Source organism: Nocardioides salsibiostraticola, assembly GCF_054783655.1.
On record NZ_BAAGQD010000017.1, the window covers coordinates 113,881 to 280,289 of the forward strand.

Annotated in this window: 164 protein-coding genes, 5 tRNA genes, 1 pseudogene and 1 riboswitch (1 of these 171 running past the window's edge); of the genes and pseudogenes, 135 read left to right on the forward strand and 35 right to left on the reverse strand. The window is 67.9% G+C overall.

Annotated elements, in window-relative coordinates:
- The 4 genes from ACYVLV_RS11140 to ACYVLV_RS11155 all read left to right on the forward strand — a co-directional run.
- A protein-coding gene (locus ACYVLV_RS11140) for a bifunctional metallophosphatase/5'-nucleotidase (protein ID WP_460809953.1) crosses the window boundary here: on the forward strand, nt 1-2,141 show its 3' portion. 115 nt of this gene lie to the left of the window's left edge; 2,141 of the gene's 2,256 nt are visible here — the last part of the coding sequence; its start codon lies beyond the left edge, outside the window; it ends in the stop codon at nt 2,139-2,141.
- Between the two features lie 129 nt (nt 2,142-2,270).
- Nucleotides 2,271-5,303, forward strand: coding sequence for an ExeM/NucH family extracellular endonuclease (locus tag ACYVLV_RS11145; protein ID WP_460809954.1), 3,033 nt, complete (start codon nt 2,271-2,273; stop codon nt 5,301-5,303).
- Between the two features lie 11 nt (nt 5,304-5,314).
- Nucleotides 5,315-5,809 carry a CinA family protein gene (locus ACYVLV_RS11150; RefSeq protein ID WP_460809958.1) on the forward strand — a complete coding sequence of 165 codons (495 nt, stop codon included), beginning with the start codon at nt 5,315-5,317 and terminating at the stop codon, nt 5,807-5,809.
- Between the two features lie 66 nt (nt 5,810-5,875).
- Complete coding sequence (locus ACYVLV_RS11155) at nt 5,876-6,181, forward strand: helix-turn-helix domain-containing protein (RefSeq protein WP_460810238.1); 306 nt, start codon at nt 5,876-5,878, stop codon at nt 6,179-6,181.
- Nucleotides 6,182-6,203: 22 nt separating this feature from the next.
- Here the strand turns inward: ACYVLV_RS11155 and ACYVLV_RS11160 are convergent, their stop codons facing one another.
- The 4 genes from ACYVLV_RS11160 to ACYVLV_RS11175 all read right to left on the reverse strand — a co-directional run bounded on the left by ACYVLV_RS11160 (nt 6,204) and on the right by ACYVLV_RS11175 (nt 13,588).
- Nucleotides 6,204-7,001: a DNA-formamidopyrimidine glycosylase family protein gene (locus tag ACYVLV_RS11160; protein WP_460809959.1), complete on the reverse strand. Its 798-nt coding sequence runs from the start codon at nt 6,999-7,001 to the stop codon at nt 6,204-6,206.
- Nucleotides 6,994-11,553 carry an ATP-dependent helicase gene (locus ACYVLV_RS11165; RefSeq protein WP_460809961.1) on the reverse strand — a complete coding sequence of 1,520 codons (4,560 nt, stop codon included), beginning with the start codon at nt 11,551-11,553 and terminating at the stop codon, nt 6,994-6,996. Before ACYVLV_RS11165 ends, ACYVLV_RS11160 begins: the two co-directional genes overlap by 8 nt.
- A 68-nt stretch (nt 11,554-11,621) precedes the next feature.
- Entirely contained in the window at nt 11,622-12,260 is a 639-nt protein-coding gene (locus ACYVLV_RS11170) for an isochorismatase family protein (RefSeq protein ID WP_460809964.1), read from the reverse strand.
- Nucleotides 12,257-13,588 carry a nicotinate phosphoribosyltransferase gene (locus tag ACYVLV_RS11175; RefSeq protein ID WP_460809965.1) on the reverse strand — a complete coding sequence of 444 codons (1,332 nt, stop codon included), beginning with the start codon at nt 13,586-13,588 and terminating at the stop codon, nt 12,257-12,259. Before ACYVLV_RS11175 ends, ACYVLV_RS11170 begins: the two co-directional genes overlap by 4 nt.
- Before the next feature lie 182 nt (nt 13,589-13,770).
- Here ACYVLV_RS11175 and ACYVLV_RS11180 point away from each other — a divergent pair, with 182 nt between their 5' ends.
- From ACYVLV_RS11180 to ACYVLV_RS11205, 6 genes are all read left to right on the forward strand, one after another.
- Nucleotides 13,771-14,226 carry an HNH endonuclease gene (locus tag ACYVLV_RS11180; protein WP_460809966.1) on the forward strand — a complete coding sequence of 152 codons (456 nt, stop codon included), beginning with the start codon at nt 13,771-13,773 and terminating at the stop codon, nt 14,224-14,226.
- Nucleotides 14,227-14,314: 88 nt separating this feature from the next.
- The gene (locus ACYVLV_RS11185; RefSeq protein ID WP_460809968.1) at nt 14,315-14,929 is read left to right on the forward strand and encodes a DM13 domain-containing protein; all 615 of its coding nucleotides are present in this window, start codon (nt 14,315-14,317) and stop codon (nt 14,927-14,929) included.
- Between the two features lie 22 nt (nt 14,930-14,951).
- Entirely contained in the window at nt 14,952-15,146 is a 195-nt protein-coding gene (locus ACYVLV_RS11190; protein ID WP_460809969.1) for a DUF3046 domain-containing protein, read from the forward strand.
- Entirely contained in the window at nt 15,143-16,396 is a 1,254-nt protein-coding gene (locus tag ACYVLV_RS11195; protein ID WP_460809971.1) for an MFS transporter, read from the forward strand. The genes ACYVLV_RS11190 and ACYVLV_RS11195 overlap by 4 nt, the downstream gene beginning before the upstream one ends.
- On the forward strand, nt 16,393-17,214 hold the full coding sequence (locus ACYVLV_RS11200) for an S-methyl-5'-thioadenosine phosphorylase (protein ID WP_460809973.1): 822 nt from the start codon (nt 16,393-16,395) through the stop codon (nt 17,212-17,214). Before ACYVLV_RS11195 ends, ACYVLV_RS11200 begins: the two co-directional genes overlap by 4 nt.
- A complete protein-coding gene (locus tag ACYVLV_RS11205) occupies nt 17,211-18,272 on the forward strand; it encodes an NAD-dependent epimerase/dehydratase family protein (protein WP_460809976.1) in 1,062 nt (353 codons plus the stop codon). The genes ACYVLV_RS11200 and ACYVLV_RS11205 overlap by 4 nt, the downstream gene beginning before the upstream one ends.
- A gap of 21 nt (nt 18,273-18,293) precedes the next feature.
- On the opposite strand, the gene ACYVLV_RS11210 is transcribed toward ACYVLV_RS11205, so the two are convergent.
- A complete protein-coding gene (locus ACYVLV_RS11210) occupies nt 18,294-19,649 on the reverse strand; it encodes a hypothetical protein (protein WP_460809979.1) in 1,356 nt (451 codons plus the stop codon).
- A gap of 154 nt (nt 19,650-19,803) precedes the next feature.
- Here ACYVLV_RS11210 and ACYVLV_RS11215 point away from each other — a divergent pair, with 154 nt between their 5' ends.
- The 14 genes and pseudogenes from ACYVLV_RS11215 to ACYVLV_RS11280 all read left to right on the forward strand — a co-directional run bounded on the left by ACYVLV_RS11215 (nt 19,804) and on the right by ACYVLV_RS11280 (nt 29,290).
- The gene (locus ACYVLV_RS11215; protein ID WP_460809980.1) at nt 19,804-20,463 is read left to right on the forward strand and encodes a glycosyltransferase family 2 protein; all 660 of its coding nucleotides are present in this window, start codon (nt 19,804-19,806) and stop codon (nt 20,461-20,463) included.
- Complete coding sequence (locus tag ACYVLV_RS11220; protein WP_460809981.1) at nt 20,460-20,825, forward strand: DUF2064 domain-containing protein; 366 nt, start codon at nt 20,460-20,462, stop codon at nt 20,823-20,825. Before ACYVLV_RS11215 ends, ACYVLV_RS11220 begins: the two co-directional genes overlap by 4 nt.
- Nucleotides 20,812-20,880 (forward strand): annotated as a pseudogene (locus ACYVLV_RS11225) (hypothetical protein); the annotation flags it as partial. The gene ACYVLV_RS11220 and the pseudogene ACYVLV_RS11225, both read left to right, overlap by 14 nt.
- Entirely contained in the window at nt 20,881-21,099 is a 219-nt protein-coding gene (locus tag ACYVLV_RS11230) for a hypothetical protein (RefSeq protein ID WP_460810258.1), read from the forward strand.
- On the forward strand, nt 21,096-21,773 hold the full coding sequence (locus ACYVLV_RS11235; RefSeq protein WP_460809982.1) for a class I SAM-dependent methyltransferase: 678 nt from the start codon (nt 21,096-21,098) through the stop codon (nt 21,771-21,773). Before ACYVLV_RS11230 ends, ACYVLV_RS11235 begins: the two co-directional genes overlap by 4 nt.
- Entirely contained in the window at nt 21,773-22,936 is a 1,164-nt protein-coding gene (locus ACYVLV_RS11240) for a molybdopterin-dependent oxidoreductase (RefSeq protein WP_460809985.1), read from the forward strand. The genes ACYVLV_RS11235 and ACYVLV_RS11240 overlap by 1 nt, the downstream gene beginning before the upstream one ends.
- Entirely contained in the window at nt 22,936-23,400 is a 465-nt protein-coding gene (locus ACYVLV_RS11245; protein WP_460809987.1) for a hypothetical protein, read from the forward strand. Before ACYVLV_RS11240 ends, ACYVLV_RS11245 begins: the two co-directional genes overlap by 1 nt.
- A gap of 4 nt (nt 23,401-23,404) precedes the next feature.
- Nucleotides 23,405-24,091 (forward strand): response regulator transcription factor, encoded by a 687-nt coding sequence (locus tag ACYVLV_RS11250; protein ID WP_460809990.1) that lies wholly within the window; start codon nt 23,405-23,407, stop codon nt 24,089-24,091.
- Complete coding sequence (locus ACYVLV_RS11255) at nt 24,088-25,311, forward strand: sensor histidine kinase (RefSeq protein WP_460809993.1); 1,224 nt, start codon at nt 24,088-24,090, stop codon at nt 25,309-25,311. Before ACYVLV_RS11250 ends, ACYVLV_RS11255 begins: the two co-directional genes overlap by 4 nt.
- A 152-nt stretch (nt 25,312-25,463) precedes the next feature.
- Nucleotides 25,464-26,513 (forward strand): recombinase RecA, encoded by a 1,050-nt coding sequence (gene recA / locus ACYVLV_RS11260; protein ID WP_460809995.1) that lies wholly within the window; start codon nt 25,464-25,466, stop codon nt 26,511-26,513.
- Between the two features lie 113 nt (nt 26,514-26,626).
- Entirely contained in the window at nt 26,627-27,232 is a 606-nt protein-coding gene (locus ACYVLV_RS11265; protein WP_460809996.1) for a regulatory protein RecX, read from the forward strand.
- 29 nt (nt 27,233-27,261) lie between these two features.
- On the forward strand, nt 27,262-28,125 hold the full coding sequence (locus ACYVLV_RS11270; protein WP_460809997.1) for a polyphosphate kinase 2 family protein: 864 nt from the start codon (nt 27,262-27,264) through the stop codon (nt 28,123-28,125).
- Entirely contained in the window at nt 28,125-28,895 is a 771-nt protein-coding gene (locus tag ACYVLV_RS11275) for a HipA family kinase (protein WP_460810239.1), read from the forward strand. The genes ACYVLV_RS11270 and ACYVLV_RS11275 overlap by 1 nt, the downstream gene beginning before the upstream one ends.
- Nucleotides 28,892-29,290, forward strand: coding sequence for a DUF3037 domain-containing protein (locus ACYVLV_RS11280; RefSeq protein WP_460809999.1), 399 nt, complete (start codon nt 28,892-28,894; stop codon nt 29,288-29,290). The genes ACYVLV_RS11275 and ACYVLV_RS11280 overlap by 4 nt, the downstream gene beginning before the upstream one ends.
- Nucleotides 29,291-29,454: 164 nt before the next feature.
- On the opposite strand, the gene ACYVLV_RS11285 is transcribed toward ACYVLV_RS11280, so the two are convergent.
- The 4 genes from ACYVLV_RS11285 to ACYVLV_RS11300 all read right to left on the reverse strand — a co-directional run bounded on the left by ACYVLV_RS11285 (nt 29,455) and on the right by ACYVLV_RS11300 (nt 32,906).
- On the reverse strand, nt 29,455-30,198 hold the full coding sequence (locus tag ACYVLV_RS11285) for a sirohydrochlorin chelatase (protein ID WP_460810001.1): 744 nt from the start codon (nt 30,196-30,198) through the stop codon (nt 29,455-29,457).
- A 94-nt stretch (nt 30,199-30,292) separates the two neighbouring features.
- On the reverse strand, nt 30,293-31,039 hold the full coding sequence (locus tag ACYVLV_RS11290; RefSeq protein WP_460810002.1) for a phosphoadenylyl-sulfate reductase: 747 nt from the start codon (nt 31,037-31,039) through the stop codon (nt 30,293-30,295).
- The gene (locus ACYVLV_RS11295) at nt 31,036-31,212 is read right to left on the reverse strand and encodes a hypothetical protein (protein ID WP_460810003.1); all 177 of its coding nucleotides are present in this window, start codon (nt 31,210-31,212) and stop codon (nt 31,036-31,038) included. Before ACYVLV_RS11295 ends, ACYVLV_RS11290 begins: the two co-directional genes overlap by 4 nt.
- On the reverse strand, nt 31,209-32,906 hold the full coding sequence (locus ACYVLV_RS11300) for a nitrite/sulfite reductase (protein WP_460810005.1): 1,698 nt from the start codon (nt 32,904-32,906) through the stop codon (nt 31,209-31,211). The genes ACYVLV_RS11295 and ACYVLV_RS11300 overlap by 4 nt, the downstream gene beginning before the upstream one ends.
- A gap of 367 nt (nt 32,907-33,273) precedes the next feature.
- Here ACYVLV_RS11300 and ACYVLV_RS11305 point away from each other — a divergent pair, with 367 nt between their 5' ends.
- From ACYVLV_RS11305 to ACYVLV_RS11320, 4 genes are all read left to right on the forward strand, one after another.
- Nucleotides 33,274-34,716 (forward strand): glycine hydroxymethyltransferase, encoded by a 1,443-nt coding sequence (locus ACYVLV_RS11305; RefSeq protein WP_460810008.1) that lies wholly within the window; start codon nt 33,274-33,276, stop codon nt 34,714-34,716.
- A gap of 69 nt (nt 34,717-34,785) precedes the next feature.
- Entirely contained in the window at nt 34,786-35,838 is a 1,053-nt protein-coding gene (locus tag ACYVLV_RS11310) for a YihY/virulence factor BrkB family protein (RefSeq protein WP_460810009.1), read from the forward strand.
- The gene (locus ACYVLV_RS11315; RefSeq protein WP_460810010.1) at nt 35,810-36,946 is read left to right on the forward strand and encodes a potassium channel family protein; all 1,137 of its coding nucleotides are present in this window, start codon (nt 35,810-35,812) and stop codon (nt 36,944-36,946) included. The genes ACYVLV_RS11310 and ACYVLV_RS11315 overlap by 29 nt, the downstream gene beginning before the upstream one ends.
- Before the next feature lie 44 nt (nt 36,947-36,990).
- A complete protein-coding gene (locus tag ACYVLV_RS11320) occupies nt 36,991-37,266 on the forward strand; it encodes a hypothetical protein (protein WP_460810011.1) in 276 nt (91 codons plus the stop codon).
- 191 nt (nt 37,267-37,457) lie between these two features.
- Here the strand turns inward: ACYVLV_RS11320 and ACYVLV_RS11325 are convergent, their stop codons facing one another.
- Nucleotides 37,458-38,447, reverse strand: coding sequence for an NAD(P)H-binding protein (locus ACYVLV_RS11325; RefSeq protein WP_460810014.1), 990 nt, complete (start codon nt 38,445-38,447; stop codon nt 37,458-37,460).
- Nucleotides 38,448-38,655: 208 nt separating this feature from the next.
- Here ACYVLV_RS11325 and ACYVLV_RS11330 point away from each other — a divergent pair, with 208 nt between their 5' ends.
- Entirely contained in the window at nt 38,656-39,162 is a 507-nt protein-coding gene (locus tag ACYVLV_RS11330) for a DUF4234 domain-containing protein (protein WP_460810015.1), read from the forward strand.
- Nucleotide 39,163: 1 nt separating this feature from the next.
- On the opposite strand, the gene ACYVLV_RS11335 is transcribed toward ACYVLV_RS11330, so the two are convergent.
- Nucleotides 39,164-39,850, reverse strand: a complete 687-nt coding sequence (locus ACYVLV_RS11335; protein ID WP_460810016.1) for a hypothetical protein — start codon at nt 39,848-39,850, stop codon at nt 39,164-39,166.
- A gap of 190 nt (nt 39,851-40,040) precedes the next feature.
- Between ACYVLV_RS11335 and ACYVLV_RS11340 the strand changes: the two genes are divergently transcribed.
- On the forward strand, nt 40,041-40,514 hold the full coding sequence (locus ACYVLV_RS11340) for a rhodanese-like domain-containing protein (RefSeq protein WP_460810017.1): 474 nt from the start codon (nt 40,041-40,043) through the stop codon (nt 40,512-40,514).
- A 57-nt stretch (nt 40,515-40,571) separates the two neighbouring features.
- On the opposite strand, the gene ACYVLV_RS11345 is transcribed toward ACYVLV_RS11340, so the two are convergent.
- Both ACYVLV_RS11345 and ACYVLV_RS11350 read right to left on the reverse strand, forming a co-directional pair.
- Nucleotides 40,572-41,207 carry a hypothetical protein gene (locus ACYVLV_RS11345; protein ID WP_460810018.1) on the reverse strand — a complete coding sequence of 212 codons (636 nt, stop codon included), beginning with the start codon at nt 41,205-41,207 and terminating at the stop codon, nt 40,572-40,574.
- Nucleotides 41,207-41,479, reverse strand: a complete 273-nt coding sequence (locus ACYVLV_RS11350) for an SHOCT domain-containing protein (RefSeq protein WP_460810020.1) — start codon at nt 41,477-41,479, stop codon at nt 41,207-41,209. The genes ACYVLV_RS11345 and ACYVLV_RS11350 overlap by 1 nt, the downstream gene beginning before the upstream one ends.
- Before the next feature lie 307 nt (nt 41,480-41,786).
- Here ACYVLV_RS11350 and ACYVLV_RS11355 point away from each other — a divergent pair, with 307 nt between their 5' ends.
- Nucleotides 41,787-42,149 carry a hypothetical protein gene (locus ACYVLV_RS11355; protein ID WP_460810022.1) on the forward strand — a complete coding sequence of 121 codons (363 nt, stop codon included), beginning with the start codon at nt 41,787-41,789 and terminating at the stop codon, nt 42,147-42,149.
- Here the strand turns inward: ACYVLV_RS11355 and ACYVLV_RS11360 are convergent, their stop codons facing one another.
- From ACYVLV_RS11360 to ACYVLV_RS11375, 4 genes are all read right to left on the reverse strand, one after another.
- Nucleotides 42,150-42,491 (reverse strand): hypothetical protein, encoded by a 342-nt coding sequence (locus tag ACYVLV_RS11360; protein ID WP_460810023.1) that lies wholly within the window; start codon nt 42,489-42,491, stop codon nt 42,150-42,152.
- A gap of 283 nt (nt 42,492-42,774) precedes the next feature.
- Nucleotides 42,775-42,849 (reverse strand) — tRNA-Val (locus tag ACYVLV_RS11365).
- A 28-nt stretch (nt 42,850-42,877) separates the two neighbouring features.
- Nucleotides 42,878-42,948 (reverse strand) — tRNA-Cys (locus ACYVLV_RS11370).
- 31 nt (nt 42,949-42,979) lie between these two features.
- Nucleotides 42,980-43,052 (reverse strand) — tRNA-Gly (locus ACYVLV_RS11375).
- A 176-nt stretch (nt 43,053-43,228) separates the two neighbouring features.
- Between ACYVLV_RS11375 and ACYVLV_RS11380 the strand changes: the two genes are divergently transcribed.
- Nucleotides 43,229-44,050 (forward strand): aminotransferase class IV, encoded by an 822-nt coding sequence (locus ACYVLV_RS11380; RefSeq protein ID WP_460810024.1) that lies wholly within the window; start codon nt 43,229-43,231, stop codon nt 44,048-44,050.
- A gap of 16 nt (nt 44,051-44,066) precedes the next feature.
- Here the strand turns inward: ACYVLV_RS11380 and ACYVLV_RS11385 are convergent, their stop codons facing one another.
- A complete protein-coding gene (locus tag ACYVLV_RS11385; RefSeq protein WP_460810025.1) occupies nt 44,067-44,438 on the reverse strand; it encodes an SsgA family sporulation/cell division regulator in 372 nt (123 codons plus the stop codon).
- 293 nt (nt 44,439-44,731) lie between these two features.
- Here ACYVLV_RS11385 and ACYVLV_RS11390 point away from each other — a divergent pair.
- The 11 genes from ACYVLV_RS11390 to pdxS all read left to right on the forward strand — a co-directional run bounded on the left by ACYVLV_RS11390 (nt 44,732) and on the right by pdxS (nt 56,340).
- Nucleotides 44,732-44,803: transfer RNA gene (locus ACYVLV_RS11390), tRNA-Val, on the forward strand.
- 46 nt (nt 44,804-44,849) lie between these two features.
- A complete protein-coding gene (locus ACYVLV_RS11395; protein WP_460810026.1) occupies nt 44,850-46,949 on the forward strand; it encodes a sensor histidine kinase in 2,100 nt (699 codons plus the stop codon).
- 72 nt (nt 46,950-47,021) lie between these two features.
- On the forward strand, nt 47,022-49,010 hold the full coding sequence (gene thrS, locus ACYVLV_RS11400) for a threonine--tRNA ligase (protein ID WP_460810027.1): 1,989 nt from the start codon (nt 47,022-47,024) through the stop codon (nt 49,008-49,010).
- Nucleotides 49,011-49,124: 114 nt separating this feature from the next.
- Nucleotides 49,125-50,090 (forward strand): hypothetical protein, encoded by a 966-nt coding sequence (locus ACYVLV_RS11405; RefSeq protein ID WP_460810031.1) that lies wholly within the window; start codon nt 49,125-49,127, stop codon nt 50,088-50,090.
- Nucleotides 50,091-50,151: 61 nt separating this feature from the next.
- Complete coding sequence (locus ACYVLV_RS11410) at nt 50,152-50,616, forward strand: PPOX class F420-dependent oxidoreductase (protein WP_460810033.1); 465 nt, start codon at nt 50,152-50,154, stop codon at nt 50,614-50,616.
- Nucleotides 50,617-50,725: 109 nt separating this feature from the next.
- Entirely contained in the window at nt 50,726-51,733 is a 1,008-nt protein-coding gene (locus tag ACYVLV_RS11415; RefSeq protein WP_460810034.1) for an AurF N-oxygenase family protein, read from the forward strand.
- A gap of 12 nt (nt 51,734-51,745) precedes the next feature.
- Nucleotides 51,746-53,401, forward strand: a complete 1,656-nt coding sequence (locus tag ACYVLV_RS11420; protein ID WP_460810036.1) for an FAD-dependent oxidoreductase — start codon at nt 51,746-51,748, stop codon at nt 53,399-53,401.
- 12 nt (nt 53,402-53,413) lie between these two features.
- Nucleotides 53,414-54,145: a TetR/AcrR family transcriptional regulator gene (locus ACYVLV_RS11425; protein WP_460810037.1), complete on the forward strand. Its 732-nt coding sequence runs from the start codon at nt 53,414-53,416 to the stop codon at nt 54,143-54,145.
- Between the two features lie 4 nt (nt 54,146-54,149).
- Nucleotides 54,150-54,689 carry an HIT family protein gene (locus ACYVLV_RS11430; RefSeq protein WP_460810038.1) on the forward strand — a complete coding sequence of 180 codons (540 nt, stop codon included), beginning with the start codon at nt 54,150-54,152 and terminating at the stop codon, nt 54,687-54,689.
- Nucleotides 54,690-54,743: 54 nt separating this feature from the next.
- Complete coding sequence (pgsA, locus tag ACYVLV_RS11435) at nt 54,744-55,406, forward strand: phosphatidylinositol phosphate synthase (RefSeq protein ID WP_460810039.1); 663 nt, start codon at nt 54,744-54,746, stop codon at nt 55,404-55,406.
- A 19-nt stretch (nt 55,407-55,425) separates the two neighbouring features.
- Nucleotides 55,426-56,340, forward strand: a complete 915-nt coding sequence (gene pdxS / locus ACYVLV_RS11440; protein WP_460810040.1) for a pyridoxal 5'-phosphate synthase lyase subunit PdxS — start codon at nt 55,426-55,428, stop codon at nt 56,338-56,340.
- A 33-nt stretch (nt 56,341-56,373) separates the two neighbouring features.
- On the opposite strand, the gene ACYVLV_RS11445 is transcribed toward pdxS, so the two are convergent.
- Complete coding sequence (locus ACYVLV_RS11445) at nt 56,374-57,165, reverse strand: hypothetical protein (RefSeq protein ID WP_460810042.1); 792 nt, start codon at nt 57,163-57,165, stop codon at nt 56,374-56,376.
- A 172-nt stretch (nt 57,166-57,337) separates the two neighbouring features.
- Between ACYVLV_RS11445 and ACYVLV_RS11450 the strand changes: the two genes are divergently transcribed.
- The 16 genes from ACYVLV_RS11450 (at nt 57,338) to ACYVLV_RS11525 (ending at nt 73,303) form a co-directional block, all read left to right on the forward strand.
- Entirely contained in the window at nt 57,338-57,895 is a 558-nt protein-coding gene (locus ACYVLV_RS11450; RefSeq protein WP_460810044.1) for an alternate-type signal peptide domain-containing protein, read from the forward strand.
- A 7-nt stretch (nt 57,896-57,902) separates the two neighbouring features.
- The gene (locus tag ACYVLV_RS11455; RefSeq protein ID WP_460810045.1) at nt 57,903-58,535 is read left to right on the forward strand and encodes a signal peptidase I; all 633 of its coding nucleotides are present in this window, start codon (nt 57,903-57,905) and stop codon (nt 58,533-58,535) included.
- Nucleotides 58,532-59,230 carry a hypothetical protein gene (locus tag ACYVLV_RS11460; RefSeq protein ID WP_460810047.1) on the forward strand — a complete coding sequence of 233 codons (699 nt, stop codon included), beginning with the start codon at nt 58,532-58,534 and terminating at the stop codon, nt 59,228-59,230. Before ACYVLV_RS11455 ends, ACYVLV_RS11460 begins: the two co-directional genes overlap by 4 nt.
- The gene (locus ACYVLV_RS11465; RefSeq protein ID WP_460810049.1) at nt 59,227-59,919 is read left to right on the forward strand and encodes a TasA family protein; all 693 of its coding nucleotides are present in this window, start codon (nt 59,227-59,229) and stop codon (nt 59,917-59,919) included. Before ACYVLV_RS11460 ends, ACYVLV_RS11465 begins: the two co-directional genes overlap by 4 nt.
- A complete protein-coding gene (locus tag ACYVLV_RS11470) occupies nt 59,919-61,349 on the forward strand; it encodes a signal peptidase I (RefSeq protein ID WP_460810052.1) in 1,431 nt (476 codons plus the stop codon). The genes ACYVLV_RS11465 and ACYVLV_RS11470 overlap by 1 nt, the downstream gene beginning before the upstream one ends.
- 9 nt (nt 61,350-61,358) lie before the next feature.
- Nucleotides 61,359-61,961: a pyridoxal 5'-phosphate synthase glutaminase subunit PdxT gene (gene pdxT / locus ACYVLV_RS11475; RefSeq protein WP_460810053.1), complete on the forward strand. Its 603-nt coding sequence runs from the start codon at nt 61,359-61,361 to the stop codon at nt 61,959-61,961.
- A 21-nt stretch (nt 61,962-61,982) separates the two neighbouring features.
- Nucleotides 61,983-62,750 (forward strand): YebC/PmpR family DNA-binding transcriptional regulator, encoded by a 768-nt coding sequence (locus ACYVLV_RS11480; protein WP_460810056.1) that lies wholly within the window; start codon nt 61,983-61,985, stop codon nt 62,748-62,750.
- A 162-nt stretch (nt 62,751-62,912) separates the two neighbouring features.
- Nucleotides 62,913-63,467 carry a crossover junction endodeoxyribonuclease RuvC gene (gene ruvC / locus ACYVLV_RS11485; protein WP_460810241.1) on the forward strand — a complete coding sequence of 185 codons (555 nt, stop codon included), beginning with the start codon at nt 62,913-62,915 and terminating at the stop codon, nt 63,465-63,467.
- Nucleotides 63,464-64,078 carry a Holliday junction branch migration protein RuvA gene (ruvA, locus tag ACYVLV_RS11490; RefSeq protein ID WP_460810059.1) on the forward strand — a complete coding sequence of 205 codons (615 nt, stop codon included), beginning with the start codon at nt 63,464-63,466 and terminating at the stop codon, nt 64,076-64,078. Before ruvC ends, ruvA begins: the two co-directional genes overlap by 4 nt.
- A 1-nt stretch (nt 64,079) precedes the next feature.
- Nucleotides 64,080-65,147: a Holliday junction branch migration DNA helicase RuvB gene (ruvB, locus tag ACYVLV_RS11495; protein WP_460810060.1), complete on the forward strand. Its 1,068-nt coding sequence runs from the start codon at nt 64,080-64,082 to the stop codon at nt 65,145-65,147.
- Between the two features lie 166 nt (nt 65,148-65,313).
- Complete coding sequence (gene yajC / locus ACYVLV_RS11500) at nt 65,314-65,655, forward strand: preprotein translocase subunit YajC (protein ID WP_460810062.1); 342 nt, start codon at nt 65,314-65,316, stop codon at nt 65,653-65,655.
- 1 nt (nt 65,656) lies between these two features.
- Nucleotides 65,657-67,564, forward strand: a complete 1,908-nt coding sequence (secD, locus tag ACYVLV_RS11505; protein WP_460810065.1) for a protein translocase subunit SecD — start codon at nt 65,657-65,659, stop codon at nt 67,562-67,564.
- Nucleotides 67,564-68,835 (forward strand): protein translocase subunit SecF, encoded by a 1,272-nt coding sequence (gene secF / locus ACYVLV_RS11510; protein ID WP_460810068.1) that lies wholly within the window; start codon nt 67,564-67,566, stop codon nt 68,833-68,835. Before secD ends, secF begins: the two co-directional genes overlap by 1 nt.
- Nucleotides 68,836-68,838: 3 nt before the next feature.
- The gene (locus tag ACYVLV_RS11515; protein ID WP_460810069.1) at nt 68,839-69,393 is read left to right on the forward strand and encodes an adenine phosphoribosyltransferase; all 555 of its coding nucleotides are present in this window, start codon (nt 68,839-68,841) and stop codon (nt 69,391-69,393) included.
- Between the two features lie 98 nt (nt 69,394-69,491).
- A complete protein-coding gene (locus ACYVLV_RS11520) occupies nt 69,492-71,819 on the forward strand; it encodes a RelA/SpoT family protein (protein ID WP_460810243.1) in 2,328 nt (775 codons plus the stop codon).
- Nucleotides 71,820-71,947: 128 nt separating this feature from the next.
- The gene (locus tag ACYVLV_RS11525; RefSeq protein ID WP_460810070.1) at nt 71,948-73,303 is read left to right on the forward strand and encodes a lysozyme family protein; all 1,356 of its coding nucleotides are present in this window, start codon (nt 71,948-71,950) and stop codon (nt 73,301-73,303) included.
- Nucleotides 73,304-73,357: 54 nt separating this feature from the next.
- Here ACYVLV_RS11525 and ACYVLV_RS11530 read toward each other — a convergent pair whose 3' ends face one another.
- Nucleotides 73,358-74,587 (reverse strand): DUF349 domain-containing protein, encoded by a 1,230-nt coding sequence (locus ACYVLV_RS11530; RefSeq protein ID WP_460810071.1) that lies wholly within the window; start codon nt 74,585-74,587, stop codon nt 73,358-73,360.
- Nucleotides 74,588-74,726: 139 nt separating this feature from the next.
- Between ACYVLV_RS11530 and ACYVLV_RS11535 the strand changes: the two genes are divergently transcribed.
- From ACYVLV_RS11535 to ACYVLV_RS11630, 20 genes are all read left to right on the forward strand, one after another.
- A complete protein-coding gene (locus ACYVLV_RS11535) occupies nt 74,727-75,440 on the forward strand; it encodes an MBL fold metallo-hydrolase (protein WP_460810073.1) in 714 nt (237 codons plus the stop codon).
- Between the two features lie 6 nt (nt 75,441-75,446).
- Nucleotides 75,447-76,790 carry a histidine--tRNA ligase gene (gene hisS, locus ACYVLV_RS11540; protein WP_460810075.1) on the forward strand — a complete coding sequence of 448 codons (1,344 nt, stop codon included), beginning with the start codon at nt 75,447-75,449 and terminating at the stop codon, nt 76,788-76,790.
- Nucleotides 76,791-78,593 (forward strand): aspartate--tRNA ligase, encoded by a 1,803-nt coding sequence (gene aspS, locus ACYVLV_RS11545; protein ID WP_460810076.1) that lies wholly within the window; start codon nt 76,791-76,793, stop codon nt 78,591-78,593.
- A 139-nt stretch (nt 78,594-78,732) separates the two neighbouring features.
- Entirely contained in the window at nt 78,733-80,391 is a 1,659-nt protein-coding gene (locus tag ACYVLV_RS11550; RefSeq protein ID WP_460810078.1) for a peptide ABC transporter substrate-binding protein, read from the forward strand.
- Between the two features lie 136 nt (nt 80,392-80,527).
- A complete protein-coding gene (locus ACYVLV_RS11555) occupies nt 80,528-81,457 on the forward strand; it encodes an ABC transporter permease (RefSeq protein ID WP_460810245.1) in 930 nt (309 codons plus the stop codon).
- Nucleotides 81,450-82,394 carry an ABC transporter permease gene (locus tag ACYVLV_RS11560; RefSeq protein ID WP_460810079.1) on the forward strand — a complete coding sequence of 315 codons (945 nt, stop codon included), beginning with the start codon at nt 81,450-81,452 and terminating at the stop codon, nt 82,392-82,394. The genes ACYVLV_RS11555 and ACYVLV_RS11560 overlap by 8 nt, the downstream gene beginning before the upstream one ends.
- A gap of 118 nt (nt 82,395-82,512) precedes the next feature.
- Entirely contained in the window at nt 82,513-83,502 is a 990-nt protein-coding gene (locus tag ACYVLV_RS11565) for an ABC transporter ATP-binding protein (protein WP_460810247.1), read from the forward strand.
- On the forward strand, nt 83,495-84,514 hold the full coding sequence (locus ACYVLV_RS11570; protein WP_460810080.1) for an ABC transporter ATP-binding protein: 1,020 nt from the start codon (nt 83,495-83,497) through the stop codon (nt 84,512-84,514). The genes ACYVLV_RS11565 and ACYVLV_RS11570 overlap by 8 nt, the downstream gene beginning before the upstream one ends.
- A gap of 46 nt (nt 84,515-84,560) precedes the next feature.
- Complete coding sequence (locus ACYVLV_RS11575; RefSeq protein ID WP_460810248.1) at nt 84,561-85,940, forward strand: replication-associated recombination protein A; 1,380 nt, start codon at nt 84,561-84,563, stop codon at nt 85,938-85,940.
- A gap of 11 nt (nt 85,941-85,951) precedes the next feature.
- Nucleotides 85,952-86,536 carry a hypothetical protein gene (locus ACYVLV_RS11580; RefSeq protein WP_460810081.1) on the forward strand — a complete coding sequence of 195 codons (585 nt, stop codon included), beginning with the start codon at nt 85,952-85,954 and terminating at the stop codon, nt 86,534-86,536.
- A complete protein-coding gene (locus tag ACYVLV_RS11585; protein WP_460810083.1) occupies nt 86,536-86,826 on the forward strand; it encodes a DUF6167 family protein in 291 nt (96 codons plus the stop codon). Before ACYVLV_RS11580 ends, ACYVLV_RS11585 begins: the two co-directional genes overlap by 1 nt.
- Nucleotides 86,826-89,534 carry an alanine--tRNA ligase gene (alaS, locus tag ACYVLV_RS11590; RefSeq protein WP_460810085.1) on the forward strand — a complete coding sequence of 903 codons (2,709 nt, stop codon included), beginning with the start codon at nt 86,826-86,828 and terminating at the stop codon, nt 89,532-89,534. Before ACYVLV_RS11585 ends, alaS begins: the two co-directional genes overlap by 1 nt.
- Entirely contained in the window at nt 89,534-90,010 is a 477-nt protein-coding gene (ruvX, locus tag ACYVLV_RS11595) for a Holliday junction resolvase RuvX (protein WP_460810086.1), read from the forward strand. The genes alaS and ruvX overlap by 1 nt, the downstream gene beginning before the upstream one ends.
- Nucleotides 90,003-91,247 (forward strand): endolytic transglycosylase MltG, encoded by a 1,245-nt coding sequence (mltG, locus tag ACYVLV_RS11600; RefSeq protein WP_460810088.1) that lies wholly within the window; start codon nt 90,003-90,005, stop codon nt 91,245-91,247. Before ruvX ends, mltG begins: the two co-directional genes overlap by 8 nt.
- Before the next feature lie 7 nt (nt 91,248-91,254).
- Nucleotides 91,255-92,127, forward strand: coding sequence for a shikimate dehydrogenase (locus ACYVLV_RS11605; RefSeq protein ID WP_460810091.1), 873 nt, complete (start codon nt 91,255-91,257; stop codon nt 92,125-92,127).
- Nucleotides 92,124-92,843, forward strand: coding sequence for a prepilin peptidase (locus tag ACYVLV_RS11610; RefSeq protein ID WP_460810093.1), 720 nt, complete (start codon nt 92,124-92,126; stop codon nt 92,841-92,843). The genes ACYVLV_RS11605 and ACYVLV_RS11610 overlap by 4 nt, the downstream gene beginning before the upstream one ends.
- A gap of 12 nt (nt 92,844-92,855) precedes the next feature.
- A complete protein-coding gene (gene aroC / locus ACYVLV_RS11615) occupies nt 92,856-94,040 on the forward strand; it encodes a chorismate synthase (RefSeq protein WP_460810094.1) in 1,185 nt (394 codons plus the stop codon).
- Entirely contained in the window at nt 94,037-94,552 is a 516-nt protein-coding gene (locus tag ACYVLV_RS11620) for a shikimate kinase (protein WP_460810095.1), read from the forward strand. The genes aroC and ACYVLV_RS11620 overlap by 4 nt, the downstream gene beginning before the upstream one ends.
- Complete coding sequence (gene aroB / locus ACYVLV_RS11625; RefSeq protein WP_460810097.1) at nt 94,545-95,639, forward strand: 3-dehydroquinate synthase; 1,095 nt, start codon at nt 94,545-94,547, stop codon at nt 95,637-95,639. Before ACYVLV_RS11620 ends, aroB begins: the two co-directional genes overlap by 8 nt.
- A gap of 5 nt (nt 95,640-95,644) precedes the next feature.
- Nucleotides 95,645-96,079, forward strand: a complete 435-nt coding sequence (locus tag ACYVLV_RS11630; RefSeq protein WP_460810099.1) for a type II 3-dehydroquinate dehydratase — start codon at nt 95,645-95,647, stop codon at nt 96,077-96,079.
- Between the two features lie 32 nt (nt 96,080-96,111).
- Here the strand turns inward: ACYVLV_RS11630 and ACYVLV_RS11635 are convergent.
- Both ACYVLV_RS11635 and ACYVLV_RS11640 read right to left on the reverse strand, forming a co-directional pair.
- Nucleotides 96,112-96,186, reverse strand: a tRNA-Gly gene (locus ACYVLV_RS11635).
- Between the two features lie 58 nt (nt 96,187-96,244).
- Nucleotides 96,245-97,138, reverse strand: coding sequence for an alpha/beta hydrolase (locus ACYVLV_RS11640; RefSeq protein ID WP_460810100.1), 894 nt, complete (start codon nt 97,136-97,138; stop codon nt 96,245-96,247).
- A 191-nt stretch (nt 97,139-97,329) separates the two neighbouring features.
- Between ACYVLV_RS11640 and ACYVLV_RS11645 the strand changes: the two genes are divergently transcribed.
- Nucleotides 97,330-97,776: a hypothetical protein gene (locus tag ACYVLV_RS11645; protein ID WP_460810103.1), complete on the forward strand. Its 447-nt coding sequence runs from the start codon at nt 97,330-97,332 to the stop codon at nt 97,774-97,776.
- A gap of 58 nt (nt 97,777-97,834) precedes the next feature.
- Nucleotides 97,835-98,218, forward strand: coding sequence for a VOC family protein (locus tag ACYVLV_RS11650; protein WP_460810250.1), 384 nt, complete (start codon nt 97,835-97,837; stop codon nt 98,216-98,218).
- Between the two features lie 350 nt (nt 98,219-98,568).
- Here ACYVLV_RS11650 and ACYVLV_RS11655 read toward each other — a convergent pair whose 3' ends face one another.
- Complete coding sequence (locus ACYVLV_RS11655; protein ID WP_460810104.1) at nt 98,569-99,972, reverse strand: ATP-binding protein; 1,404 nt, start codon at nt 99,970-99,972, stop codon at nt 98,569-98,571.
- Nucleotides 99,973-100,110: 138 nt separating this feature from the next.
- Nucleotides 100,111-101,388: an HNH endonuclease signature motif containing protein gene (locus tag ACYVLV_RS11660; RefSeq protein WP_460810106.1), complete on the reverse strand. Its 1,278-nt coding sequence runs from the start codon at nt 101,386-101,388 to the stop codon at nt 100,111-100,113.
- A 472-nt stretch (nt 101,389-101,860) separates the two neighbouring features.
- Between ACYVLV_RS11660 and efp the strand changes: the two genes are divergently transcribed.
- The 4 genes from efp to ACYVLV_RS11680 are packed head-to-tail and all read left to right on the forward strand — an operon-like array spanning nt 101,861 to nt 105,109.
- A complete protein-coding gene (gene efp, locus ACYVLV_RS11665; protein ID WP_460810108.1) occupies nt 101,861-102,424 on the forward strand; it encodes an elongation factor P in 564 nt (187 codons plus the stop codon).
- Nucleotides 102,424-102,834 (forward strand): transcription antitermination factor NusB, encoded by a 411-nt coding sequence (gene nusB, locus ACYVLV_RS11670; protein ID WP_460810109.1) that lies wholly within the window; start codon nt 102,424-102,426, stop codon nt 102,832-102,834. Before efp ends, nusB begins: the two co-directional genes overlap by 1 nt.
- A 59-nt stretch (nt 102,835-102,893) precedes the next feature.
- Nucleotides 102,894-103,709 (forward strand): DUF1206 domain-containing protein, encoded by an 816-nt coding sequence (locus ACYVLV_RS11675; protein ID WP_460810110.1) that lies wholly within the window; start codon nt 102,894-102,896, stop codon nt 103,707-103,709.
- A 23-nt stretch (nt 103,710-103,732) separates the two neighbouring features.
- Nucleotides 103,733-105,109, forward strand: coding sequence for a dihydrolipoyl dehydrogenase family protein (locus ACYVLV_RS11680; RefSeq protein ID WP_460810111.1), 1,377 nt, complete (start codon nt 103,733-103,735; stop codon nt 105,107-105,109).
- Between the two features lie 38 nt (nt 105,110-105,147).
- Here the strand turns inward: ACYVLV_RS11680 and ACYVLV_RS11685 are convergent, their stop codons facing one another.
- Nucleotides 105,148-105,876 carry a hypothetical protein gene (locus tag ACYVLV_RS11685; protein WP_460810113.1) on the reverse strand — a complete coding sequence of 243 codons (729 nt, stop codon included), beginning with the start codon at nt 105,874-105,876 and terminating at the stop codon, nt 105,148-105,150.
- A gap of 131 nt (nt 105,877-106,007) precedes the next feature.
- Between ACYVLV_RS11685 and ACYVLV_RS11690 the strand changes: the two genes are divergently transcribed.
- From ACYVLV_RS11690 to hrpB, 8 genes are all read left to right on the forward strand, one after another.
- Nucleotides 106,008-106,748: a DUF4397 domain-containing protein gene (locus ACYVLV_RS11690; protein WP_460810114.1), complete on the forward strand. Its 741-nt coding sequence runs from the start codon at nt 106,008-106,010 to the stop codon at nt 106,746-106,748.
- Complete coding sequence (locus tag ACYVLV_RS11695) at nt 106,745-107,428, forward strand: class F sortase (protein WP_460810115.1); 684 nt, start codon at nt 106,745-106,747, stop codon at nt 107,426-107,428. Before ACYVLV_RS11690 ends, ACYVLV_RS11695 begins: the two co-directional genes overlap by 4 nt.
- A 92-nt stretch (nt 107,429-107,520) precedes the next feature.
- Nucleotides 107,521-108,603: a hypothetical protein gene (locus tag ACYVLV_RS11700; protein WP_460810116.1), complete on the forward strand. Its 1,083-nt coding sequence runs from the start codon at nt 107,521-107,523 to the stop codon at nt 108,601-108,603.
- A gap of 36 nt (nt 108,604-108,639) precedes the next feature.
- Nucleotides 108,640-109,647, forward strand: coding sequence for an NADPH:quinone reductase (locus tag ACYVLV_RS11705; protein WP_460810119.1), 1,008 nt, complete (start codon nt 108,640-108,642; stop codon nt 109,645-109,647).
- 68 nt (nt 109,648-109,715) lie between these two features.
- Nucleotides 109,716-110,300, forward strand: coding sequence for a bifunctional pyr operon transcriptional regulator/uracil phosphoribosyltransferase PyrR (gene pyrR, locus ACYVLV_RS11710; protein WP_460810120.1), 585 nt, complete (start codon nt 109,716-109,718; stop codon nt 110,298-110,300).
- Complete coding sequence (locus tag ACYVLV_RS11715) at nt 110,297-111,232, forward strand: aspartate carbamoyltransferase catalytic subunit (protein ID WP_460810121.1); 936 nt, start codon at nt 110,297-110,299, stop codon at nt 111,230-111,232. Before pyrR ends, ACYVLV_RS11715 begins: the two co-directional genes overlap by 4 nt.
- The gene (locus ACYVLV_RS11720) at nt 111,229-112,530 is read left to right on the forward strand and encodes a dihydroorotase (protein WP_460810122.1); all 1,302 of its coding nucleotides are present in this window, start codon (nt 111,229-111,231) and stop codon (nt 112,528-112,530) included. Before ACYVLV_RS11715 ends, ACYVLV_RS11720 begins: the two co-directional genes overlap by 4 nt.
- The gene (hrpB, locus tag ACYVLV_RS11725; protein ID WP_460810123.1) at nt 112,527-115,058 is read left to right on the forward strand and encodes an ATP-dependent helicase HrpB; all 2,532 of its coding nucleotides are present in this window, start codon (nt 112,527-112,529) and stop codon (nt 115,056-115,058) included. Before ACYVLV_RS11720 ends, hrpB begins: the two co-directional genes overlap by 4 nt.
- A gap of 55 nt (nt 115,059-115,113) precedes the next feature.
- On the opposite strand, the gene ACYVLV_RS11730 is transcribed toward hrpB, so the two are convergent.
- Both ACYVLV_RS11730 and ACYVLV_RS11735 read right to left on the reverse strand, forming a co-directional pair.
- Nucleotides 115,114-115,707, reverse strand: coding sequence for an AAA family ATPase (locus ACYVLV_RS11730; RefSeq protein ID WP_460810124.1), 594 nt, complete (start codon nt 115,705-115,707; stop codon nt 115,114-115,116).
- 17 nt (nt 115,708-115,724) lie between these two features.
- The gene (locus tag ACYVLV_RS11735; RefSeq protein ID WP_460810126.1) at nt 115,725-116,120 is read right to left on the reverse strand and encodes a TA system antitoxin ParD family protein; all 396 of its coding nucleotides are present in this window, start codon (nt 116,118-116,120) and stop codon (nt 115,725-115,727) included.
- Nucleotides 116,121-116,326: 206 nt separating this feature from the next.
- On the opposite strand from ACYVLV_RS11735, the gene carA reads away from it, so the two are divergent.
- The 17 genes from carA to rpe all read left to right on the forward strand — a co-directional run bounded on the left by carA (nt 116,327) and on the right by rpe (nt 134,620).
- A complete protein-coding gene (gene carA, locus ACYVLV_RS11740; RefSeq protein ID WP_460810127.1) occupies nt 116,327-117,520 on the forward strand; it encodes a glutamine-hydrolyzing carbamoyl-phosphate synthase small subunit in 1,194 nt (397 codons plus the stop codon).
- Between the two features lies 1 nt (nt 117,521).
- On the forward strand, nt 117,522-120,881 hold the full coding sequence (gene carB / locus ACYVLV_RS11745; protein ID WP_460810131.1) for a carbamoyl-phosphate synthase large subunit: 3,360 nt from the start codon (nt 117,522-117,524) through the stop codon (nt 120,879-120,881).
- A complete protein-coding gene (locus ACYVLV_RS11750) occupies nt 120,881-121,960 on the forward strand; it encodes a quinone-dependent dihydroorotate dehydrogenase (protein WP_460810133.1) in 1,080 nt (359 codons plus the stop codon). The genes carB and ACYVLV_RS11750 overlap by 1 nt, the downstream gene beginning before the upstream one ends.
- Before the next feature lie 2 nt (nt 121,961-121,962).
- Nucleotides 121,963-122,805, forward strand: a complete 843-nt coding sequence (gene pyrF, locus ACYVLV_RS11755; protein ID WP_460810134.1) for an orotidine-5'-phosphate decarboxylase — start codon at nt 121,963-121,965, stop codon at nt 122,803-122,805.
- Nucleotides 122,802-123,254 (forward strand): hypothetical protein, encoded by a 453-nt coding sequence (locus ACYVLV_RS11760; protein ID WP_460810137.1) that lies wholly within the window; start codon nt 122,802-122,804, stop codon nt 123,252-123,254. Before pyrF ends, ACYVLV_RS11760 begins: the two co-directional genes overlap by 4 nt.
- Before the next feature lie 129 nt (nt 123,255-123,383).
- Nucleotides 123,384-123,707, forward strand: coding sequence for an integration host factor, actinobacterial type (gene mihF / locus ACYVLV_RS11765; RefSeq protein ID WP_460810139.1), 324 nt, complete (start codon nt 123,384-123,386; stop codon nt 123,705-123,707).
- A gap of 2 nt (nt 123,708-123,709) precedes the next feature.
- Complete coding sequence (gene gmk, locus ACYVLV_RS11770) at nt 123,710-124,279, forward strand: guanylate kinase (protein ID WP_460810140.1); 570 nt, start codon at nt 123,710-123,712, stop codon at nt 124,277-124,279.
- A gap of 85 nt (nt 124,280-124,364) precedes the next feature.
- Nucleotides 124,365-124,697, forward strand: a complete 333-nt coding sequence (gene rpoZ, locus ACYVLV_RS11775) for a DNA-directed RNA polymerase subunit omega (RefSeq protein ID WP_460810142.1) — start codon at nt 124,365-124,367, stop codon at nt 124,695-124,697.
- Between the two features lie 68 nt (nt 124,698-124,765).
- Nucleotides 124,766-125,968 carry a bifunctional phosphopantothenoylcysteine decarboxylase/phosphopantothenate--cysteine ligase CoaBC gene (gene coaBC, locus ACYVLV_RS11780; protein WP_460810252.1) on the forward strand — a complete coding sequence of 401 codons (1,203 nt, stop codon included), beginning with the start codon at nt 124,766-124,768 and terminating at the stop codon, nt 125,966-125,968.
- A 92-nt stretch (nt 125,969-126,060) separates the two neighbouring features.
- Nucleotides 126,061-127,266, forward strand: a complete 1,206-nt coding sequence (gene metK / locus ACYVLV_RS11785) for a methionine adenosyltransferase (protein ID WP_460810144.1) — start codon at nt 126,061-126,063, stop codon at nt 127,264-127,266.
- A 117-nt stretch (nt 127,267-127,383) separates the two neighbouring features.
- On the forward strand, nt 127,384-129,477 hold the full coding sequence (locus ACYVLV_RS11790) for a primosomal protein N' (RefSeq protein ID WP_460810146.1): 2,094 nt from the start codon (nt 127,384-127,386) through the stop codon (nt 129,475-129,477).
- Between the two features lie 94 nt (nt 129,478-129,571).
- A complete protein-coding gene (gene def / locus ACYVLV_RS11795) occupies nt 129,572-130,117 on the forward strand; it encodes a peptide deformylase (RefSeq protein ID WP_460810148.1) in 546 nt (181 codons plus the stop codon).
- Nucleotides 130,117-131,064 carry a methionyl-tRNA formyltransferase gene (gene fmt, locus ACYVLV_RS11800; protein WP_460810149.1) on the forward strand — a complete coding sequence of 316 codons (948 nt, stop codon included), beginning with the start codon at nt 130,117-130,119 and terminating at the stop codon, nt 131,062-131,064. The genes def and fmt overlap by 1 nt, the downstream gene beginning before the upstream one ends.
- Nucleotides 131,057-132,523, forward strand: coding sequence for an RsmB/NOP family class I SAM-dependent RNA methyltransferase (locus ACYVLV_RS11805; RefSeq protein ID WP_460810152.1), 1,467 nt, complete (start codon nt 131,057-131,059; stop codon nt 132,521-132,523). The genes fmt and ACYVLV_RS11805 overlap by 8 nt, the downstream gene beginning before the upstream one ends.
- A 2-nt stretch (nt 132,524-132,525) precedes the next feature.
- Nucleotides 132,526-133,491 carry a non-homologous end-joining DNA ligase gene (gene ligD, locus ACYVLV_RS11810; RefSeq protein ID WP_460810155.1) on the forward strand — a complete coding sequence of 322 codons (966 nt, stop codon included), beginning with the start codon at nt 132,526-132,528 and terminating at the stop codon, nt 133,489-133,491.
- A gap of 12 nt (nt 133,492-133,503) precedes the next feature.
- A complete protein-coding gene (locus ACYVLV_RS11815) occupies nt 133,504-133,932 on the forward strand; it encodes a TY-Chap domain-containing protein (RefSeq protein WP_460810156.1) in 429 nt (142 codons plus the stop codon).
- Between the two features lie 19 nt (nt 133,933-133,951).
- On the forward strand, nt 133,952-134,620 hold the full coding sequence (gene rpe / locus ACYVLV_RS11820; protein WP_460810157.1) for a ribulose-phosphate 3-epimerase: 669 nt from the start codon (nt 133,952-133,954) through the stop codon (nt 134,618-134,620).
- Nucleotides 134,621-134,671: 51 nt separating this feature from the next.
- Here rpe and ACYVLV_RS11825 read toward each other — a convergent pair whose 3' ends face one another.
- Complete coding sequence (locus ACYVLV_RS11825) at nt 134,672-135,004, reverse strand: hypothetical protein (RefSeq protein ID WP_460810158.1); 333 nt, start codon at nt 135,002-135,004, stop codon at nt 134,672-134,674.
- A 77-nt stretch (nt 135,005-135,081) separates the two neighbouring features.
- Nucleotides 135,082-135,211: riboswitch (FMN riboswitch) on the forward strand.
- A 74-nt stretch (nt 135,212-135,285) separates the two neighbouring features.
- On the opposite strand from ACYVLV_RS11825, the gene ribD reads away from it, so the two are divergent.
- The 9 genes from ribD (at nt 135,286) to ACYVLV_RS11870 (ending at nt 144,005) form a co-directional block, all read left to right on the forward strand.
- Nucleotides 135,286-136,326, forward strand: coding sequence for a bifunctional diaminohydroxyphosphoribosylaminopyrimidine deaminase/5-amino-6-(5-phosphoribosylamino)uracil reductase RibD (gene ribD / locus ACYVLV_RS11830; protein WP_460810160.1), 1,041 nt, complete (start codon nt 135,286-135,288; stop codon nt 136,324-136,326).
- 1 nt (nt 136,327) lies between these two features.
- Nucleotides 136,328-136,948: a riboflavin synthase gene (locus ACYVLV_RS11835; protein ID WP_460810161.1), complete on the forward strand. Its 621-nt coding sequence runs from the start codon at nt 136,328-136,330 to the stop codon at nt 136,946-136,948.
- Entirely contained in the window at nt 136,945-138,225 is a 1,281-nt protein-coding gene (locus ACYVLV_RS11840) for a bifunctional 3,4-dihydroxy-2-butanone-4-phosphate synthase/GTP cyclohydrolase II (RefSeq protein WP_460810162.1), read from the forward strand. Before ACYVLV_RS11835 ends, ACYVLV_RS11840 begins: the two co-directional genes overlap by 4 nt.
- The gene (ribH, locus tag ACYVLV_RS11845; RefSeq protein ID WP_460810164.1) at nt 138,222-138,692 is read left to right on the forward strand and encodes a 6,7-dimethyl-8-ribityllumazine synthase; all 471 of its coding nucleotides are present in this window, start codon (nt 138,222-138,224) and stop codon (nt 138,690-138,692) included. Before ACYVLV_RS11840 ends, ribH begins: the two co-directional genes overlap by 4 nt.
- A 162-nt stretch (nt 138,693-138,854) precedes the next feature.
- The gene (locus ACYVLV_RS11850; protein ID WP_460810166.1) at nt 138,855-139,469 is read left to right on the forward strand and encodes a hypothetical protein; all 615 of its coding nucleotides are present in this window, start codon (nt 138,855-138,857) and stop codon (nt 139,467-139,469) included.
- Nucleotides 139,470-139,536: 67 nt separating this feature from the next.
- A complete protein-coding gene (locus tag ACYVLV_RS11855; protein WP_460810168.1) occupies nt 139,537-140,910 on the forward strand; it encodes a signal peptidase I in 1,374 nt (457 codons plus the stop codon).
- A gap of 46 nt (nt 140,911-140,956) precedes the next feature.
- On the forward strand, nt 140,957-142,594 hold the full coding sequence (locus ACYVLV_RS11860) for an RNA polymerase sigma factor (RefSeq protein WP_460810169.1): 1,638 nt from the start codon (nt 140,957-140,959) through the stop codon (nt 142,592-142,594).
- Nucleotides 142,595-142,684: 90 nt separating this feature from the next.
- A complete protein-coding gene (locus ACYVLV_RS11865; protein ID WP_460810170.1) occupies nt 142,685-143,347 on the forward strand; it encodes a class F sortase in 663 nt (220 codons plus the stop codon).
- A 121-nt stretch (nt 143,348-143,468) separates the two neighbouring features.
- On the forward strand, nt 143,469-144,005 hold the full coding sequence (locus tag ACYVLV_RS11870) for a hypothetical protein (protein WP_460810172.1): 537 nt from the start codon (nt 143,469-143,471) through the stop codon (nt 144,003-144,005).
- 81 nt (nt 144,006-144,086) lie between these two features.
- Here ACYVLV_RS11870 and ACYVLV_RS11875 read toward each other — a convergent pair whose 3' ends face one another.
- A complete protein-coding gene (locus ACYVLV_RS11875) occupies nt 144,087-146,288 on the reverse strand; it encodes a molybdopterin-dependent oxidoreductase (protein ID WP_460810175.1) in 2,202 nt (733 codons plus the stop codon).
- A gap of 121 nt (nt 146,289-146,409) precedes the next feature.
- On the opposite strand from ACYVLV_RS11875, the gene ACYVLV_RS11880 reads away from it, so the two are divergent.
- From ACYVLV_RS11880 to idi, 8 genes are read left to right on the forward strand one after another with little or no spacing between them, the layout of a single operon-like run.
- Nucleotides 146,410-146,673, forward strand: coding sequence for a phosphoribosyl-ATP diphosphatase (locus ACYVLV_RS11880; protein WP_460810177.1), 264 nt, complete (start codon nt 146,410-146,412; stop codon nt 146,671-146,673).
- 10 nt (nt 146,674-146,683) lie between these two features.
- The gene (gene hisG, locus ACYVLV_RS11885; RefSeq protein WP_460810178.1) at nt 146,684-147,574 is read left to right on the forward strand and encodes an ATP phosphoribosyltransferase; all 891 of its coding nucleotides are present in this window, start codon (nt 146,684-146,686) and stop codon (nt 147,572-147,574) included.
- Nucleotides 147,558-148,028, forward strand: a complete 471-nt coding sequence (locus ACYVLV_RS11890) for a PH domain-containing protein (RefSeq protein ID WP_460810180.1) — start codon at nt 147,558-147,560, stop codon at nt 148,026-148,028. The genes hisG and ACYVLV_RS11890 overlap by 17 nt, the downstream gene beginning before the upstream one ends.
- 56 nt (nt 148,029-148,084) lie before the next feature.
- Entirely contained in the window at nt 148,085-149,314 is a 1,230-nt protein-coding gene (locus tag ACYVLV_RS11895) for an NAD(P)/FAD-dependent oxidoreductase (protein ID WP_460810182.1), read from the forward strand.
- Entirely contained in the window at nt 149,311-150,396 is a 1,086-nt protein-coding gene (locus tag ACYVLV_RS11900) for a type III polyketide synthase (RefSeq protein WP_460810183.1), read from the forward strand. Before ACYVLV_RS11895 ends, ACYVLV_RS11900 begins: the two co-directional genes overlap by 4 nt.
- Complete coding sequence (locus ACYVLV_RS11905) at nt 150,393-150,950, forward strand: isoprenylcysteine carboxyl methyltransferase family protein (RefSeq protein WP_460810184.1); 558 nt, start codon at nt 150,393-150,395, stop codon at nt 150,948-150,950. Before ACYVLV_RS11900 ends, ACYVLV_RS11905 begins: the two co-directional genes overlap by 4 nt.
- On the forward strand, nt 150,943-151,965 hold the full coding sequence (locus ACYVLV_RS11910) for an NAD(P)/FAD-dependent oxidoreductase (protein WP_460810186.1): 1,023 nt from the start codon (nt 150,943-150,945) through the stop codon (nt 151,963-151,965). Before ACYVLV_RS11905 ends, ACYVLV_RS11910 begins: the two co-directional genes overlap by 8 nt.
- Nucleotides 151,962-152,537: an isopentenyl-diphosphate Delta-isomerase gene (idi, locus tag ACYVLV_RS11915; protein ID WP_460810189.1), complete on the forward strand. Its 576-nt coding sequence runs from the start codon at nt 151,962-151,964 to the stop codon at nt 152,535-152,537. Before ACYVLV_RS11910 ends, idi begins: the two co-directional genes overlap by 4 nt.
- 18 nt (nt 152,538-152,555) lie before the next feature.
- On the opposite strand, the gene ACYVLV_RS11920 is transcribed toward idi, so the two are convergent.
- From ACYVLV_RS11920 to ACYVLV_RS11940, 5 genes are all read right to left on the reverse strand, one after another.
- Nucleotides 152,556-153,476, reverse strand: a complete 921-nt coding sequence (locus tag ACYVLV_RS11920; protein WP_460810191.1) for an aldose 1-epimerase family protein — start codon at nt 153,474-153,476, stop codon at nt 152,556-152,558.
- A 25-nt stretch (nt 153,477-153,501) separates the two neighbouring features.
- Nucleotides 153,502-155,223, reverse strand: coding sequence for a sulfatase family protein (locus ACYVLV_RS11925; protein WP_460810192.1), 1,722 nt, complete (start codon nt 155,221-155,223; stop codon nt 153,502-153,504).
- A 66-nt stretch (nt 155,224-155,289) separates the two neighbouring features.
- A complete protein-coding gene (locus ACYVLV_RS11930) occupies nt 155,290-155,883 on the reverse strand; it encodes an AAA family ATPase (RefSeq protein WP_460810194.1) in 594 nt (197 codons plus the stop codon).
- The gene (locus ACYVLV_RS11935; RefSeq protein WP_460810195.1) at nt 155,867-157,108 is read right to left on the reverse strand and encodes an amino acid deaminase/aldolase; all 1,242 of its coding nucleotides are present in this window, start codon (nt 157,106-157,108) and stop codon (nt 155,867-155,869) included. The genes ACYVLV_RS11930 and ACYVLV_RS11935 overlap by 17 nt, the downstream gene beginning before the upstream one ends.
- Complete coding sequence (locus ACYVLV_RS11940) at nt 157,105-157,566, reverse strand: hypothetical protein (protein ID WP_460810197.1); 462 nt, start codon at nt 157,564-157,566, stop codon at nt 157,105-157,107. The genes ACYVLV_RS11935 and ACYVLV_RS11940 overlap by 4 nt, the downstream gene beginning before the upstream one ends.
- Before the next feature lie 87 nt (nt 157,567-157,653).
- Here ACYVLV_RS11940 and ACYVLV_RS11945 point away from each other — a divergent pair, with 87 nt between their 5' ends.
- The 8 genes from ACYVLV_RS11945 (at nt 157,654) to pheT (ending at nt 165,614) form a co-directional block, all read left to right on the forward strand.
- Nucleotides 157,654-158,151: an SseB family protein gene (locus tag ACYVLV_RS11945; RefSeq protein WP_460810198.1), complete on the forward strand. Its 498-nt coding sequence runs from the start codon at nt 157,654-157,656 to the stop codon at nt 158,149-158,151.
- Nucleotides 158,152-158,428: 277 nt separating this feature from the next.
- Nucleotides 158,429-159,154 carry a translation initiation factor IF-3 gene (infC, locus tag ACYVLV_RS11950; protein WP_460810253.1) on the forward strand — a complete coding sequence of 242 codons (726 nt, stop codon included), beginning with the start codon at nt 158,429-158,431 and terminating at the stop codon, nt 159,152-159,154.
- Nucleotides 159,155-159,238: 84 nt separating this feature from the next.
- Complete coding sequence (rpmI, locus tag ACYVLV_RS11955) at nt 159,239-159,433, forward strand: 50S ribosomal protein L35 (RefSeq protein ID WP_460810199.1); 195 nt, start codon at nt 159,239-159,241, stop codon at nt 159,431-159,433.
- Between the two features lie 92 nt (nt 159,434-159,525).
- A complete protein-coding gene (gene rplT / locus ACYVLV_RS11960) occupies nt 159,526-159,924 on the forward strand; it encodes a 50S ribosomal protein L20 (protein WP_460810200.1) in 399 nt (132 codons plus the stop codon).
- Between the two features lie 26 nt (nt 159,925-159,950).
- Nucleotides 159,951-160,721 (forward strand): TrmH family RNA methyltransferase, encoded by a 771-nt coding sequence (locus ACYVLV_RS11965; protein ID WP_460810203.1) that lies wholly within the window; start codon nt 159,951-159,953, stop codon nt 160,719-160,721.
- Between the two features lie 55 nt (nt 160,722-160,776).
- On the forward strand, nt 160,777-161,862 hold the full coding sequence (locus tag ACYVLV_RS11970; protein WP_460810207.1) for a sensor histidine kinase: 1,086 nt from the start codon (nt 160,777-160,779) through the stop codon (nt 161,860-161,862).
- A 148-nt stretch (nt 161,863-162,010) separates the two neighbouring features.
- Nucleotides 162,011-163,123 (forward strand): phenylalanine--tRNA ligase subunit alpha, encoded by a 1,113-nt coding sequence (gene pheS, locus ACYVLV_RS11975; protein WP_460810209.1) that lies wholly within the window; start codon nt 162,011-162,013, stop codon nt 163,121-163,123.
- A gap of 4 nt (nt 163,124-163,127) precedes the next feature.
- The gene (gene pheT, locus ACYVLV_RS11980; RefSeq protein ID WP_460810211.1) at nt 163,128-165,614 is read left to right on the forward strand and encodes a phenylalanine--tRNA ligase subunit beta; all 2,487 of its coding nucleotides are present in this window, start codon (nt 163,128-163,130) and stop codon (nt 165,612-165,614) included.
- A 6-nt stretch (nt 165,615-165,620) separates the two neighbouring features.
- Here pheT and ACYVLV_RS11985 read toward each other — a convergent pair whose 3' ends face one another.
- Nucleotides 165,621-166,241 (reverse strand): class I SAM-dependent methyltransferase, encoded by a 621-nt coding sequence (locus ACYVLV_RS11985; RefSeq protein ID WP_460810212.1) that lies wholly within the window; start codon nt 166,239-166,241, stop codon nt 165,621-165,623.
- Nucleotides 166,242-166,409: the final 168 nt, after the last annotated feature.

Sequence of the window (166,409 nt, forward strand, 5' to 3'; positions counted from 1 at the left end):
CGATCCTGGCCGGCTACGTGAAGCAGTCCCGGATCTCCAACCCCAACACGATCTTCGCCGCCGCTGGCGACCTGATCGGCGCCTCGACCTTCGCGTCCTTCGTCGCTCAGGACAAGCCGACCATCGACGCCCTCAACGAGGCGGGTCTGGATGTGTCGGCGGTTGGCAACCACGAGTTCGACCAGGGGTACGACGACCTGATCAACCGGGTGATGGCGCCGTTCGACGCGGACACCAACCCCACGGGCGGGGCCGAGTGGGCCTACATCGGCGCCAACGTGAAGATGCGGGCCTCCGGGGACTCGGCGCTCGACCCGACGTACGTCCAGAGCTTCGGTGAGGGCGCTTCGGAGGTCGAGGTCGGCTTCGTCGGTGCCGTCACCGAGGACCTTCCTTCGCTCGTGACGCCGGACGGGATCGCCGAGATCGAGGTCACCGACATTCCCACCGCGGTCAACGCGGAGGCGGACCGGCTCAAGTCCGAGGGCGTCGACGTCATCGTCACGCTCGTCCACGAAGGCGCCCCCAGCACGGACTGCGACGCCATGGACGACGACCCGACCTCCAAGTTCGGCGAGATCGTCACCGGTCTCAACGACAACGTCGACGCCATCGTCTCCGGGCACACCCACCTGGCCTACGACTGCTCGTTCGCGGTCGAGGGCTGGTCCGAGCGTGCGGTCACCGAGCGTCCGGTCGTCTCGGCCGGCCAGTACGGCACGAACCTGAACCGGCTCGAGCTGTCCATCGACCCCGAGACCCAGGACCTGCTGTCGGTCGACACCTCGATCGTTCCGCTGCTGCCCGCCGGAGGTCCCGCCGCACCGGCGGACCCGGCCACGGCAAAGATCGTCCAGGACGCCGTCGACGAGGCCGAGGTCAAGGGTTCGGTCAAGATCGGTGAGCTGGCCGGAGCCTTCGACCGCTCCCGGACGGCCGATCTCAAGGACTACCGCGGTGGGGAGTCCACGCTGGGCAACCTGGTGGCGGAGATCCAGCGTTACGCCACCCGCACTCCCAGCGCCGGGGGTGCCCAGATCGCCTTCATGAACCCCGGTGGACTGCGCGCCGATCTGCGCGGCAAGAACGAGGGCGGCTACCCCGCCGACCTCACCTTCAAGCAGGGCGCAGATGTCCAGCCCTTCGCCAACACCCTGGTCAACATGGACCTCACCGGGTCCCAGCTCAAAACCATCCTCGAGCAGCAGTGGCAGCCCGCGGGCTCCAGCCGGCCGTTCCTGCGGATGGGAATCTCCAAGGGCTTCGACTACACCTACGACCCGACCGCCTCGCAGGGCAACCGGGTCATGTCGATGACGCTCAATGGGACCCCGATCCGTGCGGCCGCCGACTACTCGGTCACCGTGAACTCCTTCCTGGCCTCAGGGGGCGACAACTTCCTGGAGTTCGCCAACGGGGCCGCTGTTCAGGACACCGGTAAGACGGACCTGGTCGCCACCACGGAGTACCTCGAGGTGTTCGCCTCGGAGCCACTACCTGTCGATTACTCGCAGGTCTCCGTCGGGGTCGCCTTCCCCGATGGTGCGCCCACGACACCGCTCGACACCGGTGACACCGTCAAGATGGACCTGTCCTCGCTCGCGATGACCGGTCCGACCGACGTCACCGACGACGAGGTCACCGTCTCCCTCGACGGCACCGAGTTGGGCACCTTCCCGGTCGACAACACCCGCGGGACCGACCTGTTCGACAACTACGGCACCGCTTCGGTGAACGTCACGATCCCCGACTACAGCGACAAGCCCGCTGGCCTCACCGTGACCGGTGCTGCCACCGGAACGAAGGCGGAGATCCCGCTGGACTTCGCGGCCCACGAGCCTGCTGTGGTCGCCGGCAAGGTGACGGCGGACCGCAAGCCCAAGAAGGTCTACCGCGGCAAGACCCGCGTGCGGATCAAGATCGAGGTCGACGCTGGAGGTGAGCCCGCCGCCGGTGGGGTCAAGGTATTCGCGGGCGGTAAGAAGTACCTCCGGTCGCTGAAGCCCAACGGCAAGATCACCGTCCGACTGCGTCCCTACTACACCACCGGCAAGAAGCGCGTGCGGGTGAAGTACGTCGGGAACGCCACCACCACCCAGGACACGCAGATCGTCAAGCTGTACGTCCGACGCAACAAGTAGCAAGCACTTCCCGATGCCGCGGTGCCTGTCGTCCATGACGGGCACCGCGGCGCCGGTCGATCGTTTCTGCATCAGCTGCTCCTGCCTCGCCCATCTCCGTTTCTCTCATGCTTCTCGGAAGGCTTCGTCATGCCCTCACCGCTTCACCTAGGAACCACCGCCATGGCCGGTCTGGCCCTGACGCTCTCCGCATTCGCGATCACCCCGGCCGCCACGGCCGCCAGCTCGGCCCTGGTCATCAACGAGGTGTACGGCGGCGGTGGCAACAACGGCGCCCCCTTCGACGCCGACTTCGTCGAGTTGAAGAACAACGGGACCAGCGCCGTCAGCCTCGACGGCCTGGCGATCCAGTACCGCTCCTCCGGTGGGAGCAGTGGCGGCGTGGCCGCCATCAACGGCTCCGTGGAGCCCGGTGCCACCTTCCTGGTTCAGGTCGGGACCCCCGGCAGCAACGGCTCGCCGCTGCCCTCCCCGGACCTGGTCACGACCCAGGCCCTGGCGATGTCCGGCAGCAACGGCCAGGTGTTCCTCCTGCCCGACACCACGGCGTACGCCGGCCCGGCCGGTGACATCGCCGGCAGCGCAGCAGTGGTCGACATGGTCGGCTACGGCTCGGCCACCACCTTCGAGACCGCAGCCACGGCCGGGTTGAGCAACACGACCTCCGCCGAACGCACCGCAGTGGACGCAGACGACAACAGCAGCGAGTTCGCCGCCGGCGCACCGACGCCCACTCCCAGCGGCGCGGACCCGGACCCCGATCCGGATCCAGAGCCCGTCGAGGTCTCCATCGCGGAGATCCAGGGCACCGGTGCAGCCAGCCCGCTGGTCGGCGACGACGTGGTGACCCGCGGGGTCGTCACCGCAGCCTTCCCCGAGGGCGGGTTCAACGGTTTCTACCTGCAGACCCCCGGAGCGGGAACCCCTGAAGCCTCCGACGCCGTCTACGTCTTCGGCTCCGCGTTCGTCGGGGACGTCGCCGTGGGTGACTACGTCGAGGTCACCGGTGAGGTCGCCGAGTTCTCGGGTCTGACCGAACTCCTGCCCGCCACCGACGGGATCACCGTCCTGGAAGAGAGTGTCGAGACCCCCGTGGCCGAGACCGTCCTCCCGGTGGCTGCCGACCGCGAGGTCCACGAGGGTGAACTCTTCGCACCCACTGAGGACTACACGGTCACCAACACCTTCTCCACCAACCAGTTCGGCGAGGTCGGTCTGGCCCGCGGCAACAAGCCGCTGATCCAGCCCACCGATGTCGAGGACGCGCAGACCGGCGACATCGCCAGGGTCGAGGCTGACAACGCCGACCGCGCCGTCACCCTGGACGACGGGGCCAGCATCAACTTCCTGCCCTTCGGCGGCGGCGACAACCAGGACATCCCGCTGCCGTACCTGTCACCGGAGAACCCGATCCGCGTCGGCGCTCCGGCCACGTTCACCGCTCCGGTGGTCCTGGACTACCGGTTCAGCACGTGGCGCTACCAGCCCCAGACCCAGGTCACCGCCTCCGACGACGGGCCGGCCACGTTCGAGAACACCCGGACCGATGCACCCGAGGAGGTGGGCGGCGACGTACGCCTGGCCACCTTCAACGTCCTGAACTACTTCAACACCACTGGTGAGGCCTACGAACTGGCCAGCGGGGACACCTGCTCCTACTACACCGACCGCGACGACAACCGAGTCACCGTGAACCGCTGTGGCGGGGACGGGCCCCGAGGCGCCGCTCAGGACGACGACCTGGAGCGTCAACAGGCCAAGATCGTCGCCGCCATCAACGCGCTCGACGCCGACATCGTTTCCCTCGAGGAGATCGAGAACTCGATCGCCCTGGGTGAGGCCGACCGCGACGACGCGCTCAGCGCCCTCGTGGACGCCCTGAACGACGCTGCCGGCAGCGACGTGTGGGACTTCGTCCCGACCCCGGGACCCGAGGGCCTGCCGGCCCTGGAGGACCAGGACGTCATCCGCACCGCCTTCATCTTCAAGCCCGCGGCCATCGACCTGGTCGGTGCCTCCGAAGTTTTGGTCGGATCGCCTGCCTTCTCGAACGCTCGTGAGCCCCTCGCCCAGGCCTTCAAGCTGGCCGGCGGCGAGGACGAGGACGCGTTCACCGTGGTGGTCAACCACTTCAAGTCCAAGGGTTCGGGTGCCAACGACGGCACCGGGCAGGGAAACGCCAACCCGGACCGCATCGCTCAGGCCACCGCCCTGAACACCTTCGCCGAGGAGTTCGCAGCCGACCGTGGGACCGAGGAGATCTTCCTCGCCGGAGACTTCAACGCCTACACGCAGGAAGACCCCATGCAGGTGCTCTACGACGCGGGCTACACCAACCTGGAGTCCGACACCCCCGGTGAGGTCACCTACTCGTTCTCCGGTCTGTCCGGATCCCTGGACCACGTGCTCGCCAACGACGCAGCCGTGGAACTGGTCACCGGAGTCGACATCTGGAACATCAACTCCGGTGAGTCGGTCGCCTTCGAGTACAGCCGGACCAACTACAACGTGACCGACTTCTACGCCCCCGGTCCCTTCCGGGCCTCGGACCACGACCCCGAGGTCATCGGGCTCGACCTGCCCGACGTCGCCGAGCCCCCGGCCGAGGTGGCCGTCTCCGCGGAGAAGACCAAGACGCGCTTCGGTCAGGCCGCGACCGTCCCGATCACGGTCACCGGCGACGCCGCCGATGGTCGCGTCGAGATCCGGGGTGACGACGGTGCCGTGTTGGGCCAGGCGCCTGTGGCTGGCGGGACGGCAGAGGTCGAGTTGGCGGCGAAGTCGCTGCGGCCCGGTCGCTACACCCTCGACGTCGTCTACCTCGAAGGTGACCAGACGGTCGCTGCCGGCAAGGTGCGGGTGATCGTGCGGAAGGCCAAGTCCTCCGTGACTGCTCGCACGGCACCGAGCAAGGTGCGGGAGGACAAGACCCGGGCGCTGTTGAAGATCACCGTCGAAGCCGACGGCGTACGCCCCAACGGCTTCGTCAAGATCAGGGTCCCCGGACACGGTGTGCGGGTGACCAAGGTCCGCAACGGCAACGCGAAGCTGCGATTGCCGAGGTTCAACCGGCCCGGCCAGAAGTCGGTCGGGATTCGCTACAACGGCAACACGACGGTGGGCGAGTCCTTCACCCGGTTTCGCCTTACCGTTGTGCGCTGATCGATCGTTCAGTGTCAGCTGACGACCACGTGGTCGCCGTCCACGCCGCCCTGCGCGGCGTGGACGCGACCCTGGCCACCGCCGAGTCCCTGACCGGCGGTGGCCTGGCCGCGTCGATCACCTCGGTGCCCGGCGCCTCGGACATCTACCTCGGTGGCGTGGTCAGTTACGCGACCTCGGTCAAGGTCGACCTGCTGGGGGTGGACCCCCAGATCGTGGCCCGTGCGGGCGTCGTTTCCGCCGAATGCGCCGAAGCGATGGCCGATGGGGTGCGTCGGCTGATCGGGGCCACTCACGCGCTCAGCACGACCGGCGTCGCCGGCCCCGACCGCCAGGACGGCAAGCCCGCCGGAACCGTGTTCATCGGGGTGGCCGGCCCCGGTGGGCTCACCTCGGTGGAGCTGGCGCTGGCGGGGACCCGCTCCGAGATCTCTGCCGCGACGCGAACGGCGGCACTCGGTCTTCTTCTGGACGTCCTCCGCACGGAACAACCCGATCTCGGGTAGCGTTGAGTCACTGACCGGGTGGCACAGTGTGACCCGGTGCAGGAGAAGCAGGAAGGGGAGACCGGCATGGTGCTGTTTCGTCAGCTCTTGGGTGACGTCCTCCGTGGGCGTCGTCTCGAACGAGGCATGACCCTGCGGCAGGTTTCCGCTGAGGCACGAGTCAGCCTCGGTTACATCTCCGAGATCGAACGCGGTCAGAAGGAGGCGTCCTCCGAACTGCTGTCCAGCCTCTGCGGCGCTCTGGATGCACGTCTGTCCGAAGTCCTCTCCGAGGTCTCGGTCGCGGTGGCCCAGGAAGAGGCGATGCTGATGCCTACTCGGATCCCCGTGAAGTCGATCGAACCCGGTGGCGTGGTGGCCTCGGCCGCTTGAGCAGACCCGTGTGGCCCAGCGGTCAGACGCCACTCAACGGCGGTTGGCAGCGAGGGCACCAGTACGTCAGGCGCTCGCGACCAACGGGTCCCAACTCCTCGACGACGATCTTGGTGCCGCAGCGTCGGCATGGCGTACCGACGCGTCCGTAGACCCACAGCGGCTTGCGCAGATCGCCGGTGGTCGTGCGCGTGCTTCGATCTTTGTTCTGATCCAACATTAAATGGGCCAGGCGCACCACACGGGGCAAGCGCTCCACGGTGGCGACCGGGCGGCGCGGGTCGAGGCCGCTGACGAAACACAGCTCGGACTGGAACACGTTGCCGACCCCGGCGAGGTTGCGTTGCTCGAGTAGCGCCTGGCCGATCGGCAGGCCGGGGTCGGCGCGGAGGCGGCGGAGAGCTTCGTCCTCGTTCCAGTCGGGACCGAGGAGGTCGGGGCCCAGGTGGCCTACGGCGTCCTTCTCCGCGGCCGTGGGGATGAGGTCCAGGATGCCCAGGCTGAAGCCGACCGCGACCCGGTCGTCGGTGGTCAGGACGATCCGAGCTTGGTACTCCGGAAGCCGCCACGAGGCTCCGGGGCGGAAGGTCCGCCAGATCCCCTCCATCTTGAGGTGTGAGTGGATGGTCCAGTCACCGGTCTCGTGGGCGATGCGCGTCAGGAGGTGCTTGCCGCGGCTGATCGTGCTCAACACCTCCCCGCCGGACAGATCGCTCAGCGCGTAGCGCGGGACGCGGAAGTCACTGGAGATCAACGTCTTCCCGGTGAGTTCACGCTCGAGCGATCGGGCCGCGCGCCAGACGGTGTCGCCCTCAGGCACGGAACCGCAGCCCTCTGGGGGTGGCGATGAATCCCGCTGCGGCCAGTGCCTCCCGCAGGGGGGTGGAGCCCGACCCGAGGAGGGCCGACCCGTCGGCCTTCTCGACCGTGATCTTGCCCAGGGACCCGCTGCGCGCGGTCTGGGCCAGGGCCAGGGCCGCGGGGTTGAGCAGGTCGGGGTCCTCGGTCCACGTCAACAACGTGCGGCCGCCTCGCTCGATGTAGAGCACCAACCGACCGTCGAGCAGCACCACGATCGCGCCCGCCTTGCGCCCCGGCCGGTGACCGCCGTCGCCGGGAGGCCAGGGGAGGGCTGCGCCGTACGGGTTCGCTGGGTCGGTGGCGGCCATTGCCGCCGCCGTCAGGAGATGGTCGGCCGGGAGTTCGGCGAAGGTGCGCAACCGGTCGATGGCCCCGGACGTGCCGAACTGCGCCGCCCCCAGTCCTTCGACGAAGTAGCCGCGACGGCATCGCCCGGCCTCCTCGAAGGCGGACAGGACCTTGTACGTCGCCGCGAATCCACCCGGGACCCGCTCGGACACGGCGGCCCCACGCAGGACGACTCCGTGCCGGTCCAGGAGGTGCTCGGCGCTGGCCGCAGCCCGTTTGGTGGGATCGGTCTCGATGCTCGGCAGGAGGGCCCAGCGCCCGGCGGTCTCCGGGGGTCCGGTGCGCGAGGGGAGCCCGGGTCGAGCCGGACGGGACGTGCGCGGAGGGGGCCGTCGGGACCGGTGGCTGGGGGTCCCGGCCCGGGTGAGGGCCCTGAGCGGGACCAGAGTGTCGTTGCTGATCCGGCCGGCCCAGACGAGGTCCCACAGGGCGGCCGACAGGGCGGGGTCGCTCATGGACTTCACGGCGTCGGACAACTGTCGGAAGAACCAGGCACCGCCTGGGGCCAGCGCGTCCAGGACGGCCTGGTGCAACTCGGAGTGCTCGAAGGGCTCGGGCTCCGGCAGGGTGAGGTGGGCCTGATCGGCCAGATGCAATGAGACCCATCCGTCGGCGCCGGGGAGCGCGCCGTGACCGGCCCAGAGCACCTCACCCGAGGCGGTCAGCTCGTCGAGGTAGGCCGGTTGGTAGTCACGAACCCGGGAACCCAGGATCAGGGTCTCCACCGCGGAGGCGGGCATCGGGCACCCGGCCAGCTGGTCGATCGCGGTCACGACCCCGTCGATGCCGCGCAGCTTGCCGCCGACGTGTTGCCAGGCCCCGAGGAAACGGCCCAACACCTGCGGCTCGACGGGCTCGACCTCCTTGCGCAGTCGGGCCAGGGAGCGGCGACGGAGCTTGCGCAGCACCTCGGCGTCACACCACTCCGAGCCCTGCCCGGCGGGACGGAACTCTCCCTCGAGCACGCGGCCCTGGCCGGCCAGTCGTTGCAGGGTGTGGCGGACCACCGCGGCGCCGAGCCCGAATCGCTCGGCGACGTCAGTGGTGGTGAAGGGTCCGTGGGTGCGGGCGAACCGGGACACGAGGTCACCGATCGGGTCCTCCACGGGTTCGGCGAACACGTCGGGGGTTCCGGGCGGCACCGGGACACCCAGGCCGTCGCGCAGGCGGCCGACGTCCTCGATGATCGACCAGCGGGGCACTCCGGCGACCCGCATCTCCACGACCCGTCGGCTGGTGACCAGCTCGCTCAACCACTGGGTCACCGGCGCCTGATCGACGGCACGCTCGATCAACTCCGCCTCGGACTGGGGGCCCAGCAGCCGCAGGGTGTCCACGACGCCCTCGGCGTTGCGACTGCGTCGGTCCTCGGCCAGGCGTTGGAGCTCGGCCTCCACCTCGAGCAGGACGTCGGGGTCGAGGAGTTCACGCAGCTCGGCGCGACCCAGGAGCTCGGCCAACAGCCCCTGATCGAGCGACAGCGCGGCGGCGCGACGCTCGGCGATGGGGGAGTCGCCTTCGTAGACGAACTGGGCGACGTACCCGAACAGCAGGCTGCGGGCGTACGGCGACGGTGAGGTCGTCGTCACGTCGGTGACGGTGACCTCGCGTCGGTCCACCGAACGCATCAATCCGATCAGGGCCGGCAGGTCGTAGACGTCCTGGAGACACTCGCGCACGGCCTCCAGGACGATGGGGAAGGAGGGGTACTTCGAGGCGACCTCCAGCAGGGCCGCCGACCGCTGACGCTGCTGCCACAGGGGCGACCGCTTGCCCGGATTGCGACGGGGCAGCAACAGGGCTCGCGCCGCGCACTCGCGGAACCGGGAGGCGAACAGGGCGGAGCCGCCGACCTCGGTCGTCACCAGATCGTCGATCTCGTCGGCCTCGAAGACCACGATCTCGCCGGTGGGCGGGTCGGCGTCGGTGTCGGGGATGCGGATCACGATGCCGTCGTCGGAGGCGACCGCCTGGCCGTCGATGCCGAACCGCTCCCGGAGCCGGGCGTTGATGGCCAGCGCCCAGGGTGCATGGACCGGGGTGCCGTAGGGGGAGTGGACGACCAGGCGCCAGTCGCCCAGCTCGTCACGGAACCGCTCGATCAGGATGGTGGTGTCACTGGGCAGGACATTGGTGGCCTCCATCTGCTCGTGGAGGTAGGTCACCAGGTTGCCGGCCGCCCAGTCGTCCAATCCGTTGGCCTGCGCGCGGTCGATGGCCTTCGCGCGGGGCAGAGCACCCAACTCGCGGGTGAAGGCGCCGATGGCGGCACCGAGCTCCGCGGGGCGGCCCAGCGAGTCGCCCGTCCAGAACGGCAACCGTCCCGGCACCCCGGGGGCGGGGGTGACCAGAACCCGGTCGTGGGTGATGTCCTCGATCCGCCAACTGGTGGCGCCGAGGGCGAACACGTCCCCGACCCGCGACTCGTAGACCATCTCCTCATCGAGCTCGCCGACGCGTTTGCCGGTGCCGTCCGCGGCACCGACCAGGAACACCCCGAAGAGACCGCGGTCCGGGATGGTTCCGCCGCTGGTGACCGCCAGACGCTGGGCCCCGGGGCGACCGGTGATGGCGCCGGTGACGCGGTCCCAGACGATGCGGGGGCGCAGCTCGGCGAACTCATCTGAGGGGTAGCGACCACTGAGCAGGTCCAAGGTCGCGTCGTACGCCGACCGGGGCAGCTTGGCGAACGCGGCGCTGCGGCGTACGAGGTCATAGAGCGCGTCGACGTCCCAGGCCTCGAGTGCCGTGGTGGCCACCACCTGCTGGGCGAGCACGTCCAGTGGGTTGGTGGGGATGCGGAGGGCCTCGATGCCACCGCTGATCATGCGTTCCACCGCGACAGCGGTCTGGGCCAGGTCGCCACGGTGTTTGGGGTAGAGGACACCGCGGCTCGTCTCGCCGACCTGGTGACCGGCCCGCCCCACGCGTTGCAGGGCGCTGGCCACCGAGGGGGGTGACTCGATCTGGATGACCAGGTCGACCGCACCCATGTCGATGCCGAGCTCGAGGGAACTGGTGGCCACCACCGCGGGCAGCCGCCCGCGCTTCAGATCGTCCTCGATCAGGGAGCGTTGCTCCTTGGAGACCGAGCCGTGGTGGGCCTTGGCGATCACGACACTGCCACCGCCGCCCGAGCCGGACTGGCCGGCCATCTCGGCGGGAACCGACGCCGCGGGGGCGGCGGCCTCGGCCCGGTCGGAGGCGATCTCGTTCAGGCGAGCAGTGAGTCGTTCGGCCAGCCGACGGGAGTTGGCGAACACGATCGTCGAGCTGTGTTGCTCGATCAGATCGACGACCGACTCCTCGACGTGCGGCCAGATGGAGGTGTCGCGACGGCGATCCCGGTCGGCGTGCTCATCGGCGTCGGCGTCGTCGAAGGAGTCACCACCGGGGGCCGTCATGTCCGCGACCGGCACCACGACCTTCAGATCCCAGGACTTCTCCGCCGGCGGCGCGACGATCTCGACCGGCGCGGCTCCACCGAGGTAGCGGGCCACCTCTTCGAGGGGCCGCACGGTCGCGGAGAGGCCGATCCGCTGCGCGGGCTTGTCGAGGAGGGCGTCGAGGCGCTCGAGGGAGATGGCCAGGTGGGCGCCACGCTTGCTGCCCGCGACCGCGTGCACCTCGTCGATGATGACCGTGTCGATGCCGCGCAAAGATTCGCGCGCCTGGCTGGTGAGCATCAGGAAGAGGGACTCGGGCGTGGTGATCAGGATGTCCGGCGGTGCGGTGACCAACTTGCGCCGATCGGAAGCACTCGTGTCACCGGACCGCACCCCGACCCGGATCTCCGGCATCGGGGCACCCAGGCGGTCGGCGGTGTGTCGAATCCCGGTCAACGGAGCGCGGAGGTTGCGCTCCACGTCGACGGCGAGGGCCTTCAGCGGCGAGATGTAGAGCACCCGGCAACGTTTGGTCTTGTCGGCCGGGGGCGGGGTGCTCAGCAGGCGGTCGATCGACCACAAGAACGCCGAGAGGGTTTTGCCGGATCCGGTGGGCGCGACGACCAGGGCGTGTCGTCCGTCGCCGATGGCCGTCCAGGCGCCGGCCTGGGCCGGGGTCGGAGCCGCGAAGGCGGCCGCGAACCACGTGCGCGTGGGCGCGCTGAAACGGTCCAGCACGGCTGGGTCCGCAGCGGGTGTGGGGACGGGTTCGACCACCCGATCATCTTGGCCCACGGCACCGACAGTCCTGGTCTTGGCCCGCCCCGAGTTTCGTGGGGCGAGGGTCAGACGCTGCAGCCACGGACGCCGGCTTGGGCCATCGCCGCGATAGCGGCCGCTGTGGTGTCGGCCGCGACTCCTGCGTGCAGGCCGTCCAGGAGGGTGACCTCGAAGTCGTGCCGCCGGGCATCCAGGGCCGTGGCCCGTACGCAGTGGTCGGTGGCCAAACCGACGACGTCGACCTCGGTCACGTCCAGGCCGCGCAGGAGATCGGTGAGGAGCACGCCGTCCTCGGTCACCCCCTCGAAGGCGGAGTACGCCGGGACTCCCATGCCCTTGCGAACCTGGTGGGTCAGGTGACGCTGGGCCAACTCGGGGGCGTAGTCGCTGCCGCCGTCACTGGCCACGCAGTGCACCGGCCAGGTGTCGACGTAGTCCGGAGCCTCACCCTCGGCGTGGAAGTGCCCGCCGTTGGTCTCGCCGGCATGGTGCCAGTCGCGGCTCGCGACGACCGCGGCGTACTCCGCGGCGTGGCTGGCGAGATGGGCACTGATCCGGCTGGCCACCTCGCGTCCGCCGGTCACGGCCAGGGAGCCACCCTCCACGAAGTCGTTCTGGACATCCACGACGATGATCGCGCGTCGCGGGCCGGTCGGGCCGGTCGGGTCGGTGGGCTGCTCGGTGGGTTGCTCGGGAGTGGTCATGACAGCGCTCCTTGGTCATCGTCATCACGGGCGGTGGCGGTCAGGTAGGCCGGTCCTTCGGTCACGTCGCGCGCAACGGTGGGAAGACTGGCCAGAGCGGCGGCGGCGTGGCGGCGTACGGCCTCGATGTCCGGGTCGTGCACCACCTCACCGGCGAGGATCACGGGGCGCTGGACGTTGCCGTTCGCCCATCCGTCGGGATGGTCCACGGCGTAGGTCTCGTCGATCAGTACGCCGTCCTCGTAGGTCCGGTGGGCGGTCTTGCGTCCCCCGACCGAGACCTTGGCGACGGATTCCTTCGCCACAGGTCGCAGATCGGCCGGATCCTCGGAATCGGCGACCGACACGAGCTTGTAGACCATGCTGGCCGTGGGATGTCCCGACCCCGTGACGACCTGGGTGCCCACGCCGTACCCGTCGATGGGTGCGTCCGACAGTGCTTCGATGAGGTGTTCCTCGAGGTCGCTGGTGACGATGATGCGGGTCGAGGTGGCGCCCAGTTCGTCGAGCAGGAGCCGGGCGCGACGTGACTCCTCGGCGAGGTCCCCACTGTCGAGTCGGATCGCGCCGAGTTCGGGCCCGGCCACCTTGACCGCGGTGCGGATTCCCTCGGCGATGTCGTAGGTGTCGACCAGCAGCGTGGTCCCCGACCCGTGGGTCTCCACCTGGCTGCGGAAGGCGTCGGCCTCGGTGGGGTGGGCGAGGGTGAAGGAGTGGGCGGCGGTGCCGACGGTGGGGACGCCGTAGCGACGTCCGGCGGCGAGGTTGCTCGTCGAGTCGAACCCCGCGACGTACGCCGCCCGCGCTGCTGAGACCGCGGCCTCCTCGTGGGTACGCCGACTGCCCATCTCGACCAGGGGGCGACCCCCGGCGGCGGTGACCATCCTGGCCGCGGCGCTGGCGATGGCGGTGTCGTGGTTGAGCACGCTCAGCACGAGGGTCTCGAGGACTGCGCACTCTCCGAGGGTGCCTTCGACGGTGAGGATGGGGGACTCGGCGAAGTAGAGATCGCCCTCGGCGTAGGCGTGGATGTCTCCCCGGAACCGGAAGCCCCGCAGATAGTCCGCGGTCGCCGCGGTGATCACGCCGGAAGTCTCGAGCCAGGCGACCTCGTCGTGATCGAAGCGGAAGCGGGGGATCAGATCGATCAACCGGCCCAGCCCCGCCAGGACGCCGTAGCGCCGACCGCCGGGCAGCCTGCGGGCGAACGCCTCGAACACAGCCCGGTTGCGGACATGACCGCTGGCTACCCACGAACTCAGCATCGTCAGCTCGTAATGATCGGTGAGGAGGCCGGTCCGATCGACCGTGCTCGGGGTGCTGGTCATGACATCGCGTCCTTATTTGTAGTCAGAATGACTATAACTTTTCTGCGAGGAAGACCCCAAAACACGCTGTTCAGGAACGCCGGGGGTGCCTACGATTCGTCACGTGCGCGTTACCCCGATGGGACGCATCCGACTCAGCCCCCACGGGATCGTGGCGTCGACGTGATCTGAGGAGGCAGCCGATGATGATGGGCCACACCGTCCTGCTCTTCAACGCCTCCTTCGAGCCCCTGGGGCGGGTGTCCTTCAAGCATGCGGTGCGGATGCTGGTGCGGGAGGTGGCGGTCGTGCACGAGGCGGCCGGCGAGCGGATGATCGGTCCCTACCGCTGGCCCACCGCCCTGCGCCTGGTGCGGTACGTCGCGACCACCTGGCTCTACCGGCCCGCCGCCTACTCCCGTGGCGGCGTACTGGCCCGGGACCGGCAGACGTGTGCCTACTGCGGAGGACACGCCACCACCGTCGATCACATCGTCCCGCGCTCGCGTGGGGGCGAATGGACGTGGGTGAACACGGTGGCGGCCTGCAAGGTCTGCAACACCCGCAAGGGAAGCAAGACGCTGCGAGAGGCACGGATGCGGTTGCGGTTCGAGCCTTGGCACCCGACCCGGGCCCAGATCGCCGCCTGGCCGATCTGATGCCGGTGTGATTGCCGGGGCTATTTCGTCACGGGCCTGAAAGATTCGTCGACCGCGACGGTCGGAGCGGGCCGATACGGTTGCCGGCATGCGCAAGATCACCCTCACCCTCACCGTCGTCCTGGTCCTCGCCGTGGTCGGGCTGTTCGTCCTACGGCCCTGGGAGAGCGGTGGCAACACCCAGGAGGCCATCGACGAGGCCCTCCCGACCACGGGCGCGGCTGCGGTGCCTGGCGATGGGGCCTTCACCCCACCACCTTCGGAGGATCTGGAGGTGACCGCGAAGCCCCTGGTGGAGCGGCCGACCAAGCCGAGCGAGCCCACCCAGCCCGCAGAGCCCACCAAGCCGCCGAAGCCGGAGGTCGTGGAGTTGGCCAGCGGCGAGTTCGAGGACGCGGAGTACGCCACTGACGGCACGGCGAAGATCGTGCGATTGGCCGACGGCACCCGCATCCTGCGCATCGAGAACTTCTCGACCTCCCAGGCGCCGGTCATCCAGGTCGCGTTCAGCAACGCCCCCAGCGGCGGGGCATGGGGCTCCTACGACGACGTCCGGTTCGCTTCCATCGGCACCCTCAAGGCGTTGAGCGGCAACCAGAACTACGAGATCCCCGAGGGACTGGACCTGGCGGGCTTCAAGTCCGTGGTCATCTGGTGCGACAAGTACGACGTCGCGCTGGGCACCGCCCCCGTCCAACTCTGACCTCACCCGGCAGAATGGCGCCATGAGGCACACCGAGTTCTGGGACCGGATGCGCGACGCACTGGGCGACGCCTACTACCGGTCCTGGGCGGATCAGTTCGTGATGGCCGACCTCGACAGCCGCACCGCCCAGCAGGCCCTGGACGACGGGGTCGCCCCCAAGCAGGTGTGGAGGGCGGTGTGGGCCGCCCGAGGTCTGCCCGACAACCTCCGGTGACCACCGCCACGACGTACGACGCGGTCCGGGTCCAGGCCCGCAGCCTGCGGGTCCTGATGCTGGCCCAGGCGATCGGGGCCATCGGCATCACCATCGGCATCGCGACCGCCTCGCTCCTCGCCCGGGACCTGTCCGGGTCGGAGTCCCTGGCCGGTCTGGCGCAGACCTTCCAGGTGCTCGGCACGGCCATCGCGGCGTTCCTCCTGGCCCGACTCATGTCCATGCGGGGGCGTCGGATCGGCATCCTCACCGGCTACCTGCTCGGCGCGGCGGGAGCGGCGATCGCCGTACTCGCCGGGGTGGTCGGATCGATGGTGTTGCTGCTGGTCGGGGCCGTGCTTCTCGGTTCCGCGAGTGCGGCCAACGCAGGGGCGAGGTACGCCGCGGTCGACCTGGCCCCGGAGGCGACCCGGGCCCGATCGCTGTCCCTGGTGGTGTGGGCCACGACCATCGGAGCGGTCGCCGGCCCCAACCTCACCGGTCCGTCCAGCGCCCTCGCCGACCTCCTCGGCATCCCTGAACTGACCGGCCCGTTCGCCCTGGGCGCGATCGGGATGCTGGTCGCCGCTCTGGTGGTCGGAGTCCTGTTGCGACCCGACCCGCTCCTGGTCGCCCGAGCTCTCGCCGAGGTCGACCCATCCCCGCCGACCGGCACGAGCTGGGGCCGGGCGGTGGAGGCCGTGCGCGAACGGCCGGTGCTCGCCTGGTCGATTCTCGCGCTTGCCGGGGCCCACGCCGCCATGATCGGGGTGATGGTGATGACGCCGCTGCACATGGAGCACGGGGGAGCCGAACTCAACATCATCGGCGTCGTGATCTCGGTCCACGTGCTCGGGATGTTCGCCTTCTCCCCGCTGGTCGGTATGGCGGCCGACGCCCTGGGGCGTGCGTTCGCCCTGGCGTGCGGTGGTTCGATCCTGCTGGTCGCGCTGGTGATCTGCGCGCTCGCTCCCGAGGGGAGTTCCTGGCAGATCTTCGTCGGGCTGTTCCTCCTCGGGCTCGGCTGGTCCTTCGCCACGGTGACCGCCTCGACCCTGATCGCCGACCACGCCCCCCTGCGCGTCCGCACCGACGTGCAGGGTTCGGCTGACCTGGTGATGAACGTGACCGCCGCGGCCACCGGGGGACTGGCGGGTCTGGTGGTGGACCTGGCCGGGTATCCGACGCTGGCCCTGGCCACCATGGGACTGGCCGTTCTGGTGATCCTGGCGGCGATCCGTGTGGGGCGGCTGGCACAGTTGCCCGCGTGACCCAGACTTCAGCCCCACTCGAGCCCGCCGACATCGCCGTCATCGGGGGCACCGGTTTCTACGCCTTCCTCGACGACCCGACCGAGCACGTCATCGACACCCCGTACGGCGCGCCCTCGGCTCCGGTCTCGATCGGCACCGTCGCGGGCCGTAGCGTCGCCTTCCTGCCCCGGCACGGGCCGTACCACGAGTTCCCCCCGCACGCGATCAACTACCGCGCGAACCTCTGGGCCCTGCGCTCGGTGGGGGTCCGCCAGATCCTCGCGCCCTGCGCCGTCGGTGGCCTGAGCACCTCGGTCGCTCCCGGCGACATCGTGGTGCCCGATCAACTCGTGGACCGGACCCACCGGCGGATCGCCTCCTTCGTGGAGACCGGCGCCTGCCACCTGCCGTTCGCCGACCCCTACTGCCCAGGCGTCTCGGCCGCCGTCACCGACGCCGACGACTCCATCAAGGCTGGCGGCACCATGGTGGTCGTCGAGGGTCCGCGGTTCTCGACGCGCGCCGAATCGCGCTACTACGCCGCTGCGGGCTGGGACCTGATCAACATGACCGGCGCCCCCGAGGCGGCGCTGGCCCGCGAGATGCAGCAGTGCTACTCGGCCATCGCCCTGGTCACCGACATGGACGCGGGAGCCGAGTCCGGGCAGGGCGTCGGCCAGGAGGAGGTCTTCGCGCTGTTCAAGTCGAACCTCGAGCGGCTCACCGGCCTGCTGACGACGGCGATCGAGAACCTTCCCTCGCCGGACGACTGCACCTGTTCGACCTGGTCTGAGGGCATGGAGCTGACCTACGAGATCCCCGGGGGCAACCGGTGAAGGTGCTCCTGACCGGCTCCGCCGGGTTCATCGGCACCGCGATCGGTGAGCAGCTCGAAGCCGCGGGCGACGAGGTCGTGCGGGTGGACCTCATGCTGGAGAACGCCCACGGATCCGCCGAGGTGCCGCAGGGGACGCATCACCTCGATGTGCGGGAGGCGGCCACGCCGGGGAGTTGGCCCGACGGGCTCTTCGACGGGGTCGACGTCGTGTGTCACCAGGCGGCGGTCGTGGGGGCCGGCGTACGGGTCGGGGATCTGCCGCTCTACGCCGGACACAACGACCTCGGCACGGCGGCGCTGCTCTCCGCGATGTACGACGCTGGCGTTTCGCGGCTGGTGCTCGCCTCCTCGATGGTCGTGTACGGCGAGGGGCGCTACGCCTGTCCCACGCACGGGTCGCAGATCCCGGGTCCTCGGTCGCTGGCCGCGCTGGACGGTGGCGACTTCGAGAACCACTGCCCGGTGTGCGCGGCCCCACTGACCTGGGAGTTGGTCGACGAGGACGCTCGTCTCGACCCGCGCAGCACCTATGCCGCCAGCAAGCTGGCTCAGGAGCACTACACCTCGGCGTGGGTGCGCCAGGCCGACTCGGGTGCGATCGCACTGAGGTACCACAACGTCTACGGGCCCGGGATGCCCCGCGACACCCCCTACTCCGGGGTCGCCGCCATGTTCCGCTCCTCTCTCGAGCGGGGCGAGGCGCCCCAGGTCTTCGAGGACGGCGGGCAGATGCGCGACTTCGTGCACGTGGCCGATGTGGCCCGGGCCAATGTGATCTCGATGCGTTCGTTGGTCGAGGACTCGGCCCCAGGTGGCCGGTACGACGCTTACAACGTCTGCTCGGGACAACCGGTCGGCATCCTCGACGTCGCCCGTCAGGTGGCGGCAGGCACCGGAAGCGACCTCGAGCCGGAGGTCACCGGGGGCTACCGCCTCGGCGACGTCCGCCACATCGTGGCCTCCCCGGCACAAGCCACCGCCGACCTCGGCTTCACCGCTCTGATCGGTCCCGAACAGGGCCTGGGGGAGTTCGCCACAGCACCGCTTCGCACGTGACCGGGGATCCGGCCCTCCGAGTTACCAGCTCGTGTAGAGCAGGTGCTGAACGAGCAACGCGAACCCGAGCTGGACGGCCAGCCCCCAGCGTCGCCAGAACTCGGGGAGCAGGGCCAGCGACAGAGTCATCCACGGAATGAACGGCAGCCAGATCCGCTCGACCTCGGACTTCGACATCCGGGAGAGATCGGCGATCAGCACGGACAGCGCCGCGGCGCCCGCCAGGAACAGGGCGACCCGCTCGACCGAGACGAGGCGACGGCGGTCACCGATCGCGTAGGCAAGCCCGGCCCCGAGCAGCGGGCCCGCGGAGAACAACAACGCGCCGATGTCCCCGAAGAACCAGTAGGCCTGGGGCCGCACTGCCGCGACACCGTCCCAGTAGCGGTCGACCAGGACGGGATAGGCCTCCCACCAGTAGAAGCCGTACGCCGCGAACCCGCCGACCACGATCAGGGCGCCGAGCACGGCGACCGGCAGCGGGCGCCACTGCTTGGCCAGGAACAGCACGGTCACCGCAAGCAGCCCGAGCAACGGCAGACCGTAGGACAACATCACGCAGTAACCGAGCAACAGTCCCGCCACCAGCGACCAGGCCACCATCCGGATCGTGGAGGTACGGGTCGCCGCCACGGCCAACGCGGCCAGTCCCCAGGCGGCCACCGCGGCGAACATCGCGTCGGCGGAGACCGCCATGAAGACGGCGGCCGGGGTGAAGACCAGGAACGGTGCGGCCAGCCGGGCCAGACTCTCCGAGCCGAGGGTGCGCAGCGTGCTCATCACGGCCAGCGCGGTGGTGGCCGCGATCAGGGTGACCACGATCCCCGCGACGAAGTCCCCACCGAGCCCGACCTTGACCAGCCCGATGAAGAACAACACCGCGCCGGGCGGGTGGCCGGCGATGTGGGTGACCCAGTTGTCCGTGGCGGAGTAGGGGATGCGATCGACGTACGTCTCGAGCATCAGCGGGATGTTGTCGATCTCGCGGGCCGTGCCGAGGTACTCGAACGGGTTACCCAGGACCCGGTCGATCCCCGACGGACCATCGACGAAGGCCAGCGCCAGCAACCACGCCGCGCCGGCGACGTACGACGCCAGCATCAGATGGCGCCAGGACAGGGTCGCGGCGAGCGGGGCGGCGTACCGGAAGGCCAGCAGTGCGATCAGGATCGCCGGGACGGTCCCGATCCCGACCTTGGCGTCGAAGAACCCGTGCAGTGGCGGAAACGGGCCCTTGTCGTCGACCCGGGCGTTGACGTCCCACCCGGTGAGCAGGGGCACCGCCACCGTCAACGCCATCAGCGTCACGGCGGCGATCAGGCCCCACCGGGGCCACCGGGAAGCGGAGACGCGCTCTACGGGCGCGGACGTCGACATCGCACTCCTTCGGACCGGGGGGTTGGGATCGCTGCGGACACCCCAGGGTGCCAGCAGCGGAAACAGTACGTCGCGGCGTACAGCGGTACCGTCATCACCTCGTAAGGCCGCCAAAACAGGGATATCCCCAGGTGATCGGCATACTTGGGCTGTCATGACGTCCTGCGAGCTCATTTTGCCCTGCCGCGACGAGGCCCCCGCCCTCGTGGATCTGTTGCCGCGCGTGCCCGCCGAGTTCGCCGTGATCGTGGTGGACAACGGGTCGACCGACGACACCGCAGCGGTTGCGCGTCGCCTGGGAGCGCTCGTGGTCCAAGAGCCGACCCCCGGGTACGGCGCCGCCGTCCACGCCGGGCTGGAGGCCGCCACCGCCGAGTTCGTGGCCTTCATGGACGGGGACGGATCCTTCGACCCCGATGAGTTGGTGCCCATGCTGGCCACGGTCCGCGACGGTGCGGCCGACATTGCGGTCGGGCGCCGTCGACCGGTACGCCGCGGCGTCTGGCCCTGGCACGCGCGAGCAGGCAACCGGGTGATCCTGGCCTGGCTGCGACGTCGGATCGGTGCCGATGTGCACGACATCGCCCCGATGCGCCTGTGCCGCCGCGAGGCCCTGCTGGAGTTGGGCATCGAGGACCGTCGCTTCGGCTACCCCGTAGAACTGCTGCAGAAGGCGACGCTCGCCGGGTGGCGGTTCCGCGAGACCGACGTGAGCTACCACCCTCGAGCGGTGGGCACGAAGTCGAAGGTGTCCGGCTCGGTGAAGGGAACCGTTCGCGCGGCCCGCGACTTCTGGAAGGTGTTGGAGAAATGAAGATGCTCGTCGTGGCCAAGGCCCCCGTGGAGGGGAAGGTCAAGACCCGTCTCGGGGTCGACATCGGACTGGACGCGGCCGCCGACCTGGCTGCCGCCTCACTGTTGGACAGCCTGGACGCCTGCGCCGCCGCTGTGGGCGTGGAGAACTGCCACCTCTCGTTGGCCGGCAATCTGTCCGAAGCCGTACGCGGGGCCGAGATCCAGGCCGCGGTGGCGGACTGGACGGTGACCGAACAGCGCGGTGCGGACTTCGCCGAGCGCCTGGTCAACGCCCACCTCGACGCCGGTCCCGGCCTGGTCGTCCAGATCGGGATGGACACCCCCCCAGGTCACCGCCGAGAGCCTGATCGCCGCCGGTGAGGACGCGACCGGGTACGACGTCGCCATCGGGCCGGCTCCCGACGGCGGCTGGTGGGTGCTGGCACGGCACGACCCCGAGGTGGCCCGCGTGTTGAGCGGGGTGCCGATGTCGACGCCCACGACGTACGACGACACGGTGGCCGCCCTGCGCGCCGCCGGTCACACGGTGACGCCGACCGCCATCCTGCGCGACGTGGACACCGTCGCCGACGCGGACCTCGTGGCGGCGGCCATGGGCTCGGGCCGGTTCAAGGAGGGGTGGTCCAACCGATGAACGATCTGACTCCCACGAAACCTTCCGTCGCAGTGGACGCCGCCGACGTGTCCTTCTCCAAGATCTTCGCCCAGGCGTTGCGCGGTGAGCCGTGCTCGGTAGTGGGGCTGGCCGCCAACCCGACCGTCCTTCCGATGGACGAGTGGACGAGGAACGCCGATCAGGACGATCACGGCCTGCTTGCGCTGTGTCACGGCCCGACGATCGACGTGGGCTGTGGGCCCGGACGTCTCGCCGCCGCCCTGGGCAACCTCGGGCACGTCGTACTCGGGATCGACGTGGTGCGGGAGGCGGTCGGACAGACCCGCGGTCGAGGGGTGTTGGCCATCAAACGTGACGTCTTCGACGTCCTGCCCGGTGAGGGTCGGTGGCGCTCGGCCCTGCTTGCCGACGGCAATATCGGTATCGGTGGTGATCCGGCCAAGCTCCTGGGAAGGGTCCGACAGCTCATCGATCCCCGCGGTCGCGTCGTGGTGGAGCTCGAAGCGCCCGGCTCGGGCCTGAGGGTGGGCAGCATCCACCTCGAGTGCGGCGGCGAACGCAGCCGCCCGTTCCCCTGGGCGCTCGTCGGAGTCGACGTCATCGGATCGTTGGCCGACGAGGTCGGTCTGCGCGTCCACAGCACCCACCAACACGGAACGCGCTGGTCGGCCGTCCTCGAGGAGAACGCCTGATGACCACCACGCTGCGACCCCCGACCCCGGAGGACTTCACCTCCCGTCTGCGAAGCCCCGCCGTTGCCGCCCGGGTCGGACTCTGGCTCGGCATCAGCTTCGGCATCTGCTTCATCACCGGGCTGATCAGTCACTACGCCCAGAACGCCGGGCAGCCGGTGGCCTTCCCGACGAGCCCTGCGTGGGGCTACCGGGTCACCCAGGGGCTGCACGTGATCACCGGCATCGTGTCCATCCCCCTGCTGCTGGTGAAGCTGTGGGCGGTGTTCCCCAAGTTGTTCGAAGCGATCCCGTTCCGAGACCCGCGGGCGATGATCCTTACCGGCCTCGAACGGGCGTCGATCGCGGTGCTGGTCGCCGCGTCGATCTTCCAACTCGCGACGGGCCTGCTCAACACCACCCAGTGGTACCCCTACGCGTTCAGCTTCCGTTCCACCCACTACGCCGTGGCTTGGATCGCTATCGGGGCGTTGATCGTGCACATCGTGGTCAAGCTGCCGATCATCCGTGATGCGTTGACCTCTGACGTCGACGACACGACCCACGACCGCGACACCGCGACGAAGGACGGAGCGATGTCCCGACGCGGCTTGCTCCGCACCACCTGGGCGGCCGCCGGCATCGCCGCATTAGCCACCGCCGGCAGCACCGTGCCGCTGCTGCGCAACGTCTCCATCTTCGGGTGGCGAACCGGCGAGGGGCCCCAGGGCGTTCCCATCAACCGATCGGCCGCTGCCGCGCAGGTGACTGAGGCCGACGGGGGACCGTCGTGGCGACTGGAGGTCATCAACGGTGGCGTCAGCACCAGTTGGAGTCGCGAGGAGTTGGCCGCCATGGAGCAACGCACCGAGACCCTGCCGATCGCCTGCGTCGAGGGTTGGAGCGCGAGCGGCGAGTGGACCGGCGTACGCCTGCGCGACCTGCTCGACCAGGCCGGGGCGCCGAAGAACAAGGACATCCTGGTGCGTTCGCTCCAGCGTCGCTTCGCCTTCGGGGTCAGCACCTTGCAGGGGAACTTCGCCGACGACGACCGCACCCTGCTCGCGCTGAAGCTGAATGGTGAAGACATCTCCCTGGACCACGGGTATCCCATTCGTCTCATCGCCCCGAACCGTCCTGGCGTCCTCCAGACCAAGTGGCTGCAATCGGTGGAGGTGCTGTGATGAGGCTGATCCGCGCCGGACTGATGGTGCTCGGGGTCCTCGTGGGGGTGTACGGCGCCTGGTTGCTCTGGGATCGATCGGACACCGAGGGACTGATCAGCGCCGGGACCTGGCTGCTGGGCGGTGTGCTGTTCCACGATGTCCTGATCAGCGCGATCGTCATCGGACTGGGACTCCTCACGACACGAGTGCTGCCGTTGGCTGCCCGCGCACCCAGCGCCATCGCAGTGATCGTCGTCGGACCGTTGACGCTGATCGCCTTCCCGATGATCGGTGGGTTCGGCGCGAAGGAGGACAACCCGACTCTCCTGGATCGGCCGTACCTCACCAACTGGGTGGTGCTGGTCGCTGTCACCGTGATCGTCGTGATCGCGGCGTCGGTGACACGCGCGCGCTCCGCGGCTTCCGGCCCCACCGCGGGGACATCCGCCAGCGGCGAGCCGGACGCCCGAACCGAGGGCTGACGACGTGGCCCGCGTGCTCGTGGTCGACGACGACCAGACCGTTCGGGAGGTCGTGGTCTCCTACTTGCGAGCCGCGGGGCACGACGTACCCGAAGCGGCTGATGGGGAAGCCGGACTGGCCGCCATGGACGACGAACCGGCCGACCTGGTCATCCTGGACGTGATGATGCCTGGGATGGACGGCCTCGAGGTCTGCCGTCGGTTGCGAGCCGATAGCGACGTACCCGTGGTGCTGTTGACCGCCCTGGGCAGCGAGCAGGACCGGGTCCTGGGTCTCGAACTGGGGGCCGATGACTACCTCACCAAACCGTTCAGCCCCCGTGAGCTGGTCCTGCGGGTGGATTCGATCCTGCGCCGCACCCTCGAGCGGAAGGCTCCGCCGGAGGTCGCCGTGGTCCAGGACGGTGACCTGGTGGTCGATCGTGCCCGACGCGAGGTCACGCTCGCCGGGGAGAAGTTGGCGCTGACGGCCCGCGAGTTCGAACTCCTCGGATACCTGATGTCGCATCCGAACCAGGCCTACTCCCGCGATGAACTCCTCGCCGAGGTGTGGGGGTGGACGATCGGGGACCAGTCCACGGTGACCGTGCACGTGCGTCGCCTGCGGGAGAAGGTCGAAGTGGATCCGACCAAGCCGGAGCGTCTCCTCACCGTGTGGGGAGTCGGGTACCGATGGGAGTGCCAGTCGTGACGGCCTTCATCAACGCCGAGCAACTGGAGATCATCGCCTTCGCCGTCCTCTCCGCCCTCGTCGTGGGGGCCGCTGGACTGGCTATGGGCTACTTGTTGCGGTTCCGATCCATCCGCTGGCAGTTCGGCCTGGTCGCTGTGGTGGCCGCGCTGTCCGTGCTGGCCGGCGTGATGGCCATCGCGCAGCGGATGTTTCTCTCCGACCACGACTTCGAGGTGGTGACCCTGGTGACCGGGGTAGCCACCATCACCTCGGTGTTGGTGGCCTTGGCCCTCGGCGCCGCGCTCGTGCGCTGGTCCGACGGTCTGGCCGAAGAGGTACGCAGGGTCGGCACCGGCGTCGCCACGCCGCCCGGTGAACGTCGCGGGCCGAGCGAGTTCCAGGCCCTGTCGAAGGAGCTCGCCTCCGCGAACGCCCGGCTGATCGAAGCGGGAGGTCGGGAGCAACGCTTGGAGGAGTCCCGTCGGGAGTTGGTCTCCTGGGTCTCCCACGACCTGCGCACCCCCTTGGCGGGCATGCGAGCCATGGCCGAGGCGTTGGAGGACGGCCTGGCGCCGGACCCGGTTCGCTACCACCGTCAGATCCGTTCGGAGGTCGACCGGATGGTGCGGATGGTCGATGACCTCTTCGAGCTGTCCCAGATCCACGCCGGAGTACTGCGGCTCTCCCGCGAGCCGGTGCTGGTCAGCGACCTGGTCTCCGAGGCCATCGCCGGGGCCGACCCGGTGGCTCGGCTGCGCCGCGTCCATCTGGGGGGCCACGTGGACGAGGGGCTGAGCCTCACCGGCGACCCCGCGGGTCTGTCGCGGGTGTTGTCGAACCTGATCGTGAACGGGCTGCGGCACACCCCGGCGGGTGGATCGGTCGAGATCCAGGGCCGTGCGGTCGACAACGGGATCGAGCTGAGCGTGAGCGACGGCTGCGGCGGGATCTCACCGGAGGACCGAGCCAGGGTCTTCGACGTCGCCTGGCAGGGGGAGGGCGCCCGTACGCCGGACGCCTCCGACGTGCACACCGCCCGGGCCGGTCTGGGTCTGGCGATCGTCAAGGGCGTCGTCGAGGCCCACCACGGTGAGGTCCGGGTGGAGAACCTGCCGGTGGCCGGCGAGGGATGCCGGTTCGTGGTGCATCTGCCGCACGACCGGACGGCCGATCGACTGGACGTCGGGCTCGACGATGAGCTTGACGACGAGGTTGGCGACACGCCGCCCCGCTCCTAGGTTCGAACACGTGTTCGGGCTAGGGTTTGTCCACAGACGAGGCCGGTGCCGAGGTTGTCCCCAAGCCGAGAGCGGGGAAGCGATGACTGTCGGTGGCCCGCCCTAACGTCTGGTGAGACGTAGAAACACCCCTCGAACGAAGGATGAGAATCATGGCTGGTGGAGATCGGGACAAGGCCCTCGATGCGGCGCTGCTGAACATCGAGAAGCAGTTCGGCAAGGGCTCGGTGATGCGCCTGGGTGATGAGACAAGGGCACCCCTGGAGGTGATCCCGACCGGATCGATCGCCCTGGACGTGGCGCTCGGGCTCGGTGGTCTCCCGCGCGGTCGCGTGGTCGAGATCTTCGGTCCGGAGTCCTCCGGTAAGACGACGGTGGCGCTGCACGCGGTCGCCAGCGCTCAAGCCGCTGGCGGAATCGTGGCGTTCATCGACGCCGAGCACGCCCTGGACCCGGACTACGCCAAGGCCCTCGGGGTCGATACTGATGCCCTGCTGGTCTCCCAGCCGGATTCGGGTGAGCAGGCCCTGGAGATCGCCGACATGCTGGTCCGCTCCGGCGCCCTGTCCTTGATCGTCATCGACTCCGTCGCGGCGCTGGTGCCGCGGGCCGAGATCGAGGGCGAGATGGGCGACAGCCACGTGGGTCTGCAGGCCCGACTGATGAGCCAGGCGCTGCGGAAGATGACCGGTGCGTTGAGCAACTCCAACACGACGGCCATCTTCATCAACCAGTTGCGCGAAAAGATCGGGGTCATGTTCGGCTCCCCGGAGACCACCACCGGTGGCCGGGCGCTGAAGTTCTACTCCTCGGTCCGCCTTGACGTGCGCCGCATCGAGACGCTCAAGGACGGCACCGACATGGTCGGCAACCGGACCCGCTGCAAGGTCGTGAAGAACAAGGTCGCGCCGCCGTTCAAGCAGGCCGAGTTCGACATCATGTACGGCAAGGGGATCAGCCGCGAGGGCGGACTGATCGACGTCGGCGTCGAGGCCGGTCTGGTGCGTAAGTCCGGCGCTTGGTACACCTACGAGGGCGACCAACTCGGCCAGGGTAAAGAGAACTCGCGCAACTTCCTCAAGGACAACCCCGATCTGGCGAACGAGCTGGAGAAGCGGATCCTCGAGAAGCTCGGAGTCGGCCCGCAGGTCGACGCGGAGTCGGACCTCTCCGATGAGCCGATCGGTGTCGAAGACTTCTAGTTCCCGACCGATCGACCACCCAGACGTACGGGCTTGACCACCGACTCGACCCCGGTGGTCGAGCCCGTGCTTTCTTCGCCGGGCCCGTGGGGACGACATGGAGGAGGAATGAGATGAGCAGCGACGCGTGGCAGGGCGACGTCTCGGTCGGGGTTGATGCCTGGACCCGCCGGGGCGAGCGTGATGTGCCCCCAGGGACCCCGAAGCAACCGCCCCCGGATGAGCCGGAGGCCGACCATGAGGCGGTGGCCCGCAAGATCCTCCTGGATCAGTTGACCGGCCAGGCCCGTTCACGCAGCGAACTGGCCAAGAAGTTGGCGGCTAAGGAGGTGCCCGCCGAACTCGCCACCTCGCTGCTGGACCGCTTCGAGGAGGTCGGCCTCATCGATGACGAGGCGTTCGCCCGGGCCTGGATCGCCAGCCGTCAACCAGGCAAGGGCCTGGCCCGCCGCGCGCTGGCCCAGGAGCTGCGACGCAAGGGGATCGATGAAGAGATCGCCCGCGAGGCCCTGGACGAGATCGAACCCGAGGATGAGGAGCAGGCCGCTCGGGTGCTGGTTCGCCGCAAGTTGCGCAACCCCAGTCTGGGTCGTGTCGACGACACGGTCGCGACACGTCGGCTCGTGGGCATGCTGGCCCGCAAGGGCTACGGCTCGGGCATGGCCTTCGCCGTGGTCAAGGACGAGTTGGCCCAGGCGGACCGCGGTGGGTCGGACTAGCGCGACTCGGCCTACGTCATGATGTGCGGGTGAGCGACTCCGAGAACAAGCGCGACGAACAACCACTGCAGGTCCCGGCCGGGGCGGTCAGCCTGGACGACTGGGGCACCGACGCCACCCCGGGTGTCGACTTCGACAAGGACGAGGGCAAAGAGGAACTCGCCGAGTTGGGCGACGACCTGGCCGAGCTGCAGGAACAACTCTTCGCCGAGGGCCGCGCCGGTGGATCACGCAACGTCCTGCTCGTCCTGCAGGGGATGGACACCTCCGGCAAGGGTGGCGTGGTGCGCCACACCGTCGGCCTGGTCGATCCTCAGGGCGTGCACATCACCTCGTTCAAGGCGCCGACAGCGGAAGAGTTGAGCCACGACTTCCTCTGGCGCATCCAACGAGCCCTCCCTGCGCCGGGCCAGATCGGGGTCTTCGATCGATCCCACTACGAGGACGTCCTGATCGCCCGTGTCCGGGAGTTGGCGACCCCCGAGGAGATCGAGCGTCGCTACGGAGCGATCAACGACTTCGAGGCCTCCCTGGTGGCCTCCGGGACCCACGTCATCAAGTGCATGCTGCACGTTTCGGCCGAAGAGCAGAAGGAACGGTTGCAGGCTCGGCTGGACGACCCGACCAAACACTGGAAGTTCAACCCCGGCGACATCGACGAGAGAAGCGTCTGGCCCGACTACCAGCGCGCCTACGAGGTGGCGCTGGAGCGCACGAACACCGAGCACGCCCCGTGGCACATCATCCCGGCGGACCGTAAGTGGTACCGCAACCTGGCCGTGGGCCGACTGCTGCACAACGCGCTGAAGCAGATGGATCCCCAGTGGCCTGCGGCCGACTACGACGTGGCCGAGCAGGCGGCTCGTCTGCGCGACGAGGACCCGCTGCGGTGATGGAGGTCGTCGACGTCACCCGCTACGCCACACCGTTGCGAGAGGGGGGAAGCCTCCCGGGAATCGTGGAGGGCTCCGACTCGGGGACCTACGTCTGCAAGTTCCGCGGCGCCGGACAGGGCGTTCGCGTCCTGGTCGCCGAGATCATCGTCAGCGGTCTGGCCCGTGCCATGGGACTACGAACGCCGCGACTGGTGGAGTTGACGTTGAGTCCGGAGATCGCCCGATACGAAGCCGACGAAGAGGTGCAGGACCTGCTGCGGGCCAGCATCGGCAGCAACCTGGGGGTGGACTTCCTGCCCGGTTCCTTCGGTTTCGACGGTGCCCCCGAGACCGCCTCGGGTGAACTCACCGCCGAGGCGGCCGAGGTCCTCTGGTTGGACGCCTTCACCGCCAATGTGGACCGCACTTGGCGCAATCCGAATCTCCTGTGGTGGCACCATGATCTGTGGCTGATCGATCACGGGGCCTCGCTCTACTTCCATCACGGATGGATGAAGGGAGTGGGCGACCCTGAACGTTTCGCGAGGCAGGCGTGGGATGCCACCGACCACGTCTTCGCCCAGGCGCTGCCCCACCTGGCCGCCACCCACGCCCGGATGCAGCAAGCCCTCCGGGCCGATCATTTCGTCGAGATCTTGCGTGAGGTTCCCGACGACTGGTTGGAGTCGTCGGTGGGGGAGTCTCCGACGGAACTCAGGTCGGCGTACGTCGAGTTCCTCACCGCCCGGCTGATGAGCAACTCCTGGCTCCCTGAGGCTGCAGGGTGACCGCCGACGTGCAGACACCGAAGACGTCGTACCAGTACGTCGTCCTGCGCTGCGTGCCCCGAGTCGAGCGCGAGGAGTTCATCAACGTCGGGGTGGTGCTCTACGCGCAGGCCACCGATTACCTGGCTGCGGCGTGGTGGACCGACCCGCAACGACTGGCTGCTCTGGATCCGAGGCTGGACCTCGAGCGCGTGCACCGGGCCCTCCACTTCATCGAGGCGGTCTGCGCCGCAGACCCGAGGATCGGTGCACCGGCAACACCTTCCCCGGGACAACGCTTCGGATTCATCAAGGCGCCTCGCAGCACGATCCTGCAACCCGGTCCGGTGCATGGGGGAGTCACCGACGACCCGGCCCGCCAACTCGACCATCTCTTGCACTGCCTGGTCGGTTGACCCGGTGAGTCGGCGCTAGTTGTACAAGACGCGCCGAGTCACCAGCCGGTGAGTCGGCGCTAGTTGTACAAGACGCGCCGGGTCACCAGCCGGTGAGTCGGCGCTAGTTGTACAAGACGCGCCGGGTCGAGCCGTTTTCAGCGTCAAGTAGCGCCGACTCGCGGTCAGACGGGGACGAGTTCGACGGCGCCGACCGCGTAGCGGGCCAGGATGGTGCGGGCCACCTCGGGGTGGGCACCCAACGGGGCGGACACGGCGATGGCGCCGGCCTCATAGGCGAGCTCCGTGGCGGTGTCGACCAGCGGTCCCGGGGTCAGGAAGAGCGAGGCGACAGCGATGTGACGTCGACCCTCGCCCCGGAAGGCACGCACGGCCTCGCCGGTGGCCGGGGGCGCGCTGGAGGCGTACGCCGCGGTGACGGGGAGCTTGTGGTGGGTGCCCCACAGTCGGGCCAAGCGGGCGACGGCCTGGTTGGCCAGCGCGTCGGGCGATCCCGAGGCGGCGAGGACCAGGGCGTCGAGTTCCCGCACGCGGGACGTCTTGAGGGCTTCGCGCAGGCGCTCGTCGAGAACCTCCAGGAAACGCGCCTCCAGACCCAGCGTGGCGGACACCACGATCTTCAGGTGGGGGTGACGGGTCGCGGCCTCGGCGACCGCTTCGGTGACGCCGGTCAGTGCGGGGTCGGTGTCGCTGAGGATGATCGGAACGATCACTACCTCCTCGAAGCCGGCCTTGACGAGTCGGTCGATCACGGCTTGCACCTGAGGGCGGGGGGACCCCAGGTAGGCCTTTTCGACGCGCAGGTCAGGGCGTTGGGCCTTGACCTCACTCACCAGGGCGGTGATGGTCGACGTACAACGGGAGTCTCGGTTCCCAGGTGCCAGGGCGATCAGGGCAGGAGCAGCCATCGAGATGTCCTCTCGGCGTCCACCGCATGAAGCGGTGCGTTGGTCCCGACGACGTTGTCGGGGGTGGATGGGTGAAGCGTGGTCATCGGGAGTTTCACGAGTGGATGCCGCACTCGGTCTTGGTGGTGCCGGCCCAGCGCCCGCTGCGAGCGTCGTCCCCAGGAGCGACGCGGCGGGTGCAGGGCGCGCAACCGATGGAGGGATACCCGTCGTAGACGAGAGGGTTGACCAGAACGCCGTTCTCAGCGATGTAGGTCGCAACCTGTTCGTCACTCCATCGAGCCAGGGGGGAGACCTTGACCTTGCCCTTCTTGGCGTCCCAACCGATCACCGGCGCGATGACGCGGTTGTGGGTCTCGGCGCGGCGCAGACCGGTCGCCCAGGCGTCGTACCTGCTCAGCGCATCGGCGAGCGGCTTGACCTTGCGCAGCGCACAGCACAGGTCCGGGTCGGTCTTGTAGAGATCCGCTCCATACTCGGCGTCCTGGTCGGCGACGCTCTGCACGGGGGTGATGTTCAGCAGCGTGACCTCGGAGGTGGCGGCCACCGCGTCGCGGGTGCCGATGGTCTCCACGAAGTGATAGCCGGTGTCGAGGAACACCACGTCGATCCCGGGGACCACCTTGGAGGCCACATCGGCCAGGACGGCATCGGACATCGAGGAGGTGATGGCGAACCGATCACCGAAGGTGGCCGCGGCCCATTCGATGATGTCCTCGGCGGGGGCCAACTCGAGCTCGGCTCCCCAGTGGGAGACCAACTCGCGCAGCTCCTCGGGGGAACGCCCCTCGGTCTGAGTGGCCCGGTTGTTCCGGGCGCGGGAGGTGGCTGCGGTGCTCATCGGCCCGACCCTGCGCCCTGGTCGGGTCGCACCATCCCGAGCATCTTCAGGCTGAACGCGCGCAGGCAGCCCCGGCACTCCCAGGAACCGGCGTCGGCGTCGGGACCCTCGTGGGGCCACAGATCACTCTCGCCGCAGAAGGGGCAGTGGAACGGGGTGGCGCGCTCACTCATGGTGTGGTCACCGGCTCCCCGCGTAGGGCGTCCTCATCGGCGCGGACGGCCCAGTCAGCGAAGGACTCCCCGTCCTCACGCTGAGCCAGGAAGCTGTTGACCACGGACGTGACGTAGTCGTCGAGTCCGGCGCTGGTGACCTTGTGGGCCCGCAGCTTCCGCCCGAAGTTGGCTTTCAGACCGGTCGCACCGCCCAGGTGCACCTGGAAGCCTTCGACCTGTTCGCCGTCAGCCATCACGAGTTGACCCTTGAGACCGATGTCCGCGACCTGGGTGCGGGCGCAGGCGTTGGGGCAACCGTTGACGTTGACCGTGATGGGGGTGTCGAGGTCGGGGAACCGCTTCTCCAACTCGGCGATCAGATCGGCGGAGCGCTGCTTGGTGTCGACGATGGCGAGTTTGCAGAACTCGATGCCGGTGCAGGCCATCGTGTTGCGGCGCCAGTTGGACGGCCGCGCGGAGAGGCCGATCTGGTCGAGACGGGCGATCAGCGGCTCGATCTGCTCCTCGTCCACCCCGATCAGGACGATCTTCTGGTACGGCGTGAGGCGAGCCCCGGCGACGCCGTACTCCTCGATCGCGTCGGCCAACTGGGTCAGCAGGGTGCCGGAGATCCGCCCGACGGTGGGCGCGATGCCGACGTAGAACTTGCCGTCCTTCTGCGGGTGGACCCCGATGTGGTCGCGGTGTCCGACCGGCTGAGCGGGGGAGGGGTTGGGAACCAGGTCGCGGTGGAGGTACTCACGCTGCAGGACGTCGAGGAACTTGTCACGGCCCCAGTCGGCGACCAGGAACTTCAGGCGGGCCTTCGAGCGCAGTCGGCGGTAGCCGTAGTCGCGGAAGATGCCGGCGACACCGGCCCACGCGGTCGTGACCTCATCCAGCGGGATCCACACGCCGAGCTTGACCGCGAGCATCGGGTTGGTCGACAACCCACCACCGACCCACAGGTCGAAGCCGGGTCCGAACTCGGGGTGGATCGTGCCGACGAAGGAGACGTCGTTGATCTCGGGGGCCACATCATGGCTGGGGTGCCCGGTCAGCGCAGTCTTGAACTTGCGCGGCAGGTTCGAGAATTCCTTGTTACCCAGGGCCAGGGCCTTGATCTCCTCCAACGCCGAGGTGCCGTCGATGATCTCCTCGGCCGAGACCCCGGCAACGGGTGATCCCAGGAAGGGTCGCGGTGAGTCGCCGCAGGCCTCCATGCTGGTCAGCCCGGCGGCCTCCAGACGCTCCCAGATCTCGGGGACGTCCTCGATCCGGATCCAGTGGTACTGGATGTTCTCGCGGTCCGTCACGTCTGCGGTGTCCCGGGCGAAGTCGATACCGATCTGGCCCAGGGTGCGTACGGCGTGGGCGTTGAGCAGAGCGCCGTCGGAACGGACCCGCATCATGAAGTACGCGTCGTCGAGCTCCTCCTCGCTCAGCGTGGCGGTCTTGCCGCCGTCGAAGCCAGGCGCGCGTTGGGTGTAGAGGCCCAGCCACCGCATCCGGCCCCGGAGATCAGCCGGGTCGATCGAGGCGAAGCCCCGCTTGGAGTAGATGTTGATGATGCGGTCGCGCACGTTGAGCGCGTCGTCGTCCTTCTTGGTCTGTTCGTTCTTGTTCAACGGCTCCGTATAGCCCAGGGCCCATTGGCCTTCGCCCTTCTTACGGCGAGGGCTGGCTGGGGGGCGCGTGGGGGTGAGAGTCATGTCGGTGGTCCTGTCGCTGAGGCCGGGCTCCGGTGACTACCGGTTGCGGGGAGGGAGGTGTTGAGGCACTTCAGCGAAGTCGACAGATCATGGAGTTGGTGCGTCCGAGATCGACGTGGAGCCTCTCGATGAGGTACACGTGCGTCTCTGGACTGATCATGTCAAGCAGTCTCAGGGTCCGGACGGGCTCACAACAAACGTATATCTCATGATGCGAAACGCAGATCCACGCCTTGAGACGGAAGCCTACGGATGCGTAGGTTCGCAGGTGCCGGTGCGGTGTACGTCACATCCCGGTCTAGTCCACCGATTTCACCGTTTCGTGGGGATCGCGGGTCCTTGCCCACGTGCTACTAGGCTGAGGGGCATGAGCGACCTCTCCCAGTTGACCAGCAGTGCCTACCAACAGGCCCTGGAGGTGATCGCCTCGGTCGAGCCCCGGATCGCGGAGGCGACCAAGCAGGAACTCGCCGATCAGCGGTCCTCGTTGAAGCTGATCGCCAGCGAGAACTACGCCTCACCGGCGGTGCTGCTGACCATGGGCACGTGGTTCAGCGACAAGTACGCCGAGGGCACCTCGGGGCACCGGTTCTACGCCGCCTGCCAGAACGTCGACACGGTGGAGGACCTGGCCGCCGAGCATGCCCGCGAGCTGTTCGGAGCGCCGTACGCCTATGTGCAGCCGCACTCGGGCATCGATGCGAACCTGGTGGCCTTCTGGTCGATCCTGGCGCACCGCATCGAGGGTCCGTGGTTGGAGCGGCTCGGGTCGAAGAACGTCAACGAGTTGTCCGACGCGGACTGGGAAGAGTTGCGCGCTGAATTCGGCAAGCAGCGGTTGCTCGGGATGGCTCTGGACGCCGGGGGCCACCTCACTCACGGTTTCCGTCCCAACATCAGCGGCAAGATGTTCCACCAGCAGCAGTACGGCACCGACCCGGTGACCGGGCTGCTCGACTACGACGTGGTGGCCGCCAAGGCACGCGAGTTCAAGCCGCTGGTGCTCGTTGCCGGCTACTCCGCCTACCCCCGTCGGGTGAACTTCGCGAAGATGCGCGAGATCGCCGACGAGGTCGGCGCCACCTTGATGGTCGACATGGCCCACTTCGCCGGTCTGGTGGCCGGCAAGGTCTTCACCGGCGACGAGGACCCCGTCCCGCACGCGCACATCGTCACCAGCACCACCCATAAGTCTCTGCGCGGCCCCCGCGGTGGCATCGTCCTGGCCAACGAGGAGCTCGCTCCCTCGGTGGACCGCGGCTGCCCGATGGTGCTCGGTGGTCCGCTCTCGCACGTGATGGCGGCCAAGGCCGTGGCCTTCGCCGAGGCCCGGCGACCGGAGTTCCAGACCTACGCCCAGGCGATCGCTGACAACGCCCAGTCCCTGGCCGAGGGTTTTGTACGCCGTGAGGCGGACCTGGTCACCGGCGGCACGGACAATCACATCGTGCTGCTGGACGTGTCCAAGTACGGCCTGACCGGTCGGCAGGCGGAGTCCGCGCTGCTCGAGGCCGGGGTCGTGACCAACCGCAACTCGATCCCGAACGACTCGAACGGCGCCTGGTACACCTCCGGCATCCGCTTCGGCACCCCGGCGCTGACCACTCGCGGGTTCGGCCACGACGAGTTCGACAAGGTCGCCGAACTGGTGACGACGGTGCTGAAGAACACCGAACCCGGCGTGACCAAGGCCGGTGGGCCCTCCAAGGCGTCCTACCGGTTGGCGGAGGGCGTTGCGGCGAAGGTGAAGGACGCCTCGGCCGAGATGTTGGACAAGCACCCGCTCTACCCGGGTCTCGAACTGACCTAGGCCGTTTCTCACCCGTGTCAGGCGCCTCACGTCACCGATGTGGGGGCCTGGGACGGATACCGTGCTGACATGACCGCCCAGGCGCAGGACGCCCCGACCGGGGAGCAGACCCGCTCCCGGGCCCAGGGGTTCCTGCACACCCTGTGGCGGCTGATTGTGACCACGGTCGGTTCGTGCATGCGCTACCGGGTCACCGGGCTCGCGGCTGAGGCCGCGTTCTTCGCGGTGCTGTCCGTCCCGCCCCTGGTCTTCGCGATGGCCGGCGCGGTCGGCTACGTCTCCGACCGGTTCTCGGCGGCCCAGGTCGAGGAGGTGCGGCTCGCGGTCCTGGACCTGTCGGGGCAGTTCCTGACCCAGAGTGCGGTCGACAAGATCATCGCGCCCACCATCGGGACGGTCCTGGAGGGCGGGCGGTTCGACGTCATCTCGATCGGTTTCGTGCTCGCCCTGTGGTCGGGGTCGCGGGCGTTGAATGTCTTCATCGACACCATCACGATCATGCACGGACTGGGCGGACATCGCGGGATCGTGAAGACCCGGGCACTGTCGTTCGTGCTCTACATCATGGCGATGCTCAGCGGCGCCCTGTCACTGCCGTTGGTCGTGGCCGGGCCACGATTGGTCAAGACGATCCTGCCGGAGCGCCTGATGGGGCTCAGTCAGTTCTACTGGCCGGTCGTGGTGCTGCTGTGCATCTGCTTCTTGGCGACGCTCTACCACGTCTCGGTGCCGGTGCGGACGAACTGGAGCTTCAACCTGCCGGGCGCCACGTTCTCGCTGGTCGCCTGGATCGGTGGGTCCTATGTGCTGCGATGGATCCTGACCGCGACGGCCGGCGACTCCAAGTCGATCTACGGCCCGTTGGCTGCCCCGATCGCGGTGCTGTTGTGGCTCTACATCGTGGCCATCGCGGTGCTGATCGGGGCGGCGGTGAACGCTGCCTTCGACGAGGTCTTCCCGCAGCTGTCGACCACGCGGGCCCGTCGTGAGTTGCTGCTTCGACTGCGCAAGCGTCGGGTGGCCGCGAGAGCTACTGAGCCTCGGGCGGCAGGCCTTCCACCGGATCGGGACCTCGGTCCACTAGATTCAACCCGTGCTGGGGAAACACAAGACGTCGGCTGACGAGGACTCGAAGGTCGTCAACTTCCCCGACGTCTCGCTTCCCGTCCCGAAGGCCTCGGTTTTCGGTGCGCTCGCGCGCCGATTGTTGGCGGCGATGAGCGTGCTGGCCGGGACCGTGCTGATCGTCTACCTCGACCGCGAGGGGTACCGCGACAACGCCGACCCGACCGGGGCGGTGGACCTGCTCGACTCGATCTACTACACGACCGTCACCCTCAGCACGACCGGGTACGGCGACATCGCCCCGGTCAGTCCTCAGGCGCGGATGATCAACGCATTCGTCATCACCCCGGCCCGCATCGCCTTCCTGGTGCTGTTGATCGGTACCACCCTGGAGGTGCTGGCGGTCCAGGGTCGCGAGCAGATCCGGCTCACTCGATGGAGGAAGAAGATGGGCAACCACGTCGTGGTGATCGGCTTCGGCACCAAGGGACGCAGTGCGATCGCGACCCTGAATGACAGCGGGGTGCCGACGGACCAGATCGTCGTGATCGACAACAAGCCCGAGGCCGTCGAGGATGCCCGCAAGGCGGGCTTCGCCGTGGTGACCGGCGACGCGACCAAGCGCGACATCCAACGTCAGGCCGGCGTCCGGGACGCCGACCAGGTCATCATCGCCACAGGCAGTGACGCCGCGAACGTGCTGGCCACCCTGACCGCGCGTCGACTGGCCAGTGAGAAGGCCGACGACCAGCCGTTGACGCGCATCGTGGCGGCCGTGAGCCAGCAGGAGAATACCGAGCTGATCAAACGCTCTGGCGCGGATGCGGTCATCACCTCCTCCGATGCCGTCGGCCGCCTGATCGGGCTCTCCACGTTCTCCCCGATGCTCGGCGAGATGATGGAGGACCTGCTCAACTCCGGCAGCGGACTGGAGGTGGCCTCGCGAGAGTTGCTGGTCAACGAGGTCGGTCGCCAACCGCAGTCACTCCCGGATCAGGTGATCGGCGTGGTGCGTGACGAGAAGCTCTACCGCTACTTCGACCCCAATGTCGGCCTGCTCGCCCGCGGCGACAAGCTGATCGTGGTCCGGTCCACCGTCGAACTGCCGTGGGCTCCGCGCCCGGGTACGCACAACGAGGACTTCGCCGCCGACGTCGAAGACTAGAACACCTGTTCGATTCGTGATCGAATCTGTGTCACCATCATCGGGTGGCTGGCGGATGGAGCAAGCAGGGGAGCGGCGTACCACTGGGGGACCGGGTGCGCCCGGGTGCCGCTGCTCCACTCGAGGTCTGCCCGGCCCGGCACTGCTGGGTCGCGGACGGCGCCGACGGGGCCGGGGTCAAGCGGCCCGGTCTCCTGGTCGAGTGGCGCCAGGGGAGCGCTGGGTGGGAGGGCCGCGTCGTGTACGCCGCCAGCTTCCGCACCGGAGTGTGGAGCCTGGTCGAGGAGTGGCTGCGCGCAGATCTGCTGACCCCGATGTGATGGGCGGTCATGGTCGCCCTGAAGTGCCTGCCCTGAAGTAACTGCCCTGAAGTAACTGCCCTGGAATGAGCTGAACCGCTGGCGTCTCGGGTCACCAGCGGTTCAGCAAGTAGAACTCTACCGACGCTCTGCGAACGCACAAGGACTACCAGCAGAGATGGTCCGAATATAGTCCGAAAGAACTAGGTGTATCACCCGGTTGTGCGTACCAGACTCCAGGGTTTGAGGACGGCTGGCACCAGCGAGACCGGCAGCGAGAGCAGGGAGCGCGCCGTACGCCGTGGAGCAGCGTCGGGTCCCAGCGCCTCACGGAACGCCTCGGCCACGTCGATGAACTGGAACCCGGGTTCGGCGATGTCGCGCTTGACGCGGTCCTCGCGCATGACCATGTCGTGGGAGAGGCTGTCGACCAGGGCCACGACGGTGCCGCGGTCCATCTGGGTCAGGGCCGCGATGGTGAGTCCGACCAGTTTGCGGGGAACCCACGGCACGATCAGTTGCGGACGGAAGACCCCGCGGACCTGGCCGAAGAGCTTGAGGAGTTCGGGGTAACTGAAGACCTCTTCGCCGCCCACGTCGTAGTGGCTGTTGAGCGGCTCGACCTCGAGGCAGCGCACGAGCAGGTGGATGACGTCGTCGACGGCGACCGGCTGCAGTTTGCTGAGCATCCACAGCGGGATGGGCGCGAAGGGCACGCGGTCGGTGAGGCGGCGCAGGATCTCGAAGGAGGTGGATCCGGCGCCGATGACCATGGCGGCGCGCAGCACCACGGCGGGAACTTCGCCGGCCAGCAGGATCTCCTCGACCTCCAGGCGGGAGGCCAGGTGGTCGGAGAGTTCCTCGTCGGGGACGAGCCCGGAGAGGTAGACGATGCGTTCGACCCCGGCGTTGGCGCACGCTTGGGCGATCAGCTCCGCAGCCTCGCGGTCCTTCTCGACGAAGTCGGAGCCCTCCATGGAGTGGATGAGGTAGTAGACCGCCTCCATCCCTTCGACCGACTCCTTGACCAATGAGGGGTCGGTGACGTCGAACTGAACGGTGGTCACCTCATCGATCCACGGCTGGTCGGCCAGCTTGCTCGGCGTACGAGCTGCGGCGGAGACCTCGTGGCCTGCCTTGAGCAGGTGGGGGATGAGCTCGGAGCCGATGTATCCCGTTGCTCCCGTGACCAGTACCAACATGCTTCCCATGCTAGGTCGCACCGCTCAATGGGACCTCACCCTCAGGGTCGGTTTCTGCCAGCAGAGGCCGTCGCGCCCGAAGATCCCCAGGATCCTTGCCAGAGGGCGGATAGGTCGGGCGTGCCAGAAACCGAATCCGTTAAAGGGACTGACCCTGTCGCTATTACCTGTCACCCTTCGGATACCTCCACTCGATCAAAGGACCGCCATGCCCGAACCGACCAATCCCGTCGTCCCCGAACGACCCATCGGCTCGAGTCCCGGGCCGGGGTATCAAGCAGGTTCGCCGACCCTCCCCGCGAATCCGGCTCCCCACCCCGCAGCGCCGCCCATGCCGTACGGCAGCCCCCAAATCGGGAGTCTGGGCAAGATTCGCAGCACCGGGATGTGCATCTTCCTGGCAGTCATCACGTTCGGGATCTATCAACTCGTGTGGTGGTACAAGACTCACGACGAGATGAAACGTCACAGCGGTCAGGGCATGGGCGGCGGACTGGCGCTTGTCCTGTCGATCTTCGTGGGCATCGTCATGCCCTACATCAGTTCCAGCGAAGTCGGCTCTCTGTACGAGCGCGCCGGATTGCGCAAGCCCGTGGGAGGAGCGACAGGGCTCTGGTACTTCCCGGGTGTGTTCATCCTGGTGGGGCCCCTGGTCTGGTTCATCAAGACGAACGGTGCGCTCAACGCATACTGGCGCGCGCAGGGCGTTCGCTGACCTAGCGCCGCGAGGTGGCCGCGCCGCCGCCTCGGGGGGTCTGCGGACGCGTCACGGTCGTGGCGTTCGTAGTCACCTGGTCGAGGCGCAGGAAGGTCACCTCGGAGATCGAGTCGACGGGATTCGAGTACAGCTCGAGCGCAGGGCCTCCGTTGCAGCTGAGCGTCTCTTCGCCCTCGCCGGTGTCGATGATGGCCGATCCGACGTTGGTGTCGTACGCCGCTCCGATGTCCGATGAATAGGACAGCGCCTGTCTCGAGCTGACGGCGATGCAGTAGACGGACCCGCCGTTCCGGCTGACGATGGAGTAGTTCATCAGGTAGGTCCCAGGGGCTAGGCCGGGGAAGCTGATCGTGTGCGACCCGGAGGCGGCGGTCGAGGTCATTTGGTACCGGTACGCCCGCGTCTCGAGGTCGGAAGCGTGCTTCCCGTCGACCCGGTCGGCGTTGAGCTTGTTGACCTTGGTAGTGCGGTTGACCTTCAACGGCGGCTGGCCGGGCTTGGTCTTGAGCCGGAGCGCGGGACCCGATCCGGTGTTCTTGACGGTGGTCTTCTTGGTCGCGGTGTTGTTCTTGCCGAGCAGTAGGGGCTTGCCGTTGGCGGCGTACGCCGCGAGGTTGGCTCCGCCGATCAGGACGACGGCGGCGAGGAGCACCGCGATGATTCGAGAGTGTGATGTGGCGAGCATGGTGGTCTCCTTGACCTCGTTTCGTGCCCATCCACGCTACCCGGACTTCAGGCCGCTGACCTGACACGGCCGGGTCATGCCGGAGCGCACGCACGCGTGCGGCGCATGGTCACGTGGAAGAGCATCCCTAGTCACCGTGGGTGAGCGGTCGGCCGATGTGTGTCGGTGGTGGTCCGCCATACTTCGCTCCATGACCAACGAATCGGGAGCTATCGAACGTCGGGCGCGGGAACGATCGCAGGACCCGCGAGGTGTGCCGTGGGATGCGACCGACGAGGTCGATGCGGTCGTGGTCGACACGACGTGGGGAGAGATCCAACCGTTGCACTGCGCACCCGGTGTACGCACCGTGGGTGAACTCGAGCTGATCGAGCTCCTGCAGGAAGGAGCCGAGTTGTTCGACACCCGCGTTCCGGGCTCTCGCAACGGCGTCACGCTGCCGGGTGCACGGAGCCTCCCTCACGACCAGGCCGCCGAGCACCGAGACGACGTGGACCCGTCCCGGGTGTCCATTCTGTTCTGCAACGGACCGCAGTGCCCACAATCGCCCTGGGCCATCCGTGCGCTGCTCGACGCTGGTGTGTCTCCGGATTCGTTGGCTTACTACCGAGGCGGTATGCACGACTGGGTGACGATGGCGATGCCGACCGAAGCGACGACCTGACCCCTCTGTTTGGAGCGGCGAGCTGCCCGGAGTGGACGCGCGATTGCTCCGGATGGACTACTCGCCCTCGGACATCTCCTGGAACTCGCCGTGCCAGCTGTGGTACCAAACGTCACCGGTCGCAGCATTGACCGAGAGCATCCCTTCGAGTTGGTCTTGCTCGAGGGTGTGGAGCGTGTAGTACCCGGGGAAGGCTTCCGCGTCCTCGACGGTGAGTCCGTCGTGGTCATCGGCCCACTCCTCGGCCACCTGCAGGGCCTGCTCAGCACTGAGCGTGGCCGGTGTGTCGCTCCGCGACATCGTCCCGTAGCGGGTGTTCCACATCATGGCCGGTCCGAGCTCGAGTCGCACGGCTCCGGTCGCCGGGTCAACCAGAATCTCGGTGGCCATGGTCCCGTCCGACTCCTCGAGCTCTGCGTAGTAGTTCTCGCTGAAACGCATGACCTCGCCGACGCGCAGGTCCGGTCCCACCGCCGCGGCGTACTCCTCAGCCCGGTCGCGCGCCTCCTCCAAGCCGGCCACGGGGTCACCGCTCCCGGACAGCCACTCCGATCCACTGTGTCCACCGGTCATCCATCCGCCTCCTGAGCCTCGGGAGTCGAAGCCATCGGCGTGAGCCACCATCCAGGTACCGGAGCCGAGCAGTGCGAGCACCGCCACGATCGGCACCCACAGTCGTGAGGCGGTGCTCATCACCGGGACTCGGTTCTCGGCGACCGCAAGGTGGCAAGCATCGAGTGGTAAGTCGCCTCGTCCACCTCTCCGGCGGCGAACCGTCGGTTCAGGATTTCCTCGGGCGTGCCGGCGACGTCATCGCGGGTTACGCCTCGTCGTAGATCGGAGCCGGCACCCCCGGTGGACGTGGCACGGGAGACGGTCCAGACGATCAGGACCACGACGGCGATCCAGAAGATGGTCATGGCGATCCAACCGCCGGCACCCATGTCGTAGCCGTAGCCCATCATGACTGGCTCCGACGTGCGCAGTAGTCGTTGTTGCTGTCGCCCGGTCGAGCCAGGTCAAGGTCACGAATAGTTGTGTTCATACCTGAATTCTCGGCCCGTCGGTGTTCGGCGCCCAGGGCCGAAGGGAACCGATCGGCAGGGCCGGAGGTCCCCTAGAATCGGCGCGGGGGACTCGCCGGTGGGCCAACGGACCTTGGGCCCGGTACGGCGTGACCTGTAGCCCTGTCCGCCGTCGCGGGGGAGGCGAACCATGGTTGATGAGGTCGACACGCGGTCGACTGCACCGTTAGTCGACCTGGAGGTTGCCATGACCAAGGCTCCGCACGACATCGCCGATCTTCACCTGGCTCCGGTCCTACTCGCCCTCGACGCCCGACTCGAGGAGCTGGGGCGCCTTCCTCTCGAGGATCTGAGGTCTCGGATCGCCACGGAGTCCAACGGTTCCGATCGTGGGGTCGAGTTGCGCATCTCGGGGGTGCTCGCCTCGGTCCGCTACCTGCTCGACTGTCACCGATGGGAACTCTCCTGGGATCCCCGCGGCATCCGCGTACGGAACCACGGGCGGAGCGTTGTCCTCGGGATCCCCGACGTGATCGTCGAGTACGTCGCTGGACGCCATCATGCGCAGCCAGCGACGACGGACACGGGCAGCCGGGGGACCGGTAGCTAGTCAGCTAGCTTTCTCATAGGTGTGTGACCACCAGTACCGTCCGGACTCCTCCCGGTGACGCCACCCGTCCGCCACCAGGTCGCGGTCCAGGTCCGCCAATCGTTGTGCGACGTCCGTCTCCGGGTGGGGCTCGGGGATGGCGTCGAGGTCCGTAAAGCGGAGCAGGGGAAACGTGGTGCTCTGCAACACCGGCGTCGAAGCATCCAGGTCTTCGTCGGTTGAACGGGCGACGAATCGGTACTGCTCGAAGGCCGCAGTCCCGCCCAGGGAGCTGAGCGCTGTCGCGAACCAGGACAGCTTGCCCGGTGCTTCCAGGTGTACCTCGAGCACTCGAGTTGTCATTGCGGCCCCCTCAGTCCTGTGTCGTCATAGGTGCTGTACCTCGAGACTAGGTGTCCCTTGAGGTGGTGGATAGAGATGAGGGGGCTTCAACGCAAGCCCGAGGCCCGTTCGATGCAGAACGTCGCCAGGCAGACGGTCCGTGAGTACACCGAGAACCACAGTCGTGCCGAGCGGCTCGACCGTGTTATTGCTGCCTTGCGCGTCCGCAGGCGCCGGTGTGCGCAGATCTAATGAAAACAGCCTCCGAACCCGCTTGTTCGCAGGTCAGAGGCCGTTCAGTTGTTGGTGGGCGATACTGGGTTTGAACCAGTGACCTCTTCCGTGTCAGGGAAGCGCGCTACCGCTGCGCCAATCGCCCGTGCTGTGAAGTTGTGGGGTTTTACTCGAGGTGGGTACGGGATTTGAACCCGTGTACACGGATTTGCAGTCCGTTGCCTCGCCTCTCGGCCAACCCACCATGGAGGTCTGGCCATCAAGCGACCTCTCCGAGCGGACAACGAGACTCGAACTCGCGACCTCAACCTTGGCAAGGTTGCGCTCTACCAACTGAGCTATGTCCGCATGATCTCCGGTTCGGCTTTCGCTTCCCCTGAGGTGCGTGTGAACCCTAGCCGATTGGTTTCGACCTGCCAAAACCGGTGGGGTGTTGCGTGGCGTCAGGCTCCTCCGGAAGCGGCGCAACGCGCTGCTCGCACCGCGGTCGTTGCGCGTGGTCGGGGCGATCTAGAGTGCTCGGCATGCGCGCTTGGGTTGATGGAGAATTGCTCACGGATGCCTCGGCCCCGGTCATCTCGATCGTCGATCACGGGTTCACCGTGGGCGACGGGGTCTTCGAGGCGGTGAAGGTGGTCGGCGGAAAACCCTTCGCCCTCGAACCCCACCTCGACCGGCTGACCCGTTCGGCAGCCGGGCTCGGCCTCCCGGCCCCGGACCTCGACGCCGTACGACGCGGGGTGGCGGCCGTACTCCAGGCGCAGCAGTTGCCGCTGGGCCGGATCCGGATCACCTTCACCGGGGGACTGGCCCCGATGGGGTCCGGTAGGGGGGAGGCGCACCCGACGCTCGTGGTTGCCGCCGCCCCGATGGACCCCTACCCGCCCACCGCCACCGTGGCGACGGTCCCGTGGCCCCGCAACGAGCGCGGAGCCCTCGCGGGCATCAAGACCACGTCGTACGCCGAGAACGTGGTTGCCCTCGCCGAGGCCCGCCGACGGGGCGCCGACGAAGCGGTCTTCGCGAATCTTTCCGGTCACCTCTGCGAGGGAACCGGCTCGAACGTCTTCTACGTCCTGGACGAAACCCTGCGCACTCCCTCGCTGGCCAGTGGCTGCTTGGCGGGGATCACCCGGGAGGTGATCCTCGACTGGGTCGGCGCCGAGGAGGTCGACGAACCCATCAAGGTCCTCGACAACGCCACCGAGATATTTTTGGCGTCCACGACCCGCGACGTCCAACCCGTCGCACGGTGGAACGAGCGAGTCCTCGATGCGCCCGGCCCAGTCACCCTCAGCGCGATGGAGACATGGCGCCAGCGTGAACCGGAGATGCTCGGTCAATAGCTACTGACCGAGCGACTCAGGGCTCGAGCAACTCGGCGACCAACTCGTCGAGGTCCACATGGGTCGACTCCGTTCCGGTCGGCACCAACCGCCGGGTCTCGGCCAAGAAGCGCTGGATCGCACCGAGTTCAGCCTTGGTCTCGAGGGAGCCGGCCGCGGAGAGCAGCGAGATGGCCACCATCGGCCAGCCCGCGTCGCAGCGTGCCGGCGCCACCCGCACCATTCCGAAACCCACGCGGCGCTTGAGACCCGCCTCGATCAGGCTCCGCTCGACCGTCCAGGCGTAGTCGGCCTCGACGAGGTGACAGGTGATGCTCACGGCGTACGGGGTCGCCGGGTGATAAGCGAAGGTGGCCATGAAGATCAGCGGTCGGTCATGCTCATCCACGCACTGCAGCGCTATTTCATGGCGCACAGGCGCATGGTTGTCATCGAGTTCGTCTCTCATTGATCCCCCACGTCACGCGGGCCGAGAAAGAAACTTCTGAGCGACAGGGGCGCCCGCGTATCCGCCCCTGGTCCTAAGACGCGATCGCGACCTATTCGGTTGCATGCACGTCGACTAATTCGGACGATACGCGGGCCAGCCAAAGCGACGGCGAGGGCCTAGCAGCGGTTCGGGGGCTGCATGCGTTACAGTTTCGTCCGCACCGCTAGGTGCACCCCACCCGCAACATCTGCGGGCGATTGGCGCAGTGGTAGCGCGCTTCGTTCACACCGAAGAGGTCACTGGTTCGAACCCAGTATCGCCCACTCCTCACTCCCGAGGACCGAAAATTCCTGGCAGTCAGGAGCGTTTGTGGCCAACCCAGACGCAGCCTACGGTCCCGAAGCGCTTCTCGCGGCCATCGAGGCCAAGGAACACAGCAGCCGCCCCCGCGACCGCCGGGTCGCGATGCTTCGCCACTGCGCCCTGCTCATCGGTCTGGGCGTCGCATTCGTCGGCGTGGTCGTTATCGCTGGCTGGTTCCTGGGCCTGGACCGTGTCACCACTCTGGGCGCGGAGTTCGCGAGCATGAAACTCACGACCGCCGCGAGTTTCGCGGGGGTCGGGGTCGCCCTCGCTGTGGCTGCCCGCCCGGCCAGCCCTGCCCGATCCCGCGTGATCGTGATCCTCGCGGTGCTCGGAGGGGCCTACGCCGCGCTGACGATCCTGGAGTACGTCGTGGGGTTCGACGCCGGCCTGGATAACCCGTTCGGCCTGGACACCGACTCTATTGAGCACCCCGGTCGGATGTCGCTGGCCACCGCTGGCGGGATGCTGCTGCTCTGGCTCGCACTGGCCGCGCTTATGCGTTCGGCCACCCGCCTGGCCCAGAGCCTGGCTTTGGCATGCCTGGGTCTGGGTGTGGTCACCCTGCTGGGGTATTCCTACGACGTCAACGCGCTCTACGAGTTCGGTCCGTTCAGCTCGACAGCACTCCACACCGCAGTGGGACTGGCCGTTGCCGCGACCGGGGTGCTGCTGTTGCGAGCCGGGGACGGGCTCATGTCGATCCTGACCGGGAACACCGCGGGGGGCATCATCGTGCGGTGGATGGCTCCCCTGGCCGTGTTCTCGCCCATGGTGGTCGGCGCGGTCATCAGGCTCGGACTCGGCAACCACTACTCCGGCCCGGTCGCCCTGGCGCTGTTCGCGACGATTATGGCGACCCTCGGCGGGGCGATGATCCTGTACGGCGGCGGTCGCCTCCGCAACGTCGACCTCCGCCGGGCCGGCGCCGAGGAGACCCTGCAGGTCGCCCGGGACGCGATCGCCGCACGCGACATCATGGCGGCCGAGTTGGGCGCCGCCGAGCGGCGTACCCGCGAGATCCTCGACTCCGCCGCCGAGGCCTACCTCGCCACCACCCTCGACGGGGTCGCCCTGGAATGGAACGACGCGGCGACCGCCATGTTCGGCTGGACCCGCGAAGAGATCATCGGTGTACAGGTCCGCGACCTCATCGTGAGTGCCACCGAAAGCCAACGAGTGCGTTCATTGATGCGCATCGACGAGCCCGAGGAGGTCCAGTCAGAGGAGCCGGTCCTCGGGCGGCAGGTTCCGCTGGCTGGTCGCCGTAAGAGCGGGGGTCACCTGGACATCGAAGTGACGACCTGGCGGTTGGGTGACGGCGACGACACCGTCCTGCACTCGCTGATGACCGACGTGACCGCGCGACGACGCGCGGAGAAGGAGCTGCGGCTCGCACTCGACGACATCGGCGACTTCTCCGCCGCCATGGCCCACGACCTCAAGGGTCCACTCACCGTGGTCAAGGGCTACTCCCAGCTCCTCGAGAAGAAGATCGACGACCAGATGCTCGTCGAACTCACCAGCCGCATCACCGCAGCGGCTGACCGCGGTATGCACCTGATCGACGACATCCTGGCGTTCGCCGAGATCGGTGCTCGTCGGCGTACCGAGGACTTGATCGACCTGACTGCCCTGGTGCGCGAGGTGGCAGCAGATGAGCGGGCGCGGGTCGAGCGGCCCTCCACGGTGGAGGTACTGGATCTGCCCGATGTGGTTGGCGACGAGTCGCTGCTTCGGCAACTGCTCAGCAACCTGATCGGGAACGCGTTGAAGTACGTTCCCGAAGACCAGGATCCCGTAGTCAGTATCGAAGCCGAGGTCGACGCCGAGCGAGGAACCTTCGACCTGCGGATCAGCGACAACGGCAACCCCATTGCAACCGCTGACCTCGAGCTGATCTTCACCATGTTCGGCCGCGGAACCAACACCGAGGGGCGTCAAGGCACCGGAGTCGGCCTCGCGATCTGTCGTCGCGTGGCGGAACTGCACGACGGGTCGATTGCCATCGAGGCCACCGAGTCGGGCAACTGCTTCGTCACCACGCTGCCGGCCGTGCCGTCACCGGAGGAAACCCAGGCGCGCGAGCCCGACCCGGCTCGATAGGCTCCCGGTGGTTGCCGATCCGGCGACCGCTATCCCCACCCAGCATCCCTCTAGCAGTTTCAAGGAGCTCTCGTGTCCGAGATCAAGGTCGTCCGTGTCCACGCCGGTGAACGGCAGGACCAGACGACCACCACCGGAACGAAGGCCTGGGAGCTCTTCCGCGACGACGCCGACATCATCGCGGCCCGCATCGCCGGGGAGGTGAAGGACCTCTCCCACGAGCTCAGCGAGGGCGATGAGGTCGAGGGCGTAGCCATCGACAGCGCCGACGGCCGCGACATCCTGCGGCACTCCTGCGCCCACGTGATGGCCCAGGCGGTGCAGGATCTCTTCCCCGACGCCAAGCTGGGCATCGGACCGCCGGTCGAGAACGGCTTCTACTACGACTTCGACGTCGAGACCCCGTTCGTGCCCGAGGACCTCGCCAAGATCGAGACCCGGATGCGCAAGATCATCAAGGAGGGTCAGCGCTTCGAGCGTCGGGTCACCACCGACGCCGACGCGCAGGTCGAGCTGGCGGGGGAGCCCTACAAGCTCGAACTCATCGGACTGAAGGGTTCGGCCGCAGCCGACGCGGCCGACGGCGCGAACGTCGAGGTCGGCGCCGGCGAACTGACGATCTACGACAACATCAACCGCAAGGGCGAGGCCGCCTGGAGCGACCTGTGCCGCGGGCCGCACCTGCCCACCACCAAGCGCATCCCGGCCTTCAAGCTCATGCGGTCGGCGGCGGCGTACTGGCGCGGCAACGAGAAGAACCCGATGCTGCAACGCATCTACGGCACCGCCTGGGAGACCAAGGAGGCCCTCGAGGAGCACCTGCACCGCATCGAGGAGGCCGAGCGCCGCGACCACCGCAAGCTCGGGCGCGACCTGGACCTGTTCAGCTTCCCCGACGAGATCGGTTCGGGACTTCCCGTCTTCCACCCCAAGGGCGGGGTGATCAAGCGGGAGATGGAGGACTACGTCCGCCAGCGGCACATCGAGGAAGGCTTCGAGTACGTCGGCACCCCCCACATCGCCAAGGAGGGGCTCTTCCACACATCAGGCCACCTGCCTTACTACGGCGAGGGCATGTTTCCCGCCCTCGATGTCGACGGGATGGACTACCGCCTGAAGGCGATGAACTGCCCGATGCACAACCTGATCTACCGCTCGCGGCAGCGTTCCTACCGCGAGCTCCCGCTGCGGCTCTTCGAGTTCGGCAGCGTCTACCGTCACGAGAAGTCCGGGGTCGTGCACGGCCTGACCCGGGTGCGCGGGTTCGCTCAGGACGATTCGCATTCTTACGTCACCGCCGAGCAGGCGCCGGCGGAGATCCGGCACCTGCTCGACTTCGTGCTCGGTCTTCTGCGTGACTTCGGTCTCGACGACTTCTACCTCGAGCTCTCCACCCGGGACGCGTCGAAGGACAAGTTCATCGGTTCTGACGAGGACTGGGCGATCGCCACGAAGGTGCTCGAAGACGTGTGCCTCGAGACCGGACTGGAGCTGGTGCCGGACCCCGGTGGCGCGGCGTACTACGGGCCCAAGGTGTCGGTGCAGGCGCGTGACGCCATCGGCCGGACCTGGCAGATGTCCACCATCCAGTACGACTTCAACCAGCCGTCTCCGGAGCGCTTCGCTCTGGAGTACGTCGCCTCCGACGGCAGCCGGCAGCAGCCGGTGATGATCCACTCCGCGAAGTTCGGTTCGATCGAGCGCTTCATGGGTGTCCTCGTCGAGCACTACGCCGGCGCCTTCCCGCCGTGGTTGGCCCCCGTCCAGGTCCAGGCGATCCCGATCGCTGACGTGCACGCGGACTACCTGCACGACCTGGCCCGGCAGATGAAGGTGCTCGGCCTGCGCGTCGAGGTCGACGACTCCGATGACCGGATGCAGAAGAAGATCCGCAACGCGCAACTCCAGAAGGTGCCGTTCATGATCATCGCCGGCTCCGAGGACATCGAAGCCGGTGCCGTCTCGTTCCGCTACCGCGACGGCCGCCAGGACAACGGCGTACCCGTCCAGGAGGCCATCGACCGGATCGTCGCAGCGGTAGCCACCCGCGAACAGGTCTGACGCACCACTCGCTGCGTCGTACCAGACGGCGTGAGACTCGAGCACGATCGAAGTTATCCACAGGTCAGCGAGAGCTGGGTGGCGGACGAATGACACTTCGAGAACGCTCACGTCATGCCCGAACTCGACGACTTGCTCACGTTGCAGAGCGGTGTGGTGACCCGACGGCAACTGCTGGAGCTGTCGCTCACTGCCCCTGACGTGCGTCGGCTGCTCAGGCGCAGGGAACTCGTGGCGGTGGGTGTCGGGGTCTACGTCAATCACACAGGCGAACTCACCTGGATCCAGCAGATGTGGGCTGCGGTGCTGTCCTTGTGGCCGGCTGCGTTGTGTCATCAGTCCGCGCTGCGGGCGGCTGACGGCCCCGGACGCACCACCGCAGGTGGCCTGATCCATGTGGCAGTCGACCGACGCCGGTCGCCTGCTGCGCCGGCCGGCGTACGGCTGCACCAGTTGTCTCACCTCGACGACCGGGTGCAGTGGAATCTCACCCCTCCCCGGGTTCGTGTCGAGCACGCCGTACTCCAATTGGCGGCCGAGTGTCGAGACGAAGTGGAAGCGGTCGCGTTGCTGGCTGATGCCGTGCAGGCCCGGCGAACCACCGCGGGCAGACTTCTCGCCGCTCTGGAGACGCATGAGCGGATTGCCCGGCGCGAGTTTCTCGTCGCCGTACTCCAGGATGTCGCCCACGGCACCTGCTCGACGCTGGAGCACGGGTACCTCACCCGGGTCGAACGTCCGCACGGTCTGCCGGTGGCGGACCGCCAGGTGCTGGCCTCGAGCCGTGGTCCGATCTTGCGTGATGTGGAGTATCGGCGCTTCGGGTTGATCGTCGAACTGGACGGACGGCTCTTCCACGACAACGCCCGCTCACGCGACCGTGACCTGGACCGCGATCTCGACGCGTTGGTCGAAGGCCGCAGCACCGGGCGGTTGGGATGGGGCCAGGTGTTCGGTCGCCCGTGTGACACCGCCCGCCGCGTCGGACACATTCTTCAACTGGGAGGTTGGCGGGGGACCCTTTCGCCGTGCCCGGACTGTGCCTCCAGCCCTATGCAGTACGCAGGTGTCACCGGCTGACCTCGTGGTACTGCACAAGCCACAGCTGCAGATCGCTTGGCCCGTGTGCTGGAGTGTGGGCATGGCAAAGAACATCGCGACCAACACCGACGTCGACCTCGAGAAGCTGCTGGAGTTCGTGCGACCCCGGCACCAGATGGTGCTGATCACCACGCGTGAGGACGGGCGTCCCCAGAGCTCCCCGGTCAGTGGGGGAGTCGACCAGGACGGGCACCTGGTCATCGCGACGTACCCCGAGCGGGCGAAGGTCACCAACGCCCGGCGCAACCCCGAGGTGAGCGTCCTCGTGCTGTCCGAGGAGTTCAACGACGCCTGGGTGCAGGTCGACGGAACATGCGAGGTGATCGACACACCCGAGTCCGTCGAGCCGTTGGTCGACTACTTCCGCAGCATCGCCGGTGAGCACTCGGACTGGGACGAATACCGCCAGGCCATGCGCGACCAGGGAAAGTCCCTGCTGCGGGTCACGCCCACCCGGTGGTCGCCCGTGGCCACCGGCGGATTCCCGAGCCGCTTCGCGGACTGAACAAACCGCGACACGATGTCGCGGATATTCTTTACATGCGACACGGAGTCGCAGTAACCTCGACGCAGTTGACCACTGTTGAGCCACCCCGTCGAGAGGCGACACCGCAATGACGATGACTCCCGAAGCACCCACCGCTCGTCCCGTCGAGGGCGCGGCCACCGGCGACCAGTCGTACGCCGAACGGCTCGCGACGTTGTCCGAGGCCTCGGTGCACCAACACTTCGACGCGTTTCTCGATATCGACTGGGACAACCCGGACTTCGCGATCCATCACGACGACCCCCGCTGGATCCTCCCCGCGATCGACGTACTGGGTGCCACCGACTGGTACCAGTCGCTGCCGCGGCAGCGACAGATCGAGGTGGGCCTCTACCGCCAGGCCAACATCCAGAAGGTCGGCCTGCAGTTCGAGCAGGTTCTGATCAGCGGTCTGATGCAGTACGCCTTCGCCCTTCCCAACGGCCGCCTGGAGTTCCGCTACTCCACGCACGAGGCGACCGAGGAATGCCACCACACCCAGATGTTCCAGGAGTTCGTGAACCGCTCGGGCCAGGACGTCCAGGGGGGCTCACGCATCTTCCGAGGGGTGGCGCCCTTCCTGCCGCTGGCGGCACGGGCGCTTCCGTTCGGCTTCTTCTTCGGCGTCCTGGCCGGTGAGGAACCGATCGACCACATCCAGAAGAACGTGCTGCGGGCCGGCAACGACATGCACCCGCTGTTGCAGCGCATCATGCAGATCCACGTCGCCGAAGAGGCGCGTCACATCGGGTTCGCCCACCAGTACCTCGAGCACCAGGCCCCCAAGCTCAACCGGTTTCACCGCGCGGTTCTGTCGGTGGCCGTCCCGCTGATCATGCGGTGGCTGTGCGACGAGATCGTGAAGCCTTCGAAGAAGGCTCGTCGCGACATGGGCATCCCCAAGTCCGTGGTCGACGAGGTCTGGTGGGACGCCCCGGAGTCGCGCAAGATGCTGCGCGACCTGTTCGGCGACGTCCGCATGCTCACCGAGGAGTGCGGCCTGATGAACCGCGTGTCGCGCATGGTGTGGCGCTGGATGAAGATCGACGGTCGTCCCTCGCGCTACCGCAGCCAGCCTGCGTCCGCCGCGGCCTGAGGGGCAACGAGAATGCCGTACGTCGTCACGCAGTCCTGTTGCGCTGACGCCTCCTGCGTGGTGGCGTGCCCGGTCAACTGCATCCACCCCGCTCCCGGCGAGCCCGGGTTCGCGGAGGCGGAGATGCTCTACATCGACGCGAACTCCTGCGTGGACTGCGGGGCGTGTGTCACGGCCTGCCCGGCCGCGGCGATCAAACCCCACACCGCGTTGAAGCCCTCGGAAGAGCCGTTCCTGGCCCTGAACGCCGACTACTTCGCCACCTTCGCCGACCCGGGGCGTACGCCGCTCGCGGTGGTTCCTGCTCAGCGTCGGGTCCTGCGACCGGGCCCGTTCCGGGTTGCGGTGATCGGGGCGGGACCCGCGGGTCTCTACACCGCCGACGAGCTGCTCAAGCATCCCGAGTTCAGCGTCGATGTGTTCGACCGCCTCCCCACCCCGTACGGCCTGGTTCGCGCAGGGGTCGCCCCGGATCACCAGCGCACCAAGAAGATCCAGGAACTCTTCGCCCACATCGAGAACCAGCCGGGCTTCCGCTACCTGCTGAACGTCGAGATAGGCGCGGGGATCCGTCACGACGACCTCGTCGAGAACTACGACGCCGTCGTCTACTCGGTCGGCGCGTCCTCGGACCGCGTCCTCGGCATCCCGGGGGAGCCGACCCGTGGCTCTCTGTCGGCCACCGACTTCGTGGGTTGGTACAACGGACACCCCGACAAGGTGGGACTGGACGTTCCCCTCGACCAGGAACGCGCCGTGATCATCGGCAACGGCAACGTGGCCCTGGATGTGGCCCGGATCCTCACCACGGACCCCGCCGAGCTGGCACACACCGACCTCGCGGTCGAGGCCTGGCAACATCTGGCCGCCAGCTCCGTCCGCGAGGTCGTGATCCTGGGCCGGCGTGGGCCCGAGTACGCGGCGTTCACCCTGCCCGAACTGATCGGGTTGGCCGGTTTGTCGGACCGCAACGTCATCATGGAACTCACCGACGACGACCGTGATCGGCTCGGCGAGGACACCCGCGGTCGAGTGATCCGAGAACTGGCCGACCGACGGGTCGACCCCGCTCGTCGTACGATCCGGCTCCGGTTCCACACACCCCCGGCGTGCATCGTGGGGGAGGAACGCGTGCAGGGACTCGAGGTGGCGTCGGGCGAGGTCATCGAGGCCGGACTCGTCCTGCGGGCCATCGGCTATCGCGGGCAACCCGTCGCGGATCTGCCGTACGACGCCGCCACGGGCACCGTTCCCCACGACCACGGTCGCGTCGTACCCGGCACCTACGTCGCCGGATGGATCAAGCGCGGACCCAGCGGGTTCATCGGCACCAACAAGTCGGACGCCGAGGAGACCGTCGCCGCGTTGCTCGACGACTGTGACTCGGGCGCCATCACCCCCGGAGGCCACACGCCGGGGAGCATTGACTTACTGCTCCGAGCGCGCAAGGTGTCCGTCGTGGACCGAGCTGGATGGCGGAGCATCGATCGTGAGGAACGGCGCCGCGGACATGAGCGCGGTGCCGTGCGGACCAAGATCGTCGACTCGGCAGAGGCGGTGCGTATCGCTGCTGACCTTCGCGGGCCCAGGACTCGGAGGATCGACGATGCGCGGCGTCAGAGTCGTAGGTACCCTGCACCCCAGGAGCGGGAACCCCAACGCAGCTGAGAAGGAGTGCACATGTCCGTGGCGCCAACGCCGATCGACGGACGACGTGCGCGGTGGGATGAGCACAACCTGGCTCGGCGTCAGGTCATCCTCGAGGCGGCGACCGACGTCCTGGCCGGTCTCGAGCCCGGGGCTGAGATACACGTTCGTCAGATCGCGGAGAAGGCGGGGCTCAGTCGCACCGTGGTCTACCGCCACTTCGCGGACCGGGCCGACCTCGACGTCGCGGTGCAGGCCCACATCTTCGAGCTGGTCGGAGCGCGGTTGCTTCCGGCGCTGTCCCTCGAGGGCACCCCGGTCGACATCGTCCGGCGCATCGTCGGGGCCTATGTCGGATGGGCCGCCGAACACCCGGCCCTCCACCAGTTCGTCGAGCGGGAGACCCCGGGGAGTTCCGGTCCGAGCCCGCTGGACCAGGCGATCGCGCAGGTCGCCAAGGGCATCGAGGACCTGATCACCCTGGTCGTGGACAGCCTCGAGGTGCGGCTGACCGAGGACGATCGCAGTGCCCTTGACCCGCTGATCTTCGGTGTCGTTGGCTTCGGTTTCACCGCCGTACGACGATGGCTGCGACGCCCGGACCAGCAACCCGGGCCCGAAGCCCTCATCGACGTGTTGAGCGAAGCGATCTGGCTGCCGATCGCTGGGCTGGCCAGCGCCCGCGGGGTGACCCTGGACCCGAATGTCCCGGTGAGCGATCTGGTCACCTCGGTGCTGGCCGGCGAGGCTGGTCCGGTTGACTGACGACATGCCACCGCACATCAGCCAGGACGGGATCGGGGAGGGCGACGCCCTGGACCGGCTGTGGACCCCCCACCGGATGGCCTACATCCGCGGGGAGAACAAGCCGAACGACGCCAGCGCGGGGGAGTGCCCCTTTTGCCGGATCCCTACCCTCGACGACGTCGAAGGTCTCATCATTCACCGCGGTCAGCGGGCGTTCGTCGTCCTCAACCTCTACCCGTACGCCGCGGGCCACCTGATGGTCTGCCCCTTACGTCACCTCGCCGACTACACCGGGACCACCGACGAGGAGGCCGCCGAGATCGCCGACCTGACCCGCACCGCGATGCGGGTCGTGCGCTCGGTCTCCGGGGCCAAGGGCTTCAACATCGGTATGAACCAGGGCGAGGTGGCCGGCGCCGGGATCGCCGCCCATCTGCACCAGCACGTCGTACCGAGGTGGCCCGGGGACCAGAACTTCATGCCCATCATCGGGCGCACCAAGACGCTGCCCGAGCTGCTCACCGACACCCGAGCGCTGTTCGCCGACGCCTGGCCCAGCTAGCCCACGCCGCCTCACTTCGCTCCCGCTGCCATCACCGGCTAGCCTGCTCGTCTTATGTTGGACAGATTCAAGGGTTTCTGGCAGGGCGTCGTGCTCATGCCCTTCGTCAAACTCTTCCTCAGGCTCGGCATCAGCCCCGACACCGTGACCCTCGTCGGCACCATTGGAGTCGTCGCGGGTGCGTTGATCTTCTTCCCGACCGGGCACCTGCTCATCGGGGTCCTGGTGATCACCGCGTTCGTCTTCAGCGACCTCATCGACGGGGCGATGGCCCGTGAGATGGGGCGCGACTCGAAGTTCGGGTCCTTCTGGGACTCCACGTTGGACCGGATCGGTGACGGTGCTGTCTTCGGAGGGTTGGCGCTGTACTTCGCGGGCACCTCCGGCGACAACTACCTCTACCTCTGCCTCTCGCTGTACTGCCTGGTGATGGGCTCGGTGACGTCCTACGCCCGGGCCAAGGCGGAGTCCCTCGGGATGGACGCCCGCGGCGGCATCGCCGAACGGGCGGACCGTCTCGTCTCGATCCTGGTGTTGACCGGACTCAGCGACATCCTCAACCTGCCGATCCTCTTGTACGGCGTCCTGTGGGTCCTGGCGTTCGCCAACACCTACACCGTGGTATTCCGGGTGCTCAAGGTGCGGCGCCAGGCGCTGATCCTCGACGCCGAGTCCGACGCCGCCCGGGCCGCTGCCGATGGGACATCACCGGCCTGATCGGCCTAGAATGACAGGCATGTCGCAGAACATCCCTGACCCCACGCACACCTCCGTCACCGGCACGTCGCGCGTCAAGCGCGGCATGGCCGAGATGCTCAAGGGTGGGGTCATCATGGATGTCGTCACCGCCGAGCAGGCGAAGATCGCCGAGGACGCCGGCGCCGTGGCCGTGATGGCCCTCGAGCGGGTCCCCGCCGACATCCGCGCCCAGGGCGGCGTGAGCCGGATGAGCGACCCCGACATGATCGACAGCATCATCGCCCAGGTCTCCATCCCGGTGATGGCCAAGGCTCGGATCGGTCACTTCGCCGAGGCGCAGATCCTGCAGAGCCTCGGTGTCGACTACATCGACGAGTCCGAGGTGTTGACCCCGGCCGACTACGCCAACCACATCGACAAGTGGAACTTCACCGCTCCCTTCGTCTGTGGCGCCACCAACCTCGGTGAGGCGCTTCGCCGCATCACCGAGGGTGCGGCGATGATCCGTTCCAAGGGCGAGGCCGGCACCGGCGACGTCTCGAACGCCGTCACCCACATGCGCACCATCCGCGCCGAGCTCAACCGCCTGCACGGCATGGCCGAGGACGAGTTGTACGTCGCGGCCAAGGAACTGCAGGCCCCCTACGACCTCGTCAAGGAGGTCGCCGCCGCGGGCAAGCTCCCAGTCGTGCTGTTCACCGCCGGCGGCATCGCCACGCCCGCGGACGCCGCGATGATGATGCAGATCGGCGCCGAGGGCGTCTTCGTGGGCTCCGGCATCTTCAAGTCCGGGAACCCCGAGCAGCGCGCCGAGGCGATCGTGAAGGCCACCACCTTCTACGACGACCCCGACGTCGTCGCCAAGGTCTCCCGCGGTCTGGGCGAGGCGATGGTCGGCATCAACGTCGACGAGATCCCGCAACCCCACCGCCTCTCCGAACGCGGCTGGTAGTCCCCAGCGCGAACTCCTCAGCCCGATCCGGGCTCAGCGCAGTTCGGGGCAGGGCAGCAGATCGCGGTCGGCGGCGCTGAGTTCGTCGTAGTCGCCGACCAGATCGAGCACGGTGCCCTGTGCATCGAGATAGACCCGGAAGTCGTACTCCCGGCGCGCCCAGTAGAGCTGGGGTTCACCGCCATTACTGACGGTGTACTCACCTGACGGTTCGCCCATGAGATCGACGATCTGGTCGGTCGTCATCGCCGGCTCGAGATCGCACCAGGCGTTCACCCATCGTTGGCTGACGTCTTCGGTTCCGGCGGTGCGGTCCTCTGTGGTGGCGACGTACCAACTCGTCCCGACACCGCGGGGGATGGTCAACGTCACCGTCTGATCGGTTCCGGGGAAGTCCACCGCCAGGATCGCTCGTTCGGCGGTGACCTGCGTGGCCTCAACGGCGACCGGGTCGTACTCCCGGTCCGGGTCCTCCCACAACAAGGCAACGAAGTCGACGCACGGGTCACCCAGTCGCGCCCGCTTCACCAGGATCGCCTCCTGGCGCAGCGCGATGGTGAAGGAGGGTGCGTTGCGCGCGCAGGCCGCCTCGGCGTCCTGCGCCTCCAGGGCGGCCAGCCAGGATCGGTACGCCGCCTCGGGGTCGGTGCTCGATCCGGCTGGAATGTCCGCGGCCGGCGGCTCGGTAGGTGTGGTCGTCGGGGACTCCGACGTCGCCGACCCCTCGGGCACCGTCGCGTCGGGGTCCGATCCACACGCGGCAAGCAGCAGGCCGAGGCCGACAACGGTGGTGCCCAGAAGGTGCGCACGTCGGTTCGTGGTCATGGCATCAGCCTGCCCGGTCACCTCGGCCAGGTCGATTCGGCATTTCTTGAACATTGTCGGCGGCTTTCTTGCTTCTGCACTCAAGTCGTCTTGACCATCGACCGATGTAATCCGTAGTACCTGATGCGCACCGATTCACCGGTGCGGGAGGTGAGCAAACGGGAGAAGTCACATGAAGAACTCAATCAAGGGTGCGATCGCTGCTGGCGGCGCGGCGGTCATCCTCCTCGGTGGTGCCGGTTCGCTGGCCTACTGGAACGACACCGAAGGCATCGATGGCGGGACCATCTCGTCGGGCAACCTGAAGATCGACTCGGAAGACTGCCTGGATGCAGATTGGACCGTCACCAACAACTTGGAGAAGCCTGACGGCGCGCTGTTCGTCATCGACGCGGAAGAGATCGTACCGGGTGATGTCCTCACCAAGACCTGCACTATCGACATCGTTGCTGTGGGCACCAACCTGCGGGCGATTCTCGATGTCACAGGCGGCGTCAACGCCGATGGAACAACGATGGCTGGCGAGGCGTACGACTTCGAAAGCACGTTCCTTCGGGCCGACGGATCTGCGATTCAAGACAGCGAGATCACCCCGGCGGACTCGGGAACGAGCATCGACGCGACGATCACGCTCGACTTCAAACGCCTGGCCGTCGTCGACAACGACTCCAAGCTCAAGAAGATCGACCTGAACGACTTCACCGTCACCGCCACTCAGGTCAACAGCTGATCCAGCCATGACTTCCTCCCCGCTCTCTACGATGCCGCGGCACGCCGCCGGGCCCGACGCCGAGATGACCGCTGACCCAGCGGCCACCCCGCGCCGGAGCTCGGCGCGCGCCGGGGCGTTCGTGGGACGGGTGGTGGCCTGGATGGTCATCCTGGCTGCAGTCGCAGTGCTGGCGGTCGGGGTGCTGATTCCCCGACTCAGCGGATCCACGCCCTACACGATTCTCACCGGATCGATGGTGCCGACGTACCCGCCCGGAACGCTCGTCGTCGTCCGACCCACGCCCAGCGACGAGATCACCGTGGGGCAACCCATCACCTTCCAACTCGAGTCCGGACAAAGCACCGTGGTCACCCACCGCGTGATCGGCACCCGGCTCGACGAGTTCGGCGACCGGGAGTTCATCACCAAGGGCGACGCCAACGACGCTCCCGACGCTGAAGCCGTGCGAGCCGTGCAGGTGCGGGGCGTGGTCTGGTACGCCGTGCCGAAGCTCGGCTACGCCAACACCTGGGCCACCGGTGAGCAACGCCAGTGGGCCGTCTACGGGGTTGCTGCTCTGCTCCTGGGCTACGCCGGAGCCATGTTCGGACGGGCCGGCCTCGGTCGTGTCTTGTCGCGCCGAGGTCACCGAGGATGAAACTCCGCAGCATTCTGGTCGCTCTGGTCTTCGCGGCTGTGACCCTCCACCCGATCGCTGCGTCTGCGCAGACCGACCGTCTCGGACTGAGCTCGGATGGCGTGACCTTCGCCGAGACGTTGAAGAAGCCGTTGTTCGACACCACGATCCGTTGGGTCCCGGGCGACGTGCGCGTGGCCACCTTCTACGTGCGCAACCAAGCCGACACCGCCGGCAACCTGCAGGTCGCCATCAAGCGAGTCGTGCTCGACGACTTGATCGAGACGAATTGGCTGAAGGTGTCGGCACGGGCCGGATCGAAGCCGTTCACCTCCGTCACCACCGGCGGGCGGGCGTCCCTCGTGGAGAACGTCGTGATCAACCACGGCGACGTGTTGCCGGTCCGGGTGCGAGTCGAGCTCCTGCCGGACGCGCCCAACTTCACGCAGGTCCTGTCCTCTGAGTTGGACCTGTTGGTTCGGCTCAGTGACGCCCGGGCCATCGCTCCGATCACGCCCGGGACGAACGTCTCACCCGGTCAGAGCGGAGAGCTGGGCTCAACCGATTCCGCAGGGCCAAGTGGTCTACTCGGAATCCTGCCCGACACCGGCAATCCCCTGACCTGGTGGACCATCCCCCTCGCCCTATTCCTGATCATCACCGGTGCCTTCTTGGCGCTTCGCCGCCGCACCGAACCAGAAGAGGAACAACCATGAGTCGCTCGGTAACGACTGGATCGCACGCAAAGGTGTCCCCTCGGGGACGTCGGCGTGCGGCTCGTCGCCCCGCTGGCTCTGGTCGCGTCCGCGCGCTTCTGGGCCTCGGCACGGTGGCCTTCCTCGCGCTCGGGTTCGGTGCGCAGGGCACCTTCGCGTTCTGGACCGACCAGGCCACTGTGCAGACCGGTACCTTCACGTCGGGCACCTTGGACATCACCCTCAACGGAGGGCTGGTCGGCCAGGGGGGCTCGACGACCTTCAATGCCTTGGCCCTGACGGGCATGGTTCCGGGTGAGTCGATGGCGGCGGCCTTCCCCGTGGCCAACAACGGCTCAGTACGACTCAACTACTCGGTCACCGGCTCGGCCACCGGCCCGCTGGCCGAGGGAATGCGGTTCTCCTTCTACTCCGGTACCGCAAACGCGATGACCGGCTCAGCAGCCGACGGCAACCGTGCACAGACCTGCAACGGCGTCGCGATCAGCGAAGCGCAGAACAAGACGCTGACTGGTACGTCGGCGCCCATCATCAGCACCGCGCGCCTCCTCGCTGCGCCGACCGGCGCTGCGTCATCCGAGAGCATCTGCGTCGTCGCTCGTCTCGACACCAGTGTCGGCAATGAGCTGCAGAACAAGTCGATGACCGCCAGTTTGGTGTTCAACGCCAAGCAGATCACCGTTCCATGATGTCCCGCCTGCGCGAGGGTCTGCTCTGGCTGGGGGCTATCGCCGGCCTGGTCTCACTTACCGCCGCGGTGGCGGTCACCTTCTTCGGATTCTCCTTCCTGATCTTCCGCTCCGGCTCGATGGGGCCGGGCATCCCGACCGGATCTCTGGCCTTGGCCCGCACGGTTCCCGCCGTCGACATCGGTGTCGGTGACGTCGTCAGCGTTGTCGCCGCCAATCGGGAGCGCATCACTCACCGAGTCGTGAGCGCGACACTGCGCGGCGATGGTGCAGCGTTGATCCTTCAGGGTGACGCCAACGGCGCGGCTGACGACGAGATGTACCTGGTGGATCAGGTCGAGCGCGAGATCGCCTCGGTTCCGTATGCCGGGTACGTCGTGACCGTCCTACTCAGTCCTGCAGGCCTGTTGGGTGTCGCGTGTCTCAGCGCCATGATGTTGATGTTCTCGTTCGGACCGGGATCCCAATCCCCCGGTCGACCCTCCAGGGCGCGGCCGAGCCGCACCGGCGGGGGGCACCGTGCCGAGAGGTCGGGTCATCCTCGCCATGCCGTCGCCGCGGCTGTCGCTGTGCTGGCGACCGTCGCTGGCATCGTGTTGGCGGGACTGGGTGTGAACGCAACCTCGGCCTTCTACTCCGACGAGGGAACTCTGAGAACGCAAGACGATGCCTTCACGTCCGCTGAGATCTCCGTCCCGGCCACCCCTACCACTCAACGTCAGGGCACCAGCGTCAAGTTGTCATGGAGCCCCGCGACCCCGGTGGGAGCCGCGAAGGCCACGAGCTACCAGGTCCTACGTTTCGTCACCTCGACCGGCGGCACCGGAACGGTCGCGTGTTCGGCCGTTGCGCCGACCCTGACTTGCACGGACACATCACCATTGTCTGGCGCTTCCTATTACGCCTTGCGTGCCCGCATCGGAACGAATTGGGTCAACGAGTCGCCCCGAATGCTCTATACGGTTGATCTCACTGGCCCGAGTCTTGTCATCCTCGGTCCCGCATCCGGTAGCTACGACAAGCGAGACGACGTTCAGGACACCGTCAAGGATGCCTGCAAACCGCTCGTCGAAGGCACGAGCAACGACAAGGAGTTCGCCAAGGATGTTCCCGCCTGCGGGACGGTCTCGGATCCGTCCGGGGTCAAGTCGGTGGAGTATCAGTTGCAGCGGTATCAGTTGAGCCTGCTCGGAATCCCGCTTCTCGTTCAGTGCTACGACGGCATCACGGAGTCGTGGAGCACCAACTGTGCCTATCGCTCGGCGCTCCTCAACGAGGACAAGTCGGCTTGGAAACTACCGAGCAAGTTCGACGACGCCCATACGAAGGACGCGGCTTACACCTACATCCTTTCCGTCAGGGCCACAGACGAGTCGGACAACGTCTCGGCCCCGGTCACGATTACGTACTCCACCCGTCGCCGTGGCTAACCTAGGCCGGTGGTCCTTCCGCAAGTTGGTGTCTTAGCCCTCCAGGGCGACGTCCGCGAACATCTGAGCGCTCTCGAGTCCTTGGGGCAGCAAGCGATCCCTGTACGACGCCTTGCCGAACTCGAGATGTGTGACGGCCTCGTCATCCCCGGCGGGGAGTCGACCACGATGGCCAACCTCGCCCGGACCTTCGATCTTTTCGAACCCATCCGGGCCCGGATCAAGGACGGCCTGCCGGTGCTGGGCACCTGCGCGGGCATGATCATGTTGGCCGAACGGGTGCTGGACGGGCGGTCGGACCAGGAGACCTTCGGGGGGCTGGACATCACCGTGCGCCGCAACGCCTTCGGCCGCCAGGTCGACTCCTTCGAAGGGCCACTCGAAGTGAAGGGCCTGGTTGAGCCGATCCACGCCATCTTCATCCGCGCTCCGTGGGTGGAGGAGGTCGGTCCGGACGTCGAGGTGCTGGCCAGGGTCGAGCAGGGACCGGCGGCGGATAGGATCGTCGCGGTTCGCCAGGGGCGAGTGATGGCCACGGCCTTCCACCCCGAGGTGGGTGGCGACACCCGCATCCACGAACTGTTTGTGCAGCTGATCCGCTCACCTGAGTAGAACTGAGTAGAAGAGGAACAGATGTCCGGCCACTCCAAATGGGCGACGACCAAGCACAAGAAGGCCGTCGTCGACGCCAAGCGCGGCAAGATGTTCGCCAAGTTGACCAAGAACGTCGAGGTCGCCGCCCGGATGGGTGGAGGAGATATCTCGGGGAACCCGACTCTCTACGACGCGATCCAGAAGGCGAAGAAGTCCTCGGTTCCCAACGACAACATCGACCGCGCGGTCAAGCGCGGATCCGGTGAGGACACCGGCGGCGCGGACTACCAGACCATCATGTACGAGGGGTACGGCCCCGCCGGCGTGGCGATGCTGATCGAGTGTCTGACCGACAACAAGAACCGCGCCGCGATGGAGGTGCGCACCGCCATGTCCCGCAACGGCGGTTCGCTGGCCGACCCCGGCTCGGTCTCTTTCCTGTTCCACCGCAAGGGTGTCGTCGTGGTCCCCAAGGACCAGGAGGGCAAGGCCGTCACCGAGGACGACATCCTCGAAGCCACCCTCGAGGCCGGTGCGGATGACGTCAACGACCTGGGTGAGTCCTTCGAGGTCATCTCCGAGGCCACCGACCTGGTCGCCGTGCGGACTGCCCTGCAGTCGGCCGGCATGGACTACGACTCTGCGGAGCCCTCCTTCGTTCCCGACATGCAGGTGGAGCTGGACGCGGAGGCAGCCGGCAAGATGTTCCGGCTCGTCGACATCCTCGAGGACCTCGACGACGTGCAGAACCTCTACGCGAACTTCGACGTCTCCGACGACGTGATGGCCGCCCTCGACGAGGACTGACCAGAACTGACGGCACCTCAAGGGGGCTGGGCCGCACCGAGCCACCGACCGGCGGCGTGTCGCACGCCGGGGTGTCGTCGCCTCCGGCTAGCGTTGGTCCGAACAGATGTTCGGACGAAATGCCGGCTCACAACGATCGGGAGGCGAGTGTAGATGCGCGTTTTGGGCATCGACCCGGGGCTGACCCGATGCGGATTGGGTGTGGTGGACGGCGAGGTCGGTCGACCGCTGACTCTGATCGACGTCAACGTCGTGCGGACCTCCGCCGATATCCCGGTGGCGCAACGACTGGTCACCATCGAGAAGGGCATCGACGCCTGGCTCGACGAATACGCCCCTGACGCCGTGGCCGTCGAACGGGTCTTCGCCCGGTCCGCCTCGAGCACCATCATGGGCACCGCCCAGGCTAGCGGGATCGCGCTCGTCGCTGCAGCACGCCGCGGCCTGCCCATCGCGCTCCACACCCCTAGTGAGGTGAAGGCGGCCGTGTCCGGCAACGGTCGCGCTGACAAGAAGCAGGTCGGCCTGATGGTGACGCGGATCCTGCGCCTCGACACACCCCCCAAGCCGGCCGATGCGGCAGACGCACTGGCCCTGGCCATCACCCATATCTGGCGCGGCGGCGCCCAGTCCCGGATCGACGCTGCTGTGGCGGCGGCGGGCGGTCGGACCGCGCCCTACCGACCAGCGGCCCAGTACAAGAGGAGCTTGCGATGATCGCCTTCGTTCGTGGACAGGTCGCTGACGTGACCCTGTCGAGCGCCGTGATCGAGGTGGGTGGGGTCGGTCTGGAGTTGATGTGCACCCCGGGCACCTTGGCCACCCTCCGCCCGGGCCACAGCGCCACCCTGCCGACCAGCATGATCGTCCGGGAGGACTCCCTGACGCTGTTCGGGTTCCTCGACGACGACGAGAAAGACATCTTCGAATTGGCCCAGACTGCCTCAGGCGTCGGGCCCAAGGTGGCCCAGGCTCTGTTGGCGGTGCTCAGCCCGGACGACTTCCGACGGGCCGTGGCCAACGACGACGTCAAGACCCTCACCCGGGTGCCGGGCATCGGGCAGAAGGGTGCCCAACGCATCATCCTCGAGCTGAAGGACAGGATCGGCGCGGTCCCGGCTGGTCGCTCCGGCTCCGCAACATCGACCCCACCCGCCTGGCGCGAACAGGTGCACCAGGGCCTGGTGGGGTTGGGCTGGACGACCAAGGACGCGGAGCGCGCCCTCGAGCGCATCGAGGATGACCCGGGTGCCACCGCGGGCCCGCAGGGGACCGCCGACATCGGCGCCCTGCTGCGCGCCGCACTTCGCACGCTGAGCAAGGCCTGAGATGCACGAGGACGATCTGGAACTCGCCGAGGAGCAACACTTCCGCCGTCTCACCGCGGCCGAGGCCGAGGGGGACGAACGCGCCGTCGAGGCCGCCCTGCGACCCCGGTCCCTCGATGAGGTCGTCGGTCAGCACCGCGTGCGCGAGCAACTCGGGCTCGTGCTCGAAGCCGCACGTGCCCGCGGGCGCGCGCCCGACCACGTCCTGCTCTCCGGTCCTCCGGGGCTGGGCAAGACCACTCTGGCCATGATCATCGCCCACGAGATGGCGGTGCCGCTGCGGCTGACCAGCGGCCCGGCGATCACCCACGCCGGCGACCTGGCGGCCATCCTGTCCGGACTCAACGAGGGTGATGTCCTGTTCGTCGACGAGATCCACCGGATGTCGCGTCCGGCCGAAGAGATGCTTTACATGGCCATGGAGGACTTCCGCGTCGACGTCATCATCGGCAAGGGTCCCGGAGCGACCGCGATCCCGCTCGAAATTCCCCCGTTCACGCTGGTAGGGGCCACGACCAGGGCCGGTCTGTTGCCCAGCCCGTTGCGCGACCGGTTCGGATTCACCGGCCAACTCGAGTTCTACGACCCCGCCGACCTCGACACCATCGTGCACCGATCCGCCGGCCTGCTGGATGTCGAACTCACCGCACCCGGGGCGGCGCAGATCGCCTCACGCTCTCGTGGCACCCCGCGGATCGCGAACCGGCTCCTGCGTCGGGTGCGTGACTACGCCCAGGTCCGCGCCGACGGGATCGTCACCGAGGACGTCGCAAACGCGGCGCTGGACCTCTACGAGGTCGACCGGCTGGGCCTGGATCGCCTGGACCGCGCGGTGCTGGACGCCCTGTGCCGCCGCTTCGGCGGGGGACCGGTCGGCGTGTCGACCCTCGCGGTGGCGGTGGGCGAAGAACGCGAGACCGTCGAGGAGGTCGCCGAACCGTTCCTGGTCCGCAACGGCTTCCTGGCGCGTACGCCGCGGGGTCGCATCGCAACCCCCGGTGCCTGGGAACACCTCGGGCTCACCCCACCCGCCGTGAGCGGGGTCGACGCCACGCTGTTCGAGGACTAGAGCCCGACAGCCTCGACCGTCGAGAGCGGGCACGACAGGCTCGACCACCAATTCCGCGATCGACCGTTACCCCCGGCTACACTGACCCGTCGGTCGGCCTGCCTGTGTGATTTCGGCGGCCCGTACGTCTTGCCGTGCCCATCGAACGTGTGTGAGAGGTCTTTTCGTGGAGCTCCTTCAGCTCTTGCCGCTGCTTGGCGTCGCCCTGCTGTTCTATGTGCTGATCTTGCGACCAGCCCAACGGCGTAGTCGGGAACTTGCCAGCATGCAGTCTTCGTTGACCGTTGGAGACGACGTCGTCCTCACCTCTGGGGTCCACGGGACCCTGACGGGGCTGGGCGATGATCACGTGTTCGTCGAAATCGCCGAGGGAGTCGTCATCAAGGTGGCCCGCGGAGCGATCGGGAACGTCCGCCGCGACGCGTCCGAAGAAACTGACCTGAACCACACCACCAGCGACACCGAAACCCCCGGAACAGACTCGGGCACTCGGTCGGAGGACAACTGACATGGCCAAGCGGCAGTATCGACCAGGGCGCACCCTGGTCATCTTCTTCGTAGGCCTGGCCTTCGTCTTCGGGCTCGTGGGGATCTCCGACAGCAACTGGAAGCCCACCTTGGGTCTCGACCTCCAGGGTGGCACCCGGATCCAGTTGACCGCCGACGGCAACCCCACCTCCGACAGCCTCAGCGAGGCGCGCAACATCACCGACCAGCGAGTCAACGGCTCCGGTGTTGCCGAAGCCGCGGTCACCGTGCAGGGCAGCGACTCCATTGTCGTGGAGATCCCGGGTGCGCAGGCAGGCGAGCTCGAAGAGGTCGTCAAGCGCCAGGCACAGCTCCGGTTCCGCTTGGTCGCGTGTTCGCCGTTCACCACGTGCGGCACCCCAGCCTTCGACCCGAACGATCCCACCGCCGGCCTCGAGGAACTACCGTCCACCCCCGAACTCCCGGGCGCCGGAGTCACTGCCCCGCCCGCCGCGGAGCCCGACCCCGAGTCGACCCCGGAGCCCGACCCGTCCGAGACCAGCGGCAACAACCGTCCCCCCGTCTCGTACGCCGCGCAGGGTGAGAAGAAGAACGACAAGAAGAACGCAAACAACAGCGCAGCCGAGACCCCGACGGAGTCACCGACGGACGGGGCCACCGACGCCCCGACAGACGCACCGACAGACGGGGCCACCGACGCCCCGGCAGATGGTTCGGGAGACGGCGCCGCAGCCGAAGACACCCCCGGCACGGTCGAGTCCGAGCTGGCCTTCCAGGCCACCCCGGACCAGGCATCGATCGATCTCTACAACTCACTTCAGTGCAGCCCCGAGGGCAATCTGCAGAACGCTGACGGCAGCCCGGCCCTCCAGGTCGACGACCCGAACAAGCCGCTGGTCGCGTGCAGCCAGCCCGAGGAAGCGGTCACGTCGAGCAGCGTCGATCGGGCGGCTGAGAAGTACCTCCTGACCAAGGCCCTGATCGAGGGCACCGAACTCGACGACGCCAGCGCTGGAATCCCGCAGGGTGAGCTCACCTGGGTCGTCACCCTCGAGATCGGCGGCGAGGGTCGCAGCGTCTTCGGCGACATCTCCCGTGCGCTTCAGCCGACCGAGGACCAGTTCGCCATCGTGCTGGACGGCCAGGTCATCTCCGCTCCGACCATGGAGGGCGTGATCACCAATGGACAGGCCCAGATCAGCGGAAACTTCAACGAGACGACGGCGAACCAACTCGCCACCAGTCTGAAGTTCGGTTCGTTGCCCATCTCCTTCAACGATGACGCCACCACCGTCACCGAGATCGGTCCCTCACTGGCCGGGAACCAGCTGAACGCCGGACTGCTGGCGGGTCTGGTCGGTCTTCTCCTGGTGATGTTCTACTGCCTGATCTACTACCGCGGACTGGGTGTCGTGGTCATCCTCTCGCTGCTCGTCGCCGCCGGGGCGACCTACGGCATGGTGCTGTTGCTCAGCGAGGCCGCGAACTTCACCCTGACCCTTCCGGGTATCGCCGGATTGATCGTGGCGGTCGGAATCACGGCCGACTCGTTCATCGTGTTCTTCGAACGCATCCGAGACGAGATGCGGGACGGCAAGTCCATGCGCGTGGCGGTCGAATCTGGCTGGGCCCGGGCCCGCAACACGTGTGTGGCGGCCGACACCGTCTCGCTGCTGGCTGCGGTGGTGCTCTACATCTTCGCCGCAGGCGTGGTGAAGGGATTCGCCTTCGCGCTCGGATTGACCACCCTGATCGACCTCGTGGTCTTCTTCTTCTTCACCAAGCCCATGGTGTCCTACCTGGCGCGCTACAAGTTCTTCAACCAGGGACACAAAATGTCCGGACTCAACTCCGAGGCGCTCGGCGTCGAGCGGGTTCCTGATCGACAGAAGAGCGCCACGGCTGGCGTCGTAGGGGGGAGGGCCTGATGGGTAAGTTCTCAAACCTCGGTAATGACCTGTACAACGGCAAGCGGTCCGTCGACTTCGTCGGCCGTTCCTGGACCTGGTACACCGCCTCGTTCATCGTGATTCTCATCGCCCTGTCCGGGCTGCTCTTCAAGGGACTCAACGCCGGCATCGACTTCACCGGTGGGGCGCAGTACACCGTCAACGTGCCGGCCGACCAGGACGCGGCCGACGAACTGCGCGGCGCCGTCGCCGACGCCGGGGTCGAAAACGCTGCCAACCCCATCGTCACCACCCAGGGCAGCAACGCGATCGTCGTCCGCACCCAGGCGTTGGACAGCGAGGAGAGCGACACCGTGGTCGCCGCGATCGTGGAGGTCTCGGGGGTCAACCCGGAAACCGAACTGTCGATCGACGAGATCGGTCCCAGCTACGGCAAGGAGGTCGCCCGCAGTTCAACCATCGGACTGGTCGTCTTCCTGTTCTTCATCGTGCTGTTCATCTGGGCCTACTTCCGGGAATGGAAAATGTCGGTCGCTGCCATGGTGGCCCTGGCTCACGACCTGATCATCACCATCGGCGTCTACGCCCTGACCGGGTTCGAGGTGACCCCGGCCACCGTGACGGGTGTGCTGACCATCCTGGCCTTCTCGCTCTACGACACCGTCGTGGTCTTCGACAAGGTCCGCGAGAACACCGCCCGGATGAAGAAGGACCACCAGACCTACGCCCAAGCGGCTAACCGGGCCGTCAACCAGACACTCGTCCGGTCCATCAACACCTCGATCGTGGCGATCATCCCGGTGGGCGTCATCTTGTTCGTCAGCAGTCTGCTGCTCGGTTCCAGCTCCTTGAAGGACCTGTCGCTGGCGCTGTTCGTGGGAACGATCGCCGGTGTCTACTCCTCGGTCTTCATCGCGACGCCTCTGCTGGTCCACCTGAAGTCCGGCGAGTCCGACGTGCTCCTCGCCGAGAAGCGCTCCGCGGCCCGGATGAAGCAGGCCGACCGCTACGCCAGCGTTCCCTCGTTCAGCGAGGACCTGCCGGTCCAGAGCGACCCGAGCGGCGACCAGGACCCGGAGAACTTCGAGTTCGAACTCGACGACTCCGCCGACTCCGCCGACTCCGCCGACTCCGCCGACCAGGCGCCCGGTGCCCGGCCCGCACCCCAGACCGGCGCCACGGGCAAGGGGCGGACGGTGCCGCCGGCACGCGGGCCGGTCGGCGAGAGCCGTGCGTCGGGTCGGCAGCAGCCTTCGCGTCAGTCCAAGTCACGACGTAAGAAGCCCTGATCGATGAGTCTTGCGGCTGACTCGGCGGTGTCCGAGGCCCTGGCGCGACTGGTGCGGGATGTCCACGACTTCCCCGAACCCGGGATCGTCTTCAAGGACATCACTCCGCTGCTCGCGGACCCGGCCGGGTTCCACGCGGTGGTCCAGGCGTTGGCCGACGTGGCCCGCGACGAGAGCGGGACGCCCACGGTCGATGCGATCGTGGGGATGGAGGCCCGCGGGTTCCTGTTCGGGGTTCCCGTGGCGATGGCCCTGGGCGTGGGATTCATCCCGGTCCGCAAACCGGGCAAGTTGCCCAGTGCTGTGCACTCGGTGTCCTACTCGCTGGAGTACGGCGACTCGACCCTCCAGATCCATCGAGACGCGCTGAACCCGGGCGATCGGGTGTTGGTCGTCGACGACGTCCTGGCCACCGGCGGCACCCTGCGCGCCACTCGCGAACTCATCGAGGCCTGTTCGGCCACGGTGGTCGGGGCGGCCCTGCTCATGGAGTTGGCCTTCCTCAATGGTCGCGAGCAGGTCGCAGACCTGCCGATCACCTCACTCTCGATCATCTGAGGTTCGGGCGAGCGCCACGTCATCGCGCACTACACTGATGTGATGGGAGTGGGGCGATGAGCGAGGACCGGGGCGCACCGCCCTCACGCGAGCGGACGATCGTCCCCGACGGCGTCGACGCGCGTCCCGGATCGGCCTCGGGTGCCATCGGACCCGGCGCGCGCAGCATGCGGGCCCGCCTGGCCCGGATGGGGACGAAGGGGGAGCCCGGGAGTCCGGTGCTCGAACCGTTGTTCCGTGCGGTGCGGGCCAACCACCCCAAGGCCGACCTGGCGCTCCTCGAGCGCGCCTACCGGTTGGCCGAGAAGATGCACGGCACCCAGATGCGCAAGAGTGGTGACCCCTACATCACCCACCCGCTGGCCGTGACCACGATCCTGGCCGGCATCGGCATGACCGAGCCGACGCTGGTGGCGGCTCTGCTGCACGACACCGTCGAGGACACCTCCTACACGCTGGACCAGTGCCGCGCCGACTTCGGCGACGAGGTCGCGCAGATGGTCGACGGGGTCACCAAGCTCGACAAGGTCCAGTACGGCGACTCCGCCCAGGCGGAGACCATCCGCAAGATGATCGTCGCGATGTCTCGCGACATCCGCGTCCTGGTCATCAAGCTCGCCGACCGGCTGCACAACATGCGCACGCTGCGCTACGTACCCCAGCGGAGCCAGGAACGCACCGCGCGAGAAACCCTCGACATCTATGCGCCGTTGGCCCATCGACTGGGCATGAACACCATCAAGTGGGAGCTCGAGGATCTCGCCTTCGCCACCCTGCACCCCAAGATCTACGACGAGATCGTGCGCATGGTCGCCGAGCGCGCGCCCTCACGTGAGCAGTTCCTCGCCGAGGTGATCAGTCGGGTCGAGGATGATCTGCGGGAGGCGAAGATCAAGGCGACCGTCACCGGTCGACCCAAGCACTACTACTCGATCTACCAGAAGATGATTGTCGGGAAGCGTGACTTCACCGCCATCTACGACCTGGTCGGGATCCGCATCCTGGTCGAGGAGGACCGGGACTGCTACTCGGTCCTCGGGGTGCTGCACTCGCGGTGGAACCCGGTGCTGGGGCGGTTCAAGGACTACCTGGCGATGCCGAAGTTCAACATGTACCAATCGCTGCACACCACGGTCATCGGCCCCGAGGGCAAGACCGTGGAGATGCAGATCCGCACCTTCGCCCAGCACCGTCGGGCGGAGTACGGCGTCGCGGCGCACTGGAAGTACAAGGAGGTCGCGCGGGTCGGCGGCGAGACCGGCAAGACCGGACGGACCACGACGGTCGAGCGCAAGGACGACGTGCCGGCCGACATGGGGTGGGTGCGTCAACTCCTCGACTGGCAGAGCGAGGTCGACGACCCGAGTGAGTTCCTGGAGTCCCTGCGCTTCGAGATCAACCGCGCCGAGACCTACGTCTTCACCCCCCGCGGGGATGTCATCCCCTTGACCGCTGGATCCACTCCGGTCGACTTCGCCTACGCCGTCCACACCGAAGTTGGCCACGCCACCATCGGGGCCCGCGTCAACGGTCGCCTCGTGCCTCTCGAGTCGACCTTGGAGAACGGGGACGTCGTCGAGGTCTTCACCTCCCGCTCGGAGGACGCTGGTCCTTCGCGCGACTGGCTCACCTTCGTGAAGTCCCCGCGGGCCCGGTCGAAGATCCGGCACTGGTTCAGCAAGGAGCGCCGCGAGGAGGCCGTCGACCGAGGCAAGGAGCAACTGGTCAAGGCGATGCGCAAGGAGACGCTGCCCTTCAAGCAGCTCCTGACGCACGACTCCTTGGGTCAAGCGGCCGAGCACTTCCACCTCAGCGACGTCACCGCGCTCTACGCGGCCATCGGCGAGGGCAACCTCAGCGCCCAGTCGGTGACCCGGCAGGTCGTGAAGATCCACGGCGGGAACGACGCAGCGGAGGAGGATCTCGCCGAGGCCGTGCAGATCACCGGCCGACGTCGCAACCGAGCGGCCAGTGGAGGCGACTCCGGGGTCATGGTCACCGGATCCCCGGACACGTGGGCCAAACTCGCCAAGTGCTGCACCCCGGTGCCGCCAGACGACATCATGGGTTTTGTCACCAAGGGCGGGGGAGTATCGGTCCACCGAACCGACTGCACCAACGCCGACAGCCTGCGGACTCAGCCCGAGAAGGTGCTGGGCGTCGAATGGGCACCGACGGGGTCATCCACCTTCCTGGTCAACATCCAGGTCGAGGCGATCGACCGATCGCGCCTGCTCTCGGACATCACCATGGTGCTCTCCGATGAACACGTGAACATCCTCAGCGCCAATCTCTCCACCTCCCGGGACCGGGTCGCCAAGACCAGGTTCACCTTCGAGATGGCCGAGGCCAAACACCTCGACAACGTGTTGCGGGCCGTGAAGAAGGTTCCAGGGGTCTTCGACGCCTACCGCATCACCCAGTAGCAAAGGTCGGATGCCTCACCCCGGGGGGTGACAATCCGGCGTTATCGCCCGCCGCCAACCCCAGGTGACCTACTCTTCGGGTGGGGTCTCGGTGTGGAGACAGACGTTGTGGGGGAGTACGAAGAGTGATGCGGTCCAGCGGTCGATCCAAGATCGCACTCCTGACTGCCGCGGTAGTCCTCACCAGCGGCGCCACCTGGGCCGGCGCCTCCGGATCCGACGATTCAACGGTCCGATCCGCCACGTCATCGGCCTTCGGTGTGACCGCAGCATCCAGTCCGCCGCCCACCCTGTTCTATATCGCCGGCGGCAACTTCGCGACCCTCGAGACCACCAACCAGATCGCCCCCAACGGCCGGAGCCTGGTCGGCATCAGTGCCGAGGGCGACCACGGTCTGCCCGACATCGCCAAGGCGGCCTACCAACGCGCGGCTCGTTCGATCGAGAAGTCCCGTCCCGGGTGCAACCTGCCCTGGACGCTCCTGGCCGGTATCGGGCGAGTGGAGTCCGACCACGGCCGCTACGGCGGTTCGGTGCTCGGAGTGGACGGCTATCCGCGCCCCCGGATCCGAGGTGTGGCCCTCAACGGCGTCGGTCCCGTGGCAGCCATCCGTGACAGTGACAACGGCAAGCTCGACGGCGACAAGGTCTGGGACCGTGCCGTGGGCCCGATGCAGTTCATCCCCACCACGTGGGCCGTCTCCGGGCGCGACGGTGACGGGGACGGCGTCTCGGACCCCAACGACATAGACGACGCGGCCCTGGCGGCGGCGGGCTACCTGTGCCCGGCCTCCGGTTCGATCGACTCGGAGGCGGCGAAGCGGACCGCAGTGTTCTCCTACAACCGCTCCGACTACTACGTCGATCTGGTCCTGGCGTTCGCGCGGGGATATCAGACCGGTGACTTCACTCTGCCCTCCCCGCCCGTGCCCGAACCCGAAGCGCCCGAGGAGGTCGTGGAGGCGAGGACCAAGCCCGAGCCCGGTGACAAGGCCGGTGACCGGTCCGGTGGCAAGTCGGACGGTTCCAAGGGTGAGACATCCAGTGGTAGCACTGAGGCGGCCGGAAGCTCGAACTCCGGGACTACCTCCAGCGGCGGAAGCAAGGGCGGCAAGACCGGTGGCGGCACCACCGGTGGCTCGAGCGGATCCGGCGGCGGCACGAAGAACGAGACCCCGACCGAACCACCCGAACCGACCGAACCCCCGAAGGAGACGTTGGAACTGCGCGCCGTTTCCGGCGCGTGGACCGGGTGCCCGGCCGGTTGGTGCCTCTCCGGCGGCGCCCTGGACCTCGGCTCGGGCGGTCAGCTGGACCGTACGGCGCTGGCGGACCTCGACGGCGACGGAGCGGTCGAGAGCTATCGGGCCGAGTTCACCGGTATGACGGGCACCGTGGTGACCGTGCACGTCAAGGCGGGCACCAACATCGTCTACATCGTCAAGGGCGTCGGCTACCGCAACCGCGACGGCAGCTTCGCCTGACTCCTCGCTGGTTGAGGACCGCGTGGCGCGGCCCTCAACCGGCGCGAAGAGTGATCAGCCGGAGAACTCCTGGCTGGTCTGCTGGGCCATGGCCAGGAAGGCCTGGCGGGAGGCGAGGTTCTCCTCGAGGTCCTTGACCTGCTTGTCGTTGCCGCTGGCGCGGGCCGCTTCGAGCTTGCGCTCGACGTCCGCGATGGCCGCTTCGAGCTTGCCCACCATGTCGTCGGCGCGGGCGGACTTCTCGGGGTCGGTCTTCTTCCACTGGTCGTCCTCGATCGAGCGGATGGCCTGCTCGACCTTGCGCATCCGACCTTCGAGTTCCTTCATCCGGTCACGGGGGACCTTGCCGGCGGCGTCCCACTTGTCGGCGAGGTCGCGGAAGGCCTTCTTGGCGGCGTTGACGTCCTTGACCGGGAGGAGTGCTTCAGCGACGACGATCAGTTCGTCCTTCACCTTGGCGTTCTCGACGAACTCTGCGTCCATCGCGGAGTTCGCGGCGTCCCGAGCGCCGAAGAAGATGTCCTGAGCGCCGCGGAAGCGGCCCCACAGCTCGTCCTCGACGTCCTTCGGGGCCGGACCGGCGGCCTTCCAGTCCCGCATCAGGTCGCGGTACTTGCCCGAGGTGGGACCCCACTCGGTCGAGTTGGACAGCGACTCGGCCTCCTTGACCAGGCGCTGCTTGACCTGACGGGCACCCTCGCGCTTCTCGTCCTGCTCGGCGAACCACACCTTGCGCTGCTTGGTGTAGGCCGACCGGGCGGCCGAGAAACGCTTCCACAGGGCGTCGTCCGAGGAGCGGTCGATGCGCGGGAGCTCTTTCCACTCGGTCAGCAGCTTCTGAATGCGCGCCGAGCCGTGTCGCCAATCGTTGCCGGCCGCGATCTCCTCAGCCTGCTCGACGACCTTCTCCTTCTGCGCCTTCGTTGCGGCGGCCTGCTCGGCCTTCTCGACCTTGCGGGCGGCGCGCTGCTGGGCGATGACCGGACCCAGGGAGTCCAGTCGACCGGCGAGGCTGGCCAGGTCGCCGACCGCGTTGGCGTCCACCACGGTCTCGCGGACCTGCTTGACCGATTCGGCGGCCTCCTCGGGGTTCAACACCCCCGAACGGACCCGCTGTTCCAGCAGGCCCACCTCGGTCTCGAGCGACTCGAATCGCTGGGTGAAGAACCGCAACGCCTCCTCGGGTGAGCCCTCGGCGTACTGGCCAACCGACCGCTCGCCGTCCGAGGTCTTCACGTAGACGGTGCCGTCGTCAACGACTCGGCCCCAATCGCTGTTCGTCACAGGTGTTCCTTCGCTCGATCGCATGTGGTGGAACGTTGGCCCACAACAGATGGGCACGCTGGGCGACATCCTAGGAGACGGCTCCGCGCAGGTAGATACCCATGCGACTTCTCGGCGTGGCTCTGGATAGTCTGCCCGGGTGTTGATAGCTGGCTTTCCCGCAGGACCATGGGGCACTAACTGCTTCGTCGCCGCAACCGGACCGGGCACCGAGTGTGTCGTGGTCGACCCCGGAAAGGACGCCGCGGCAGGGGTTGCCGACCTCGTCCGGGAGCATCGGCTCAAGCCGGTGGCCGTGCTGGTCACCCACGGTCACATCGACCACATGTGGTGTGTCGCCCCGGTGGCCGGGACCTACGACGCAACCGCCTGGATCCACCCGGCCGACCGGCACCTGCTCACCGACCCGATGGCGGGGATGTCCCGCGAGACGAGCCAGATGTTGCTCGGCGGGGACTACGAGTGGGCTGAGCCGGACGACGTCCAGGAGTTGAGCGACAACCAGACCCTGGAGTTGGCCGGCCTGCAGTTCGTCGTCGACCACACCCCGGGCCACACCCAGGGCTCGGTGACCTTCCGGACGCCGTACGCCGGGCAGGACGTCTCCGAGGTCATGTTCGCCGGCGACCTGCTGTTCAAGGGTTCGATCGGACGCACCGATCTCCCCGGCGGGGACCACCCGACGATGCTGCGCAGCCTGGCCTCCAAGGTCCTGCCGCTGGCCGACGACGTCGTGGTGCTTCCCGGTCACGGGGAGCAGACCTCCATCGGTCTCGAACGTGCGACCAACCCCTACCTGCTGGAACTCATCGACAACGGCCCGGCGACCGACCCCATCACCCGGGGCCTGTGAGCATCGGTGGCTAACAAGATCGCCCCCCTCAGCGGGTTCCCCGAACTACTGCCTGCCCAGCGCGTCGTGGAGCAACAGGTCATCGACACCCTGCGGCACACCTTCGAGCTGCACGGCTTCTCCGGGATCGAGACCCGTGCCGTGGAGCCGATGGACCAGTTGCTCCGCAAGGGCGAGACCTCCAAGGAGGTCTACGTGTTACGTCGACTCCAGGAGGCCGAGGCCGGGACCGATGCCGGACTGGGACTGCACTTCGACCTGACGGTTCCCTTCGCCCGCTACGTGCTGGAGAACGCCGGCAAACTCGACTTCCCGTTCCGCCGCTACCAGATCCAGAAGGCCTGGCGCGGTGAGCGACCCCAGGACGGGCGCTACCGCGAGTTCACCCAGGCCGACATCGACGTGGTCGGCCGCGAGGACCTCGCGTTCCACCACGACATCGAGGTCGCGCGGGTCATGCTCGACGCGCTCAGTCGGCTCGACTTCCTGCCCGGCTTCACCCTGCAGGTCAACAACCGCAAGTTGATCCAGGGCTTCTACACCGGTCTGGGCGCCACCGACGTGCCAGCGGTGATGCGGCTGATCGACAAACTCGACAAGATGCCCGCCGACGCGGTGCGCGACCTGCTGATGAGCGAGGCAGGACTGAGCCCCGAGCAGGCGGACCTGTGCCTGCAGTTGGCCCAGATCGCCACCGAGGACCTCGGCTTCGTCGACCAGGTTCGCGCGCTCGGCGTTCAGGACCCGCTACTCGACGAGGGCCTGGACGAACTGGCCAGACTCGTGGAGGGATGCGCCAGCCTGGTCTCGGACCGGGTACGGATCTCGGCTGACCTGAAGATCGCCCGGGGTCTGGACTACTACACCGGGACCGTGTTCGAGACACGTCTTCACGGCAGCGAGGCGCTTGGTTCCATCTGCTCCGGCGGCCGGTACGACGCGCTGGCCAGCGACGGACGCACCACCTATCCCGGCGTCGGGATCTCCTTCGGGCTGAGTCGTGCCCTGGTCCCCATGCTCAACCGAGGTGACCTCATCGCCAACCGGTCGGTGCCGAGCGCGGTGCTGGTCGCCGTCACCGACGAGGCGTCCCGAGACGCAGCAGACCAAGTCGCGGCGTCCCTTCGGGGTCGCGCGATCGCCTGTGAGGTGGCTCCGGCGGCGGCGAAGTTCGGCAAGCAGATCCGCCACGCTGAACGCCGGGGCATCCCCTTCGTCTGGTTCCTCCAGGACGACGGCACCCACCAGATCAAGGACATCCGCTCGGGGGACCAGGTCGTAGCCGATCCGGTCTCCTGGACCCCACCCACCCATGACCTGCACCCGCAGGTCATCACCAAGGAGCACTAAGTGATTCGCACCCAGGACGCCGGCGCACTGCGCGCCGAGCACGTCGGCCAGACCGTCACCCTTGCCGGATGGGTCGCCAAGCGTCGCGATCACGGGGGAGTGGCGTTCCTGGATCTTCGGGAGGCCAGTGGGGTCGTCCAGGTGGTCGTCCGGGACGAGGCGGTCGCCCATGCCCTGCGCAGCGAGTACTGCATCAAGGTCACCGGCGAGGTGAGCCTGCGTCCCGAGGGCAACGCGAACCCCAACCTGCCCTCCGGCGCCATCGAGGTCATCGCTGAGGACCTCGAGGTCCTCAGTGCTGCCGCGACGCTCCCGTTCCCGATCGACGATGCCCACAGTTCCAGCGGCGAGGTAGGGGAGGAGGCCCGACTGCGGCACCGTTACCTCGACCTGCGCCGGTCAGGACCCAACGCCGCGCTCCGGTTGCGCAGCAAGATCAACCAGGCCGCCCGCAGCGTGCTCGACACCCACGACTTCGTCGAGATCGAGACCCCCACCCTTACCCGGTCCACGCCTGAGGGCGCCCGCGACTTCCTGGTCCCCGCCCGACTCCAGCCCGGAAGTTGGTACGCACTGCCGCAGAGCCCCCAACTGTTCAAGCAGTTGCTGATGGTCGCCGGGATGGAGCGGTACTACCAGATCGCGCGCTGTTATCGCGACGAGGACTTCCGCGCTGACCGGCAGCCGGAGTTCACCCAACTCGACATCGAGATGAGCTTCGTCGAGCAGGAGGACGTCATCGCGTTGATGGAGGACGTGCTCGCCGCGATGTGGAAGTTGATCGACGTCGACATCCCGCGCCCCATCCCGCGGATGACCTACGCCGAGGCGATGGCCAGGTTCGGCTCGGACAAGCCGGATCTGCGGATGGGCAACGAGTTGGTCGAGTGCACCGACTACTTCGCCGACACCACCTTCCGGGTCTTCCAGGCCGAGTACGTCGGCGCCGTGGTCATGCCGGGCGGCGCGAGCCAACCCCGCAAGAAGCTCGACGCCTGGCAGGACTGGGCCAAGCAGCGTGGCGCCAAGGGCCTGGCCTACGTGCTGGTCGGCGACGATGGCGAGCTGGGAGGACCGGTGGCCAAGAACCTCACCGACGAGGAGCGAGCCGGGCTGGCTGCACACGTGGGTGCCGAACCCGGTGACTGCATCTTCTTCGGCGCCGGAGCTCCCAAGTCGAGCCGCGCCCTGTTGGGTGCCGCCCGCCTCGAGATCGGTCACCGCTGTGGCCTGATCGACGAGTCCGCCTTCGCCTTCACCTGGGTGGTCGACGCCCCGATGTTCGAGCCAGCCTCCGATGCGGTCGCGAGCGGGGACGTGGCTGTGGGCACCGGAGCCTGGACGGCGGTGCACCACGCCTTCACCGGCCCCAAGCCCGAATTCGCTGACACCTTCGACACCGACCCCGGGTCGGCGCTCGCCTATGCCTACGACATCGTCTGCAACGGCAACGAACTCGGCGGCGGCTCGATCAGGATCCACCGCGAGGACGTGCAGAAGCGGGTCTTCTCCGTCATGGGTCTCAGCGAGGAGCAGGCGGAGGAGAAGTTCGGCTTCCTCCTCGAGGCCTTCAAGTTCGGCGCGCCACCGCACGGCGGCATCGCGGTGGGCATGGACCGCATCTGCGCGATGCTCGCGGGCACCGACTCGATCCGCGAAGTGATCGCCTTTCCCAAGAGCGGCGGTGGATTCGACCCGCTGACCTCGGCCCCGGCTCCGATCACCGCGAGTCAACGCAAGGAAGCCGGTGTAGATGCCGCGGTGAAGAAGAAAGAACCGGCGGAGTCGTCGATCGCCGAATGATTTAGCGTTGTTGTCCCGCACGCGGTCGACACCAGATCGTTACTGCGGGGTGCTCGCCTCGACGCTTGACGTCCCTTAAAGTCGAAGCGCGCCCGGACCGGGCGCAGATCTCGGTAACGATCAAAAGGAGAACGATTTCATGCGACGTGTTCCACGCTCCGTGCGAACCGTTGCTGCCGTCAGTGCGTTGGGTCTAGTACTCGCCGCATGTGGAAGCGACAGCAGCGATTCAGATGGCAACGCCTCATCCGACGGCGGAGGTGAGATCACCGTTCGTGGTTGCAACCCCGAGAACCCCCTCGTCCCCGGAAACACCTCGGAGACCTGTGGCGGAAACGTCCTGGACGTGGCCACCTCGAAGTTGATCCACTACAAGACCGAAGACGCATCACCTGAGTTGGACATCGCCGAGTCGATCGAGACCGACGACAACCAGACCTTCACCGTCACCCTGAAGGACTACAACTTCTCCGACGGCACTCCGGTGACCGCCGCCAGCTTCGTGGACGCGTGGAACTACACCGCCTACGGCCCCAACGCCCAGCAGGGCAGCTACTTCTTCGAGCCCTTCGAGGGCTACGGCGACCTGCAGTGCGACCCCGAGGGCAAGGCCGGCGAGAACGACGACCCGTGCGAGGTGGCCCCCCCGGCCGCCGAGGAGATGACGGGTCTGAAGGTCGTCGACGACAAGACCTTCACCATCACCACCACCGAGAAGGTCTCGAACCTGTCGGTCCGCCTGGGCTACACCGCCTTCGCGCCGCTGCCCGAGTCCTTCTTCGCTGACCCCGAGGCCTACGGCAAGCTGCCCATCACCGCCGGCCCCTACAAGGTCGACAGCTTCACGCCGAACGAGTCGATCGAGCTCTCCAAGAACCCCGAGTACTCCGGTGAATACGGCGGCCAGGTCGACAAGATCACCTTCCGCATCTACACCGACCCGACTGCTGCCTACCGCGACACCGTCGCCGGCAACATCGACATCATCGACGAGATCCCGGCCGACGTCCTGCCCGACGAGGCCTGGGTCGACGAGCTCGGTGGCAACGGAACCTCTCGCGAGGTCGGTGTCATCCAGACGATCGGTATCAACCCGACCGTGGACGAGCGCCTGGACAACCCTGACCTGCGCAAGGCCATCTCGATGGCCATCGACCGCGACACCATCATCGACGCTGTCTTCGCGGGTACCCGCGAGCCGGCGACCGGTTGGGTCTCGCCCGTGGTGGACGGCTACAAGGCCGACCAGTGCGGAGAGGCGTGTGTCTACGACCCGGCCAAGGCCAAGGAACTGTGGGACAGCGCCGGCGGCATCCAGGGCGGACTGACTCTCACGGTCAACGGTGACGGCGACCACGGACCCTGGTCCGAGGCAGCCTGCAACTCGATCCGTCAGGCTCTCGACGTGGAGTGCAACTCGACGCAGACCGTCGACTTCGCGACCTTCCTGACTGACCTCGGTGAGCGCAAGATCGATGGGATGTTCCGTCAGGGATGGCAGATGGACTACCCGTCCATCGAGAACTTCCTGGTGCCCCTGTACTCGAAGAACGCATCCTCGAACTACTACGACTTCGATGACGCCGACTTCCAGAGGCTCACCACCGAAGCCGCTGCCGCTGAGGACCTGGACGAGGCCAACGGTCTCTACCAGGAGGCCGAGCTGCGTCTCGCCGCCGACATGCGGATCATCCCGCTGTGGTACTCCGTGGGTAACGTCGGCTGGTCCGACAAGGTGGACAACGTCCAGCTGAACGCCTTCGGCGTGCCTGTCTACGCGGACATGACCGTCAAGTAACATCCAGCACCAACCCGGTGGGCCGGTCATCACAGTGATGGTCGGCCCACCGGCAGGTCTAAAGCAGTTTCGGGTAATTCGGCAAGTCCCCTCGGATCCACGATTCGAGGACGGTCATCGATGATGCGGAGGCATGGTGGGTAAGTACACCGTTCGACGGTTGCTGCAGATGATCCCGGTGGTGATCGGGTCGACATTCCTGATCTACGCCATGGTCTTCGCGCTTCCGGGGGACCCGACGGCAGGCAAGTGCGGTGAACGACCGTGCTCGGAGTCCTACAAGGCGGAGTTCCGCGAGAAGTACAACCTCAACGATCCCCTCGTGGTCCAGTACGGCAAGTACGTTTCTGGCATCGCGACCGAGCTCGACTTCGGGAGCAGCCAGTTCGACGTGCCGGTGCGCGAGGAGTTGGCGGACCGATTCGTCGTCACCGCCAAACTCGGCATCATCGCCCTCCTCTTCGAGGCGATCATAGGTGTGGCCGCCGGAGTCCTCTCCGGCCTACGCAAGGGTGGTTTCCTCGACACCCTGGTCCTGGTCAGCACCCTGATCGTGATCTCGATCCCCATCTTCGTCACCGGTAGCGTGCTCCAGCAGTATCTAGGGGTGAAGACCGGGATCTTCCCGGTCACGGTCAGCTTCGAGGCGACCTGGTTCGAGTTGCTACTCCCAGGCTTTGTGCTCGGCTCCACCTCCCTGGCCTACTTGGCGCGGCTCATGCGCACCAGCCTGGGTGACAACGTCCGATCCGACTACGTGCGGACCGCGATGGCCAAGGGCCTGCCCCGATGGCGCATCGTGGGCATCCACACACTGCGGAACTCGATGATCCCCGTCGTCACCTTCCTCGGCTACGACTTCGGCGCACTGCTCGGCGGTGCGGTGATCACCGAGGGCATCTTCAACGTCCCCGGGGTCGGCAACTACGTGTTCCGGGCCATCAACGACCGGGACGGCGTCGTGGTGGTGGGGGCGGTGACCGCCCTGATCCTGGTGTATCTGCTCGCCAACCTCATCGTGGACCTCATGTACGGCCTCCTGGACCCAAGGATTTCGCATGACTGAGAACTCAAGCGTCGACGTCGTCTTCGAGCCCCTCCCCGAGGATGAAGCCTCCGCCCCGAGGTCCTTGCGTGGGGACGCCTGGCGGGACCTGCGCCGCAACCCGATCTTCTGGATCTCCGCGGTGGTCATCACCACCTTCGTGGTGATGGCGATCGTCCCGCAGTTGTTCACCAGCATCGACCCGCGCGCGACCGATCTGTCGAACTCCCGCAAGACCCCCGACGGAGACAACTGGTTCGGCCGCGACGTGCAGGGCTACGACATCTACGCCCGGTGCATCTACGGTGCCCGCGCATCGCTGCTGATCGGGTTGTTCTGCGCCGTGGGTACAGCAATCGTCGGTGCTGCCGCCGGACTCATCGCCGGCTACGTCGGTGGGACCGTCGACGCGGTGGTAGGCCGGGTCGCGGACGTGTTCTTCGGACTGCCCCTGATCCTGGGCGCCATCATCATCCTGATCAACCTGCGCCTGGCCATCGAGCAGAAGTTCGGGACCACCGACGGTCTGTTCGTGCAACTCGCCATGGTGTCCCTGGTCATCGTGGTGCTCAGCTGGCCCAGCATCTACCGGCTGATGCGTTCCTCGGTGCTGCAGGTCAAGCCCCAGGACTACGTGCAAGCGGCTCGCGCGCTGGGCGCCGGCCCGCTGCGCATCACGTTCTCCCACATCATGCCCAACGCGTTGGGTCCGGTGATCGTGGTCTCCACGATCAACCTGGGGGTGTTCATCTCCGCTGAGGCGGCCCTGTCGTTCCTGGGCATCGGCCTGGCCGACCCGATCGTCTCGTGGGGCAAGTCCATCGACGCGGCCACTATCTCGATGCGCACCGCGCCGCACACCCTGCTCTTCCCGTCCCTGTTCCTGAGCCTGGCGGTGTTGGGCTTCATCATGCTGGGCGACGCCCTGCGCGACGCCTTCGACCCCAAGTCCCGGTGAGGAGACCGACATGAGTGATCACCTCGACCGCATCGACACCGACAACGACGAGAGCCGTTCCGACAAGCGCGAGACCAAGCGTGAGGCCAAACGCGAGGCCAAACGGTTGGAGGACTACATCGACCCCGAGGCGCCGCTGCTCGAGGTCAAGGACCTCCACGTGGAGTTCCACACCCGCGACGGGGTCGCCAAGGCCATCAACGGGGTGAACTTCTCCCTCGAGGAGGGCGAGACCCTGGCGATCCTCGGCGAGTCCGGTTCGGGCAAGTCGGTGACCGCCCAAGCGGTGATGGGCATCCTCGACATGCCACCGGCCAAGATCCCGCACGGAGAGATCCTGTTCCGCGGAACCAACCTGCTGACTCTCAAGGACGAAGAGCGTCGACTGATCCGTGGGCCGGAGATCTCGATGATCTTCCAGGACGCCCTGTCCTCGCTCAACCCGGTGTTCCCCGTCGGTTGGCAGATCGGCGAGATGTTCCGCGTGCACCGCGGCATGAACCGTTCGGACGCCAAGGCCGAGGCCGTTCGTCTGATGGAGCGGGTCCGCATCCCGGCCGCCAAGGAGCGGGTCAACAGCTACCCTCACCAGTTCTCCGGCGGCATGCGTCAGCGGATCATGATCGCCATGGCCATCGCCCTGGACCCGTCGGTCCTGATCGCCGATGAGCCCACCACCGCCTTGGACGTCACCGTCCAGACCCAGGTGATGGAGCTGCTCAAGGAGTTGCAGGAGGAACAGCAGATGGCGCTGATCCTCATCACCCACGACCTCGGTGTCGTGGCGGACGTGGCCGACCGGATCGCCGTCATGTACGCCGGCTCGATCGCCGAGACCGCCGACGTTCTCGACCTCTACGCCGCTCCGGGTCACCCCTACACCGAGGGACTGCTCCAGTCGATCCCACGGTTGGACCAGAAGGGGGAGAAGCTCTTCGCGATCCCCGGGATGCCTCCCAGCCTCTTCGCGATGCCGCGAGGTTGCCCGTTCCACCCGCGGTGTCACCGGGCCCGGGACGTGTGCCGGGTCGAGATGCCAGAACTGAAGGAAGTCGGCCACAACCGATCGAGCGCTTGTCACTTCTCAGAGGAGGTTCTTCATGGCTGAGGTGATCCTGCGCGCAGAGGGCCTGAAGCAGTACTACCCCATCCGTAGCGGCATCCTGCGCCGCACCGTGGGCCAGGTCCAGGCCGTCGACGGAGTCTCCTTCGACCTGCACGCCGGCGAGACGCTCGGCATCGTCGGGGAGTCCGGGTGTGGGAAGTCCACCCTGGGCCGACTGTTGATGCGACTGGAAGAACCCACTGCGGGTTCCCTGCACTTCGACGGGGTCAACGTCTTCGAGGCGAGCCGCAAGGAGATGCGTCGGATCCGCCGCGACATCCAGATCGTCTTCCAGGACCCCTACACCTCCCTGAACCCCCGCAAGACCGTGGCGGACATCGTGGGCGAACCCTTCGACATCCACCCCGACGCCGTCCCCAAGGGGGGCAAGCGTCAGCGGGTCCAGGAACTGATGGAGATGGTCGGGCTCGCCCCCGAGCACGTGAACCGCTACCCCCACCAGTTCTCCGGCGGGCAGCGTCAGCGGATCGGGATCGCCCGGGGCATCGCCCTGAACCCCAAGGTGCTGGTCTGCGACGAGCCAGTCTCCGCCTTGGACGTCTCGGTCCAGGCTCAGGTCATCAATGTCATGGAGGACCTCCAGCGCGAGCTCGGTCTGGCCTACGTGTTCATCGCCCACGACCTCGGCGTCGTACGCCACATCTCGGACCGGGTCGCGGTGATGTACCTCGGTAAGATCGCCGAGATCGGGACGGACACCGAGATCTACGACCGTCCCACGCACCCGTACACCAGGGCCCTGTTGTCGGCCGTGCCCGTGCCGGATCCGACGCTGCGGGGCACCCGTGAGGTCATCCGGCTGGAGGGAGACGTGCCCTCGCCGGCCAATCCGCCGAGCGGGTGCCGTTTCCACACCCGGTGTCCGATCGCCCAGCCGAAGTGTTCCGAGGAGGTGCCCGAGTTGATCGAACGACGCGATCAGGTCGGTCAGCACCTGTCGGCGTGTCACTTCGCGGAGGACTTCACCACGATCACCGGCACCCGCTCCTCCTGAGGGGTCGGGTCCAGCCGGGTAGCCTCCGCGAGTGACCTCCGATGATGTGCCCGATGGTCTCTTCGACGTCGCCGATCGGGGTCCGGTGCCACCTGGCGCCGGCTCTCTGGCGGCGCGACCCGCGGCGGGCGCTCCGTTGGCGGTCCGGATGCGGCCGACCAGCCTCGACGAACTCGCCGGCCAGTCCCACCTCAGAGCCCCCGGGTCACCGCTGCGACAGTTGATCGACGCCGACGAATCGATCTCCCTGTTGTTGTGGGGACCCCCGGGAACGGGCAAGACGACCATCGCCTCCATCCTCAGCGGCCAGACGGAGCGCGCCTTCGTGGAGGTCTCCGCAGTCTCCGCAGGGGTCAAGGAGGTGCGGGCGGCCATCGAGACCGCCCGCAACCGACTGGTGCGTACCGGTGCCGAGACGGTGCTCTTCGTCGATGAGGTGCACCGGTTCAGCAAGGCCCAGCAGGACGCGCTCCTGCCCGGTGTCGAGAACCGGTGGGTCAGCCTGGTCGCCGCGACCACCGAGAACCCCAACTTCAGCGTCATCTCCCCACTGCTGTCGCGCAGCCTGTTGTTGACCCTGCAGTCCCTCTCGGAGGACGACATCCGCGAGGTCCTGACCCGGGCGTTGACCGACGAGCGCGGACTGGGCGGCGAGTACGACGTCACCCCCGAGGCGATGGACCACCTGGTGCGTCTGGCCGGGGGAGACGCCCGACGTTCCCTGACCTACCTGGAGGCCTGCGCCCGGGCCGCGGTGTCTCGCGAGGGATCGACCATCGACCTGGAGACCGCGGAGACCGCCGTGGATCGCGCAGCGGTGCGCTACGACCGCCAGGGTGACCAGCATTACGACGTGATCAGTGCCTTCATCAAGTCCATCCGCGGCTCCGACGCCGACGCGGCCATGCACTACCTGACCCGGATGATGGAGGCGGGGGAGGACCCACGCTTCATCGCCCGCCGACTCGTGGTGCTGGCCAGCGAGGACATCGGCCTGGCGGACCCGACCGCACTGACCACGGCCGTGGCGGCCGCTCAGGCCGTGCAGCTGATCGGGATGCCCGAGGCCAAGTTCAACCTCGCCCAGGCCACGATCGCTCTGGCGGTGGCCCCCAAGTCCAACGCGGTCACCACCGCGCTGGCCGCGGCGACCCAGGACGTGCGGGCCGGTCGGATCGGCTCCGTCCCCGCCCACCTGCGCGACGGCCACTACCCCGGGGCACAGAAACTCGGACACGGAACCGAGTACGTCTACAGCCATGATGCGCCGTACGGCATCGCGGAACAGCAGTACGCGCCGGACGAGGTGGCCGACGCCGAGTACTACCGACCGACGAGCCTGGGTGCGGAAGCCGGGATCAAGGAACGGTGGGAACGCGTCCGGCGGATCATCCGGGGTGGGTCCGGGCCGGGGGCCAACAGATAGGGTCGGGCACCATGACACAGGACTGGAGCGTGCCCGTCTGGGCCGTGCTCGCCGCCGCGGGCGTTGTGCTGTTGGTCATCCTCGCCCTCGGGCTGATGGTCCGCTCGGCTCACCGCCGTGCTGAGGCTCAGATGCGCCTGACGCAGCAGGCCGCGCAGGCGTTGGCCGATCAGGTGGCCGGACTCGAGGCTCGCCTGGATGAAGGCGATGCCTCGCAGTCCGACGTCGCTCACCTCGACCGCGCGGACTATGTGATCACCCGCTTCGGGGACCCGGCCGACCCCGACCACTCGGACGGTATGGATGACTCCTCAGCCTCACACCGACGCGAGGTCGAGGTCCGCTCCCTGCCGCGGGGAGTGTTCGCTGATCTGCTGCTGCGCGAGACGGCGGTCCGTGCCGCAGGGATGAGCGCGGGCCTGCGTCGAGCGCTCGCGCCCGAGACCCGCAACCGCATCCGGTTCGAGATGAAGCAGGAGGTCAAGCGCTCCCGCAAGCAGCGCAAGGCCGACCTGCGGATCGCCCGTCGCGAGTGGGAGGCCCGGCAACGTGCCGCCGGGTCGTTCGTCGCCGACACCGGACAGGAGCACGCCTGATGAACCGAGGACTGTGGTTTGTTGCGGGCGCCGGCGCCGGGGTCTACGCCATGGTGCGTGGTCGCCGTGCGGCGGAGGCCTTCACCCCCGACGGCCTGCGTGACCGGGTCGGTGCCGCGGTGGTCGGGGCGCGGATGTTCCGCGACGAGGTGGCCCAGGGTCGGGCCGAGACCGAACCCCAGATGAGGCAGCAGCTCGGGCTGGTGTCTGATGGGGCGCCGGCGTTGACCTCCGGCGAGAACGGCAGGACCAGTGCAGCACCCACAGAACAGGAAGAGGAAGACAACTGATGGACACCGCGGAGATTCGTCGACGGTTCATTGCTCACTTCGAGCAGAACCAGACCGTGGGTGCCCACACCGCAGTCCCCTCGGCGTCGTTGCTTCTCGATGACCCCAACCTGTTGTTCGTCAACGCGGGAATGGTGCCCTTCAAGCCGTACTTCCTCGGGCAGGAGGCGCCGCCGTACGACCGGGCGGTGAGCATCCAGAAGTGCGTGCGCACCCCGGACATCGAGGACGTCGGCAAGACGACCCGGCACGGAACGTTCTTCGAGATGTGCGGCAACTTCTCCTTCGGGGACTACTTCAAGGAAGAGGCCATCGCGCTGGCCTGGGAGTTGGTCACCAAGCCCGTCGCCGACGGCGGTTGGGGGTTCCCCGAGGACAAGCTCTACCCCAGCGTGTACGTCGACGACCCCGAGGCGGTGGCGCTGTGGAAGAAAATCTCCGGGCTGCCCGACGACCGAATCGCCCGCCTGGGCAAGAGCGAGAACTACTGGTCGATGGGTGTGGCTGGCCCCGGAGGCCCGTGTTCGGAGCTGCTGCTGGACCGTGGTCCGGCCTATGGTGCCGACGGGGACTTCTCCGCCGAGGACCGCTACCTGGAGTTCTGGAACCTCGTCTTCATGCAGGACGAGTTGTCGGCGGTGCGCTCGAAGGAGGACTTCGACATCTCCGGCACATTGCCGAAGAAGAACATCGACACCGGCATGGGCCTGGAACGGGTGGCGTTCCTGACCCAGGGCAAAGAGAACATGTACGAGATCGACGTGATGTTCCCGGTGATCCAGCGCGCCGAGGAACTGACCGGACGCCGTTACGGCGCCGGTGGTCACCAGGGGCATGAGGACGACGTCCGGTTCCGGGTCATCGCCGACCACGTGCGTTCCTCGATGATGCTCATCAGCGACGGCGTCACCCCGGGCAACGAGGGTCGGGGCTACGTGTTGCGCCGCCTGTTGCGTCGCGCCGTCCGCTCCGTGCGGCTGCTGGGCTACGAGGACCCCGCCCTTCCGGAGCTGATGCCGGTCAGCCGGGACAAGATGGGGGAGACCTACTCCGACCTCCACACCGATTGGGATCGCATCTCTCGGGTGGCCCTGGCCGAGGAAGAGGCCTTCCGCAAGACGCTCCAGGCCGGCACCACGATCTTTGATCTGGCGGCCAAGAAGGTCCAGGACTCCGGCGCCTCGGTGCTGGGTGGGTCGGAGGCCTTCGCTCTGCACGACACCTACGGTTTCCCCATCGATCTGACCCTGGAGATGGCCTCCGAGGCCGGCTTGAGCGTGGATGAGCCCGGGTTCCGGTCGTTGATGGCCGAGCAACGCGACCGAGCCAAGGCCGACGCGAAGTCCAAGAAGGGGCAGCACGCCGACCTCGGCGTCTACCGCGGGATCCTCGACGCCAACGGCCCGACCGAATGGTTGGCCTACGAAACGCTGACCACCGAGTCGCGGCCCCTGGCCCTGCTCCAGGGCGGCGCACCCGCTCGGTCGCTGGCCAACGGTGAGATCGGTGAGATCGTCCTGGACCGCACTCCGTTCTACGCCGAGTCGGGGGGACAGGTCGCCGACGCCGGCATCATCGAGTTCGACGGAGGCCGTCTGGAGGTGCTCGATGTCCAGCGTCCCGTGCGGGGTCTGGTCGTCCACCAGGTCCGGGTGGTCGACGGGGAGTACGCCGCCGACTCGTCCGCGGCCAGCAACCTGCACGCCCAGGTCGACCCGGACTGGCGCACCGGCGCACGACAGGCACACTCGGGCACCCATGTCGTGCACGCCGCCCTGCGGGAGGTGCTCGGACCCAGCGCGTTGCAGTCCGGCTCCTACAACCGTCCCGGCTATCTGCGCCTCGACTTCGGGTGGACCGCGGCGCTGAGCCCGGAGCAGGTCCGTGAGATCGAAGAGGTCTCCAACCACGCGTTGCGTGCCGACCTGCCGGTCGGATGGCAGTACATGTCGCTCCCGGACGCCAAGGAGTGGGGCGCGGTCGCGCTCTTCGGTGAGACCTACGACGCCAGCCAGGTCCGGGTCGTGGAGATCGGTGGGCCCTGGTCCCGAGAGCTGTGCGGCGGAACGCACGTCGACCACTCCTCGCAGATCGGCACCATCGTCCTGACCAGCGAGTCCTCCGTCGGATCCGGGAACCGCCGGATCGAGGCCTTCACCGGTGTCGAGGGCTTCGCCTACCTGGCCAAGGAACGCGACGTGGTGGGGCAACTCACCGGCCTGCTGAAGACCCAACCCGACGACCTCGTCGGCCGCGTCTCCGACCTGGTCGAACGGCTCCGGGTCGCGGAGAAGGAGATCGAGAAGGCCCGCGTCGGCCAGGTGCTCGCGGCAGCCGGAACGATGGCTGCCGAGGCGACCGACGTCGGTGGGGTGCAGGTCGTGGCCCGACACGCCGCCGGTGCTGGAGGGGGCGACGTACGCACCCTCGCGCTGGATGTACGCGGTCGTCTGCCCGCCGGGCAGCCCGGTGTGGTCGTCATCATCGGCACGGTCGACGAGAAGGTCGCCGTCGTGGCCGCGGTCAACGACGCGGCACGCGAGCGTGGCCTGAGTGCCAACGACCTGGTCCGCGCTGTGGGTCCCCATGTCGGGGGCAAGGGCGGCGGGAAGGACGACGTCGCCCAGGGCGGCGGCACCGACACGGCCGGAGTCCCGGCCGCGCTGGAGCAGGTCGTCGCCACCGTCGCCGGTCACACCCCCTCCTGATGCGGTTCGGCGTACGGATCGGGATCGACCCCGGGGACGCCCGGATCGGCGTCGCCCGCAGCGACCCGACCGGCTTCCTGGCCACCCCGGTGGAGACGGTGCGACGAGGCAAGGGCGACCTCAAGCGGATCGCAGCGATCCTCGCCGAGGTCGCCGAGGACTCCAGCGAGGTCGTCGAGATCGTGATGGGGCTACCGCGCTCGTTGTCCGGCGGTGAGGGCCCCGCCGCGGTCAAGACCCGCGAGTTCGGGGTGCTTCTCGCCCGACGGGTGGCGCCCGTCCCGGTCCGACTGGTCGACGAACGTCTGACGACGGTTTCGGCGGAGGCTATGCTCCGCGGTCAGGGACGCACGGGCGCTTCGCGCCGGGCAGTGGTCGATCAGGCCGCCGCCGTCCTCATCCTGCAGCACGCCCTGGACACCGAACGAGCAACCGGGAATCCTCCCGGGGAGATCGTAGAGGAGATCAATGACTGACGACGGTCGTGAGGCGGGGTCGGTCGACGACCCCTCGCGAGGCGAACCACTGGGCGAACCAGTGGAGGCACCGGCCCCTTCAGCAGCACTGGAGGACACGTTGCTCGAGACGGTTCCCGGTAACCGACGTCGCAGGACCCGCGGACCCGCCAGGCGACTGGCTGGGTGTCTGCCGGTGTTGTTGGTGCTCGCGATCCTTGGTGGCCTCGGTTACTACGGCGTGATGTACGGCAAGAACTTCCTCGACGACGCCTTCTCCGAGGCCGCCGACTTCCCGGGCCCCGGATCCGGCGAGGTCGCCTTCGAAGTCACCCAGGGCGACTCTGTGGCGCAGATCGGTCGGAACCTCAAGGACGAGGGCGTCGTCGCCTCCGTGGAGGCGTTCACCAACGCGGCCGCCGGCAACTCCGCCTCCACCGGCATCCAGGTGGGCTTCTACTCCTTGCAGGAGGAAATGGCCGCCGACGAGGCCCTGGACGTGCTGGTCGATCCGACGAACATCGTCTCCAACGCGGTCACGATCCCCGAGGGACTGCGCGTCGAGGACATCCTCGACATCCTCGGTGAGCAGACCGAATTCAATCGCAAGCAGTTCCAGAAGGTGTTGGACAATCCGGGCAAACTCGGTCTGCCCGACTATGCGGACGGCAACCCCGAGGGCTACCTGTTCCCCTCGACTTACGGGTTCGGGCCGAAGGAGACCCCCACGACCATGCTCCAAGCCATGGTGAAGCGCTGGGAGCAGGCTGCCTCCGACGCCGATCTCGAGGGCGCCGCCGAACGGCTCGGTTACACCCCGCACGAGTTGATGACCATCGCTGCCATGGTCGAGGCCGAGGGCCGCGGCAAGGATCAGCCGAAGGTTGCGCGGGTGATCTACAACCGCCTGGAGAATCCCGAGAACGGGGTGACCAACGGGTTGCTGCAGATCGACGCCACGGTGAACTACGCATTGGGTCGGGAGCCGATCGCCCGGTTGACGTTCGACGAGATCGACTCGGTGTCCGACTCGCCGTACAACACCTACAAGCAGCCTGGTCTGCCCCCCGGACCCATCGAAGCCCCCGGAGAGGCCGCCATCAAGGCAGCCTCCAACCCCACCGAGGGGGATTGGCTCTTCTACGTGACGGTGAACCTGGAGACCGGCCTGACGAAGTTTGCCGCGACCAACGATGAGTTCTTGCGTTACAAGGCGGAGCTTCAGGAGTACTGCGACACCCAGTCCGACCGGTGCTGACCCCGCCGTGAAGTGCGCCGTCTTGGGTGACCCGATCGCCCACTCGCTCTCCCCGGTGCTGCACCGGGCGGCGTACGCCGAGTTGGGGTTGGACTGGACCTACGACGCCATCCGGGTCGCCTCGGGTGGGCTGACGGAGTTCCTGATGACCGTGGGGGACGACGTGCGTGGACTGTCCCTGACCATGCCGTTGAAGCGGGAGGTGATGGGTCTGGTTCAGCAGGTCTCGGAGATCGCCACGATGGCCGGAGCAGCGAACACGCTGATCCACGACGAGGGTGTCTTTTTCGCCGACAACACCGATCTGCCCGGGGCCATGGCGGCCCTGGCGGAGCGGTACGACGGACCGGTCGGTGCGGTGACCATCCTCGGGGCCGGCGCCACCGCGGCCTCCACCGGTTTGGCCATGGCCGAGTCGGGAGCCGAGTCGATCACCGTGGTGGCCCGTTCGGAGCAGCGGGCCGAGGAGACGCTCCGAGCCATCTCGCGGCACCGTTCCCACCCCGATGTGCGGGTCGCGCTGATCGACGACGTGCTCGCCTCCGGACCGGGTGACGGCCTGGTCGGCGACATCGTGATCTCGACCGTGCCCGCCGAGGCCCAGACCGAGGCGCTGGTCGATCGGTGTGCCCGGTTCGCGGTCGTGTTCGAGGCGCTCTACGACCCCTGGCCCACGCCGCTGGCCGCCGCCGCTCCGGAACGTGGACAAGCCCTGGTGGGGGGCCTGGATCTGCTGCTGCACCAGGCGGCCTACCAGGTGTTGCTGTTCACCGGCAGCAGGGCGCCGCTCGACGTCATGCGGACCGCTGGTCAGGAGGCGTTGGCCCAGCGATCGGCTCCGTCGACGCCTCGATCGGCCCCCCGATCGAGCGGGAGATGAGTCTGACGCTGCTCGCTGTCGGCGCGGTTGTCGCAGCGATGTCCGGGCTGGTGGTGGCTCCGCTGATCGGTTCGCTACCGGAGCCCGACCCCACGGCCCCGACGAGTTCGGCGGTCAGCGTCAAGGAGCCGTACGCCGACATCGGGCGACTGCGGAACCTGACCGTGTGGGCGGTGGTGGTCTGTGCGGTGGCCGGAGCCACCATCGGGGCGTCCCTGGATCGCGCCGCGGACCTGGTGTTGTGGCTGCCTCTGGTCCCCGTCGGCGTTGCTCTTGCGTTGATCGATCTGCGGACGAAACTCCTCCCGGTCCGACTCGTGCTACCCGCGACGGCGTACGTCCTGGTGGCCGGGGTCGTGATCGCGGTGCTGGACCGAGACCCCGATGCCCTGATCCGGGGCCTCATCGGTCTGGTGGTCGCTCGTTCGTTCTTCTGGGTGTTGTGGCGGATCTACCCGCGCGGGATGGGCTTCGGCGACGTCCGTCTGGCGGCCGTGCTCGGCTTCGTGCTCGCACACGCCGGCTGGGCCGAGTTCGGGATCGGGATGTACGCCGGGTTCCCCATGCTGGGGGTGCCGGGACTCCTGTTGGCGCTGCTGAAGTGGGATCGAGCCGAGTTGAAGAAGGCTTACCCGTTCGGGCCGGCGATGTTGGCAGGAGCACTGCTGGGATTGTCCGTGGGCGAACCCCTGGTCTCGGCTCTCTTCGGAACCTGAGAGACTGCGTCCATGCTTCGTTGGCTTACCGCGGGCGAGTCCCACGGCCAATCCCTGGTCGCCATTCTCGAGGGTCTACCCGCCCACGTCGAGATCACCTCCGAGAACATCGCGGAGTCGTTGGCCCGCCGTCGTCTGGGTTACGGGCGTGGTGCCCGGATGAAGTTCGAACAGGACCAGGTGACGATCCTCGGCGGGGTGCGACATGGCCTCTCCCAGGGCGGTCCGGTGGCCCTGACGATCGGGAACACCGAGTGGCCGAAGTGGGAGAAGGTCATGTCGGCCGACCCCGTGGACCCCGACGAACTGGCGGCACTGGCCCGCAACGCGCCGCTGACCCGGCCCCGTCCGGGCCACGCGGACCTGGTGGGCATGCAGAAGTACGACTTCCACGACTCACGCCCGATCCTGGAACGGGCCTCGGCCCGGGAGACCGCCGCCCGGGTGGCGCTGGGCCGGGTGGCCAGCAACTTCCTCGAGCAGTCGGTCGGTGCACGGATCGTGTCGCACGTCATCGAGCTCGGTGGTGTTCGCGCCCCCGACGGGTTGTGGCCCGACGCCGACGACGCCTCGGTCACGCGACTGGACGAGGACCCGGTGCGCTGCCTGGACCCCGAGACCGCGAGCGCCATGACGGCACGCATCGACCAGGCCCACAAGGACGGCGACACCCTCGGCGGGGTCGTCGAGGTCGTCGTTCATGGGTTGCCGCCGGGCCTCGGCTCGCACGTGCACTGGGACCGTCGGTTGGATTCCCGCCTGGCCGGTGCGCTGATGGGCATCCAGGCGATCAAGGGTGTCGAGGTCGGCGACGGGTTCGCCCTGGCCGCGACCCCCGGTTCCCTGGCGCACGACGAGATCGTGCCGACCGCGGACGGCATCCGGCGTACCTCCGGTCGCTCCGGCGGAACCGAGGGCGGGATGACCACCGGTGAGGTGTTGCGGGTGCGTGCGGCGATGAAGCCGATCGCCACCGTGCCCCGTGCCCTGCGAACGGTCGACCTGGCCAGCGGCGAGGAGGCGGTCGCCAACCACCAGCGCTCGGACGTGTGTGCGGTGCCCGCAGCCGGCATCGTCGCCGAGGCCATGGTCGCTCTGGTCCTGGCCGAGGCCGTGGTGGAGAAGTTCGGCGGTGACTCGGTCGGCGAGACCCGTCGCAACGCCCAGAGCTACCTCGACGCGTTGTCCTACAAGTGAGCACCACCAGCCGCCCCGTGGTCGTGCTCGTCGGCCCGATGGGGGCCGGCAAGTCCACGGTCGCCGACATCCTGGCCACCGACCTCGCGGTGGCCGCCCGGGACACCGACCGGGACGTGGAGGAGATGGCGGGGATGAGCGTTGCGGAGATCTTCGTCGACCGCGACGAGGACTACTTCCGTGGTCTCGAACGCGAAGCCGTGCGCCGCGCGCTCGACGAACACACCGGGGTGCTGTCCCTGGGCGGGGGAGCCGTCCTGGACCCCCAGACACAGACGCAACTGGCCGACCACCGGGTGGTGTTCCTCCGGGTCGGTCTGGGCGAGGCCGTGAAGCGGGTCGGACTCGGCACCTCACGGCCGCTGCTGCTCGGGAACGTCCGGGCGAAGATCAAGGCGCTGCTCGACGAGCGGGCCCCGATCTATGAGTCCGTGGCGGACCTCGTGGTCGACACCGACAAGACCTCGCCACAGGACGTGGCCGACCAGATCAGGAGAGCGATCGATGAGTGAGACCGTGCTGCCCGTGCGAGGCAGCTCGCCGTACGACGTGGTGATCGGCCGAGGGGTCTTCCACCACCTCGTGCCCATGCTCGGCGACGCCGTTGAGCGCGTGGCCGTGATCTGCCCTGAGCGTCTCGAGGCGTTCGTCGACGACCTCCTCGAAGACGTGCCGGAAGACCTCGAGATCGTGATGCTGGCCATCCCGGAGGGTGAGGAGGCCAAGCAGTACGAAGTGGCCGCCGGCTGCTGGGACGCCCTGGGGGAGAGCGGGTTCACCCGCTCCGACGCCGTCGTAACGCTCGGCGGGGGAGCCACCACGGACCTCGGCGGCTTCGTGGCGGCCACCTGGTTGCGTGGGGTGCGGGTCATCCACGTGCCGACCACTCTGCTGGCCATGGTCGACGCCGCGGTGGGCGGCAAGACCGGCATCAACACCGAGGCGGGCAAGAACCTGGTCGGAGCCTTCCACGAGCCCTCCGGGGTGATCTGCGACCTCGCCATGCTCGACACCCTGGACCGCGACGAGCTGATCGCCGGCCTCGCCGAGGTGGTCAAGTGCGGGTTCATCGCCGACCCCGAGATCCTGCGACTCATCGAGGAGAACGACCCCGCAAGTCTGGTGGCCTCCTCGTCGGTCCTGCGTGAGCTCATCGAACGGGCCATCACCGTCAAGATCGATGTCGTGGTCGAGGACCTCAAGGAGACCGGCGGCTCGGGCGGACACCCCGGCCGCGAGGCGCTCAACTACGGACACACCCTGGGCCACGCGATCGAACGCAACGAGGACTACGCGATCCGACACGGCGAGGCCGTCGCCGTGGGATGCGTGTTCGCCGCCGAGCTGGGGGCCCAGGCGGGTTCCCTGAGTCGTGCCGTCGTTGACCGACACCGGGCGATCCTCGAGCGGGTCGGTCTCCCGACCGGTTTCGAGGGGGTTCCCTACGAGCACCTTCGTGATCTGATGGCGATGGACAAGAAGACGCGTGGCAACACGCTGCGTTTCGTGATCCTCGACGACGTCGCCCGACCCAGGATCCTCAACGGACCGAGCGAGTCGGATCTCCGGGCCGCGTTCTCGGCGGTCAGCAACGGGTGACGTCGATGCCCACCCGCGTACTGGTGCTCAACGGCCCCAACCTGGGCCGTCTGGGACGTCGTCAGCCGGAGATCTACGGCACCACGACGTACGCCGAACTCGTCGAGCGGTGCGTCGCCTGGGGAGTTGCGTTGGGGTTGGACGTCGACGTGCGCCAGACCAATCACGAGGGCGAGCTACTCGACTGGCTGAACACCGCCGCTGACGAGGCGACCCCGGTGGTCCTCAACGCCGCGGCGTGGACGCACTACTCCCTGGCCCTGTACGACGCCTGCGCCCAGTTGGAGGCCACGCTGGTCGAGGTGCACATCTCCGACCCGATGCAGCGGCCCGAGGAGTTTCGACACACCTCGGTGGTCACACCGCACGCTCTCCAGGTGATCGCCGGCCACGGCATCGACGGCTACCGGATGGCTCTGGAGGTCGTGGCCCGCGACTGAGGGCCGGGATCGTCTGCTGGACGCTGATCGTTTGGAGCGGAGGGCAGGACTTGAACCCACATCTTTTCGGGTGGAACCCGAATGCTCTGCTGTTGAGCTACCTCCGCGGGTGCTGCGTCAAACGCAGCGAGGAGAAACTAGCACGCACCGGTTTCCCGAGTGCACTCAGCCGGGGGATTGGTCGACCAAGAACGACGCGGCCTGTCGCATGAGGGGCTCGGCGGCGGGGAACACGGTCGGGTGACGCCAGAAGCCATGGATCTGCCCGAGGAACCGAGTGGCCACGACGGTGACGCCCTGCTCGGTCAGGCGTTCGACGAGGAGTTCACCCTCGTCGCGCAGGGGATCGTGCTCGGCGGTCATCACGAACGTCGGCGGCAAGGTGCTCAACCGGTCCGAGAGCAACGGCGCGAGGTCGGGGTTCGTGTACTGCGAGTGATCGCCACCGGCGTACTGCGACCAGTACCAAGCGACCGTCTGGGGATCGAAGGCCTCGGTCTCGGTGCGGTGTGAGTCGGTGGCCGCTGTCGGGTCGAGGAAGGGGTAGATCAGGGCGAGCGCGGCGAACCGGTCGGGATGGCGCAGAGCAGCCACGAGGGCGAGATTGGCGCCGGCGCTGTCACCGTGACCGAGCAGGGGACCGGAGAGGTCGTGCTGGGCTGCCGAATGCTGCAGCCAGGCCAAGACGGTGTCGACGTCGTCGGGCGCGGCGGGGAAAGGGTGTTCGGGAGCGAGTCGGTAGTCGACGCTGAGCACCGCGCGACCGGTGCGGTTGGCCAACCGGCGGGCCGAGGCGTCGTGGATCTCGATGTCGTTGAGCACGAAACCGCCGCCGTGCAGATGTAGGACGACACCCGGTGCCGCATCGACGGGGCGGTAGAGCCGACACGAAACCCCGTCGGCGTCGACGTCGGTGACGTCGCGGACGGCCTCGCGCGGCTCGTCTGCGGCAACCGCCCGCGCCTGTTCTCGAGCGGCGGGGATGTCGAAGTCGGGGGAGTGGACCGGTGTGTCGCCGGCGGCGAAGTCGATGGCCGCACGGGCTTGGGGGGACAACATCAGATGCTCGGCTTCGCCAGGTTCGTCATGGCGACGACGATACCGACGCTCGTCGTGGTGAACCCTCACCTGGTCGCGAAGGACAGAAGACAACGCTCTAGACACCGGTTGACTGGCACCTGTTCTGATGTCTGACTGGTGACGGTTGCTCCCGCGTTCGTGTTTCAAATGCACCAGAGGAGCACCAGAGCATGCCACTTTTCTCGGACCTGTACGACTGGGTCGACGAACACCCGGACAACTACGTTCACGCCGCGATGGGCGTGGTCTACGACAAGGCCAATCGAGAGGAATCGACCGAGCCCAGCCCGGACTTCGCCGCCTGCGCCAACGGACTGGCGGTGCTCATAGACGGAGACCTCGGCGCGGACTTTCTCGTGACCTTCTCCGATCGAATCGTCAATAGCAGGGGGAGTTGGGCCACCGGTCAACGCAGCATCTGGAACGTGCGATTCCTGCGAGACGGTCAGATCGAGATCTTTCAGAGGACGTGGACTCGCGACTGGGTGCGGCTGACCGATGTCCAGCGGCTCGACGTCGGAGGTGCCGACTTCGCCATCGGCTTCCTTCAGAACCGATCCACCAGAGCACTGCTCAGCTTCAGCTTCGACAAACTCGCAGGTGGGTTCCCGTTATAGCGACTGGTGGGTCGCCCCATGCAGCCGTCGCACTACAGCGGGATCTCCTGGGGGTGTGATGCTCGCGTCCTCGACACTCGTCGGCTTCATCGGCGTATCCGACCTCGATCGGGCGCAGACCTTCTACGGTGATCAGTTGGGTCTGCGGCTAGCCGACGAGAGGCCGTTCGCGCTTGTTGCCCGACTCGCCGGTTCCACGCTGCGCATCACCGTCGTCGACGACGTCGCACCGGTGCCCTACACCGTTCTGGGCTGGAGCGTCTCCGACCTCGATGCGACCGTCGATCGTCTCGTTGCCCACGGAGTGACATTCACTCGATACCAGGGCATGAATCAGGACGATCGCGGCGTGTGGACAGCTCCGGGAGGCAGCCGGATCGCATGGTTTCTCGATCCGGACGGCAACAACCTGTCGTTGACCGAACTCGCCGGGCCCGACTGATTCCACACGCGGCTCCACAATCCCGGGGTAACCGTCGAACGTGCAATGGATGTCGTCGGAGGCGGAAGAGGACCTCGACCAGGAGAAGACAAAAGAGAGTCGAGGCCCTCGCCTCATGCCCTGGTGTCAGTGATGGGCGTGTCTGTTCTCAGCATCCCGTAGCGCGCATATGTGCTTCTCCATGGAACGGCCTATACGGGCGGGTGTGTTCATGCCAGACGGGCGGCGGGCCGCCACCCGAACGCACTCCTACGTCGCGCACCCGGGCCCCTGCGACCCGAAAGACGCCCGCCCGCCCGCCCGGCGCGACGCCACCCTCACGACCAAACGAGTTTCGTCGCTACTTCAAGTCAAGGTGTGACCGGCTGTCCTGCCTTCATCCAAGCGGCTTTGTTCCCGTTCTTGCCCGGGACTCGTTCAATCTTGTTGGTGTCGCGCAGATTGTAGAAGACCTCCTTCATGGTGTTCTCCGAAGTGATGCCCGTGAGGCCGCGGGCAATCCGGTTCGTGATCTCGTCATGCGTAACGAGGTATTCCATCACGATCTCCTCCGGCCTCGCGAGCCTCTCGTGCGGCAAGACTGCGACGAATGCGTTCCCATCGATTGCGAAACGGGGTTCGCGCAAGCGGGCGGCTGCCATCGACTCCACAACCGTGGTCAAGCCCTCACCAATGTCTTGGTTCAGCGGGGTCGCATACCCATTCAGCAATCGAAGTATCTTGGTGTTCCTTGCGGCACGTTCTTTGAAAAGCAAATCCAGCGTCATATGACCGGCTAGCCCACCGGGGCTTCTGACTTCAACTCGATTGTCGAATATCGCGATGCGAACATCGTCGGATATGTTGTAGTCGCGGTGAATAACCGCATTCACGACGATTTCTTTAAGGGCCTCCGGGGGATACTCCATCGGCGCGAACGACCCGTCCGGTTCCAACACCGATACTGAGTTGATGATTGCTGTCGCTTCTCTGATCGCTTCCTCTACAAGTTGGCGGGCAGGACCCGTGATTGTCAGTGGAGCACCATCGAGGTTCTGACGCGTGGGCTCTCCTGCCGTGGCATACCTCGCGATCTTGATACCGCAACGCTTTGGGACAACGCCTGATGGGTGAGCAGCGAAGAGAACAGCCGCAGCTACCTTCATCTGTTGAGAGTCTCGATCGCTCAGGCGCTCGCGCGATGCCAGGAACTCTGGAGTGGATTTCGGGCTGTACTCGCTCAGGAAGTTCAGCAGTTCCGGCTCAACGGCCCACTCATTAAAATCGTAGTCCGAAAGTCGCTGATCTTCATAGGAAAGGACGCCCTTGGACAACTGTAGATCTGCAACGGATCGACCTTTAACCTCAGGAGACGACGCCGAAACTCTCAGATAACACTTCTTGGCGGAGGTGTAGTGAACGTCACCTGAACGAGGCACGGTCACGACCATTACAAGGCCACGCTGCTCTTGCCCTGAAATTTCAAAGAAATCATATTCATAGTCCAAAGCGGGAGACACCTCACGCGAGAGCGACTGGTGTACGAAGTTGGCATCTTCGATAGTGGTGAACCCCTGCCACCGATCTATTCCGGCATGATGCTTTTCATCCTCGATCCCAACTGAGAACTGGCCTCCATCGGCGTTTGCGAGAGCGACTGCGATCTTCTGGATCGTGTCTCCTCCACCGGTGGACGACTTGTGGTCCCAAAGCTGGTTCTCCTCCTTGGCGATAAGTTCAAGCGCATCGGGGAGGGGGACAGGCTGGCGGCTCATGCAGGAACCATACAGATTCGAGGGATAGCAAAGGTGAACTCATCGGAGGATCTATTTACGACTTGCAAGGTTGCGCCGTCGGGTGGGCCCACATGTGCCGTTCGCGTAAGTCGGGATCGGGCATTCTTCGGCCGCTGATCAGATTCTGCGGTGGAAGGTGATGGTGCCGTCGGGTCTGATTTCGTGGGCGTAGTCGTGGTGGTGGATCAGGGTGTGATGTCGCGGGCACAGGACCGCTGTTTTGCTGAGGTCGGTGTTGCCGCCTTGGTGCCAGGGGTCGAGGTGGTGCATGTGGCACATGCCTGCGGGCCAGTCGCAGTTCGCGGCTTGGCAGGTGGGGTGTTCGATGCTGGCCGCGATCCGTTGGCTCTTGGAGTGGTAGCGGCGAGTGCGGCCCAGGTCGAGGACCTGAGAGGCGCCGTTCAGGACGACAGGCAGGATCCCTGCCTCGCAGGCGATGCGTCGGGCCTGTCCTGGGCTGATGGGTTCCCCGGTGTCGAGGTGGGCTGGCTTCAGGCCACCGATGAGGGTGTCGTAGTCGAGGTGGATGACCGCCGTGGCGGAGACGCCACCGGAGCGGGGTGCGTCCTCGGTGCGGAAGGATTCGATGAGTTCGCAGAACGCCTCACCCATCCGTTTCGGGGTCGCGGCTCGCTCGGTCAGTTCCTCAACCTCGGGTTCGGCGGTCTTGTCCTTGGCGGCTTGATGTTTGGGTGCGGCGAACGCCAGGAGGAGCTTCCGGAACATTGCTCCTTGGGCGGAGGGGATCACGAACCTGCCCCGCACGGCCCCGGACCCGTCGTCATGCATGATCAGCCTCGTCTTGTCGCGGGCTGAGTCTTCTTCCTTCGCCAGTTGTTCTGCCTCAAAGGCTTCGGCGCCTTCGGGGTCGAGGACCTCCCAGACCCGCCAGCCGAGGATCTTCAAGGTCTTGGCGTCGAATTCGGAGGCGTTCTCGATCAGGGTTGATTCGACCAGGGCGACGGTTTCGGGTGGGCACTTGTCGGTGGGCAACGATTCGACGGCGCGGGCGATGACTTCTGCTTGTTCGACGTGGAGGTCACCGGTCGCCAGCGCCGTACGGGTCTGTTCGTGGGTGTCGAGTGCTTTCGCTTGCTTGACCCGCCGGTTCGCTTCTGTCCGGGTGAGTTTCGTGGTGTGAGCCAACCAGTTCGCCGTGGAGGTCCCGCCGGTGTCGCCGGCGACGTCACGGCGGTCGGCCTCAGCCAGGACCCGGCGGCTGAGTTCGGCGACCTGGGCCTCGAGTCGGGCGAGAAGGAGGGTGGTGTCGGCGACGTCGGTGTCTTCCATGGACCACGTCTGGGTCTCGACCAGGTCCTCGAGACCGGCCTCGATCTGGCGTGCGAAAGCACTGATCGGGTGTCCCCGATTCTCGGTGCTTTCGTCTTTGGCCATGTGTCTATTCCAGCACTGAGCACCGACACTCCTGCCCCGAAATCGGGGTTCTCCACAGGGGCTGAGGTCACGGAATGGTAACGGTATTTTTGGCTGGTTCTCCGGGGGATTCGGGGTGGTGTGGGTGGATCGGCGACGGGGGTTTCGAGGCTCGTCGCTGGCGCTCCTCGCACCTCGACCGGCGTGAGGCTGCTGGCGCTCCTGGCACCTCAACCGGCGTGAGGCTGCTGGCGCTCCATGCACCTCAACCGGCGTGAGGCTGTTGGCGCTTGTCGCACCTGAACCGGCGTGAGGCTCTTGGCGCTTGTCGCACCTCAACCGGCGTGAGGCGGCGGGCGGTGTTCGCACCTCAACGGGCGAGCGGACGGCTACAAATCGGCGCTCGCCGCGCTCTGCCCTAAACTCGCTCGGTGGCGCTGCCTGACGGCCGGCCGCCCTGACTGTTCCCCAACGTGAAGAGGTTCTCCCGCGCATGGCAACGACCAACGACCTGAAGAACGGCATGGTGCTCAACCTCGACGGCCAGCTCTGGCAGGTCATGTGGTTCCAGCACCACAAGCCCGGCAAGGGCGGCGCCGTGATGCGGACCAAGCTCAGGAACATCGAGTCGGGCAAGACGGTCGACAAGACCTTCAACGCTGACGTCAAGGTCGACATCGCGAACGTCGACAAGCGCAGCATGGCGTACCTCTACAACGACGGCACGTCATACGTCTTCATGGACACCGGCACCTACGACCAGATCGAGATCACCCCCGAACTGGTGGGTGACGCGAGCAACTTCCTCCTGGAGAACCAGGAGGCCGTGGTGGCCACCAACGAGGGTCGCGTGCTCTACATCGAGCTCCCCGCCTCGGTCGAGCTCGAGATCACGTTCACCGAGCCCGGCCTGGCCGGGGACTCGGCCACGGGTCGCACCAAGCCGGCGACCCTGGAAACCGGTCACGAGATCCAGGTGCCGCTGTTCATCGTGCAGGGCGAGAAGATCAAGGTCGACACGCGCGACTCGTCCTACCAGGGCCGCGTCAAGTCCTGATGGGAGCTCGTTCCAAGGCTCGCAAGCGGGCACTCGACCTGTTGTACGCCGCCGACATGCGTGGCGAATCGGCCGTCGATGCCCTCGACGCCGCGATCGGCGACGGGGAACCGCCCAACAACGCCTACACCGCGACGCTGGTTCGTGGGGTCGCCGAGCACGCCGCGAGGATCGACGAGCTGCTCACGGAGTACTCCACCGACTGGACGATCGACCGGATGCCGGCCGTGGATCGCAACGTGTTGCGCCTCGGGGTCTGGGAGCTCCTTTGGGGGCCCGAGGACGTCCCGGGCACCGTGGCGGTCAGCGAGGCGATGGGGTTGGTGCGTGAACTCTCCACCGACGACTCGCCTCCCTTCGTCAACGGAATCCTCGGTGCGATCCAGCGCAACCGCGAATCGCTCGTATGACCGTTAGAGCCATCCCATGGGGTGATGACGCCGGAAGACCGACTGCTTAGAGTTGCCCGGTGTCGTCAACCTTCAGCCGACTGAAGTCGGTCATGCATCACAGCGACGAGGTCGACCACGTCGCCCGGATCGGTCTGCTCGCCTACGGGGTGGTGCACCTGCTGATCGGCTGGCTGGCCATCCAGTTGGCGTTGGGGCAGAGCTCCGGATCACCGTCCAGCGATGGGGCCATCCGGGAGTTGGCGCAGAAGCCGTTCGGCATGTTCGCCGTCGGTGCGGTTGCCGTGGGCATGATCCTGCTGGCTCTGTGGCAAGGCATTGAGGCGGGCTTCGGCCACCTCGACAAGGAGGGTCGCCAACGGATCCTCAAGCGACTGGTCTCGGCCGGTCGGGTCGTGATCTATCTGACCATCGGGGTCAACGCGCTGCGCCTCCTCCTCGGCTCCGGGTCCTCCGGCGGAGGCGGAACCAAGACCTTCACCGCCAAGGTGCTGAGCATGCCCGGCGGGCAGATCCTCGTGGCAGCAGTGGGACTAGGCCTCCTGATCGCCGGCGGCATGCTGCTGCGCAAGGCGATCGGGGACCGCTTCAAGAAGGACCTGGAGTCCTCCGGTTCCTCCGGCGCTGACGGCACCGCCTACGTCTGGCTCGGCCGGATCGGGTACACCGCCAAAGGGGTCGCTCTGGGTCTCGTGGGGGCGCTTTTCGCCTACGCCGCCCTGACCCGCGAGTCCGACGAGACCGGCGGCCTGGATCAGGCGCTGCGGACCCTGCTCGAGCAACCCTTCGGATCGCCCCTGACCATCGCCATCGGTCTGGGGTTCGCGGCGTTCGGGCTGTTCTGTTTCGCCTGGTCCCGGCACCTGTCCCGCTGATCCACCCCTAGGAAGCGACCAACATGAGCCATCCCCAGGAAGTCGACGTCGTCATCATCGGGCTGGGCCCCGGGGGTGAGTACGCCGCCAACAAACTCGCCGCCGCGGGACTCGTGGTCGTCGGTGTCGAGGAGCACCTCGTCGGTGGCGAGTGCCCCTTCACCGGGTGCACCCCCTCCAAGTTGCTGGTCCGGGCCGCCCACACGGTGGCGGAGACCCGACACGCTGCCGAGTTGGCGGGGGAGTCGGCCATCGAGCCCGACTACACCGTCCCGCGTCAGCGAATCCTGGAGTCCACTCACGAATGGTCCGATGAGGCGCACGTCGAACAACTGGAGGAGTCCGGGGTCAGGCTCGTCCGAGGCCGTGGTCGCTTGAACGGTCCGGGGAGGGTCGTGGTCACCTCCGCCGAGGGCACCGAGGAGTTCGTGGCCCGCAGAGGAGTCATCCTCGGGACCGGCACCGCCCCCGCCAGCCTGCCCATCGACGGGCTCGCGGACACGCCGTACCTCACCAACCGCGAGGTGTTCCGTCTCGAGGACGCACCCGCCTCGATGATCGTGATCGGCGCCGGCAACATCGGGTGTGAGCTGACCCAGGTCTACGCCCGTTTCGGGACCGACGTCACCCTCCTCGACGCCTCCGACCGCATCCTGAGCGTGGAGGAACCCGAGGCCAGCGAAGTGCTCACCGAGGTGTTCACCCGCGAGGGCGTCACCTTGCGAACCGGCGTCGAGATCCAACGCGTCGATCATGACGGCGACACCAACCAGTTCGAGGTCCACCTCGACGGCGAGGTCCTGCGCGCCGAGCAACTCCTGGTGGCCGCCGGCCGGGTGACCCAACTCGCGGATCTGGGGCTGGAGACCGTCGGTCTGGATCCTGAGGCCGGTGAAGTCCCCGTCGGCGACACGCTGCGCGCGGGAGAGCGACTATGGGCGGTCGGTGACATCACCGGCAAGGGTGCCTACACCCACGTAGCGCTCTATCAAGCCGCGATCGTGGTGAGCGATCTGCTCGGCGAGGATCCGGGGCCGGCGGACTACCACGCCGTTTCACGAGTGACGTTCACCGATCCCGAGGTCGGTGCGGTGGGGATGACCGAGGAGCAGGCCCGAGACGCGGGAGTGCACGTAGGCATCGGCGTGGCGCAGATCGGCAAGTCCAGTAGAGGGTGGATGCACGGTCCGGGCAATGACGGAATCATCAAACTCGTGGCCGACCTGGACCGACGCGTCCTGGTCGGCGCGTCCGCCATGTCGCCGTACGGCGGTGAGGTGTTGGGCCTACTCGCACTGGCCGTACACGCGCAGATCCCGATCGAGACCATCTCCGGAACGCACTTTGCCTACCCCACCCTGCACCGGGTCATCCAGGTGGCGCTGGACCGCATCGATTGAAGGCATTGAGGTTGGCTGCCGCTCGCGGTTGCGGGGCGCTACTGCGGTAGATCGAGCTGGACGACCACGATGGCCTCGCTCTGAGCCAGTTCCTCGGTTCGCATGTAGGGCGACTTCCCCTCGGCGCACGGCTTCTGCGGGGACGCCGAGGCAGGGCAAGAGAGGTTCCGCACCGAGGTTCCGACCACACCGAAGATGACGGGGAGATCCTCGGGCAGGCCGGTCGACAGCGGGGTCAGCGCCGCCAACGCCCTCCCGGTCGCCGTTCCCTCGCTGAGAACGCTGGCCCCCTCGAGTTCGTACTTCACCTCATAGACCAGGGTCGGATCCTCCACCGACAACGAGGCGGCCGAATCGACCGTGTCGTTCTTGATCGAGACCGCGCCACCATCGGCCGTGATGCGCACTGACGAGGCCGAGGGGTCCGTCCCCGAGAAAAGGGGGCCGGCCGACGTCAGATCGGGAGCATCGAGTCCGATCTCCTCGACCGGGTCCAGCAGAAAGACCCACTCCTTGACGCGTAGGCGACCGTCAGGCAAGGGTTCCGCGCCAACGAAGACGCCCGGCTCGGTGAGCCCCGGTCCGTCCTGGGGGAATCCGTCGGGCGGCAGGCTGAGGCTGGTCGCGGCCGACGCTTGGGAGGACTCCGGAGCCGACGGCTGGTCGGTGGTGAGGGTGTGAATCAGCGCAGCGCCGGCGATCAGGGAAGCGACCCCACCCACCGCCACGAGCCGACGGAGAGCCATACGCCCCAAGGGGATGGTCACGTGCACTACCTCCCACATCATGGCCAGGGGTGAATCCGGTGAACGATCAGGTCACCGGACGGATCGCGATTTTGGTGGTGTCGACGTAGCATAGTGGAGTGAGACGAACACCACTTATCTCGAGATCACTGGTGGCTGCCTCCCTTGGAGGTGCGGTCGCCCTGGCCACGATCGGTGCGGCGAGCCCGGGACAGGCTGCCGCGAACGCCGAGATCTACGTCGTGCAAGGCATCCCCGAGCGAAGTCTCGACGTCGAGATCGACGGTGAGTTGGTGGAGGAGGACGCCGCGACCTCCTCGGTGCTCGGTCCCTTCGATGTGGAGCCCGGGAGCCGGTCCCTTCGGGTCAGTGACGGTGACGAGGTCGTGCTGGAACGCACGATGGACGTTGCTGCTGCATCGAGTTCCGATGTGGTCGTGCACCTGCCCAACTCGGCGACCGAACCCGCACAGGCCACCGTGTTCGAGAACGATCTCGATTCGGTGCCCCGTGGCAAGTCCCGGCTCACGGTGGCGCACACAGCGGCTGTCGCTCCGGCGGATATCCGCGTCAACGGGGAGGTGTTGTTCGAGAACGTGGCCAACGGGGAGTCCCTGACCCTGACGGTTCCGGAGGGCTCCTACACCGTCGACATCGTGCCCACGGGCCAGTCCGGCCCCGCCGTGTTCGGGCCTCGCGACGTGGCGGTGAAGGGTGGCTCGCTCGTGCGGGTGTACGCCGTGGGGGATCCCACCGCTTCGACGATGGATATCGCCAAGCACGTGTTGCGCACCGGGTCGTTCGGTTCGAAGGCGCCCGATGAGGTGAACACCGGAACCGGCGGCCAGGCCGTGGGCCACACCCCTGTGGTGGCCTGGACCCTCTGGAGATGACACCGGCCGGTAGAAGCCGAGCGGCCGGGGCCCTGGTCCTCGCGGTGCTGTTCGCCGGCACGGCCTGCGGAGCCCCGCAGGGAACCGAAACGGAAAAGGCCGCGGATCTCCCGGCCACCGTGACCACCGCGAAGGGGACCCCGGAAACCGATCCCGCTTCGCCGACCGCCTCAGACGCAACGGCCCCGGAGTCGGCTCGGCAAGGCACCACCGCCGAATCGCAGCGGGTGACCTTCGTGCCCCAGTCGGTGGTGCTTCCCGGCGGGGAGAGTGCTCAGGTGTTCCCGGCGAAGACCGTCGACGGCGAACTGAAGGTGCCGGAGAACGTCGATCACGTCGGCTGGTGGGACGGCAGTTCCTTCATCGGCGATCCGTTCGGCTCCACCGTGATCGCCGGACACGTCGACTCGGCCACCGATGGCCTGGGCTACTTCGCGCGGCTCCTGACGATCGACGTGGGTGAGCGGATCTCGGTCGAGGACGACGAGAACAGCCGGGTCTATCGGGTCACCTCGGTGCGGACGGTGACGAAGCAGGCGCTCGCGGCCTCCAGCGGGGCCCTGGACCAGCAGGGGGACCACCGACTGGTGCTGATCACCTGCTCGGGGACCTACCGGCCCGGCACGGGCTACGACAGCAACCTGATCGTCACGGCCGAGCCCGTAGATCAGGATCGTTGAGCCTCGACGATTCATCGTGCGCAGGGGATGACGGGGCAGCTTGATCGGGAGTAATGTCGATTGGTCTCGATCAGCTGTGGAGGGGAATCACTGTGAGGACACGACGTACGCACATCCAGATGGCGACGCTCGTCACCGCCGGAGTTGCCCTCACAGGAAGCCTGCTGGCTCCGGTGAGCCCAGCGGCGGCCGTGGACTTCGGGGGGTCCACCCGGGCGGCGCCCAACGTCAACTACGGGTGCGAGGCCGGGCCCCGACTGCAGAACGCGAACGGTGACTACGGGGTGTGGCCCAGCGGCACCACCTCCTGCACGTGGGTGCAGTTGCCGACCTTCAATCAGAACGGTATCCCCGTTCAGCCCAGCGGTCTGGCTCCCGGCAGGGGCCGCGTCACAGCGGTCAGCGTGCGCAGCGGCCCCAACCCCGCACCACTGCGGTTCACCGTCGTGCGTGCCTACATCGCGCGCGATGGCAATGGAGGGGTCCCCTCCCAGGGCGCGGCGGCCTGTTGCTTCGGCGAGCAGATGACCCGGAGCTTCGGACTGCGACCCAACGCAGTCACCAATATTGCGCTGAATCTTCCGGTGGAGACCGGTTACGACCCGATCAACAACGTAGACATCGCCGACTACGTCGGGATCAGCGCGACCTCCAACACCGGCACGCTCCCGGTGCGGGTGACCAGTAACCCGCCGAACTCCAGCCAAACGGGAACCCCCGGGAACCCCTCGACGATCATGCTCTACCCGCAGATCAACCCGCGCGAGGAGCGCACCGACTCCTTCAGCGCCCCCTCCCACCTGATCACCGCTCGATTCACCATGTGCACCGGCGGTGCCGCCGGGCGGGTGGCGGCCGGGACATCCAAGGTGAGCGCCTCGAGTTGTGGCGCCAGGATGACCACCGGACGCATCGCGGCCCGCAACGGCAAGGTGAAGGTTCCCCTGAAGTCCGTCGGATCGGCCAAGGGGAAGATCGCCATCAAGACGGCCAAGGGCGGCAAGCAGTTGGCCAAGACGAAGCGTTTCTCGATCGGACCCAGGGGCAAGTCCCGAGTCGCGGTGAAACTCACCGGCCTGGGAAAGAAGGCGACCCGCGGCAAGCGCTCGGTGCGGGCCAAGATCATCATCCGCTCCCAGGGCACCACGACCACCAAGAAATTCCTCCTCAAGTAAGGGAACAAGCAGCGATCGTCTGACGCTGCCTCACATATGCGAGCAGTCGTCTACCAACACACCGGTCCTTCGTCCGTCCTCCAACTCGTCCAGCGTGACGATCCCTCACCGGGGCCCGGTGAGGTCCTGGTGCGGGTCGTGCGAGCGGGGGTCAACCCCACCGACTGGAAGTTCCGGGCCGCAATGATGTCGGGGTATGACGAGGTGGTGCCCGGGCAGGACGGTGCCGGAACCATCGAAGCGGTCGGGAGCGGCGTACGCCATGTGCGACCCGGCGACCGGGTGTGGCTGGTCCTGGCCCAGCACGGTCGGGCCTACGGCGCGGGCGCCGAACTGACCGTCCAGCCCGCCGCGAACGTGCACCCGCTTCCGGATCGGGCCGACTTCGACCTCGGCGCGAGTCTGGGGGTCCCGGCGGTGACCGCCCACCGAGCCCTCACCTCGTCCGACGCGACGCGGCGGCTCGGGCCCGGGACGATGAGCGGCCAGGTCGTCCTGGTCGCCGGGGGAGCAGGGGCGGTCGGCAACGCCGCCATCCAACTCGCCGTCTGGTCCGGAGCCCGGGTCATCACCACCGTGAGCAACGAGGCCAAGGGTCGCGCGGCGCTCGCCGCCGGAGCCCATCACGTCGTGAACTACGTGACCGAGGACGCGGCCGCCAGCATCGCGGAACTGGCGCAGGATGGGGTGGACCTCATCGTGGAGGTCGCCCCGGCCCAGAACCTCGGTCTCGACCTCGAGGTCGTGAAGAACCACGGCACCATCGCGTTCTACGCCAACAACGGTGGAGATGACGCGGGGCTGCCGGTGCGCCCCAGCTTCGCCAAGAACGTCCGCATCCAGGGAGTGCTGCTCTACACGCTGGATCCTTCGATGCTGAGCGCCGCCGCGGAGGACGTCAACGCCGCGGTCGCCGCTGGGGCGTTGCAGGTCGGTGAGCACGCCGGGTTGCCGCTGCACCACTTCAGCCTGGCGCAGACCGCCGAGGCCCACGACGCGGTCGAGGGTGGAACTGTCGGCAAGGTGCTGCTCGACATCGGCTAGGGTCAGCGGCGATCGACATCCTTTAACTAGCCGTCCTGTGAGGCGGAGAAGGAGGTCCGGCAGTCCTCGTGAATGCCCCGCCCGCCACTGACTCCACTGGTCCTGCCGATGACCCCACCGCGACGCCGTCGGGCCGAGTGGTCCTCGACGCCCGCGACATCAACCGCGCCCTGACCCGGATCGCCCACGAGATCCTCGAACGCAACAAGGGTGCCCGCGACCTCGTGCTCCTCGGCGTCCCCAGCCGCGGTGTCCCGCTGGCGCGCCGGATCGCTGCCCTCATCCGAGAGGTGGAGGGGGTCGAGGTCGCCGTGGGGGCGTTGGACGTCACGCTTTACCGCGACGATCTGCGCAAGCATCCCGCCCGCGGACCGCAGCACACCGAGGTCCCGCCCGGTGGCATCGACGGGAAGACCGTCGTCCTGGTCGACGACGTCCTCTACTCCGGGCGCACCGTCCGGGCAGCCCTCGACGCGATGAACGACCTAGGTCGCCCCGAGGTGGTCCGCCTCGCGGTCCTCGTCGACCGGGGGCACCGCGAGCTCCCGATCCGGGCCGACCACGTCGGCAAGAATCTGCCCAGTGCCCGCACCGAACGCGTCATGGTCCGCCTCTCCGAGTTGGACGACACCGAAGAGGTGCGGATCGCATGAGCCGCCACCTGCTGTCGGTCGCCGACCTGAGCGTCGATGAGATGACGACCTTCTTCGACACCGCCGCGGAGATGCACGACGTCCAGCGTCGTGAGGTCAAAAAGCTGCCGGCTCTGCGTGGCCGGACCATCATCAACCTGTTCTTCGAAGACTCCACCCGGACCCGGTCCAGCTTCGAGATCGCCGGCAAGTGGCTCTCCGCGGACACCATCAACATCGCAGGCAAGGGCAGTTCGGCCTCCAAGGGCGAGAGCCTGCGTGACACCGTCCAGACCATCACCGCCATGGGGGTCGACGCGCTCGTGATGCGTCACAGCGCCAGCGGATCGGCCCATCAGGTCGCCCAGTGGGTCGACGCGGTCGTCATCAACGCCGGCGACGGCACCCACGAGCACCCCACCCAGGCCCTCCTCGACGCGTACACGCTGCAACGCCGTCTCGGCCCGTTGGAGGGTCGCCGGATCCTGCTGGTCGGCGACCTCACCCACAGCCGGGTCTTCCGGAGCAACGTCCTGTGTCTGACGGCCCTGGGTGCCGACGTCACCGTGGTCGCTCCGCCCACCCTGATGCCCAGCGGCATCGAGACGTGGTCGCGTGCGGCCGGGTTCCGCACGTCGTACGACCTCGATGAGGAACTGCCCCGGGCCGATGCGGTGATGATGCTGCGGGTCCAACGAGAACGGATGACCGGCGGATTCTTCCCGAGCGCTCGGGAGTACACCGTGGGATACGGCCTGACCCGCGACCGCCTGGCCGTCCTGGGTCCCGACGTCCCCATCTGCCACCCCGGCCCGATGAACCGGGGGCTCGAGATCGCAGCGGACGCTGCCGACGCGGCGCAGTCACTGGTCCTGGATCAGGTCTCCGCGGGGGTCGCGATCCGCATGTCCATCCTCTACCACCTGCTTTCAGGCGACGGGACGTCCGCATGACCACCACCACGGATCTGCTGATCAAGGGCGCCAACATCCTGGGACAGGGTGCTGCCGATCTCCTGGTGCGCGACGGCCGGATCGTCGAGGTCGGGTCGCCGAGTGCCGGGGACGCCGAGGTCATCGACGCCGATGGTCTGATCGCACTGCCCGGCTTGGTGGACCTCCACACCCACTTGCGCGAACCAGGTCGGGAGGACGCCGAGACCATCCGGACCGGCTCCGCCGCCGCAGCAGTCGGCGGATTCACCGCCGTCCTGGCCATGGCCAACACCAACCCGGTCACCGACACTGCCGAGTCCGCCGAACGCGTGCACGCGCTTGGCCTGCGGGCCGGACTGGTCGACGTCCAACCCGTCGGGGCCGTCACCCGTGGCCTGGCCGGCGAGGAACTGGCCGAACTCGGCCTGATGGCTCGTTCGTCGGCCCGCGTGCGGGTGTTCTCCGACGACGGCAAGTGTGTGGCCAACCCCCGGGTGATGCGACGGGCGCTGGAGTACGTCAAGGCCTTCGGTGGCGTGGTCAGTCAGCACGCCCAGGACCCCGACCTGGCCGGCCCCACCGCGTGCTGCCACGAGGGGGAGATCTCCGGTCGCCTAGGACTGCCCGGTTGGCCCGGGATCGCCGAGGAGGTCATCGTCGCCCGTGACGTCATGCTCGCCCGGCACACCGGGTCACGCCTGCACGTCGCGCACGCCTCCACCGCCGGCACCGTCGAGGTGTTGCGCTGGGCCAAGGCGCAGGGCATCGACGTCACCGCCGAGGTCACCCCCCACCACCTGATCCTCACCACGGACCAGGTGGTGGGCTACGACCCGACGTACAAGGTCAATCCGCCGCTGCGGCCGGCCGAGGACGTCGAGGCGTTGCGTGCCGGGTTGGCCGACGGCACCATCGACGCCGTCGCCACCGACCACGCCCCGCACGCTCGCCACGACAAGGAACACGCGTTCGTCGACGCAGCCTTCGGGATGCTCGGTCTGGAGACCGCCCTGTCCGTGGTGGCCTCGGTGATGGTCGAGTCCGGTCGGATGGAGTGGTCCGATGTCGCACGGGTGATGTCGACGCGGCCGGCCCAGATCGCCGGCCTGACCGGTCAGGGCCACGACCTCGTGGTCGGCGCCCCCGCCAACCTGACCCTGATCGACCCCTCGGCACAGCTGACGGTCGACCGCGACGTGTCGGTCTCGTTGTCCCGCAACAACCCGTGGCACGGCCGCACCCTGGGAGCAACCGTGCACGCCACGGTGCTGCGTGGCCGCCCGACGGTGCTCGACGGGATGCTCGTCGGGGGGTGAGCACCGACCCGATCGCTCGCCTTCTGGGGTCGCCGCCGGATCTTCCGGTCGCCGGCGGGCTGGAGGCGCTGGTGACAGCGTTGCGCAGCGGGGGATCGGCCGTTCTCCAGTCGCCTCCCGGATCGGGGAAGACCACGCTGGTGCCTCCCGCAGTGGCGGACCTCGTCGGTCCCGGCGCCCGGGTGATCGTCACCCAACCGCGCCGGATCGCGGCCCGGGCGGCGGCGCGCCGCCTGGCGGACCTGTTGGGCGAGCCGGTGGGTCGGACGGTGGGGTACGCCGTCCGGGGCGACCGGCAGATCGGTGCCTCGACCCGCATCGAGTTCGTCACCACCGGGCTGCTCCTGCGCCGCATCCAACGCGACCCCGACCTGCCGGGGGTGGCCGCCGTCGTCCTGGACGAGGTGCACGAACGCCAACTGGACAGCGACCTGACCCTGGCCCTGCTCGTCGACGTCCGCGGTGCCCTGCGAGAGGACCTCGTCCTGGTCGCCATGTCGGCGACGATCGAGGCCGAGCGGACGGCGATGGCGCTCGGCGGTGGGGCCGGTGGGGTGCCGGTGATCGACGTACCCGGGGCGTTGCATCCGGTCGCTCAGCGATGGGCGCCGCTACCGGCGGGGGTCAAACGGATGGACGAGCGGGGCGTCACGCCCCGGTTCCTCGACCACGTCGCGGCCACCGCGGCGGATGCGCTGCATCGCGAGACCGGGGACCTGTTGGTGTTCTGCCCCGGGGTCGCGGAGGTGGACGGCGTGGTCCGGCGTTTGAGTCGTCTCGCCGGGGGCGGCGTAGAGGTTCAGCCGCTCCACGGCCGCCTGCCGGCGGCCCAGCAGGACCGCACGCTGGCCCTCGGCGAACGGGGGCGAGTAGTCGTCTCGACGGCGGTGGCGGAATCGTCGCTGACCGTGCCGGGAGTGCGCACCGTCGTGGACGCCGGACTCTCCCGCGAGCCGCGCACCGACCACCGCCGTGGTCTGGCCGGGTTGGTCACTGTGCGGGTCAGTCGGGCCTCGGCCGAGCAGCGTGGCGGCCGGGCGGGTCGCGAAGGACCGGGCTCGGTCTACCGGTGCTGGTCGGAGGCCGAACACGCCCACCTCGACGCCCATCCGGCGCCGGAGATCGCGACCGCCGACCTCACCGCGTTCGCCCTGGAGTTGGCCCTGTGGGGATCACCCGACGGTGCCGACCTCTCCCTGCTGGATCCACCCCCGGAGGTGGCGATGAGGATCGCCGCAGAGACCCTGCGAGACCTCGGTGCCGTGGATGCGGCGGGAGTTCTGACGCCACGGGGCCGGTTGATGGCCGCGACACCAGTGGATCCCCGACTGGCGCGGGGGTTGCTGGACGGCGCGGGTCTGGTCGGCGCTGCCAGGGCCGCCGAGATCGTGGCGTTGCTCGCCGAGGACATCAGGTCCCCGGGGGCCGACCTGGTCGCCGCCCTGCGCAGCCAACGTCAAGGAAGGACGCCGGACGCGGCTCGCTGGAAGAGCACCCGGGACCGGTTGCGCAAGGCGCTGCCCAACGCAGCCGCGGGCGCGACCGACGACCTGACCGACGACCTGGCCGTCGGAGCGGTCGTCGCCCACGTGCACCCCGACCGGATCGCCCGCCGCCGACCGGGCGGGACGTCGTACCTCATGGTGGGTGGGACCGGGGCCGTCCTGCCCCGCGGCGAATCCGGGTTGGCGGGGATCGAGTGGTTGGCCGTCGGCGATGTGGACCGTCGCGCCGGGGCCAGCGAGGCGCTCATCCGATCGGCGGCGCCCCTGGACGAGGACCTGGCGCAGGAAGCCGCGTCCGCCCGGTGGTCCGAGGGCGAGGAGGTCCGGTGGAAGCAGGGGCGGGTCGTCGCCCGGCGAGTCACCCGCCTGGGTGCGATCGAGCTCGCCTCGACCACCCTGGCCTCGCCGGATCCGCTGCTGGTGGCGGGGGCCGTCCGCGAAGGCCTGCGCCGCGAAGGCCTGGCGGTGTTGCCGTGGAAGGAGACGTCGACCACGTTGCGTCAGCGGATGGCGTTCCTCCGACGCGCTCTCGGCGACCCGTGGCCGGCGGTCGACGACGAGGCGCTGCTGTCGGACATCGACGGGTGGCTCGGCTCCGAACTGGGGAACATCCGGGGCACCAGCGACCTCCGCCGGATCGACGTACTCTCCGCGCTACGGCGCTTGCTGCCCTGGCCGCAGGCGGGTCGGTTCGACGAGTTGGCGCCGGAGCGGGTGGTCGTCCCGAGCGGTTCGTCGGTCCGGGTGGACTACGAGCCGGAGCAGCCGGTCCTGGCCGTGAAGCTGCAGGAGGCCTTCGGCTGGTCGCAGACCCCTCGCCTGGCCGACGGCCGGGTGCCGCTCCTTCTGCATCTGCTCTCGCCGGCCCGACGACCGCTCGCGGTCACCGCTGACCTGGCGTCGTTCTGGGACTCCGCCTACCCCGCGGTCCGCGCCGAGATGCGGGGTCGCTACCCCCGGCACCCCTGGCCCGAGGACCCGTGGACCGCACCCGCCCAACGTGGGGTCAACAAGCGTTCCTGACGAGTCGGCGCAAGTTGACGCGCGTGCGACGCCGACTCGGCGCTTGTTGTGTCAATTAGCGCCGACTCGGCGTCGGGGGCCAGCGGCGGGTGAGTGGATCGGGCGTCCACGACGGCCAACCGATGCGGCCGATCGCCACCCCCGAGGTCAGTTGCGCCGCGATGCGGGGGCCACGGTGGGCCGAGTTGTCGTAGACCGTTGCGGTGTCGCATGACTCCATGGCTCGGGCGACCACCGGCCACAACCGGTGGTAGCGCTCGCGGATCTTCTGCTCGGGGACCGAGTGCCCGCCGGCGGCCACCCGGCGACGGACCCGTTCGACGGTCAGGTCCTCGGGGACGAGGAGCACGTGCAGCGCGACGGTGTAGCCCTCCGAGTGGGCGTGGTCGACGAGGTCGAGTTTCGAGGGATGGGAGAACACCGTCTCGGCCACGAAGGGTCGTCGGCTCGCGATCAGCGCGACGCGCGTCGCCGCCGCGACCTGCGCTGCGTCGTACGACCTGGCCTCGGCGTCCTCTGGCCAGCGCGTGGCCGCGATCTCGTCGGCGTTGACGAAGGCGGTCCCGGGAGGGAGCGCGGGGAGCAGGATCTTGCGCGTGAAGGTGGTCTTGCCGGCGCCGTTCGGGCCGACCACCAGATCCAGACGCACGATGAGTCAGCGGGCGCTCAGCCGGCGAGAAGCGGGCCGAGGAGACACGTCGAACCGTCGGGGGAGTGCTCGACGAGATTTCCGTCGTCGTCGATGGCCACGGTGGTGATGCCTTCTGCTGCGAGTTCCTGGCCGAAGTCGGTGGTGTCGAGTCGCTCCTCGATGGCCGCGGTGATCTCGGCGTGGACAACGACCGCCTCCTGCTTCGTGAGGTCGTGGAGCGCGAGATCGCCGGCGAGGGCCTGCTCGACCCGTGTGCGTTCGGCGCTGGTCCCACTCGACACCGCACGGCCGACCCGGACCCAATGATCCAACTGCTGTCGGGCCGAGCGGGATTGGCGTGCTCCCTCGGCGGCTGCGGCCTCCACGAGGTCCGCAGAGAACCGGGTCACCCGGTCGTGGACACCTGTCATCGTCGTCCTCCGTAGCAGTGTGTAACAACGGTAGCACTCTGCAATGTTCCGCTCCGATCATGACGGCGCGGCCACCGGTCTCGCCTCGTACGGCGCGATGCTGTCCAGGCTCCCAACGCTGCTAGTCTCTGCTGCGTTCGGCATCCTTTAACTATTCGTCCTGTGAGGCGGAGAAGGAGTACGGCGTGGTTACGCATGCCCCAGTAATGAGCACAACAACGAGCCCCCTTCCAGCGATCCTGGTCCTCGAGGACGGTCGCACCTTCCACGGTGAGAGCTACGGCGCACCGGGGGAGACGTTCGGTGAAGCCGTCTTCAACACCGGGATGACCGGTTATCAAGAGACGCTCACCGACCCGAGCTATCACCGTCAGGTGGTCGTGATGACCGCTCCCCACATCGGGAACACCGGGGTCAACGACGAGGACACCGAATCGGATCGGATCTGGGTCTCCGGGTACGTCGTGCGCGACCCTGCCCGGCGCCCCAGCAACTGGCGATCGGTGCGCACCCTCGATGAGGAGCTCGTCTCCTACGGGGTCGTCGGGATCTCCGGCGTCGACACCCGGGCGCTGACCCGACACCTGCGCGAACGAGGCTCGATGCGCGTCGGCATCTCGTCGGCCGAGACCGACCCCGCCGCGCTACTGGCCCGGGTGCTCGCGGCGCCGGCGATGAGTGGCTCCGAACTGGCCAGCGAGGTCTCGACCGCCACGGCGTACGTCGTCCCGGCCCAGGGGGAGAAGCGCTTCACCGTCGCCGCCCTCGACCTCGGGATCAAGACCATGACCCCGACCCGGTTGGCCGAGCGGGGCATCGAGACCCACGTCCTGCCGGCTACCGCCACGATCGAGGATGTGTTGGCGGTCTCGCCCGACGGATTGTTCTTCTCCAACGGGCCCGGTGACCCTGCCGCCACGACCACCCAGGTCGCGTTGCTGCAGGCGGCGCTGGAACGAGGCCTGCCGTACTTCGGGATCTGCTTCGGCAACCAACTCTTCGGTCGCGCTCTGGGCTTCGACACCTACAAACTGACCTACGGACACCGCGGTATCAATCAGCCGGTCCTCGACATCACGACCGGCAAGGTCGAGGTGACCGCCCACAACCACGGGTTCGCGGTCGACGCGCCTCGCACCGGCGCCACCACCACGCCGTACGGCGCCGCCACGGTCAGCCATGTCTGCCTCAACGACGATGTGGTCGAGGGCCTCGAACTACGCGACGAGAGCGGCCGGCTGAAGGCCTTCTCCGTGCAGTACCACCCCGAAGCAGCGGCCGGCCCGCACGACGCGGCGTACCTGTTCGACCGGTTCACCGACATGTTGGGCGGTGGTGACGGGGTTTCGAGGCTCGTCGCTGACGCTCCTCGCACCTCAACCACCGCCGGGGAGTCCTGAGATGCCCAAACGCACCGACATCAAGAGCGTGATGGTCATCGGCTCCGGGCCGATCATCATCGGCCAGGCCTGCGAGTTCGACTACTCCGGCACCCAGGCCTGTCGCGTCCTGAAGGCCGAGGGCCTACGCGTGATCCTGGTGAACTCCAACCCGGCCACGATCATGACCGACCCCGAGTTCGCCGACGCCACCTACGTCGAGCCGATCACCCCGGAGTTCGTCGAGCAGGTGATCGCCAAGGAGCGCCCCGACGCGCTGCTGGCCACCCTCGGCGGACAGACGGCCCTGAACGCCGCGATGGCGCTGGACGCCGCCGGTGTCCTGGAGAAGTACAACGTCGAACTCATCGGGGCCTCGATCGAGGCCATCAACCGGGGCGAGAACCGGCAGTCGTTCAAGAAGATCGTCGAGAGCCTCGGCGGAGAGGTCGCCGGCAGCGCGATCTGCCACACCCTGGACGACTGCTTCGCCGCGGTCGAGACCTTCGGCTACCCCATCGTGGTGCGCCCCAGCTTCACCATGGGCGGCACCGGTTCGGGGATCGCGTTCGACGAGACCCAGCTGCGCCGGATCGCCGGCGCCGGTCTCTCGGCCAGCCCGACCACCGAGGTGCTGATCGAGGAATCGATCATCGGGTGGAAGGAGTACGAACTCGAGGTGATGCGGGACACCGCCGACAATGTGGTGATCATCTGTTCGATCGAGAACGTCGACCCGATGGGCGTCCACACCGGCGACTCGATCACCGTCGCCCCGGCCCTGACGCTGACCGACCGCGAGTACCAACACATGCGCGACATGGCGATCGGCATCATCCGTGAGGTCGGCGTCGACACCGGCGGCTGCAACATCCAGTACGCCGTCAACCCGGCCGACGGTCGCCTCATCGTCATCGAGATGAACCCCCGGGTGTCCCGGTCCAGCGCGTTGGCCTCGAAGGCCACCGGCTTCCCGATCGCCAAGATCGCGGCCAAGGTGGCCATCGGCTACACCCTCGACGAGATCCCCAACGACATCACCACCCGGGTGCTGGCCGACGGCACCATTCAGAGCACCCCGGCGGCCTTCGAGCCCACCCTCGACTACGTCGTGGTCAAGGTGCCCCGCTTCGCCTTCGAGAAGTTCCCGGGCGCCGATCCGACCCTGACGACCCACATGAAGTCGGTCGGCGAGGCGATGGCGATCGGTCGCAACTTCGCCGAAGCACTGCAGAAGGCGCTGCGCTCCCTCGAGAGCCCCTCGGCCGTCTTCGACTGGCACCAGGAGTACGTCGACCTCGACAAGGCCGGACTCCTCGAAGAGATCGCGGTGCCCCACGACGGACGCCTGCGCAAGGTGATGGATGCCCTGCGGGCAGGAGCCACTCCTGAGGAGGTCTTCGACGCCACCAAGATCGACCCCTGGTTCGTCGACCAACTCGTGCTCATCAACGAGATCGCCGCCGAGGTCACCGCAGCCAAGGAACTGACTCCTGCACTGTTGCGGCGGGCCAAGCGCCACGGGTTCTCCGACGTCCAGATCGGCAAGATCCGCGGTATGACGCCCGATGTCGTCCGCGGCGTACGCCACGCCCTCGGCATCCGTCCGGTCTACAAGACCGTCGACACCTGCGCGGCCGAGTTCGCGGCGGCCACGCCGTACCACTACAGCTCCTACGACGAGGAGACCGAGGTGCCGCCCCGAGAGCGCCCGGCTGTGATCATCCTCGGCAGCGGCCCCAACCGGATCGGTCAGGGCATCGAGTTCGACTACTCCTGTGTGCACGCCAGCCTGGCGTTGAGTGACCCGGATCTGCCCCAGGGCGGCTACGACACGGTGATGGTCAACTGCAACCCGGAGACCGTCTCCACCGACTACGACACCTCCGACCGGCTCTACTTCGAACCGCTCACCCTCGAGGACGTCCTCGAGATCGTGCACGCCGAGGAGCAGGCCGGACCGGTCGCGGGCGTGATCTGTCAGCTCGGGGGCCAAACGCCCCTCGGTCTCGCGCAGGGTCTGAAGGACAACGGGGTGCAGATCGTCGGCACCTCACCGGAGGCCATCAACCTCGCCGAGGAGCGCGGCGAGTTCGGTCGGGTCCTGCACGACGCCGGCCTCATGGCGCCCAAGCACGGGACCGCGACCTCCTATCCCGAGGCGCAGATGATCGCGACCCGGATCGGCTACCCCGTCCTGGTCCGACCCTCCTACGTGCTGGGCGGACGCGGCATGGAGATCGTCTACGACGACGACGCGCTGCGCGCCTACCTCGAGAAGTACGTCGCGGCGGGGCTGATCAGCCGCGCCGCCCCGGTGCTGGTCGACAGCTTCCTCGACGACGCCGTCGAGATCGACGTGGATGCCTTGTACGACGGCACGGACCTCTTCCTGGGCGGCGTGATGGAGCACATCGAGGAAGCCGGGATCCACTCCGGTGACTCTTCGTGTGCCCTGCCGCCCATCACCCTGGGTGAGCGGGAGGTCGAGCGGATCCGCGAGGCCACCGAGGCGATCGCCCGTGGGGTCGGTGTGGTCGGACTGATCAATATCCAGTTCGCCCTGAGCTCCGACATCCTCTACGTCCTCGAAGCGAACCCGCGGGCCTCCCGCACGGTTCCCTTCGTCTCGAAGGCGACGGCGACCCCGTTGGCCAAGGCCGCGGCGCGGGTGATGATGGGCGAGACCATCGCCGACCTGCGCACCGTCGGGCTCCTGCCCGCCACCGGCGACGGAGGCAACCTCCCGGCCGACCAACCGATCGCCGTCAAGGAGGCGGTGATGCCGTTCAACCGGTTCCGCACCGCCGACGGACAACAGGTCGACACCGTGCTGGGACCCGAGATGAAGTCCACCGGTGAGGTGATGGGCTTCGACCGCGACTTCGGCACCGCCTTCGCCAAGGGTCAGGCGGCCGCCTTCGGGCCGCTGCCCACCGAGGGCCGGGTGTTCGTCTCCATGGCCAACCGTGACAAACGGTCGATGATCTTCCCGATCAAGGTGCTGGCCGACATGGGCTTCGAGATTCTCGCAACCCAGGGGACCGCCGAGGTGCTGCGCCGCAACGGAGTGCCCTCCACCGTGGTGCGCAAGCACTTCGAGGGTCCCGGTCCGCACGGCGAGAAGACCACGGTGCAACTGATCCACGACGGCGAGATCCAGTTGATCGTGAACACGCCGTACAGCTCCGGCGACGGAGGCCACGCACGCCTGGACGGCTACGAGATCCGCACCGCCGCGGTGATGGCCAACGTCCCGTGCCTCACCACCGTTCAGGGGCTCGGCGCAGCCGTCCAGGGGATCGAGGCGATGCGACGCGGTGACATCGGGGTCCGATCGCTGCAGGACTGGGCACGACGCGAGGAGGCGCCGAGCACCTGATGGCGCTCTATCGCACCCTCTTCGACCGGGCGCTGGTCCGCGTGGACCCGGAACGATCACACGAATGGGGCTTCGGAGCCATCCGCGGCATGTCCCCGGCGTTGCGTGCCTTCGACCGCCTCGCGACCCCCGCGGCCACCCCGGTCACGGCCATGGGACTGCGCTTCCCGCACGCGCTGGGGCTCGCCGCCGGCTTCGACAAGAACGCCCTGGGCATCGATGCCCTCGCGGCGCTGGGGTTCGGGCACGTGGAGATCGGCACGGTCACCGCACAGCCCCAATCCGGCAACCCCACCCCGCGGCTGTTCCGGCTCCCCGAGGACCGCGCGGTGATCAACCGGATGGGCTTCAACAACGACGGAGCCGTCGCGGTGGCCGTCCGACTTCACCAGCGGGCCGAGCGGCTCCGTAGGCGTACTTCGTCGAACGGGCCGGTCCTGGGCATCAACATCGGCAAGACCAAGATCGTCCCGGAGGACGACCAGGCCGCGGTGGTCGAGGACTACACGATGAGTGCCCGCCTGCTCGCCCCCTTCGCCGACTACCTGGCCGTCAACGTCAGCTCTCCGAACACCCCCGGCCTGCGCACCCTCCAGTCGGTGGAGCGACTGGGTCCCCTCCTGCAAGCCGTGCGGACTACCGCCGATCGGGCCGCGGGTCGGCGTGTGCCGCTCGCGGTGAAGATCGCCCCCGATCTGGACGATCAGGACGTGCTCGCGGTGGCGGAGATGGCGCTCGAGATCGGCCTGGACGCCATCATCGCCACCAACACCACGATCTCCCGGACCGGCCTGCGCACGCCTGCTGCGCGGATCGAAGCCATCGGCGCTGGTGGTCTCTCGGGTGCGCCTCTGCGCGAGCGAGCCAACGAGGTGATGGGGCTCCTGCGGGAGCGAGTTGGGCCGGACATGGCCCTCATCGGCGTCGGGGGGATCACCAGCGCCGCCGACGCACGCGACCGGTTGGCTGCCGGAGCCACCCTCCTGCAGGCCTACAGTGCCTTCATCTACGAGGGGCCCGCCTGGCCGCGCCGCGTCCTGGCTGACCTCACCACACCGACCGGACCCTCAGGAGCGTGACCATGCCAACCGGGACAGGCGGATCGACCTTCGGCGCCCGACTGCACGCCGCCGTCGCCGAGCGGGGCCGGTTCTGCGTGGGCATCGATCCGCACCCTGCGCTGCTCCGGCAGTGGGGTCTGAACGACGACGTCGAGGGGCTCGAGCGGTTCGCCCTGGGCGCGGTCGACGCGGTCGCGGAGCACTGCTCCCTGATCAAGCCCCAGAGCGCGTTCTACGAACGGTTCGGCAGCCGCGGGGTGGCGGTCCTCGAGAAGGTCGTGCAGCGTTCCCGTGAGGCAGGCGCCCAGGTCCTGCTCGACGTCAAGCGTGGCGACATCGGATCCACATCGCAGGCGTACGCCGACGCCTACCTCGACCCGTCCAGCCCCCTGGCCGCGGACGCCATCACCGTGAGCCCCTACCTGGGCTTCGGGTCGATCAGCCCGATGATCGATACGGCCGCCGAACACGGCGCCGGGGTCTTCGTGCTGGCCCTGACCTCCAACCCCGAGGGCGCCGAGGTGCAGGGTGCCCTGCGCGACGGCCTCAGCGTCGGTGAGTCGATGCTGGCTCACCTGCGCACCCTCAACGTCGACGTCGACCCGTGGGGTTCCTTCGGTGCGGTGGTCGGCGCGACGATCGAGTACCCGAACTTCCGGGACCCGACGGCCTTCGCGATCAACGGTCCGATCCTGGCCCCCGGTTACGGGGCCCAGGGCGGCACCGCCGCCGACATCACCCGCATCTTCGGGGCCGCCGCGGACCAGGTCCTCCCCAGCTCTTCGCGCGAGGTGCTGCGGGCCGGTCCGGACCCGCAGACGATGCGAGACGTCGTACGCCGCGCCAACGAGGAGTTGCGGTGATCCGCCGGCTGCGGGCCGCGCGATGGGTGGCCGGGGTGCTGCTCCTGACCACCTTGGTCGGCTGCCAGAGCGACCCCTTCGCCGACTACTGCGACGAAGTCGCAACCCAGCAGAAGGCGATCAGTGAAGCGCTGGCGGAGGGCGGACCGACCGCCCTCATGGCCGCGCTTCCCAGTTTCGAGGCGTTGCGTGAGAAGTCACCCTCCGACCTTCGCGACGAGTGGGACACCGTGGTGACGCGCATCGAAAGCCTGTCGGAGGCGTTGGACGCCGCCGAGGTCGACCCCGAGACCTACAACGCGGACGACCCGCCGGAGGGTCTCGCTGCCGAGGCGAAGGCCCGGATCGACGCGGCCGCCGACCAGGTGGCTTCCCCTGCCATGGCCCGTGCCCTGAGCGGGGTGCAGCAACAGGCTCGGGACGTGTGCAAGAACCCACTTTCGGTCTGATCGGCCCATTCTGCGGGCGGGTCCGCGGTTCCGTAGCGGGCGGCACGTTGCCGGTCGGGCCGGGAACTGACTACATTGCTCATTCGCGGTGCGCTTCCGCCGCGCCAAACAACACGAAGGACCCAGAACGTGGCTCTGCCCCCGCTCACTCCCGAACAGCGCCAGGCCGCTCTCGACAAGGCCGCAGCCTCGCGACGCGAACGGGCCGAGATCAAGAACCGGTTGAAGAACTCCGGCGCCTCCCTGATCGACGTGCTCCGGGACGGGGCGACCAACGAAGTCATTGGCAAGATGCGGGTGGTGGAGTTGCTGCAGTCCATGCCCGGTTTGGGCAAGGTGCGGGCCCGACAGACGATGGAGCGCATCGGGATCGCCGAGTCGCGTCGCGTCCGGGGTCTCGGGGTCAAGCAGGTCGCCGCGCTGGAGCGTGAGTTCGCCGACCCCACGACGTGACTGTGTCCACTCCCACCCGACTCGTCGTCCTGGCCGGCCCGACCGCGGTCGGCAAGGGCACCGTCGCGGCCGCCGTACGCGAACGGCATCCCGACGTGTGGATCTCCGTCTCGGCGACCACCCGGGCACCGCGTCCCGGTGAGGTGCACGGGAAGGACTACTGGTTCGTCTCCACCGAGGAGTTCGCCCGGATGGTCGAGGACGATGACCTCCTGGAGTGGGCCGTGGTCCACGGGCGCGACCGCTACGGCACGCCCCGGGGTCCGGTGGAGGAAGCCCTGCGCGCGCGTCGACCCGCGATGTTGGAGATCGATCTCCAAGGCGCGCGGTTGGTGCGGGACTCGATGCCAGAGGCCCTGTTCGTGTTCCTCAAGCCGCCGTCGTGGGAGGAACTGGTCCGTCGGTTGATCGGTCGAGGCACCGAAACCACCGAGCAGCAGCAGCGCCGACTGAACACCGCCAAAGAAGAACTGGCGGCCGAGAACGAGTTCGACGTCACGATCGTGAACCGTGAAGTTCACGCTGCTGCTGACGAGTTGGTATCGTTACTCACTCTGGGTCAGACGCCGTAGACGGTTCGCTGTCTGCGAGCTCACTTGTCACCCCGAGTTTTGTCATAGTCTGACCCGAATCCCACGATCTTAAGAGGCTTTCTACGTGTCTGCGCCCAACATCAACGCCGAGGGTGTCACCAACCCGCCCATCGACGAGCTGCTGACCAAGACCGACAGCAAGTACAAGCTGGTGCTCTACAGCGCCAAGCGGGCCCGCCAGATCAACGCCTACTACTCCCAGCTGGGCGAGGGCCTGCTCGAGTACGTCGGCCCCCTGGTCGACACGCAGGTCCAGGAGAAGCCGCTGTCGATCGCGTTGCGCGAGATCGCCGCCGACAAGCTGACCTGTGAAGACGTCGACCCCGCCGTGCTGGCCGCCGAAGAAGCTGCAGCCAAGCAGGCGGCCCTCGACGCCGCCGCCGCCGGCAACGAATGACCCGCTGAGCACACACGTTGTTGAATCACGGTGACGAGGCCGCACCCCCGACGGGGGTGCGGCCTCGTGTGGTGCTCGGAGTATCCGGCGGGATCGCGGCGTACAAGGCCTGTGAGGTGCTGCGCCGCCTGACGGAGTCCGGCCACGACGTCACCGTGGTGCCCACCGCGGCGGCGCTGAAGTTCGTCGGTGCCGCGACCTGGTCCGCTCTGTCGGGCAAGGAGGTCGCCAGTGACGTCTGGACCGACGTCGCCCGGGTCCCGCACGTCAAGATCGGGCAACAGGCCGACCTGGTCGTCGTCGCTCCGGCCACGACCGACCTGCTGGCCAAGGCAGCCCACGGACTGGCCGACGACCTGCTGACCAACACCCTGCTCACCGCACGGTGCCCGGTGGTCTTCGCCCCGGCCATGCACACCGAGATGTGGGAGCACCCCGCGACTCAGGCCAACGTCGCGACCCTGCGCGAGCGGGGATCGGTCGTCCTGACCCCGGCCGAGGGCCGACTGACCGGCCAGGACACGGGCAAGGGTCGACTGCCCGACCCCGACGAGATCTTCGCGACCGCCATGGAGGTCCTGGCCCGCGGCGTCGGCTCCCTCGACCTCGCCGGAAGGCGGGTCGTCGTCTCCGCCGGAGGAACCCGCGAACCCCTCGACCCGGTCCGCTTCCTCGGGAACCGCTCCTCGGGGCTGCAGGGGTACGCGCTGGCGCGTTCGGCGGCGGTGCGGGGCGCGGAGGTCACCCTCGTGTCCGCCAATGTCTCCCTGCCCGACCCGGCCGGGGTGCACGTCGTACGGGTGGGCTCGACCGCGGAGCTGCGCACGGCGATGCTCGACCACACCGGGGACGCGGACGCCATCGTGATGGCGGCCGCGCCGGCCGACTTCCGGCCCACGTCACTGAGCAGCAACAAGATCAAGAAGTCGGCCGACGGATCGGCGCCGGTGATCGAACTGGTGCAGAACCCCGACATCCTCCACGAGCTCTCCACCCACCGGTCGCGAGCCGACGCGGTCATCGTCGGGTTCGCCGCCGAAACCGGTGATGCGACCGGATCGGTGCTGGAGCTCGCCACCGCCAAGTTGGCCCGGAAGGGCTGCGACCTCCTGGTCCTGAATGACGTCAGTGGCGGAGCGGTCTTCGGCAGCGCCGACAACAAGGCCCTCATCTTGTCGATGGACTCCGAGCCGGTGGACGTGCCTGCGGGGTCCAAGACCCTGGTGGCGCACGCCATCTGGGATCAGGTCGCGCGACGATTCGGTACGTGAGACGCCCGTCTTGCATAGTGGTCACGCCCTAGGCTGAGTCGGGCCGATACTCGGCCCGACCGATCACATCTCGAGCGAGAGCGAGTTCCCCCGTGGCTGGACGTCTTTTCACATCGGAATCGGTGACTGAGGGTCACCCGGACAAGATCGCCGATGCGATCAGCGACACCGTGCTCGACTATTTGATGGCCCACGACTCCAATCCCAAGAACCTCCGGGTCGCGGTGGAGACGTTGCTCACCACCGGTCTGGTCGTCGTCGCCGGTGAGGTCCGCACCGACGCCTACGCACCGGTCGCGGAGTTGGTCCGCAAGAAGATCCTGGAGATCGGCTACGACCACTCCGACAAGGGCTTCGACGGCACCACCTGTGGAGTCCAGGTCGCCATCGGCGCCCAGTCCAGCGACATCGCCGCAGGCGTCGACCACGGCCACGAGTCGCGCGTCGGATCCTCGATCGACGAGCTCGACGCCCAGGGTGCTGGTGACCAGGGTCTGATGTTCGGATACGCCTGCGACGACACCGAGGTGTTGATGCCGCTGCCGATCGTGATGGCCCAGCGACTCTCCGAGCGGCTCACCGCCGTCCGGAAGGACGGGACGCTCGACTACCTGCGTCCTGACGGCAAGACCCAGGTCACCATCGAGTACAGCGCCGAGGGCGCCCCGGTCCGCGTCGACACGGTGGTTCTCTCCACCCAGCACGCCGCCGGGATCGACCTCGATGCGACTCTCCAACCCGACATCAAGAAGCACGTCATCGACCCCGTCCTCGACAGCTTCGACATCCCCTCGGACGACTACCGCCTCCTGGTGAACCCAACCGGAACCTTCGTCGTCGGTGGCCCGATGGGTGACGCCGGTCTGACCGGACGCAAGATCATCGTCGACACCTACGGCGGGATGGCCCGCCACGGTGGCGGCGCGTTCTCCGGCAAGGACCCCTCGAAGGTCGACCGCTCGGCCGCTTACGCCATGCGCTGGGTCGCCAAGACCGTCGTTGCTGCTGGCCTGGCCAAGCGGTGCGAGGCGCAGGTCGCCTACGCCATCGGCAAGGCCGCCCCCGTGGGCGTGTTCATCGAGACCTTCGGCACCGGCACGGTCTCCGATGAACTGATCCAAAAGGCGGTCCTGGAGATCTTCGACCTCCGCCCCGCCGCGATCATCCGGGACCTGGACCTGCTGCGGCCGATCTACGCCCAGACCTCGGCGTACGGCCACTTCGGGCGCGAACTGCCCGACTTCACCTGGGAGCGGACCGACCGCGCCGAGGCACTCAAGGCCGCCTGCGCCAACTGACCCCAGCTCCCGCCGAGTCGGCGCTACTTGACGCAAGTAGCGCCGACTCGACGTCGTACGGGAGTCAACAAGCGCCGACTCGGCAGTACGTCGGTGGGGCCTGATAGACACGCCGTCATGACGACGCCATCCCAGCCTGGGGATCAGCCGGGTGAACAGCCCGAGGAGCAGCCCGAGCTGCTGCCCGGGCTGGTGCGGCAGAGCGTGGCCCAGTCCAGGGCTGCGGCCCAGGCGAAGTCGAAGGCGACCCGCGCGGCCAAGGTCGCCGGTGCCGAGTTGGCCACGACGCTGCCGGTGGCCAGGGTCCTGGTCGACGTGGCGTTGGCCCACCTGGACCGCACCTTCGACTACGCCGTCCCGACGACCATGGACGCCGCAGCACAGCCCGGCGTGCGGGTGAAGGTGCGCTTCGCCGGCCAGGACGTGGACGCCTACGTCGTGGAGCGAGTCGCCACCAGCGACCACACCGGAGCCCTGACCCCGCTGCGCCGGGTGGTCAGCGACGAACCGGTGTTGAGCCCCGGTGTCGTGGCGTTGGCCGGTGACGTCGCTCGTCGTTACGCAGGGGTCCGTTCCGATGTGTTCCGGCTGGCCATCCCGCCACGGCACGCGACGATCGAGAAGCAACCCCGGCCCACCCCGTCGCCTGCCCCCCTCGCGAGTGCGGACGCGCTCGCCGCGGCCAGCGCGACCTGGTCGGGTTTCGAGCGGGCCGAGGCATTCCTGGGGCACCTGGGAACCGGCGCACCCCGTGCGGTCGCCACCGTGGCGCCGGGTGACGACTGGCCCTCGCTGATCGCTCGGGCCGCCGCTGTGGCCGCTGCCGCAGACCGGGGCGTCATCGTGTGTCTCCCCGACGGCAAGGACGTCCACCGACTCGACGGCGCCCTCGAAGCGGCGCTGGGACCGGACCGGCACGTGTGTCTGACCGCCGATCTCGGACCTGCCGAGCGTTACCGCCGGTTCCTGGCGGTCAGTCGTGGGGATCGTCGAGTGGTCGTCGGCACCCGATCAGCCGCCTTCGCTCCGGTTCACGACCTCGGCCTCGTGATGATCTGGGACGACGGTGACGACCTCCACGCCGAGCCGCGGGCGCCGTACCCCCACACGCGGGAGACCCTCCTGTTGCGCGCCGAACGCGACGGCGCGGCTGCACTGCTGCTGGGGTTCGCGCGTTCGGTGGAGGGTCAGCACCTGCTCCGCACCGGTTGGGCGGCGGAGCTACGCGTGCCGCGTCAACGATTGCGTGACCAGGCCCGCGTCACCGTCGCCGGGGCGACCGAGATGGACCTGATGAAGGACCCGCATGCGGCGGCCGCCCGGATCCCGCGCCAGGTCCATCAGGTGATCCGTGGGGCGTTGCAGACCGGTCCGGTCCTCGTCCAGACACCGCGCGCCGGGTACGCCGTGGCGCTGTCGTGCGACCGGTGCTGGACTCCGGCGCGGTGCCAGGTGTGCACCGGGCCGTTGTCGCTGAACGGACCGACCGATCCTCCGCAGTGTCGCTGGTGCGGCGTGTCGGCGCCTGCGTGGGCGTGCCCGGAGTGTGGTGGTCGCGGCCTGCGGGCGCCGGTCCTGGGCGACGCGAGAACCGCCGAAGAACTGGGACGGAGCTTCCCTTCCACCCTGGTGCTCTCCTCGTCCGGGGACCGGGTGCGGTCGCAGGTCGACGCGTCCAGCGCGATCGTCGTCGCCACGCCGGGGGCCGAGCCGGTCGCGGCCGAGGGGTACGCCGCGGTGGTGCTGCTCGACGGTTGGCTCATGTTGGACGGGGATGGCTACCGCTCCGCCGAGGAGACACTGCGGCGTTGGAGCAATGCGGTCGGGTTGATCCGGGCCGGCGGAGTCAGCATCGTCGTGGCGGACCCCGCCCACCGCGCCGTGCAGGCTCTGGTGCGGTGGGACCACTCAGGCTTCGCGGAGCGCGAGACCCACGAACGGGCGGAGGCCCATCTCCCGCCAGCCTCTCGCCTGGTCACGATCACCGGCGATCCCGGCGCGGTCGACGACGTGGTGACCCTGTTGGATCGCCCGGTCGATGCCGAGATCCTGGGTCCAGTGCGGGTGGACGAGGGCGAGGACCGGGTGGTCGTCCGGGTCCCGCGGGCGCAGGGGGGAGCGTTGTCCAGAGCACTGGGCGAGGTGCAGCGGGTCCGGTCGGGACGAAAACTCGATGCTGTGCGAATCCGCGTCGACCCGGGGTCCCTGTGAGCCCCACAGGCTCTCACTAGACTGGGCTAGCGAACTCTCTCCAGTTGTCTCTGAGTTTCGTCCAAACGCTCCCATCCCCGTCCCGAGGAGATCCGTGGCCATTCAGCCGATCCGTCTTTTCGGCGATCCGGTCCTGCGCAAGCCGGCCCTCGAGGTCGTCACCTTCGACCGCGAACTACGGACCCTGATCAGCGATCTGACCGACACCATGCTCGAGGCTCCGGGTGCTGGTCTCGCCGCGCCCCAGATCGGGGTCGGACTGCGCGCGTTCACCTGGTTCGTCGACGGCGAGGTCGGTCACCTCATCAATCCGGTCCTGGACCTCTCCAGGGAGGAGCAGGACGGACCCGAGGGTTGCCTGTCGCTGCCCGACATGACCTTCGACTGCCTACGCGCACTGTCCCTGGTGGCGAAGGGGTTCAACATGCACGGCGAACCCGTGACGATCGAGGGATCGCATCTGTTGGCCCGTGCGATCCAACACGAGACCGACCACCTGGACGGGGTGCTCTTCATCGACCGGCTCGACGCCGCCGCCCGCAAGGCGGCGATGAAGGAGATCCGCGAGTCCGAGTGGTTCGGACTCGAGCAGCCCACGGTCAGGATCAGCCCCCACGCCACCCGAGGATTTGGTATTTGATGCGCGTCGTCTTCGCAGGAACCCCCGAGGTCGCCCTCCCCGCCCTGGAGGCGGTCGCCGCCTCCCACCACGAACTGGTCGGAGTGATCACGCGTCCCGACGCACCATCGGGTCGGGGACGCAAGCTCGTGGCGAGTCCGGTGGCTCAGCGCGCCGAGGAGCTGGGAGTGCCGGTCCTCAAGCCGGAGCACCCGCGTGACCCCGACTTCCAGGCCGAGTTGGTGGCGCTGGCCCCCGACTGCTGTCCGGTCGTCGCCTACGGCGCGATGATTCCCCAGCATGTTCTGGACCTGGTGCCCCAGGGGTGGATCAACCTGCACTTCTCCTGCCTCCCCGCCTGGCGTGGAGCGGCCCCCGTGCAGCACTCGCTGTGGGCCGGGGACGAGGTGACCGGAGCCACGACGTTCCGCATCGTCAAGGCCATGGACGCCGGTCCCACGTTCGGCGTGATGACCCAGCTGGTCCAGCCGCAGGACACCGCGGGCGACATGCTGGCCAAACTGGCCGAGGGCGGAGCCGAGCTTCTCGTGGCGACGCTGAACGGCATCGAGGACGGAACTCTCGAAGCGCGCGCACAACCCGAGGACGGCACCAGTTACGCCCCCAAGATCCTCGTCGAGCACGCCGAGATCGACTGGTCACACCCGGCGGTGGCGGTGGACCGGCAGGTCCGAGCCTGCACCCCCGCACCCGGTGCCTGGTCCTGGCACGAGGGTCAGCGGATCAAGATCGGTCCGATCACCCTGACCGAGGAACGGCTCCCTCCGGGCGCGGTCCAGGTGACCAAGCGCGAGGTGCTGGTCGGGACCGGCACGCAGGCGGTCCGACTGGGTCTGGTCAAGGCGTTCGGCAAGAAGGAGATGCCCGCGGCGGACTGGGCGCGAGGTGCGGCCCTCGCCGACGACGTGACGTTCGGGGAAGCTCCCAAGGGCGATGCGGATGGTTGAGGCGCGTCGTACTCCCACCTCCGGCAAGTCCCAGGCCTCTGGCAAGTCCCAGACCTCCGGCAAGGGCCAGTCCCGAGGCGCGGCCAAGCCCCAAGCCCGCGGGCGGGCCACGGGTAGTGCCTCGAAGTTGGACCCGTCCCGGGTCGCGGCCCTGGAGACGCTGAAGGTGGTGCGCGTCGACCACGGCTACGCCAACCTGGTGCTGCCTGCGGTGATCAGCCACTTCGGTCTCGAGACCCGCGACGCGGCCTTCACCACCGAACTGGTCTCCGGCACCCTGCGCCTGCGGGGCACCTACGACGCCATCATCGGAGCCTGCAGCGACCGCCCGGTCTCGAAGATCGAGGGCAAGGTGTTGGACGCACTGAGGTTGGGCGCTCACCAGTTGCTCTCGATGAGGGTCCCGCCCCATGCGGCGATCAGCACGACCGTCGACCTCGTCACCGCCAAGGGTGGCTCGGGCGCGGGCAAGTTCGCCAACGCGGTGCTGCGTAAGGTCTCCCAGAACGATCTGGCGACCTGGATCGAGTTGCTCGTCCCGGCCGACACGACTTCACCGCTGCGGTACGCCGAGGTCGCCTTCAGCCATCCACGGTGGATCATCGGGGAGTTGAAACAGGCCGTGGGCAACGAGGAACTGCACGATCTGCTCGCGGCCGACAACGAACGACCGAAGGTCACGCTGGTGGCCCGACCCGGGCGATCGACCCGCCAGGAACTGCCGGGGGAGCCCACGGCGTACTCGCCCTATGGTGTCGTCCTCGAGGGCGGAGCACCCTCCTCGGTGCCGGCCGTGGCCGAGGGCCGGGCGGGCGTCCAGGACGAGGGTTCACAACTGGTGGCCGCTGCGCTGGCCGCGGCGCGCGTCGAGGGCCCCGACCGGCTGTGGGTCGATCTGTGCGCCGGTCCGGGAGGCAAGTCGGCGCTGCTGGCCGGGTTGGCCGACCAGCAGGGCGCATCATTGCTCGCGATCGAGACCCAACACCACCGAAGCCGTCTCGTGGCCAGGTCGCTGCGGGGAGCCGACGGTGTCGCGGGGGTCCTGACCGCAGATGGGACCGCGCCACCGCTGGCGCCGGGGTCGGTAGATCGGGTGTTGGTCGACGCTCCGTGCACCGGACTGGGGGCATTGAGGCGTCGTCCCGAGGCCCGGTGGCGACGACGGCCTGACGACCTGTTGGTGCTGGTCCTGTTGCAACGGCGCCTTCTCGAATCCGCACTCAATCTGGTCCGGCCCGGTGGTGTGGTGCTCTATGCGACCTGCTCCCCGGTTCTGGCGGAGACCAGTGAGGTCGTCGTCTCGACCCTCCAGCAACGCGACGACGTCGACCTGGAGGATGTGGGAGCTCTCATCCCCGCGGTGTCGAACTGCGTCGGTCCGCTTCCGGGAACCGTGCAACTGTGGCCCCACCGACACGGAACCGACGCCATGTTCATGGCCCTGATCCGAAAGTCCTGACCATGAGCGCCAAGCGGGCCAGCTCACCGGCGGTCGAGATCGAGGTCGACGACCGGGTGATCCGGGTCAGCAACCCGGACCGGATCTACTTCCCGGAGAGCGGCGCCACCAAGTTGGACCTGGTGGAGTACTACCTCGCGGTCGGGGAAGGCATCGTCACCTCGTTGTGGGAACGGCCGTGCATGCTGCACCGGTTCCCCACAGGTCTCTCGGGGGAGAAGGTGCACCAGAAGCGGTTGCCGCGTGGTGCCCCGGATTGGGTCGAGACGGTTCCCCTGCACTTTCCGCGCTGGAATCGCACCGCCGACGAGTTGTGCGTGACCGAGTTGGGTTCGGTGATCTGGGCGGTGCAGATGTCCACCGTCGAGTTCCACCCCTGGAACAGTCGGCGTGAGGATCCGGAGAAGCCCGACGAGTGGCGCATAGATCTCGATCCCGGCCCTCTGTCGGACTTCGCCCAGGTGCAACGAGTGGCCGGGGTGGTGCACGAGGTCCTCGATGAGATGGGTGTGACGGGCTACCCGAAGGCCAGCGGCGGTTCAGGGCTGCACATCTACGTGCGGATCGTCCCCGAGCACGGGCACCAGCAGGTACGCCGTGCCGCCCTCGCCTTCGCCCGCGAGGTCGAGCGACGGTCACCGAACGACGTCACGACGACCTGGTGGCGCAAGGACCGCGACCCCCACCACCTGTTCGTGGACTACAACCAGAACGCGCGAGACCACACCATCGCTGCGGCGTACTCGGTCCGTGGTGTGCCCGACGCCCGAGTCTCGGCGCCGGTGCAGTGGGAGGAGATCGACCAGTGCGACCCCCACGATTTCACCATCTTCTCCATGCCCGCGCGCTTCGCCGAGTTGGGTGACCTCCACGCGGAGATGGACTCCGGTGCCTATGACATCGCGCCGCTACTGGAGTGGGCGGATAGAGACGAACGTGACGGAGCGGCGGCTCCGCCCGAAGAATGAGACACTCCTCACATGCGTGGCACGTGGGACGATCTCAATCGACGTTTGGCCGGCGGGATGCTGGGCCTGGACATGGACGACTCCTTGGTGATCGGGGAGCGTCGCGCCCTGGTCGGCAAGGGCTTGTTCCACAAGAAGGTGCCCGACCCGTCACCCCGTCGGTACGTGCAGGTGACCGCGGCTCGCGACTTCCTGATCGGTGAGTGCGTGGGCTCGACGACCTTCGGTGGCGAGTGGGAGATGTCCCCGGAGACCGAGGCGCATCTGGAGCGGATCGGCTGGGAGCGGCCGTGGTCGCCGAAGTACCCGACGTACAGCCGACAGGTCAGCCTTGCCTCGTCCCCGAAGCTGGCCCTCGCGATGGCGCGGACCCTGGAGATCCTCGGCTGTGAGATGGAGAACCTCGAAGCGGAACTGGTCCACGAGGAGCCCGAGGGCTGAGTCCCACTACGCTTGCGGGGTGGGACTACAGATCACGCCAAGCATCCTGAACGCCGACTTCGCCCAGATGGGGGCCGAGGTCGCCCGGATCGGTAGCGCCGACATGGTGCACGTCGACGTCATGGACAACCACTTCGTGCCGAACCTGACCTTCGGGCCGACCATGGTCGAGGCGCTGAGTCGTTCGACGGACCTTCCGCTGGACGCTCACCTGATGATCGCCGACGTGGATCGGCACGCCCTCGACTACGTCGACGCCGGTTGCGCCTCGGTGACCTTCCATGTGGAGGCGGCCAGCGCTCCGATCCGGCTGGCCCGCGAGATCCGCAAGGCCGGCGCCCGGGCATCGATGGCGTTGAAGCCCGCGACGCCGATCGCGCCGTACGAAGACATGCTGAGCGAACTCGACATGCTCCTGATCATGACCGTCGAGCCCGGGTTCGGCGGCCAGAAGTTCCTCGACCTGTGCCTACCGAAGATCCGGGCAGCCCGGGCGATGATGGATCGGCACGGTCTCGAGTGCTGGCTCCAGGTCGACGGCGGGGTCTCGCTGGAGACCATCGAGCGGTGTGCTGAAGCCGGAGCCGACGTCTTCGTGGCCGGAAGCGCGGTCTACTCCGCCGAGGATCCCGACGCCATGGTCACCAAACTCCGTCAGACAGCGCAATCCGCCATCACCACCGCGTGAGTCGGCGCAACTTGACGCCGAAAACAGCCTGACCCGGCGCGTCTTTTACAACTAGCGCCGACTCGGCAGTTCAGACCCACACGATTCGCACAAGGGAGCGTCGACGGCGTTGCGCGCCAAACAGTCCTCGCACCAGGTCCCGGTGCCGTCGTCAGAGGACAGCCGCCAGCAACCGATGCTCACCGCGGCGAACACGGCGGTGAGGACGCCGTATTGAAGGGCCAGACGCATCGGCTGCCCGTTCGCGCCCCGGCGGGTTTCACCGAGCACCTGCCAGGCGCCGTAGCCCAGGACACCCACGCAGAGTCCCGCGAGCAGCAGGCTCAAGAGCACGAGGACGCGGTTCAGGCTTTCGACATCGCGCGGCGGGCGGCGGGGACTCACGCCAGGATCTTACGTGCCGCAGGTCACCTGCCACCTCCCTGTGCGGTGTGGCAGAATCGTCGCGACGAGTGAACTACTCGCGTGCTCTGGGGTCGGTGTAATTCCGAGCCGGCGGTGAAAGTCCGCGACCCGGTCATAGCCAATGACCGGTTGATCAGGTGAGATTCCTGGACCGACGGTTAAAGTCCGGATGGGAAGCGCACGCAGGTGGCTCGGTGTGCGCGTGCACTCTCGAGTCGCTTGATCGGCCCCGGAGTCCGTGACGGACAACGGAGAGGCCCATGATCCAGTCAGGTGAGCAGGACGCGATGCTGCGTGCCCTCGCCCTGGCGGCGTCCCCCGGGGTGCCGTTGGGTCCCAACCCGCGCGTGGGCTGTGTGCTGCTGAGCCCGTCGGGTGAGGTGATCGCGGAGGGCTTCCACCGCGGCGCGGGGACACCGCACGCCGAGGTCGATGCTCTCTTCGCCGCAGGTTCGGCGGCCCAAGGCGCGACCGCCGTCGTCACGCTGGAGCCCTGCAACCACACCGGACGCACCGGGCCCTGCGCTCAGGCGCTCATCGCAGCCGGCGTACGACGCGTGGTCGTGGCCCAGACCGACACCAACCCCGTTGCCGCCGGGGGAGCCGAGACCCTCCGTGCCGCGGGAATCCAGGTCGAGACCGGCCTACTGGCCGAGCCGGCCCGTGAACTGAACCGGATCTGGACCTTTGCCGTGGAGCACCAGAGGCCCTTCGTCACCTGGAAGTTCGCCACCACGCTCGACGGTCGCAGCGCCGCCGCCGACGGAACCTCGCGTTGGGTCAGCAACACCGCGGCCCGCAAGGACACCCACCGGCTGCGTGCGCTGGCCGACGTGATCTTGGTCGGCACCAACACGGTGGTCGTGGACGACCCCCGGTTGACCGTGCGTGACGACCAGGATCAGCCACTGCCCGATCAGCCGCTACGGGTCGTCATGGGGAAGCGCGACGTGGACCCGGACGCCCACATCTTCACCGACGGTGCGGGGCTCCACCTGCGGACCCGAGACCCGCGGACCGCGCTCCGGGAACTGTTCGCCCTCGACCGTCAGCATGTCTTCCTCGAGGGTGGCCCGACCCTGGCCTCGGCCTTCCTGAGCGCCGGGCTCATCGACGAGGTCGTGACCTACGTGGCGCCGACGCTGCTGGGCGCCGGACGCGCGGCCGTCGGCGATCTCGGGATCCCCACCTTGGACGAGGCCCTGCGCCTCGACATCACCGACATCACCGTGCTGCCCGGCATCGACGATGAGTCAGCCAACGTTCGCCTCACCATGACTCCCACGCGAGAGGACACCTGAATTGTTCACCGGAATCGTCGAGGAACTCGGCACAGTCGCTCACATCGAAGAGCTCGGAGACTCCGTTCGCCTGACCATCGGGGCCGCCACGGTCCTGACCGATGTCGGTCTCGGCGACTCGATCGCCGTCAACGGATGCTGTCTGACCGTGGTGTCCACCACCGAGGACGGCGGCGCGGCGGTCGCGTGGACGGCGGACGTCATGCAGGAGACGCTGAACCGGACGAGCTTGCAGGGCGTCGAGGTCGGCAGTGCGGTCAATCTCGAACGCGCCGTCACGGCCGAGAAGCGCCTGGGCGGACACATCGTCCAGGGTCACGTCGACGGGGTCGGCCACGTCATCGCCCGGACCCCGAGCGAGAACTGGGAGATCGTCGAGATCTCCCTGCCCGACGGGTTGGGCCGCTACGTGGTCGAGAAGGGCTCGATCACCGTGGACGGCGTCAGCCTCACGGTGGCCGAGATCACCGACGACTCCTTCTCAGTCAGCCTCATCCCCGAAACCCTGTCCCGTACGACGCTCGGTCGCCGCCAGGTCGGCGACCGCGTGAACCTCGAGGTCGACATCATCGCCAAGCACGTGGAGAAGCTTCTTCACGGCTACACCCAGGAGAAGTCATGAGTGAGCAGTCCACCGCCCGACCCGAGATCCAACACGGGGGAGTGCGCCTCGACTCGGTCGAGCGGGCCATCGCGGACATCGCCGCCGGTCGGGCCGTCATCGTCGTCGACGACGAGGGCCGCGAGAACGAGGGCGACATCATCTTCGCCGCCAGCAAAGCGACACCGGAGCTGATGGCCTTCACGATCCGTCACTCCAGCGGGGTGATCTGTGTGCCGATGCCGGCCGACATGCTCGACCGGCTGGAGATCCCGCTGATGACGCCGCACAACAAGGACAAACTGCGCACGGCGTACACGATCTCGGTCGACTCGCGCGACGGCGTCAGCACCGGTATCTCGGCGGCGGACCGGGCCCACACCGCACGCGTGCTCGCGGACTCGGCCACCGAGCCGTGGGAGATCACGCGTCCCGGCCACGTTTTCCCGCTGCGCTATCGCGAGGGTGGGGTGCTGGTCCGCCGGGGTCACACCGAGGCCGCCGTCGACCTGGCCACGCTGGCGGGGCTGACGCCCGCCGGGGTCCTGGTCGAGGTCGTCAACGACGACGGCACGATGAAGCGGGCCCCCGAGTTGCGGGCCTTCGCCGACGAGCACGACCTCGCGATGATCTCGATCGACGACCTGGTGCGCTACCGCCGCCGTCACGAGAACCTCGTGGACCGGGTCGCCGAGACCCGACTGCCCACCCGTCACGGTGACTTCACCGCCTACGGCTACCGGATCACCGTCGACGGCTCCGAGCACATCGCCCTGGTCTACGGCGATGGCGCGGTGAACGGCTGGGGCTCCGAACCGGTGCTGACCCGGGTGCACTCGGAGTGCCTGACCGGCGACGTCTTCGGCAGCAACCGCTGCGACTGCGGCCCGCAGCTGGACGAGGCCATCGAGCGCATCGTGGCCGAGGGCCGCGGCGTCGTGGTCTACCTTCGTGGCCACGAGGGTCGCGGCATCGGTCTGGTCGCGAAGCTGCAGGCCTACCAACTGCAGGACGGCGGTCGCGACACCGTCGACGCCAACCTCGACCTGGGTCTGCCTGCCGACGCCCGCCACTACGGCACCGCCACGCAGATCCTGCGCGACCTGAAGATCGACAGCGTCAATCTGCTGACCAACAACCCCGACAAGGTGAGCAACCTCGAGGACTTCGGGATCACCGTTTCCGAGCGGGTTCCGCTGACCCCGCACCCCAACGACCACAACCTGAGTTACCTACTGACCAAGCGCGACCGGATGGGTCACCATCTGCCCGACCTCGGCGAAGGGACGAACTCATGAGCGGCCACGGAGCCCCCACCGCGGCACCCGTCGACGCCAGCGCCCTGCGGGTCGCCATCGTCGCCGCGAGTTGGCACACCGAGGTCATGGACGGACTGCTCGCTGGGGCGGAGCGGGCCTGCGCGGCGTACTCCGTCTCCGACGCAGACGTCGTCCGGGTGCCGGGAACCTTCGAGTTGCCGGTGGTCTGCTCGGCCCTGGCCGCCCAGGGGTACGACGCGGTGGTGGCGCTGGGTGTGGTCATCCGTGGTGGCACCCCGCACTTCGACTTCGTCTGCAACGCCGCCACCGATGGTTTGACCCGGGTCGCTCTGGACCACACCGTGGCCGTTGGTTTCGGCGTGCTGACCTGCGACACCGACGCCCAGGCGTTGGACCGTGCCGGACTCGAGGGGTCCAACGAGGACAAGGGGTACGAGGCGACCTCGGCCGCGTTGGAGACGGCGCTGACCCTGCGATCGTTCTGAGTGGTTGAGCGGGCCAGGGGGGGGCCGATCGGGCAGTTCTGGGTAGTCCGTTGGGGCAGCCGGCGCGCCGAATCGTCATTTACGGGACCAAAGGCTGCGGGGGCGAGACATCCGGGACAGGGTGCGCTCATCACCCCCACCATGCTTAGGAGCATCCCCCACGTGCGCATCCCCACGTCTCGACCCGCCAAGTTCGCCGCCGCCGCAGCCACCCCCGTTGCGGTGATCGTGGCGGCCGGTCTTATCTGGCAGTCGTCCTACGCCGCCTTCAGCGGCACCACCCGCAACTCCGGCAACGACTGGGCCACCGGTTCGGTCACCCTCACCGACGACGACGCCGGCGCATCGCGCTTCCAGGTCGGGGCCATGACCCCGGAGGCCACCGGCACCCAGTGCATCAAGATCACCGCCAACGCCAGCGTGCCCGGCACGGTCAAGGGCTACGCCGTCAACCCGGTGACGTCCCCGGCCGGGCTCGAGGACCACATCAAGATCGTCGTGTCCTCGGGAACCGGCGGCAGCTTCGCCACCTGCGAGGGCTACGTCAAGGGGCAGGACGTCATCCCCGCCTCTTCCGACACCTCCCTCTCCGACCTCGCGGCCTCCAACAGCTACGACGCCGGGATCGGCGGCTGGGACGTCGACTCCGGAACGCAATCGCGCACCTACTCGATCACGTGGACCTTCGACACGGTCGGTCTGACTCAGACACAGATCAACCTGTTGCAGGGTTCGCACACGGGTATCGACTTCCAGTGGGAACTGCAGAGCAGCTGACGTCATCTCTTCTCCTGCAGACGAACGCAGGGACAGGATCCTGGGCGGCTCGTGGTTCATCGGACACGTGCTGGCCAGGGCCTACGTCGCCTTTCTCCTGACCCTGCTCACGGTGGCGCTGTTACCCACCTTGTTGACCTGGTCGGGCTTCGTGGTGCGCAGCGGTTCGATGGAGCCCACCATCGCCGTCGGAGACGTGGTGGTGGCGCAGCCCTTCGATGCGGCCTCCGAGGTGCCCCTGGGCCGGGTCGTGGTCTTCCCCAACCCGGCGAAGCCCGAGAGCGACGAGCTGCTGCTCCACCGCGTGGTGGAGAACCTCGGCGGCGGCGAGTTCGCGACGGCGGGTGACGCCAACGCCACCTATGACGCCTCGCCGGTGACGTCCTCCGACCTGGACGCCCAGGCGCGCCTGCTCGTTCCGTTGATCGGGCGGCCGGTCGTGTGGCTGGCCGACGGCCGTTTACTGACCGGGGGAGCGTGGCTTCTCGCCACGGCCGCGGCCCTCGTCCTGGCCCGACGTCGCCGTGACGAGCACGTCGACGGGGATCACCCCGGGGGTGGGCGTCGGCCCGTTCGTTCGGGACGGGCCCTCATCCGGCGCGTTCGTCGCGGCGGCTCACTCGCCGGTGGTCTCGCGATCGTGACCGCGACCGGGATGGCGATCTCCGGCACCCACACGGCGACGGCTGCCTTCACGTCCAGATCCATCACGGGCTCGAACACCTGGAGCGTGGCTGAAGCCCCGCGACAGCCTTACACCGATCAGGTGCTGGTCGACACCCCCTATGCCTACTACCAGGTCGACGAGGCCTCGGGCAGCCTTGCGGCGGACAGTTCCGGCAACGCCCGGCCCGGCACCTTCGCGGCCGTCTCGGCCTACCGTCAGACCAACGGGCTTCCCGACAACGCCGGTTTCGCGGTCAAGCTGGGTGGCGCAGGACGCTTGGTGACCGGTGGTCCCGCCATCTCCGACCCCACGACCTTCTCCCTCGAGCTCTGGTTCAAGACCACCACGAAGAACGGCGGCAAGCTGATCGGGTTCGAGAGCACCCGCAACGCGTCCTCGCTCTCCGCCGACCGGCACGTCTTCATGCGGACCGACGGTCGGCTGGAGTACGGCGGGTGGATCGAGTCCGGTCCCTACTCCACCATCACGTCCCCGCAGGCCTACAACAACGGCGGTTGGCATCATCTCGTCGTGACGGCCTCTCCGCGTGGCAACCGGCAGGACGCCGTCATCTACGTCGACGGCCTCGCAGTTGCGTCGGGGAAGACCACCCGCACCGGGGAGTACGCCGGATGGTGGCGTGTCGGTTCCGGCGGCGTACCGCTCCTCTCGGGGTATCCGAGCGCCGCTTTCGACGGCAGCATCGACCAGGTGGCCGTCTACGAGAGCGAGCTCAGCGCCGCCCGCGTCGAGAGCCACTGGGCGGCTCGCTGAGCGTCGGGTGACCGACTGGGCTGGGACAAACTCCTAGCGAAAACATGTGAGTTCGGGCCATGCTGGGGACTCCTACTTCCGTGAGCACCCTCAGGAAGCCCAGGAGGTCACGGTGCGCGACAACGACGACAGGTCCGACTCCGCGCTCGTGGCCGCAGTTCTCGACGGCGACAACGCGGCCTTCGCCGAGGTCTACCAGCGCTATGTCGACCGTCTCTACGACTTCGCGGCTGGCCAACTCCGCAACCGCGACGAGGCGTTCGACGCGGTCGCTGACGCCTTCGTGCTGGCGGCCGAGCGGATCACCCAGTTGCGCGATCCCGACCTCCTCCGCCCGTGGTTGTACTCCATCGTCCGCAACGAGTGCCGCAAACGTCTCCGCGCTCGGTCGCGGGTGGCCTACGACGCAGAGGATCAACTGATGCGGCTCGCGGACCAGGGCAAGACGCCGGAGGAGCAGGCGCAGCACGACGAACTCGCCGCTCTGGTGTGGGACGCCGCGGCCGGTTTGGCCGCACGCGACCGGGCGCTGCTGGATCTGCATCTGCGCCACGGACTGGAGGGCGCCGAACTCGGAGAGGCGATGGGGATGAGCGCGGGCAACGCCTACACCGCGTTGCACCGGTTGCGGGGGCAGGTCGAGCGGTCGTTGGGCGCGCTGCTCGTGGCGCGGCTGGGCCGACGTGACTGCGCGGAGCTCGAGACGGTGCTCACCGACTGGGACGGACGCTTTTCACCGTTGTGGCGCAAGCGGGTGGCTCGTCACGTCGATGCGTGCGAGGTCTGCACCCGTCGCCGAAGCCTGGTGGCCAGCCCGCTGGCTCTGCTCGGCGCCGTACCGATTCTGGCGGCGCCGCAGGCTCTGCGGTCCCGGGTGCTGGAGGACCCCCGGTTGGTGGCGGCCCTCAGCAGCCCCCGTTCCGGCGCGCCGGTCACCCGCACACCCTCGACTCCGGCCGGCCACCGACGTCGAGCGACCGCCATCACCGCCGGGGTGGCCGCCACGGTCGTGACCGGCGTGGTCGTGAGCGCACTGCTGCTGCGCCCGGACACGGAGGTCGTCCGCGCGGTCGACGCGGCCGTCGCCTCGACGTCCGACACGACCGTGTCGAGCCGTGTCCCGCGGACCGAGAAGCCCTCGGTCCCGTCCAAGGCGCCCCCGGCCTCACCCAACAGGAGCCCTGCCCCGTCAAAGCAGACGACGCCCGCCGTCGAAGACCAGACGGTGACGACCGCGCCCCCGCCGGCCAGCCTTCCCCCGACGGTCGAGCCCCCGACGGTCGAGCCCCCGAAACCGGTCCCGTCCGACGGACCCGACCCGGCCTCACCCAGCACCCCGGTCCCACCCAGCAGCCCGACGACACCAACCACCCCGACCACCCCGCCACCAACCCCGCCGGTGATCGGCACACCGGTGCTCACCGACGGACTGTGCTCCACCGGGCGCAGGGTGACGGTTTCGGTGCCGGTGACCGACGATTCCGGGGTCGACCAGGTGGCCCTCGACTGGAGCACGGGAGCCGTGCGCGGCACAGCGCCGATGACTCAGCGCGGTGATCGGTGGTACGCCGGTCTGGGACCGTTCCCCGGAGGCCCCATCGACCTGGTCGTCACCGCGGTGGACGACCAGGGCAATCGGGCGCAGCGGCAAGGCAGTGGCGCCGTCACCCCCTGCCCCGGCTGAGTCCACGATCGTGCGGGTGCGAAACCTGTAAGGAAACCGGCCCTCCACGCCTCCCACCGGTGTCCATGTCCGCACCCTGGGAGGCACCCCATGTCCACTCGCCCGTCATCTCACCCGTCCACCAGCACGGTCAACCGCCGCGTCCAGGCCCGGCTCCTCGGCGCCAGCGTCGCCCTCGCCGTTCTGGTCCTCACCGCTCTGCTCGCCATCGTGTTCCTGGATCAACGGCATCCACTTCCGGTGTCGCCGCCGACGCTGGCCCAAGAGGCGACGGACCCCGCGCGCGTCGTACCCGACAACTCGCCGCAGCCCGCGGAGGTCGGTCGACCCCTGCACGTGAGCGTCCCGGCGATCGGGGTGGATCACGATCTCTCACCGGTCGGGCTGAACGCCGACGGTTCGATGACCGTCCCCGACTTCGGCCGGGTCGCTTGGTACGACGAGGGCCCGCGTCCCGGCGCTTCGGGCGGAGCGGTGATCGTCGCGCACGTGCACGGGCCCGACGGGCCCGACGTCTTCTGGGACCTGGCCACATTGGTCCCCGGTGACGAGATCACCGTCGAACACTCCCGGGGCTCCAGCACCTTCGTGGTCACCGCGTCCGAGGACGTGGCCAAGGAGGAGCTTCCCTACGACCGGATCTGGCCGGACACCGAGGAGCGATTGCTGCGGCTGATCACCTGCGGCGGCGACCGCGACCCCGTCGTCGGGGGATACCCCGACAACACGATCGTCTACGCCCGACTGGTCTGAACGCAGAAAAGAAATCGAGAAAAGTCGTTCAGAAGTTGTCAGAAACCTCTCGGCCGCGACTCCTACCCACGAACCGCAACACCACCAGCACCCATCGAACTGACTGCCCTAGGAGATCATCATGAACAGCATCATCCGCACCGCCGCCCTCGCCCTGGCCGCCGCTCCTCTCAGCGTCGCGGTCCTCGCCCTCGGCGCCGGAGCCGCCACGGCCGAGACCCCGGTCTCGCCGTCGTCGCCCGACTCGTTGACCCTGCCTCCGGTCTCCCCGGAGCCCACCGATCCCGGGGGACTGGTCAACCCGGAGCCCGGCGAGGACCCCTTCGAGGGACCCGACGATCTGGTGAACCCGACCGACCCGCCGTGTGAGGTCGACTGCCCCGACGACGACGGCTTCGAGGGCCCCGGTGACCTGGTCAACCCGACCGACCCGCCGTGCGAGGTCGACTGCCCCGATGGAGGCGGCGATGGTGAGGGTGACGGTGAGGGTGAGGGCGGAGACCCCGAGATCGACACCCCCACCCGGATCGACACCGGCGAGTTCGGCACCACCGACTCCGACACCCAGGGCCTGGTCTGGATGCTCGTCGGCGGAGCGGCCCTGGCCGGCGCCGGCGGTATCGCGACCGCACGCCGCGCCGGGTCCCAGCGTGGCTGAACACCCCACGCAGCACGCCAGAAGGCCGGTTCCGGTGACGAGATTCGTCACTCGGAGCCGGCCTTCGGCGTACGAGCGTGCCTACCTCGAGGTGGTCTCGACGAAATCGCGGACGCCCGCGACGGGTGCAGCGGTCACCGAGACCATCGTGGCGTTGACGGCGGCGTTGCCGGAGAGCCGGTCGACCAGGGTGGCGTCCACGATGGCGTTCACGTTCACTCCGGGGTGCTGGTTCGCGGTCGTCCAGCCGGCCTCGGGTCGGTCGTGCCCCCACCCGTGGGGAATGCTCACCACCCCCGTACGCATCTCGTCGCTGATCTCCAACGGCACCTCGATCGAGCCGATAGAAGAGGCGACCAGCACAGTCGCGGCCTCGGTGAGACCGCGGGCGGCAGCGTCGTCGGGGTGCATCAGGGCGGTGCACCGATCGCGCCCCTTCACCATCGCCGAGATGTTGTGCAGCCAGGAGTTGTTGCTGCGCAGGTGTCGTCGGCCGATGAGTTGCAGGTCGAAGTCCGCAGTGTTGGACGACGGCGAGGCCGACAACGCCGTGGCCGCAGCGAGCAACTTCGGCGGGGCGAGCCGGACCCGCTTGTCGGGAGTGCGGATGACCGAGGCCAGGCGCGGTTCCAGCGGGCCGAGGTCGACTCCGCCGGGGGTACGACGAACGCGAGCCGCGGTCAGTCCGGCGCGACCGCGACGGCGACCGGACGAATCACGGCTGAGCGGACCCTGTGGACCCACGAAGATCAGCGCGTCGACGACGCGGTGCGCATCGACGACCTTCAGGACCCCCGACAGCGCGCGGCGGGCCAGTGCCGAGCCGGGACCGGACACGAGTTCCTTGGCCAGTCCGAGAATGATGTCCCAGTCCTCGCGACCCTCCGGTTCCGGGACGATCGCACGGGGTGACCATCGCGCGTTGTTGCGGACGCTGAAGGCGGGGAACACCACGTCGAGTTCGGAGCGTTCGAGGTGGCTGACCGGGGGCAGGATCAGATCAGCCATCCGCGAGGTCTCGGTGAGGTAGAGGTCGACGCAGATGAGCAGGTCCAGCTGACCCAACGCCTCACCGACCGCACGCGCGTCCGGGGCCGAGAGCGCCGGGTTGCCCGCGCACACGATCAAACCGCGCAACTGCCGCGGCCCGGGACGAGTGATCTCGTCGGCCAACGCGGCCAGGGGGAGTTCGCCGTTCAGGTCCGGCAGGTCCAACCCACGACTGCGGAACGTGTCATGGCTCGATGGGCCCCAGATCAGACGCAGGACCTTGCCCAGATCGACCGGCGGGGTGGCGAACATGGCACCGCCCACCGAATCCAGGTTGCCCGTCACCGCATTGAGGACGGTGACCAGCCACGCCGTCACGGTGCCCGTCTCGGAGTGACAGACGCCGAGCCGGCCGTAGGCCACCGCCGAGGGGGCAGCGGCGAAGTCCCTGGCCAGTCGTTCGATGGTCCGGGCCTCCACACCGCAGTGCTCCGCCGCCAGGTCCGGAGTGTGGGGGGCCACCAGACGGCGTACCTCGTCCACACCGTCGACCCAGGGAGCCGGACGGATGAGGTTCTCGGCGAACAGCACGTGCAGCATCGCGAGGAGGAGGTGGGCATCCGACCCCGGACGCACCGCGACGTGCTCGTCGGCCAACCGCACCGTCTCGGTACGCCGCGGGTCCACGACCACGACCCGTCCACCGCGTTCGCGCACCGCCTTCACCCGACGTCGGGCGTCCGGCATCGTCGTGATGGAGCCGTTCGAGACCGCCGGGTTGGCGCCGATGATGAACAGGTGATCGGTGCGGTCGATGTCGACCAGGGGCAGCACCGTGTGGTCGCCGAACATCTCGTGAGCGGCGAGGTACTGCGGGAACTGGTCGATCGAGGCGGCGGAGAAGATGTTCTTGCTGCGCAGCAGTCGCTTGAGTCCTTCGATCGCGAACACCGCTGAGGAATGCGCGGTCGGATTGCCGAGGTAGGCCCCCACCGCATCTCGCCCGTGCTCGCGGCGCAGAGTGCGCAGCCGGGTGCCGGCGTACTCGAAGGCCTCATCCCAGGTGATCTCCACGAACTCGTCGCCCACCCGCTTCAAGGGGGTCCGCAGCCGATCCGGGTCGTCGTGCAACGCCGCCAGAGCGGTCCCCTTGGGGCAGATGTACCCGCCGCTCAGGACGTCCTGCGGGTCTCCCTCGATCCGGAGCACCTGCTGGTCGGCGACCTCGACCCGGATCCCACAGTGCGCCTCGCACAACGGACATTGACGTTGGACGACCTCGCCTGCGCTCATGGCAGGAGAGTAGTCGCGGTCGTAGGTTACTGACCGTTGTTACTACTACCGGACCGTTACAACGGTCCGGTAGTAGACGCGACGGTCAGTAACTAACCCCCTGCACCTAGTCTTAGGCCTCGTGAAGACGTTCGATGAACTCTGGGCCGAGCTGAGCGAGAAGGCCATCTCCCGACCCGTCGGGTCCGGCACCGTTCGGCAACTCGATGCGGGAGTCCATGCGACCGGCAAGAAGCTGGTCGAGGAGGCTGCCGAGTCCTGGATGGCTGCGGAGTACGAGGGCAAGGAGCGGGCGGCCGAGGAGATCAGCCAGCTGCTCTACCACGCCCAGGTGCTGATGATCAGCCTCGGACTCGACCTCGACGACGTCTACGCCCACCTCTGAGAAGGCACCCATGACCAGCTCCACCACCGGCCCCACGACCGGCTCCACCAACCCACCACTGGTGCGGGTGGCGATCCCCAACAAGGGCTCGCTCTCCGACTCCGCGATCGAGATCCTGCGCGAATCGGGGTACCGCCAGCGCACGAACAGCAAGGAACTGCGCCTGGTCGACCACGACAACGGTGTGGAGTTCTTCTACCTGCGGCCCCGTGACATCGCGCTGTACGTCGGCGAGGGCACCCTGGATCTGGGGATCACCGGCCGTGACCTGCTGCTGGACAGCGGCGCCCAGGCCCAGGAGGTGATGCCTCTCGGCTTCGGCCGCAGTCGCTTCCACTTCGCCGGTCCCGCCGGGGTCTACGACGACCTGTCCCAACTCGCCGGGGCCCGCATCGCGACGTCGTACGTCGGGGTGGTGCGCGCGTTCCTCGCCGAGCACGGCATCGAGGCCACGGTGACCCGCCTGGACGGCGCCGTGGAGAACAGCATCAAACTCGGTGTCGCCGATGTCATCGCCGACGTCGTGGAGACCGGGAGCACGCTGCGCCAGGCCGGCCTGGAGACCTTCGGCGACACGATCCTGGAGTCCGAGGCGGTGCTGATCAGCCGGTCGGGCAACGAACCCGACGGGTTCCGAATCTTCCGGCGGCGCATCGAGGGCGTTCTGGTCGCCCGCGGCTACGTGATGATGGACTACGACATCGCCGAGAGTGACGTCGAGCAGGCGATCGCGCTGACGCCGGGCATCGAGAGCCCGACCGTGTCGCCCCTCCACAAGGACGGGTGGGTCGCGGTCCGAGCGATGGTTCCGCGCGACGGGGCCCAGCGACTCATGGACCACCTCTACGACCTCGGTGCCCGAGGCATCCTGCTCACCGATATCCATGCCTGCCGCCTCTGATCCCGACCGCCCGTCCTCCGGGCGCGACGACGTCCTCCTGCCGCAGATCTACCGTCCGTTGGGTCCCCGCATCGCCGGGTACGTCGCAGGTGGCGCGCTCCTGGTCGTGTTCGTGGCCATGTGGCTCAGTTTCGACGACCAGACCAAGCAGGCCATCGACGGGTTCCAGCGGGGGACCGCTCTGGCTCTGCTCCTCGGGGGGTACGCCGCCCTCTTCGCGTTGGTCCGATCTCGAGCCGAAGCCCGAACCGACGGGCTGGTCGTGATCAACGGATACCGCCACCACCACTACGTGTGGGAAGAGATCGTGGCCGTCCGTCTTCCGCAAGGAGCCCCGTGGGTGACCCTGGATCTCTCGAATGGACACACCGTCTCGGTGCTGGGCATCCAGGGCTCCGACGGCGAGCGGGCCAAGCAGGCGGTACGCACCCTGCGACTGCTCATCGACGGCTGAGTCGAAACGGCCGGTGCAGGATGGGAGTGTCCGATCCGAACGGGGTACCGGCCCACATGCCCAGCCCGACCGAGTCCGCTCCCGGGGACCCCTGGGATGTGGTCATCGTCGGAGCCGGCCCCGCCGGGGCGACCGCCGCCCTCGGCGCCCTGACCGAGTCACCCACCGCCCGGGTCCTGCTGCTGGATCGCGCGGAGTTCCCGCGTGACAAGTGTTGTGGTGACGGCATCGCGCCGCACGCGGTCGACGTCCTCGCCGAACTCGGCGCCGCAGACGTGGTCGACGGGTGGACACCCCTGGACCGGTTGGACCTTTCCTGCGAGGGACAACGAGTGGAGGGCGCGTTGGCCCGTTCGGTCTGGGTCATCCCCCGACAGGTCTTCGACGCCCGCATCGTGGAGCGTGCGGTGGGCGCCGGGGCCGTCCTGCGGCGGCATCGGGTGCGGGATCTGCGACGGGTCGGCGAACTCACCGTCATCGATGAGGAGTTCACCGCCCGGGTGGTGATCGGAGCCGACGGTGCCCACTCGGTCGTGCGCGAGGTCGTGCGGGGGAGCGGACCAGCCGCCGGGGGAGCCCGCGCCCTGGCCATCCGCGGCTACGCCCCGACCAGCGCACACCTCGCGGGACGCCAACTCATCCGGTACGGCAAACGGGCCCAGCCGTCGTACGCCTGGTCCTTCGACCGGGGAGACGGCCTGACCAATGTCGGGTACGGCGAGCTGGCCGGTCCCGATCTGACCAAGGACCTTCTGCTCGAGCAACTCGAGGAGTTGATCCCCGGGGTCGTGGCCACCGGGACAGGGTGGCGCGCTCACCACCTGCCCCTGTCGGGCCGTGGCTGGGGCCGCGAACAGCCCGACGGAACCGTTCTCCTCGCCGGTGACGCCGCTGGCCTGATCAACCCGATGACGGGCGAGGGGATCTACTACTCCGTGTTGACTGGGATGTTGGCCGGACGGGCCGCGGCTGCCGCCGTGCGTGAGGGCCGACCGACCCTTGCCGCGCAGCGTTATCGCGCCAGCGTGCGGCAACGGCTCAACACCCACCTGCACCACACGTGGGCCGCCGCCGGCATCTCCCGGCATCCGGTGATGGTCCGGGCCGGGATCCGGGCCGCCCACCGGGACCCCCGGGTCTTCGACGACGTGGTCGAGCTCGGCCTCGGCGACGGGCGCATCACCCCACGGCTCGCCCTCGGGCTGGCCACCTCACTCGTCCGCAACCGCCCCGAGCCGTCCGGCTCGCCCAGCCCCGCCCCTGCACGACCGAGGAGACACCCATGAACATGCGCATCCTTTCCGTCCGCGGCGCGCTGCCACCTCACCGCACGGAGCAGGCCAAGGTGACGGCGGCCTTCAACGACGTGATCGCCCGCGGGACCGTGGACGAGCGGGTCCTGTCACGACTCCACGCCAACGCTGGTGTGGAGTACCGACACACCGTCCTGCCCATCGAGGAGTACGGCGAGCTCACCAGCTTCGATCAGACCAACGATCTGTTCATCGAGCACGCGGTCGCGCTGGGTTCCCGGGCGCTCGAGGACGCGCTGAAGGCCGCGAACCTGACCCCTACCGACGTCGACCTCATCATCTCCGCCACCGTCACCGGGCTGGCCGTGCCGTCGTTGGAAGCTCGGATCGCGTCCGTGGTCGGGCTGCGGCCGGACGTGAAGCGCGTCCCCCTGTTCGGTCTCGGCTGCGTCGCCGGGGCGGCCGGCGTCGCTCGACTCGAGGACTACCTGACCGGACACCCGGACCAGGTCGCCGTCCTCGTGGCGGTCGAACTGTGTTCCCTGACCGTGCAGCGCGACGACGTGTCGATGGCGAACCTCGTGGCCAGCGGACTCTTCGCCGACGGTGCCGCGGCAGTCGTGGCGTGTGGGACCGGGCGCGAGAATGTCTCCCCCGGCATCGAGACGCTCGCGAGCAGGAGCCGGCTCTACCCGAACTCCGAACGCACGATGGGTTTCGACGTCGGCGGATCCGGGTTGCGGATCGTGCTGGACGCACAGGTTCCCGACATCGTGGGCCACTACATCGGCGAGGACGTCGATCTGTTCCTGGCCGATCAGGGACTCACCCGTGCCGACATCGGTTGGTGGGTCTGCCACCCCGGCGGGCCGAAGGTCATCGACGCCCTCCGCGACGCTCTCGATCTCGAGGAGTACGACCTGGCTATGACCCGCCGATCGCTGGCGCAGGTCGGGAACCTGTCGTCCGCATCGGTGCTGCACGTGCTCGCCGACACGTTGGCCGACCGGCCACCCACGCCGGGCACCTACGGGATGCTGATGGCCATGGGACCCGGATTCTGCTCCGAACTGGTCTTGCTGCGCGCCCCGAGCGAAGGGTCGGGCCCCGCATGACCACCCTGACTGCGTTCGTCATCGTGGTGGCGCTGGTCGCGCTCGAGCGGCTCGCCGAACTCGTGGTGTCCAAGCGCAACGCGGCCTGGAGCTTCGCCCGTGGAGGGATCGAGACCGGCCAGCGCCACTACCTCGTGATGGTGGTGCTGCACACAGGCTTCCTGGTGGCGATGTTGATCGAGGCGTTCGTACGCCGACCGGTGGTGCCTGCCGCGCTCGCCTGGTCGATGGTGGCGGTGGTGGTGGGCGCCCAGGCGCTTCGCTGGTGGTGCATCACGAGCCTGGGCCCGCGGTGGAACACCCGCGTCATCGTCGTACCGGGACGGCCGCCGGTGCAGTCGGGGCCCTACCGCCTGCTCGCCCATCCGAACTATGTCGCCGTCGTCATCGAGGGGGTCGCCCTGCCCCTGGTCCACGCGTCGTGGATCACCGCCGTCGTGTTCACGATCGCCAACGCGGCGCTCCTCACCGTAAGACTCCGCGTCGAGAACGAAGCCCTGGCGACCCTGCCGCCGTTCGAGGATCCGGTCGCGGAGCGTCGCGCCGATGCGTGACCTCATCGTCGCCGGCGGCGGCCCCGTCGGTCTGGTCACCGCGCTGTACGCCGCACGTGCGGGTCTCGACGTGACCGTGCGTGAACCGCGCTCGGGAGTGTTGGACAAAGCGTGCGGGGAGGGCCTGATGCCCGGTGCGGTCGCGCGTCTGCGCGATCTGGGGATCCATCCGGTCGGACACCGCATCGAGGGCATCCGGTACGTCGATGGCACCCACACCGCCCAGGCCCGATTCCGCGGGGCCGAGGGGTTGGGCGTGCGTCGTACGACGCTGCACGCCGAGTTGCAGCGCGCCGTCGACTCGGCGGGCGTCATCGTGGCAGGACCCGCGGTGCGTGAGGTGACCGACCAGGGCGATCACCTGCTCGTCGACGGCGAGGCCACGCGCTACCTCATCGCCGCCGACGGTCTGCACTCGCCGGTCCGCCGCCTGATCGGACTCGATGTGCCGGCCACCGGGACCCGCCGCTACGGACAACGCGTCCACGTCGCGCTCACCCCGTGGACCCCCTTCGTCGAGGTGCATTGGTCGGCGGTGGGGGAGGCCTACGTGACCCCGGTCGCGCAGGACGAGGTCGGGGTCGCCGTACTCACGTCTCGTCGTTGCTCCTTCACCGAGTTGCTCGAGCACTTCCCAGCACTCTCCGAGCGACTCGAGGGTCAGGACCTGTCTGCGGTGCGCGGCGCAGGGCCGCTGCGGCAACGAGCGCGGAGCCGCCGCGCCGGCAGAGTGCTGTTGGTCGGGGACGCCGCCGGCTACGTCGACGCTCTGACGGGCGAGGGCATCGCCCTGGGTGTGGCCCAGGCCGCCGCCGCGGTCGACGCGGTGCGAGCGGGAGCACCCGAACGGTACGACGCGGCCGCCCGCTCCCTGGTCCGCCGCCATGAACTGCTCACCAAGGGACTGGTCAACCTCACCCGGGTGCCGATTCTCCGGCGGCGGATCGTGGCCGCCGCGCAGTACGTGCCCGGCGTCTTCCCGCTCGCGGTCAACACTTTGGCCAGGCCAGCGTGAGCGGCTCTGAGATCGATCCGGATATCGGCCCTGAGATCGGCCCCGAACGAGTGGTGCTGCTCGACGAGGCGGGGCAACCGATCGGGACGGCGCTGAAGTCCGCGGTGCACCACCAGAACACGCCGCTGCATCTGGCGTTCTCCTGCTACCTCTTCGACGAAGCAGGTCGTTTCCTCCTGACCCAGCGGGCGCTGTCCAAGCGCACCTGGCCGGGGGTGTGGACCAACAGCGGTTGCGGGCATCCGGGTCCGGGTGAGGAGATGGAGGCGGCCGTCGTACGACGGATGGAGCAGGAGCTCGGCACCCTCGTGACGAACTTGCGCGTCGTCGTACCCGACTTCCGCTACCGGGCCGTCATGGAGGACGGCACGGTCGAGAATGAGTGCTGCCCGGTGTTCGTCGGCATCTGCCCCGACCCGGAGAATCTGCGCCCCGACCCCGACGAGGTCGAGCACCACGAATGGGTGGACTGGTCCGACTTCCGCGAGGGAGTGCTCAGCGGTCGCCGGGAGATCAGCCCGTGGTGCCGACTCCAGGTCGAGGCACTTCCCGCGTGGCCGCTGCAAGCGTGAGGCGTGTGGCGCTCGCGCTCAGATCGCGACGATCCCCCAGCGGGCGGCGAAGGTGGTGTCGGGTTCGATCAGCACCAGGTCCTGTCCGGAGTTGAAGGCGTCGGCGTTGACGGTCATGGGTTCCACGGCCATCGATCGACGGGCCGTGGCCGGTACGTCGTCCGCGGTGTAGACCTGCAGCCACCGGTGGTGCTCGTCGACCCACAGCGAGACCCCGTCGCCGGTGGCGGGGTCGACCAGTGAGGTGACGGCCACGCCCTGCTCGGTGCGGGTCAGGTCGGTGACGGCGTCGTTCAGTTCGGTGCTCCCCAGGATGCGCGGCACCCGGAAGTCGTACGCCGTGCCCTCCACCGGTTCGGAGCCGACCGGGAGCAACCGCTCGTCGACCAGCGACCTCGTGGCGGCAGGAAGGGTGAGTTCCCAGGTGTCGACCGGTCCGGGGCCCGCGGTGAGGTAGGGGTGGGCACCGGACGCGAACGGAGCAGGGGAGTCGCTGCGGTTGGTGGCGCTCTGCGTGACGTGCAGCCCGTCGTCGTCCAAACGGTAGGTCAGGACGAGGTCCAGCACCCAGGGGTAGCCACTCTGGGCCATCAGCCGGTGGGACAGAGTCACCGAGGAAGCAGTGTGCTCACCCGGTGTCCAGGCCACCCAGCGCACCAGTCCGTGGGAGGCGTTGGACCGTTTGGGTTCGGTGAGGGCCAACTGGTGGGAGACACCTCCGACCGAGTATCGGCCGTCCCGGATGCGGTTCGGCCAGGGCATCAGGATCTGGCCTCGCCCACCACTGGCCTGGTCCGCCTCACCGAATCCGTCGATCAGGTCCCGTCCGGAGTGGGAGAGGTGGCGCAGGGCGGCCCCGCCCTCGGTGACCACGGCGCGGTAGCCACCGTGAACGATCTCGAACTGGATGCCGCTGGGGGAAAGCCCATGGGAAAGCATGGACCGAGTCTACGGTCCTCGAAGACTAGAAACCGTAGGTCTGTCGCCAGTCCCGCCAGTACTGCTTACCCATCGTCCGGGTCGTCCTCGCGTCGGTCTGCAAACCCTCCGGTAGAGGCTTCAGACACTGCGGGCCGTCGCAGTCCTTGAACTGTTTCCACACGCGCGTCAGCGTCCGTCGCTCAGCTTGGTAGGACTTCGAGGTGAAGACGTTCTTCTCCTGCAGGGGATCGCGGACGAGGTCGTAGAGCTCGTGCTCACCGGTGCGGTTACGGATGTAGGAGTACTGGGCGGTGCGGATCCCGATGGCCACCCGCCGATCGTTGAAGCCGGGCGAACGCAACTTCCGACCCTCCAGATTGGTGGCCTCGTTGACGATCGGGGTGACCCAACCCTGATCACCGCCGAGCATGGTCGCGACGCGACTCTGCCCGTCGGCCAGATCAGGGGCGTCGGCACCGGCGAGATCGAGGATGGAGGCCGAGGCGTCGATCGTGGTGATCGGTTCGTAGCGGGTCTCACCGGACCGCATGCCCGGTCCGGTGACCAGGAACGGCACCCGGAAGGAGGGCTCATGGGCGCGGACCTTGCCGGAGCGCTTGCGGTGTTCGCCGAGGTAGTACCCGTTGTCGGAGGTGAACATGAAGACGGTGTTGCTCCACTCCCCGGACTTCTTGAGTTGTTTGATCAGGCGAGCGATGTTGCGGTCCATCACGTAGATCGATTCGGCCCGCTGGCGGGTGACGTTGCGTAGCGCGGCGCGTTCGTTGCGGCTCGGCTCGGGGAGCGACCGGAAGAAGCGCGGCTTGTCGGCGACGTTCTTCTCGGCGGGTCCACCGTTCTTCGGCATGCCCGCACCGCGATCGATGATCCGGTCGAACTTCCCCCACACCGAGCGGGGGCGGGCCGGGGTGACGAAGGACTGACGGTTGCCCTTCCGGTCCCGTAGTGAGGAGACGTCGCCGGGTTCCCGGGGGCCGCCGTGGTGGGGCGCGACGTAGTTGACGTACATGAAGAACGGATTCTTCTGCTTGCTGAACCGCTTGGTCATCGCGACCGAGAAGTCCCCGATCACCGTCGACTGGTAGCGCCCCCGGTAGCTGTTGTCGACCTTGCCGTTCACGTTGAACGGTGTGTCGAAGTACTGATAGGTGCCGCCGTGGATCCCGTCCCGCCTCGGGTTCTCGATCGCCGCGCGCCAGTCGTCCCAGCCGCGGGGGACGTACTTGTACGACGGCCCGCCGCTCACCCGGGAGGTTGCCGCTCCGTAGCGGTTGAGGTATTTGCCGATGAATCCGGTGCGGTAGCCGGCTCGGCTCAACGAGGTCGCCAGGGTGCGGGAGTCGTCGAAGGCGGCGTACCCCTCGGGCGCCTCGTGCCACCAGACCTTGTGGTTGTGGGCGTACTGCCCGGTGAGGAACGACGCCCGGGCGGGGCAACACAGGGGATAGGGGGAGAAGGAGTTGTCGAAGCTCAACCCGTCGCGGCCGACGAGCTTGCGGACCTGGGGCATCCACCGGAGGTCGTCGGCCCGCATGTCGTCGGCCATCACCATGACGATGTTGGGTTTGCGCGGTCGGGCCGCCGAAAGGGCCGGTGCCGTACGGATGTTGGGAGAGGCGGCGCTGGACAGCGCCGTGGAGGCGGTGCCTGCCGATGAGGGTTGTGCCACCACGGCGACCAGCCCCGACCCGAGGAGGATGAGCATGATGCCGAGAGCCGCCGCGCTGTTCCGAGACACATCCACGGGGCGATAGTAGGTCACGGACGTGACCGGGGTCCGACGATCCGGTGAGGGACTGACCGCCACGCCCTACGCGTGGTCACCGCGGACCACCGGGGGTGTGCGACCGGTGCCGTCCACGAGCACATCAGCACGGTCTGCAGGGCGTTCGCGTTCGAAGAGGCCCGCCTCATCGACCATCCAACGTTTCCAATGCGGAAGCGCCGCTTCACCGTCTCGAGCCAACCCCCGCTCGAGTCGTTCCTCCGCCGGGGCGTCGATGAACACCTGAACGGTGGCCAGCGTCGCGTGGGCTCGGCTGGCGGAGCCGACCCCCTCCAGGATCAACCACGGGCAGGGGTGGACGGTGACGGTCTCGGCGTAGCGCCCGAGGGTCCAGTCGTAGCGTCGGTAGGTCCCTGCGGAGTCGTCGGAGAGGGCGTCGAGAATTGTGGGCAGCTGGACCGTCAGTGCCGCCAGGCCGGTCCACCCGTCGTAGAGATCGTCCATGTGGACCACCGCCCCACCGGTGCGCTCGGCGAGCCGGCGGGCCAATGTCGTCTTCCCGGCGCCGGCCGGGCCGTCGATGCAGATGAGTCGTCCTGCGCCCAGGGTGGGGGGTCGGGCTCGGGCGATCCTCAGGATCGCGTCGGCGACCGCGGCGGGGTCAGAAGGCGAGATCATGGCCGCGGTAGGTCGCCACCCGATCGACGAAGGCGGTTCCGCTCAACAGGGAGACTTCGCGCACGTGCTCGAACAACTCCCCGGCTTTGGCGTGGCGGAACCACACGAGGTCACCGATCTCCAGACCCGCCGCCGCGTGTCCGGTCAGGGGTGTTTGGACCTCACCGGCCCCCTCGAGCCCCGTCAGTTGGAGCCCGGCCGGAGCCCAGGGGGTCGGCAGACGATCCGCGCCCACCGCCCCGGAGGCCACCAGCCCGCCGCCGTGCACTGTGGCGATCGCGGGCGCGGGTCGACGCGTGACCGGCAGGCCGAAGAACGCAGCCGGTTGACTGCGGAAGGAGACGTAGTGATCGAATAGGGTGGGGGTCAACAGACCGGACCCCGCGGCGACCTCGGTCACGACGGGGTCGGCGGCCGAGTCCTCGATCGATCCGGTGCCCCCGGCGTTCCAGAACTCCAGACCGCCGACCTCGTTGAGAGCATCGAGACCGGCCAGCGCCTCGGCGATGGACCGACGTCTCTCGCGCAGTTGCGTCGTCGATAGCTGTTTGAGCCGTCGCACCACCAACGACTTGGCCCGTTCCCCGGGAACCTGATCGGGCACCCCGGCAACCTGGCCCTCATAGGTCATGGCGCCCACCAACCGGAAGCCCCGGCGGGCCAGGACGGTCGAGGCCAGGGCCACCACGGCGTCGACGTCGGCGAGCGGCGAACGCTTGGGTCCGATGTGCTGCCCTGCGGTGCGCAGCCCCGCGTCGATGTCGATGGCCACTCGCACCGGCACCGCCTGGGAGGAACGCACCGAGTCGACCACCGCGAGATGGGCCGGATCGTCGATCATGATCGTGATCCGGTCAGCGGCCCGGGGAGAAGCAACCAGACGGACCAGAGACGCCTTGTCCACCGTGGGGTAGGCCACGACGAGGTCCTCGCTGATCCCCTGCTCCTCCAACCACAGGGCTTCGGCCAACGTGAAGCACAGCACCCCGGAGAACCCGGGAAGGCTCAAGGCACGCTCGAGCAACGCGGGCACCCGAATCGACTTGCTGGCCAGCCGGATGGGCGTGCCCGCCGCGCGACGAGTCAGATCCGCGGCGTTGGCGTCGAAGGCATCGAGGTCCACCACGGCCAGCGGTGAGGGGAGTGCGGTCTCCGCGTGGGCGACGGCGTGGTTCAGCCGCGTCCAGAGTCGGTTCCGTGCGATCTCACCCGACAGTCCACTCACGTGATTCCGCGCTTGCGCAGCAGGGCCTCGATTTCGTCCAGTTCGTCGTCGGCCGAGTCGCTCTTGCCACCCTTCGCGGGGCGTGACCCGACCGCCGGGGCCGGGGGATCGGCCGCGGCGTCGAGTTTGCGTGATCGCCGCGACGGGCGTGATCGGGGCTTTCGCCTCGCCTCGACGGCCCGCCCTGCGGCGTACAGGAGCCCGGCGACCCCGGTGAGGACGATCCCGATCCACACCGTGGGACTGAAGACCAGCCCGGTGGCCCAGTCACCGACGGCCGTCGCGATCCGGGTGAACATCCGCAGGGTGTCGGTGAGGTACGCCGCCAGGGGCAGCAGGGTCAGCGCGGCGCCCTTCAGCCCGGCACCCATTCCTCGTCGTTGGTAGAGGAACCAGGTGGCGACCGCCAACAGACCCGTCAGGGTCAGGGTCAGCGCCGCCCACGTCACATCGTCCATGTCCACGCCTCCTCATCAGGTGTTCCTCGGGCCTCAACCATAGAGCGCGCCTTGGAACAACACCGTCGGCTGACCTATCGTCGCGGCGTGCGATCGATTCCCGACCCCGGCTTCTCGGGTGACGTGGGTGCCGCTGCTGCCGAGGTGGCCACTGCCCTCGCGGCGTACGGCGCGGATCCCGGTCTCTTCCCCGAGACTCTGCGTGCCCTGCAGGCGGCGCGACTGATCGTCCCGGTCGTGGCGGTCCTGGGTGAGGTGGAGGTCGACGCCGCCGGACTCACTCACGACAAGTCGAGCGACATGGCCACGGTCCTGTTGACCGGGGCCGATGGTCGTCAGGCCCTGCTCGCCTTCACCAGCCTCGAGACCATGGCCGCCTGGGACGCCGAGGTGAGGCCGGTCCCGGTCACCGCGCAGGTGGCCGCGGCCTCGGCCGTCCAGGAGGGAGCGGCGGCTCTCCTGATCGACGTCGCCGGTCCCGTGCAGGTAGTCGTCGCCGGGGACGATCTCACCGGCTTCGCCGAGGGGTGGTCACTTCAGCGGGTCGGCGATCGTTCGGCCTGGATTCGGCCGTCCTCGCAGTGATCGGGTAGCCTCGGGTCTGACCGATCGGCCTGGGAGTGGCTCACACAGTTCTCTCGGACCGGTCACACAAGCGGGGATCACGATCTCCCACCCGCATCGACCGCCCAGCATCACAGGTCGTCGGGTCCCGTCACGCAGGTTCCGGCCTATGAAGTACACCTCCGGGTGTGCCCGTGGACCAGAACATGCGAGATCCGCTCCGGAAACGGGGTGGGCGCGACTGGCCTCCGCTTGGAACAGCGGAGGCTTTTTTCATTTGCCCACCACGGCACATGTTCTGACTCTCTCTGACCCTGCCCCGAGACACACTGGAGGACCCATCAGCACCGAGCTTCGAATCAACGACCGGATCCGCGTCACGGAGGTCCGACTCGTTGGCCCCAGCGGCGAAACCGTCGGCATCGTTCCCACCGCCGACGCATTGCGCCTTGCCCAGGAGGCTGATCTCGACCTCGTCGAGATCGCCCCCATGGCCCGCCCCCCGGTCTGCAAGCTCATGGACTACGGGAAGTTCAAGTACGAAAACGCCCAGAAGGCCCGCGAGGCTCGCCGGAACCAGACGAACGTGATCATCAAAGAGATGAAGCTTCGTCCCAAGATCGACGAGCACGACTACGAGACCAAGAAGGGTCACGTCGTCCGCTTCCTGCGCGCCGGGGACAAGGTCAAGATCACGATCATGTTCCGTGGTCGTGAGCAGCACCGTCCCGAGCTGGGTTTCCGTCTGCTGCAGAAGTTGTCGGAAGACGTCAGCGAACTGGGCTTCGTGGAGTCCTCTCCCAAGCAGGACGGCCGCAACATGGTGATGGTCCTCGGACCGCACCGCAAGAAGTCCGAGGCCAAGGCCGAGGCGAAGGTCGAGAAGGCCACCAAGGCGGCCGAACGGATCGCCGAGGAGGACGAGGAACGCGCCGAACGCACCGCGCACAACGCGGGCAAGCCCGTCGCGGCCAAGAAGGAACGCGGTCGCTCGGAGAACCTCGACCCCGAGATCGAAGCCTGATTTCTAACCTGAGGCCCACCCGCTTCAGGATCCACCGGTCGAGACCACCGTCACGACCACCCGTACGACGAAAGAGAGAATGAGATGCCGAAGAGCAAGAGCCACTCCGGTGCCGGCAAGCGTTTCCGCGTGACCGGTTCGGGCAAGATCCTTCGCGAGAAGGCGGGCAAGCGTCACAACCTGGAGAAGAAGTCCTCCAAGGTGACGCGTCGGCTGACCGGCACCGTCGAGGTCGCCAAGGCCGACGTCCCCCGCGCCAAGAAGATGCTCGGTATCTGACCGCCCGGGGGCTCCGCCCCCGTGTACCCCCGCTGGGGCTCCGCCCCAGACCCGGGAAACCGCACTTGCACATCGTCTGAAGGAGAATCACCATGGCACGCGTCAAGCGCGCAGTAAACGCCCACAAGAAGCGTCGGACTACCCTGGACCGCGCCAGCGGTTACCGTGGTCAGCGCTCGCGGCTCTACCGCAAGGCCAAGGAGCAGGTCACTCACTCCCTGGTTTACAGCTACAACGACCGCCGCAAGAACAAGGGCAACTTCCGCAAGCTGTGGATCCAGCGGATCAACGCTGCGGCTCGCGCGCAGGGCATGACCTACAACCGTTTCATCCAGGGCCTGCACCTGGCTGAGATCGAGGTCGACCGCAAGATCCTCGCTGACCTCGCCGTCAACGACGTCGCCACGTTCAACACGCTGGTGGCTGCGGCCAAGGCCGCCCTCCCGGCCGATGTGAACGCGCCGAAGGTCGTCTCCGAGGACGTGGCCTGACCATCTCCCCGGAGCCTCAGCACCTGTTGAGCGCCGGCAACGCGCGACTCAAAGAGGCACGAAAGCTCAGCCGCCGCTCGGTACGTTCCGAGCGGCGGCTCTTTCTTGCCGACGGTCCCAAGGCGCTCGAGGGCGCCCTGTCCGTGGAAGGTTGCGTGGTCGAGGTCTTCGCCACCGCAACCGCGTGGGACAGGTACGCCGACCTGCGCGCCGGTGCCCCCTGGACGTTGGTCGAGGACCGCGCCCTGGCCTCCTTGAGTGACTCCGTCACCCCCGCCGGCATCGTGGCGATCTGTCGATCGTTGGACCGACCCGGTGAGCACCTCCTGTCGGGGAGCACTCTGGCCGTGATCGGGGTCGACGTACGGGATCCCGGGAACGCCGGCACGCTGGTCCGGTGCGCCGACGCAGCAGGGGGAGACGCGGTCGTCTTCGCCGGAACCTCGGTGGACCCCCACAACGCCAAGACGGTCCGGGCCAGCGTGGGAAGTCTCTTCCACGTGCCCTTCGCCGTCGATCTCGACGCCTCGCAGGCCATCGCCACGGCGCGAGCGGCCGGTCTGACGATCCTCGCCACGACCGGAGCGGGCGGGACGAGCCTCGACGAGGCCGACGACCTGATCGCCGGACCGGTGGCGTGGGTGTTCGGCAACGAAGCGGCCGGTCTCTCCGAGGAGACGCTCGAGGCCGCCGACCACCGGGTGTCCATCCCGATCTACGGCCGAGCCGAGAGCCTCAACCTCGCCACGGCGGCCGCCGTCTGCCTCTACGCCTCCGCCCGCGCGCGGCGACGTTGACCCTGCGGTCATGTCGCAGGCCCTTCTGGCTGCGGCGGCACTACGGTAGGGCGCAATGAACGGACCGACCGATACCCCATCCGACGCCCAGTCCTTGGCCGACGCCCTGCCGGACGGCGTCGTCGTCGCCGACGCCGGACAACGTGTCGTCCTGATCTCGACTCTGGCTGCGCAGATGCTCGGCACGACTGTGGAGGAGAGCCTGGGTGCCCCGCTGGACGACGTGTTGGTGCTGCAGGACAACGACGGTCGACGGTGGACCGACTGCAACTCGCCGTACGCCGGGCTGATCAGTCGGCGTGCCATCACCGAGCAGTCCTGGCTGCTGTCGGACGGGACCGAGGTGCTGGTCTCGGCGCGGCTTCATCGTCAGGACCGCGGCGAACCCGTGTCCTCGGTGGCGCTCACCCTGCGGTCGGGACGGGGCCGCACCCGGCTGGATCGCGAGCGCTCTGACCTCGTCGCGACGGTGGCCCACGAACTGCGTTCACCGTTGACCGGGGTGAAGGGATTCGTGCAGGCCCTGCTGAACCGGTGGGACAAACTGAACGACGACCAGAAGAAGCTGATGCTGCACACGGTCAGTTCCGACGCCGACCGGCTGTCGCGTCTGATCGCCGAGTTGCTCGACGTGGCCCGGATCGACACCGGTCGGCTCCAGATCTATCCCCGTCCTTCCGACGCCGGGGTGCTGGTCGAGCGGATCGTCGCGTCGGTGGCCGAGGGGACAGCCCGGGACGTGGAACTGGACGTCGCGGAGGACCTCCCGCAGATCCTGGTCGATCCCGACAAGTTCACGCAGGTCATCACCAACCTGGTCGAGAACGGGATCCGGCACGGAGACGGTGTGGTGCGAGTGGCGCTGTCCGCATCTGCGATGAATCGACCCGAGCCCGACGAAGTCCCCGACGGGTCGGTGGTCGAGATCGTCGTCACCGACCAGGGCGAGGGCATCGCCGTCGAGCAGAGGCGTCAGGTGTTCACCAAGTTCTGGCACGGCGGAGCACGGGGAGGATCCGGACTGGGCCTCTACCTCGTCAACGGTCTCACCCGGGCTCAGGGCGGCACCGTGGTCATCGACGACGCTCCCGGTGGAGGCGCCAGGATCACCACCACCTGGCCGGTGAACCCGAATCCCTAGGACCGACCCCCCTCGAGCGGGTAACCCGGTCGCGCCGTCACCCTCCGGCTTCCTAGACTGCTTTTCAGCGTGACTCGTCCCAGCACGACTCGCCTCAGCACGACTTCTCCCAGCACTCACCCGCAGCACCGCTCCTCGAGAGGCAATGATGTCCGGCCCCAACACTGACTACGACCCTGTGGAGGTCACCCCGTTGAAGGCCGAAGAAGTGGCAGCAGCCCGTGACGAGGCGCTCGCTGCCGTCGAGGAGGCCGCTGATCTCGAGGCGTTGAAGCAGGTCCGGATCGATCACACCGGGGACCGCTCACCGTTGGCGCTGGCGAACCGTGAGATCGGTGCGCTCCCACCCCAGGCCCGCAAGGAGGCCGGTCAGCGCATCGGCCAGGCGCGGGGCGCGGTGAACCAGGCGGTGGCCGCCCGACAGTCGGTGTTGGAGGTCGAGCACGAGGAGCGGATGCTCATCGAGGAGACCGTCGACGTCACGCTGCCCACCGACCGTGAGCCCGTCGGCGCGCGGCACCCGATCACGACCGGTAGCGAACTGATCGCCGACATCTTCGTGGCCCTGGGCTGGGAGGTGGCCGAAGGCCCCGTCCTGGAGGCCGAGTGGCTCAACTTCGACGCCCTCAACCTCGGCCCGGATCACCCGGCCCGCACGATGCAGGACACCTTCTGGACCTCACCGGCCGAACAGAACCTGGTGCTGCGGACCCACACCTCGCCAGTCCAGGCGCGCACGATGCTCTCCCGCACCCCACCGATCTACGTCGTCTGCCCCGGGCGGGTCTTCCGCACCGACGAGTACGACGCCACCCACAGCCCGGTCTTCCACCAGGTAGAGGGTCTCGCCATCGACGAGGGCATCTCGATGGCCCACCTCAAGGGCACCCTGGATCACTTCGCGACCTCCATGTTCGGCGAGGGCATCACGACACGGTTCCGACCGTCGTACTTCCCCTTCACCGAGCCCAGCGCCGAGGTGGACCTCATCTGCTTCGTCTGTCGGGGCTCCGGTTCTGCCGCCGACGGTGGGGGCGAGTGCCGCACCTGCCGCGGTGAGGGCTGGATCGAATGGGGCGGCTGCGGCATCGTCAACCCGCGCGTTTTGCGCGCCTGCGGCGTCGACAGCGAGCGCTACTCCGGCTTCGCCTTCGGCATGGGGATCGACCGGACCCTGATGTTCCGCCACGGCATCTCTGACCTGCGGAACCTCTTCGAGGGCGATGTCCGCTTCACCACCACCTTCGGAAGCGAGGTCTGAGGAGATGCGCGTTCCCGCCTCCTGGATCGACGAGTACGTCGACCTGCCCGACTCCGTCAGCGTCGAGGACCTCACGGCCCGGCTCACCGATCTCGGCCTCAAGCTGGAGGCCATCGAGCGAGCCCGTGATGCGATCACCGGGCCCCTGGTCATCGGTCGGGTGTTGACCTGTGAGGCCGAGCCGCAGAAGAACGGTAAGACCATCAACTGGTGCACCGTCGACGTCGGTTCGGCCAACGGCTCCGGTGAACCGCAGGGGATCGTCTGCGGTGCCCACAACTTCGGCGTCGACGACCTCGTGGTGGTGATCCTCCCGGGTGGAGTCCTGCCCGGGAACTTCGAGATCTCCGCCCGCAAGACCTACGGCCACGTCTCGTCGGGGATGATCTGTTCCTCGCGGGAGCTCGGCCTCGGGGAGGACCACGACGGGATCATCGTGCTTCCCGCCGACGCCGGGGAACCGGGCGACGACGCCTTCGGCGTACTCGGCCTGGACGACGTCATCATCGAGTTCGAGATCAACCCCGATCGTGCCTATGCGCTCAGCCTGCGCGGTGTCGCCCGGGATGCGGCACTGGCCTTCGACGCGCCCTTCACCGACCCCGCCGACCGCGCGGTGCCGTTCGCCAACGCCGACGGCTACCCGGTGCTTCTCGACGACGCCGAGGGTTGCCCGCTGTTCGTCGCCCGTCTGGTGTCCGGGTTCGACCCGACCGCCGCCACGCCCGACTGGATGGCGCGCCGGCTCACCCAGGCCGGGATGCGACCCATCTCGCTGGCCGTGGACGTCACCAACTACGTGATGCTCGAGATCGGGCGACCCATTCACGGGTACGACGCCGACAAGCTGGCCGGTCCGATCCGGGTCCGCCGGGCGACGACCGGCGAACACCTCACCACGCTGGACGGCACCGACCGGAAGCTGTCGCCCGAGGATCTCGTCGTCACCGACGACTCCGGGATCATCGGACTCGGAGGGGTGATGGGCGGGGAACCGACCGAGATCTCCGAGACCACGACCCGGGTGCTCGTGGAGTCGGCGCACTGGGACGCCACCTCGATGTTCCGCACCGGCAAGCGTCACAAGATCTCCTCCGAGGCCGGCAAGCGCAACGAGCGCGGCGTCGACCCGGCCGTGACCGAGGCGGCCGCCGACCGGGTGGTCGAGTTGCTCACGACGTACGGCGGGGGAGTGGCCGAGCCCGGCGTCACCGTCGCCGGCGCCGCACCCGTGGCCCCGACCCTGCTGCTGGACCGGGAGCTCCCGGCTCGGATCACCGGGATCGCGATCAGCCCGGAGACCACCGTGGCCGCGCTGCGTTCGGTGGGCTGCGAGGTCGACGCCTCCGAACAGGGACTGGTCGTCACGGTGCCCACGTGGCGCCCCGACATCACCGACCCCTACGACCTCGTCGAAGAGGTGGCCCGGGTGGTCGGCTACGACCAGGTGCCCTCCGTCCTGCCGACACCGGCCGGTGGCCGCGGACTGACTCGCCCGCAGCGATTGCGCCGTCGACTGGGTCGCACCCTCGCGGGCGCGGGTCTGATCGAGGTCATCAGCTTCCCCTTCGTGGGTGCTGCGGCCCTGGACCGGTTGGGCCTTGCCGAGGACGACGAGCGTCGTCTGACCGTCCCCCTGTCGAACCCACTCTCGACCGAGGAACCGGCGTACACGACCACCCTGCTGCCCGGTCTGCTCAAGAGCGCCGCCCGCAACCTGGGTCGCGGAGCCGGCAGCGTTGCCCTCTTCGAGACCGCCACCGTGGTGGCCCCGGTTCACGCCGGGTCGGCGTTGGCGCCGATCTTCGGTGTCGACCGGCGCCCGACCGACGACGAGATGGCCACCCTGCTGGCCGCCGTACCCGACCAGCCACAGCACCTCGGAGTGGTGCTCGTCGGCCAGCGTGAGCGGTCCGGCTGGTGGGGTGAGGGCCGCGCCGTTGCGTGGTCGGACGCCATCGCGGTCGTTCGTCGACTCGCGGACGAGATCGGCGTCGACCTCACCGTGCGGGCGGCCGAGCGGATGCCGTGGCACCCGGGTCGTTGCGCCGAGCTGTTGATCGGCGATCAGCCCATCGGGTACGCCGGTGAGTTGCACCCTCGCGTGTGCGCCGACCACGGTCTGCCCGAGCGCAGCGCCGCGGTCGAGATCAACCTCGACGTGTTGATCGCGGCCGCCCCCGAGGCGGTCCGCGGACCCGAGCTGTCGTCGTACCCGCAGGCCAAGGAGGACGTCTCCCTGGTGGTGGCCGACTCGGTGACCGTGGAGTCCGTAACCGGTGTGCTGCGTGAGGGGGCGGGGGAGTTGCTCGAGTCGATCCGACTCTTCGACGTCTACACCGGCTCGCAGATCGAGACCGGCACCCGCTCGCTGACCTTCGCCCTGCGATTCCGGGCCAGCGACCGGACCCTCACCGAAGAGGAGACCGGTGCCGCGCGCGACGGCGCGGTGAAGCTGGCCGCCGAACGACTCGGAGCCGTTCAGCGGTAGATCGGCTCAGGCCTTCGTCGCAGTGCAGAGGAACACGCCGAACTCGCGGTCACCCTTGGGGATGGTGGTGACGCTGGTGAAGCTGACGTCGGCGAAGCCGGCGTCGACCAAGTGCGCGGCGAGGTCGTCCCGGTCGAACCCGTGGTGTCCGTCGAAGTCGACCTTGTCGGCGTGGAAGGCCCCATCGGGATCCTTCTCCAGGTCCGCGATGGCCAACCGTCCACCGTCGACCAGGATCTCCGCAAGGGACCGCAACAATCCTTGAAGATCGTGGACGTGGTGCAACGCCAGGGAACTCCACACGAGGTCGTAGGACCCATCGAGCCGATCCTTCGTGAGGTCCGCCTGGACGGCGCGCAGTGTGTCGCCGAGGCCGGCCGCTTCGATCCGCTCCTGGGCGACCTTCACCATCCCGGCCGAGGGGTCGGTCACCACGACGGAGCGGACGCGTTCGGCGAGCAGGATACTCAGCCGACCGGTGCCGCCGCCGACGTCCACGGCGCTCATCGCAGGGTCGAGGTTCAAGCCCTGCTCGATGGCCCGCGCTACTGCGACTTGTCGCGCCTCGTGACCGGGGTCGTCGTCCCACGTCGCTGCCCGGTCGTCGAATCCCGTGTGTTCATGCATGCTTCCGACTCTAGTGTCGGATTGACCGGCGCCGCCTAGATCCTTCGGTGGAAGGTGATGGTGTCGTCGGGTCTGATTTCGTGGGCGTAGTCGTGGTGGTGGATCAGGGTGTGATGTCGGGGGCAGAGAACGGCGGTTCTGTTGAGGTCCGTGGCCCCGCCTTGGTGC

What these genes read in the sequence shown, in the direction of transcription:
- ACYVLV_RS11145 (WP_460809954.1), top strand. Translation starts at nt 2,271, where the DNA reads ATGCCCTCACCGCTTCACCTAGGAACCACCGCCATGGCCGGTCTGGCC.
- ACYVLV_RS11155 (WP_460810238.1), top strand. Translation starts at nt 5,876, where the DNA reads ATGGTGCTGTTTCGTCAGCTCTTGGGTGACGTCCTCCGTGGGCGTCGT.
- ACYVLV_RS11170 (WP_460809964.1), bottom strand. Translation starts at nt 12,260, where the DNA reads ATGACCACTCCCGAGCAACCCACCGAGCAGCCCACCGACCCGACCGGC.
- ACYVLV_RS11175 (WP_460809965.1), bottom strand. Translation starts at nt 13,588, where the DNA reads ATGACCAGCACCCCGAGCACGGTCGATCGGACCGGCCTCCTCACCGAT.
- ACYVLV_RS11180 (WP_460809966.1), top strand. Translation starts at nt 13,771, where the DNA reads ATGATGATGGGCCACACCGTCCTGCTCTTCAACGCCTCCTTCGAGCCC.
- ACYVLV_RS11185 (WP_460809968.1), top strand. Translation starts at nt 14,315, where the DNA reads ATGCGCAAGATCACCCTCACCCTCACCGTCGTCCTGGTCCTCGCCGTG.
- ACYVLV_RS11190 (WP_460809969.1), top strand. Translation starts at nt 14,952, where the DNA reads ATGAGGCACACCGAGTTCTGGGACCGGATGCGCGACGCACTGGGCGAC.
- ACYVLV_RS11210 (WP_460809979.1), bottom strand. Translation starts at nt 19,649, where the DNA reads ATGTCGACGTCCGCGCCCGTAGAGCGCGTCTCCGCTTCCCGGTGGCCC.
- ACYVLV_RS11215 (WP_460809980.1), top strand. Translation starts at nt 19,804, where the DNA reads ATGACGTCCTGCGAGCTCATTTTGCCCTGCCGCGACGAGGCCCCCGCC.
- ACYVLV_RS11220 (WP_460809981.1), top strand. Translation starts at nt 20,460, where the DNA reads ATGAAGATGCTCGTCGTGGCCAAGGCCCCCGTGGAGGGGAAGGTCAAG.
- ACYVLV_RS11235 (WP_460809982.1), top strand. Translation starts at nt 21,096, where the DNA reads ATGAACGATCTGACTCCCACGAAACCTTCCGTCGCAGTGGACGCCGCC.
- ACYVLV_RS11240 (WP_460809985.1), top strand. Translation starts at nt 21,773, where the DNA reads ATGACCACCACGCTGCGACCCCCGACCCCGGAGGACTTCACCTCCCGT.
- ACYVLV_RS11245 (WP_460809987.1), top strand. Translation starts at nt 22,936, where the DNA reads ATGAGGCTGATCCGCGCCGGACTGATGGTGCTCGGGGTCCTCGTGGGG.
- recA (WP_460809995.1), top strand. Translation starts at nt 25,464, where the DNA reads ATGGCTGGTGGAGATCGGGACAAGGCCCTCGATGCGGCGCTGCTGAAC.
- ACYVLV_RS11265 (WP_460809996.1), top strand. Translation starts at nt 26,627, where the DNA reads ATGAGCAGCGACGCGTGGCAGGGCGACGTCTCGGTCGGGGTTGATGCC.
- ACYVLV_RS11275 (WP_460810239.1), top strand. Translation starts at nt 28,125, where the DNA reads ATGGAGGTCGTCGACGTCACCCGCTACGCCACACCGTTGCGAGAGGGG.
- ACYVLV_RS11285 (WP_460810001.1), bottom strand. Translation starts at nt 30,198, where the DNA reads ATGGCTGCTCCTGCCCTGATCGCCCTGGCACCTGGGAACCGAGACTCC.
- ACYVLV_RS11290 (WP_460810002.1), bottom strand. Translation starts at nt 31,039, where the DNA reads ATGAGCACCGCAGCCACCTCCCGCGCCCGGAACAACCGGGCCACTCAG.
- ACYVLV_RS11295 (WP_460810003.1), bottom strand. Translation starts at nt 31,212, where the DNA reads ATGAGTGAGCGCGCCACCCCGTTCCACTGCCCCTTCTGCGGCGAGAGT.
- ACYVLV_RS11300 (WP_460810005.1), bottom strand. Translation starts at nt 32,906, where the DNA reads ATGACTCTCACCCCCACGCGCCCCCCAGCCAGCCCTCGCCGTAAGAAG.
- ACYVLV_RS11305 (WP_460810008.1), top strand. Translation starts at nt 33,274, where the DNA reads ATGAGCGACCTCTCCCAGTTGACCAGCAGTGCCTACCAACAGGCCCTG.
- ACYVLV_RS11310 (WP_460810009.1), top strand. Translation starts at nt 34,786, where the DNA reads ATGACCGCCCAGGCGCAGGACGCCCCGACCGGGGAGCAGACCCGCTCC.
- ACYVLV_RS11325 (WP_460810014.1), bottom strand. Translation starts at nt 38,447, where the DNA reads ATGTTGGTACTGGTCACGGGAGCAACGGGATACATCGGCTCCGAGCTC.
- ACYVLV_RS11330 (WP_460810015.1), top strand. Translation starts at nt 38,656, where the DNA reads ATGCCCGAACCGACCAATCCCGTCGTCCCCGAACGACCCATCGGCTCG.
- ACYVLV_RS11335 (WP_460810016.1), bottom strand. Translation starts at nt 39,850, where the DNA reads ATGCTCGCCACATCACACTCTCGAATCATCGCGGTGCTCCTCGCCGCC.
- ACYVLV_RS11340 (WP_460810017.1), top strand. Translation starts at nt 40,041, where the DNA reads ATGACCAACGAATCGGGAGCTATCGAACGTCGGGCGCGGGAACGATCG.
- ACYVLV_RS11345 (WP_460810018.1), bottom strand. Translation starts at nt 41,207, where the DNA reads ATGAGCACCGCCTCACGACTGTGGGTGCCGATCGTGGCGGTGCTCGCA.
- ACYVLV_RS11350 (WP_460810020.1), bottom strand. Translation starts at nt 41,479, where the DNA reads ATGATGGGCTACGGCTACGACATGGGTGCCGGCGGTTGGATCGCCATG.
- ACYVLV_RS11355 (WP_460810022.1), top strand. Translation starts at nt 41,787, where the DNA reads ATGACCAAGGCTCCGCACGACATCGCCGATCTTCACCTGGCTCCGGTC.
- ACYVLV_RS11360 (WP_460810023.1), bottom strand. Translation starts at nt 42,491, where the DNA reads ATGACAACTCGAGTGCTCGAGGTACACCTGGAAGCACCGGGCAAGCTG.
- ACYVLV_RS11380 (WP_460810024.1), top strand. Translation starts at nt 43,229, where the DNA reads ATGCGCGCTTGGGTTGATGGAGAATTGCTCACGGATGCCTCGGCCCCG.
- ACYVLV_RS11405 (WP_460810031.1), top strand. Translation starts at nt 49,125, where the DNA reads ATGCCCGAACTCGACGACTTGCTCACGTTGCAGAGCGGTGTGGTGACC.
- ACYVLV_RS11410 (WP_460810033.1), top strand. Translation starts at nt 50,152, where the DNA reads ATGGCAAAGAACATCGCGACCAACACCGACGTCGACCTCGAGAAGCTG.
- ACYVLV_RS11415 (WP_460810034.1), top strand. Translation starts at nt 50,726, where the DNA reads ATGACGATGACTCCCGAAGCACCCACCGCTCGTCCCGTCGAGGGCGCG.
- ACYVLV_RS11420 (WP_460810036.1), top strand. Translation starts at nt 51,746, where the DNA reads ATGCCGTACGTCGTCACGCAGTCCTGTTGCGCTGACGCCTCCTGCGTG.
- ACYVLV_RS11425 (WP_460810037.1), top strand. Translation starts at nt 53,414, where the DNA reads ATGTCCGTGGCGCCAACGCCGATCGACGGACGACGTGCGCGGTGGGAT.
- ACYVLV_RS11430 (WP_460810038.1), top strand. Translation starts at nt 54,150, where the DNA reads ATGCCACCGCACATCAGCCAGGACGGGATCGGGGAGGGCGACGCCCTG.
- pgsA (WP_460810039.1), top strand. Translation starts at nt 54,744, where the DNA reads ATGTTGGACAGATTCAAGGGTTTCTGGCAGGGCGTCGTGCTCATGCCC.
- pdxS (WP_460810040.1), top strand. Translation starts at nt 55,426, where the DNA reads ATGTCGCAGAACATCCCTGACCCCACGCACACCTCCGTCACCGGCACG.
- ACYVLV_RS11445 (WP_460810042.1), bottom strand. Translation starts at nt 57,165, where the DNA reads ATGACCACGAACCGACGTGCGCACCTTCTGGGCACCACCGTTGTCGGC.
- ACYVLV_RS11450 (WP_460810044.1), top strand. Translation starts at nt 57,338, where the DNA reads ATGAAGAACTCAATCAAGGGTGCGATCGCTGCTGGCGGCGCGGCGGTC.
- ACYVLV_RS11455 (WP_460810045.1), top strand. Translation starts at nt 57,903, where the DNA reads ATGACTTCCTCCCCGCTCTCTACGATGCCGCGGCACGCCGCCGGGCCC.
- ACYVLV_RS11460 (WP_460810047.1), top strand. Translation starts at nt 58,532, where the DNA reads ATGAAACTCCGCAGCATTCTGGTCGCTCTGGTCTTCGCGGCTGTGACC.
- ACYVLV_RS11465 (WP_460810049.1), top strand. Translation starts at nt 59,227, where the DNA reads ATGAGTCGCTCGGTAACGACTGGATCGCACGCAAAGGTGTCCCCTCGG.
- ACYVLV_RS11470 (WP_460810052.1), top strand. Translation starts at nt 59,919, where the DNA reads ATGTCCCGCCTGCGCGAGGGTCTGCTCTGGCTGGGGGCTATCGCCGGC.
- ACYVLV_RS11480 (WP_460810056.1), top strand. Translation starts at nt 61,983, where the DNA reads ATGTCCGGCCACTCCAAATGGGCGACGACCAAGCACAAGAAGGCCGTC.
- ruvA (WP_460810059.1), top strand. Translation starts at nt 63,464, where the DNA reads ATGATCGCCTTCGTTCGTGGACAGGTCGCTGACGTGACCCTGTCGAGC.
- ruvB (WP_460810060.1), top strand. Translation starts at nt 64,080, where the DNA reads ATGCACGAGGACGATCTGGAACTCGCCGAGGAGCAACACTTCCGCCGT.
- secD (WP_460810065.1), top strand. Translation starts at nt 65,657, where the DNA reads ATGGCCAAGCGGCAGTATCGACCAGGGCGCACCCTGGTCATCTTCTTC.
- secF (WP_460810068.1), top strand. Translation starts at nt 67,564, where the DNA reads ATGGGTAAGTTCTCAAACCTCGGTAATGACCTGTACAACGGCAAGCGG.
- ACYVLV_RS11515 (WP_460810069.1), top strand. Translation starts at nt 68,839, where the DNA reads ATGAGTCTTGCGGCTGACTCGGCGGTGTCCGAGGCCCTGGCGCGACTG.
- ACYVLV_RS11525 (WP_460810070.1), top strand. Translation starts at nt 71,948, where the DNA reads ATGCGGTCCAGCGGTCGATCCAAGATCGCACTCCTGACTGCCGCGGTA.
- ACYVLV_RS11550 (WP_460810078.1), top strand. Translation starts at nt 78,733, where the DNA reads ATGCGACGTGTTCCACGCTCCGTGCGAACCGTTGCTGCCGTCAGTGCG.
- ACYVLV_RS11560 (WP_460810079.1), top strand. Translation starts at nt 81,450, where the DNA reads ATGACTGAGAACTCAAGCGTCGACGTCGTCTTCGAGCCCCTCCCCGAG.
- ACYVLV_RS11570 (WP_460810080.1), top strand. Translation starts at nt 83,495, where the DNA reads ATGGCTGAGGTGATCCTGCGCGCAGAGGGCCTGAAGCAGTACTACCCC.
- ACYVLV_RS11580 (WP_460810081.1), top strand. Translation starts at nt 85,952, where the DNA reads ATGACACAGGACTGGAGCGTGCCCGTCTGGGCCGTGCTCGCCGCCGCG.
- ACYVLV_RS11585 (WP_460810083.1), top strand. Translation starts at nt 86,536, where the DNA reads ATGAACCGAGGACTGTGGTTTGTTGCGGGCGCCGGCGCCGGGGTCTAC.
- alaS (WP_460810085.1), top strand. Translation starts at nt 86,826, where the DNA reads ATGGACACCGCGGAGATTCGTCGACGGTTCATTGCTCACTTCGAGCAG.
- ruvX (WP_460810086.1), top strand. Translation starts at nt 89,534, where the DNA reads ATGCGGTTCGGCGTACGGATCGGGATCGACCCCGGGGACGCCCGGATC.
- mltG (WP_460810088.1), top strand. Translation starts at nt 90,003, where the DNA reads ATGACTGACGACGGTCGTGAGGCGGGGTCGGTCGACGACCCCTCGCGA.
- ACYVLV_RS11610 (WP_460810093.1), top strand. Translation starts at nt 92,124, where the DNA reads ATGAGTCTGACGCTGCTCGCTGTCGGCGCGGTTGTCGCAGCGATGTCC.
- aroC (WP_460810094.1), top strand. Translation starts at nt 92,856, where the DNA reads ATGCTTCGTTGGCTTACCGCGGGCGAGTCCCACGGCCAATCCCTGGTC.
- aroB (WP_460810097.1), top strand. Translation starts at nt 94,545, where the DNA reads ATGAGTGAGACCGTGCTGCCCGTGCGAGGCAGCTCGCCGTACGACGTG.
- ACYVLV_RS11630 (WP_460810099.1), top strand. Translation starts at nt 95,645, where the DNA reads ATGCCCACCCGCGTACTGGTGCTCAACGGCCCCAACCTGGGCCGTCTG.
- ACYVLV_RS11640 (WP_460810100.1), bottom strand. Translation starts at nt 97,138, where the DNA reads ATGTTGTCCCCCCAAGCCCGTGCGGCCATCGACTTCGCCGCCGGCGAC.
- ACYVLV_RS11645 (WP_460810103.1), top strand. Translation starts at nt 97,330, where the DNA reads ATGCCACTTTTCTCGGACCTGTACGACTGGGTCGACGAACACCCGGAC.
- ACYVLV_RS11650 (WP_460810250.1), top strand. Translation starts at nt 97,835, where the DNA reads ATGCTCGCGTCCTCGACACTCGTCGGCTTCATCGGCGTATCCGACCTC.
- ACYVLV_RS11655 (WP_460810104.1), bottom strand. Translation starts at nt 99,972, where the DNA reads ATGAGCCGCCAGCCTGTCCCCCTCCCCGATGCGCTTGAACTTATCGCC.
- ACYVLV_RS11660 (WP_460810106.1), bottom strand. Translation starts at nt 101,388, where the DNA reads ATGGCCAAAGACGAAAGCACCGAGAATCGGGGACACCCGATCAGTGCT.
- efp (WP_460810108.1), top strand. Translation starts at nt 101,861, where the DNA reads ATGGCAACGACCAACGACCTGAAGAACGGCATGGTGCTCAACCTCGAC.
- nusB (WP_460810109.1), top strand. Translation starts at nt 102,424, where the DNA reads ATGGGAGCTCGTTCCAAGGCTCGCAAGCGGGCACTCGACCTGTTGTAC.
- ACYVLV_RS11680 (WP_460810111.1), top strand. Translation starts at nt 103,733, where the DNA reads ATGAGCCATCCCCAGGAAGTCGACGTCGTCATCATCGGGCTGGGCCCC.
- ACYVLV_RS11695 (WP_460810115.1), top strand. Translation starts at nt 106,745, where the DNA reads ATGACACCGGCCGGTAGAAGCCGAGCGGCCGGGGCCCTGGTCCTCGCG.
- ACYVLV_RS11705 (WP_460810119.1), top strand. Translation starts at nt 108,640, where the DNA reads ATGCGAGCAGTCGTCTACCAACACACCGGTCCTTCGTCCGTCCTCCAA.
- ACYVLV_RS11715 (WP_460810121.1), top strand. Translation starts at nt 110,297, where the DNA reads ATGAGCCGCCACCTGCTGTCGGTCGCCGACCTGAGCGTCGATGAGATG.
- ACYVLV_RS11720 (WP_460810122.1), top strand. Translation starts at nt 111,229, where the DNA reads ATGACCACCACCACGGATCTGCTGATCAAGGGCGCCAACATCCTGGGA.
- ACYVLV_RS11735 (WP_460810126.1), bottom strand. Translation starts at nt 116,120, where the DNA reads ATGACAGGTGTCCACGACCGGGTGACCCGGTTCTCTGCGGACCTCGTG.
- carA (WP_460810127.1), top strand. Translation starts at nt 116,327, where the DNA reads ATGAGCACAACAACGAGCCCCCTTCCAGCGATCCTGGTCCTCGAGGAC.
- carB (WP_460810131.1), top strand. Translation starts at nt 117,522, where the DNA reads ATGCCCAAACGCACCGACATCAAGAGCGTGATGGTCATCGGCTCCGGG.
- ACYVLV_RS11750 (WP_460810133.1), top strand. Translation starts at nt 120,881, where the DNA reads ATGGCGCTCTATCGCACCCTCTTCGACCGGGCGCTGGTCCGCGTGGAC.
- pyrF (WP_460810134.1), top strand. Translation starts at nt 121,963, where the DNA reads ATGCCAACCGGGACAGGCGGATCGACCTTCGGCGCCCGACTGCACGCC.
- ACYVLV_RS11790 (WP_460810146.1), top strand. Translation starts at nt 127,384, where the DNA reads ATGACGACGCCATCCCAGCCTGGGGATCAGCCGGGTGAACAGCCCGAG.
- fmt (WP_460810149.1), top strand. Translation starts at nt 130,117, where the DNA reads ATGCGCGTCGTCTTCGCAGGAACCCCCGAGGTCGCCCTCCCCGCCCTG.
- ACYVLV_RS11805 (WP_460810152.1), top strand. Translation starts at nt 131,057, where the DNA reads ATGGTTGAGGCGCGTCGTACTCCCACCTCCGGCAAGTCCCAGGCCTCT.
- ligD (WP_460810155.1), top strand. Translation starts at nt 132,526, where the DNA reads ATGAGCGCCAAGCGGGCCAGCTCACCGGCGGTCGAGATCGAGGTCGAC.
- ACYVLV_RS11815 (WP_460810156.1), top strand. Translation starts at nt 133,504, where the DNA reads ATGCGTGGCACGTGGGACGATCTCAATCGACGTTTGGCCGGCGGGATG.
- ribD (WP_460810160.1), top strand. Translation starts at nt 135,286, where the DNA reads ATGATCCAGTCAGGTGAGCAGGACGCGATGCTGCGTGCCCTCGCCCTG.
- ACYVLV_RS11840 (WP_460810162.1), top strand. Translation starts at nt 136,945, where the DNA reads ATGAGTGAGCAGTCCACCGCCCGACCCGAGATCCAACACGGGGGAGTG.
- ribH (WP_460810164.1), top strand. Translation starts at nt 138,222, where the DNA reads ATGAGCGGCCACGGAGCCCCCACCGCGGCACCCGTCGACGCCAGCGCC.
- ACYVLV_RS11865 (WP_460810170.1), top strand. Translation starts at nt 142,685, where the DNA reads ATGTCCACTCGCCCGTCATCTCACCCGTCCACCAGCACGGTCAACCGC.
- ACYVLV_RS11870 (WP_460810172.1), top strand. Translation starts at nt 143,469, where the DNA reads ATGAACAGCATCATCCGCACCGCCGCCCTCGCCCTGGCCGCCGCTCCT.
- ACYVLV_RS11875 (WP_460810175.1), bottom strand. Translation starts at nt 146,288, where the DNA reads ATGAGCGCAGGCGAGGTCGTCCAACGTCAATGTCCGTTGTGCGAGGCG.
- hisG (WP_460810178.1), top strand. Translation starts at nt 146,684, where the DNA reads ATGACCAGCTCCACCACCGGCCCCACGACCGGCTCCACCAACCCACCA.
- ACYVLV_RS11890 (WP_460810180.1), top strand. Translation starts at nt 147,558, where the DNA reads ATGCCTGCCGCCTCTGATCCCGACCGCCCGTCCTCCGGGCGCGACGAC.
- ACYVLV_RS11895 (WP_460810182.1), top strand. Translation starts at nt 148,085, where the DNA reads ATGCCCAGCCCGACCGAGTCCGCTCCCGGGGACCCCTGGGATGTGGTC.
- ACYVLV_RS11900 (WP_460810183.1), top strand. Translation starts at nt 149,311, where the DNA reads ATGAACATGCGCATCCTTTCCGTCCGCGGCGCGCTGCCACCTCACCGC.
- ACYVLV_RS11905 (WP_460810184.1), top strand. Translation starts at nt 150,393, where the DNA reads ATGACCACCCTGACTGCGTTCGTCATCGTGGTGGCGCTGGTCGCGCTC.
- ACYVLV_RS11910 (WP_460810186.1), top strand. Translation starts at nt 150,943, where the DNA reads ATGCGTGACCTCATCGTCGCCGGCGGCGGCCCCGTCGGTCTGGTCACC.
- ACYVLV_RS11920 (WP_460810191.1), bottom strand. Translation starts at nt 153,476, where the DNA reads ATGCTTTCCCATGGGCTTTCCCCCAGCGGCATCCAGTTCGAGATCGTT.
- ACYVLV_RS11930 (WP_460810194.1), bottom strand. Translation starts at nt 155,883, where the DNA reads ATGATCTCGCCTTCTGACCCCGCCGCGGTCGCCGACGCGATCCTGAGG.
- ACYVLV_RS11940 (WP_460810197.1), bottom strand. Translation starts at nt 157,566, where the DNA reads ATGGACGATGTGACGTGGGCGGCGCTGACCCTGACCCTGACGGGTCTG.
- rpmI (WP_460810199.1), top strand. Translation starts at nt 159,239, where the DNA reads ATGCCGAAGAGCAAGAGCCACTCCGGTGCCGGCAAGCGTTTCCGCGTG.
- rplT (WP_460810200.1), top strand. Translation starts at nt 159,526, where the DNA reads ATGGCACGCGTCAAGCGCGCAGTAAACGCCCACAAGAAGCGTCGGACT.
- ACYVLV_RS11970 (WP_460810207.1), top strand. Translation starts at nt 160,777, where the DNA reads ATGAACGGACCGACCGATACCCCATCCGACGCCCAGTCCTTGGCCGAC.
- pheS (WP_460810209.1), top strand. Translation starts at nt 162,011, where the DNA reads ATGTCCGGCCCCAACACTGACTACGACCCTGTGGAGGTCACCCCGTTG.
- pheT (WP_460810211.1), top strand. Translation starts at nt 163,128, where the DNA reads ATGCGCGTTCCCGCCTCCTGGATCGACGAGTACGTCGACCTGCCCGAC.
- ACYVLV_RS11985 (WP_460810212.1), bottom strand. Translation starts at nt 166,241, where the DNA reads ATGCATGAACACACGGGATTCGACGACCGGGCAGCGACGTGGGACGAC.